This window comes from Pantoea sp. (genome assembly GCF_032114055.1).
In the GTDB taxonomy this organism is placed as follows: Bacteria; Pseudomonadota; Gammaproteobacteria; order Enterobacterales; family Enterobacteriaceae; genus Pantoea.
The window spans coordinates 56,915-287,600 of sequence record NZ_DAMCTB010000003.1 but is presented as its reverse complement, the minus strand read 5'-3'; the positions used below and the strand labels follow the sequence as shown (position 1 = coordinate 287,600).

At 55.1% G+C, this 230,686-nt stretch carries 191 protein-coding genes, 5 pseudogenes and 2 riboswitches (1 of these 198 only partly in view); of the genes and pseudogenes, 103 read left to right on the top strand and 93 right to left on the bottom strand.

Annotation, left to right across the window (positions count from 1 at the left end; all coding sequences use genetic code 11):
* The 3 genes from RT657_RS07780 to RT657_RS07770 all read left to right on the top strand — a co-directional run.
* A protein-coding gene (locus RT657_RS07780) for a xanthine dehydrogenase family protein molybdopterin-binding subunit (protein WP_313653525.1) crosses the window boundary here: on the top strand, positions 1–265 show its 3' end. Its footprint begins 2,030 nt before the window's first position; the window shows 265 of its 2,295 coding nt (coding positions 2,031–2,295); its start codon lies beyond the left edge, outside the window; the stop codon is at positions 263–265.
* 93 nt (positions 266–358) lie between these two features.
* Positions 359–925, top strand: coding sequence for a nucleotidyltransferase family protein (locus tag RT657_RS07775; RefSeq protein ID WP_313653524.1), 567 nt, complete (start codon positions 359–361; stop codon positions 923–925).
* Positions 922–1,905, top strand: coding sequence for an XdhC family protein (locus RT657_RS07770; protein WP_313653522.1), 984 nt, complete (start codon positions 922–924; stop codon positions 1,903–1,905). Before RT657_RS07775 ends, RT657_RS07770 begins: the two co-directional genes overlap by 4 nt.
* On the opposite strand, the gene RT657_RS07765 is transcribed toward RT657_RS07770, so the two are convergent.
* Both RT657_RS07765 and RT657_RS07760 read right to left on the bottom strand, forming a co-directional pair.
* Positions 1,894–2,985, bottom strand: a complete 1,092-nt coding sequence (locus RT657_RS07765) for an ABC transporter substrate-binding protein (RefSeq protein WP_313653696.1) — start codon at positions 2,983–2,985, stop codon at positions 1,894–1,896. The two genes, RT657_RS07770 and RT657_RS07765, sit on opposite strands and share 12 nt — an antisense overlap.
* A 34-nt stretch (positions 2,986–3,019) precedes the next feature.
* Positions 3,020–5,143: a TonB-dependent siderophore receptor gene (locus RT657_RS07760; protein ID WP_313653521.1), complete on the bottom strand. Its 2,124-nt coding sequence runs from the start codon at positions 5,141–5,143 to the stop codon at positions 3,020–3,022.
* 383 nt (positions 5,144–5,526) lie between these two features.
* Here RT657_RS07760 and RT657_RS07755 point away from each other — a divergent pair, with 383 nt between their 5' ends.
* The 6 genes and pseudogenes from RT657_RS07755 to RT657_RS07730 all read left to right on the top strand — a co-directional run bounded on the left by RT657_RS07755 (position 5,527) and on the right by RT657_RS07730 (position 11,229).
* The gene (locus RT657_RS07755) at positions 5,527–6,417 is read left to right on the top strand and encodes a MurR/RpiR family transcriptional regulator (protein WP_313653519.1); all 891 of its coding nucleotides are present in this window, start codon (positions 5,527–5,529) and stop codon (positions 6,415–6,417) included.
* A 191-nt stretch (positions 6,418–6,608) separates the two neighbouring features.
* Positions 6,609–8,582, top strand: a complete 1,974-nt coding sequence (locus RT657_RS07750; protein WP_313653518.1) for an autotransporter domain-containing protein — start codon at positions 6,609–6,611, stop codon at positions 8,580–8,582.
* Between the two features lie 131 nt (positions 8,583–8,713).
* Positions 8,714–9,184 carry a GNAT family N-acetyltransferase gene (locus RT657_RS07745; protein ID WP_313653516.1) on the top strand — a complete coding sequence of 157 codons (471 nt, stop codon included), beginning with the start codon at positions 8,714–8,716 and terminating at the stop codon, positions 9,182–9,184.
* Positions 9,185–9,287: 103 nt separating this feature from the next.
* Positions 9,288–10,151 carry a 23S rRNA pseudouridine(2604) synthase RluF gene (rluF, locus tag RT657_RS07740; protein WP_313653515.1) on the top strand — a complete coding sequence of 288 codons (864 nt, stop codon included), beginning with the start codon at positions 9,288–9,290 and terminating at the stop codon, positions 10,149–10,151.
* A 104-nt stretch (positions 10,152–10,255) separates the two neighbouring features.
* Positions 10,256–10,378 (top strand): annotated as a pseudogene (locus RT657_RS07735) (helix-turn-helix domain-containing protein); the annotation flags it as partial.
* Positions 10,379–10,557: 179 nt separating this feature from the next.
* Positions 10,558–11,229 carry a hypothetical protein gene (locus RT657_RS07730; RefSeq protein ID WP_313653514.1) on the top strand — a complete coding sequence of 224 codons (672 nt, stop codon included), beginning with the start codon at positions 10,558–10,560 and terminating at the stop codon, positions 11,227–11,229.
* 56 nt (positions 11,230–11,285) lie between these two features.
* Here the strand turns inward: RT657_RS07730 and RT657_RS07725 are convergent, their stop codons facing one another.
* Positions 11,286–12,137: a Vmh family MBL fold metallo-hydrolase gene (locus tag RT657_RS07725; protein ID WP_313653513.1), complete on the bottom strand. Its 852-nt coding sequence runs from the start codon at positions 12,135–12,137 to the stop codon at positions 11,286–11,288.
* A 141-nt stretch (positions 12,138–12,278) separates the two neighbouring features.
* Here RT657_RS07725 and RT657_RS07720 point away from each other — a divergent pair, with 141 nt between their 5' ends.
* The 3 genes from RT657_RS07720 to RT657_RS07710 all read left to right on the top strand — a co-directional run bounded on the left by RT657_RS07720 (position 12,279) and on the right by RT657_RS07710 (position 14,385).
* Positions 12,279–13,157 (top strand): LysR family transcriptional regulator, encoded by an 879-nt coding sequence (locus RT657_RS07720; protein WP_313653512.1) that lies wholly within the window; start codon positions 12,279–12,281, stop codon positions 13,155–13,157.
* 38 nt (positions 13,158–13,195) lie between these two features.
* Positions 13,196–13,615 (top strand): VOC family protein, encoded by a 420-nt coding sequence (locus RT657_RS07715; protein WP_313653511.1) that lies wholly within the window; start codon positions 13,196–13,198, stop codon positions 13,613–13,615.
* Positions 13,616–14,082: 467 nt separating this feature from the next.
* Positions 14,083–14,385, top strand: coding sequence for a type 1 fimbrial protein (locus tag RT657_RS07710; protein WP_313653510.1), 303 nt, complete (start codon positions 14,083–14,085; stop codon positions 14,383–14,385).
* Between the two features lie 165 nt (positions 14,386–14,550).
* Here RT657_RS07710 and gabP read toward each other — a convergent pair whose 3' ends face one another.
* Together gabP and gabT are read right to left on the bottom strand one after the other, a co-directional pair.
* Positions 14,551–15,960, bottom strand: coding sequence for a GABA permease (gene gabP / locus RT657_RS07705; protein WP_409520984.1), 1,410 nt, complete (start codon positions 15,958–15,960; stop codon positions 14,551–14,553).
* A gap of 81 nt (positions 15,961–16,041) precedes the next feature.
* Positions 16,042–17,328, bottom strand: a complete 1,287-nt coding sequence (gabT, locus tag RT657_RS07700; protein WP_313653508.1) for a 4-aminobutyrate--2-oxoglutarate transaminase — start codon at positions 17,326–17,328, stop codon at positions 16,042–16,044.
* 110 nt (positions 17,329–17,438) lie between these two features.
* On the opposite strand from gabT, the gene RT657_RS07695 reads away from it, so the two are divergent.
* From RT657_RS07695 to RT657_RS07680, 4 genes and pseudogenes are all read left to right on the top strand, one after another.
* Complete coding sequence (locus RT657_RS07695) at positions 17,439–18,929, top strand: PLP-dependent aminotransferase family protein (RefSeq protein ID WP_313653506.1); 1,491 nt, start codon at positions 17,439–17,441, stop codon at positions 18,927–18,929.
* A gap of 113 nt (positions 18,930–19,042) precedes the next feature.
* On the top strand, positions 19,043–20,389 hold the full coding sequence (locus RT657_RS07690; protein ID WP_313653504.1) for a glycoside hydrolase family 10 protein: 1,347 nt from the start codon (positions 19,043–19,045) through the stop codon (positions 20,387–20,389).
* A gap of 246 nt (positions 20,390–20,635) precedes the next feature.
* Positions 20,636–20,842, top strand: a pseudogene (locus RT657_RS07685) (Arm DNA-binding domain-containing protein); the annotation flags it as partial.
* Between the two features lie 497 nt (positions 20,843–21,339).
* Positions 21,340–21,630, top strand: coding sequence for a hypothetical protein (locus RT657_RS07680; RefSeq protein WP_313653501.1), 291 nt, complete (start codon positions 21,340–21,342; stop codon positions 21,628–21,630).
* A 119-nt stretch (positions 21,631–21,749) separates the two neighbouring features.
* On the opposite strand, the gene RT657_RS07675 is transcribed toward RT657_RS07680, so the two are convergent.
* The 6 genes from RT657_RS07675 to RT657_RS07650 are packed head-to-tail and all read right to left on the bottom strand — an operon-like array spanning position 21,750 to position 28,041.
* Positions 21,750–23,852: a peptidase domain-containing ABC transporter gene (locus RT657_RS07675; RefSeq protein ID WP_313653499.1), complete on the bottom strand. Its 2,103-nt coding sequence runs from the start codon at positions 23,850–23,852 to the stop codon at positions 21,750–21,752.
* Positions 23,845–25,119 carry an HlyD family secretion protein gene (locus RT657_RS07670; protein ID WP_313653496.1) on the bottom strand — a complete coding sequence of 425 codons (1,275 nt, stop codon included), beginning with the start codon at positions 25,117–25,119 and terminating at the stop codon, positions 23,845–23,847. The genes RT657_RS07675 and RT657_RS07670 overlap by 8 nt, the downstream gene beginning before the upstream one ends.
* Before the next feature lie 5 nt (positions 25,120–25,124).
* Complete coding sequence (locus RT657_RS07665) at positions 25,125–25,616, bottom strand: toxin-activating lysine-acyltransferase (protein WP_313653494.1); 492 nt, start codon at positions 25,614–25,616, stop codon at positions 25,125–25,127.
* Positions 25,606–27,246 (bottom strand): hypothetical protein, encoded by a 1,641-nt coding sequence (locus tag RT657_RS07660; RefSeq protein WP_313653493.1) that lies wholly within the window; start codon positions 27,244–27,246, stop codon positions 25,606–25,608. Before RT657_RS07660 ends, RT657_RS07665 begins: the two co-directional genes overlap by 11 nt.
* On the bottom strand, positions 27,243–27,704 hold the full coding sequence (locus RT657_RS07655) for a hypothetical protein (RefSeq protein WP_313653492.1): 462 nt from the start codon (positions 27,702–27,704) through the stop codon (positions 27,243–27,245). Before RT657_RS07655 ends, RT657_RS07660 begins: the two co-directional genes overlap by 4 nt.
* Before the next feature lie 55 nt (positions 27,705–27,759).
* Positions 27,760–28,041 carry a hypothetical protein gene (locus tag RT657_RS07650; RefSeq protein WP_313653491.1) on the bottom strand — a complete coding sequence of 94 codons (282 nt, stop codon included), beginning with the start codon at positions 28,039–28,041 and terminating at the stop codon, positions 27,760–27,762.
* Positions 28,042–28,341: 300 nt separating this feature from the next.
* On the opposite strand from RT657_RS07650, the gene RT657_RS07645 reads away from it, so the two are divergent.
* The 5 genes from RT657_RS07645 to RT657_RS07625 all read left to right on the top strand — a co-directional run bounded on the left by RT657_RS07645 (position 28,342) and on the right by RT657_RS07625 (position 30,781).
* Complete coding sequence (locus tag RT657_RS07645; protein WP_313653489.1) at positions 28,342–28,950, top strand: DNA methyltransferase; 609 nt, start codon at positions 28,342–28,344, stop codon at positions 28,948–28,950.
* A gap of 35 nt (positions 28,951–28,985) precedes the next feature.
* A complete protein-coding gene (locus RT657_RS07640) occupies positions 28,986–29,216 on the top strand; it encodes a hypothetical protein (RefSeq protein ID WP_307514466.1) in 231 nt (76 codons plus the stop codon).
* Between the two features lie 463 nt (positions 29,217–29,679).
* On the top strand, positions 29,680–30,117 hold the full coding sequence (locus RT657_RS07635) for an antirestriction protein (RefSeq protein WP_313653488.1): 438 nt from the start codon (positions 29,680–29,682) through the stop codon (positions 30,115–30,117).
* A gap of 45 nt (positions 30,118–30,162) precedes the next feature.
* On the top strand, positions 30,163–30,585 hold the full coding sequence (locus tag RT657_RS07630; RefSeq protein ID WP_313653487.1) for a DUF1380 family protein: 423 nt from the start codon (positions 30,163–30,165) through the stop codon (positions 30,583–30,585).
* Positions 30,586–30,637: 52 nt separating this feature from the next.
* Positions 30,638–30,781 carry a hypothetical protein gene (locus tag RT657_RS07625; protein WP_313653485.1) on the top strand — a complete coding sequence of 48 codons (144 nt, stop codon included), beginning with the start codon at positions 30,638–30,640 and terminating at the stop codon, positions 30,779–30,781.
* Between the two features lie 41 nt (positions 30,782–30,822).
* On the opposite strand, the gene RT657_RS07620 is transcribed toward RT657_RS07625, so the two are convergent.
* Positions 30,823–31,614, bottom strand: coding sequence for a deaminase domain-containing protein (locus tag RT657_RS07620; protein WP_313653484.1), 792 nt, complete (start codon positions 31,612–31,614; stop codon positions 30,823–30,825).
* 677 nt (positions 31,615–32,291) lie between these two features.
* On the opposite strand from RT657_RS07620, the gene RT657_RS07615 reads away from it, so the two are divergent.
* The 10 genes from RT657_RS07615 to RT657_RS07570 all read left to right on the top strand — a co-directional run bounded on the left by RT657_RS07615 (position 32,292) and on the right by RT657_RS07570 (position 41,571).
* On the top strand, positions 32,292–33,971 hold the full coding sequence (locus tag RT657_RS07615; RefSeq protein WP_313653483.1) for a DUF4942 domain-containing protein: 1,680 nt from the start codon (positions 32,292–32,294) through the stop codon (positions 33,969–33,971).
* A gap of 95 nt (positions 33,972–34,066) precedes the next feature.
* Positions 34,067–34,513, top strand: coding sequence for a conjugation system SOS inhibitor PsiB family protein (locus RT657_RS07610; RefSeq protein ID WP_313653481.1), 447 nt, complete (start codon positions 34,067–34,069; stop codon positions 34,511–34,513).
* Positions 34,510–35,154 carry a plasmid SOS inhibition protein A gene (locus RT657_RS07605; protein WP_313653479.1) on the top strand — a complete coding sequence of 215 codons (645 nt, stop codon included), beginning with the start codon at positions 34,510–34,512 and terminating at the stop codon, positions 35,152–35,154. The genes RT657_RS07610 and RT657_RS07605 overlap by 4 nt, the downstream gene beginning before the upstream one ends.
* Positions 35,155–35,312: 158 nt before the next feature.
* The gene (locus RT657_RS07600; protein WP_313653478.1) at positions 35,313–35,594 is read left to right on the top strand and encodes a type II toxin-antitoxin system RelE/ParE family toxin; all 282 of its coding nucleotides are present in this window, start codon (positions 35,313–35,315) and stop codon (positions 35,592–35,594) included.
* Positions 35,594–35,911 (top strand): HigA family addiction module antitoxin, encoded by a 318-nt coding sequence (locus RT657_RS07595; protein WP_313653477.1) that lies wholly within the window; start codon positions 35,594–35,596, stop codon positions 35,909–35,911. Before RT657_RS07600 ends, RT657_RS07595 begins: the two co-directional genes overlap by 1 nt.
* A 344-nt stretch (positions 35,912–36,255) precedes the next feature.
* On the top strand, positions 36,256–36,543 hold the full coding sequence (locus tag RT657_RS07590) for a hypothetical protein (protein WP_313653476.1): 288 nt from the start codon (positions 36,256–36,258) through the stop codon (positions 36,541–36,543).
* Positions 36,530–37,084: a hypothetical protein gene (locus tag RT657_RS07585; protein ID WP_313653475.1), complete on the top strand. Its 555-nt coding sequence runs from the start codon at positions 36,530–36,532 to the stop codon at positions 37,082–37,084. Before RT657_RS07590 ends, RT657_RS07585 begins: the two co-directional genes overlap by 14 nt.
* A 1-nt stretch (position 37,085) precedes the next feature.
* Entirely contained in the window at positions 37,086–37,997 is a 912-nt protein-coding gene (locus RT657_RS07580) for a hypothetical protein (RefSeq protein ID WP_313653474.1), read from the top strand.
* Positions 37,998–38,369: 372 nt separating this feature from the next.
* Positions 38,370–41,312: a colicin-like bacteriocin tRNase domain-containing protein gene (locus RT657_RS07575; RefSeq protein WP_313653473.1), complete on the top strand. Its 2,943-nt coding sequence runs from the start codon at positions 38,370–38,372 to the stop codon at positions 41,310–41,312.
* A gap of 1 nt (position 41,313) precedes the next feature.
* Positions 41,314–41,571, top strand: coding sequence for a bacteriocin immunity protein (locus tag RT657_RS07570; RefSeq protein ID WP_313653472.1), 258 nt, complete (start codon positions 41,314–41,316; stop codon positions 41,569–41,571).
* 197 nt (positions 41,572–41,768) lie between these two features.
* Here the strand turns inward: RT657_RS07570 and RT657_RS07565 are convergent, their stop codons facing one another.
* Positions 41,769–42,020 (bottom strand): hypothetical protein, encoded by a 252-nt coding sequence (locus RT657_RS07565; RefSeq protein WP_313653470.1) that lies wholly within the window; start codon positions 42,018–42,020, stop codon positions 41,769–41,771.
* A 40-nt stretch (positions 42,021–42,060) separates the two neighbouring features.
* Positions 42,061–43,174, bottom strand: a pseudogene (locus RT657_RS07560) (IS3 family transposase).
* 177 nt (positions 43,175–43,351) lie between these two features.
* On the opposite strand from RT657_RS07560, the gene RT657_RS07555 reads away from it, so the two are divergent.
* The 3 genes from RT657_RS07555 (at position 43,352) to RT657_RS07545 (ending at position 46,571) form a co-directional block, all read left to right on the top strand.
* Positions 43,352–44,092: an NADPH-dependent oxidoreductase gene (locus RT657_RS07555; protein ID WP_313653468.1), complete on the top strand. Its 741-nt coding sequence runs from the start codon at positions 43,352–43,354 to the stop codon at positions 44,090–44,092.
* Positions 44,093–44,259: 167 nt separating this feature from the next.
* Complete coding sequence (locus RT657_RS07550) at positions 44,260–45,462, top strand: MFS transporter (RefSeq protein WP_313653467.1); 1,203 nt, start codon at positions 44,260–44,262, stop codon at positions 45,460–45,462.
* Between the two features lie 428 nt (positions 45,463–45,890).
* Positions 45,891–46,571 carry a type 1 glutamine amidotransferase domain-containing protein gene (locus RT657_RS07545; RefSeq protein ID WP_313653465.1) on the top strand — a complete coding sequence of 227 codons (681 nt, stop codon included), beginning with the start codon at positions 45,891–45,893 and terminating at the stop codon, positions 46,569–46,571.
* 919 nt (positions 46,572–47,490) lie between these two features.
* On the opposite strand, the gene clcA is transcribed toward RT657_RS07545, so the two are convergent.
* Positions 47,491–48,879, bottom strand: coding sequence for a H(+)/Cl(-) exchange transporter ClcA (gene clcA, locus RT657_RS07540; RefSeq protein ID WP_313653464.1), 1,389 nt, complete (start codon positions 48,877–48,879; stop codon positions 47,491–47,493).
* 512 nt (positions 48,880–49,391) lie between these two features.
* Between clcA and RT657_RS07535 the strand changes: the two genes are divergently transcribed.
* Entirely contained in the window at positions 49,392–50,618 is a 1,227-nt protein-coding gene (locus RT657_RS07535; RefSeq protein WP_313653463.1) for an FAD-dependent oxidoreductase, read from the top strand.
* 152 nt (positions 50,619–50,770) lie between these two features.
* On the top strand, positions 50,771–52,546 hold the full coding sequence (locus RT657_RS07530; protein WP_313653461.1) for an EAL domain-containing protein: 1,776 nt from the start codon (positions 50,771–50,773) through the stop codon (positions 52,544–52,546).
* Positions 52,547–52,578: 32 nt separating this feature from the next.
* Here RT657_RS07530 and RT657_RS07525 read toward each other — a convergent pair whose 3' ends face one another.
* The 6 genes from RT657_RS07525 to ascF form a co-directional block, all read right to left on the bottom strand.
* Positions 52,579–53,514, bottom strand: coding sequence for an ABC transporter substrate-binding protein (locus RT657_RS07525; protein ID WP_409520980.1), 936 nt, complete (start codon positions 53,512–53,514; stop codon positions 52,579–52,581).
* A gap of 22 nt (positions 53,515–53,536) precedes the next feature.
* A complete protein-coding gene (locus RT657_RS07520) occupies positions 53,537–54,298 on the bottom strand; it encodes an ABC transporter permease (RefSeq protein WP_313653460.1) in 762 nt (253 codons plus the stop codon).
* Positions 54,295–55,035 (bottom strand): ABC transporter ATP-binding protein, encoded by a 741-nt coding sequence (locus RT657_RS07515; RefSeq protein WP_313653459.1) that lies wholly within the window; start codon positions 55,033–55,035, stop codon positions 54,295–54,297. Before RT657_RS07515 ends, RT657_RS07520 begins: the two co-directional genes overlap by 4 nt.
* Positions 55,032–55,733, bottom strand: coding sequence for a thiaminase II (tenA, locus tag RT657_RS07510; RefSeq protein WP_313653458.1), 702 nt, complete (start codon positions 55,731–55,733; stop codon positions 55,032–55,034). Before tenA ends, RT657_RS07515 begins: the two co-directional genes overlap by 4 nt.
* Positions 55,734–55,803: 70 nt before the next feature.
* Positions 55,804–55,906: riboswitch (TPP riboswitch) on the bottom strand.
* Positions 55,907–56,007: 101 nt separating this feature from the next.
* Positions 56,008–57,438 (bottom strand): 6-phospho-beta-glucosidase, encoded by a 1,431-nt coding sequence (locus RT657_RS07505; protein WP_313653457.1) that lies wholly within the window; start codon positions 57,436–57,438, stop codon positions 56,008–56,010.
* A 37-nt stretch (positions 57,439–57,475) separates the two neighbouring features.
* Positions 57,476–58,924 carry a PTS cellobiose/arbutin/salicin transporter subunit IIBC gene (gene ascF / locus RT657_RS07500; protein WP_313653456.1) on the bottom strand — a complete coding sequence of 483 codons (1,449 nt, stop codon included), beginning with the start codon at positions 58,922–58,924 and terminating at the stop codon, positions 57,476–57,478.
* Between the two features lie 258 nt (positions 58,925–59,182).
* Here ascF and RT657_RS07495 point away from each other — a divergent pair, with 258 nt between their 5' ends.
* Entirely contained in the window at positions 59,183–60,199 is a 1,017-nt protein-coding gene (locus tag RT657_RS07495) for a LacI family DNA-binding transcriptional regulator (RefSeq protein WP_313653455.1), read from the top strand.
* On the opposite strand, the gene RT657_RS07490 is transcribed toward RT657_RS07495, so the two are convergent.
* Both RT657_RS07490 and RT657_RS07485 read right to left on the bottom strand, forming a co-directional pair.
* Entirely contained in the window at positions 60,178–60,945 is a 768-nt protein-coding gene (locus RT657_RS07490; RefSeq protein ID WP_313653454.1) for a DNA-binding transcriptional regulator YciT, read from the bottom strand. The genes RT657_RS07495 and RT657_RS07490 overlap by 22 nt on opposite strands.
* A gap of 66 nt (positions 60,946–61,011) precedes the next feature.
* Positions 61,012–62,274, bottom strand: a complete 1,263-nt coding sequence (locus RT657_RS07485; RefSeq protein WP_313653453.1) for a DUF1479 domain-containing protein — start codon at positions 62,272–62,274, stop codon at positions 61,012–61,014.
* Positions 62,275–62,529: 255 nt separating this feature from the next.
* On the opposite strand from RT657_RS07485, the gene RT657_RS07480 reads away from it, so the two are divergent.
* Positions 62,530–63,351: a Cof-type HAD-IIB family hydrolase gene (locus tag RT657_RS07480; protein WP_313653693.1), complete on the top strand. Its 822-nt coding sequence runs from the start codon at positions 62,530–62,532 to the stop codon at positions 63,349–63,351.
* A 29-nt stretch (positions 63,352–63,380) separates the two neighbouring features.
* Here the strand turns inward: RT657_RS07480 and RT657_RS07475 are convergent, their stop codons facing one another.
* Positions 63,381–63,773 (bottom strand): helix-turn-helix domain-containing protein, encoded by a 393-nt coding sequence (locus RT657_RS07475; protein WP_313653691.1) that lies wholly within the window; start codon positions 63,771–63,773, stop codon positions 63,381–63,383.
* A 109-nt stretch (positions 63,774–63,882) separates the two neighbouring features.
* On the opposite strand from RT657_RS07475, the gene RT657_RS07470 reads away from it, so the two are divergent.
* Positions 63,883–64,932, top strand: coding sequence for an NAD(P)-dependent alcohol dehydrogenase (locus RT657_RS07470; protein ID WP_313653452.1), 1,050 nt, complete (start codon positions 63,883–63,885; stop codon positions 64,930–64,932).
* Between the two features lie 211 nt (positions 64,933–65,143).
* On the opposite strand, the gene RT657_RS07465 is transcribed toward RT657_RS07470, so the two are convergent.
* From RT657_RS07465 to RT657_RS07455, 3 genes are all read right to left on the bottom strand, one after another.
* On the bottom strand, positions 65,144–65,830 hold the full coding sequence (locus tag RT657_RS07465) for a hypothetical protein (protein ID WP_313653450.1): 687 nt from the start codon (positions 65,828–65,830) through the stop codon (positions 65,144–65,146).
* A gap of 79 nt (positions 65,831–65,909) precedes the next feature.
* Complete coding sequence (locus RT657_RS07460; RefSeq protein WP_313653448.1) at positions 65,910–66,143, bottom strand: hypothetical protein; 234 nt, start codon at positions 66,141–66,143, stop codon at positions 65,910–65,912.
* Between the two features lie 2 nt (positions 66,144–66,145).
* On the bottom strand, positions 66,146–66,370 hold the full coding sequence (locus RT657_RS07455) for a hypothetical protein (RefSeq protein ID WP_313653447.1): 225 nt from the start codon (positions 66,368–66,370) through the stop codon (positions 66,146–66,148).
* Positions 66,371–66,587: 217 nt separating this feature from the next.
* Here RT657_RS07455 and RT657_RS07450 point away from each other — a divergent pair, with 217 nt between their 5' ends.
* A complete protein-coding gene (locus tag RT657_RS07450; RefSeq protein WP_313653446.1) occupies positions 66,588–66,893 on the top strand; it encodes a hypothetical protein in 306 nt (101 codons plus the stop codon).
* Between the two features lie 174 nt (positions 66,894–67,067).
* Positions 67,068–68,192: a diguanylate cyclase gene (locus tag RT657_RS07445; RefSeq protein ID WP_313653445.1), complete on the top strand. Its 1,125-nt coding sequence runs from the start codon at positions 67,068–67,070 to the stop codon at positions 68,190–68,192.
* Here RT657_RS07445 and map read toward each other — a convergent pair.
* Together map and RT657_RS07435 are read right to left on the bottom strand one after the other, a co-directional pair.
* Entirely contained in the window at positions 68,189–68,974 is a 786-nt protein-coding gene (map, locus tag RT657_RS07440) for a type I methionyl aminopeptidase (RefSeq protein ID WP_313653444.1), read from the bottom strand. The two genes, RT657_RS07445 and map, sit on opposite strands and share 4 nt — an antisense overlap.
* Positions 68,971–69,216 carry a ParD-like family protein gene (locus RT657_RS07435; protein ID WP_313653443.1) on the bottom strand — a complete coding sequence of 82 codons (246 nt, stop codon included), beginning with the start codon at positions 69,214–69,216 and terminating at the stop codon, positions 68,971–68,973. The genes map and RT657_RS07435 overlap by 4 nt, the downstream gene beginning before the upstream one ends.
* Positions 69,217–69,438: 222 nt before the next feature.
* Here RT657_RS07435 and RT657_RS07430 point away from each other — a divergent pair.
* From RT657_RS07430 to RT657_RS07380, 11 genes and pseudogenes are all read left to right on the top strand, one after another.
* Positions 69,439–70,547, top strand: a pseudogene (locus RT657_RS07430) (IS3 family transposase).
* Between the two features lie 134 nt (positions 70,548–70,681).
* Entirely contained in the window at positions 70,682–71,977 is a 1,296-nt protein-coding gene (locus RT657_RS07425) for an HlyD family secretion protein (RefSeq protein WP_313653442.1), read from the top strand.
* Complete coding sequence (locus tag RT657_RS07420; RefSeq protein ID WP_313653690.1) at positions 71,964–74,087, top strand: peptidase domain-containing ABC transporter; 2,124 nt, start codon at positions 71,964–71,966, stop codon at positions 74,085–74,087. The genes RT657_RS07425 and RT657_RS07420 overlap by 14 nt, the downstream gene beginning before the upstream one ends.
* A gap of 13 nt (positions 74,088–74,100) precedes the next feature.
* Positions 74,101–74,775, top strand: a complete 675-nt coding sequence (locus RT657_RS07415) for an ATP-dependent Clp protease proteolytic subunit (RefSeq protein ID WP_313653441.1) — start codon at positions 74,101–74,103, stop codon at positions 74,773–74,775.
* Between the two features lie 123 nt (positions 74,776–74,898).
* A complete protein-coding gene (locus RT657_RS07410) occupies positions 74,899–75,216 on the top strand; it encodes a hypothetical protein (RefSeq protein WP_313653439.1) in 318 nt (105 codons plus the stop codon).
* 682 nt (positions 75,217–75,898) lie between these two features.
* The gene (umuC, locus tag RT657_RS07405) at positions 75,899–77,008 is read left to right on the top strand and encodes a translesion error-prone DNA polymerase V subunit UmuC (RefSeq protein WP_313653689.1); all 1,110 of its coding nucleotides are present in this window, start codon (positions 75,899–75,901) and stop codon (positions 77,006–77,008) included.
* Between the two features lie 642 nt (positions 77,009–77,650).
* Positions 77,651–77,830, top strand: a complete 180-nt coding sequence (locus RT657_RS07400; protein WP_313653438.1) for a general stress protein — start codon at positions 77,651–77,653, stop codon at positions 77,828–77,830.
* A 1,495-nt stretch (positions 77,831–79,325) separates the two neighbouring features.
* Positions 79,326–79,895: pseudogene (locus RT657_RS07395) on the top strand (DUF4142 domain-containing protein).
* Between the two features lie 807 nt (positions 79,896–80,702).
* Positions 80,703–81,068 carry a hypothetical protein gene (locus RT657_RS07390; protein ID WP_313653437.1) on the top strand — a complete coding sequence of 122 codons (366 nt, stop codon included), beginning with the start codon at positions 80,703–80,705 and terminating at the stop codon, positions 81,066–81,068.
* A 49-nt stretch (positions 81,069–81,117) separates the two neighbouring features.
* On the top strand, positions 81,118–83,175 hold the full coding sequence (locus tag RT657_RS07385; protein WP_313653688.1) for a pyrroloquinoline quinone-dependent dehydrogenase: 2,058 nt from the start codon (positions 81,118–81,120) through the stop codon (positions 83,173–83,175).
* Positions 83,176–84,589: 1,414 nt separating this feature from the next.
* The gene (locus RT657_RS07380) at positions 84,590–88,498 is read left to right on the top strand and encodes a BapA/Bap/LapF family prefix-like domain-containing protein (RefSeq protein WP_313653435.1); all 3,909 of its coding nucleotides are present in this window, start codon (positions 84,590–84,592) and stop codon (positions 88,496–88,498) included.
* 110 nt (positions 88,499–88,608) lie between these two features.
* Here the strand turns inward: RT657_RS07380 and RT657_RS07375 are convergent, their stop codons facing one another.
* The 3 genes from RT657_RS07375 to RT657_RS07365 form a co-directional block, all read right to left on the bottom strand.
* On the bottom strand, positions 88,609–89,523 hold the full coding sequence (locus RT657_RS07375) for an alpha/beta fold hydrolase (RefSeq protein ID WP_313653434.1): 915 nt from the start codon (positions 89,521–89,523) through the stop codon (positions 88,609–88,611).
* Positions 89,524–89,651: 128 nt separating this feature from the next.
* Positions 89,652–93,035, bottom strand: a complete 3,384-nt coding sequence (locus tag RT657_RS07370) for an autotransporter domain-containing protein (RefSeq protein ID WP_313653433.1) — start codon at positions 93,033–93,035, stop codon at positions 89,652–89,654.
* Positions 93,036–93,283: 248 nt separating this feature from the next.
* Positions 93,284–93,445, bottom strand: coding sequence for a hypothetical protein (locus RT657_RS07365; protein ID WP_313653432.1), 162 nt, complete (start codon positions 93,443–93,445; stop codon positions 93,284–93,286).
* Positions 93,446–93,608: 163 nt separating this feature from the next.
* Here RT657_RS07365 and RT657_RS07360 point away from each other — a divergent pair, with 163 nt between their 5' ends.
* Positions 93,609–94,511, top strand: a complete 903-nt coding sequence (locus RT657_RS07360) for a pyridoxal-phosphate dependent enzyme (protein ID WP_313653430.1) — start codon at positions 93,609–93,611, stop codon at positions 94,509–94,511.
* A gap of 454 nt (positions 94,512–94,965) precedes the next feature.
* On the opposite strand, the gene RT657_RS07355 is transcribed toward RT657_RS07360, so the two are convergent.
* From RT657_RS07355 to RT657_RS07320, 8 genes are all read right to left on the bottom strand, one after another.
* Positions 94,966–95,106, bottom strand: a complete 141-nt coding sequence (locus RT657_RS07355) for a hypothetical protein (protein WP_313653429.1) — start codon at positions 95,104–95,106, stop codon at positions 94,966–94,968.
* 120 nt (positions 95,107–95,226) lie between these two features.
* Entirely contained in the window at positions 95,227–95,910 is a 684-nt protein-coding gene (locus tag RT657_RS07350) for a VIT family protein (protein WP_313653428.1), read from the bottom strand.
* A gap of 136 nt (positions 95,911–96,046) precedes the next feature.
* A complete protein-coding gene (locus tag RT657_RS07345; protein WP_313653427.1) occupies positions 96,047–96,667 on the bottom strand; it encodes a tetratricopeptide repeat protein in 621 nt (206 codons plus the stop codon).
* On the bottom strand, positions 96,668–97,474 hold the full coding sequence (locus RT657_RS07340) for an SDR family oxidoreductase (protein ID WP_313653426.1): 807 nt from the start codon (positions 97,472–97,474) through the stop codon (positions 96,668–96,670). It lies immediately after the preceding gene.
* Positions 97,458–98,075 carry an iron-containing redox enzyme family protein gene (locus RT657_RS07335; RefSeq protein ID WP_313653425.1) on the bottom strand — a complete coding sequence of 206 codons (618 nt, stop codon included), beginning with the start codon at positions 98,073–98,075 and terminating at the stop codon, positions 97,458–97,460. The genes RT657_RS07340 and RT657_RS07335 overlap by 17 nt, the downstream gene beginning before the upstream one ends.
* Positions 98,076–98,126: 51 nt before the next feature.
* Positions 98,127–99,563 carry an AMP-binding protein gene (locus RT657_RS07330; protein WP_313653424.1) on the bottom strand — a complete coding sequence of 479 codons (1,437 nt, stop codon included), beginning with the start codon at positions 99,561–99,563 and terminating at the stop codon, positions 98,127–98,129.
* A complete protein-coding gene (locus RT657_RS07325) occupies positions 99,553–100,203 on the bottom strand; it encodes a thermostable hemolysin (RefSeq protein WP_313653423.1) in 651 nt (216 codons plus the stop codon). The genes RT657_RS07330 and RT657_RS07325 overlap by 11 nt, the downstream gene beginning before the upstream one ends.
* Positions 100,204–100,213: 10 nt before the next feature.
* On the bottom strand, positions 100,214–100,795 hold the full coding sequence (locus RT657_RS07320; protein ID WP_313653422.1) for a cytochrome b/b6 domain-containing protein: 582 nt from the start codon (positions 100,793–100,795) through the stop codon (positions 100,214–100,216).
* A 730-nt stretch (positions 100,796–101,525) separates the two neighbouring features.
* Here RT657_RS07320 and RT657_RS07315 point away from each other — a divergent pair.
* Together RT657_RS07315 and RT657_RS07310 are read left to right on the top strand one after the other, a co-directional pair.
* A complete protein-coding gene (locus RT657_RS07315; protein WP_313653421.1) occupies positions 101,526–103,088 on the top strand; it encodes a methyl-accepting chemotaxis protein in 1,563 nt (520 codons plus the stop codon).
* Positions 103,089–103,268: 180 nt separating this feature from the next.
* Complete coding sequence (locus RT657_RS07310) at positions 103,269–103,532, top strand: YkvA family protein (protein ID WP_313653420.1); 264 nt, start codon at positions 103,269–103,271, stop codon at positions 103,530–103,532.
* Positions 103,533–103,693: 161 nt separating this feature from the next.
* Here the strand turns inward: RT657_RS07310 and RT657_RS07305 are convergent, their stop codons facing one another.
* On the bottom strand, positions 103,694–104,041 hold the full coding sequence (locus RT657_RS07305) for a hypothetical protein (protein ID WP_313653419.1): 348 nt from the start codon (positions 104,039–104,041) through the stop codon (positions 103,694–103,696).
* Between the two features lie 626 nt (positions 104,042–104,667).
* Here RT657_RS07305 and cybB point away from each other — a divergent pair.
* From cybB to RT657_RS07265, 8 genes are all read left to right on the top strand, one after another.
* The gene (gene cybB / locus RT657_RS07300; protein ID WP_313653418.1) at positions 104,668–105,192 is read left to right on the top strand and encodes a cytochrome b561; all 525 of its coding nucleotides are present in this window, start codon (positions 104,668–104,670) and stop codon (positions 105,190–105,192) included.
* A gap of 66 nt (positions 105,193–105,258) precedes the next feature.
* Positions 105,259–105,609: a DUF3147 family protein gene (locus RT657_RS07295; protein ID WP_313653417.1), complete on the top strand. Its 351-nt coding sequence runs from the start codon at positions 105,259–105,261 to the stop codon at positions 105,607–105,609.
* A gap of 442 nt (positions 105,610–106,051) precedes the next feature.
* The gene (locus tag RT657_RS07290) at positions 106,052–106,711 is read left to right on the top strand and encodes a DUF1345 domain-containing protein (RefSeq protein ID WP_313653416.1); all 660 of its coding nucleotides are present in this window, start codon (positions 106,052–106,054) and stop codon (positions 106,709–106,711) included.
* 293 nt (positions 106,712–107,004) lie between these two features.
* Complete coding sequence (locus RT657_RS07285; protein ID WP_313653415.1) at positions 107,005–107,490, top strand: hypothetical protein; 486 nt, start codon at positions 107,005–107,007, stop codon at positions 107,488–107,490.
* A gap of 232 nt (positions 107,491–107,722) precedes the next feature.
* On the top strand, positions 107,723–108,391 hold the full coding sequence (gene fetA / locus RT657_RS07280) for an iron efflux ABC transporter ATP-binding subunit FetA (protein WP_313653414.1): 669 nt from the start codon (positions 107,723–107,725) through the stop codon (positions 108,389–108,391).
* Positions 108,378–109,157, top strand: a complete 780-nt coding sequence (gene fetB, locus RT657_RS07275; RefSeq protein WP_313653413.1) for an iron efflux ABC transporter permease subunit FetB — start codon at positions 108,378–108,380, stop codon at positions 109,155–109,157. Before fetA ends, fetB begins: the two co-directional genes overlap by 14 nt.
* Before the next feature lie 270 nt (positions 109,158–109,427).
* Entirely contained in the window at positions 109,428–109,739 is a 312-nt protein-coding gene (locus RT657_RS07270) for a hypothetical protein (protein ID WP_313653412.1), read from the top strand.
* Positions 109,740–109,977: 238 nt separating this feature from the next.
* The gene (locus tag RT657_RS07265) at positions 109,978–110,244 is read left to right on the top strand and encodes a hypothetical protein (protein WP_313653686.1); all 267 of its coding nucleotides are present in this window, start codon (positions 109,978–109,980) and stop codon (positions 110,242–110,244) included.
* A 199-nt stretch (positions 110,245–110,443) separates the two neighbouring features.
* Here the strand turns inward: RT657_RS07265 and RT657_RS07260 are convergent, their stop codons facing one another.
* The 6 genes from RT657_RS07260 to RT657_RS07235 all read right to left on the bottom strand — a co-directional run bounded on the left by RT657_RS07260 (position 110,444) and on the right by RT657_RS07235 (position 118,216).
* A complete protein-coding gene (locus RT657_RS07260; RefSeq protein ID WP_111138365.1) occupies positions 110,444–110,674 on the bottom strand; it encodes a hypothetical protein in 231 nt (76 codons plus the stop codon).
* Between the two features lie 191 nt (positions 110,675–110,865).
* Complete coding sequence (locus RT657_RS07255) at positions 110,866–111,951, bottom strand: ATP-binding protein (protein ID WP_313653411.1); 1,086 nt, start codon at positions 111,949–111,951, stop codon at positions 110,866–110,868.
* Positions 111,948–112,643 carry a response regulator gene (locus tag RT657_RS07250; protein WP_313653410.1) on the bottom strand — a complete coding sequence of 232 codons (696 nt, stop codon included), beginning with the start codon at positions 112,641–112,643 and terminating at the stop codon, positions 111,948–111,950. The genes RT657_RS07255 and RT657_RS07250 overlap by 4 nt, the downstream gene beginning before the upstream one ends.
* 173 nt (positions 112,644–112,816) lie before the next feature.
* Complete coding sequence (locus RT657_RS07245; RefSeq protein WP_313653409.1) at positions 112,817–115,921, bottom strand: multidrug efflux RND transporter permease subunit; 3,105 nt, start codon at positions 115,919–115,921, stop codon at positions 112,817–112,819.
* Position 115,922: 1 nt separating this feature from the next.
* Positions 115,923–117,083 (bottom strand): efflux RND transporter periplasmic adaptor subunit, encoded by a 1,161-nt coding sequence (locus RT657_RS07240; protein ID WP_313653408.1) that lies wholly within the window; start codon positions 117,081–117,083, stop codon positions 115,923–115,925.
* A gap of 161 nt (positions 117,084–117,244) precedes the next feature.
* Positions 117,245–118,216, bottom strand: coding sequence for a transcriptional regulator (locus RT657_RS07235; protein WP_313653407.1), 972 nt, complete (start codon positions 118,214–118,216; stop codon positions 117,245–117,247).
* A 514-nt stretch (positions 118,217–118,730) separates the two neighbouring features.
* Between RT657_RS07235 and RT657_RS07230 the strand changes: the two genes are divergently transcribed.
* Both RT657_RS07230 and RT657_RS07225 read left to right on the top strand, forming a co-directional pair.
* Positions 118,731–119,840, top strand: a complete 1,110-nt coding sequence (locus RT657_RS07230) for an SDR family oxidoreductase (RefSeq protein ID WP_313653406.1) — start codon at positions 118,731–118,733, stop codon at positions 119,838–119,840.
* A 634-nt stretch (positions 119,841–120,474) separates the two neighbouring features.
* Positions 120,475–121,581 (top strand): site-specific integrase, encoded by a 1,107-nt coding sequence (locus RT657_RS07225; RefSeq protein ID WP_313653405.1) that lies wholly within the window; start codon positions 120,475–120,477, stop codon positions 121,579–121,581.
* 20 nt (positions 121,582–121,601) lie between these two features.
* On the opposite strand, the gene pagP is transcribed toward RT657_RS07225, so the two are convergent.
* The 9 genes from pagP to RT657_RS07180 all read right to left on the bottom strand — a co-directional run bounded on the left by pagP (position 121,602) and on the right by RT657_RS07180 (position 136,049).
* Complete coding sequence (gene pagP, locus RT657_RS07220) at positions 121,602–122,144, bottom strand: lipid IV(A) palmitoyltransferase PagP (protein ID WP_313653684.1); 543 nt, start codon at positions 122,142–122,144, stop codon at positions 121,602–121,604.
* Between the two features lie 1,566 nt (positions 122,145–123,710).
* Entirely contained in the window at positions 123,711–125,927 is a 2,217-nt protein-coding gene (gene fhuE / locus RT657_RS07215; protein WP_313653404.1) for a ferric-rhodotorulic acid/ferric-coprogen receptor FhuE, read from the bottom strand.
* Positions 125,928–126,828: 901 nt separating this feature from the next.
* Complete coding sequence (locus RT657_RS07210) at positions 126,829–128,058, bottom strand: MFS transporter (protein WP_313653682.1); 1,230 nt, start codon at positions 128,056–128,058, stop codon at positions 126,829–126,831.
* Between the two features lie 85 nt (positions 128,059–128,143).
* On the bottom strand, positions 128,144–130,498 hold the full coding sequence (locus tag RT657_RS07205) for a GNAT family N-acetyltransferase (RefSeq protein WP_313653403.1): 2,355 nt from the start codon (positions 130,496–130,498) through the stop codon (positions 128,144–128,146).
* 1 nt (position 130,499) lies between these two features.
* The gene (locus tag RT657_RS07200) at positions 130,500–131,792 is read right to left on the bottom strand and encodes a lysine N(6)-hydroxylase/L-ornithine N(5)-oxygenase family protein (protein ID WP_313653402.1); all 1,293 of its coding nucleotides are present in this window, start codon (positions 131,790–131,792) and stop codon (positions 130,500–130,502) included.
* Position 131,793: 1 nt separating this feature from the next.
* Positions 131,794–133,356 (bottom strand): aspartate aminotransferase family protein, encoded by a 1,563-nt coding sequence (locus RT657_RS07195; protein WP_313653401.1) that lies wholly within the window; start codon positions 133,354–133,356, stop codon positions 131,794–131,796.
* A 508-nt stretch (positions 133,357–133,864) separates the two neighbouring features.
* The gene (locus tag RT657_RS07190) at positions 133,865–135,238 is read right to left on the bottom strand and encodes a PTS ascorbate transporter subunit IIC (protein WP_313653400.1); all 1,374 of its coding nucleotides are present in this window, start codon (positions 135,236–135,238) and stop codon (positions 133,865–133,867) included.
* A 40-nt stretch (positions 135,239–135,278) separates the two neighbouring features.
* Positions 135,279–135,551: a PTS sugar transporter subunit IIB gene (locus tag RT657_RS07185; RefSeq protein WP_111138388.1), complete on the bottom strand. Its 273-nt coding sequence runs from the start codon at positions 135,549–135,551 to the stop codon at positions 135,279–135,281.
* 48 nt (positions 135,552–135,599) lie between these two features.
* Positions 135,600–136,049, bottom strand: coding sequence for a PTS sugar transporter subunit IIA (locus RT657_RS07180; RefSeq protein WP_313653399.1), 450 nt, complete (start codon positions 136,047–136,049; stop codon positions 135,600–135,602).
* A 513-nt stretch (positions 136,050–136,562) separates the two neighbouring features.
* On the opposite strand from RT657_RS07180, the gene RT657_RS07175 reads away from it, so the two are divergent.
* From RT657_RS07175 to RT657_RS07160, 4 genes are all read left to right on the top strand, one after another.
* The gene (locus RT657_RS07175) at positions 136,563–137,297 is read left to right on the top strand and encodes a GntR family transcriptional regulator (protein WP_313653398.1); all 735 of its coding nucleotides are present in this window, start codon (positions 136,563–136,565) and stop codon (positions 137,295–137,297) included.
* Between the two features lie 500 nt (positions 137,298–137,797).
* Positions 137,798–138,358, top strand: a complete 561-nt coding sequence (locus tag RT657_RS07170) for a non-canonical purine NTP pyrophosphatase (protein WP_313653397.1) — start codon at positions 137,798–137,800, stop codon at positions 138,356–138,358.
* Complete coding sequence (locus RT657_RS07165) at positions 138,355–139,149, top strand: SIR2 family protein (RefSeq protein WP_111138400.1); 795 nt, start codon at positions 138,355–138,357, stop codon at positions 139,147–139,149. The genes RT657_RS07170 and RT657_RS07165 overlap by 4 nt, the downstream gene beginning before the upstream one ends.
* Before the next feature lie 149 nt (positions 139,150–139,298).
* Positions 139,299–139,637, top strand: coding sequence for a YebG family protein (locus tag RT657_RS07160; protein WP_313653396.1), 339 nt, complete (start codon positions 139,299–139,301; stop codon positions 139,635–139,637).
* Positions 139,638–139,704: 67 nt separating this feature from the next.
* On the opposite strand, the gene RT657_RS07155 is transcribed toward RT657_RS07160, so the two are convergent.
* The gene (locus RT657_RS07155) at positions 139,705–140,841 is read right to left on the bottom strand and encodes a Fic family protein (RefSeq protein ID WP_313653395.1); all 1,137 of its coding nucleotides are present in this window, start codon (positions 140,839–140,841) and stop codon (positions 139,705–139,707) included.
* Positions 140,842–141,342: 501 nt separating this feature from the next.
* Here RT657_RS07155 and RT657_RS07150 point away from each other — a divergent pair.
* Positions 141,343–143,283, top strand: a complete 1,941-nt coding sequence (locus tag RT657_RS07150) for a methyl-accepting chemotaxis protein (protein WP_313653394.1) — start codon at positions 141,343–141,345, stop codon at positions 143,281–143,283.
* Positions 143,284–143,441: 158 nt separating this feature from the next.
* Here RT657_RS07150 and RT657_RS07145 read toward each other — a convergent pair whose 3' ends face one another.
* The 5 genes from RT657_RS07145 to RT657_RS07125 are packed head-to-tail and all read right to left on the bottom strand — an operon-like array spanning position 143,442 to position 148,471.
* Positions 143,442–144,524 (bottom strand): sn-glycerol-3-phosphate ABC transporter ATP-binding protein UgpC, encoded by a 1,083-nt coding sequence (locus RT657_RS07145; RefSeq protein WP_313653393.1) that lies wholly within the window; start codon positions 144,522–144,524, stop codon positions 143,442–143,444.
* Between the two features lie 2 nt (positions 144,525–144,526).
* Positions 144,527–145,474 carry a carbohydrate kinase family protein gene (locus tag RT657_RS07140; RefSeq protein WP_313653391.1) on the bottom strand — a complete coding sequence of 316 codons (948 nt, stop codon included), beginning with the start codon at positions 145,472–145,474 and terminating at the stop codon, positions 144,527–144,529.
* Positions 145,475–145,476: 2 nt separating this feature from the next.
* Complete coding sequence (locus RT657_RS07135) at positions 145,477–146,316, bottom strand: carbohydrate ABC transporter permease (protein ID WP_313653389.1); 840 nt, start codon at positions 146,314–146,316, stop codon at positions 145,477–145,479.
* Positions 146,306–147,214, bottom strand: coding sequence for a sugar ABC transporter permease (locus tag RT657_RS07130; protein ID WP_313653387.1), 909 nt, complete (start codon positions 147,212–147,214; stop codon positions 146,306–146,308). The genes RT657_RS07135 and RT657_RS07130 overlap by 11 nt, the downstream gene beginning before the upstream one ends.
* Before the next feature lie 9 nt (positions 147,215–147,223).
* Positions 147,224–148,471: an extracellular solute-binding protein gene (locus tag RT657_RS07125; RefSeq protein WP_313653386.1), complete on the bottom strand. Its 1,248-nt coding sequence runs from the start codon at positions 148,469–148,471 to the stop codon at positions 147,224–147,226.
* A gap of 295 nt (positions 148,472–148,766) precedes the next feature.
* Between RT657_RS07125 and RT657_RS07120 the strand changes: the two genes are divergently transcribed.
* A complete protein-coding gene (locus RT657_RS07120) occupies positions 148,767–149,936 on the top strand; it encodes an ROK family transcriptional regulator (protein WP_313653384.1) in 1,170 nt (389 codons plus the stop codon).
* A gap of 42 nt (positions 149,937–149,978) precedes the next feature.
* Here RT657_RS07120 and RT657_RS07115 read toward each other — a convergent pair whose 3' ends face one another.
* From RT657_RS07115 to RT657_RS07105, 3 genes are all read right to left on the bottom strand, one after another.
* Complete coding sequence (locus tag RT657_RS07115; protein ID WP_313653382.1) at positions 149,979–151,253, bottom strand: Glu/Leu/Phe/Val dehydrogenase; 1,275 nt, start codon at positions 151,251–151,253, stop codon at positions 149,979–149,981.
* Between the two features lie 465 nt (positions 151,254–151,718).
* Positions 151,719–152,108 (bottom strand): DUF1090 domain-containing protein, encoded by a 390-nt coding sequence (locus tag RT657_RS07110; protein ID WP_313653381.1) that lies wholly within the window; start codon positions 152,106–152,108, stop codon positions 151,719–151,721.
* 115 nt (positions 152,109–152,223) lie between these two features.
* The gene (locus RT657_RS07105) at positions 152,224–152,994 is read right to left on the bottom strand and encodes a transcriptional regulator (RefSeq protein WP_313653380.1); all 771 of its coding nucleotides are present in this window, start codon (positions 152,992–152,994) and stop codon (positions 152,224–152,226) included.
* Between the two features lie 363 nt (positions 152,995–153,357).
* Between RT657_RS07105 and RT657_RS07100 the strand changes: the two genes are divergently transcribed.
* The gene (locus tag RT657_RS07100) at positions 153,358–153,750 is read left to right on the top strand and encodes a hypothetical protein (protein WP_313653379.1); all 393 of its coding nucleotides are present in this window, start codon (positions 153,358–153,360) and stop codon (positions 153,748–153,750) included.
* 45 nt (positions 153,751–153,795) lie between these two features.
* Here the strand turns inward: RT657_RS07100 and RT657_RS07095 are convergent, their stop codons facing one another.
* Positions 153,796–154,269 carry a nuclear transport factor 2 family protein gene (locus RT657_RS07095; RefSeq protein ID WP_313653377.1) on the bottom strand — a complete coding sequence of 158 codons (474 nt, stop codon included), beginning with the start codon at positions 154,267–154,269 and terminating at the stop codon, positions 153,796–153,798.
* A 55-nt stretch (positions 154,270–154,324) separates the two neighbouring features.
* Positions 154,325–154,759 carry a 6,7-dimethyl-8-ribityllumazine synthase gene (locus RT657_RS07090; RefSeq protein WP_313653376.1) on the bottom strand — a complete coding sequence of 145 codons (435 nt, stop codon included), beginning with the start codon at positions 154,757–154,759 and terminating at the stop codon, positions 154,325–154,327.
* Positions 154,760–155,126: 367 nt separating this feature from the next.
* Between RT657_RS07090 and RT657_RS07085 the strand changes: the two genes are divergently transcribed.
* On the top strand, positions 155,127–155,834 hold the full coding sequence (locus RT657_RS07085; RefSeq protein ID WP_313653374.1) for a phage antirepressor KilAC domain-containing protein: 708 nt from the start codon (positions 155,127–155,129) through the stop codon (positions 155,832–155,834).
* A 96-nt stretch (positions 155,835–155,930) separates the two neighbouring features.
* Here RT657_RS07085 and RT657_RS07080 read toward each other — a convergent pair whose 3' ends face one another.
* Complete coding sequence (locus RT657_RS07080) at positions 155,931–156,728, bottom strand: MetQ/NlpA family lipoprotein (protein ID WP_313653371.1); 798 nt, start codon at positions 156,726–156,728, stop codon at positions 155,931–155,933.
* 264 nt (positions 156,729–156,992) lie between these two features.
* On the opposite strand from RT657_RS07080, the gene RT657_RS07075 reads away from it, so the two are divergent.
* Positions 156,993–157,376 carry a cupin domain-containing protein gene (locus RT657_RS07075; protein ID WP_313653369.1) on the top strand — a complete coding sequence of 128 codons (384 nt, stop codon included), beginning with the start codon at positions 156,993–156,995 and terminating at the stop codon, positions 157,374–157,376.
* A 178-nt stretch (positions 157,377–157,554) separates the two neighbouring features.
* Here the strand turns inward: RT657_RS07075 and RT657_RS07070 are convergent, their stop codons facing one another.
* The gene (locus RT657_RS07070) at positions 157,555–158,604 is read right to left on the bottom strand and encodes an ABC transporter substrate-binding protein (RefSeq protein WP_313653366.1); all 1,050 of its coding nucleotides are present in this window, start codon (positions 158,602–158,604) and stop codon (positions 157,555–157,557) included.
* Between the two features lie 273 nt (positions 158,605–158,877).
* Positions 158,878–158,976, top strand: a riboswitch (guanidine-I (ykkC/yxkD leader).
* Between the two features lie 59 nt (positions 158,977–159,035).
* Here RT657_RS07070 and RT657_RS07065 point away from each other — a divergent pair.
* From RT657_RS07065 to uca, 6 genes are all read left to right on the top strand, one after another.
* Positions 159,036–160,091, top strand: a complete 1,056-nt coding sequence (locus RT657_RS07065) for a putative urea ABC transporter substrate-binding protein (protein ID WP_313653364.1) — start codon at positions 159,036–159,038, stop codon at positions 160,089–160,091.
* 24 nt (positions 160,092–160,115) lie between these two features.
* The gene (locus tag RT657_RS07060) at positions 160,116–160,931 is read left to right on the top strand and encodes an ABC transporter permease (protein WP_313653363.1); all 816 of its coding nucleotides are present in this window, start codon (positions 160,116–160,118) and stop codon (positions 160,929–160,931) included.
* Positions 160,928–161,713: an ABC transporter ATP-binding protein gene (locus RT657_RS07055; protein ID WP_313653362.1), complete on the top strand. Its 786-nt coding sequence runs from the start codon at positions 160,928–160,930 to the stop codon at positions 161,711–161,713. The genes RT657_RS07060 and RT657_RS07055 overlap by 4 nt, the downstream gene beginning before the upstream one ends.
* Entirely contained in the window at positions 161,710–162,438 is a 729-nt protein-coding gene (locus RT657_RS07050; RefSeq protein WP_313653361.1) for an urea amidolyase associated protein UAAP1, read from the top strand. The genes RT657_RS07055 and RT657_RS07050 overlap by 4 nt, the downstream gene beginning before the upstream one ends.
* Before the next feature lie 10 nt (positions 162,439–162,448).
* Positions 162,449–163,084, top strand: a complete 636-nt coding sequence (locus RT657_RS07045) for an urea amidolyase associated protein UAAP2 (RefSeq protein ID WP_313653360.1) — start codon at positions 162,449–162,451, stop codon at positions 163,082–163,084.
* Positions 163,085–163,201: 117 nt separating this feature from the next.
* The gene (gene uca, locus RT657_RS07040) at positions 163,202–166,807 is read left to right on the top strand and encodes an urea carboxylase (protein ID WP_313653359.1); all 3,606 of its coding nucleotides are present in this window, start codon (positions 163,202–163,204) and stop codon (positions 166,805–166,807) included.
* 64 nt (positions 166,808–166,871) lie between these two features.
* Here uca and RT657_RS07035 read toward each other — a convergent pair whose 3' ends face one another.
* The gene (locus tag RT657_RS07035; RefSeq protein WP_313653358.1) at positions 166,872–167,783 is read right to left on the bottom strand and encodes a LysR substrate-binding domain-containing protein; all 912 of its coding nucleotides are present in this window, start codon (positions 167,781–167,783) and stop codon (positions 166,872–166,874) included.
* A gap of 99 nt (positions 167,784–167,882) precedes the next feature.
* On the opposite strand from RT657_RS07035, the gene RT657_RS07030 reads away from it, so the two are divergent.
* Positions 167,883–168,656: a 2OG-Fe(II) oxygenase gene (locus tag RT657_RS07030; protein ID WP_313653357.1), complete on the top strand. Its 774-nt coding sequence runs from the start codon at positions 167,883–167,885 to the stop codon at positions 168,654–168,656.
* A gap of 647 nt (positions 168,657–169,303) precedes the next feature.
* Here the strand turns inward: RT657_RS07030 and RT657_RS07025 are convergent.
* Together RT657_RS07025 and RT657_RS07020 are read right to left on the bottom strand one after the other, a co-directional pair.
* Positions 169,304–170,590, bottom strand: a complete 1,287-nt coding sequence (locus tag RT657_RS07025; RefSeq protein ID WP_313653355.1) for a PAS domain-containing methyl-accepting chemotaxis protein — start codon at positions 170,588–170,590, stop codon at positions 169,304–169,306.
* Between the two features lie 383 nt (positions 170,591–170,973).
* Positions 170,974–172,182 carry an aldose 1-epimerase family protein gene (locus RT657_RS07020; RefSeq protein ID WP_313653354.1) on the bottom strand — a complete coding sequence of 403 codons (1,209 nt, stop codon included), beginning with the start codon at positions 172,180–172,182 and terminating at the stop codon, positions 170,974–170,976.
* A gap of 360 nt (positions 172,183–172,542) precedes the next feature.
* Between RT657_RS07020 and RT657_RS07015 the strand changes: the two genes are divergently transcribed.
* From RT657_RS07015 to RT657_RS06995, 5 genes are all read left to right on the top strand, one after another.
* Complete coding sequence (locus RT657_RS07015) at positions 172,543–173,106, top strand: peroxiredoxin (RefSeq protein WP_313653352.1); 564 nt, start codon at positions 172,543–172,545, stop codon at positions 173,104–173,106.
* A gap of 24 nt (positions 173,107–173,130) precedes the next feature.
* Entirely contained in the window at positions 173,131–174,372 is a 1,242-nt protein-coding gene (locus RT657_RS07010; RefSeq protein WP_313653351.1) for a thioredoxin family protein, read from the top strand.
* Positions 174,373–174,443: 71 nt separating this feature from the next.
* On the top strand, positions 174,444–174,995 hold the full coding sequence (locus RT657_RS07005; RefSeq protein ID WP_313653349.1) for a sigma-70 family RNA polymerase sigma factor: 552 nt from the start codon (positions 174,444–174,446) through the stop codon (positions 174,993–174,995).
* The gene (locus tag RT657_RS07000; RefSeq protein WP_313653348.1) at positions 174,982–175,623 is read left to right on the top strand and encodes a DUF1109 domain-containing protein; all 642 of its coding nucleotides are present in this window, start codon (positions 174,982–174,984) and stop codon (positions 175,621–175,623) included. The genes RT657_RS07005 and RT657_RS07000 overlap by 14 nt, the downstream gene beginning before the upstream one ends.
* Positions 175,624–175,815: 192 nt before the next feature.
* Positions 175,816–176,226 (top strand): GFA family protein, encoded by a 411-nt coding sequence (locus RT657_RS06995; RefSeq protein WP_313653347.1) that lies wholly within the window; start codon positions 175,816–175,818, stop codon positions 176,224–176,226.
* A 16-nt stretch (positions 176,227–176,242) separates the two neighbouring features.
* Here RT657_RS06995 and RT657_RS06990 read toward each other — a convergent pair whose 3' ends face one another.
* Both RT657_RS06990 and fdhF read right to left on the bottom strand, forming a co-directional pair.
* Positions 176,243–176,728: a DUF1641 domain-containing protein gene (locus RT657_RS06990; protein WP_313653346.1), complete on the bottom strand. Its 486-nt coding sequence runs from the start codon at positions 176,726–176,728 to the stop codon at positions 176,243–176,245.
* Positions 176,728–179,700, bottom strand: coding sequence for a formate dehydrogenase subunit alpha (gene fdhF, locus RT657_RS06985; RefSeq protein ID WP_313653345.1), 2,973 nt, complete (start codon positions 179,698–179,700; stop codon positions 176,728–176,730). The genes RT657_RS06990 and fdhF overlap by 1 nt, the downstream gene beginning before the upstream one ends.
* A gap of 919 nt (positions 179,701–180,619) precedes the next feature.
* Between fdhF and RT657_RS06980 the strand changes: the two genes are divergently transcribed.
* The gene (locus RT657_RS06980) at positions 180,620–182,416 is read left to right on the top strand and encodes an autotransporter outer membrane beta-barrel domain-containing protein (protein ID WP_313653344.1); all 1,797 of its coding nucleotides are present in this window, start codon (positions 180,620–180,622) and stop codon (positions 182,414–182,416) included.
* A gap of 485 nt (positions 182,417–182,901) precedes the next feature.
* Positions 182,902–183,723 carry an alpha/beta hydrolase gene (locus RT657_RS06975; RefSeq protein ID WP_313653343.1) on the top strand — a complete coding sequence of 274 codons (822 nt, stop codon included), beginning with the start codon at positions 182,902–182,904 and terminating at the stop codon, positions 183,721–183,723.
* 185 nt (positions 183,724–183,908) lie between these two features.
* Here the strand turns inward: RT657_RS06975 and RT657_RS06970 are convergent, their stop codons facing one another.
* From RT657_RS06970 to RT657_RS06955, 4 genes are all read right to left on the bottom strand, one after another.
* Positions 183,909–184,889: a LacI family DNA-binding transcriptional regulator gene (locus RT657_RS06970; RefSeq protein ID WP_313653342.1), complete on the bottom strand. Its 981-nt coding sequence runs from the start codon at positions 184,887–184,889 to the stop codon at positions 183,909–183,911.
* 60 nt (positions 184,890–184,949) lie between these two features.
* Positions 184,950–186,011 (bottom strand): sugar phosphate isomerase/epimerase, encoded by a 1,062-nt coding sequence (locus RT657_RS06965; RefSeq protein WP_313653341.1) that lies wholly within the window; start codon positions 186,009–186,011, stop codon positions 184,950–184,952.
* Positions 186,008–187,267 (bottom strand): MFS transporter, encoded by a 1,260-nt coding sequence (locus tag RT657_RS06960; protein ID WP_313653340.1) that lies wholly within the window; start codon positions 187,265–187,267, stop codon positions 186,008–186,010. The genes RT657_RS06965 and RT657_RS06960 overlap by 4 nt, the downstream gene beginning before the upstream one ends.
* 141 nt (positions 187,268–187,408) lie before the next feature.
* Complete coding sequence (locus tag RT657_RS06955; RefSeq protein WP_313653339.1) at positions 187,409–188,320, bottom strand: DMT family transporter; 912 nt, start codon at positions 188,318–188,320, stop codon at positions 187,409–187,411.
* Between the two features lie 546 nt (positions 188,321–188,866).
* On the opposite strand from RT657_RS06955, the gene RT657_RS06950 reads away from it, so the two are divergent.
* On the top strand, positions 188,867–189,424 hold the full coding sequence (locus tag RT657_RS06950; protein ID WP_313653338.1) for a hypothetical protein: 558 nt from the start codon (positions 188,867–188,869) through the stop codon (positions 189,422–189,424).
* A 310-nt stretch (positions 189,425–189,734) separates the two neighbouring features.
* On the opposite strand, the gene cspA is transcribed toward RT657_RS06950, so the two are convergent.
* The 3 genes from cspA to RT657_RS06935 all read right to left on the bottom strand — a co-directional run bounded on the left by cspA (position 189,735) and on the right by RT657_RS06935 (position 192,566).
* Entirely contained in the window at positions 189,735–189,947 is a 213-nt protein-coding gene (gene cspA, locus RT657_RS06945; RefSeq protein ID WP_111138446.1) for an RNA chaperone/antiterminator CspA, read from the bottom strand.
* 371 nt (positions 189,948–190,318) lie between these two features.
* Positions 190,319–191,515, bottom strand: a complete 1,197-nt coding sequence (locus tag RT657_RS06940) for an MFS transporter (RefSeq protein ID WP_313653337.1) — start codon at positions 191,513–191,515, stop codon at positions 190,319–190,321.
* 157 nt (positions 191,516–191,672) lie between these two features.
* Positions 191,673–192,566, bottom strand: coding sequence for an ABC transporter six-transmembrane domain-containing protein (locus RT657_RS06935; RefSeq protein WP_313653336.1), 894 nt, complete (start codon positions 192,564–192,566; stop codon positions 191,673–191,675).
* Between the two features lie 95 nt (positions 192,567–192,661).
* Between RT657_RS06935 and RT657_RS06930 the strand changes: the two genes are divergently transcribed.
* From RT657_RS06930 to RT657_RS06920, 3 genes are all read left to right on the top strand, one after another.
* Complete coding sequence (locus RT657_RS06930; protein ID WP_313653681.1) at positions 192,662–193,243, top strand: TetR/AcrR family transcriptional regulator; 582 nt, start codon at positions 192,662–192,664, stop codon at positions 193,241–193,243.
* Positions 193,244–193,711: 468 nt separating this feature from the next.
* Entirely contained in the window at positions 193,712–195,094 is a 1,383-nt protein-coding gene (locus RT657_RS06925) for a diaminobutyrate--2-oxoglutarate transaminase (protein ID WP_313653679.1), read from the top strand.
* A 14-nt stretch (positions 195,095–195,108) separates the two neighbouring features.
* On the top strand, positions 195,109–196,575 hold the full coding sequence (locus RT657_RS06920) for an aspartate aminotransferase family protein (RefSeq protein WP_313653334.1): 1,467 nt from the start codon (positions 195,109–195,111) through the stop codon (positions 196,573–196,575).
* Positions 196,576–196,706: 131 nt separating this feature from the next.
* On the opposite strand, the gene RT657_RS06915 is transcribed toward RT657_RS06920, so the two are convergent.
* Positions 196,707–198,020, bottom strand: coding sequence for an MFS transporter (locus RT657_RS06915; RefSeq protein WP_313653333.1), 1,314 nt, complete (start codon positions 198,018–198,020; stop codon positions 196,707–196,709).
* A 182-nt stretch (positions 198,021–198,202) separates the two neighbouring features.
* On the opposite strand from RT657_RS06915, the gene RT657_RS06910 reads away from it, so the two are divergent.
* Positions 198,203–198,514, top strand: a complete 312-nt coding sequence (locus RT657_RS06910) for a VF530 family protein (protein ID WP_313653677.1) — start codon at positions 198,203–198,205, stop codon at positions 198,512–198,514.
* Between the two features lie 74 nt (positions 198,515–198,588).
* On the opposite strand, the gene mqo is transcribed toward RT657_RS06910, so the two are convergent.
* Positions 198,589–200,238 (bottom strand): malate dehydrogenase (quinone), encoded by a 1,650-nt coding sequence (gene mqo / locus RT657_RS06905; RefSeq protein ID WP_313653331.1) that lies wholly within the window; start codon positions 200,236–200,238, stop codon positions 198,589–198,591.
* Positions 200,239–200,587: 349 nt separating this feature from the next.
* Between mqo and RT657_RS06900 the strand changes: the two genes are divergently transcribed.
* Together RT657_RS06900 and dcuR are read left to right on the top strand one after the other, a co-directional pair.
* Complete coding sequence (locus RT657_RS06900; RefSeq protein WP_313653330.1) at positions 200,588–202,177, top strand: sensor histidine kinase; 1,590 nt, start codon at positions 200,588–200,590, stop codon at positions 202,175–202,177.
* On the top strand, positions 202,174–202,893 hold the full coding sequence (gene dcuR / locus RT657_RS06895) for a two-component system response regulator DcuR (protein WP_313653329.1): 720 nt from the start codon (positions 202,174–202,176) through the stop codon (positions 202,891–202,893). Before RT657_RS06900 ends, dcuR begins: the two co-directional genes overlap by 4 nt.
* Here the strand turns inward: dcuR and RT657_RS06890 are convergent.
* Positions 202,887–203,849, bottom strand: a complete 963-nt coding sequence (locus tag RT657_RS06890) for an FAD:protein FMN transferase (RefSeq protein WP_313653328.1) — start codon at positions 203,847–203,849, stop codon at positions 202,887–202,889. The two genes, dcuR and RT657_RS06890, sit on opposite strands and share 7 nt — an antisense overlap.
* 63 nt (positions 203,850–203,912) lie before the next feature.
* Positions 203,913–206,693, bottom strand: a complete 2,781-nt coding sequence (locus RT657_RS06885) for a flavocytochrome c (protein WP_313653327.1) — start codon at positions 206,691–206,693, stop codon at positions 203,913–203,915.
* 590 nt (positions 206,694–207,283) lie between these two features.
* On the opposite strand from RT657_RS06885, the gene RT657_RS06880 reads away from it, so the two are divergent.
* Both RT657_RS06880 and fumA read left to right on the top strand, forming a co-directional pair.
* On the top strand, positions 207,284–208,789 hold the full coding sequence (locus tag RT657_RS06880) for a DASS family sodium-coupled anion symporter (RefSeq protein ID WP_313653326.1): 1,506 nt from the start codon (positions 207,284–207,286) through the stop codon (positions 208,787–208,789).
* A 157-nt stretch (positions 208,790–208,946) separates the two neighbouring features.
* The gene (gene fumA / locus RT657_RS06875; RefSeq protein ID WP_313653325.1) at positions 208,947–210,593 is read left to right on the top strand and encodes a class I fumarate hydratase FumA; all 1,647 of its coding nucleotides are present in this window, start codon (positions 208,947–208,949) and stop codon (positions 210,591–210,593) included.
* Positions 210,594–210,717: 124 nt separating this feature from the next.
* Here the strand turns inward: fumA and RT657_RS06870 are convergent, their stop codons facing one another.
* Positions 210,718–211,374 (bottom strand): SDR family oxidoreductase, encoded by a 657-nt coding sequence (locus RT657_RS06870; protein ID WP_313653324.1) that lies wholly within the window; start codon positions 211,372–211,374, stop codon positions 210,718–210,720.
* An 82-nt stretch (positions 211,375–211,456) separates the two neighbouring features.
* Positions 211,457–212,524, bottom strand: coding sequence for an SDR family oxidoreductase (locus RT657_RS06865; RefSeq protein ID WP_313653323.1), 1,068 nt, complete (start codon positions 212,522–212,524; stop codon positions 211,457–211,459).
* A gap of 100 nt (positions 212,525–212,624) precedes the next feature.
* Between RT657_RS06865 and RT657_RS06860 the strand changes: the two genes are divergently transcribed.
* A complete protein-coding gene (locus tag RT657_RS06860; protein WP_313653321.1) occupies positions 212,625–213,527 on the top strand; it encodes a LysR family transcriptional regulator in 903 nt (300 codons plus the stop codon).
* Between the two features lie 396 nt (positions 213,528–213,923).
* On the opposite strand, the gene malT is transcribed toward RT657_RS06860, so the two are convergent.
* A complete protein-coding gene (gene malT, locus RT657_RS06855; RefSeq protein ID WP_313653320.1) occupies positions 213,924–216,626 on the bottom strand; it encodes an HTH-type transcriptional regulator MalT in 2,703 nt (900 codons plus the stop codon).
* Positions 216,627–216,906: 280 nt separating this feature from the next.
* Here malT and malP point away from each other — a divergent pair, with 280 nt between their 5' ends.
* Together malP and malQ are read left to right on the top strand one after the other, a co-directional pair.
* A complete protein-coding gene (gene malP / locus RT657_RS06850) occupies positions 216,907–219,309 on the top strand; it encodes a maltodextrin phosphorylase (RefSeq protein WP_313653318.1) in 2,403 nt (800 codons plus the stop codon).
* 8 nt (positions 219,310–219,317) lie between these two features.
* A complete protein-coding gene (gene malQ, locus RT657_RS06845; protein WP_313653317.1) occupies positions 219,318–221,393 on the top strand; it encodes a 4-alpha-glucanotransferase in 2,076 nt (691 codons plus the stop codon).
* Positions 221,394–221,754: 361 nt separating this feature from the next.
* Here malQ and malM read toward each other — a convergent pair whose 3' ends face one another.
* The 3 genes from malM to malK all read right to left on the bottom strand — a co-directional run bounded on the left by malM (position 221,755) and on the right by malK (position 225,206).
* A complete protein-coding gene (malM, locus tag RT657_RS06840; RefSeq protein ID WP_313653316.1) occupies positions 221,755–222,648 on the bottom strand; it encodes a maltose operon protein MalM in 894 nt (297 codons plus the stop codon).
* 104 nt (positions 222,649–222,752) lie between these two features.
* Complete coding sequence (locus RT657_RS06835; protein ID WP_313653315.1) at positions 222,753–224,054, bottom strand: maltoporin; 1,302 nt, start codon at positions 224,052–224,054, stop codon at positions 222,753–222,755.
* A 42-nt stretch (positions 224,055–224,096) separates the two neighbouring features.
* A complete protein-coding gene (malK, locus tag RT657_RS06830; protein ID WP_313653314.1) occupies positions 224,097–225,206 on the bottom strand; it encodes a maltose/maltodextrin ABC transporter ATP-binding protein MalK in 1,110 nt (369 codons plus the stop codon).
* A gap of 362 nt (positions 225,207–225,568) precedes the next feature.
* Between malK and malE the strand changes: the two genes are divergently transcribed.
* The 3 genes from malE to malG all read left to right on the top strand — a co-directional run bounded on the left by malE (position 225,569) and on the right by malG (position 229,334).
* Complete coding sequence (gene malE, locus RT657_RS06825; RefSeq protein ID WP_313653312.1) at positions 225,569–226,759, top strand: maltose/maltodextrin ABC transporter substrate-binding protein MalE; 1,191 nt, start codon at positions 225,569–225,571, stop codon at positions 226,757–226,759.
* Between the two features lie 59 nt (positions 226,760–226,818).
* Positions 226,819–228,342: a maltose ABC transporter permease MalF gene (gene malF, locus RT657_RS06820; RefSeq protein ID WP_313653309.1), complete on the top strand. Its 1,524-nt coding sequence runs from the start codon at positions 226,819–226,821 to the stop codon at positions 228,340–228,342.
* A gap of 101 nt (positions 228,343–228,443) precedes the next feature.
* Positions 228,444–229,334, top strand: a complete 891-nt coding sequence (gene malG, locus RT657_RS06815; protein ID WP_313653308.1) for a maltose ABC transporter permease MalG — start codon at positions 228,444–228,446, stop codon at positions 229,332–229,334.
* A gap of 81 nt (positions 229,335–229,415) precedes the next feature.
* Here malG and RT657_RS06810 read toward each other — a convergent pair whose 3' ends face one another.
* Positions 229,416–230,027, bottom strand: a complete 612-nt coding sequence (locus RT657_RS06810; RefSeq protein ID WP_313653307.1) for a TetR/AcrR family transcriptional regulator — start codon at positions 230,025–230,027, stop codon at positions 229,416–229,418.
* The gene (locus tag RT657_RS06805; protein ID WP_313653306.1) at positions 230,024–230,620 is read right to left on the bottom strand and encodes an NAD(P)H-dependent oxidoreductase; all 597 of its coding nucleotides are present in this window, start codon (positions 230,618–230,620) and stop codon (positions 230,024–230,026) included. The genes RT657_RS06810 and RT657_RS06805 overlap by 4 nt, the downstream gene beginning before the upstream one ends.
* Positions 230,621–230,686: the final 66 nt, after the last annotated feature.

The following is a 230,686-nucleotide window of genomic DNA, read 5'->3' as shown; positions in this document are numbered from 1 at the left end:
AATGGAAGAAGGCGTTGTCGATCCGCGTAATGGCCGGGTCATCAACAACAATCTGGCGGATTATCTGGTGCCGGTAAACGGCGATATTCCGGAGATCATCACGATTAACGTGGGCGAGCCGGACTTCGAGGCAACCACGATGGGCGGCAAACCTGTGGGTGAGCTGGGTATCGTGGGCGTGGCGGCCGCGATCAGTAATGCGGTGTTCCATGCGACCGGAAAGCGGGTCCGTGATCTGCCGATTACCCTCGACAAGCTGATCTGATAGGGTCGCTGACCCGTGATTGCGGGTCAGTCTCAGGGATGCGGGCGCGGACCGGAGTCTGCGCCCGTTTTTTACGCCATCCGGAGCGAAACAGTGAAGATAGCGTTAATTGTGCTGGCTGCCGGCCTGAGCCGCCGCTTTCAGCAGCAGGCGGGCGGGCATAAGCTGCTGGCCGATCTGGACGGCAAACCGGTGCTGCAGCGCACGCTGGAGCAGGCCGCCGCAAGCGGGCTGGATCGCTTTGTCGTCATCCGGCCCGACGCCTCAGCGCTGAAGGCGCTCTGCTGCGGGGCCACGCTGGTCATGTGCGACAGTGGCGGACTGGGCGAATCCATCGCCGCTGGCGTGCGTGCCAGCCGCCACTATGACGGCTGGCTGATTGCGCTGGGGGATATGCCCTTTGTGACGCCGGAAAGTTATCGTGCCGTCGGCCAGGCGCTGGCGGAGGCGTCGATAGTCAGGCCATGGATTGACGGCAGGCCGGGTCATCCGGTGGGGTTTCAGCGCCACTGCTATTCACTGCTAAGTACCTTACAGGGCGATGCCGGACCGCAGGCGACGGTCAGTGCCGCCGCCGTGCGATTACCCCTACAGGATCGTGGCTGTCTGTACGACATCGATCTGCCTGCCGATCTGCACTTAATCAAGGAATTTTCATGATAACGCTGGATCAACGTGTCATTAATGCGGCACTCAGTAGTTGTCAGGCAGGCCAGACAGTCTGGCTCTGCACGGTGCTGCGCACCTATGGCTCTTCACCGCGGGCGCCCGGTACCCTGATGACGGTCAACGAGAACGGCGACTATTGCGGTTCGCTGTCAGGCGGCTGCATTGAAGAGGATTTTCTGGCACAACTGGCGGCGGGGGCCTATCGCGCCAGCAGTCAGCGGGTACGCTATGGCGAGGGCGGGATCCGCCCGGACGTCCGGCTGCCGTGCGGCGGAAGCCTGGAGATTGTCATTGAGTGTTTGCCACCCGACAACGCCACGCTGACGCTGCTGACGGCGATGCAGGCTGCGCTGCGAGGCGACCAGCCCGTGGTCCGGATCATTCCTCCTGGCGAGCGCGCGCAGTGGGAAGTGATCGCAACCGACAGGCGACTGCCTGCGCTGGATGCCAGCGAGGAACAACTGCTTCTGCCTGTCGGTGCAATCCCGGAATTGCTCATTGCGGGCTACTCGACCGTCGCGCATGAATGTATCCGGCTTGGGCAGATGCTGGGTTTTCATGTGCGGGTCTGTGAACACCGGCCGGAGAAGCTGGCGGAGCTGGAGACGCATTTCAGCGAGGCGGATAACGTGACGCTGGTTTCACAGCATCCGGCGCGCTGGCTGGAGCTGAACGGCGCACACGCTGCGGTCGCGATTGTGGCGCTGACGCACGATCCGCGCATCGACGATCTGACGATGATGGAAGCGATCGCGACACCTGCTTTTTACATCGGCATTATGGGCTCGGCGAAAAACAGTGAGAAACGGCGGGCGCGGCTGCAACAGATCGCTGGCATGGACACCACCGAGCTGGATCGCATCCATGCGCCCATCGGCCTGCCAATTGGCAGCAAAACCCCGGCAGAAATTGCACTGTCGGTCATGGCCGATATTGTCCGGGTCAAAAATGCGGGGCCCTCAGCCGCCTGAGTCGGCTGAGGAGGGAGGGAGCCGGTAGAGATAGCTGCCTGACAACGGAATCGGCAGAAAATCACGAAACATCTGTTGCAGGGTCTGTTCAGGATCGACGTCATGAAACAGCCGGGGATAGAGCGTAGTGGCAAAGAATTCTGTTGCCACCACGTGCCACGGGCTCAGATAGAAGTTATGCCAGAGAGCAGCGGCGTGTCCGTTGCTGAGCGCCGCCAGCTGCTTCAGCGCGTTCTGCTGTCCTGTCAGCCTCAGCAGGCTCTGCCGGGTCTGCGCCGGGGTAACGGCCGGGCCGAGCTTCAGCGCCCCGGTTTCATCGGCGCTGCCGGTGCCGGTTGCGAAGTAGAAGTCCGGCTGCGCGGCGATCACGCTCTCCTCACTCAGCCGGCCAAATACCCCTTTAACCTGCGGGCTGGCGATGTTCTCCCCGCCCGCAAAGCGCAGCAGCTCGCCCAGATTCCCGTTCACTGACGTCACGCAGCATTCGCTGCGCCGCCCCAGATGCAGCTGCAACAGCACGGTAGGTTTCGGGCCGTGATAGTGCGCCAGCCGGTCACCGATGCGCTGCATGTGCGTGCGATAAAACCGGTTAAAGTCAGCGGCCCGCTGGGGCTGGTTGAGTATTTCGCCCAGCAGCGTCATGCTGCGCTCGGTATTTTTCAGCAGCGCCACCCGCAGATCGATCTTAACTACCGGAATGTGGGCCGCCGTGAGCATCTTCTCCAGCAGGAGGCTGTTTTCGCTGCCGCGCGCCAGCTGCGGCAGGATCACCAGATCAGGTTTCTGTGCAATCACTTTTTCCGGGTTCATGTCATTCACCCCGTCGAGACCCAGGGCCGGAATCTGGCTGATTTCCGGAAACTGGCGGGCAAAAACAGCCCAGGTCTGGGGATCATATTTTTTCAGATCCAGCGGCCAGCCCGCAATGTGCTGCAGCGGGTTGCCCGGCGTCAGCAGCGCGATGCTGTAGAGCATCCGGCTCTCACCCAGCACAATGCGCTGCGGATGGTCGGGGATCGTCACCTGGCGCCCGGTGATGTCGGTCAGCATGCGGGCATTCACGCCAGATGCGATCGCCATCAGGCTGAACAGCAGCAGCGCGCGACGCAAAGATTTAAAATTCAACACGAGCCTGTACCATCAGGTTGCGGGTTTCACCTTCACGGACGCGCAGATTGCCGCCGCTTGAACTGTAGTAGTGCTGGTTGAACAGGTTGTTGATGTTCAGACGCAGCTGAGTCTTTTCACCGAACAGGCGATTATTCCACGCCACAAAGCTGTCCGCGACAACGTAGTCGGGCAGGGTGAAACTGTTATCCGGGTCGCCCGCCCGCGTGCCGACATAGCGCGCACCGCCGCCCAGCCGCAGCGAGCCCGGTACGCCACTGACCTGCAGCTCATGGCTCAGGTAGAGCGCACCAGCATGACGCGGCGCATTCTGCAGGCGATTGCCGTTGTTGTCCGGGTTCACTCTGTCGCTGACGATCTCTGCCTGATCGTAGCTGTAATTTGCGCTCAGATCCCAGCCGGGGGCAATCTCGCCATTCAGCTCCACTTCCGCCCCGGTGGAACGGGCCTTGTCGATAGGCCGCGTGCTGCCATTGATATTCAGCGACATCGCTTTCTCATCAATCCGATAGAGCGCCAGGGTGGCGAACAGTTTCGGCGAGAGCTGCCATTTGCTGCCCACTTCCCAGCTGGTGCCCTGTTCCGGCTTGCCGACATTGCCCTCATCATCCACATCGGTCGAGGGCGTAAACGACTTGCTGACACTGGTGTAGAACGACAGGTCAGGGGTAAATTTGTAGATCACCCCGGCCTGCGGCAGAAACTTGTTGCCCTCATCGTTCAGGGTTTCCACCTGCGGATTAAAGCCGCGCGAGGCACGCTGCTCATAGTGCTGGTAACGGCCGCCCAGCACCAGAATCCAGTCGGAAGAGAGCGAAATGCTGTCTTTGGCATAGAGCGACCGGCTATGAATCCGATTCAGGTTATTGGCGGCGGCGCTGTTTTCCGTGCTGGCGTCAGTAACGGGCGAGAGCAGATCATACTGCGGAGAGAAGAAATTAAACTGCCGATTTACTCTGCCCTGATACTGATGGGCACGGTAAGTCTGGTTCATCTCATAATCGGTGCCCAGCACCAGCGCGTGTGACATCCCCAGCAGCTCCGGGTTGCCCAGCAGATCCCAGCTTACATATTTTGTTTTGTGGTTATATCCGCGATTGGCGTCGGCGCGACGTGTCATCACGCCGCTACTGGCATTGACCGCCGTCACCCGTACCTCATTATTATCATAACGACGCTGGTTCCAGCCCAGCGTCAGCCGGGTGCGCCACGCCTCATTAAACTGCCACTCATAATTGGCATTCAGGGTTTTGTTGTGGCCCCAGGCGTGATTGGCTTTGTCATCCAGCCGCGATGTGTAATCGAGATCGACAGGCTTGCCGCCGATAAAGGCCGTGCCGCGATCGTAGGGAATATCGTAGCGGAAGTCCGCGTAGCTGATCAGGAAGCTCGCCTGCTCGCCATACCACTGCAGCGAGGGGGCGACCAGGGTGTGATCGTCGCTGCCGAAATTGCGCCAGTAATCCTGATTCTGTTTTTCAGCGATCAGACGGAAAGCGAAACCGTTGCCCAGCGGCCCGGTGACGTCCAGCGTGCCTGCGCCGCCGCCCTCACTGGCGTAACGTCCGGCGACGCTGGAGTGCCAGCTGTACTGCGGTTTTTTGCTGACCACATTGATTACGCCGCCCGGATTCTGAATGCCATACAGCAGCGAGGAAGAGCCCTTCAGTACCTCAACCCGTTCGGTGGTGGCATCGAAATTCAGCCCCTGGCTGCTGCGGATGCCATCGCGGTAGATGGAACCATCCGCATTGCTGCCAAACCCGCGCCGCACAAAGCCATCTTCCGTTCCGGCCAGCGTATTTGCCTCGGCGACGCCGCTGACAAAGCGCATCGCATCCGCCAATGAGCTGGCCTGATAATCCTCCAGTTGCTGCTGCGTCACCACGCTGACTGACTGCGCCTCATCAAGCCGCGCCGTTGGCATTTTACTGGCAACGCTGCTCTCGCCAGCGCTGTAACGGCCATCCTCACCGGCATTCGCGGTCACCGTCATATCTGATGAACTGTCGGTGGCGGCCTGGACCGGCGGCAGAGCAAGGCTGCTGACGATTGCCAGAGTGAGGGCGGAGTAGCGAGCCGGACAACGGATATCTGAACTGTTTTTCATTTTTTCGTTTCTGAAGCGATTAATGCGCTGCAATGCAGGGCGATCCTGGAGGGTGCTGCAACGGGCAGCCACGTAATCAGAGGAGGGTCGCATCCGAAAATGCACCATCCGGACGACAATGTTTCTCATCTGTAATTGAGAATCATTCAATCATCAGCTAATGTAGTAGTAAACAAAATTTGCGTGGAAATGGCTACATTTTATGATGATGCAGTAAGGCATGAATTTTTCATCAGACAGGAATTAAGTTATTGAATTTAAAATATATAGGAAATTGAAATCGTTGGGCGGTGCGCGAAAACCCTGTATTCATCAGGTGAAAGAGAAGGCAGACTGGCGCGTTTACTACATATTTCAGCTTTAAAACCGGCAGCGGGTGCAGCATGAAACAAAACAGAGCAGTGAAAAACAGGGTGGATGTGCTGGCGGAGCGTCTGCGCGCCCGCGAAAAACAGCTCTCGCCACGCCTGCTGGCGGTGGCGCGCTATATCGATCAGCATCGGGAAACGGTGCTGGAGAGCACCGCAATGGAGATTGCACAGCTTAACCATACCTCTGATGCCACAGTGATCCGCGCCATTCAGGCGCTGGGCTTCAGCGGCCTGCGGGATCTTAAACTGACACTGAAAGCCTGGTTTGGTCCGTCGCTGACCTCCGAAGATAAGATGATCACCACCGTCAGCGAAGTGACCAGCGACGTGAACAGTGCCATCGACTTTGTGCTTCAGGGCCACCGGCACGCCTGTGAAATACTGTCGCAGCCGCAGAACCGGGGAGCGGTCGCCGATGCGGTGGCGCTGCTGGGCGAAGCGCGCCAGGTGGCAATCTTCGGCATTAACGCGTCGGGCATTCTGGCCGACTACAGCGTGCGGTTGCTGAACCGGATTGGCTTGCCCGCCTTTTCCCTGAACCGTAACAGCATCGCACTGGCGGAGCAGATGCTGGCGTTACAGCGTGGCGACGTGCTGATCATGATGGCGCAGCAGTCGGCGCACAGGGAAGGGACGACCGTGGTGCGCGAGGCAAAGCGGCTGGATATCCCGATTATTCTGCTGACCAACGCCACCGACTCCTTTTTTGCCCGCGAGGCGAACGTGGTTATCACCGTGCCGCGCGGCGGCGAGAAGGGGCGCATCCCGCTGCACGGCACGATTATGGTCTGTCTGGAGATGCTCATCCTGTCGGTGGCTTCGACGCTGCCTCAGCGCACGGTTAAGACGATGAAACGCCTGCAGGATCTCTATCGCGGACTGAAACCCGCCGGCAAAAAATAATCTTTATCATCAGTGTGCAACACCGGTCTGTGCCGCGTGGGACGGCCGGATTAACGCAAATTTTTCCGCTTTGCGAGCGCGATCTCGCCTTTCAGGCCGTCAATTTTTCAGGACGACTACGCTTACAGCGTGCTGATCCCCGGGGACAGCGTAAACCTTTTCCTTCTCTTTTGATTTGTGCGGAGCTGCTGATGAAACCCCTTCACGCGCAATACCTTTTCTGCTGTGCCACGCTGAGCCTTCTGTCACCGCTGCCTGCGGCGGCCTGGGATAACCTGACCGTCTTTGGCGATAGCCTGAGTGATGGCGGAAACGTCGGGCGTTATACCTATGACAGCGCAACTCATCCGCTGTATGACGAGATTGTGGCGCAGTCGCTGGGCGATACCCTGCGCCCTTCATCGCAGGGCGGACGCAACTATGCTGAAGGCGGCGCCGTAGCGGTGCCCGCGATCGATCCCCAGTTCAACACTCAGGATCAGCTCGCCAGCTACCTTGCTGCGCGTGGCGGACGGGCGGATGCGGATGGGCTTTACATTCACTGGATTGGCGGCAACGATTTAGCTGCGGCGGCGTTATCTCCCCTGACCGCCCGGCAGATCGTGGACAACAGCGCCAGCGCCGCTGCTCTGCAGGTCAGCCAGTTGCTGAATGCCGGAGCCGGAACGGTCATTGTGCCGACAGTGCCGAATGTCGGCGCGACGCCCGCACTGCTGCAGGCGATTCTGCAGGTGCTGGGGCCAGCCGCACAGCCTGCCACAGCGGCGCTGTTTCAGTCGCTGAGCACCGCCACCACGGCGGATCGTGCCGCCAGGCAACAGGCGATTGAAACCGCACTGGGCGAGGCGGCAGGTCAGATTTCCTCGATCCCGCTGATTCGTGATGCCATTGCGCAGCAGCTGATCGCCGCCTGGCAACTGCTCAGTCAGCAGGCCGCGCTCCTCACCGATCGCTACAACCAGATGGAAGAGCAGGGGCTGGTGGCCGCAGGCGGCAACATTGCCCGCGTCGATATTAACGGATTGTTCAATGAGGTGATTGATAACCCCGGTCTGTATGGTCTCAGCAATACCGCTGGCATGGCCTGCCCGCCGGGCGTCTCTGCGAAGGACTGCACCCGCGCAACGCCGGGATTTTCTCAGGCGCAGCAGTATCTGTTTGCTGACCGCCTGCACCCCAGCCCGGCGGTTCATGCGCTAATCGCTGACTATGTCCTGTCAGTGCTGAATGCGCCGCTACAGGTGGCGGCGCTGAGTCAGGCGCCCGCTATGCTGGTGGGTGATGCGCACAACACGCTGGATGGCCATCTGCAGCAGCAGCGGCAGCAAGCCGCCGATGCGGGGGCATTTACAATGTTTGGCGGCTATGCCGGACAGCGGCGTGATTTTCGCGGCGACAGCCTGCAGGATGGCGATGCCACCAGCGCCACCGGCACCGTGGGCGTGGGCTATCAGCTCAATGATAACTGGCAGGCGGGTGCGATGCTTTCGACCACCTCTCAGCGCCAGCAACCCTCGTCGCGCTTCGATTATCGCCTGCGCGGCAACATGGTGGCGCTCTGGAGTCAGCTCACTCATCCCGCTGGCGGATGGATTAACGCGGATGTGCACTATGCAGATCTCGATTTTGATCACATTGCGCGTCAGGTCCGGCTGGGACCGGCAACCCGCACCGAAAAGGGCAGCAGTAACGGCAGCCTGATGGGCATGCGGCTTCAGACCGGCTGGGATTTGCCTCTGGGCAGCTATGTTTCTACCGGCCCGATGGCCAGCTATGCGCTCGACTACACCCAGGTTGATGGCTATAACGAGGCAGGGAACAGCAGCACTGCGATGCGCTTTGGCGATCAGACCCTGCATTCACAGGTCGGCTCGCTGGGCTGGCGCATTGACACCAAAGCGTTACCGATTAATCCCTGGGCGCAGGTGAGTTATAACCATCAGTTTGGCGACAGTGATTCGGCCGTTACCACCGGGCTGAAGTCCACCCGCACCGCCTTTACCCGCAGCAGCGCAGCCCGTGATGATAACTGGATTGATATGGCCGTCGGCGCGAGCGTGCCGCTCGGAACAGCGGTCAGTGCCTTCGCGGGCGTCTCGGCGATAGCAGGCAACAGTGACACGCATCAGGTGAGCTGGAATATCGGGCTGAACGCCCGCTTCTGATCGCGCTGAACGTCGCCCGTCGCGGCAGAGAAAACCGCGACGGCGCGTTCTGAACCAGCGCGGCACGCCGCTGCAGAAGCCCGGTAGACAATGTGATAACGTAGCGGTCACGTTTCCGGCCGGAGAGCAGCATGATTGTCAGACAGGCGTCACCCGAAGAGGCATACCGTTTATGGACTATCCGCAATCTTGCCATCCGTCATGGCTGTGAGCAGGTTTATCCCGCCACTGTCATCGCCGCCTGGACGCCGGACAGGATGCCCGCCAGCTTTCCCGCCATGATCCGCGAGAACCCGTTTTTTGTGATCGACGGCCCTGACGGGAAAGCGGTTTCGACCGGCGCGCTCGATCTCGCCGCCGCCAGCGTAGAAGCGATTTTCACCCGGCCGGACTGCACCGGGCAGGGCATGGCGGGGCTGATCCTCGACACCATCAAAGGGGAGGCGCGGCAGCGTGGTTATCAGCAGTTGACGCTTGCGTCGACGCCGAACGCGGTCAGTTTTTATCAGCGGCACGGCTTCCGGGTGCTGGGCGAAAGTCTCTATCCTTCAAAGCTGGCGGGCAGCGATTTACGCTGTATGGAGATGGCCATTACGCTGTAAAGGTCTGCGGTTGCCGGGCGGATAATGTCGGGCAAAAGTTTCCCGTGCAAAGACTTCGCAAGCTCCCGTCGGTAAGGTATAGTCCGCGTTTTTTGGAGGAATCATGCTGACTGGCTCATCAACGCGTCTCAACAAATACATCAGCGAGAGCGGTATCTGCTCACGTCGCGACGCCGATCGTTTCATCGAGCAGGGCAACGTTTTCATTAACGGCAAACGCGCGACTGTGGGTGCACAGGTGTTTGCAGGCGATGTGGTGAAGGTGAACGGTCAGCTTATCGAACCGCGCGATGAAGACGATCTGGTGCTGATTGCTCTCAATAAGCCGGTGGGGATCATCACGACGATGGAAGAGGGCGAACGCGATAACATCAGCGATTTCGTCAACCACAGCAAACGCGTCTTCCCGATTGGCCGACTGGATAAAGATTCGCAGGGCCTGATTTTCCTTACCAACCACGGCGATCTGGTCAATAAGATCCTGCGGGCCGGAAATAACCACGAAAAAGAGTACGTGGTCACGGTCGACAAACCAATTACCGATGAGTTTATCGCCGGGATGGGCGCAGGCGTGCCAATGCTGGGTACGGTCACCAAAAAGTGCAAAGTAAAAAAGGAGGCGCCGTTTGTCTTCCGCATCACCCTGGTGCAGGGGCTGAACCGGCAGATCCGTCGTATGTGTAAGCATTTTGGCTATGAAGTGACGAAGCTGGAACGTACGCGCATCATGAACGTCAATCTCAAGGGATTGCCGCTGGGCGAATGGCGCGACCTGACCGACGACGAACTGATTGAGCTGTTTAAACTGCTGGAAAACTCGTCGTCAGAAGATAAACCCGCGAAGAAAGCGAAAGCCCCGGCCAGAAAGCCGCAGAAAAGCGCGGCAAAACCGGCAGAGAAAGCGGACGCCAGCGGCGCTTCCCGTAAACGTTTCGCACAGCCTGGACGAAAGAAAAAAGGCCGTTAATCCTTATCAGACGCAGAGGCGAAACGGGTTCTCTGCGTCATTGTTACTCCCCGCTCATCTCCCTGACTGCGGCGCCTTTAACCGCGAGACCGCTTACCGGTCCCCACTATCTGCACATCGGCGAAACCACCTGGCAGAATTGGGAGCAGGGCCGGCCCAGACCCAATGCCCAGGCAGTATTGCTTATCCGCATGGTGCAACAGGATCCTGAAACGCTCAACACTCTCACCTCTGACCAGGCTGGCCATTCGATTGCGAATGCACCAGCTGCCCTTACATTTCCCCCATCACGCCATGCCTCTGACATCCTCTGGCAGATTAAGCCCAGACACATTCAGAACATGGACACTTTTCACCCCGATCAGGGCGTGGCAGGATAGGCGCAATCTAACAAGGAGTGTGCCTGATGTTGCTGAAAGGTATGAACGATCCGCTGCTGAAAGCGTATCAGCATCCCAAATCACGGTTGATGATCAACCGCTTCAGGGGGCTGGCGGGGGATCGACGACTCAGTGACTGGCAGGCGTTCACCATTCTGGTTACCGGCTTCACCAATTACTGGTTTGTCCAGGCCGGACACTACCGTATCAACGTGACGCTGACCAAAACCCGCCAGTTCGACTTTCTGCAGGACTTCCTGCACTTCACGGTCACGCTGGATGGGTTGCTTGGCGATGAGCATTTCCGCAGCCCGGATTTTCTCCTGCCGCATTACGACGTGCCTTATGAATTCTGCCGCTGGCGCAATAAGCGTGGCTATGACGCCCTGACCACCTATGTCAGTAAACATGGTGTGAAGTCGCATAAAGGGATGTTTGTCGCGGCAGAAGGGGCCTCCCCGGAGGAAAAGGTGATGAAATGGGAGGGGGTGGTCAACGTCTATGACAAAGCCTTTTTCAGTATGACCAACTTCAACACTACGCAGGCATTCCTGGTCAAAGACATCACGAAGGCGATTCAGGAGGGATTACTGAAAAACCTGAGTTTCTACCGCGATCTGTATGACTATATTTTCCCGACGCCCGCCGAGGCCCGGTTACAGGCGCGTGACGACAGGCGCTCCCTGGCTAAACGGTAGCGCCTGCAGTACATCCGTTGCGTTTCAAAGCGTCAGCAGGATCACCGATCCCGCTCTTACCATTTCATCTCGCCGGTATTCACTTTCGCGCTGAGTTCCAGCGATCCTGGCTCGGCCAGATCCGGCCAGGCCTGCATCATGTCAGCAATCACCTCATCAGACTTTTTATGCTGCGACAGCGTCTTCTCAAAACTTTGCAGGTAGCTGAGCGTGAAATCGACCGCCTGCGAGCCGGCAGGTCGCGCACCCAGATAGTGACCCGGAATCACATTCCTGGCCTTAAGGCCCTGCATCTCAGTCAGGATATGCCGCCACGCTGCGCGACTCTCCGTACTCTGCGTGTCCGCCGTCCAGACGTGAATGCCGGAGGAGAGCGCCGTGCCGCCCAGAATGGTGCTTACAGAGGGGATCCAGACATAGGCGGCATACTCTTCAGGATGACGCAGTTCCAGCACCTCACCATCGACGCGAAAGCGGGTCAGATGCGTCACCTCAGGCAGGAAGAGTTTGTCCGGCGCGCCCTGCTTCATCTGTGGACCCCAGTATGTCAGCTTCGCTTCGTGAGTCTGCTGGATATGTTTCACGACCGCAGGGGTGGCGACTACCTTTACGTCCGGCCAGGCTTTCATGATCGGCTGCAGGCCAAAGTAGAAGTCAGGATCGCCAGAGGTGATCACGATTTCACTGAGCTTTTTATTGCGCTTCTTAATCATCTCCACCAGCTTCTCACCATCCTGGGTGCTGAACTGGGCATCAAACAGAATCGCTTCAGTTGGCCCGTAAACCAGCGTGGAGGAGACAGGGAAAATCGCGTTCGTCTGTGGGTTGTAGGTTTCCAGTTGCAGCGTGGCTGCACTGGTGGCAGAAGAAGCCAGCATCAGCATGGCTGGGTAAATCAGCGTTTTCATCGTCTCTCCTCAGAGCGTGTGACCCGGTTCAGTCAGCGACCGGGCGCGTTGGCATGTCAGTGGCGCTATTTTACTCATCAGGCAATCTGTTAGAATTCCCGCAATCGGAGATGCTGAGTTTCATAATTCGGGCAGGTGAGAGTGGACAGAGTGACGGCGGCAGCGGTATTTAACCGGATATGTGAGTTGGGCAGCCTGAGTGCGGCTTCACGGGCGCTCGGGATTTCGCGACCTATGGTCAGCCGCTATCTGGAAGAGATGGAAAAGTGGGCCGGAACCCGTCTGCTGCATCGCTCGTCGCGTCGGCTGACGCTGACGCCCGCCGGAGAAACGATCCTGCAGAAGACCCGGCAGCTGGCGCTGCTCTCGGAGGCTATCCAGCAGGAAACGACCCAGGCCATTCCGGCAGGTACGCTGCGTATCGCCTGCGCTCACTTTACCGCGATGCATCTTGTCAGCCCGCTGATCCCCGATTTTCTTACCCGTTATCCCGCTCTGCGCATCGAACTGGACATCAACAATCAGCCGGTCAGCCTGATCGGTGAGCGAATCGATCTCGCTATCCGTATTACGAATGCGCCTGAGCCAGGGGCGATTGCCCGCCAGCTTGGCGAGTGTTGCTCTGTACTCTGCGCCTCGCCAGACTATCTGCAAAAGCACGGTACGCCGCAGACGCCCGGCGATCTCGCTGACCATAACTGTCTCTGTTACAGTCAATTTGCCGGACAGAGCTGGCACTTTACGACGCCAGAAGGCGCGAAAACCGTCGTCGCAGTCAGAGGAAATTTCAGTGCTGGCATCTCGTCATTGCTGTGTGAGGCGGCGATTGCGCATTGCGGTATGACAATGGTGCCGGAACAGGAGGCTCGTCAGGCACTGGCAAACGGAAAACTGGTCAGGCTGCTGCCGGACTATGAGCCGCAACGTATTGGCATCTGGGGACTCTACCTGTCGCGCGAACATCAGTCAGCTGCGCTGAGGCTGGTGCTGGATGAACTGCAAACCCGACTCCGCGACTGAAATCAGTCGCGGGTATGACTGTGAAAAGGAAAAGATTTATGACTACCGGGCAGGAACAGTACTGGAATCCGATGGTGCCGGAACTCACCGTCACAGACTTTGCCACGTCGTTCCGTTTCTATACCGACATACTCGGCTTTGAGGCAAGGATCGTTCGTCAGCAGCCCGATTTTGCCTATCTCTGTTACGGGCGGGTACAACTGATGATTGAGGCGTGGCACCCGCAGGGCTGGAATACCGCCGAACTGAGCTGGCCGCTGGGCCGGGGCGTCAACTTTCAGATTGAAGTGGATGACATCGAAGCCGTTTTGCTGCGTTTGCAGCAGCACAAAATCGCGCTCTACCGGGCGTTACGTGATAACGACTATGACATCGGCGGCACTACAGCCTGTCAGCGGGAGTGTCTGGTTCAGGATCCGGATGGTTATCTGCTACGATTCAGTCAGTTTCTGGAATAGGCGGTTATCCTGACTGTCACAATTAAAGGCACACAGGAATAAGGGTTTTTTAGCTATGCCCGCCAGGCCTTTTTATTTTTGTCATTCGATATATAAAAATAATCTGAATGAAGCCAGCATAGCAAAGCGAAATATCTCCTTTTCTCATGCAGATGCCATTTTTTTAACATCATGCGGACACGGCCAGGAAAGTCAATTACGCGGTAATGAAGGGCATTAAATGTTAAAAAATCTCTCTCTCTATTTAGATTTGTTACTTTATTTCCTGGCAATAATTAACATTTTTCAACACGATTTTGATATGTCTGCTACGCGCTTCACCCATGAGAAGATAAGCTTTATCAGGAAGAAAACAGAAAAGATTAATCCGGTAAATAACCTGAAGATTACAAATAATAATTTATTTACCACTTAACTTTTTAATGTGTGGGCCGATAAAGAGTAATACATACTTCAGAGGGCACACCATGAAATCATTACTCTCTCTTTGTCTTACCACTCTGCTTATCGCGCTGTCAGCGCCTGCCTGCGCGGGATCCCGGTCAGGTACCATCGTATTTACCGGTGCTATTATTAACGGCCCCTGTGATATGAATATCGACCAAAACCCTGTGGTATTTAACTGCTACGATCCGGCCAGTGGAAAAGCTTTTGTTAAAACCGCAGATATGACGAAGCCAGGATCGCTGACCGAATTACCGGTTGAAGTAAAGATGCACTGGATTGATCCTGAAAAAAATACAGGGATTATTGAAGTCACTTATCTCTGACTTGTCTGCCCGATTCTTACACTCTATTAAACGTCCATGTTACAGGTAATGTTGACGCACTCAGCAGGACGCTGAACCTTTTACGGTGGAATAATCAGAAGCCTTTGCATCTGACAGAAAAATGCCCGCCTTTGAGGCAGGCATTTTTATCGCGTTGAACCTGCGTCAGGAGGGATCAGACGATCGCTGCGTAAAATATTTGGTTGCCGGACGCGTCTCCTTTTTACGCCGCAGCACCAGGCTGGTGGCGATAATCAGCAGGGTCAGTCCACCGGTAGCCAGCAATTCGGCCTGATGACGGGCATCAAACAGCATAATTACCAGTACTGCCGAGATGAAAAGGATGGTGAACCACGTCAGACCGGGAAATAACCACATCCGGTAGCCCAGCACTTCGCCCGCTTTTTCACGTTTTTTACGCAGCACCAGATGCGAAACGGCGATCACCAGATAGACCAGCAGGGCGATTGCTCCCGATGTCGCCAGCAGGAACTCAAACACGACGCTGGGCGCCACGTAATTGGCGATCACAGCCAGAAACGCAGCAGCCGTGGAGAGCAGCACTGCAACCCAGGGTGTGCCGCTACGGTTGGTGCGCGAGGCGGCAGCAGGCGCATCTTTACGGCGTGACAGCGAATAGAGCATACGCGATGAGGTGTAGAGTGCCGAGTTAAGACAGCTGCACACCGCCATCAGCACCACCAGGTCGACAATCAGCCGGGCGTGCGGGATATTCATCGCCTGCAATGCTGTCTGCCAGGAGCCCTGCTCAACCAGCCCGGACGTGTTCCATGGCACCAGCGCCACAACGAAGAAAATCGACAGCAGATAGAACAGGGCAATACGCCAGATGACCGAATTGGTAGCCTGAGTAATCTGTTTGCCCGGATTTTTTGACTCTGCGGCGGCGATGGTGACGATCTCTGTTCCCATAAAGGAGAACATGGTGGTCAGGATAGCCGCCACGACCGCGCCCATGCCATTCGGCATAAAACCATGCGTGTCATAGAGGTGCGACAGGCCACTGGTGTTGCTGTCGGGCAGCAGTCCGAATACCGCCGCACCCGCCACGAGCAGAAACAGAATAATGGCGACCACTTTGATCAGGGCAAACCAGAATTCGAACTCACCATAATTTTTTACGCTCAGCAGATTCGTGATGGTCAGCAGCAGCGTAATCGCGAAAGTGAACTGCCAGATGGCTACGTCCGGGAACCAGGCATGCAGGATCGTTCCGGCTGCATTGGCCTCCAGGGGAATGACCAGAACCCAGAACCACCAGTAGAGCCAGCCAATGGTGAATCCGGCCCAGCGGCCCAGTGCCTTATCGGCATAGGTTGAGAATGAACCTGAATCAGGCGAGGCGACTGCCATCTCGGCCAGCATCCGCATAATCAGTACGACCAATGCACCCGCAGCGGCATAGGAGATCAGCACGGCAGGGCCGGCTTCCGAGATAGCATGGCCGGAACCGACAAACAGTCCGGCACCAATCACGCCAGCAATCGAGAGCATACGCACGTGGCGGGGTTTCAGGTTTTGAGCCAGCGAATCTTCATTCGCACTCTGAGTCATCGTCATGTAAACGTCTCCAGGCGACGTCCGGCCCAGGGGGCCGGACGAACGGGGATGAACTTGCGTTAACGCACAGTGGGATCAGGCCGGAACGACGGGATGTCCGGCTGAGGCGACACAGTGACTGATCACTGAAGAGAGGATGTTCAGTGCCTGACTGAACTGGGCATCCGGGATGGTCAGCGGATAGAGGAAGCGGATAACATTGCCTTTTGCGCCGCAGGTCAGCAGCAGCAGGCCCTGTTCCATCGCCATTTTCTGAACTGCCTGGGCGGTGCTGGCCTGATAAAACTCCATCGCCACCATTGAACCCAGCGCACGTATTTCCGCAATGTCCGGATGTCTGCGCTGCTGCTCATGCAGTTCCGCTTCCAGGCGGGCACCGAGATCCACGGCACGCTGGCAAAGCTGCTCCTCTTCGATCACATCCAGCACCGCATGGGCTGAAGCAATGGCCAGCGGATTACCGGCGTAAGTGCCACCCAGTCCTCCCGGTGCCGGCGCATCCATGACCTCTGCACGTCCCGCGATGGCGGAGAGCGGCATACCCCCCGCCAGACTTTTCGCCATGGTGATGATATCGGCCTTCACCGGATAATGTTCCATCGCGAACAGCTTACCGGTGCGGGCAAAGCCGCTCTGCACTTCATCCGCAATCAGCAGAATACCGTGACGATCAGCCAGCTCACGCAATTGCACCATAAACTCCACCGGCGCGGCATGGAAACCGCCTTCACCCTGAACCGGCTCCAGCACGATGGCGGCAACATCATGCGGGGCGATATCCTGGGTGAAAATCTCATCGAGGCTGGACAGTGCCGCTTCGATGCTGATCCCCTGAACCGCACTCGGATAGCGCGCATGAAAAACGGAAGGCGGCATCGGACCGAAGTCACGCTTGTAAGGGGCGACTTTGCCGGTCATCGCCATCGTCATAAAGGTTCGGCCATGAAACGCGTTTCCGAAGGTGATAATGCCGTGACGACGGGTATAGGCACGCGCCACTTTCACGGCGTTTTCAACCGCTTCAGCACCGGTGGTAAAAAAGGCTGTTTTCGCGGAACCGGCGACAGGTACACGTTGGTTAATCCGCTCGGCCAGCGCGATGTAGCTCTCATAAGGGGTGATCTGGAAAGCAGTATGGGTAAACTTTGTTAACTGATCCGCAATGGCCTGCTCAATGCGCGGATGGCGATGGCCGGTGTTCAGCACCGCGATGCCGCCCGCGAAATCGATCCAGCTGTTCCCTGCCTGATCCCATAAGGTGGCGTTTTCTGCCCGGGCAACGTACCAGTCGCACAGCGTACCGATGCCTTTAGGGAGAGCCTGTGCTTTGCGCTGTTGCATCAGGTTATTTTTTTCGCTCATTTAATCCACCTCGTTATATTGCGTATTTACAATTCCCGACAAACACGTTTATTTATGCCTGAGGCGAGGTGAGTTGCCAGAGCCAATTGTGAGAGTAAAGGTGGAGCCAATTGCGACTCTTGTACGCAGATCATCTATTAGCACGGTTACAGTTTTTAAGAACAGGCTCATTACATCAGCGGCTGCTGAACTGCATGCAGGCCGCGATCGCGGAAGAGGTGTTTCCGCGCGGGAGCCGTTTACCGGCAACGCGCGATCTGGCGCGTGAACTGGGCGTATCACGAAATACGGTGATGCATGTCTATGAAAGTCTGATGGCGCAGGGGTATGTCACCGCGCGCACCGGCAGTGGTACCTGGATCGCCGAGACGCTGCCGGAAACCTCGCTGCAGAGTGAGGCGGTGGCTGACCTGCAGGCGGTCAGAGCGCAGCGCCCGGCCACACTGTCAAAACGCGGCGCCTCGCTGCTTGGTCATGCCAACGCGTCACCCTGGCAGTGGGGGGCGTTTGTGCCCGGCGCGCCGGACGTGACTGAATTTCCCCATAAGCTCTTCAGCCAGATTCAGGCACGGTTAAACCGCGAGCCTGATGTGCATCGGCTGGTCTACAGTAGCGGCGGGGGCTGTCCCGATCTGCGGCATGCGCTGGTCGATTACCTGCGGGTCGCCCGCTCAGTGCGGGCCGATGCAGACCAGATCCTGATCACAGAAGGCGTGCATCAGGCGGTTGATCTGGTCACGCGGGTGCTCTGTGATCCCGGCGATCGGGTCTGGATGGAGGAACCAGGCTACTGGGGTACCCGTAACCTGCTGCGCATGAATGGCCTGAAAATTCGCGCCATGCCGGTGGATGAGCAGGGGCTGGTGCCGGACAGCGGCCCCGCGCCGAAAATGGTTTTCGTCACGCCATCGCATCAGTATCCGCTGGGTGTCCACCTGAGCCTGGCGCGCCGTCAGGCATTGATTGCCCTGGCGCGTCGTCATCAGAGCTGGATAGTGGAGGATGATTACGACAGTGAGTTTCGTTTTTCCGGGCAGCCGCACCCCTCGCTGCAGGGGCTGGAAGCTGATGCACCGGTAATTTACATGGGCACCTTCAGTAAAACGCTCTATCCCGCGCTGCGAATTGGCTACCTGGTGGTGCCCAAAACTCTGGCACAGCCGCTGCGACTCGCCGCTGCGGAACTCTATCGCGGTGGACATCTGCTAATACAGCGGGCGCTGGCGGAGTTTATCCGTCTGGGCCACTACATGGAGCACATCCGGCGGATGCGGCTGCTCTATCGTCAGCGGCGACAGTTTCTCTGCAGGCTGATTGAGCGTTATCTGGGACCCGCGTTTCTGCCGACCTTCAATCATGAAGCGGGACTGCATCTGGTGATGCCGCTGCCGCCAGGCAGTGACGATGTGGCCATCGCCGCCGGGGCACTGAAGCGCGGAGTCAAAGTGCGGCCGCTTTCGCAATATTATATGCACCCTCAGGAGGCGCGCGGGCTGCTGCTGGGTTACGCCTGCGTTAATGAGCGCCAGTGTCAGGATGCCTTCGGCACACTGAAAGCCTGTCTGGCATCGGCCGGTATCATATTCAGCCCGCAGGGTTAACGGCGTTTCAGCCAGGGCAGTTTCGGGGCCGCCCTTGTGCTGACGCATTGACATTTAATCAGCGTCACCGAGAATAGCCCTCTTTGCGTGCCGACCAGAGAATACCGGAGTTTATGATAGCCCCTAATCCCTTTCCTGCAGCGGCCAGAACGGCCGTGAAGCGCTGCGTCGCACTGGCTGCGGCGCTGTTGCTGGCCAGCTGTGCCTCTGAGCCGCCGCGGTCGCTGGTGACGCCTTTTCCGCCGGTGACGAAACAACCGTTGCCGGCGCCAGGTCAGCCAGCGCAGCCTCATGTTCAGGAACCAATGCGGGGCGTCTGGTTAGCCACGGTGTCGCGTCTTGACTGGCCGCCCGTCGCATCGGTAAATGGCACCAGCCCGGCAGAACGCATTCGAATGCAGCAGCAATCGCTTATCCACAAGCTGGATAAGCTGAAAAGCCTGGGAATCAATACGGTGTTCTTTCAGGTGAAGCCGGATGCCACCGCGCTCTGGCCTTCAAAAATCCTGCCCTGGTCCGATATGCTGACCGGACAGATTGGTCAGGACCCGGGCTATGACCCGCTGCAGTTTATGCTGAACGAGGCGCACAAACGCGGCATAAAAGTCCACGCCTGGTTTAACCCTTACCGTGTCTCGGTTAACACCAGACCCTCAACCGTCAGTGAACTCAACCGCACGCTATCGCTGCATCCGGCCAACGTTTTTGTGCTGCATCGCGACTGGATCCGCACCGCTGGCGACCGTTACGTGCTCGATCCTGGGATTCCGGAGGCACGTGACTGGATCACCAGCATCGTGGCCGAGGTGGTCGCGCATTATCCCGTCGACGGTGTGCAATTCGATGACTATTTCTATGCGGAATCTGCCGGTTCGCTGCTCAACGATAACCAGACGTTTGCCCGCTATGGTCAGGGTTTTGCCAGTAAAGCCGACTGGCGGCGAAACAATACTCAGCAGCTGATAGAGCAGGTCTCCCGCACCGTCCGGCAGCTCAAGCCCGGCGTGGAGTTTGGCGTCAGTCCGGCAGGCGTCTGGCGCAATCGGTCACACGATTCTGCCGGGTCCGACACCCGCGGGGCGGCGGCCTACGACGAAGCCTATGCAGACACCCGCCGCTGGGTACAGCAGGGTCTGCTGGATTACATCGCGCCTCAGCTTTACTGGCCTTTTTCACGTCAGGCCGCGCGTTATGATGTGCTCGCTAACTGGTGGGCAGAGGTGGTAAAACCGACCCGGACCCGACTCTATATTGGCCTGGCCCTCTATAAAGTGGGTGAACCTTCAAAAATGGAGCCCGACTGGACACGTGAGGGTGGCGTGCCTGAACTCAAAAAACAGCTCGATCTCAATGAGTCAACTCCCGGTATAAGCGGAACGATTCTGTTCCGGGAAAACTATCTTAATCAGCCGCAGACGCAACAGGCAGTAGGCTATCTGAAAAGCCGCTGGGGAGAATGAAAATGGCACGCCAGCATGACCCGTGCGGTTAACTTTTTCACTGTGACTTACTGCTATGTTTGCGCTAAATAACAGTTTCATTTCCGTTATTTTTCAGTGGATTCCCAGCTATTCCGGATAGCTCCGCGATAGCTGGCGAATCGACAAAAAAGCCATTAATTACTGCTTTTTTTGTTCCTCCGTGTTTCTGTCGCGCCTCTTCACTTCCTTTTCTTCGTGTACTTAATTTTCAGCCTCCTAAAATCTATGGCGCGCTCAGATGCAATCCTGCGTTCGATGCCGGGCAAGGAATATGAAAAAGTTCAGGTCGAAACGGATCGTGACGGATTATCTGCCCGGGTATCACCTAAAGGCCGAATGACTTCTCAATAACGTTACCGCTGGAAAGGGCAGGGTGAACGTGTTGCTATCGGCACCTATCCCGCCACCAGTCTGAAAGAGGCTCGCGACGAGGCGTGAACGAGTGTTATGCAGTGCCGAGATCGTGACCATTTTCTGCGTGATGGAGGCCAGCAGGCTTGCCCCTGATTTTAAATTACTGGTTCAGTTATGCCTGTTATTTGGTTGTCGTGGCGGTGAACTATCCTGCGCAGAAAAAGCACATTTCGACTTTGAAAAAAACGGTGGTTAATCCCGCCAGCGCATCATAAAACCAGCCGCTACCCGCCGATACCGCCTGCGACCGGCAGCAATACCGGACAGCCCGTTCACCTTCTGATGACGCATGAAGGGTGCCAGGTCCTGATGGCCTCTGTCATGAACGGCATGAGTAAGCAGGCTGTCAGAGCACCGGCCTCCACCAGCACCTTCGATCTTTCGATGCTGATGGTCTATCCAGGTCCGGCAGGCAATCTCTCATAAGTCTCGCTGTCAGCGATGACTCCCAGGCTCTGCCTCAATACATGTTTTCATAAGTTCCGGTTTTCAGAATTCTGAAAGCCAATCCCGGCATGCTTATTTTACTGGAGACTTCATTCACAGCCGCTATGCGTGGTTTCTGTGAAATTGCCTGTGGAGAACAAAAGCGGAATGAATACCTGTTCATGCTGATGCTCCCTGACGCATGGCCTGCACCAGCATCGGTCTCTCATCATCAGGTAAGCACTGGCGTTACGTCAGAACAGATTCAGCATCTGTCACAGACCGATGCCATTATCCGCATAAAACGGCTGAACGATCCGCTTTCTCCTGTCTTCGGTGCAGAGAAGTCAGTACTGAAAATTGTCACTTTCGTGAATTAAGACAGTATTCACTGCAAACGTCTGGACACCAATCTGGAGAGGCTTTTAAAGGCTTATTCGCAGATAGCTATCACCTATAAAAAATCCGGGCTGAAATTTAATCGGACTTGCCAGTGCTATTAAAGATGTATAACGCGGTCAGCTGACGCAATGGTGGAAGGGCGATGAGCAATGATAATGCGGGTAATATTAAGCTGCTGCACGGCATCATTGACGGCTCTTTCACTATCCTGATCAAGATGACTGGTGGCTTCATCCAGCAACAACATTCCCGGCTTACGAAAGAGTGCGCGGGCAATAAACAGCCGTTGTTTCTGTCCGCCTGAGAGACCATCACCTAATTCACCCACCAGGGTATTGTATCCCATTGGCATCGCCATAATATCATCATGTATAAAGCAGCTCCGTGCGCACTGCTCCATCCACTCAGTATCAAAATCAGGGGTAAAACCCACAATGTTATCCCGGATTGATCCTGCAAAAAGCCTGTCATCCTGCAGCACGCAGCCAATCCGCTTTTGATAGTTTTTTATTCCGAATGCACTTATATCTCTGTCATCAGCGAAAATGATGCCAGACGCAGGAGAATAAAGTCCTGAGAGGATTTTCATCAGTGTGGTTTTTCCCTTGCCTGAAGCGCCCACTATTGCAACGCTTTCTCCGGCGGCAACCTCAAAATTAACGCCATTAAGAACCGGCCTGGTGTGAACATCGTATGTATAAACGAGATCCTGAACTTTGAGCTTGATGGGTAATGAACATCGGGATGCTTCAGAATGAATATCTTCACGCGAGTCATCTGGCTCAGTCAGAGCAATGTCAGCAATACGTTCGTTATGGACATGCAGCATCCGAAGCTGAAGTAAAGCCTCCGTCAGGGAGGAAACCCGGTCACCAAATTGGGCACGATAAGCGTTGAAAGCGACAAACATACCAAGCGTTATATGCTGATCGATGACCTGGTTAGCCCCCAGCCAGAGTATCAGGAGCTGATCACAGGTCATGATAAAAAGGTGAATCCCGCCAAATAACATATCCAGCCGGTTTTTTTCGATCCCACTGTTAGTACTGTCAATAACCAGGTTGAGCCAGCTTTTTTCGCGGATAGTGCCATAACTTTGCGTTTTGACAGTCGCTATGCCATACAACGTCTCCATAAAGTGAGAATTGATACGCGCACTCTTGACCAATTGCTGGCTCGTCACCTCACGATACCTTGGCCAGGCATAAAGTCTGAGCAGAACATAGATTAAAGTAAATGCGGCAACAAACCAGTACAACATCGGGCTGTATATAAACATCATAACCGTCAGGCCGGTGAACATGATCCCGTCAACAATCGCTTTAACAATGTTCTGAGTGAACGTGCTTCTCAGCGCATCCAATGAACCAAAGCGCGACTGGATATCACCTAACTTACGGCGGGCAAAGTAATCAAGGGGAAGGGTGACCAGGTGAGCAAATAAGCCCGATTTCCATTGCACATCAATCAGCGTACTCATCACCAGCGAAGACCAGGATCTCACCATACTGACGCAACTGCGGAAAATTACGAAAAAGAGCAGGCCTGTGCAAATGAGTCCCAGCAGTCCTTTGTCGCTGGCCGTGATCACATGATCCATAACCAGCTGTGTGCCTACAGGTAGCAGTAAATTCACCGACTCTATGACCAGTGACAGGAAAAATATCTTGGTCAGCGCGCGTGACAACCCCTGGACGCTGGAAAAGAGTTGATTCAGCCTGATTCGATCTTCTTTTTTCGCCTTGCTAAACGTGCTTTCCGGCCACAGCTCCAATGCAATCCCTGTAAACTGGCGTGAGAATTCCCCTTCACTGACTGTACGTCTGCCTGCTGCCGGGTCGTGGATGACATACCGGCCTTTTCTGACGCTAACAAGGACGACAAAATGCGTGAATCCCCAATGTATAATGCAAGGCAGGCGTAATGCTGTCAGTTCGTCCAGATCCAGGCTTAAAGGACGGCTGCCGAGGTTCATCTGAGAGGCAATCTCTACAATCGCGTTAAGGTTTGTGCCGCGTGAAGAAAAGCCAAAGCGCTGTCGCAGGCTGTGCAGATCAGTATGCTGACCATGGTAGCCTGCAATCATTGCCAGGCAGGCCAGCCCGCATTCCGCCGCCTCGGTCTGAAGATACAGGGGAACGCGCCGTCTCAGTGATAAATTCAGTTTCACTGCATGTTCTGAAAAAAATTGATTAATCACGCAAAGGTCCCCGGGCGCTATTCTTCATGTCGTAAAATGGGGTAGCCATCCATTGATAGATTCTGCGAGTTTCCAGAAACAGCGTTCCCGTTGCCTTCATTCCATTCTCCAGCGCCAGAGATTTGTTCTGCCAGAAAATCGTCTCCTTTTCCGGTTTAACCAACACTTTGTACCAGGATTCACCACGCTGGTTATCGGCAAATGGGGCACTGGAATACTCCAGAAGTTCCTGTCGGGAGACCGGTGTTTTTGCGACAAAACTCACTATCCCGCGGAACTGGCCAAACTTTTCCATCGGGAAAGCCTGATAACGGATGTTGACCGGGTCGCCGGGCGCGAGCCAGGGAAGGGCGGTATTAGGCACCCACATTATCAGCTGGTGTCCTTTTATCTTCTCAGGCACGATTTGCAATAAGCTGTCGCCAGGATTAACCATTTGTCCGGTACTGGCACTAAAAGAGTCAATGCGGCCACCTGTTGGCGCGGTAACAACGATAGTGCCACTGGCATCAGCAGAAGAGAGCTCGCGTTTTAAGGCGTTTTTCTGGATTTTCATTTGCCAGATTTGGGTGTCAAAATCGACAGACTGCGTCTGTATTTGACTGGCTATCCGCGTAGACTCCAGCGCATTTTGTTGATTCTGGCTGTAGAGCGTTAACAGGTTGTTCTGCTGCTGATAGTAAAGGGCTGCCTGATTCAAAAACTGATCGTTATTTATCAATCCTTTTTTACGCCACTTATTATAATTATCCATATTATTTTGCATCAAAGCGATCCCTTTCCTGGCTTTATTGACGATATCAGTGGATAAGCTATAAGCATTTTCATAACGATCTTTTTGTTGTTTCAGGGCATCAATGGTTACGTGTTTATTTTGTTCAAGGCTGAGGATGATTTGATCAATACTGGCAATCTGATGATGAATTTCACGCTGTTGATTTTCGCTGACGCGTCCGGACAGAGTGGTCCTGCTGACATCTATTTTTAAGAGCGGCTGACCTTCTTTAACAGTATCGCCAGCTTTGGCCAACGCACTAATAATAAATCCCTGCTGAGCAGAAAGTACGTTAACCGCACGAGGCGTGGTAATAATTTCCCCATCAACGTTAATACGATGGGTATAACTGCAAAATGTAATAAACGCTATGATGCCAGTAACAAACAAGGAAGTGACTATAATGATCCAGTGCAGGGGAATGCCGGGTAATAGCAAGGCCTGGCCTTGCCATGTATCGCGGTAATGTTCAATAGCCTCTTTGCGAAACATAGTCTTCAGCCCGGCTCACTGCATAAGAAGGATTGTTTAAAGCACTTTCCGGTAATAAGATTGCAGGCTATCCACTTGTCACGCTCGGGATTGTGCCTGGATGCCCAATATACTTCGCTTGTCTCAGAACCGAATGCCTGTTTCAGGAGTGCAAGGAGCTCATAACGACGATATTTCTTAAGTAAACAAAAATCTGTCAACCAGAGAATGTCGCCTTCATTCCACTCTGTAGGATGCAAAATATATTCAGGCTGTGTGATGCATTTTTTCAGTGTGTCTGGCCGAATCCGTGCCCAGGTCAGATAGCCTTGTACTTCACCTCCCCCATCATAGAAAAAATGAATCTGCTCCTGAATGATAGCGTGACGTGTCCATATTCCTAACGCTGCTACAGGAAAGCGGCAGTAGCGGGGTGATGACAACATACAGCTTGCCGCAAGGCCCAGCTGTGTAGCATAGGCTATAGCATTTGTATTATGGCTTTCGTTAAATAACATGCTTTGTTCCGTTCTTCGTCTCGATCAACTCAACAACGCGTGCATCGTAGTAGTGATGTAAGGCGTCAAAAATAGCGGCAGGAAGGTCATTGAAATCGCATAAGTGATGATCGAACGACAGTTTTCCGGTCTGCCAGCAAAATGTCAGCGAGGGACTAACGCCGGGCAACAAGGCTATATGTTCGCTATCATCAAGGGCTAAATGAAACGTTGCACGTTCGCCAGCTTTCTCCATTAGTGCCGACAAGGGACCCTCAAAGGTGTCAAACTCCTCATTGAAGGCCTTGAAGTCAAGTCGCTGATCGATACACCGCTGACGGAATGAAGAGAACGCTATAGCAGTCAGTTGATGGCGGTTTGCCTCCTGCAAAAGGTCCAGACACCCTTTCAAAAAAGCATGCCCTGGCGTAAAGGCGCCATGCTGGCACAGGATATCCTCTATTTCTTCTTTACCCGTCGCGAGAGCAATCGTTAACCGTGTCACTGCGGGTAGCTCCCCGTTTTTTGCAAACAGTACTTCCGGTGCCAGAATTAAAGCGCGATCATATAAAGTGATAAACTTCGCGAGTTTATCTTCGGGCAGTGTGGCATGAAGGTTCGCAGGAAAGCCGGTGCGGCATAACGTATAGAAAATACGCCAGCGCATAAACTCTTCTGTATATAATTGCTCTACCTGCTGAGAAGAATAAGGTTCTGCTTCACCACCGCGATATTTAAACCAGAGAAAACTGATATTTTTTAGCGAACCCAGAACATTCCGCCATTCGCCCTGCAAATAACGCATCTGCTCATCCCAGAGTTTTCTGTCACGGAAGAGCTTAGGCACTGCGCTTGAGGTGGCATTGAAATCGAGTAAAGCACCATTAATGGTCACGTTTGAGGCAGATGTTGTAAGTTTAATCAGGCTGGCACGACAGAAAGCCAGTTGTCTGGCCAGGCGATGAATTAATGCTGAAATCAGATAACGTCCAGCCTGTTGTGAGTTATCACAATTTCGCATCGTGTGTGATAACTCATTATCCAGAAAGTCTTCAATCCGTTGGAAGTTGATTTCAGTTCTTTCACTGTCTATGGGTAATTTTGACTTAATCTCTTCCTGCGGTTTATAAAACAGTGCCCTGTCAAAGTGAGCTAACCTGACTGGCGCGTCACGAACCAAAAGTGCCCGGGAAGTATTTACGGGATAAGCATCATTTGGAATTGAAAGGGGTAATACCATAATACAATGAGATTGCACGGCACCGTAAGGAAGTACGCTATTCAGTATTCGCCCCCAGAATGCATCCGAAAATGCCTGAAATGTGCAAAGGCAGCCATCTGAATGGTAGCGATCCCGATAGCGGCTCACGAGTGGGGTTGGGCCGATCCCTTTAAGCTGAAATTTCCCGTCATAACCCGCACGCGCACTGCCCCCATTACCTGCAACTTCGCTGCCGCCATATAAATCAGCCCAGAATCGCTTACTGCGTCCATTAATTGATTTGTGCTCAGGAATTACCCAGGCATAGTTATCCATAAAATAGGCGGAATCAAACGGGGTATCTGGCGAAAGCCATAAAACCTGAGCATTCTTAACGCTCATGGTATCGAAGGAGATTAATGTTTTTTCCAGTGCTGAGAGCGTTTTCATCCGCTAATATCATCCTTTCCCTGTGAAGAGCTTACATTCAGTTTTTTAGTGATTTTTTTTAAAATGTTATATGGCCCTCTTAAAGACAACCCGTAGCCTTCAGAGACAATATAGATGCGCTGAGACTTAAATTTCTTATAGCGGGTAACAGGAAGATCATAGAAACCTTCTGGCGTTTTTTCGTACTTAAACTGATGAAGTAATCTCTCTAATTCGTCGCTGTTCTCATGACAGTCTATATCTAACTGAGCTATGCAGGTGAACCAGAAATTCGCAGCCAGGCCGCACACTAAACCTATATACCCGGCATGGACGTTGCCCTGAGTAAACAGGGGAAGGATCCAGAGCATAATGGCAGAAAAAACGAGCAGTACTATAGTCAAGAATATTAAGCGAAAGCTATCGTGACGCCATTGTTGAAGTAAGCTCAGTCTTTGCAATTTAAAAAATGTCTTCACTGTGTTGAGATTCCTGACGAATTTTAAGAGCAGCCTGAGCTGCTCTTATGGAGTGTTAACCGCCGGACGACGCAGAACCACCCGTCATAGCACCAATGCCTGAAGAGATCGCAGAGCCAATAGCATCACCACCGAAATAGCCGATGCCGGCGCCTACTCCGCCGCCAATGATAGCGCCAGCCGGACCACCAAGGCCTCCGCCAATAAGTGCACCGTCTTCTGCTCCAGCTAATGCTCCGGCTGTACCAGCAACACCTGCGCCAATACTTTGCGCTGCACCAACAATGTCTGCTGCGCCGCCGATCAGTCTTAACTCATCAATGGTTAAATCTCGCATAAAACTTCCCCTTACATAAAAATATCTTACCTATAGGAAGTAGGAATGATAACGATAAATTTACAAAAGACAATTAAATAGTAATGATTATCACTATCAATACTCATTTTATTGATAAATAAAGGGGTTAATTGTAAATTTATTTTAACAAATGAAAGCGGGTGCTATTGAAGAAATAAATACATTAACAAAATGAATTGATTTCGGTTATTCATTCTATGAATGGGCTATGAGTAACATGCTTACTTTTGCGCGCACACAGCTACCGCCATAAAGTATGCAGAGGTCAGCGTAGAGATCATGGCCGGCTTTCCGGATAACAGCATCGACTTCATTCTGACTGACCCCCCGTACATCGTCGGCTTTAAGGACCGGTCCGGCCGTTCTATCGCCAACGACGTGAGCGACCAGTGGGTAATGCCGGCCAGCCGTGAAATGTTCCGTGTGCTCAAAAACAACAGCCTGGCGGTAAGTTTTTACGGCTGGAACCGCGTTGACGTCTTTATGCAGGCATGGAAAACGGCGGGCTTTCGCGTCGTCGGGCACCTCGTGTTCACCAAAACCTACGCATCGAAATTGGCGTTTTTCGGGTATCAGCATGAAAGCGCCTACCTGCTGCCCAAAGGGCGCCCGCCGCTGCTGGCGAAGCCCTTACCTGACGTGATGCCCTGGCAGTATACGGGCAACCGGCACCATCCGACCGAAAAGCCGGTGAGCGTGTTGCAGCCGCTTATCGAAACCTTCACGAAGCCCGGCGATCTTGTTTTAGACCCGTTTGCAGGCTCCGGCTCAACCTGTGTCGCTGCGGACCAGTGCGGCCGCCGCTGGATCGGTATCGAACTGCTTGAGCAGTGCCACACGGCCGGCCTGCGTCGCCTGGGCGAACTGCGCGCCGCCCGTGCCGCATAGCGTATTTTCCGTAACCAGACCATAAGGACAGCACCATGACAGACCAGACACTGACGACTGAAAACACGCAGCTTACCGACGACATTAACGACCTGGAGGAGTCGCTTTACGAGTTTCACCTGCGGTTACGGGACATGACAAAGCGCCATCTTTACCGTGGCGCGGCGCCGGCGCAGAAAATGGCCGGGATGCTGATCGAGCAGATCGATACCGAACTGGTGGCGCTGTACCGGCGCGCTGCTGAGATGCGCGGGCACCTGAAGTAACGGAAGGGCGGTCATTTTATGACCGCCTGCTGTCTGTACGCAGATACTGCGGCCGCCGCGCTTTTGTTCACAGGGATATAGCCAGGCTATGCACCCGGGTTGTGGACAGAATGAAATAAGGAAGTTGCTGCGCGCCGCTATATTCCGCCATGCGGCGGGACAGGGCAGAAAACCCGGTCCGTGCGGACTGCGGCCGGTGCCGTGACTTCACTTTAGCCCGGCCGCTGCGTGTTCAAGAGATCGCTGCGCTCGCCATCCTCGCCCGTTCGCACTCGCTCCGCCGTGCTTACTTCCGTCGCGCCACCGCTCAGAAATTCGCGCCAGCGCCGTGCGTAATCCCGTCTTCCGCTCGCTTGCGCTGCGGCCTGCGGTGTCGCTCCTGAACACTCCGCTATCCGCCGGGCTGTCATTCAGTCACGGCACAGGCCGGAACTTTAACCCCCTCTGACTGCGGAGGTGTCTGATGAATACACAACCCCACGTTTTACAGCCGGCGTCTGTTCTGGCTGATTTTGTCAGCCTGCGTTTTCTGCCTTCCCTGTTTGGTCACGATTATGTGCAGGCCGAAAACAACGTGTACCTCTACGTCAGCCGCTATCTGGCGAACTATGACGGCACGGTCTGGGATTTCGTCCCTCTGCCGGGCGGCGGCGGGTACATGAAGCCGGAAGGTGAGGAACGCTACATGTATTCCAATCCTTACCACTGGACGGAGCTGGAAATCAGCGCCGACGCGGCGGGGATCATCATTACGGCGCTGGTTCTTAACCATCGCAGCTGGCTGTACGACCGCCACGACGACGAAGAACTGAGCGCGCACTTCTGCCAGCGCCAACGCCAGCTGATGGAGTGTGTGAAAGACCATCCCGAAGCCGGCGCTATTTTCTGCGCCCTGAACTGATCAATCACGGGGCGGCATGGCCGCCCCTCTTAAGAGGAAAAAACCATGTACGGAACCGTTAATGAACTCTGCGCCCGATTATTACAGCGTTACAAATCTGACGAACTTATGACGCTGATTATCTGGACAAAAGAGGACGTGCTGGCTGTTCTCGACGACGAAAGCGTAACGGAAGAAACCGCCGCTGATATTGTGCAGCAAATCAGCGGGCTGGACGCGCAGCACGATTATGGCGTGAGCCTGGAAACCCTTAAGGCGGTGCTGGAGAACATCCGCAAGGAGGAAAAACAGGCCCGCGTGGCGACCGTGCCCGCCGCCGCGCTTGAGTCGGCGCTTAAAGTGGCGTGGGACTTTATGCGGCCTGAGGATGCGCAGAACGGTGAAGGCGCATCTGCCCGCCGCTTCCCGGCGGAAACGGCGGCGCTTTGCCGGATTAGCGCGCTGCTGAGAGAGCAGAGCGGCGAATAAACACGGATCTGACAGCACGGGGCGGCAGGGCCGCCCCGGTAAGGAGAAAACTATGTACGGAACCGTAAGCCAGCTGTGTAACCGCCTGAAAATTCAGTTTGAGGCCCACAAAGAAATCACCCTGATTAGCTGGCGTAAAGAAGATGTGATGATAGTAATGGACGAGGCACATGTAACGGCGGCAAACCATCGCTGAAATCGTCTGCGATCTCACCACCAGAGACAGAATTCATTTAGTCACGACGCTCGATTTATTTGGTGTTCAAATTTTTGATTTCTATCGATATAAGCTATATTTCCTGCGTTTTTTGAAATTATCTCCATTAGGCTGATAAATTTAGCAGCTTTTTTATGTTTTTTAATGTGTGATGATATTTTTTCAATCTCTCTCATTTCATTTTTTGTGCCAGTGTCAAGCCAATAAAAAATTGTTACTTTTAACTGATGCTTTTTGATGAATTCTATAATAATTGCAGTGCAGCTTTTACATGGAATTCTTTCTGTGATTAAAATGACTTCATCAAAGCTATCTTTATCATTAATTTTAAGATGATGTAAAACCTCGAATAAAAGCCTTTCTGAGTCATGAACTCGAGAAGATCTGCAAGAAAATATTGGTTCAACTAAAAAAGTCTCAGAGTTAGGAGGTGGAGGTAATGCACATATTAAATCTTTAGGTGTAAATTTAATGTCTTCCTCCTCTTGATTTAAGTCTGCACCGGCGATCATTGAAACTATATAACTATTTAAGGTCTTTCCTTGAAAGTAAGATTCAAACTGGTTTTCTCTCAATGTAGCATTAATACTGCAGCTACCTGCTATTAATGTGTTGCTTACTTCAGTCTTATCTTTAAGTAAAGCGCAAGTTGCTATATTTCCTTCGCTAGCAAGTGCTTCTTTAAGATTTTTTTTGGTTACAATCCCTGTATAAGAATGGTCTTTTTCAAAAAGCAATTTTTCATAATCCCTATATTCCAGTAAGTGATTGTAAAGGTTTAGTATTATTTCTTCACGGTTCATTTTAGTCATAGCAATCTCTTTTTATTTGGTGGTGATATTTTTCATATAAAGGTTCAAGTTTCTTAGATGTTTAATAATATAACTAAGTTTATTTAAATAGTACTTTTTCAGTTTTAGAAAAAGTAAAAACCTCTATCTCATTGCTCTCAGTTTTTTACTTCATAAGTGAGCATCTCGCTGGCCCCTTTCGGCTCCTGCCCTGTCGGGCAGTCGTCGAGCCTCACTCCGCTAACCGGCAAAGCCGGTAAGCTCCGCCGAACCCGCAGGCGGTTTCGGGCCTGCCGGCTAGAGTCTGATGGCTAAGGGCAACCCCTGCAACCGGCTTGCGCCGGTGCCTTCACCGCCCCGGCAGAGGGGCCGCCGCGGCTCCAGGGAGGACCGCCGGGCGGTCCCTGACGGCTTTTACTGCCTTCCGGCCCGGTCTTTCGCGGAGGGCTTTTCGTAGCACCGTCATCCGCCCTGCCGTATAGGTTCGCTTCGCCGTTCCTCGCCCGTTCGCACTCGCCATAGACCCGGCTCGCTTGCGCTGCGGCCTCCGGTGGCGCCCATACTCCTGTCGTCTGCCGTTGCTCCTTTGCCCTTCGCCGCGAAAGGCCAGACCGGAAAGATAAAACCCGCGTCAGAGAAGGTCTTTTCGGATCCGCAGCGCGTGCTGCACAACTCAGCCGGATTTAAGGAGCTATGCCATGCAAAACACATTCGTGAACGTCACCTCTGATGCGACCACTGACCGCACGCCAATCAACGCAGCCGGGGAACTTATTTCAGATACCTTTTTTGCACCCGTTGAAACAGACGTCATTGATGGCCTGTTAGGCCGCTATGGCTTGATGTACGCAAAATTAAAAAATATTTCGGCCACTATACGCGAAGGCGAGAATGCCGATGCGGTTGAGTATTTCATGCGTGGCAATGTGCGTAATTCCCGGCTGCACATGCCGCCAGTGCGCGTGGTGTTTGACTTGCCTGGCGCGATAGCTTCCCTTAACGCTGATTTCTGGCAACAGGCGCTAAACCTGACTGACGTTTACGAGTACATGCCCAACGATCGCCGCAACGAGTGGAACAATCAGATCCATGAGATGAAAGCGCCAGACTTTGAGGAAAACGCCGTGCGCGCAACCCTTTCCGAGTTGCTTTTCTCACGTCAGAAATTTTTCGCCGAGCGCGTTGATGGTATTTTCCGCAGCCTGTCACTTAGCCACGTGACCAACCGCCCGGAAGGCTTCAGTAAACGCATGATTATCGAATGCATGTTTGATCAGTGGGGAATGTGTAATTACGAGCGCACCGGCTATGTGGATGACCTGCGCAAAGTGATTGCGAAATTCATGGGTCGCGATACTACCGGCCTGAACACGACTAATAAAATTCTGAGCATCGCGCGCGCCCGTTCGGGTGAGTGGGTTGCTATCGACGGCGGAGCACTGCGCGTAAAAGCCTTTCTGAAAGGCACTATTCATCTTGAAATTCATCCGGACATGGCCTGGCGCCTTAATGACATTCTGGCCTTTCTGCATCCAGCGGCCATCCCTGCGGAGCACCGTCAGAAGCCGCGTACAAAGGTAAAAAGTTTTGATCTGCATTCGAATCTGCTGCCTTTTTCTGTCCTGAGCGTACTCAGTGATCTGGAGACAGAACGCACCGAATCCTTAAAGCGCAACCGCTGGGAAGAACCGCGCCCGCCTGTCACTACGAACCCTTTTAACCGCCGTTTAAAAGGTTATTCGGATGAGAACAATGCCGCACGCGCAGAAGCAGAAAAAGTGCTGATGAGCCTGGGCGGCGTAAAAATGAATATCAATGCTTTTACCTGGTTCGAGTTTGATTATGACCCGACAACGGCGCTTGAAGATATTCAGCTTTCCGGCGCGCTGCCGGACCAGAAAACACATCAGTTTTACCCGACCACGGGCGAACTCGCTGCGCAGCTGCTTAACGAGGCGGATATCCGCGAGGGGGAAACCTGCCTGGAGCCGAGCGCGGGCATGGGTGGACTTGCCGACCTGATGCCGAAGACGCAGACCACCTGCATAGCGATTTCGCCGCTGCACTGCCGCGTACTGGAGGCAAAAGGGCACAACGTGATCGAAGCCGATTTCCTGCAATGGTCGCAGATGACGCCACAACGTTTTGACATAGTAGTGATGAATCCGCCATACAGCGAAGGCCGGGCAGTAGCGCATCTTAACGCAGCGGCGGCACTGGTGAAGGACGGCGGACGCCTGGCGGCCATTCTGCCCGCAGGCAGTGAGCGCAAAGACCTGCTGCCAGGCTGGGACTGCAACTGGTCTGCGCCGATTGAGGGCATGTTTGCGGGAACCGGGGTTCGTGTGGTTCGCCTGATGGCGTACAAGCCGGAATAAAAGTCCGGTCAGGCTGGCAGGGTTGCCCCCTGCCGGATACCTCTCCGGCCCGATAACCGGGCCGGAGCCACGAACCCCGAAACAGAGCAAACATAATGATCCGAAATGAACATTTTACCCTGAATACGTTGCAGTCGTTTTCAGGCTGTGATCTTGAAGAACTGAGCGAACATGGAGAAGCCGCGCGCCTTCGCATGTGCGGCCTGGTACACAGCGCGCTGAAGCTGCCAGACAGCTGGCGCATGGATTGCGAGATGCGCGGCGAATGGGGCGGAGCCTATCCCATCCATCTGCGACTGACGCAGCCTGAAATAGAAGAGATCGCCGTTGAGCTGGTCAGCCCGTCTGCCTGCTGGCCCGCATGGTGCACGGTAGTGGCAGACAGCCGCAGCCGCAGCCGACTGCGCCTGTACGTCAGCGACCAGCTTGATCCGATGGCACCACAGGAAAAACTGTCAGTAATTGCTGAGTACACGCGGGCAGGCTTCACCGGCGCTGGTGAGCTTGTTGCCGCGATGAAGATGGGAGAATACGCCGCATGATCCCATCCTCACTGGCCCTGGTGCCGCTGTTACCAGAACGACAGGCCGCACTTAAGGCAATCGCAATCGTTGAGCACGCACAGCAGCGGGGGACACGACTTGCCCGCCATCCGTACGCGGCCGCGTTTATGAAGCAGCTGAGCGGTATGAGCCGCATCAGCGTCCAGGGGCTGAACCATATCAGAGGAATTTATCTGCGGCCGCGCGAGAAGCGTGCGCCGCTGCCGGAATGGGAAAGCGCCCTGGATACGTTTCTCAGAACGGCAGGTGATGTATGTCCATTGCCACTGCCGGGAGAACTCGCGCTGATCCTGTTTCCGGAAATCGCTTTCCGCCGCTCAGAACGCGCTGAACATGCAGCAAAAAAAAGTGTGAGCCGTATAGTGCGGCGTGAAAAGCTGGCGGAGGACTATCGGGCGCGCCAGCTGGAAAATCGTATCTGTCAGGCAGAAACAGAGCTGGCTTTCCGCACGCCTGATACGCTGCGCGGCTGGTTTACCGCCTGGTGCGACTTCGTGCCAGAACACGATCTGAAAAATATGATCAGAGCCTGGTCGCGCCGCTTTCTGTCACTGGCCGGACTTGAAACCCTTCAGTTGTACTCTCCGGATGCAGCATGTGACGTAGCCTGGGAGATTTAACAGCGCGTGCCACATATCAGCACAGTGCAACGTGAGATGAATAGATGGTTGGTACCAAACAAATTACAACGACCAGGCATGAAAAATGATGATAATTTTGTTTCCTCACGCGAAACACATGCTATAATGTTTCCCGAGACGAAACACGGAGCACTATCGTGATAAAGAGCTGGAAGCATAAGGGTTTACAGAAACTTTTTGAGAAAGGTGATGTGAGCGGTGTACAGTCCAAAGATGCTGAACGCATCAGGCTTCGCCTGCTGGTGATTGATGAAGCAGTATCAACGGATGAATTTAAAAACTATCCGGGCTTTAACTTTCACCCCCTTAAGGGAAACAGGAAAAATATTTATTCAATCACGGTCAGAGCTAACTGGCGCATCACATTCGAATTTGAAAATGGTGATGCCTATATTCTCAACCTGGAGGACTATCACTGATGGCCATGTTTAATCCCCCGCATCCGGGCGGCCTGATTACCGAGTACATTGAAGACAACAATATCGGCCTGCGCGTACTGGCGAAAGAGCTGGGTGTATCCGCATCGGCGCTGAGCAAGGTTGCCAGCGGTAAAGCGTCGGTCAGCCCGGAAATGGCGGTGCGCCTGGAGGCGGGGCTGGGTATTGCGGCGCGCCTCTGGCTATCCATGCAGGCCGCCTGTGATCTGCATAAAGCGCGTGCCACCACGGATGTTTCCGGCGTGCGCCTGCACCGGGGTGTGCTGGCTGATTCCGCACAGGATCGGCCAGGCAATTAATCTTTACGAGTTATCCTGAACCGCTCCGCCTGGCGCGGTTTTGCTTTGCGCTTTCTGCCAGCCCCGGAACGGCAACACCGCCGCCCTGCGGGCCGGGAATAGCCGGTGCTGCCGCACCGGCCGTCCCAGTAAGGCCGCTTATATCCTTCGTACACCTGCCTCCTTATGTACCGGTAATTCTCGGGTCAGCTATTTTTTTCCGTCGTCAATAAAGTCGTATTAACAGCAACAGCAACAGCAACAGCAACAGCGTGGGCCCCCTTCGGCTCCCCGGCAAGCCGGGTCGTCGAGCCCATGTCACTATCCGCGGCGGGGCACTTTCCCTGCAGGAGCTGACACCAGTTATGTCTCTTCCTGAAGCTGAACGCGCCGGGTCGTGGAAACGACTTTTTTCTGCCGATACGGGTGTCAGTGTACCAAGAACAGCGCTGGCGAAACCTGCTCCGGATGAGAACACTGCTGAACTTGCCCGCGGAGCAATTGGCGTCAATGAAGTTGCATACCATGCTTACCGCCTGCCGGGCACCCCGTGGACGATTTCTGACGACGGTCGTTACGTGCCGCAGAGCGTGCTGAGCTCACCGGCAGCACTCACGGATTTTTTAAACGGAGGTGGCCATGACGGACAATAATTCAGTGATCGACAGCGCATGCGTTAACCGGCATGCAGGACGTTCGTGGCTTATTGACGTGCTGAGTGAAACCGGCACGCTCGCCTGGGGAATGCTGGCTGCCGTCGTCGCGGGCATCGTCTGGCCCGCCACGCTTGTGCTCAGCCTGCCGGTGCTGATGTTATGGGCACTGGTCGTGGGGCCCGCTGGCCGCTGGAAGATGCCGATGCGCATGCCGGCGGATATGAACCGGGATGACCCGTCCACCGAGCGTAAGGTTCCGGCGAAGGTGCTCGGCTTCCTGCCGGTGGCGACCGTGCGCATTCATACCGGCAGGGCAGCAGGTATCCTTTACGCCGGCTACCTGCGCGGCAGGGATGCTGGCCGCGAGCTGTGGCTCTCCATGGACGACCTGACCCGTCATGTACTGATGTTCGGCACCACCGGCGCTGGAACTTTCCGCTGCGGAAAGCAGCACGCTGGGCCGTCTTTACCAGTCACAGCTGGCCATGATTCTGAGTCAGAACCTCGGCGAGAAGCTGGAAGGGCGCCCGGGAGATAACATGAAGGTGCGGAAGTTTAAGGACCGCTTTCCGCTGCTCTGGATAATCGATGAGGTGGGTGCAGGCTACAGCGAAAAGCTGGGCGAGCTGGCCACGCAGATCCGCTCGCTGGGCTACTGCCTGCTGCTCGCCGGGCAGGAGGTGCAACGTCTGAAGACGGCGGCGGGCTACGCGGTGTGGACCCTGATTGCCAACATGGGCGTACGCATAACCGGCAAAATCATGGATCCGAAAGATACGCTGGAAATCCTGCAGCTGATGGCCGGCACCGAATACCGCGCGCACATGAGCGCGCTGGTACAGCAGGGCAGCATCCTCGGCAGCGGCCTGAGCGACGACCCGCGCCTGCAGGTGAGCGAAAAGAAAAAGGTCGACGTGGAAGAAGTTCAGGCTTTGCAGGAAGGTGAAAACGTGACCCTGTTCAGGGGGCAGGTGGTTCGCGGCAGTTCGCTCTACATCGCTGACACCGACAAGTTCACGAATGAAGCGGTGCGCATTAACCGCTTTATGGAGGTCAGTCCGCCTTCTGAAGCCCGCCTGCTGGCCGCGATGCCGTACCGCCGGCGCCGCAGTTACGTACGGGCCGACCGGGTACAGCATATCCTGCAGGTGCTGGACGCACCGCCGGGGGCGCAGCATACGGATAAACTGGTGCTGACCTATCCGGCGCTGGCCGTAGTCTGTGAGTTTGATCTCGAATGTGAGTACAGCTGGAAGCGCCCCCCATCAGCAGCGGTGCGCTCTTCGGTACTCTGGCGTATGGTACTGGAAAGCCTTCCCGTAAGGGGCAGGGGTTACAAGGTCCGCCTGCGTGAACCCCGCCTGATGAGTGTTTCGCGTGAGGCGATTGAAAACGCCGTACAAAATTATGTGCTGCTGAGGCCCGTTAATATGGCGTCAGCATCAAACTGACAAAGTGGAGATGGCAACGATGTTCGGTACAATATCTTATCAGAAATCCCTTGTTAGTATTATTAGATTCGGTTTGAATTTAGAGAATTATTCTATCATAAGGATTTCTCCAGCATCTCAACGCCGGTATTTAATGCTTCAGTCTGTGCCTCTTTCTAAATTAAAGGTGGAAGACGTTACTACTGTTAATGGACAGAATTAAATGTCAGTGGATGACATGTTTTAAGTATTGAGGTTGTAAACGGCAATAGTAACGAGATGCGCAATAAGCCTTACTATTGACGTGGTTATTGTCTTGCCGTATTTTTACTGAGTGCTGTATTTTCATATAGCCGCTTCAGTTTTTACAATACAATCAAGGAGGAATGTGCCATGGGTGGCAATGGGGGCGACAATGCCCATAATAATCAGTTTGGTGGTGGTAGTAAGGGGCCTACTGGGGGAGTTAATGGTGTAGCAGGTTCCGGGGGGGGCAATAGTGGCAATGGATGGACCACAACTACCGATCCCGGTGGCTGGACGGTGCATCATTACACTGGTGCAGGAGGTAAAACCAGTAGCCAAGGAAATGGCGGAGGGAACAGTAATAGTGGAGCTGCTCCCGGGAGCGTCAATGTCAATCTGTCTCTGTTTCCGGAGGCTCAGGCTTCGGTAGCGGCGGGAATGTCAATGAACATTTCCGTGATTGATGGTTTGTGGGGTTTTACTTTTTTAAAATCGAAAACTGTCACCAGTACGATTGAATCTGCACTTTCCCGCCTGATGGGGCTGGCAGCGGAGACGGCACCTCTGGCCGGCCGTTTTGCTGGCGTAGTAGTTGGGTCGCTGTTGCCTGGCACGATTGCTAAAGACGATCCCGCTTATATGGGACCAATTCAGGACCGCATTGTGCAGGCGCTACTGGCGGAAAAGGTCACGGATATCGCGCCAGAAGCCTTAACACTGTCAGGTAATGTGCCGGTTAATGTGCGTATCCGGGATATCGTGAAGGATGAAAAACAGCATATAGCTGTGGTGCGACCGGGGAAAACACAGCCCGCGGAACAAGTTCAGGTGATCGAAGCTATCGCCACGCCACGCAAGGATGTCTGGCAGGTTACTCTGATTAGCGGGATGCCGCCGATACATATTCACCTATCCGATCAATCTCAGGCAGCAGTCAGCAATCCTTCGAGAATAATTACTAACGTTATAGATGATGCTCCTGCAAATGTAACGCCTTCCGGTGGTGGTAATACCCATGATGCAATCGTGCGTTTCCCTACGGATGCGCAACAGAAGCCGATTTATATTTCGTTGATCGATGTTATACCTGCCACAAGTCTGAAATATATAAGCCAACTGGCAGAGAAACAAAAAGCTGAGTGGCTGCTGGCATCTCAGCTTGACATGCTTAACTCTGCACTGCCGCGTATTCAAAGACCGGATTATAAATTGCCGGATTTTACTGATGACGAGAACGCATTATTCAGACAGGATAGTTATGCTGCGCAACTGGCGCTGATTAAATTATTTGAAATTTCACATGTAAAGGCGGGTGCAGACTCATTAGAGGCCGAAGCGGTTGTCGCACGTGCAAAAGGCGAAGGGGACAAAGCGGCGCGTCTGTTGCAGCAGGCAAAAGACCTGCGCAATAGCGTACCGGCAATGGAGATTCAGCTATCAACACTACGTGATGAAGCAGCGAAGGTACATGAGCAATATGAAATAATGTATGAAGCTGCGACGAAACGATTTTTCCAGCAGCGGGCAGAAGCCAATCAAAGAGCAATAGAAGCTTATCGTCAACAGCGCAAAGAGGAGATGGAAAATTACCTGAAGGAGGCGATGGATGCAGCCAATATAAAATCAGCAGAGCAATTGAAAAAGGAAATTGAAAGTAACTTTCTGGCAATAAATATTCCACTAACTGATCTGCTTAGGCGGGATATTAAAGAATTTCTTAGCACCATTGACATCGCTGCTCGTGAAGTCATTGTTCCGGCAATCACCATTACGAAACGACCTATTCCGGATATTACCTTTCCGGCGATCCCTACTCCGGGAATCACCGATTCCAAACTGGAACTAACCCCGGGTATAACTATAAATCCAATCCCTTTTCCGGAAGTCACTGAACCCAAGCCGCAAATAATTATCCCACCATTTAATATCCCTCAACCCCCGTCTTTGCAGCCACAAAAAAGCCTGGCGGAGCGTCAGAACTGGGCGCATTTCCAACTTGCTAAACCCGGAACTGTAGTGCTGAGAGGGTTTTCTTCTGCTGTGTCACCCAGTCGCTCTCCGCTAAGTTTTGCCGGGCACGAAAACGGCAGCGTGACTTTCGCGGGTGAGGCAGCCGTTCAGCTTTGGCAACGAGTGACAGAGGTCCGCCAGGCGTTGCAACAAATCAGCCAGTCTGTGCCTGTGGCAGCGATGCTGACCGGTATCAGCAGAGAGGAAAGTGATATCAGCACGGTGATGCTGGCAGGAGAGGTGCTGGATCTACCGCCGGAAGCGACTCTGAGACAGGGACGCGATACGGTGGAGCTTTTCCTGACTGCTCAATTGGTGCATAGAGAAAACCAGCTAAGTGTTGCGCTGATACGGCACCCACAGCCCGTCGCAGTGCCGGTGATTCATTTATCGATGTGGCCGGATGAAGATACCGGTTTTTATAGCTACACACTGATGGATGATGCTGGTATCCGTGTGCCGGTTTTGATTACGCCTGATAAGGCACCCGGTACCGAACCACTGTCGCTTGAAGTACCGGAAATTCCAGAAGCGATTATTCATACGGGAAATCATAGCGGTAACCAGCCAGCACCGATTATTGAAACATTCCCTACCGCAGAGGATACCGGCTACCGTGACCTGATTCTGATACCACCAGTAGCCTCTGGTCTGAAACCTATCTACATCATGTTTGATGACCCGCGTAATCTGCCGGGTGAAGTCACGGGTATAGGGCAGGAGGTGAGCGGAAACTGGCTTGAACCCGCCAGTAAAAATGATGGTGTGCCAGTCCCTGCGCAGATAGCCGATAAATTGCGCTGGCAGAAATTCAGCAATTTCGATAGCTTTCGTAAGGCGTTCTGGACAGAGGTGGGAATGGATCCAGATCTAAGCAAACAATTCAAGGCGGGCAACCTTGGCAACCTTCGAGCAGGTAACGCCCCTTCCCCCAATGAATCGGAACATGTAGGTAGACGTATTAAATATGAATTACATCATGTTAAGCCGATTAAAGACAAAGGTGCAGTGTATGATGTTGATAATATTCGTATAGTTACACCAAAGCGGCATATTGAAATTCATGAAAAGAGTAAATGATATGCAAAAAAAAACAATTTCTGATTATACCGAGGCTGAATTCTTAGCCTTTGTGAAGAAAATTTTTAATGTTCAAAGTACGACAGAGGAAGAAAATATTAATGATGTCCTCGACTTCAAAAGATTGTGTGAACATCCATCAGGAGCCGATCTTATCTATTATCCAGATGATAGCAGGGAAGACAGCCCTGAAGGTGTTGTAAAGGAAGTGAAAGAATGGCGGGCTGCAAACGGGAAGCCAGGGTTTAAGTCAGCTTAAGCAGATAATTAATTTACTAACCGGGAAGTATCTGCTTGAGATACTTCCCGGGATGTCATAATCCTCTGCTCTGTAAGGCTACGCTATTGGCGCGCCTACAATATCCTTCCGTTGATGCGATGCTTCTGACCCCCGTAGCTGCCACAAGTTAGGGATGCAGAGCGTTTCATGAGCCGAAATCCGGACACTATAGGCATTCAAAAGATGTTGTTATCGCTGAGATTTTTCGAAAGCTGACAGGTGACAAAAAAACGATAGTAGTGTGCTTTTCCCTGATTGAGCTGATTAGCTGAGCCCGCTTTTTTTACCTCATCCTCAAAACATCCTCTCTCGCAAGAAATCCGCATGACGGCAATCCGCTGGCGGAGGACGTTGCCTGCATTGTGAACGCCGGAAGCGACGATATCTTCTCCCATTGGCCGTTTCATCCAGGCAACTTTTCCGGCCAACTTAAGGTTCCATGAGCTGGCCTGCTACGGCTGACTCAGCTCATGAAGCATTGTCCCACCACCGGTGGGTTGAATCGCCACGGATAATCCAGACACTTCCGAGCCGTTGATAATACTGGTTTTCATATTCTGTCAGTGACATCTGATCGCTCGAACCATGCCGACGCTTACTGTTATAAAACATTTCGATGTAATCAAAAATATCGCTGCGGGCTTCTTCCCGCGTTCCGTAGATCTTTTTCTTTATCCGTTCGCGTTTCAACAACTGGAAAAAGCTTTCTGCAACCGCATTATCGTGGCAGTTACCGCGACGGCTCATGCTGCCCTCGAGGCCGTGTGATTTCAGGAACGACTGTCACTCATGGCTTGTGTACTGACTGCTCTGATCCGAATGAACCAGCACCTGTTTTTGGGGATTACGCCGCCATACAGCCATCAGCAATGCGTTCAGGACAATGTTCTTTGTCATCCGGGATTGCATGGACCAGCCGATAATTTTGCGTGAGAACAGATCAACAACCACGGCAAGATACAGCCAGCCTTCGTGGGTCCTGATATAGGTTATGTCCGTTACCCAACGCTCATCCGGAGCATCCGGATTGAACTGTCGCTGGAGCCTGTTGGGCGACACGATACTGGCCTCGCCTTTACGTGCCCGCTGTCCCGCAGATCCACATGGATCCTGCGATAACCATAGACGCATCCCGACTCCAGCCAGAACTGTTTAATCTGCCCGGTCAGCATCTGGTCTGTCTGATGGCGCTGTGAATGCGGCTGCTGAAGCCAGGCGTAAAAGCCACTGGGATGAACATCCAGCACCCGACAGAGCAGGCGAACAGGCCAGCAACGGGCGTTGTCACGGATAAAGGCGTACCTCAGTCGGACAGCTTTGCGAAGTACGCCGCGGCTTTTTTTAATATGTCCCGTTCGTCGGTAACCCGCTTCAGCTCTTTCTGGAGACGGCGAATCCCGGCCTGAGCATCTGACTGTTCTTTATTATCGGAAGAATCCGGACCGTATTTCTTTATCCAGGCGTAAAGGCTGTGGGTGGTGATATCGAGACGTGTTGCAACGCTGGAAACAGAATAACCACGATCAACAACCTGTTTGACTGCTTCAATTTTAAACTCTTCAGGATAACGCTTACCGCTCATGGGCACCTCTCTTTAAGCCATCTTAAATGACTCCGAGGTGTCTGTTAAACCCGTGGCGATTCAGTACACACGCATGTACATACTAAAAAGCAGTTACAAAAATTATGCTAAAAACCCTCTATTTACCAAGTACGTGGACATGCAACTGTTATAGTTGCGCTTTCTATGGGAGGAACCATGAGCGATTTGATTGATATTTTTACCAGCCATAAAAGTGAACGCAGTTTTACCGATCAGCCTGTTGACGAAGCTGTGCTGGATCGGATTATCAGCACCGCTTATCGCGCACCCACCTCCGTCAACTCGCAGCAGGTTTCAGTCGTCATCACCCGTGATGCCGGACGCCGCGCTGAGATCGCCGCTATTGCAGGCGGCCAGCCGTGGATCGCGAAAGCCCCGGTCTTTATCACCTTCGTACTGGATATGCACAAATCAGCAGTTGCAATCGACGCGGTCGGTCAGCAGCAGATTGCGCATGAGAGCATCGAAAGCATCGTGTCGGGTGCAACCGATATCGGTATTGCGCTGGGGTCAGTCATGGCCGCCGCGCGGGCAGAAGGGCTGGGCATCGTGCCGATTGGAGGGATTCGTCGCGATCCGCAGGCGATGATTTCGCTGCTTGAGCTGCCGCCGCTGACTTTCCCGGTGGCTGGTGTGGTAATCGGGCATGTTGATGAGCCTGCGCATCAGAAACCGCGTTTACCGCTGGCGACGTTCCGCCATGATGAAACTTACCAGACGCAGGGCCTGGCGCAGCAGATTGCTGCCTATAACGATGAAATGGTTCAGCACTGGAAAAACATCGGTCGCAATGACGGCGAAAGCTGGAGTGACAGCGTCAGCGGTTACTACAGGCACATTTACTTCCCGGACGTCCTGCCTGCACTACTGAAACAGGGCTTCGGAACAGATAAATAGTCCGCTCTTTTTCTGACGACTGAAAAGCAAAAAGCCACCCGTATAGTATTACGGGTGGCTTTTTCATTTTGTTACTATAACGAAGTGTGACTTTCCTGGTTGTAGCACATAATTTTTTTCTAACCGAAGCGCCACTCTCTTTAACACTTATCTTCAAGGGATATGATATGTCTAAGCGTTCACTCTACGCGCTCTGCCTGATGAGTTTTTTTCTGGCCGACGTCCGCGACGGCCTGGGACCTTTTCTGGGCATCTTTCTGACGGAACGACACTGGCGTCCTGACGAAATCGGTCTGGTAATGACCTGTGGCGGCATCGCTGGCCTCCTTGCTACGCTGCCGGCCGGGATTGCCGTCGATGCCACCCGCTATAAAAAAATGATCGTGCTGGTGGGCTGTCTGGTCATCACCGTAGCCACGCTGCTGCTGTGGTACAGCAATCAGACCTGGACGGCAATGGTGTCTCAGATTGTGGCGGGCATTGCGGCCGCGTTTATCGGTCCGACTGTCGCGGGTATCACGCTGGGGCTCACCGGCCAGCGCGGCTTTAACCAGCAGATGGGCCGCAACGAAGCCTTCAATCATGGCGGTAACACCATAGCGGCCTTACTGGCCGGATTCTCCGCCTGGTACTGGGGAATGGGGGGCGTTTTTATTCTGATGACGGTCATGGCGATTTTCGCCGCCTTCGCCACGCTGGCGATACGCGGTGATGAGATCGACAACGAAGTGGCGCGCGGCTATGAGCAGCATGAGGAACGTCAACCCGCGCTGGGCCTGGCCGTGCTGATGCGCAAACCGGCGCTGATGATTGCCGGTGTCACACTGCTGCTGTTTCATCTCGCTAATGCCGCGTTACTGCCAATGCTGAGCATGCGCGTCGCTTCTGAGGGAGGACAGGCAGCGGTAAGCCCGGGTCTTTACGCGGCTGCCACGGTCGTGATCTCTCAGCTGGTCATGATCCCGGTCGCGCTGTGGGTTTCTAAGCGGGTCGAAACGCACGGTTTTCGTCTGTTTATCCTGATTGCCCTGATGATCCTGCCGCTGCGTGCCGTTATCGCGGCGAGTTTTGCCGGGCCCATCTTTGTGATTCCCGTTCAGGTACTGGATGGCGTTGCGGCCGGGATCCTGGGGGTGGCGGTGCCGGGTTATATCGTTTCTTTGCTGCGCGGAACAGGGCATGTCAACGCCGGACAGAGCGTCATTATGCTGATGCAGGGTGCAGGCGCGGCGCTGAGCCCTGCCATGACGGGGATGATCGCCGCGCGTTACTCTTACAGCACCGCCTTTGCGGTTCTCGGCGTTATTGCCCTGGCCGCCCTGATCCTGTGGTGGCGCACCGGCCATTCTCCTGCTGCCCGGCTCGCCTGAGACTGCAAAGAAAAGGCTGTCTTAAGGGCAGCCTTTTTTACTGGCCTGGATCCGGAGCAGCTATTCAGCGATCCCACACGTTGTTCATCTGTCCGCCAGCTGTTCTGCTTCCGGCATCGCCCGCATCCGGAAACGGACAGGAATGAATTGCTGCCCGGTTGAGCACGTTTGAGCGTATGGGCTGCGCAATAACCGGTTGCTCAACAGCGCGCGTGACGCGGCGCTTCTCTTATCATTAGCAGACGGGTCTGAGAAATCAGGCCACATTGGTTAAGCTATAATGTTATGTGAATGGCTGAAATTTAAGAAATAAATGACCTGAATAGTCAGGCTCCCGTCCCAGCTAAAGTGTCACGCAGCAGGGGCGATGCACACGCCAATTCTGATAATTCCTGAACCTCAACCACTGACTGTGAAATGGAGCGGAAATGAAAATTTTAATGGTTTTGACCTCGCATGATGAATTGGGTAACACCGGTAAGAAGACCGGCTTCTGGCTGGAAGAGCTTGCCGCACCTTACTATGCGTTTCTGGATGCGGGTGCAGAGATTACGCTGGCATCACCCAAAGGGGGCCAGCCTCCACTGGATCCGAAAAGTGATGAACCTGATTCTCAGACGGATGAGACCCGCCGCTTCCATGCTGACAGCGAGGCGCAGGCTGCGCTGGCCTCAACCGTGCCGCTGAATAGTGTCGATCAGGCCGCATTTGATGCCGTTTTCTATCCCGGCGGTCATGGCCCTCTATGGGACCTGGCGAACGACGAGCATTCTATCTCGCTGATTGAGCAGACCCTGCAGGCGGGTAAACCTGTTGCGCTGGTCTGCCATGCGCCTGGCGTGCTGCGTCACGTTAAAAATGCGGATGGTACACCGCTTGTTAAGGGCAAGAAGGTCACCGGCTTCACCAACAGCGAAGAAGAGGGCGTTGGCCTGACCGATGTGGTGCCGTTCCTGGTTGAAGATGCCCTGAAAGAGAATGGCGGTCTCTATTCACGCGGGGATGACTGGCAATCCTATACCGTGCAGGATGGTCTGCTGATCACCGGACAGAACCCTGGCTCCTCAGCGGAAACCGCGAAGGTACTGCTGTCGAATCTGGCGAAATAAGCGGATATGGGTTCTGAAAGGGCGCCCGCGGGCGCCTTTTTTATTTGATCAGATTGCAGAAAAAATAGTGACTCGCTGAACTATCTGGAATAAATGGAATTATTTCCTTTAATCCGATTCGTTATAAAAAACGTAAAGTCTGGTCTTTAAAACGCTATCAATTGCAGCTGGCTGAATATTTAAACATGGTTTTAAAACCAGTGTTGACAACCTTTTTTTTCTGCGTAGATTAAGAGTTGTCAGCGGCGTATAGCTGTCCTGATAAATCAGAACTGAAAGGGTTCTGAGTCAACGGTACCGGTCAGCGAATTTATTTATGTAACCGGTTTTTCTGTTAACAACCATGTCAGACACTGTTCGTTAATAACTGATAACCCTGTTAAATTGAGTCTGAGTTAAGCAGTATCGCGTCGCGATGATGTCAGGCCTCGTAGTTCTGAACGTGACTTTACGACAGGATACGATTGCGGTTTAAACGTCGTAATGAAAGTAAGGCAACGCATCAAAGAGTATATATCGCGATGGGGGTGTGCAGATTTATACGGGCCTGACCTGTCTTCGTTTCATAAAAGACTAACAGGTGGTTAAAACCGTTAATAACAGCGACATTACGACCCTGTTCGCTTTTATCCGCAGAATCTGTTCATTAATAGCAGTACCCAGTTATATCTTTTAATTAAGTCAGTTAATGGTAAATGTTAAATCAGTAGTAACCTAAAAGCCCTGGCTGTTTCAGTCAGGGCTTTTATCTTTCTGGCGTCAGGCTCCTGTAATCCGGCAACCGTGTTTAATCCTGCGTTTGCGAAAGTGACTTACATGAAGAACGAAAGGCCGGATAACGCCTGGGTTGCCAGTCAGGCACCGGAACAGATGCCTGCTGACTTTTTCGATAATAAATCGCTGAACGGATAACCCGCCCTCAGGGGCGGGTCGTTTCGGCCTGGCGGGCCAGTGTACGGGCCAGAATAGAGGAGTAGAGCGGTTTTCCGCCCATGAACTGTGCCAGCAGCGTAGCACCCAGGCAGGTAATAATCATTGGCAGGATAAGCTGATAGTTATCGGTCATTTCCAGCACCAGAACAATACCGGTCAGCGGTGCGCGTACCGACGCCGCAAACAGGGCGCCCATTCCCGCAATAGCAAAGGTCCCTGCCTCCAGATGATATAACGGAAACAGATCCGTCATCGCCACGCCAAAGGCGGTGCCCAGCAGCGTGCCCAGCGCCAGCATCGGTGCAAAAATGCCGCCTGGCGCACCTGAGCCGAAACAGAGCAGGGTGGTGACCAGCCTGACAACGAAGATCAGCAGCAGCAGTGTAAGTGGAAAAACGCCATGAACCGCCTGAGGGATCAGTCCTGACCCTCCGCCTGCACCGGGCGCAAACAGCAGCGCGAGAATGCCACAGCCGCCGCCCAGCAGGGCGCCCGCCAGAACCACGCGTGCCGTTTTTCCGGCATAAAAACGGGCAAAGAGATCCTGCGTCAGAAAGATCAGGCGATTAAACAGCACGCCGACCATGCCAATAATCATTCCCAGTATCAGGTAGAGCCAGAGCGTCTGTACCGGCGCATCTGCCAGTTTACCCACAGAGATCACCGCCAGTTCGCCGTTAAAATAGCGGTACACGATGCTTGCCATAATCACGCCGGTAAAAACCGCTTTAATCGAAATCAGGTTATAGCGAAACTGTGGCCGCATCTCTTCGATAATAAACAGAATTCCTGCCAGTGGCGCATTAAAGGCCGCTGCCAGCCCAGCCGCCGCGCCGGTTGCCAGCAAGGTATGCCGCGCTTCATTACTGCGCATCCCGATAAGATCGATCACCATCCGGCCAATGTTACCACCCAGTTGTACGGTGGGCCCCTCACGGCCCAGTACCATACCGGCACCCAGTGTGCCCATGCCGCCGAAGAACTTTACCGGAATAACCCGCCACCAGCGTACAGGCCGCAGCTCTTCCAGCGCCCCTTCAATTTCAGGAATACCGGAACCGCCCGCTTCCGGCGCAAAGCGTCTGACCAGAAAATAGCCCACCATCGCCAGCACTGCGGAGATAGCGAAGGCCGCCACGTAGATCGTCCAGCTCTGAAAATGTGCAGCGATCAGCGTGCCGGCCCGCCACTGCTGGATAGCTTCGACGGCGCGGGCAAAGGCCACCCCAGCCAGACCGACCAGCGTTCCGACCAGCGCGGCACAAAACAGCATGGCCAGCGGCGTTTTATCTCGATAGAGCAGGGCGCGAAACATCCGACTACGCGCCGCGATAGAGCGGGGAACATAAACCGACTGCGGTGATTCTTCATTCATTGAGAGGCATTCTTATTCGACCAGACCAGCGTCCCAGTTTACTGACAGGCCGGGTGAAAACAAACGAGAGTAATAAATCCATCTGTGGAAAAGCGTGACGACTTGTGTGGTGGACAAACCACTTGTGCCATCCGTTCGCGGTAGGCTGGGTTATCCTGATTTTTCAGTATTGATGCGACAGCCATCAGCGAGGCCCGAAACTGCCGCCTGGCAGAAATCAACACCGCAGGATGGCAGCAGAGAAGATGGGTGAAACCCTCTGTTTTGGCGTGGACCGTCTGTGATTTTCGGCTGGTGTGATCGCATTTTTTTGACGCCAGCTACAGAAGCGTTTGCAGGATATTGCGGAGCGCGTTCATCGCGAGTGTCTCACTGCCGACGCAGGTGCAGGGCGTTTCAGACCGGGCCACTTCGCCACGTGCTCTCCCCGGTACGGCATCCTTAACCGACTGCGGCAAAGCTGCACATTTAACGCAATACTCATCGTAAGACGGGCGCAACAGGGAGCTGACATGCAGCCACATTCCACTGAAATTCTCACCACTGACTGCTGTATCGTTGGCGGTGGCCCGGCCGGACTGATGCTGGGTTATCTGTTTGCCCGCGCGGGTCTGCGCGTAGTGGTCATCGAAAAGCACGCTGATTTTCTCCACGATTTTCGTGGAGACACCATTCATCCGTCGACGCTGGAGATTATGCATCAGCTCGGGCTGCTGGACGCTTTTCTGCGTCTGCCGCATCAGCGTGCTGAAAAACTGGAGGCGGAAATCGCTGGCGAAAATATCACCATGGCGGACTTCTCCCGCCTGCCGGTTCAGTGTCGCTTTATCGCCTTTATGCCGCAGTGGGATTTCCTGAACTTTATGGCGGAGCAGAGCGCCCGCTACCCCGGTTTCAGCCTGCTGCAATCCACCGCCTTTGAGTCGTTACATGAAGAGAATGGCCGGGTCAGCGGCCTCACGGCAAAACGCGGCAACCAGCAACTGCACATCCGCTGCAGCCTGGTGATCGGTGCGGATGGCCGTCATTCACGCGTCCGTGAAGCCGCCGGGCTGTCAGGACAGGCGTTTGGCGCTGCACGCGATGTGATCTGGTTCCGCCTGAGCAAGCAGCCTGACGATCCCGAACTGGGTATGGGCCACAAAGGGCCACGTCAGAACTTTATCGTCATCGATCGCGGTGACTACTGGCAATGTGGCCTGACCATTCCCAAAGGGGAGTTTGAGGCGAAGCAGGCCGCCGGGCTGGCGGCTTTTAAAGCGGAGGTGGCGGCATTATCGCCGTTTGACGTCACGCGGATGACAGAAATCAGCAGCTGGGACGCCTTTAAGCTACTTTCAATACGCATCGATCGCCTGGACAGGTGGGCGAGACCCGGGGTGCTCTGCATTGGCGATGCGGCACATGCGATGTCGCCGATTGGCGGGGTGGGCGTTAATCTGGCCATTCAGGACGCCGTGGCGACGGCGAACCTGCTGGCTGAACCGCTGAAACGGGGCGAACTGTCGCTGCGCGATCTGGACAAAGTGCAGAAACGCCGCCAGTTTCCGACCGTCGCCACTCAGTTCCTGCAGATTAAAATGAGCCGCAGCAAAGCCAGACGAAAAGCGACTCAGGGCAGCAAGGTGCCCGGCATCATCCGTCGCCTGCCGTTTCTGCGTTTTTTACTGGGTCGCCTGATTGGACTGGGTTTCCGGATGGAGTCGCCGGATGTTGCGCACGCTGATCAACAGCGTTAAATGCTTTCGACACTCATCCGATATCGTGCGACACTGTTTCGCTGTGAAAGTACTGTCAGATTGAGCCGCTATTTGTCTGATAATTAGGCGCTAATTGAGTAATCTTAAGCGAAATTTTTTTCGGCTTTTGCGCCTGCATAGGAGAGGTTTCAGTGCATAACGAGCAAAATGGCAGTGACGTAAAACGTCTGAGTGCAGTCAAAGCGCTTCTCACTCCGGACGAAACCCGCGATGAGGTGCTGGAGAGGTTTGTTCAGCTTGCCAGCCAGGTGCTGGGCATTTCAGGCAGCTTCATTTCGATCATTGACGATCATCATCAATACATTAAAGCGTCCCGCAACTTCGACCTGAAACAGTCTACCCGTGATGAGTCTCTCTGCCGTCACGTGCTGGATGGCGAAGGACATCTGGTGGTGGTGGATACTTTGCTGGACGAGCGTTTTGTTACGCATCCGTTTGTTGAAGGCGATCCGCATATCCGTTTCTACGCCGGTGTCTCGTTGCAGAATCTGGAGGGCGCCATGCTGGGAACGCTCTGCGTCACCGATACGCAGCCGCATTCCTTCAGCGATGAAAAGCTGGCCACGCTGCGTTCGCTGGCCACGCTGGTCACCTCTTTTCTGGATGCCTGGAACAATGCCGGTTTTGCCGATGTCATTACTCATCTGCCCAACCGCCCGCGCCTGATCCGCGATATCCAGCAGCTTACGATCACCGATCCACACAGCCGCTTTCGCCTGATCCTGATCGACTGCCTCGACATCATTCGTGCCTATGAGCTTTCGCGTGCGGTCGGCATTGCACCAATGGAAAAACTGCTGAAGCTGCTGGCGCAGGAGGCGGCACAACGTCTGAATCTGTCGGACAACGAACCGCTCTACACGTTTGCTCCCGGCCGTTTTGCCCTTATCCAGCCTTATTCGGGCCGGTACACTGCCCACACTATTCCCGACCTGTTCAGAGGGATGAAGGCTGACCTGGCGGAGAATATCACGCTGGATCTGGATGTCTTCGCTGGTGAAACCGAGTTCGTGCCGGGCCAGATGGACGCTAACGAAACGGTGCGGCAGGCGGTCAGTGCGCTGCATGAGGCGATCGATGAAGAAATCAGCGCCATGTCGTTTGACGAAAGTTACGACACCCGGCGCAACGAAGATTTCATCATCATGAACGACCTCGCGCAGGCGCTGAAGAAAGATGAAGAGCTTTACCTGGCCTGGCAGCCCAAGGTCTGCCTCAGAACCGGTAAGACGGTCGGTCTGGAAGCCCTGATCCGCTGGAACCATCCTGAGCGCGGTGAACTCTTCCCGTCAGAATTCATTCCGTTAGCGGGTAAAACCAACCTGATCTCCGATCTGACGAACTGGGTCATCGACCACACGATTGAACAGCTGGCGCGCTGGAACAGTGAATACAATCTGATCCCGGTTTCGATCAACGTCAGCGAGCGTGACTTCGCCCGTCCCGATTTTGCCGATCGGCTGGTGGCAAAACTCGCCGCGGTACAGTTGCCGAATGCCATTCTGGGTATTGAGTGTCTGGAGAATGAGCTGATCACCCGGAGCACTGTGGGGATTGACGGACTGAGTGCGCTGAAGTCGCAGGGTTTCGTTATCTCACTGGATGATTTCGGTACGGGGTACAGTAACATCAGCTATCTGCAGGATATCCCGCTGGATGTGATCAAAATCGATCGCTCCCTTATCTCACGGATGGGTGAAGATAAGGCCTCTGAAATTATCGTCAGATGTATCATTCAGATGCTGAAAGAGCTGAACTACACCGTGCTTGCGGAGGGCGTCGAATCCGAAGCCACGCTGGCATTGCTGAAAACCTACGGCTGTGATCAAATCCAGGGCTACTTTTTCTCAAAACCGCTGCCCGCCAGCGACATCGAGCACTGGCTTTATCCGAAGTCACGCGCGTAAATTTACCCGCAGTGCTGGCTGCGGGTGATTCCTTATTCACTGCCGGTGGCGTAACGCTCAATCGGCGTGATTTTTTTTATCAGTTTGTTATCAAACAGAAACTGCTCATAGGCCTGATAGCGGGCGCGATCCAGCTTTGCCGGGTCGGCAGCGAACCGCGGCAGGGTGGCACGCCAGGCCTCATGGTTCAGTGGTGTATTCAGCTCCGGATGCAGGCGGGCAAAGGCCAGCCAGTTCTCTTCAGGATGTGCCTGGAGCGCAGCATTCCCCTTCTTCAACGCGCGCAGGAATTTCTGGATCTTCTCTGCATGCGCATCTTCACGGTTGGCGACGATAATCAGTTCATCATAAGCCGGCACCCCATAATCCTCGATGTTAAAAACCACCGGATCTTTGCCCTGCTGCTTCAGTTCCAGCGCTTCAATGTTGCGATAGCCGCCGATCACCGCATCTACCTGGCCGGTCAGCAGGGCACTGGTCAGCTGAAAGTTGACGTTGACCAGCCTGACCTGGTCACTGCTCACCCCGTTGTGCGCCAGCATGGTGGCCAGCGTTGCCTGCTCAATGCCGCTGACGGAATAGCCGATGCGCTTGCCTTTTAAATCACCCGGCTGCCGGATGGTTTTATCCAGTGTCATCAGGGTGTTCAGTGGCGTATCAATCAGGGTGCCGACCCGCGTCAGCGGCAGGCCCTGATCGGCAAAGAAATGCAGCTGAGGCTGATAGGTGATGGCCAGATCGGCCTGCTTCGCGGCGACCAGACGCGGTGGCAGCGCGGGGTCGGAAGGCGGAATTATCGTCACTTCCAGCCCTTCTGCGGCAAAGGCACCACTCTGTTGGGCCACCATCAATGGGGCGTGATCGGGATTGATATACCAGTCAAGCACCAGGGTCAGTTTTTCCATCGTCTGCGCCTGGGCGGTGAGGGAGACGCCGGACAGCAGGATAAGTAAGGGCATTTTTGTCATGGGTTTCTCATCAGTGAGGTCATTAAGGGGTTTCCGGTGCCCAAGCGATCAGGCGGCGCAGCAGACGATCGAGAGTCAGCCACAGAGCCAGAGTCATCAGCACCAGAATAAACAGGGCGGCGAAACAGAGATCACTCTGCATCCGGGCATTGGCGTTCAGCATCACATAGCCCAGCCCTTCGGCTGAACCGACCCATTCGCCGATGATGGCGCCGATGGGCGCGACCGCGGCGGCCATGCGCAGGCCGGAGCCCAGCGCAGGCAGCGAGGCGGGTAGCCGGACATGCCACACCTGTGCGCCCTGCGACGCGCCCATCGTGCGGGCCAGATCGAGGTAGCCAGGTGTGACGCGACGCAGACCATCAAAAAAGGTAGCGGTCACGGGAAAGAAGATCACCAGAATCGCCATCGCGACTTTGGCGCCCATGCCAAAACCAAACCAGAGCACCAGCAATGGGGCCAGGGCAAAGACCGGGATCGCCTGGCTGATAATCACCAGCGGCATCATCCAGCGCCGCAGCCATGGCGAAAAAGCCATGCCCAGCGCCAGTGCACCACCCAGCAGTACACCGGCAACCATGCCGCTGAGGATTTCAGACAGGGTGATCAGCGTGTGATGCATCAGGTAGTCCACGTTCTGCCACAGCGCGGCGGCGACTGATACGGGCGAGGGCAGCAGAAAAGCCGGAATGGCGGTCAGTGTGGCAAGCCACCACACTGAAATCAGCCCGGCGGCGAGCATCAGGGTACGGCGAAAACCGTTAAATCCTGCCTGTAGCCTCATTCGGCTATCCTGCTCAGCTGTTTCAGCAGTGTGGCCTGACGCCGGATGACATGAAGATCATCGGCGGCGCGGGGTGGCTCTCCCGACAGGAGCGGGCAGGCTTCAACGCCAGCCGGACCGATGATCAGACAATGGTGCGCTAGCCGGCAGGCTTCCGCCACATCATGAGTTATCAGCAGAACGGTGTGATCGGTCAGCACTTCTGCGGCCAGCGTCTGAATCTGACTGCGGGTCAGGGCATCCAGCGCCGAGAAGGGCTCATCCATCAGAACCACTGGCTGACGGGTGTAGAGCGTGCGCGCCAGCGCCGCACGCTGCCGCATCCCGCCGGAGAGTGTCGCGGGCCGCGCGCGGGCGCAGTGGCTCAGCCCGACCTGTGCCAGCAAATGCTGCGCCCGGTCGCGATCGGGTTTTTCCCCATGCAGGCGGCTGGCGAGGCAGACATTCTGTTCTATTGTCAGCCAGGGGTAGAGCAGATCCTGCTGACTCATCCAGGCAATGCGGCTGGTCAGCGGCAGGCCATCGCTGCCGCTGACCCGTCCGGCGGTGGGCGGTGTCAGTCCGGCAATGACCCGCATCAGGCTGCTTTTACCCACGCCGCTGGCCCCGAGCAGGGCGGTGATCTCGCCGCCCGCAATCTCCAGATCGAGCTGACTGAAGAGCGGCCGCTGCCCGAAATCCAGGCTGAGCTGACGCACCGAAATCCCCGGCGCAGCAGGCGGTGTCGCGACCCTCATGCGCCTTTCTCCGGACCGGAGGCATAGTTGAGACCCATCTGCCAGAAGGCCGATTCGAGCCGCGTCGCCGTGGTAAAAATCGCCGACAGCTGGTCAAAACGTGCTTCTCCGGCGTACTCGTCCGCCAGCTGTTCAAACAGGGAAAGCGAGAGGCGAACGCCCGCCAGATAGCTTTCATCGCCGTAGTTCTCTATCCACGCCGCGTAAGGATTACCTTCAAAACGGGTAGACGGCCCGTGCAGCAGACTCAGGCCGATCTCGGCGTACCCGGCGACGCAGGGCATCAGCGCCGTCAGTAACGCCAGTGCATCGCCGGTATGGCCGACGTCCAGTACATAGCGGGTGTAGTTCAGCGTTTCCACCGCTTCAGGCTCCACGGTTATCACGGTTTCGCTGATGCCCCATTGCTGGCAGTAACTTTGGTGTAACGGCAGTTCACTGATGATGGCGTTAAGTGAGGCGGTCGCATGGCGCAGCGCGTCAGGATCGGTGAGTTTGCTGATCAGCAGGCCCCAGGCGCGGGCAAAGTGCAGCAGGAACAGGTAGTCCTGCAGGAGATAATGCCGGAAAGCGGCGGCTGGCAGCGTGCCCTGGCCGAGCTGCCGCACAAAATCATGCGCAACATAGGCGTGCCAGTGCGGACCCGCCTGCTGGCGCAGACGGCCATAAAAGCCGGTATCGAAAAGCGGACGTGACATAGGATCTCCGGTTATCAGGGAGATCCGGGCATACGGTCTGGAACAGGGGATAATGCAGAAGATAAGACAGAAGAATCTGCCGGCCCGTCCCTTCGCTGGCATGACCCAGATCAGGTTCAAAGGGTTCGGCTTACGCCATCTCAGCCCGTTACAGGACACCCCTCGGAGACAGTGGTTATACGATAATTTCTGCCAGAGCACAATCGGCAGAGAGGCCCTTAAGCGTCACTGCCTCTGCTGCCAACGGGCACACTACCGGCCCAGTGTGACGGTGTCACTCGAGATCGGTGCCGTTGCTGGCAATCACTTTTTTATACCACCAGAATGACTTTTTACGCGTGCGTGCCAGCGTGCCCTCACCGCGATCGTCGCGGTCAACATAAACAAATCCATAGCGTTTGCTCATCTCTCCGGTTGAGGCCGCCACCAGATCGATGCAGCCCCAGCTGGTGTAGCCCAGAACCGGCACACCATCTTCAATAGCATCGCCCATCGCACGGATATGTTCACGAAGATAGCTGATGCGATAGTCGTCATTAATCTCGCCGTTATCATCAATCTCATCGCGCGCGCCCAGACCATTTTCCACCAGGAAGAGCGGCTTCTGATAGCGGTCATACATCATATTCATGGTGATGCGTAAGCCGAGTGGGTCAATGCCCCAACCCCATTCGCTGCGCGGCACGTGGGGGTTAGTCAGGGATTTCACCACATTAGCGGCGCTGCTGTTTTGCTCATTCATTTCTGCCGAGGCGCAGCGTGAGGCGTAATAGCTGAACGAGACAAAATCGACGCTGTTTTTCAGGACCTCATCATCCCCGTCGGCGATCTCAAGCGTAATCCCCTTTTCCCGGAACAGGCGGGCGGCATAGGCGGGATACGCGCCCCGTGCCTGCACATCGATAAAGAAGAGGTTCTCCCGATCCTTTTCCAGCGCCGCCCAGACATCTTCCGGTTTACTGGACCATGGGTAGAAGTTCCCGCCTGCCAGCATGCAGCCGACCTGATTCGCCGGATTCACCTCATGCGCGATGCGCGTCACCAGGGCGCTGGCAACCAGCTCATGATGCGCCGCCTGATACTTAACCTGCTCCTTATTCTCACCGGGTTCAAACACCAGCCCTGCACCGGAGAACGGACTGTGCAGCAGAATATTAATCTCGTTGAAGGTCAGCCAGTACTTCACCAGGCCATCAAACGCCTCGAAGCAGCTGCGGGCGTAGCGGGCGAAGAAGTCGACCATCTTCCTGTTGCGCCATGAGCCATATTCAGTGACCAGATGCATCGGCACATCAAAATGGCAGAGCGTCACCAGCGGTTCGATACCATATTTACGGCACTCCTCAAACACCGCACGGTAGAAGGCGATGCCTTCCGGATTGGGCGTCAGCTCATCCCCATTGGGATAGAGCCGACTCCATGCAATCGAGGTACGGAACACGCTGAACCCCATCTCCGCCATCAGCGCAATATCTTCCCGGTAGCGATGATAGAAATCGATAGCCTCATGGCTTGGATAGAACTCATCGTCACGCAGGGTAAACCGCTTTTCCAGCCCCAGCTTGACCGGCATACGGTGCGGACCGTGCGGGATCATATCAACGGTGGTTAAGCCTTTTCCGCCCTCGCGAAAGCCACCTTCACTCTGGTTCGCGGCCAGCGCGCCACCCCATAAAAATCCTTGCGGAAACCTTGATTCAGACATGCAATCCTCTTTTTTCTGGTCGCGTTGACCGGTTCCTTTAATGGCTGCTAACTGCGTCGGTACGTTCAGTCACGGGCGAGGGCTGTGGTGCGGGTTGCGGTTCCGTCTCCGGAATATCCTCAAAGCCCAGTAACAGCGTCAGAACAAATGACAGCACGACCGACAGAATCATTACCGCGCCGACCCAGACGATCGTCATCGGATTGGCAGGATCGAAAAACTGGACGCTGGTAAAGAGGCCAGGCGAGGCCATTGAATGACTGGCCAGTCCGCCAATTCCCGCGACTGCGCCGCAGATAAATCCGCTGATGAGGCAGGCGATCAGCGGTCGTTTCAGACGAACCGCCACGCCATACAGCGCGGGTTCTGAAATGCCTGCCACAATGGCAGAGGCCGCTGCAGCCAGCGCGGTCTGGCGCAGCTCGCGGTTTTTAGTGCGAAACGCCACCGCCAGGGACGATCCGCCCAGTGACAGGTTGGCACCAATCTCGGACGGCATCACCATACCCTCTTTTCCGGTCTCAGCAATGGTCTGGATGATGGTTGGCGTAAAAACCCGATGCATCCCGGTCATCACCAGCAGCGGCCAGATCGCCCCCATGATTGCCACAGAAAGCCAGCCAAGATAGCCATGAACGGTATAAACCAGCGCAGAGATGCCGCTGCCGATCCAGATGCCAATCGGGCCAATCAGCACAATGGCGATGGGCGCGGCAATCAGCACAATCAGCATCGGTTTCAGGAAATTTTTAGTGACGGCAGGCGTAATACGGTCCACGCCGCGCTCAATATGTGACAGGATCCAGGTCATCACCAGTGCCGGGATAACCGTGTAGGTATATTTCACCGCAGTCACCGGGATCAGGGCAAACTCTACCGACTGCCCCTGTGCGGCTTTCGCCATCAGGTCGATAAACGTGGGATGAACCAGCACGCCGGCAATCGCGATGGCCAGCGACATGTTGGTTTTGAATTTCAGCGCCGCAGAAGCCGCCACCATGACAGGCAGAAAGAAAAACGCGCCGTCGCCGATGACGTTGAGGATCACCAGCGTGGAGGAGCCTTTTTCAAACAGCCCCGCCATATCCAGAATCATCGCCAGCAGTTTCACCATCGACCCGCCGATAATGGCCGGAATTAACGGCGACATCGTGCCCACCAGCGCATCCAGAATCCCGGCGCCTATCCGCCTGAGCGTAATTTTACGTTTTACCGGCGCGTCGGATGAGGCACCTGGTGAGCCCAGTTCCAGCAGCGCCTGATAAGCCTGCGAAACGGTGTTTCCGATAATCACCTGGCACTGGGTATCGTTATGAACCACGCCCAGCACGCCGTGAATCGCTTTGAGTCTGGGATAATCAATCTGTGTCTCATCCTTCAGCACAAACCGCAGACGAGTCATACAGTGCGTTACGGCTTCGATGTTGGTGAGGCCGCCTAGCGCATCGACGATGTCGCGAGAAACCTCGGCATAATTTCTGGGCATGATCACTCTTCTCTGTAGGGTAAATCGGTCAGATTTTTTTATGTTTATGAGCCTGCGGACAGGCAGATAGGAAACCGGTTTCACAAAATCATGAAGGGCTTCATACGCTCCGGCAAGTCCCGAAATCAGCCAGTTTTCTGTTTTGTGAAGCAAGTCACCTGAGGGGCGAGGCGATATTCACGTCTGCGCCGGGTAAATATTTCCAATATTGAGAGGCTTAGGTAGACTGCAGGACGGACGCAGCAGAGGAGCAGCATCATGGCAACGATTCAGGAAGTGGCAAAACGGGCAGGCGTCTCAAAAGCGACCGTGTCACGTGTGCTCTCCGGCAATGGCTATGTCGGCCAGCAAAAACGGGAACAGGTTCTGCAGGCCATTGCTGAAACCGGCTACCGGCCCAATCTGCTGGCGCGGAATCTGGCGACCCGTACCTCTCAGACCATCGGACTGGTGATCACCAACACGCTCTACAGCGGCAGCTACTTCACGGAAATGATGGCGCACTCCGCCCGCATCCTGGAGCAACAGGGTCGTCAGCTTATACTGGCGGACGGTAAGCATACTGCGGAGCAGGAGCAGGCAGCGATCCAGTTTCTGCTCGATCTGCGTTGTGATGGCATCATCATTTACCCGCGTTTCCTGAGCATTGATGCCCTGGATACCATCATCTCCCGGCATAAACAGCCGATTCTGGTTATCAACCGGCGGCTGCGCGTCAACCAGAGTTACTGCATTTTCAGCGATCAGCACGCCAGCAGCGCCACGGCGGTGAACCATCTGCTGGCACAGGGGCACCGGGATATTGCGTTTATCACCGGCTCGCCAGACTCACCGACCGGTATTGAGCGCCTCTCCGGTTATCGTGCTGCGCTGAACTTGGCGGGCATTGAGGCTGATCCGGCACGCATCGTGGCAGGTAAATGGACGGCCCAGAGCGGCATGGCCGCGGTGGATAGGCTGCTGGCGCACGGAGTGACATTCAGCGCACTGGTAGCGAGTAATGATGAGATGGCGATTGGGGCAATTAAACGTCTGACGGAATGCCAGATTGCCGTGCCTGAGCAGGTTTCGGTGATTGGCTTTGATGATATCCCGCTGGCGCCCTATATCACGCCGTCGCTATCGAGTATGAAGCTGCCGGTTACCGAGATGATCGACGAGACGATACAGCGTCTGCTGACCATGCTGGATGGCGGTGACTGGCACCCCCAGGCTCCCTTCACCGCCAGTCTGATGCTGCGCGATTCCGTGGCTCAGGGGCCCGGTTCTGGCTGATCCGCCGCGACCAGGCTGACCGCGATTGCCCGTTCCCTGAGCTGCATCGCTGTTGACGAGTCCAGCGTATTGTCAGTGATCACATGCCCGACCTGATAACCCGAAGAGAGCGGATAGGGGTGAACCTGACCAAATTTGGATGCGTCGGTCAGGGCATAACTTTCAGCGCCTTTGGCGAGCACCGCATCGACCACATCGCAGCGCAGCATATCGCGGCCGGTAAAACCGGTTTCCGGATGCCAGCCATCCACCCCAACAAATGCCCGGTGAAAATGGACCTGCTGGATAGAGTAACGGGTCAGTGGGCCGACCACTGACTCACTGCTTTTCTGCAGCAGGCCCCCCAGAACGATGACCTCGCAGGCGGCTTCACGCAGAAGCTGGGCGATGTAGTGGCTGACGGTAATCAGCGTCAGGTCGGCCCGGTCGGCCAGCGCACGCGCCAGCAGGGCGTTGGTACTGCCGCCCTCAATAAATACTGATTCCCCGTGCTGAACCAGGCTGGCCGCATGGTGCGCCAGCGCCTGCTTAACCGGATAGCGGGTGTTCATGCGGGTGCCGACGTTATCGCTGTCCAGCGCCAGCGCCGAACCGTGAACCCGACGCAGCAGCCGGTCGCGCTCCAGTAGCGTAAGATCCTGACGTACCGTGACTTCAGACACGCCGGTTAGCTGAGCCAGTTCGCTGACCGGCACGCTGCCCCGGCTATTAACCAGTTGAATAATTTGATGATGTCGCGGGTTCATAATACCGTTTCGCTGTAAACAGGCTTTGCAGTGTAGCAGGGGTTTACCCGACGTTCATGCGCCGGATTAGCTCAGATCCAGCGCCCGGCGTCCATTGCTGTTAAGGTCTGCCAGCGTAAAGCGCCCGTCCCATGCCACTTCATAATCTTCCGGCGGAAAATCGCCCGGCGACCGACCCTGCTCCAGCGCCTGCGCGACCTGTCTGGCGTAGACGCGGTTTTTCTCACACAGTGGCGCGGCAGGAATATACATCACGTTGCCCCAGCCCTGCTGATCCTCGACCGGGGCAACGGCATGGATGACATCGCAGTGCCACCAAACCGAATCGCCTGCCTCTAAAGCGGGTATCGAACAGAGTCCGGCCATCAGATGCGGATGCCACCGGTCGCTGATCGGCAATACCCGTCCGGGCGCAACGCCGCACAGTTCCTCTTCCGGCACATCAGACAGGAGCGGGCGCAGCAGCACGTAAGCCATCGCCTGCGGTACCGGAACCACATGCAATAGCCCCTGGCCGGGGATCATATCGGATAGCGCCGTCCAGCCCTGAAAAGTACGGAACACCGAGCATTTGGTGGTGCCTGGCAGATCATACTCGTCGACTTCCGTCCGGTGTGCCGCATCCCAGGGATCGTAAGCGTCGAAATCACCCTGAAACAGCTTCTCGAACACCCGCTGATAAGCGGGCAGTAACCAGCGTTCCAGCGCGCCAGAGTCAGTGTGCGCTCCCAGGCCTTGTGATGTGGTGCCAGGCAAGCGGCGGCGGATCCGATCGGGATAAATGATGCTGACATCGGGGTCGAACCACTGTTTGCCCTGCGATTCCGACTTCCAGAGTCGGTTCAGGAAAGATTGCGCGTCGGCCATTGCGGCACTCTGTCGGGCCTGCATCTGCGCCTGTGACCAGTAGATAGGGTAGATTTCGGGCCGCGAAGCCGCCAGTGAGCCGAAAAAGTCATCGCCGGGCCCGCGATACTGCTGATCAAACTGGTTCTGATCCAGATAGTCGAGCATCGACTTATCCCAGTCCAGCGCCTGCTCACGCGCAAAATGCTGCTTAATGACCACGCAGCCACGACGTTTGATCAGCGCCCGGGTTTCATCTGAAACCTTTCCGGCAGTAATGTCATGCATCGGTACGATCGGCCAGGCGCTGCCCGTGCGCTGCTCATCGGCTTTCGCGGCCGCAATCGCCGCCGTGATGTTGTCACATACCTGACGGAACAGCGCATCGACATCGCCAATCTGAGCGCGCAGCTGCTGTTTAAACGCACAGATTGCAGCCCCCGTGTCGTCGGGTAGTGGAGTATAACGGACGGATTTCTGCATATCAGACTCCTTGCAGGTCAGGGTTGAGTTACGAATGTAATTAAAATAACCTTCGTTCGTAATTTACGAACGAAAATTAACACGTTTTTAACGGTAAAAACCGTGCGTCATAACACAACTCCGGATGCGGAACGCTCCGAAAGCCGTTAGCAAAGTCACTATTTGCATTCTCATGAATCCACACAGCGAGTAAGCTTTATGAATCAAATCAATCAGCCGAAAGGAAAAGACGGCAAACACAAAGGGGCAGGTGAGATGGCGGTTAAGATGATTGCGGTGGATATGGATGGCACCTTTCTGGACGACAATAAGCAGTACAACGTTCAGCGGTTTTCACGTCAGTATGCGCTGCTAAAAGAGAAAGGGATCCGCTTTGTGGTCGCCAGTGGCAACCAGTATTACCAGCTGCAGCGCTACTTTCCGGACATTAAAGATGAAATTGCCTTCGTGGCAGAGAACGGTGCCTGGGTGTCTGACTGCAATGAAGAGATTTTCTGCGGTGAGTTAGCCCGTGAGAAGGTGCATAAGATCCTGGATATCCTTTCGCATGAACCCGACATTGCTGTCGTGGTCTGTGGACGCAACAGTGCCTATATGCATACATCCGCGTCTGATGAGGTAATGGCCCAGCTTGCCAGTCACTATCACCGGCTGGAAAAACGCGATGATCTTTACGCCATCGACGATACCATTTTTAAATTCTCGCTGAAGCTGGAGCACAAAGGGGTCGATGCCCTGCTACAACGCCTGCATGCTTCGCTGGGCGAACTGGAAAATATCATGCATCCGGTTTCAAGCGGGTTTGGCTTTATTGACCTGATTATTCCCGGCTGCCATAAAGCGCACGGCATCGCGCTGCTACAGGAAAAGTGGGGCATCAGCGACTGTGAAGTGCTGGCGATAGGTGACAGCGCCAATGATATCGAGATGCTGCGCCAGGCCTGCTTCAGCTTCTCCATGGCAAACGCGGCAGAGGCGGTGTCGGCCGTGGCGCGCTATCAGACCCAGAGCAACAATGATGAAGGTGCGCTGAATGTCATCTCCCGCGTACTGGCGCGCGAATTCCCGTTCGACTGACACTCTCTGCCGGTCTGACTGACAGCCTGTCAGCCGCTTTTCTCCTGATGGCTGCGCAGATGATTTTCCATTTCATCCAGCGCAGCCTGATTCTCCAGCCCCCACTGATACATCTCTTCAATCGGCCCGGAAAAGGTATGGCCCAGCGCGGTCAGACTGTATTCCACTTTGGGCGGGACGACCTGATACACGTGCCGCGCCACCAGTCCGCGCTGTTCCAGTTCACGCAGCGTCTGGATCAGCATCTTCTTTGAAATACCCTGCAGACTGCGCGCAAGTTCACCGGTGCGTGCACGATTTTCCGGCCAGTGATAGAGGGCATGCAGCACCATTGTGCTCCACTTCACCGAAAAAAGTTCCAGCAGACGACGCGGCGGTGAATCCGCATAAAAGCACAGTTTTCCTTCGACCCAGACCGGCATCAGAACCTCACAGGGAGTGGTAACCAAAAGGTAACTACTATCAAACCAGTGCCTGTGTGTCTATAGTGTGCCGCTTAATTCAGAACCACCAGGTGAGAAGAGGTAAGCAATGAAAATTAACGCGCTGATAGCGACCCATGCCGACCAGCCACTGCGTGCCGGCCAGGCCGACATTCGTGACCTGCAGGCTGACGATGTCAGAATTGAGATCCTCTATTGCGGCGTCTGCCATTCCGACTTGCACATGGCACGCAATGAATGGGGTGTCAGCCGTTATCCTCTGGTGCCAGGGCATGAAATTGTGGGCCGGGTCGCGGCTATTGGTGACAATGTCACTAAATTTACGATCGGTCAGACGGTAGGGGTGGGTGTGATGGTCGACTCCTGCGGCAAGTGCCACTTTTGCCAGCATCAGGAGGAGCAGTATTGTGAAGCCGGCTTCACGCCGACCTATAACGGCACCGATAAATACACCGGTCAGACGACCTTTGGCGGTTATGCGCAGTATGTCATTGCCGATCAAAATTTTGTAGTCACCGTGCCCGACAATCTGGCACTGAATGCAGTGGCGCCGTTGCTGTGTGCGGGTGTCACAGTCTGGTCACCGCTGCAGCATTTTAAAGTCAAAGCGGGCGACCGCGTAGGGGTCGTCGGGCTCGGCGGGCTGGGCCACATGGCGGTCAAGCTGGCCAGCGCGCTGGGCGCAGAGGTCACCCTGTTTACCACGTCACCGTCGAAAGGCGAGGATGCACGGCGGCTGGGGGCAAAAAACGTGGTGGTTTCGCGCGATTCCGCGCAGATGGCGGCCTGCCAGGCGTCACTCGATATTATTCTCGACTGTGTAGCAGCACCGCATGACCTCGATCCTTATCTGAATACCCTGAAAACCAACGGTCAGCTGGTGCTGGTGGGCATTCCCGATCAGCCGCATCCTTCACCGAACGTCACACCCATGGTGTTCCGTCGTCTGAGCATCAGCGGCACCTCGATTGGCAGCATTCAGGAAACGCAGCAGATGCTTGATTTTTGCGGTCAGCACAATATTACGGCTGATGTGGAGATGATCACCGGTGACACGATAGAAACGGCTTTTGAACGCATGCTGAAAGGCGACGTGAAATATCGTTTCGTCATCGATATGCAGAACACGCGCTGGTAACACTGCGAGCCCGCTTTGAAAGCGGGTTTTTTACCGCGACGGGTCAGGCCTGAAATTGGGGGAGCGGGTGACTAGTAGTTACAACATGCTAATGGTGTCATCGCGCCACTGTTAGCATGCGGAGCGAAGTAGTCTTGCAGAGCGTTTCTGGCGAAGGCAAAAAAATACCCGGTCATCAGCCGGGTAGTCGGGTCAGGGCTTAGCGCAGGAGTTATTTCTGCTCTTTCCCTTCATCCTGCTTTTCAACGTCGACGCTCCCGGCAGCATGAATAAACGGTTTGAGCAGCTGAATATCCAGAATCACATAGACCATGGTGCTGATGAACAGCGAGATAACGCTGCCGAACACGCCACTGGTCGTAAAAGTCAGATAGTTGTAGATCACCAGCCAGGTCACGCAGATAAACAGCGCCAGCGAAATGGAGAGGTTAGGCACAGAATAGTTACTGGTGCCACCGCCCTGGGTATGGGTCGCCTTGAACAGGTTGCCGATAGTGTACTTTTCCAGCACCAGAATCGTTTTCTCCCAGTTGCGCTGCTTTCTGGCACTGGCCCGGGTAAGAAAAAGATAGAGAATAGAGACAAAAAAGCCTGAGAAAGCGATAAGTACCGGGATCGCTTCCAGCGCATATTCAATGCTCTTGTGCGCTGTGGCCGTGCTACTGAGATCCAGCGTGAGTGACGCGCCCAGCGCAGCATACAGAAACAGAAACAGCAGGATAAATGTCAGGCTGCGTTTTCCGTCATCGCGGGACTCTGCCTCTTTTTGTCGGATAGCCAGCTGAAGTGATTGCTCAAGCTGTTTTGCCTCAAAGGAGTCTTTTTCAAGGGTGTCGCAGGGCGCAGCAAAGAAGTTGCGCATAAACAGCGCATCTTCCTCGTGAATGGTCATCTTCATCAGAAACCTGTATTCGTGAAATTTGCCCTATTTTAATCAGCATCCCATGAATTAACAGCAACTTTGGCGCTGTTCTGATTTAACGGGCAATAAGGTTTATCACACTGCTTATTATGGAATCCGTGGAAAATTCCTGAGCACGCTGCTCATCTTCCTGCTGCAGCCGCTCAAAGCGCAAAAGGGCGGCCTCCGCGTTATCAGCATGTACCTCATTCCAGAGAAGACGATAACCTTCTCCGGCTAATGCGTCCTGCTGCAAAAGATTTACCGCTTTGATTGTCTGGCCCTTTTGATAAAGACGATAATCTGGCATGACTATTTCTTCCCGGGGTTATCCAGCGATTTAAACTGCTTAATCGCATCGTTGATGTTGTTAGTTTCTACGGTCGCAATGCAGCGGTCGCCGCTGAACACATCATAGCGCGCGTTGCGCAACTGGAATAGCAGGTCTCTGCCTCTGAAGTAAATACGTTTTTGTTTTACACCAATCCCATGCCGCCGTAACAGCGCCTGTGACAGGCGGTCGGTCTCTTTTATCATTCCTTGCGCTCCCCGGCAGTACGTGGTCACGATCAGTTAACCTGATAAACATTAGTTTTATATTAAGAGGTCACCCTGTATTCAGCAGGGTTACCCGGCAGGTTTAAGAAAAATTACCGGTTATCCGGGCGATCCTGCCGCAAGGCATTCATCTTCTGCGTGAGCAGACGACAAATGCGGTACACTGCCCGAACACTCCGCCACTGGACATGCCGTTATGCACGATAAAAAGATGATTTCGATTGATCAGTTCGACGCCGACGAGCGACTGGCCGTTGAGCAGGCTTATCAGGCTCTGGCAGAGAAATACCGTCAGCGAACCGGCAAAGCGCCTGACAGTAAAAAAGAGCGGGAATTTAACAGCGAGGCACGCCAGCAGGTGATGACGCGCAAGCTGGAGAGGGCGAGAGTGCAGGCGGAAAAGCAGAAAAAACCCCAGCGTAAAAAGAAACCTTCGTCACTGACCGCCAGCGAAGTCAGTGATTTCAGCTGGTCTGCTTCGGTGGCAAAAGGGCGCCGCTAAGGGTCGCCGCCTGTCATCACGACATGCGGCGTCGTTCAGCACAGTTAACCTGAGCCCTTCACCAGGCTGGTAGCCCATAAATTCATTCGTGCAATAAGAATATTCTGCAAACCATGTATCCTGATTCTGGATTTGCCGATAAAATGCGGTATCCATTCCTGCTTCAGTCTGCCTATGAATTACTACACCCCTGACGATGTCCAGCTGAAGCGCCGCTCGACACGATTTGTGCGCCGTATGTTTTTGATGCGCCAGCTCGGCACTTTTCTCTGCTTTCTGCCTATTCTTTCGGTGCTGATGGAGATGGGAAAAGGTGCTGAAGTGTGCGCACTGCTGTTCACCAATGCGTTTGTCTGGCCGTATACCGCCTACAGACTGGCATTACGATCGCGCGATCCTACCGGATTTGAACGTAAAAACCTGACGCTGGATGCGGCGTTTGGCGGCGTCTGGATTGCACTGATGGCGCTGAGCCCGCTGCCTTCAATAATTATCATGGCGGTACTGATTTCTGATCGCTACTCTGCTGGGGGGTGGGGCCAGCTGAAATCAGCTTTACAGGCTTTTCTGCTCACTTTTCTTTTGGTCTGGCTGGCGCAGGGCGCGCCTTTACTCCTCACGTTCAGTACCCGCACCGTCTGGCTGACGCTGCCACTGGCCAGCGGCTATCTGCTGGTGCTGAGCGTAGTGTCACACACGCTGACCCTGAGTCTGCGAAAAAAGAACCGTGAGCTGGAGCGCATTGCGCTGATGGATCCCGGTCTGAAGATCCCTAACCGGCGTCTGTTCGAGCGCCGGCTTGAAAGTGAGTTTCTGCGCACGCAGCGTGGTGAGGGCAATGCGTGGCTGATGCTGCTGGATGTGGATCACTTCAAACAGGTTAACGACACGTTCGGGCATGAGGCGGGCGATTTTCTGCTGGCAGAGATCTCAGCACTGCTGCGTGACAGCGTAGGCCTGAAAGATGTGCCTGCCCGTTTTGGCGGCGATGAGCTTTGCGTGATTGTGCGCGAGGCCGATGAAAGCAGTATCAGGCTGCTGGCCGGACAGATTAAGCAGGGTATATCGCTGCTGCGGCTGCCAGCCTCTTCCTGCTTCCAGTGTTCGGTCAGTATTGGTATTGCGGCTGCTCGTGATGCGGCATCGATTCATGAGTGGCTGCGCTGCGCGGATGAGGCGCTCTATCAGGTTAAGCGTGCCGGACGCAATGATGTGCTTATCAGGCACACCAGGGCGACCGTCACGCTGAGGTCTGACACTGTTCATCAGCCTGAGGACAGGTTTCAGGCGTCTGATTAGATGGCGGAGTAGTGGCCGGTGCCATCAGGCCAGGGTGTCAGCAGGTCAAAACCGTTCTCTGTGACGGCCACGGTGTGTTCCCACTGCGCAGAGAGCGAGCGATCTTTGGTCACAACAGTCCAGCCATCCGACAGCACGCTGGTTCCGGCTTTACCGGCATTGATCATTGGTTCGATGGTGAAAATCATCCCAGCCTTAAGCGGCATTCCCTGACCAGGCGTGCCGTAGTGCAGTACCTGTGGATCGGTATGGTAGATCTCACCGACGCCGTGACCGCAATACTCCCGCACGACCGAGAAACCGGCACCTTCTGCTACACGCTGAATGGCGGCACCCACATCGCCGAGCGTTGCGCCAGGCCGGACGGTTTTAATCCCGGCGACCATCGACTGATAGGTAATCTCAACCAGTCGTTTTGCCCGCACCGAAGGCGTGCCGACAAAATACATCCGGCTGGTATCGCCGTACCAGCCATCTTTGATGATTGCCACATCGATGTTAACGATATCGCCATCTTTCAGTTTCTTGCTGGCAGGGATGCCATGGCATACCACATGGTTGACCGAGGTGCAGGTGGTGCGGGTATAGCCGTGATAACCGATGTTGGCCGGCGTCACCTTGAGCTCATTCACGATGAAGTCGTGACAGATATCATCCAGCTCTTCGGTGGTAATGCCGGGGCGGACGTGAGGCGTGATCATCGCCAGTACCTGAGCGGCAGCCTGACCGGCTGCGCGCGCCATCTCGATCTCTGCGGCGGTATGTATTTTAACGCTGTTCATGACACGTCTCCCTGTGCGGTGAGGCTCTCTTTTGCAAGCATATTGCGTATATCGGCGCTGCCCTGCAGCTCAAGCCGGATCAGCATTTGAGACAGCTGCTGCTGGGTCTGCTGCGGATAAAGTTCAGCAAGCATACCCAGTTTAAGCCAGTGTTCTGCCTGTGCATTAATCGAGCGGCTCATCGCCTGACTGGCGATGCGCAGATTTTCATGCATCAGGTCGGAAATTTTAACGATACCCATTTTGGCCTTATATGAAACGTATATGTTTTGTATATAGCATATCTGTTATGGCATGGGTTACAAGGGTAAATTCATACGCGTCCGAAAATGTCCGAAAATGTCCGAAATTTGTCGGAAATTACACATACGCCCTATACAAGTCAGCACGCATTGACCTGCCCCTGGTTGATTAACACATCGCGATGTTAGTAATGTCTTCCTAAGCCACATGAGGACATCCCCATGAAGAAGCTTTTTTCCGACGATCAGATCATCAGTATTCTTCGCGGAGCGGAAGCCGGAGATTCTGCCCGTAAGCACGCCATTTCCAATGCCAATTTCTACACATGGCGGGAGAGGTTTGGTGGCATGAAAGTTTCTTAGCTGGAGCGGCTTAAATCTCCTGAAGAGCAGAATGCCCGCCTCAGGAAGCTGCCTGCCGAACCTATGCTGGATAAGGAGGCACTTCAGTTGGCTCCGGGGCGAAAGTACTGACGACAGGCCAGGTGCGGGAAGCCGTTGAGTTTATGTGTGGTGCGACCGGTCTGTCGCAACGTCGTGCCTGCAGGCTTACAAGTTTGTCCCTGTCGACCTGCCGCTATGAGGCTCAGCGCCTGGCAGCTAATGCGCATTTATCAATGCGCATCACTGAGCTGGCATTGGAGCGCAGGCGTTTTGGCTACCGCCGCATTTGGCAACTGCTGCGTCGGAAGGGCCTTCACGTCAATCACTAGCGCGTATACCACATTTACCACCTTAATGGGCTGAGCGTAAAACCCAGACGACGCCGTGAAGGTCTGGCAACCGAACGATTTCCGCTTCTGTGTCCGGAGGCGCCGAACCTGACATGGTCGATGGATTTCGTTATGGACGCGCTGGCCAACGGTCAGAGGAGCAAGTGCCTGACCTGTGTGGACGACTTCACGAAGGAGTGTCTGACGATCACCGCTGCTTTCGGTATTTCCAGCGTTCAGGTCACACGCATTCTGGACAGCATCGCGCTATTGCGGGGCTATCCGGGGACAATAAGAACCGATCAGGGCCCGGCATTTACCTGCCGCGCGCTCGATAAAGGGGCCTTAAAGCAGGGTGTGGAATTACGGCTTATCCAGCCAGGTAAGCCAATGCAGCACGGATTTATTGAAATTTTTAACAGACGCTTTCGGGATAAATGCCTGAATGAAAAAGGGTTCAGCGATATTCTTCATGCCCGGAAAATCATTGATGACTGGCGGCAGGACTATAACGAGTCCAGATCTAATTCATCGCTGAAATACCTGACACCGGCTGAATTCGCAACGGACTGGCGAAACAGGAAGTATGAAGCAATACCAACTGACATTGCTAACTAAAGGTTGTATCTAATCCTGGGGGGCAGGTCAATCGATCTGTTTTAAGAGCTGTAATTTATTAAAATTCATCTGAGTATTTTATTTTATTTATGCTTTATGTAAATTATGTTTGTCTTTGAATGTCTTAATTATGGATGATCTACAGAATGCTTTTCAGAAAGGAAGCTGTTGAATACCGCAACCGTCGCTGGGAAGGTAAAGCGGTTCTTATCCCCCCTCTTTCTCCGCCTCTGGTGTACGGATTCTGTACTCTCTTTTTTCTCTGTATGATGGCTTTACTTCTATTCGGCACTTATACCCGCCGTGTAAGTGCTTATGGAGAACTGGTTTCTGTTCCCCGCGCTATCACGTTGTTTTCTGTCGAGCAGGGTTACATAGTCAGGCTTAATGTCACGCCCGGCCAGAGCGTCAGTAAAGGTCAGGCGCTGGCGGAACTCAATGTCAGCCGGACTACAATCTCTGGAGGAGTAAGCGAACGGCAGCGTGAAACTATCAAGTCTCAGATAATTACGCTTGCACATATTATTTCCCGGCTAAAGGAAAACAAAAAAATCACACTTGATACGCTGAACGCAGAAAAGAAAAGGTATGAGGAGGCGCTTCAGCATTCGACAGATATAGTCAATCAGGCACGGCAGGGTCTGGCGCTTATGAAAAAAGGTATGGACAGCTATCGTGGTTATCAACGGCGTGGTTTAATCAATCAAGACCAGCTTACTAACCAGACCGCGCTTTATTATCAGCAGCAAAATAACCTGTTAAGTCTGATTACCCAGAATGAACAGAACGCCCTACAGATAATGACCCTTGAAGGCAATATCCGTACCCAGGCCAGTGATTTTGACAATCAAATTTATCAGACAGAAATACAACGTAGCGATCTCATTCGGCAATATACGGACGTAGAAGCTGCAGGCTCTCAGGTTGTGACCGCGCCCGCAGCAGGGAGGATAGACTCTGTCAGCACCGCTGAGGGGCAGATCACGCGACCCGGCGATGCATTGATGCAGCTCATTCCGGGCAATATAACTCGTTATGAGCTGGTTATCTGGGTACCGGACAGTGCAGTTCCTTTCCTGCATGTGGGAGAAAAGGTCAATATCCGTTACGATGCATTCCCTTCGGAAAAGTTTGGTCTTTTTCCTGGCCATATCATTTCTGTCGGCACAACTCCTGCGACTCCGCAGGAAATGTCTACCTATCCCTCTGCACCAGGATATGAACCTCTCAATCCCCGGACCTGGTACAGGGTTATTGTTCTTCCTGACTCCGCGCATTTCAGCTGGCAGGGCAAAATCATTCCAGCCGAAAACGGCATGAAAGCCTCCACGATTCTTTATCTTGAGAAAAGACGGCTATATGAGTGGGCTCTGTCCCCATTTTATGACCTGAAGGACAGCACCCGGGAGCCAGATGATGAGCAGAAATGAAGGTGAAGCACCGTTGTCCGTTGAAAGGATAAATTTAAACTTCAGACGCCGTTTCCCGTTAATTCTGCAGACAGAATCTTCCGAATGCGGTCTGGCCTGTCTTGCAATGATGCTTAACTGGTATGGCAGCAACACTGATCTGCTGTCGCTCCGTCAACGATTTGGTATTTCGTCGAGAGGTGCAACACTGACTGATGTGATGAGCATCGCCTCACGCAGTGGCCTCGCGACCCGGCCTCTATCCCTTGATACCGAAGACCTTTCCCAGATAAGGTTACCGTGTATTCTGCATTGGGACTTCAGCCATTTTGTGATTCTTGTACGTGTGACGAAACGTGCGTACATCATTCACGATCCGGCTGCCGGGCGGAGAACAATCAGCCCACGGGAACTGGCAGAACATTTTACCGGGGTAGCTCTTGAAATCTGGCCGGATGCTGGCTTCACACCGTATAAGCAGCGCCATCGTCTTGAAATCAGGACACTTGTAAGAAGCATAACTGGCCTACGCTCTTCTCTGGCTATTGTATTTTGCCTGTCGCTAATTACTGAATTTATCAGTCTTCTGCTGCCAGTAGGGACACAAATGGTCATGGACCATGCAGTTCCTGCAAGCGATCGCGGTCTGTTGATGCTTATCTGCCTGAGCCTGTTGCTTCTGACACTACTGCAGGCCGGGGTCGGTGTGCTTCGAAACCGCACGTCACTCATAATGAATACATTGACTGACATGCAGTGGAAAGATGGACTGTTCCGTCATCTGCTTCGTCTGCCTCTTGTGTGGTTTGAAAAGCGTTACACCGGTGACATACAGTCGCGGTTCGGCTCTCTGGACGCCGTTCGCACGACTTTTACGCACAGCATTACTGGCGCACTCACGGATACCATTATGGCCGCAGGGGCGATGGTACTTCTTATCCTTTACGGCGGATGGCTGGCCGCAGTTGTAGTGAGCATAACCCTTATATATGTCCTGATGAGGCTTGGTACCTACCAGGTTTACCGACAGACTTCGGAAGAATTGCTGGTCAAAAATGCCCGCACCGCATCAGGATTTACTGAAACGTTATTTGCCATTGCGACCATACGTGCTCAGGGGCTGGAAGAGCAAAGGCGTAAAACGTGGCTCAGTCAGGTAGCAAGCAGTATCAATACCGCGTTCAACCTGGCAAAATTTGACATGCTGTTCACGGTGATTAGCGCTTTTATCGGTGCGGTTGATAACGTACTGATACTCTGGCTCGGTATTTCAGCAGTTATCGATCATCAGATGACGGTCGGTGCCTTTGTAGCTTTCAGCGCTTTCCGGGGGCTTTTTTCAGACCGCATACTTTCGCTCACTGGCCTTTTTTTGCAGCTACGCATGCTGACCGTTCACAGTGATCGCATAGCGGACATTGCCTTAAGTGAGCCCGAACTGGATGAAGAAACACGTCCGTTCCCAGTAAGACAAGGCGCACTGTCGCTGATAGCAGAGGATCTTACATTTTCATATTATGAAGGCGCATCACCAGTGTTTACCGGACTCAACCTGATGATTCGTGAGGGCGAAAGCATTGCCCTCACCGGACCGTCAGGATGCGGAAAAAGTACACTTATGAAGATCCTGTGTGGACTAACCCCCCCCAGAGATGGACGTGTACTGGCTGGAGGACGGGACATATTTAAGTCAGGGCTACAGCGTTACCGGCATTCGGTGGCCTGTATCTTGCAGGAAGACCGACTCCTGGCGGGATCCTTGAGAGATAACATCACAGGTTTCAGTGAAACTCCTGATGATGAATGGATGACCCGTTGTGCGCAGGCTGCTCACATTCATGATGATATTGTCAGTATGCCGATGGGTTATGAGACGCTAACCGGAGAACTGGGGGAAGGTCTATCCGGGGGGCAGCGGCAAAGGATTTTCATCGCAAGAGCACTTTACCGAAAGCCATGCATTCTGTTTATGGACGAAGCAACAAGTCATCTCGACGAGTTAAATGAGTCACTTATAAACAAAGCTATTTCATCTCTTGGTATGACCCGTATTATCATTGCGCACCGTGCTACTACGATAGCTTCAGCAGATAGGGTATTGAATATTAAAGATTTAACTTCGTATAATTAGTCGGGGGAAGAAAATGATTAATAAGCCATTAATATCATTAATGATTTTGGCCTTAACACTTTTGTTCACATCGAGTATTTTTGCTAATACTTATCAGATGGCAGACAACACCATGTATAAGGACGTTCAACAGGTAAAAGTTCATTACAGCGGAAATATTACTCAGAAAAAATCGGCTGCTTTTATGTCTGTACTCGATGAAATTAACCAGCGCTATGTCAATGCAAAGGATCTGACAATCAGTTTCAGCAGCGACGGTGGAGATATGGATGCAGCGCTGTCAATGTATTATGCAATAAAAAGCTCTCAGATTCCCGTCACCACGGTTAACATCTCAGCTGTTGTATCAGCGGCGACAATCCCTTTTTGTGCTGCAGATAAAAGGGAGGCCGCAGACAATGCGGTTTTCATTATTCATCCGGCACAAATGGACACACTTGATGAACATGATGTGACCCCTGCAAAAATCAGAACATCTCAGGATTTTATCAGAACTTATAACGACCTGTTTCGTCGCATTTATGCAAAATGCTCAAATCTAACTAGTGAAGAGCTAAACCGCCCTCTGGACAGTGACGGTGACCGACTGTATCTATCCGCAAAAGAAGCCCTTTCACGCCACCTGGCAACTGCGAAGTTTTCAAAACTTCCTGTTGCACCGGTGTCATATTATGTAACAGATGATTAACTCCATAAAAACAGAATTATTTTGTTACATATATTTACTTTGGGTTGACCATAAATAGATGGATATTCACATAGCTCGATAATGATTTATTTTCGTTTTATCCGTGTGAAAGGGAGTTTTGAAATGGCAATTCGTGAATTATCAGCAAGAGAACTCAGCTTCGTAGCAGGCGGAAATGCAAACTCAAATTATGAAGGCGGAAGTTCAAATCACAGGGGTTCTGCCCCCGCCACCTGTGCAAACCGCGCTGGTTTGTCTGCAATTATCGGTGGAATGCGGGGTGCCTTGGGTGGTACGCCTGCATCTGTAGTGGTAGGTGCGGTTGTTGCTGGGGTAGGGACGGCGATTGCCTGCGCGCCTGATCGTGGAAGTCAGAATGGCGGAGGTAATTTCGGCGGCGATCATAACGCCAACAGTGTTAATGGACAGTGTCACTGGTGATTTAACCTGTGTAAATTTTTGAAGATATCCCTTCGGGGATATCTTTTCTATATCACCTTCAGTGTCGAGGCTTTACTCATCATGAAATTAACATCGTTGACAATTTATTTTTTGCAGTGCGTACTAATTATCTGTGGGGGGATGTACATTGTTAATAATTTTGTTATACCGCATATTGCTGTGAATCCGGATGCTATTCAGTTTATAGGGATTGTCATCACATTATTTCTTCTTCCACGATTTCCAAAAAGTGAGTCAGTCCATAAAACGTTAAGCTGATAACTTTAACACTCCGCATATAATATAATGCGATATCAGCCTCTTTCTAATGGCACTAAGAGTTTTTCTACATTGTGATTGTAAATATATGGCGGCGGGTCGCTTTGGTCGGGAAGAATTTGCCGCAATCAACCAGACTATTTAAGTAGGAAGAGATCCTTCTCGGATGACTAAAAGGTATATTTTTTGGCAGCGTGAGATATGGACAACCTAATGTAAGTCTGCTAACAGTCAATATTAAGATCTCTTACCATTTATTCAGGGCTACGTCGAATTTTATCCTCCATGATTATGCTTTTTTCAGGTTTCTGGGGTAATTGCTCGCGTACGTCCTTTTTGACGCAACAGTACAGAGCATATCCATCAGTTGGGCTAACAGCTCATGGTAGCCATCAGCTAATTAATTTCAGCAGAGTTTCCATTCCACATAAATAGCGACATGCCGGCACGCATGATGGCGATACTGGGAGAAATGGCTGCGGGACAGGAGGTTTACTCTATAGGCGAGTGTTTTCTGGATGTCACCGGAATCAGCAGCCTTACACCACCTGAAATATACGGTCAGCAGATGCGCGAGCGTATCCGCAGGGAAACAGGACTCATCATCGGCGTGGGGCTTGCGCCGACAAAAACACTGGCAAAACTGGCTAACCATGCAGCTAAGAAGTGGACACAGACCAACGGCGTCGTGGACCTGTCCGACAGAACCCGTCAGCGGAAACTCCTGCACCTGACTGACGTCAGTGATATCTGGGGAATTGGGCTGCGCATCAGCAGGCGCATGAATCAGCTGGGAATAACGACGGCTCTGCAACTGGCGGACAGTAACATCAGTATGATACGGAAAAATTTTGACATCATCGTCGAGCGTATTACCCGTGAGCTGAATGGCGAGTGCTGCATCGCGCTTGAGGATGCACCGCAGCCGAAACAGCACATACTGAACTCGCGATCTTTTGGTGAAAGAGTCGAAAAACCTGAAGACATGCAGCAGGCAGTCGTGCTGTATGCCACACGCGCGGCAGAAAAGCTCAGGGAGCAGAACTCGCGCTGCAGGCTTATCAGTGTCTCCATCGCTACTGCCCGTCATGGTAATGAACCACAATATTCAAATACCGCCTCACGTATCAGCGATTATCCGACAGACGATACGCGCGACATTATTGACCTGGCGCTTCGGGGGCTTTCAGCTATCTGGCGGGATGGCTACCGGTATGCCAAAGCCGGTGTCATGCTGGGTGATTTTTACCAGTCAGGCGTGGCGCAGTTTGACATGTTCAGTGAGCAGCAGCCGCGTGCGAATGCAGACGCCTTGATGGCGGCACTGGACGGCATTAATCGCTCAGGAAAAGGAAAAGTCTGGTTTGCAGGGCAGGGAGAGCGCGACAGCTCATGGCAGATGAAGCGCGAAAGGTTGTCGCCACGCTATACAACAAGGCTGGAAGATATTCCGGGAATAAAAAAATTTCACCTGATGATGCAAAGGTATATCGCGAGAGTCTGTCCGGATTAATGAGGCCTCAGGGAAGAAAATCTTAATCCGAAACCTGTCAGATCACAGTCGAGAAAAATTTTAATTGTCTGATTATAAAGAGATACAATGGTAAATATTGTTACCTACAATAAGCAGGTTATGTACGCGTATCTCATTGAAATATCTAAGTTAATTCTTGTGTTTGCGATAAAGTTTTTTGTATTTTCTATCCGCAAGATCAGGCGTTGCATAGGCAAATTTAAAACCGTCCGAAAATGGCGAAATGTAGCCTGCCTGCTCTGTACATCACACCATTACGTACGTATCGCCACGGGCATCAGGACATTGGGGAGTCATTGTGAGATTCCTGAGGTGTGGAAAATAATCGGGCCAGACCTTTTATGATGACTCAAATGTAAAATTTTGTTAGTGGCTTATTTTGTGCTTTTCTTTAAATAAGCATTTTAAAGTTATGTATTTATTAATGAAAATAGAGCTTTGTCGTTTGGGTTAATTTTGCGGCGAAGCGTTTCGGTTATTTAAAGGCGAGCGCAGTGCGGATACGGGTACGCTTGAAAATATTTGCGGGGTTTCTACTATTACTATCGCAACACGAATACGACTGGCATTACTGATTTATGCCGGTTGTCATCTGATAACCGATATATCCAGGAGGATAATATGGCCGAGCATCGTGGTGGTTCAGGTAATTTTGCAGAAAATCCTGAAAAGGCATCTGAAGCGGGTAAAAAAGGCGGACAGAACAGCGGCGGGAATTTTGCCAACGACCGTGAAAAAGCTTCAGAAGCAGGTAAGAAAGGTGGCGCAAACAGCCACGGCGGTGGGCGTAAATCTGAATAATCAGAGTAAGACTTTCTGATTAGGCCACCGCATGCCCCGGCATTTTTGCCGGGGCTTATAGAATTAAAGGAATAACAGGGGCAGTTCTCTTCGGGTAATTTTTTTTATGTCTGACAATAGTGCAGATATATACCTTTCTTAAATTCAGTGGTTTTGTTAACGTCTGAAATGATTGACTGTTTATTAATCTTGCGCGGTAAGGTAAATCCTACTTTTCTCTGAGTGGGAGTTATTATCTTTCTGTTCGCTTAACTGCAGATGTCACTTTTCCTCATATATCAATAACGGCTAACTTATTGAAGAAATGCAGCCTGACACTGTCGAAAGCAAGTTACAACTCAGTTTGAACAATCAGTATGCTGAAGATCTTAGACTGTTCTCGTGCCGGTGCAGGGAGGTTGTATGACTTTCTTATGCTTTTGCTGCCCGGGATATGGCTCAGGAAAATTTAATTTCATACGAAGAAAATCGCCAGGAATACCGATGCATTGAGCGGCCTGCGCGATATGCAGATTTCCTATGACAGACGGTTCCTGCTTTCCCGGTGCCTGGTATTCTTCATCGGTCGATAAAAATGGTGATTGCAGACAATAATACAGGCTGTTTTATGAATTGGCGCACTATAAAAGGCGTTGCGTGGGCGCGAGTAGCTGAATTTACACAACCAGCAAAATGAGGTTTAAATGATATCCAGATTATCATTCAGGTAATCTGTTATTCAGTAAGGCTCTGCCCAGCTATTCGGATGAGAATTTTTAAAAAGGATATTAAGCTCAGAAAAGCCGAAAGGGATATATGTAGCCCTGGGTGTTATGAAGCCAATGGGTATATCAGCGATTCAGCCGGATCTGTGCTGTTGCTTAAAATTCAATTAAAAGAAATAATTAAAGTTATACAAGTCTGAGCTGTGAAGTACAAATCCTGTTCCGAGGTGATTGCTCTTTATGGGCTAAGTAGTCATTAAAAGCGAAGCCGTAAATTCCTTCAGGTTTTATGCTCATTAATTCGCTGTTAGCAGTTGTGATTATGCGAAAGTGCGACCACACTTATTTATGAGTTTATTTTCTGAATCAACACAGAACGACAGGAACATGTCTCATCATCAGGTGGCCGGGTAAATCTGTAAAAATCAGAGCGTGCTGCGGTAGCCGGATGTAAAGAGAAATGAAGTTTCAAAAAGTCATTCTGAAAGCGCCGTCGGGACCGGGTGTTGCGACGGATCGGTTTTACAAGAGGAAAAGAGAAGAAGGACGTGTTCAGACCTGATTATGCTGGACGGGAACAGCGCTGACGGAAAAACGTTTTATCAGGACTTTATGTCTGAGGTTTCAGTTATTTGCAGAGCAGATTTTGTTGTCGGTGTGCAGAACACCAACCTGGCTGCTTTCCTGAAATCATGGGTTCACGTGATGGACCATGACATATCCGATTCCTCATGCGGGGTGAAATGGCTTCATCTGACGCCAGCCTCTTCATCATTTTTAAGGAGCATACAGTGAAACAGAATCAAACACTTAAAGCGTTAATGGCGATGTCAGCATTCGCTGCGATGTTAGGTAGTGCAGGTGTGCAGGCCGAAACGCAGACTGCCGCCCCGCAGGGCGGAAATGCAGAGCAGACTGTCGCTAAAGGCAAACTCAGCGCGGGAGATGAAAAAGCGCTGAAAGATATGGCGCAGGCCAATATCAACGAAGTTGCCGCCGCCAGAATCGCGCTGAATAAAGCACAAAGTTAGGAGGTTAAAACCTTTGCACAAAAGATGATTGACGATCACACCAGCGCCCTGGCTAAAGTAGAGGCAGTTGCTCAGCAAAAAGGCGTCGGGTTGCCTGCTGAGCCGGACGCGAAACACCAGGCCATGGCAGAAAAACTTGAAAAGCAGAGCGGCAATGCGTTTGACAAAATGTATATGGAACATGCCGGAATGATGGACCATAAGATGGTCCTGTCGACCCTGAAGAGTGATGCGACAAAAATCAAAGATCCGGATGTGAAGGCGCTGGCTGATGCACATACGCCTGTTGTCGAGCAGCATCTGAAGCTTGCCAGTCAGATGTCGAAGTAATCTGGCACGGTAAAGAAGTTGTCCGGTATCAGTGTATCCTGCATACCGGACTATTTTCACATCCTGTCTTTGAAGCAAAGAGGGCGGTCAGCAATTCTGAATTGCTCATCTTAGGCGTTTTACTGGGGACTGTTCAGATAAACCCTCACTGCCAGTTATCATGATTGTGCAATAACCGGCATTAACCAGGCAGCGTTATAAAGTGCTGTCTGGTGCTATTCCGTTGTCCGCTCCCTTTTCTGCATCAGCGTTATCCCGAATTTAACGCGCGTCAGCCATTTCAAAACGACCTTCTCAAATAAACGAGACAGAAATCTGCTCATTTTCCTCTGAATCGATGAGATCAGATGACAGAGCAGGCAGTCGCGAGGCGCAGCTCTGCAAGCAGAGTGCAGGAAAGCTAAGGCCCGGGGGAAAGACTGCTGACATCAGGGGCTGGTGTCAGTGATGCGGATGAAGGTAAATGACTCCGGAAACAGGTGGACAGCGATAATTTAAATAAACGTTCAGGACGATATCCCGTCTATAGTTTGAATTAAGGGTGCGGCGGGCGCAGTACGCGCATTCCGCTCCCGGCGCTTTCCCTGAACGCTACCTGGCCGGCTTGCGGAATAGTTGTTTTCATCCATTCTGAATGTGTGCCGTTTTCCAGCGGTGTTTACGCATTGCCATAAGGTCTGAACGGATGACGTGTTGAGCCCGTTAAAAGATGACAGGCTTTTTTTCATTATCCGACGAAAGCAGACGCATAAACCTGTCAGTGCGCCATAGTTAATCATTGATCATTTTCACATGGGAAGACCTGTTATGTTGCAATCTCACTCTTCACGGCCAGGCGGCTTACTGCTGCTGCTGGCCGCCGTGATTGGTTTCGTCGTGGCTTTATATGCATGGATGACGCCGCTTACCGGTGTTACCGGCACGATTGGCGCGCTGGGTGTGGCTATCGCGAGCGCCATTCTGGCGCTACTCACATTCCTGTTGCGGGGAGTATCCGGTCGGGGGGCACGAACTGCGTTAATGATTCTGACGCTGATTGTGTTGTTCGGAATCGGTTTTGCAGCTGCATTGCTGCATCAGTACATCATTACGGCAGCGATGGTGGTCGGTCTTGTCGGTCTGATAATACTGAACAGAAATTCTGCCCGCCACAACCATCGCGTCAGAGCCTGAGGATCCCCCTGTGCAGAACACTAAACATCAATCGGTAATGAAAGTCAGCATGACGGCGCTGGCGCTGCTGCTTGCCCCCCTGACACTGCATGCCCAGGATAAAGCGGCTGAAGCCTCGATGGGCGCGCGGGAAAATATCAGTCCGGAAGCGGCTGATCAGCAATCTCCACGTACCACAAAAACCACCAGTGATGCATCAACCGGTCAGCACGATGCAGAGAAGGTCGCATCTGCCGATAACCCGCCAACCCCGCTGGTGCCAACTGCTGCCACCTGGGACAGTTTTCATGGCCAGCTGAACGCGCAGAAATACAGTCCGCTTAAGCAGATTACGGCTGACAACGTCAGTAATCTCAGGAAAATCTGGGAGTTTCATACTGGCGACGTATCAGATGGCAAAGGCGATACACCCGCTACGGTCTGGTCAGCCACTCCTATTTTTGCCAACGAGACGCTGTATATCGGTACCCCTTTCGACCGCCTGATTGCCCTCGACCCTGGTACAGGAAAAGAGAAATGGCACTACGACACTAAATCCTCGCGTAAGGCTCTGACTCAGCCGGTGCTGAAAAACCGGGGGGTCTCTTACTGGCAGGCAAAAACACCTGTCGCCGGACAGGCATGTCAGAAAATCGTTTATATGGGTACGGTAGATGGCAAGCTCTTTGCGCTGGATGCCGATTCAGGTAAGCCATGCAGTGAGTTTGCGGACAACGGCGTACTGGATCTGAATCAATGGAATACCCTCAATGCCAAATATCCGCTATCCGTTCTGCAGCCGCCAACCGTGGTGGGTAATCATCTGCTGATTGGCTGGGCGGGTAAGGACTGGGCCTATGCCGAAGCGCCTCCGGGCACGGTATTTGCCGTGAATGCGCAGACCGGTAAACGCGAATGGACGTTTGAAGCCATTCCGGAAGCTGTCCGCAAACGTACAGGCACGGCAAACGTCTGGACGCACATGTCAGCGGATGAGGCGCATGGCCTGGTCTATTTGCCTGTTTCATCACCTTCTCCTAACTATTGGGGCGGGAACCGCACTGCACCTATTCCACTAGGGACTTCGACCACGGCACTGGATGTGAATACCGGTAAAGTGGTCTGGTCCCGCCAGTGGGTGCATCACGATGTGTGGGACTACGACATCAACTCTGCGCCGACGCTGATGGATATTACGGTTAACGGCAAACAGATTCCGGCACTTATTCAGGCTACCAAACAGGGCTTTCTGTTTGTGGTGAATCGTCTGACCGGTGAGGATGTCTGGCCAATTGAAGAGCGTCCGGTTCCGCAGGGTGACGGCTCTGTTCAGGGTGAAGTGCTTTCACCCACACAGCCATTCCCGACTAAACCCGCGCCGCTGCTTGACCAGTCGAAAAAGCCGGCAATCTGGAAACTGGCGGATGTCGTGGGAGCGGGCCAGTGTTCAAGGCTGTGGGATAAGCTGACCTATGAAGGCATGTATACGCCGCCTACCACCAAAGGCGAAGGTGCACTGACCTATCCAGACAGTGCAGGCGGCGTGCAGTGGGGCGGTGTTGCGTTCGATCCACAAAAACAGATTGCTATCGTTAACACCTCTCACATTGTGCAGTATGTGAAACTTTACAGCCGCGAAGATTATGAAAAAGCGGATAATGGCTCAGGTAATGAAAGCGGTTTTGCCCCTCAGGAAGGCGCGCCTTACGGACTGCGTCTGATGGTTGCCAATAACTGGCTGGGCATGCCGTGCTGGCAACCTCCTTTTGGCGAGATTGTAGCCATCGATATGCATACCGGTGATGTCAAATGGCGTCGTCCTGTCGGCGCCTCTCAGCAATATGGCTTCTTCATGCCAGAAAGCTGGGGGTCACCGACCATTGGCGGCCCGGCAGTGACAGCTGGCGGTGTGATATTCATTGGTGCGTCAATGGATGCTAAGGTTCGCGCCTATTCGGTGGAAAATGGTAAAGAGCTGTGGTCCGATCAGGCAGAAGCGCCAGCGGTAGCCAACCCCTCTGTCTATGAGTACAAAGGGCGTCAGTACGTGGCATTCGTTGCTGGCGGTAATACCATCCTCAAGGATCAGGTGGGTGATCAGGTGGTGGTTTACGCTTTACCCGAATAGCGTGCGCTGAACATCCACTAATCGATGAATGGGGCCTCCGGGCCCCATTTTCTTTGGGTTATCTCCAGCCCGGAAAACGCAATGTCAGCAGATGCTCCTCACATGCAGTCGGCCTTACTGCAACGCATCGGAGCTACCCTGTTTTTCTCTTTCTCCTGAGGGGTGAAAGTGCGGTATCTGTCCGCATCCAGCCTCATTCTTCTGGCAGGGATACCGGATACGTGAAACCTGAAAGCAACGAACCTGGCGCATATCATTACTGTTTAATACAGGCGGAAATTCATGGTGCCTGAGAGAGCAAAGTGTTTGATGTTAATGTTGTGAGAGAAGATAAAATCAAATGCGCCGCATCACGTCAGAATCGTCATGGCGTTACGCCTCATGCAGCCTTTTCAAAATTCCGGACGCTGTCAGTCTGATCAAAACAATCGTTGCTGTTTCTGCACAGGTATAGCGGGAATTATCATGTTATGTAACCAGCCGGACGCTATTACGCGCAACGCGTGTGGGCGTTAGATCAATTTAATAGTCAGCCTGCAAAAGCGTGTCGTAAATTTACTTTATTCTGGATCTGAATGTGACAGAAAGAGCCGTTCATTAACTGCTTTTATCTTAGAAAAATCAGAATTACCGTGCCATTTATAAACAGATATTACACTCTTTTTCGGGTGAGGCTGATGTGCTAAATCGGGATTTTAACACCGGCGTCATAAATGAGGGTCCATCACTGGCCGTCGTCGCGGCAGAAATAAATGTCAGGCGAATGCACTCACTTTCTGTGAAAAAATTTACTTCCCCGGGATTGCTATCCCTGCACCCGATGAGCAGATTCAGCTCACAAGCCGCGCGGCCAGCATCTGCGGCAGGCGGGTTATCCCATGTAATGACAGAATTGCTTCCACCTTATTATTAAAATTAGCTGATAAATTCTGTTCGTTAATAAAAACGGGTAACCGAGCGAAGGCGCAGATCGCTGATCGCATTCAGTCGCCTGGAAAAAATTAAAAACAACAGAAATCATCAACTATTGCCGGGTGAAATTCCAGATTTTGCCTGGTAGCCAGAGAGAGAGGTGAAGGATATTTTATGTCTATCCAGCGTCAACCGTTCACATTTCAATGGCAATAAGTTATTGAGATTGATGGGAGTTGAATGAGCCGACGCTCGAACTCTTACAAAGAATGGTGCTGATTTATTTTATTGGCAGGCAGAAACTGTCTTCAGAACTGATCAATTAATCTGGCTCATCTGCTTAACCATTGTCCTTGTTACGGATTGCGATTAATCCGTTGAGTATCGGGTCTGGCTCAGCACCTTTATCGGGTCGCTGGCATCTGCATGCCAGAAATTAGTAAAGCGGCGCTTTATTTTTAACGGCATTGCGACTCACTACCTGGTATATAAGGAAATCTCCATGGCTTTTTCAGGCACGGGCCGTTTCACGGTCGTCTCGCTGACAGGCGGTCAGCCACTCTTTCGTCAGACTCAAAACATGTCATCCTTCATTCTGAGCGAACCTGCCATTGTTACATTGCAGGGCTTACCTTCTCAGGTTACGTCTTATCACAGGCAGTGGGATGACCTTATCCTCAACCTGAAGGAGAGCGACACGCTACGCTATCAGAACTTCTTTACTGACGTTGCAGGTCATCAAAGTAAATTACTGTTCCAGCAGGGAGATCTGTTGCAACAGGCGAAGTTCAGTACAGAAGAAACGAATCATGCTCAGACGCTCACAACGCTGACGCCCGTTCTGCATGCTGCAGAACACACCGACGCTCCGGCCTCAACGTTTAATGCCAGCACAGTACCACTCTCATCTGAAGTTACGAACGCGGAAAGCCGCGCTCTGACAGGTGCTGAGACGGTGTCTGAGAACATAGCTGTTGATACGGAAACAACCTCCGGCAGCGCTGCATCAACCTCAACGTTTGCACAGGCGGCAGAAACAGCGCCAGCACTAAGCGCCGCCACCGAAGACGAAAAGGCGGACGCCATTGTCCTGCCGGCCCTGACGCTGGATCCCGTTACCGGCGACAACGCCGTGAGCTACAAGGAGGGGATCTACGGCGTGACCCTGACCGGCACCGCGTCTCATCTTCCTTCCGGAACCGCCATTGAGCTGACGCTGGACGGCCGGGTCTGGCAGGGCAGCGTCAGCCGTGACCGGTGGCAGGTCGATATTTCCGACAGCGAGCTGAAGACGATTAAGGATGGCAACTACAGCATCACGGTCAGCGCAGCGGACGCGGACGGCAACAGCACCAGCCTGACCCACGACCTGCTGCTGATCACCCACTACGGGAGCAGCAACCCGAAAGTGACCGTCAACCCGGTGACGCTGGCGGATGCGTTTGAGTACGACGGGGAAACCCGTTACGTGCTCAGCGGCACGCTGGAGGCGCCGCTGCCGATTAACTCCTTTATGGTGCAGGTGTATGACACCTTCCACTGGAACACGGTGGTGGTCCGGGCGGACGGCAGCTGGCGGGCGGAAATCAGCGCGTCGGAGCTTTCAGAAGGGGGCAACAGCCTGGTGTTCGGCGTGCTGGACGGCGCCGGTAACTGGTTTGAAAAGGACGGCTACGTCACGGCCGACCTGACCACCCCGGTCGATGCGGGCTCATGGGTGCCGCCGGTGCACGAGGAGAATCCGTCAGACGGCGGCACCAACCCGCCTGACGGCGGCGACACGCCGGTCAGCGCCGCGCCCGTGCTGACCATCCGCAGCTTCACCGGCGACGGCGTACTGAGCGCAGAGGAGAAGCTCCTGGACCAGACCCTCAGCGGGACCCTGGAGAACATGGCCGAAGGCAGCACGCTGACCGTCATGCTCAACGGCCAGAGCTACACCACGGCGCTGGCGGCGGACGGCAGCTGGAGCGTCACCCTGCCGGCGGCCGACCTGCAGGTGCTGCCGGCGGGCGCGGGCAGCCTCAGCGTCAGCTTTGAGAACAGCGTGGGCGGCACCACCACCGCCAGCAAGGCGATCGCCGTCGAGGCGTCTGCGCCGCCTTCCGGCACGCTGCCGCCGCAGCCGGTCATCGACACGCCGCTTGGCGACGGGTACATGAACGCGCATGAACGCTTTGAGCCGGTCACGCTGCGCGGCACCACGGGCGTGACCGGGGCCGGTCAGCGTATCGTGCTGTCCCTGGACGGCGTCGACTACGCGGGCACCGTGGACAGCGAGGGCAACTGGCAGGTGTCGCTCTCCCGGGACCAGCTGATCCAGGCTGAGTTAACCGAGGGCAGCCACAGCCTGACGCTCACCGCCACCGACCTCTGGGGCCAGACCGGCGTCGCAGAGGCGACCTTTATCACCGACACCCTGGATCCCTCCGTCACGATCAGGACGCTGTCAGGCGACGGGCTGATCGACCGCAGCGAAATCAGTCAGCCGCTGGTGATCGCGGGCAGCGGCGAAGCGGGCAGCACCCTTGAGGTCACCTTTGGCGATCTTCACTGGAGTGAGGTTATCGGGCAGAGCGGGCAGTGGCAGTTCACGGTGCCGGCGGAAACGCTGCAGGCAATGGGGGAAGGGAGCTACCGCGCCGCGGCCACCATCACCGACGCGGCGGGCAACCGCGGTTACGCCTCGTCCGGGGTGGAAATCTACGCCTCCGAGGCGCTGCCGGCCCTGACGCTGGATCCCGTTACCGGCGACAACGCCGTGAGCTACAAGGAGGGGATCTACGGCGTGACCCTGACCGGCACCGCGTCTCATCTTCCTTCCGGAACCGCCATTGAGCTGACGCTGGACGGCCGGGTCTGGCAGGGCAGCGTCAGCCGTGACCGGTGGCAGGTCGATATTTCCGACAGCGAGCTGAAGACGATTAAGGATGGCAACTACAGCATCACGGTCAGCGCAGCGGACGCGGACGGCAACAGCACCAGCCTGACCCACGACCTGCTGCTCATCACCCACTACGGGAGCAGCAACCCGAAAGTGACCGTCAACCCGGTCACGCTGGCGGATGCAGTGCAGCATGATGGTGAGACGTGGTATGTCCTCAGCGGCACGCTGGAGGCACCGCTGCCACTTAACACCTTCTCGGTACAGGTTGACGATACCTTCCACTGGAATAAAGTCACTATCCAGCCGGATGGCAGCTGGCGGGCAGAAATCAGCGCGTCGGAGCTTTCAGAAGGGGGGAATCATCTGACGTTCGGCGTGCTGGACGGCGCCGGAAACTGGTTTGAACAGGGGAGTTATGTCACAGCCGATCTGACGTCGCCGGTCACAGGTAACGGAGGCGAGCCAGTCCCTGCAATGGATACGCCATTTGGCGATGGTCTGTTGAGCCGCGCGGAGAAAAAAGAGACTGAGACGCTGACCGGCACCACGGGCATCACCGGCAGTGGCCAGACGGTCACGATCAATATTGGCGGTAAGCATCACGCCGCAACCGTCAGCGACGATGGTCACTGGAGCCTGTCCCTGACGCCAGGGATGATGAAAACCGGCTTTGGCAAAGGTCAGCACGACATCGTCGTGACCGCAACCGACGCTGCGGGACACTCGGCAACAATGACGACGCATTTCCAAGTAGAGGCCTGTAAGCCAAAAATCGCAGCCAGTCATCTTGCGGACAGTTCTCAGGTTCATCCGGAAGTGAGTCACGACCCGCGACCGGCTGGAATGGCTGAAACCCATGCTCTCTTAACGATGAAGGCCGGAGAGCATCAAAGCCCGTCACCGGCTACCAGTCAGGCAGCCCAGACCGTTCAGCCTGAAATTTCTGAGGTGCAACACTCTGCACTGAGCGGGGAAAGGCTGATCGCTGGCGAGGCTGACGGGCATGTTAACGTCGTTTCGGACAGCAGCAGCGCCAGTGACCGCCAGACGGGAATCGCTCATGTCGTGTCGCCGGAGCCTGCAACCGAGGCCGTCAACCCCCTCTTCGGAACAGAAAGCAGTGACGCCTTTTCGTTTTCCTTGACGAATCTGCTTGCCCGACAGGACAACGTGGTGGGTCACGACACGTTACCGCTGAATGCCACGCACGATGCGCTGGATTTTGCCACGCTCGGGCTGAAAGCAGAAGACAACCCGGCGATCGATCTGGGAGCCTTCAGCAATCATGGCGTCACGCCGGTACAGACTGACCTGTCGGTACTGACCTCCGGAGCAATGACGTTAACAGGCGCGGATGGCAACGTGGTCACGTTGAGTCACACAGAAGGCGGTGTCTGGAATCTGGAGGGCGCGCGTACTCCGGACAGTCATCAGGGCGAGCTTTACCCCAACGGTTCTGTCAGCCATCAGGGCACACTGGCGGATATCCTGAACCAGCATAATCAGCATCAGCAACTGGCTTGATCCTGACGGCCGGAGCGGCTATTCGCCCCGGCCGATTTGCACTTTAAATCAGGTTCTGTCTGCCACTCAGGCAGACAGAACCTTCATTCCATCGTTCAGCCTGATGCACATCAGCGTTCCTGCGGATCAGCGCGGGAATTTACGCTGCATAAATGGTGACGGATCGCATCACTGGCATCAAAAACAGACTCAAGATGGTTACTGTTCTTTATCTGCCGGACAGTAATGTTCTGATTTGCGCACCCCTCAACAAATGCGGCTACCTGGCGCGAATCAGCGAGTTCATCACACTCCGGGAGAAGCACGGTGACGGGTAATGGCAGGGCAGCCAGCTGCCTGGCTGGCTGACGGGGTGTCAGGGCGTTTGCCATGTTTACGCTGTACGCCTCTGCAAAGTCAGGTCTGGCTGTCAAAACCTCTTCAGGAAAATGGAGCTTTACGGCGTAGCGCCTGCCCCACAATTTTCCCTGCGTCAGCGCATTAACGATAAAAGGCAGTCTGTTTACGGATGAGAATGGCGTTGCACCTGTTCTGATGATGGGGGCTGGCGCAAAGGGGCCAAACTCGGGTGCCAGTAAAATCAGGCTGTCAGCCTTATAGCGCGGAGCGTGGCAGGTGAAATAATTAATCAGCATGCCACTGCCGCTTGAGTGACCCAGCAGATGAATTCTCACGCCGGAAAACCGATCGGTAATCGCGTCGAGCACAGTATCTACATCCCGCCAGATCTGCTGTGGGCTGGTCACGTCACCTTTTGGCCCCGATGAGCGGCCATGCCCGCGAATATCCACCAGACAAACACAGACGGCCCCCAGTGCGCTTATCTGGCGGGCAGGAATGGCATACCCCGCGTCGGCGTTAACGCCCCCGCCGTGATAGATGAGAATAACATCGCTCACCGCGCCAGCGGGCAGATAAAGCCGGAAGTACACCCCCCCTGACTGGTGTTCTTCAACATTTTCAAGAGCCGGTAAGTGCGAACTGAGCTGGTCAAAACGCTCAGTGAACCGCCTGAATAAAATCACGCTAATATCCATTTTATGACCTGCGCGGCCTGTCATTCAGGGCAGGGTACAGATCTCATGGCCTGAATCAGGCCGGAAATCAGTTTTTTAAGCGCAGATCTTTTCCTTGAGTCCGGTCAGTGTATTCATCAAAAACCGATATTCAACCGAAACATTAACATCTGATTCTGTGAACGCGCGGCATCCAGACCCAGCGTGGCCTGATAAGCGAGGCCTGGCGTAATGTTGTGAGGTAACAGAAAATCAATCGCAGTTCCTATCGTCATATTCTGACGGCTTTGCTCCGTCAGCGGCACCCGCCAGGTATCATCGCCCGTGTCGGCATAGCCAACCCGCGCCTCGCCCGTGTGGCTCAGCGTCTGCGCATATTCCAGCCGACCCTGCAGGCGTAGAGTGCCCCATCGGGCCGGCACCGCGCGCTCTCCTCGCAGCCCGCCGCCGGTCATAACCTGTGAAAAAGTATGTGGGGCATAGGCCAGACTGAAAGCACCTGCACGGTTTTCGCTATAGCCATCCAGTCTGGTCTGGTAATACTGCAGACGGGCGTAGGGCGAAATCAGCGTATCCGCTGAGCGAAATTCATAACCGGATGTCAGCGAACTGAATATCTGGCGCCCTGAGCGGCTGCCTCGCGCTTCCCCTCTGGTTTCTTTAATGTAACGCCAGCTATCAAAATGCATTTGCCCCTGTCCAAGTAGTCCATCAACAAAAAATGCGCCCGGATGATAGCTGCCATAAAGCGCCGTGCTGAATGCGCTCCCTCTGCTCCGTGAACTGTTGTCTCCGATGTCACTGACATCGCGTCCGAAGCCTAAGCTCATGCCTGCGGTTACCGCTGGGGATAGACGGTAATCGGCCCCGGTGGTAATGCCTGCCGTGGTATGGCTGAAGCGCACGCCATTATCCTTATCGCTGCCAAAGTCTATATAGCCTCCGGTCCAGAAAGAGAACCGATCAGGCTGTTGCGAGGGTGCGAAAGACTGCGAAGGAGACGGTGCCGCACGGTTTTCTGCCAGTGGCCGCTGATGTTGCCAGGCGGAGGCCCACATTTTCTGGTCTGCATCCTGCTCAGGCCGCGAGGAGGGCATAGTAAAGCGAATCCCCTGCATGTCAGACGGTAAATTGGCGCCACTGTGTAACTGCTCCAGCCGGTCACCGAGGTTCTGCAATTGCGCCCGGGCAAAATTTTGTGCAGCACGATACTGGGCACTGAGCATGCCAATCACGTCGGCATCCCGTGCCGGATTAGGGCGTTCCGTAATCGTCAGCATGATTCTGGCAGGCTGAGTCGTGCCGGACGGTCCGCTGAGCGCGTATCTGAGAACGACGCTCCCGCTGGCCTGAGCCGCGGAGGTGAACAGCAACTCGTAGTCCTCACCGGAAGTACGCACCGATGCGGTGCCGACGTTGCGATCCGGCTGGTCTAGAAGCTGCGCGCCCGTGAAGGGACCGCCGGTCGCGCCGCTGGTGAGAGAGATCGTGACCGACTGACCCGCGTTGAGCGTGGCGCTGTGATCCGTCGCCACTGCTGATGCAGCACCGATCTCAAGGGTATAGGCCCTCTGCCCGGTTTTTCCGGTCGCATCGGTAACCTGGACAGTGAAGGCGCTACTTCCGCTCTGCTGAGGCGTACCGCTAAGCTGGTTATCTGTGAAAGTCAGTCCGGCAGGCAGCGATCCATTGAGCTGCCACTGATAAGGCGCCACGCCCCCGTTAATGCTGAAAGTCTGCGCATACATTTTTCCGGCGACGCCCTGAGGCAGCGCCCCTGATGCGGGCTGCACCACCAGGGGCGACTGCAGCGCGCCATTCACAGTAAGCGTATAGCTTGCGGTACCGCTGGCCCCGGCACTGTCCAGAGCTGAAATCTGGAAAGTATAGGTTCCTGCTGCGGCAGGCGAACCTGTCAGAACGCCTGTCGATCTATCAAGTGTTATCCCGGCAGGCAGGCTGGTGGCACTGAAGGAGTAGGGCGCAGTGCCGCCACTGACGCTGATAGTCTGGCTCCACGCTTTTTCTGCAGTGGCGGCTGGCAGCGCACCACTGGCCGGTGTCAGGGCCAGAAGCACTGGCGAAACTGTGAGCGAGATACGCGCCTGGGCCGAGGAGCCACTGCTGTTTGCAGCCGTGTAGGTAACGCTGTCGCTACCGACATAACCGGGTACGGGCGTGTAGATAATAGCCGTACCGCTGACGACCGCACTGCCGTGAGTCGGCATCTCCATAATACTGACGGATGTTACGGTGCCGGCGATGCTGAGAGTAACAGGATTATCACTACTGTTTGCCGCGACAGTTGCTGCACTGTCACTGACTACCGGTGGTGCAGCATTGACGATCAGTGAGTAATCCGAACTGCCCGTGGCCCCCAGTGCATCTTTGACAGCAACCCGAAAGTTGTAATGGCCTGCAACGGAAGGCGTCCCGGATATGGTTCCGGAAGCAGGATTCAGGGTAAGGCCTGCCGGAAGCGCCGTGCTGCTCCAGGTATAAGGTGCGGTACCGCCCGAAGCGGTCATCGTCTGCGACCATGCGCTTCCTGCCATCGCAGACGGGAGTGCTCCTCCGGTAGGTGAAACCGTGAGCACCGGGGCGGTAACCGTCAGCAGGACTGTGGCATCAGAGGATGTTCCGCCACTGTTAGAGGCGCGCCAGACAAACCTGTCGCTGCCGGAAAAACCGGCTGCAGGTGTATAGGTGATCGCCGTCGCCGAGACGGTGGCCGTACCCTGTGAAGGCGGCGTGACGATCGTAACAGCAGTCGGAGTGCCGCCCGTTATTGTCAGCGGTATCAGATTATTTACACTGCCTGCCGCGACTGTGCTGCTGCTGTTTGCCGATGCAGGTGGTGTCTCTGAGCGGTTTACCGTGATGCTGTACGCACGGGTCGTTCCATCCTGTGCGGTGACCATAACTGAAATAGCATTGCTACCTGTTGTCAGGCTGATAGCGGGCGAAGCAGAACCTGAGGCGACGATCTGACCGTTGACGCTGACAGTGGCATGACCTTCGCTAACTACAGGCGTGACTGTAATGGATGTCACGCTGTCTGCAACCCGCGCACTGTAGTTGCTGGTCATCGGGCTGAACGATGGCGACAGTGAGCCTGCTGAAAGCGACAGCCCTGCCAGGGTCGCATCGTGAGAGGCGGTAATGGCGCTGGTGCAGTTAAACACCAGATTGCTTATCTGGCCATGCGACGTGGTGGCACGAACCGCAAGACCATTCGCTTCCAGGCTGCCAGCAGGGACAGTAATCGACACACTGTGCGGAGTAGTACTTGTGGAGTTGGTCGCATTGTACGTCTGCCCGTTGCTGAAATCATAGCGGGCCAGGCTCACGCTATCAGTATTCATAGGCGGAGCGCCCGCACCCGAGCCGCTGTCGGTGAAGCTCAGCGTCAGCGCATCACCCGGCGCGAAGTCGGCTGCCGGGTATCTGTTGCCGGTGTAAGTCAGCGAAGAGGAGCCGGACAAGCTGTTAACGACGGCACAACCCTGTGAAAGGGCCAATGCCCGATCTGCTGAACATAACAACAGCATTGCGCAGAACAGGTTTGTACATAAACGTCTGAAAGAGAAACTCCGCTCCATATATCACCCAAAAGTCAGAAAGTGTCATCAGAAAAGTCATCAAAGAATCAGGATGAAATAATTATTCGGTCGGCGTGTCTGACAGCCATTGCATGCTGTTCCGATGCGGGCTACTACCTCCTGTTCATGGCTTTATCATCGGCAGGAGAAGACAAAACTGAAGTCGTTTATCTGTCTGGCCGGCTGTCTGTCTGCCACTGCCGATCCCCGATAGTTTCGCTGAGACTTCCCCGCTGCTGTGCATCCGGGATATAAGGGTGCGCCTGATCGGTTACCGCCTCGCCTTTGCCACAGGCCAGGGTATTACTCTGCGGAACATGTTCAGGCATCCACAGGCAAGGGAAAACGACGGCGATCCCGGGCCGGTTTTCAGGCACGGACCCTGAACAGAGGAACCGATCACATCCTGCCTCTTGTGCTTTGCCCGCCAATCAGGAATGCTCAGTCAGGCCTGAACCCACCATCCCGGGTGAAAACATAAGGATAAAATTCATGGACATCGCTATCCGGACTCCTCTGCTTCATTCACTGCCGCTAAGCCAGCACTGCGGCGCTCACGTCTGGCTCAAGATGGAGTCGTCGCAGCCGACTGGCTCGTTTAAGCTCAGAAGCGCAGGGCATATTTGCCGCCACTACGCAGAAAAGGGCGCGAAAGGTTTTATCAGCTCCTCCGGCGGTAACGCAGGTATCGCGGTGGCGCACAGTGGCCGCAGGCTGGGATTACCCGTCACTGTGGTGGTGCCGGAAACCACTTCCGCCAGAGCCAGAGAGCTGATTGAACAGGAAGGCGCCAGGCTAATCGTTCATGGAAAGGTCTGGAGTGAAGCTAACGATTACGCGCTGTCGCTGGCGACGGCGGAGCAAATCTATGTGCATCCTTTCGACCATCCCCTGTTATGGGAAGGGATCAGCACACTGGTGGATGAGGTCATCAGCGAAGGTGTCAGACCGGATGCGGTGATGCTTTCCGTGGGCGGTGGCAGCATGCTATCCGGCATCGCGCAGGGGCTGGAAAAGCATCAGCTGAGTCATATCCCGATTTATGCGGTGGAAACCGAGGGCACGGCCTCGCTGAACGCGTCACTGAAAGCGGGTCAGCTTGTCCGGCTGGATAAGGTCAGCGGGATTGCCACCACCCTGGCCGCCAGTCAGGTGTGTGAAAACGTGTTTAATGTGGCTACCCGGCTGGATGTCAGAAGCAGCGTGGTTTCAGACGAGGAGGCGCTGAGAGCCTGTCGGCGCTTACTCGACGACCACCGTGTGCTGACAGAGCCTGCCTGCGGCGTGACGCTGTCACTGCTGTACGACCGAAAAGTCACGTTTAAGCCTGACGAGAATGTGCTGGTCATTGTGTGCGGCGGGGCCTCGGTGACGCTGGCAGGCCTCACCGGCTGAACCGAAAACGCCCGCGCACGGGCAGAGGGTGCAGGCTGAACAGCGGATGATCTGCTCAGGCAGCAGACTGTTCTTCTGACATGCCGCTGGCCGTAATGCCGCGAAAAGAAATCTGATTTATCGATTCCACTTTCCACGTCAGGGCATTGCCGGAACCGCTGGCGGTTTCTACAGGCGAACCGATTGGGAGAATCGTAATCAGGATGAGCTAATCGTCTCTGGAAAATCACCGCCGGGACGACGGATGTGGGCGGACTTCAGAAAGCATGCAGCTTTGAACCGTGCAGCATATTACCGGTAAATCTGATCTCAGACGATCAAACTCAGGAGAAACATGCCCCCCGCGCCAGTGGGGAGCGAAGTTCATTCAGGGGCTGCATGTTGCAGAATCATGCCCGCATTAGCGACAAAAGGCCGCAACGTTGCGACCTCTTCTGCTGACCGGGTTAAAGCCTTACCTGCCATCAGCCCACTTCGTAATCTGATTATCGATTTTGCCATCAATATAGTCGATGAAATGGACGGAACCCGCTTTAACCAACATTGCCAGGCAGGCAGCAAACACCAGGACCAGTAAGACTCTGCTAATACTCATAACCTTTCCTTGTATGAACACTGTTCCTCTTATATACCTGCTTCCTGCCGATTCAGATAGTAATCTTTTAACCCGCCTTTAAAGGTGCAGACATCATGTTACCGCCTGGCGAATTTCTCGCTAACCTGCAAAATGCCCAAACAGCGCGCCTGTGAAGCCCGACAGGGCCATGGCCAGACTGCTCCAGAAGCTGACGCGGATAACGCTGCGTAAGACCGGCGCGCCACCGGCCCGGGCCGCGACGGCACCCAGAATGATCAGGGCAAGCAGGGCTGCAATGACGATTCCGGCGATGCCCTGATGCAGCAGCGCCGCTGCAAACGGAATCACTGCGCCAAGGGTAAAACTCCCCGCAGAAAAAAGCGCCGCCTGAAGAGGCCGCGCCGTTGAGGTATCGGAGATGCCGAGTTCATCACGGGTATGAGCATCCAGCGCATCATGTTTCATCAGTGCGGTAGCCACCTCATGAGCCAGTTCCCGACTCAGACCGCGATGGACGTAAATCGAGGCCAGCTCATGCGTTTCAGCCTGAAAGTTCTCTTCCAGCTCGGCCTGCTCTTCAGCGATGGCAGCACGCTCCGTATCTGCCTGCGATGAGACGGAAACATACTCTCCGGTCGCCATCGACATGGCCCCGGCGACGACACCGGCCACCCCGGCCAGTAAAAGACTGTGCGATGAGCTATTAGCGGCGGCCACACCTGTGAGCAGGCTGGCAGTGGAAACAATGCCATCATTGGCACCCAGCACGGCTGCCCGCAGCCAGCCAGAGCGCGAAATCTTGTGCGATTCTCCGTGTATCAAAGCCTGTTCCTTTTAGATCGGATCTGGAGTGCCGCATGGCTGGCACTGTACGAACCTCACCCTGGCCGCTGTTCCGGGAACGGGAACGTCAGGATCAGGCTCGTTACTATAGCCCACAGAGTGGCATTGTCAGCGGTTAATCCAGTTTTTTCAGATCACGCTCGATGTCGGCATGACGGCCGCTGTCAGCAATGTCCCGTCCGGGGCGTGGGGCGGCGTTGAGCGCTTTAGTCAGATAGCGTCTGGCAGTCTCTTTGTTCCCCTGTTCGAGCTGGAAGTCGCCATAGAAATAGTTGGGATCGATACCGTCAGGATTGATCGCCAGGGCTTTCTGTAGCATCGCCTCGGCTTTTTTATCATCGCCGAAACCTACCGGCCAGCCCGGCACCTGATAATAAAGCGCGCCAAGACTGGTATAGGCTGAACCCTGCAATGCCTGCGGATTAATCGCCAGAGCTTTTTCCAGATCGGCCTTTGCCTGTCTGACCAGGCTCAGCGCGCCCAGGCCGCCTTTCGCACCCGCCCAGCTACTGTCAATGATTGCGCGCCAGATCAGCAGTTCAGGATCGCTGTCACGTCCCCGAACACGATGGGCCTGCTGGCTGAGATCGCTCAGACAGCTCTGTTTCTGGTTTTCCAGTGTCCGGTACTGGCACACTGACCACGCCTTCTGCAGGGAAGAGAGCGACGTTTCCGCCGACGCGAGGCCGGGCAGGGCTGTCAGCGACAGCGTTAACAGTGCGAAAAGAGGTTTCATTTATTTTATCTCCGCTGAAGCGTCCGACTGTAAAAAGCGATTAATAACCGGCAGTTTTTTAAGCAGCGCCCGGTCAACCAGTGCGGGAAAAAGCGCATTCACGCGCACAAAGATGCCCTCCATCACGCCAATCCGGGCGCGGCGACGCCCCTGGATCAGCATGTCCATGATAAACCGGGCGACCTCTTCCGGCGTGTCACTGTGGTTACCCAGCGCCGCATTCATGGCGTTAACTGCTGCCGAATTGAGCCCGGTCCGGGTGGCGCGGGGCGCGGCGTACAACACCTTCACGCCGGTTGCGGCAAGCTCGCGGCCGAGTGCTTCCGAAAAGCGATGCAGCGCCGCTTTGGAAGCACAATAGATGCTGTAGCCCGGGTGACCCAGTTCGCCCAGAATCGACCCCACATTCACAATGGTGCCGCCGGCACTGAACTGATGAATCAGCGCACGCGTGAGGATCAGGGGGATCTCCACATTCACACGCAGCTGCTCACGAATATCCGCAAAACTCTGCTGCTCAAGCTGTGCAAAACGACTGGTGCCGGCATTATTAATCAGCACGTCAAGCTGCCGCCCGCCCTCAAAACAGCTGCTGAGGGAGAGAATTTCGTCGTCACTGTAGTCAAACAGGGCAAACACGGTATGGCGATCGGGATCCTGCATCCGGTGACGCAGGTTCTCCAGTTCGCTGTGGTTGCGGCCCACCAGCCAGACACAGGCCCCCGCCGCGGCCAGGCGAAGAGCCAGCGCCTGACCAATCCCGCCATTGGCGCCGGTCAGCACCACGTTTTTATTGCGCAGTTCCATCGGGTACCTCAGCAAGCGCACGGAGCATGTCGCCGTAAAGCGCATAGACGACGTTGGCGGTGTGAACGATATCCTGCTGATCGTGCGCATCGGTCACTTTGTCCATCAGGCTGGCAAAGAACTTCAGATGCTCCAGATCCAGCGCACCGTGCGACCGCAGATAGGTTGTCGCCTCTTCCGGCAATTTCAGCGCGTGCTGCAGCGACTCCGCTATCGGCGTGGCGATGTTGACGCTGGTGCCTTCCAGCACATGCACCATCCCGAATATGCACAGCGGATTGACGTGCTCAATACGGTAGTAGAGATAGGCAAGCATCAGCTCAATGGCCCGTCCGGGCGCGCCGTTGCGCACCGCGTCCGCATCGCCTCCGCAGGCGCGGATGTCATTCAGGATCCATTCGTGATGGCCATATTCCTCTTCGATATACTCAGCCAGCGCCGCCCGCAGCCACTCTTTCCCGGCGGGCAGACGGCTGCCTGCGCTCATCAGCAGGGGAACGGTATGGCTGACGTGGTAAAAGGCCTGGCTGAGAAAGGCGATATACATGTCACGCGTCACGTTACCCCGGGTGCTCTGTTCGATCATAACGCTGCTTAACATCGCGTTGCGAGCCTGTTCTGTTTGATCCTGTAATTGCTGATAAAAGGCCATTCAGATGTACTCCTCACAGTTCTGTATTTGATGCTTCATCAATGTCCAGATCGCATCGCGACGTGGGCGTCCGTTGGCGGTCATCAGTTCAGGTGATGAGATGACCGGAGTAAAAATCAGGTGGTGCGGGCGCGCGTAGTCCGGTAAGGCGGCAGACAATGCCGTCAGCTGTTCACGGGCGGCGGACTCCATGCCCTCCATCGCATGAATGAGGGCCACGTTGCGCTTCAGCCCTTCGCCAAACAGGACGATTCGTCGGACGGCGCCGCAGCTCATGGCCTCCGCCTCAATCCATTCGGGTGAGAAGTTGCGGCCAAAGGCGGTGATCTGCACATTGCGCGCGCGGCCGTTAATGTGAATAAAGCCCGAGGGATCGCGCTCAGCCAGATCGCCGGTGTTAACCTGCGCGCCAAACGGCGCCTCGCCCAGATAGCCCGCGGCGTTACCGGGGCTTGCCACCAGCAGCGTTCCACTGGCGTCGAAGCTGACATCAACACCGGGCAGGGGCCGGCCGGTGCTGCCCGCCTGTGCGTTGTCAGGCAGATTCAGTGTCACAACCGAACCACACTCGGAAAGGCCATAACCTTCATAGACCGGCAGGCCTGCTTCTCTGGCAGCGTGCAGAAGAGCGACGGATACCTTGCCGCCACCCGCCGCCACGAACTTCAGCGAGGCAGTGACAGCGGGCATGCGGCTGTGCAGGAAGCTCAGTACGCGCAGCAGTTCAGGCACCAGCACCAGGCTCTGCGGTTGCCAGCGCAGCAGCGCCCCGGCGAATACCTCATGGCTGAACTGACTCGAACCGGTAAAGCCGACCTCGGCGGCGGCGGGGATCACCGTGGTGACGCCCAGCAGCAGCGGCACATAGCCGCCACAGATATTCTCCAGCAGCGTGCTCAGTGGCAAAACCACCAGGTGACGCGCCAGCGCCAGCGGTTCCATCGCCGTTGCCAGCGCAGAGGCGGTCCACTCGATCCCACGCTGTCGCAGACAGACGCCTTTTGGCTGGCCGGTGGTGCCGGAGGTGTAGGTGATTTTGACCGTGTCCCGATGCAGCGCAGGCCGATCCGCGCAGAACAGGCGGTGCAGCTGGCCAGCGGAAACGGGGACGGAATCACCTTCAGCCGGTGACGGCTCACTCAGAATGGCATCGAGGCCTGCTGAGCGGATGACCCACGACCGCTGCTGCGGCGAAAAGAATGCCGGAATCGGCACGCAGACAATGCCCGCCTCCAAGCAGGCGAGATCGGCGATGATCCAGCGCGGTCCGTTTTCCAGCGCCAGACCGAGCCGCTGAACACCCGCCTGCTGCAGCTCTGCAGCCAGGGCAGAAACAGCCTGTTCATATTCGCGCCACGTCCAGCTTCGCGCGGTGCTGACCAGCGCCACGGCGTCGGGCTGGCTGTTAGCATGACGAATAAGAGTTTCAATGAGCATGACGAAGGTTCTCCTGCTGCACCTCCCAGGGGGCCTGGGGTAATTCACCAAAAAGATTGAGAAGCAGCGAACTGCCTGCCAGGGCTTGCTGTCCGCCCGCGAGATCGCCCGCCATGACCTGAGGCCGATGCTGGTAATAACGTCCCCATGCGGCTTCTCCGCCTGCCACTCTGGCGTGGTTGGCCATAGAAATGCCCACGGGCGACAGATGAAGTCTGGTGAAGATGTTGCGAATCTTCTGGGTGCCCGTGAACATGATGTACTGATAGCGATAGGTGTTGAGTAACAGGCAGACGGCGGCATACATGACGCGGGCAGCGGCCCCATCGACCGCTGCGAAGTTACCGGCCTCGACGATGCTGTTGCGGTGGACGTTGCCAAATCCATGTTCAGGCAGGCTCGCCTCCGCCGGTTTGTCCAGATACTGCTCAAGAAACATCGGCCCCTGAGACGCCGGCATCACGCCGCAGGCGGCCAGCAGATTATCGTCTCCGTCACAGAGCATCAGAATCCACGGCATCAGAACCGTCAGTCGGGCATCAAAATGGTGTGAATAGTGGTCGCGAATAAACTCGGTGGCGATATTGACCTGTGACGCACCTGCGACCCATTTCAGCGAACATTCCGGCGTGATTCTCATTGCGTCACCTTTAGTCTGCGGAGCGTAAATCAGCGCTCTGTTTTTTATTGCGCAGGAAAAGATGCGCAACGCCCATCAGCCCATGTGCATAAAAGTAAGTTTCAATGAAGGTGGTCAGGAACTTATGCCAGTGCAGAAACTGTCCCGAATAGAGAGAGTGAAGGCAGCAACCTTTCTGCGGCAAACCATGCGCGGCCTGACGCCGCAACCAGCAGCAGTGAGGCGACCCCGGCCCCTGCACCGTGGCGGCGATACTGCCGCGGGAGGATCCCGGTAAAGCGCACGGCATCAGCTGACGGATATCGGCCTTGAGCTGCCTGAAATCAAAAAAGACCCAGCTGAAGTGCCATCTGACGCCTCGCTGACCGATCATCCAGGTCAGCAGGATCAGACCAGGGACCAGCAGCAGTGCAGCAGAAAGGGCATCCCACCAGGTCATCAAAGCCGGCCAGCCCGATTCGCTCAGGGCGTTGGCGTCGATAAAATCTGAATTAATGATCTGCAGTGCGATCAGCAGCGCAATGGAAATAGAGTGGCCACGAAAAAAAGGAGCGTAATCATGCGGCAGAGATCTGAGTAACGTCTTAAGCATTTTTTTCACTCCAGGACAGTATGGAATGAATTATCACGACCTGATATTAGGTTTACCTTAAGTGAAAGAGCATTGGAAAATTTCTTTTCACTGTAAAAAGAGAAGATGCTCAACATCTTTAACTTATGAAATCAGCCTGCTGGCTGAGATACCACGCCGCATTTCAGCGTTCAGGCGATCGTCGCGACAGTCGTTACAGGGAGGCGTTTATTCTGCGGTGGAGGATTAATCTGGGTCGCGTCAATCAGGTAAAAGTATTTCGGTTGAGTTTCTGTTAATACGCCGCGTGATTAGCGGGCAGGGAAGAAGGTGATATTTTTCTGTTCTCAAACCTGAACGTTTGGTAAATGCAAATGGGTCAGAATGTTATTACACAGACCAGTATTCAGACGGAAATGAACCATCTGCATCGCTGTTCAGACCTGAGTGCGCTGACGTAAGCCGCTTTTAAAAGAGAACATATAACGTCCTGACTCATACCCGGGCGTTCGGGAGGCTTAATGGCTGCCTCTTTGCTTTTGTTCTCAGCCCTCCGCCGCTGACGAATTTGCTCTTTTGTCAGACAAAGGATGCTGAGCTTCACCGTCAGCGCTGATGCAACACAGATTTATAATATATTTACGTTAAATGACTTCTTTTTACAGGCTATCTGCCGATAACGGGATTAGTTGTCAGTGAATTACAGACAGTAATTTTTACTGAACGCATACTTTTCACATTGGGGTTATTCATGAGTCAGAATAAAAAAATGAAATTAAGCGTTATGCTCAACGCAGCCTTTCTGAGCGTTATCCTTATGGGGGTTTTTGTCACTGCTTTTGCCGGATTTAAACTCAACACAGCCAGCGATCAGCAGAAATTAACGCGTGCACGACTAAGCGATCTTCAGACACTGCAGACACTTAAAGACAACTTAACCGGGCAGGCAGCCCTGTTAATGTCTGTTTCCGCAGAAACGCAGCAGCAGGCTAAAACAGCTTTTTTTGATCTGCAGTCCGACAGTGACAAAACCATTGCGCATTTTCGTACGCTGATTAACGGGGCGAAAAACATTCCCGGGATAAACCTGGCAGAGGTCGATGAAGCCTCCGGCAATCTGAAGAAAATTGAAGAGGCAGCGGGTCCACTTAATCAGGCTGCGCAGGCGCTGTTTAGTGTGGATGCGGCCCTGTTTCCTGCCAGGGTTCGTGAGGGATTGATGCCGGTGTTGGCTCAGTACCGCAATGCCGTGAATGGGATGGTGGACTATCAGGCGAGGGTAACGGGCAAGACTGCGGAAACCTCCAGTGAGGCGTTATCGGGCGTTTACATGACCCTCGCGGCCCTGACGACGCTATTTGTGGTGATGGGCTTTGTCATGAGTGCCCTGATTACGCGCCGGATCAAATCCCAGCTTGGCGGTGAGCCTTCGCAAGCTCAGCACCTGGCTGCCGCCATTGCCGCTGGCGATCTGACGACGGCTGTCACACTGCGTAAAGGAGACAGTGCCAGCCTGATGGCTTCGCTGGATAGTATGCAGACCAATCTGCGTGACCTGGTTTCGCACATCAAAGACGCCTCCTCTTCTGTCGCGATGGCCGCAGATGAGATTTCTCAGGGCAATACTGAACTCTCCTCACGGACCGAGCAGCAGGCGGCTGCGTTGCAGGAGACGGCGGCCAGTATTGAACAACTCACCGCAACGGTGAAAAGCAACACCGCAACGGCGCAGCAGACGGCAGAGTCGGCTCGCGAAACCGCTGCGCTGGCGCGCTCTGGTGAAAGCGATATGCATCGTATGTCAGACACGATGAACGCTATTTCGAACAGTGCGACCAAAGTCAGAGATATTACCTCGGTTATTGAGGGCATCGCTTTCCAGACCAACATTCTGGCGCTTAACGCGGCGGTGGAAGCCGCGCGCGCAGGCGAACAGGGGCGTGGATTTGCGGTGGTGGCGGGTGAAGTCCGGACGCTGGCGCAGCGAAGTGCGACGGCGGCCAGAGATATCAAAACGCTAATCGAGGAGGCGGTGGCGCAGGTTGAAAGTGGGGTAGACGTGGCTAACGGAACCGGTAAAAGCATCCTGCAGATTAACGCAATGGTCGGGAAACTGGCGGATGCGATGGACAATATTTCACTGGCTTCCGCTGAACAGATGCAGGGCATTTCCCAGGTCAGCATTGCGGTGAATCAGATGGATGGCGTCACGCAGAATAATGCTGCGCTGGTGGAGGAGTCCTCGACCGCCTCGCAGTCGCTCTCTGCCCAGTCCCACTCTTTACGCGAAACGGTCAACGCTTTCCGTATTTAAGCCCGCTGCGCCTGCTTCATCCTGAAAAAGGCGCATGCAGAAAAGTGCTGAAATCCTGGTGACAGGTGACGGAGAAATCTGAAGCGGGTTAAATTTGCTCCCGGAAGCGGGGCTTCACGTCAGCATGACGCCTGCCCTGACCTATCCCGAAACCGCCCCGTTATCAGGATTACCCAACAGATGCTCAGACAGTTTATCGCGAGCGTCAGAACGCGGGCGCGAAACAGCAACCGGGATGCGCATGCGGTCTGGCTTCCCGCTCGCGATCTCCGCACCGCCTGGTTTGTAAAAGGGCTGGCGATGCTGGTTGCAGCCTGTACTGTCTCACCTGTTGATCTGATCCCCGACATTATCCCGGTCATCGGCCTGCCTGATAATCTGGTCTTTGCGCCATCGGGGATCATGCTGGTGGTACGTTTTCTTCCGGAAGCGGTGATGCGTTAACATCGGGAAACGACCGCGCAGGTTACCAGACGACCGGTCAGTCGCATGACGGCTGGCCTTTTTATACTGATGTGGGTGATTTGCGCCACGCTGCTGGTCAGAGCCTCCCTGTCGTTTCATCCGGGCGCAGCCTCTACCTGATAAGCCGCGTCGGAATCGCCTTATAGCCCGACCAGTGTGATCTGCTTCTTCAGGGTCAGCGCCTTATAGAGCGCCTTTGCCAGGCAGCCCTGTTTCACATTAGTGTGCGTGCCGTCTGAATCGGTCCAGAACGATTTGATCCGCAGAATCGTATTGATACTGGTGACGCGCTCCATCTCCAGTACCGCCAGCACCGGATGGCGCATTTCGCCTTGCTCATCTGTTGCATTTGCTTCGATGACAGCGGCACGCGTGGCCTGGCTATCATAGATCACCTGGCAACGTGCGCCGTTCAGCGTAAGATTCTCAATCACTTCATACAGGCACTCGACGGCTTCAGCACTGTAGGAAGCGGGGAGCGTTAACATTACAGATCCTTCTGATGTAAATAAGTGAACAGCCAGCATAGGCGAACAAGTTATTCAGGAGAAGTTGCTGTTTTTGAATATAAAAATTAGGTTTCAAAGGTTACGATAACGCAGGTTATCGTTGCTCTTATTATGCGTGGTACTGCCATTAAGCGAGGCGTGTAAGCGTAATCCTGGCAGGACGAGGATTTGACTTAAGTCTCAGCTTCTATTTACGCGCGAGAATCGCGCCAGTAAGAAATGGTCTTATCGCGACTTTACTCATCAGCTGCGTAAGCGTCAGGCCGGATATACGCTTAAGATCACACAAAGTTTAAGAATTATCGCTATTCCGCATCACCCTGTTTTCCCTGCGATGAAGCGTTTTCTGAACTCCGAAAGGTGTTTTCCACATAACGATCCGCTCAATCGCTTAACGCTTTAACCCTGAAAGGGCCGATTTCTGCCCGTGTCAGAACTCGCTTCAGCTCTCTCAGTGAAGGCAGGATAGTGAAAAAGGCTGACCGTCAGGATTTTCACATAACGGCATTCAATAGAAGCCAGTCACTGGCACAGGTAAGCACCTAATAAACTTCTAATAATTTACTGGTATAGTGACGTGAAAAAATAGTGGCGGGAGTTTATTAATGCTGAAGAAATATAAAGGTTCACAGATACTGTTTCACTGGCTGACGGTGCTGTTAATCATTGTGGCGTATGCCACAATTGAGCTGCGCTGGATGGCAGAGAAGGGCACATGGCAGCGAAATGCGGTGATGATTACGCACTTTTCGGCCGGATTCTGCGTCCTGATCCTGATGATCGCCCGCCTCTGGCTGCGCGCCAGCAGCAAGACGCCGCCGATCACGCCGCCCTTTGCGCGCTGGCAGACCGGCCTTTCCCATCTGGTGCATACTCTGATCTATGCGCTTTTTGTGGTCCTGCCCGTTCTGGGGCTGACCTCACGCTATCTGCGCGGCAAAGAGTGGGCGCTGTTTGGGATCAACATGCCGGTTGCGACAACGCCCGATCCAGCCACCGCCAGCATGCTGATTGACTGGCACGAAACCCTCGCGCCGATGGGCTACTGGCTGATTGGTCTGCATGCGCTGGCGGCGCTGTTCCATCACTATTTCCTTCGGGATGATACGCTGCGCAGAATGATGCCCTGATCGGTTAGCAGGAGGGCCGGGCCAGGTTCAGCGTGGCCCGGCTAATTCGCCTTACAGAGGGCAATCATGGTCTGGTTGATAGCGAAATATGCAATGACGGCCTTTATGGTCGTGCTGATCTCAGAGGTAGCAAAGCGCAGCGATCGGCTGGGCGGCCTGATTGCGGCCCTGCCGCTGGTTACGCTGCTGGTGCTGATCTGGATGAAGCTGGAGGGGCAGTCGGCGGAAAAAATCAGTGCGCATGCGTGGTATACCTTCTGGTATGTGGTGCCGACGTTGCCGATGTTCCTTCTGTTTCCCTTTATCTATCCCCGCTTCGGCTTCTGGCTGACGCTGCTGTTTTCCAGCATGGTTACGGTCATCCTGTTCGTGCTCTGGGCGCTGCTGCTGAAAAGGTTTGGCATCCTACTGATGTAATCCCAGGCGTCCATCGCGGTGAGATCTGCTCTGCCTGATTGGTTCTGATAACAGCAAGCCACAAGCCTGTGCAAGTTTAATCTGTCAGATGTGGTTAAGCCTGCGAACACGAGATACGTCTGTGTCATGATCGTCCCGCTGCAGGTCGTCATGCTGGCCTCCTGCGCCTCTGCAATGCGCGTATCCGGCATCGGGAGGGCCGTTTAACCGGGCGGTTATCCAGAATATTCGCGTCGAAAATCCTGTTGACCCCGTAAACAGAGTTCATCAGTTGGCGCTTCCCTGCATAGGCTGTGTTATCGATCGCTTTTTGCTTTTCCGCATTTCTGAATCGATCCCGCTTTTGTACTTCAGAAGTGTAACAATGCTGTCCCTGGCCATGATTTTTAGCTGAATTTAGCTAAAGTTGAGATCACGCTGATTAAACCACACTGGCTGACCCATGCCGACGACCATCACCTCAACACTCTATTCACGCTTACGGCTGCTGCTCTCATTTACCGCTGGCCTGGTTTGCTATTTTTTGCTCTCCGATCGGCTCGGAGAAATGCAGCGTCTGCTGATCGGCTGGAACGTCTGGGCCTGGCTCTATCTCTGCACGCTCTGGTTCCGCATGCTGCAGACGGATGCGACCGGTATACGACGCATTGCTCAGCAGCAGGACCAGAGTGCCGCGCTGGTTCTGGGTATTGTTATTGTGGCGTGTGTGGTCAGTATGGTGGCGATTCTGAGCGAGCTCCCGACGCTTAAAACGCTGAACGGTACGCCACGGCTGATGCATCTTTTGCTGACCGCGATGACACTTGTTGCCTCCTGGGCCATGCTGCCCACGGCGTTTGAGATGCACTATGCTCATCAGCACTATCTTTACCGGGACGGCGATACGGCTCCGCTGATGTTTCCTGAGAAAAAGGCGAATCCAGGCTACTGGGATTTTCTCTACTTTTCGTTCACCCTCGCGGTGGCGTCGCAGACGGCAGACGTCGCCACCGGCACGACGGCGATGCGCAGGCTGGTATTGCTGCAGTCTGTCATCTCATTTTTGTTTAATCTGGCTATTCTGGGGCTTTCGGTGAATGTGGGCGCCGGATTGCTGAATTAGCGGCCTTACAGGTGGAAAGCCCGCAGGCTGACAGCGACTTGCGCAGAGGCGTTTCAGGCCGTTCTGCCATGGTCTTCACACGCCTGACCCGTTTGGCCTGAAGCGGCCGGAATGACAATACCCGGTTCACTGGCTGGCAACCCTCTTTCTCTTTATTGCGCACCCATGTTTCCCAAGGTGATTATCACATTGTGTAATAAACTGTGATCAGCCTCTTTCACCCGTTAATCTCAGCATGTAAGTTTCAGGGGTCTTACGCCAGAAATTTTCCTAATCCCCAGAGGAGAAAAAGAGTGAAAGCAACGGCAATGATGACCACCAGTCTGTTAATGCTGATGAGCGGTGTTCACGCGGAAGGGCTGACCACGTCCGCACAGGACAATACGCTGACCGTGAGATTCGGCCAGCCGACTATTAAGCAGGTGCTGCACTACCGCAAAATGTACGATAAAAAGCCGTTCCCGGACGCTGAGATCTACTACTACGATAACGGTACGTACAAAATCATTTCACAGGGTGAGGATCACTACGGCGTCTACGTCATGCAGGGCCACTTTGATGATCAGACCTTTACCGTGCGTTTTATCTCTCTGCACTCGTCTGACTGGGGCAACAAAACCGCCTTTCATCAGTTAACCTTTGTTAAAGGTGACCAGCAGAACGTCTTCATTCAGAACGCGATTGTGGATACCGGCGAAGCTATTGCTCAGCAGAACGGCACCTACACGCAGGAGAAAAACAGCGTCAGTAATCCGGTCTCTACCCGCTGGAAAAACTGAGCATGACCGGGTGGCCGCCCTGAGCCATCCGGCTTACGTTTGTAGCAGCGGCCTGAATGAAGAAGATCGCAGCCCAATTTGATGAAGAGGATGATTTGCCCCGCCTGAATGCCTTATCTTATCCCCCCGATCGCTCATCGCGCCGCGTCTGTGCGCTGAGCCGATCAGATCGGTGAACAGCGGGTTCCGGTCCCTGAATTCACTACTGTTAATTAAAACCCTGAGGCGAAATATGGACAGAGGTTTGCCCCTGCTGGATGCGCAGGCGATCGCTTTTTCCGCTGGCGACCGCCCGCTTCTGCAACCGATCTCTTTGCAGCTATACCCGGGCGATCAGGTCTTGCTGACCGGCCCCTCCGGCAGCGGCAAAAGCACCCTGCTGAAAATTCTGGCTTCACTGGTGGCACCGACCTCCGGACAGATTTTTTTCAGCGGCAGTGATATCACCACGCTGGAGCCAGAGGTCTATCGCCAGCAGGTTTCTTACTGTTTCCAGACCCCGCAGCTTTTCGGTCAGACGGTGTATGACAATCTGGCACTACCCTGGCAGGTTCGCCATCAGAAGCCTCTGCGCGACACCCTGGTCCGCGCGCTGGAGAGCGTCAACCTCGCTGCTACAATGCTGGACAAGCCGGTTGATCAGCTTTCCGGCGGTGAAAAACAGCGCATTGGTCTGCTGCGCAATCTGCAGTTTATGCCGCAGGTGCTGCTGCTGGATGAAGTGACCAGCGCTCTGGATGAAGAGAACAGGCAGACCGTGCTTGCCCTGATTGACCGGGTTTCCACCGAGCATCAGATCGCCATTGTGCGTATCAGTCATGATGTACAGGACATTAAACAGGCGGCGCAGGTGCTCCGTGTGGCACCGCTGAACAAGGAGAATGCGCGTGAATCAGCATGATATCAGTGACACCTCGCTGCTGCTGTCACTGAGTCTGGTCATGATTGCCCTGCTGATCAGTCAGAAAGAAAAGCTCGGCATGAATACAGATATTATCTGGAGTGTCTGCCGGGCAGTCGTACAGCTGGTGATCGTCGGCTTTGTGCTGAAGTCGATTTTCGATGTAAACAATGACTGGCTGACCGTGCTGATGGTGCTGTTTATCTGCGTCAACGCCGCAATCAACGCCCGCAAACGGGGACGCAATATCGAGCACGCTTTTGGCATCGCGTTTACGGCGATTTTCAGCGGTACGTTCATCACGCTCGCAATTCTGGTGCTGAGCGGGGCGATAGCCTTCGTGCCGATGCAGGTCATTCCCATCTCCGGCATGATCGCGGGCAATGCAATGGTCGCTGTCGGGCTCTGCTTCACCAGTCTGCACCAGCGTTTCCGGGATAATCATCAGAAAATTATGGAGATGCTGAGCCTGGGCGCCCCGGTGAAGCTGGCCTCGAAGCGCATCATCGCGGACAGCATCCGCACCGCCATGATCCCGACCGTAGATGCGGCGAAGACCGTCGGGCTGGTCAGTCTGCCGGGGATGATGTCGGGCCTGATTTTTGCGGGTATCGATCCGCTTAAGGCTATCAAATATCAGATCATGGTGACCTTTATGCTGACAGGCACCGCCAGTCTCTCAACCATCATCGCGGTCTGGTTATCTTACCGGCGTTTTTACAATGACAGAGCGCAGCTGACAATCGACAACCCGTCGGACAGGTAAGGTTGCGTCAAGATTGCTTTCATCGCGCCCGGAACAGCCGGGCGCAGTGATAAAGCGCGTGTAAAGAGGCGGGCGTCACCCGCCGGGGTTTGAGAAAAGCAGAGCCTGGGCAGGTTTCTGTATTGCCGGTTGCGACAGTGAACCCGGCGGTTGTCACCGAGATCTTCAACCACGACTAAGGTGCTCTGCACGGGTTTGTCTCTTCCTGACAGTCTGTTACGCACCGCTTTTCATGATAAGGTTTAAACCTTCACAATGAAGGAGAGCAATATGATTGTCAGAACATGGCACGGATGCGTTCCGGTCAGACATGCTGCAGGTTTTGCAGAGCATCTGCAGAAGACCGGTGTTGAACATTCAGAAGGGACGCCCGGCAATCTGGGGGCCAGCGTACGCAGAGAGACCCAGGGGGAGTGGGAGCATTTCTTTCTCGCAACATGGTGGGAAAACATCGAGGCGGTGAAACGCTTCGCCAGGGAACACTATCATATTGCCGTCACCTGGCCCGATGATGAGCAGTTTGAGCTGCTATCTGATCCTTATTTTTTCCAGCATCAGGTGCAGAGTATGACGCCCTTATAAGTGACTGACCGGCAGACGCGGGCTGCTTCGCCTTCAGCGTGCTGACGTCTGAAACCCGTCTCTGCGTTCAGTTCAAAAGCCCTTATGCCACAGGCTTCCGGACGTGGACCGGGCACCCAAAGCATTTGATCAGCCCCTGTTCCGCGCCTTATTCAATGGATTGCCAGGCTGATGGGTGCGGTACGTTATCCTCCTCGTTCCGGAGGATATCATGACTAAAACCTGTGTCGTTTCGTTAATGCTGAGCCTCGTGCTTTGCTGGACCAGTGCGGCTGAAGCTAAGCGTCAGAAGCAGACAGATGATGAAATTCGTCAGCACATTATCGACGATTCCATCGCCGCGTATCCTGGCGTCTGCGCATGTCCGTTTAACGCGACGCGAAATGGCAGCCGCTGTGGAGGACGTAGCGCCTGGAGCAGGCAGGGCGGATACGCACCGGTTTGTTATAAAAAAGAAGTGTCAAAGGAAAGCGTGGATGAATGGCGCAGAAATAATGATGCCTGAACAGCGTCGTCCGGCGTGTCTGGCATGGGACATCAGGGTGACGATGTCACGGAAGTCTGGATCACCACACTCTGTCGTGAATGATTTTTGCTGATGAGTAGCGCAACAGCCGGGCGACACCGTGACTGACGGTGGACGGGTAAGGCGCTGATGACCCGGGCCGGGCCATCAGCATACAAATAACGGGGTCACAGGCTCTTTATTTCTGCGCCTGCTGAGCCTGCTGATTTTTTTCTGCCTCTTTCTGTTTTTTCTTCGCCATGTGATGCCCGACTGCGCAGCCTGCTGCGGCACCCGCCACACCATGATGGGCAACATGACCGGCCACGCCGCCCACGGCCGCGCCTTTCAGACAGCCTTCCGCGTTAGCCTGCATGTTTACTGACAAAAACAGGCCGGTCGCCATCACAATCACTGATAATTTTTTCATCACTGGATATCCTGGTCGTCATAGTTGCATGTTGAACTCAGCAGAGCATAGCCCGCCGCTGAGCGTCATGCTGACGGGGATACAGGAATCGCGACGTTAGTTACCTGCGGTTACGCTTTTCGGTGCTGGCGACAGACAAGCCTGCGAGTCAGTGCAGAAAGCAGACGATGATGACGCCGATGGTCGGATTCTTATTGGCTGGCCGCTACTGCGCCGGGTTTTGTCGCGGGCAGCCAGATTGAAAAGCGGGTGCCTTTTAGCGCATTACTGTGACAGGAGACGCTACCGCCCAGTGCCAGTACAATGGCTTTCACCACCGCCAGCCCTAAACCGGTGCCACCGCTCTGGCGCGACCGGGAATCATCAGTGCGTACAAACGCGTCCCAGACGGTAAGCGCAAATGCTGAATCGATGCCTGGACCTTCGTCATCAATGTGCACCACAACCCCGTTGGCATCCTGTTCACAGGCGATCATGACGATACCCGGAACAGCATAGCGGCGGGCATTCTCCAGCAGGGCAAGCAGCACCTGCCTGAAGCGTGAGGCATCACACTCAATCGTGGCCGGCGTGACTTTCAGCACTAAGGAGTGATGACTGGCTTTAAAATCTGCCCTGACCAGCTCAGCCAGCGACGCGATTTCATTCTGGATGTTCACCCGTTCATAGTGGATGTGCAGGTGGCCCGACTGCGCCAGACTCAGGGTTCTCAGATCTTCGATCAGGCGCGTCAGGCCCTCGGTCTGGTGAATCAGACTGACAAAGAGCTTTTGATCGGGGGCGAAGATACCGTCCGCTAAGCCCTGAAGCCGTCCGCGCAGTATCGTCACTGGCGTGCGTAATTCATGGGCAATGGCGGCATTCCAGGTCTGGCTGTTCTGCGACAGGTTCTCCAGCGCGGCCGCCATGCGGTTGAAATCTTTTACCAGCGCATTTATCTCGCCGATCTCAATCGCACCTTCGCTGGCGCGTGCACTCAGATCGCCTTCCGCCACCCGTTTCGCACTGTGCGTCAGGGATTCCAGTGGCACAACCATCTGGCGTGCAAAGCGGGCTGAGAAGAAAACGGAGACGGCGATGGTCAGCAGCGTGGAGACCAGCATCGTGAGCCAGTCGCTGGTGGTGCCAATATCCAGGTCGAGCGGCAACAGCTCGCCCGAAAACAGGCCGATAACGGTTGGGGCGAAAGAGTAGGTGGCAAAGGAGGTCACGAATGAATAGAGCGTGACCTTGATAATCAGCCAGTTCAGCTGCTGGCTGAGTCCCCGACGTTTCATTTACCTTCTCCGAGCCGATAGCCAAAACCACGCACATTCTGCAGCAGTCCGGATACCCCGGCGTCTTCAAGTTTTCTGCGTAACTTACTGATGTGGCTGTCTACCGTGCGCGGCAGGGTGTCACCTTCAGGAAAGCAGGCTTCCAGCAGTTCATCCCGGCTGAAAACCCGACCGGGCTCGCGAACAAAATGGGCGATAAGCCGGAATTCGGTTGTGGTCAGACGGGAAGCGATGTCGATACCCTCAGGTTTAGTCATGACGCTGTGCTGCTGCACGTTGACAGAGAGAGAACGGGTAGACAGGACATCGTCTGAACGGTTCGCCACCCGGGTGCGGCGCAGAACCGCCTGTACCCGCGCCACCACCTCGGCGGGGTTGAACGGCTTAACCACATAATCATCGGCGCCAATGCGCAGCGCAGAAAGTTTATCCACATCATCGTCGTTTGCCGTCAGCATAATGATCGGCGTGTCGCCGCGCCGGCGCATCTCCGCAAGCACCTGCCAGCCATCCATCACCGGCATACGGACATCCAGTATGATCAGCTGCGGCGTAGCGGTCGTGCAACAGGCCAGCGCCAGCGCGCCGTTTTCCGCATGGCTGACGGTATAGCCGCTATTTTGCAGATAAGCGGTCAGAATGGCGGCTATCTCCGGGTCATCTTCGACGATTAAAATATCGCTGTTATTCATAGTTATCCTGTCTTCGTCTTCATCGCCCTGAACGGAGTTGTCTGGCCAGCCGGGACGTTATGGAGGTTATCGCTATGCCGGAACCCTGCTGTTATGGCGGTGAACCGCATTAAACGAACGCGGTCTTATCATATCAGCTCCGGCAATCAATAAAGCAGACCGGATAGCGCCGGTTACTCTGTCACGTTACCTTTTCCTTTCAGCCTTGCCGCCAGCGTCATGATAGCGACGAAAAACAGCGGGACAAACAGGATGGCCAGCAGTGTGGCACTGATGATCCCGCCAAAAACGCCGGTTCCGATAGCATGCTGGGTTTCACTGGCCGGGCCGGACGCGATAATCAACGGCACCACACCCAGACCGAACGCCAGTGAGGTCATGATGATCGGACGCAGCCGCATGCGGGCCGCCGTCAGCGCCGCATCCCGCAGGCTCCGGCCCTCATAATGGAGCTGTCGGGCAAACCCGACGATCAGCACCGCATTTTTGGCTGACAGGCCGATCACCGTAATCAGTCCGACCTTGAAGAAAACGTCATCGGGTAATCCACGAATCATCACGGCGGTGACGGCACCGGCAATCCCCAGCGGAATGACCATCAGCACAGAGAGCGGGATAGCCCAGCTCTCATACAGCGCAGCCAGCACCAGAAAGATCACCAGCACAGAGAGCGCCATCAGCATCGGAGCCTGCGCGGTGGAGTGCTGTTCCTGCAGCGACTGTCCGGTCCATTCGATCGCAAACCCTGCCGGAAGCTGGCTGGCCAGCGATTCCATCTCTTTCATGGCATCGCCGCTTGAGACGCCCGGCGCGGCGCTGCCGGAGAGTCGCATCGCCGGATAGCCCTGATAGCGGACCTGCTGAAGCGGCGAGGAAGCGGCGATCGGCGTGATGAAACTCTTCAGGGCAACCATCCGGTCGTCGCTGTTGCGGACATAGAGGTTAAGGATGTCATCTATCTGCATACGATCCTTTGCCTCGGCCTGAATGATCACCTGCTGCATACGGCCTCTGTTAGGGTAGTCGTTCACATAGAGCGACCCCATGGCGGCGGAGAGGGTGTCGCTGATACTGGCAAACGAAACGCCCATGGCACTGGCTTTTTCACGATCGATATTCAGCCGGATACTCTTTCCCGGTGGCAGCCCGTCCGCATAGACCTGCGTGACTTTAGAGCTACTGGCGGCAAGCTGCAGTAATTGCTGCTGCGCGGCTTCCAGCGCCGCATAACCGCGACCGGCACGATCCTCCAGACGCAGCGTAAAGCCGGAAGAGGTGCCCAGCTCCTCAATGGCCGGCGGCATCATCGTCATGATCGTCCCTTCTGGCATATCGTGCATTGCCTCCTCGGCAAACCGGACCTCACGATGCGTTGAACTGTTACCGCGTTCTTTCCCCTCTTTCAGGACGGTGAAAGTCAGTGCGGTGTTTGCCCCGGCCCCCGAAAAACCAAATCCCAGAATAGATTGATTAGTGGCGATAGCCGGGCGTGCGTCCATAGCCGCTTCATATTTTTTTACGACCGCCAGCGTCCGCTGCTGCGTCGCCTCGGCCGGTAACTGAAACGCCGTCATAAAATAGCCCTGGTCCTCCTCCGGCAGAAATGCGGAGGCAAGCTGGCTGAATGCGATCGCCGTTCCGGCACAGAGCGCAACATACACCAGAAGCATACGGCCCGAGCGTTTGAGTATCGTGGCTGTCCAGCCCGAATAGCGTTGGGTCAGTCGCTCTAAACCACGATTGAATCCGCCGAAAAAACCGCCCCGGGCGTGACTGGCGGGCATCCGCAGCAGCGTGGCGCAGAGTGCCGGGGTCAGCGACAGCGCCAGCAGCGCGGAAAAAAGAATCGCGGTGGCGATGGAGAGCGCAAACTGACGATAGATGATGCCGACAGAGCCGCTGGCGAACCCCATCGGAATGAAAACGGCGGTAAGCACCAGGGTAATGCCGATGATGGCGCCGGTAATCTCCCGCATCGCACGTGAAGTTGCTTCGCGCGGGCCAAGGTTTTCCTCACGCATCAGGCGTTCCACGTTTTCCACCACTACGATGGCGTCATCGACAATGATGCCTATGGCCAGCACCAGACCAAACATGGTCAGCACATTGACGGAGAAGCCAGCGAGCAGCATGACGGATAGCGTGCCCAGTAACGCAATCGGCGCGACAATGGCGGGAATAAAGGTATATCTGATGTTCTGTAAAAAGAGATACATCACCACGAAAACCAGCACCATTGCTTCGAGAAGGGTGTGGATAACCTTCCCGATGGAAAGCTTTACGAATGGTGCCGTATTGAAAGGGATGGCATACCGGATATCCTCAGGCATTGACAGGCTCAGCGCCTGCATCCGCGCCGAGAGGGCTTCTGCGGTTTTTACGGCGTTAGCACCAGGTGCAAGCATGATGGCCGCACCGGTAGAGTTCTGTCCGTTTTCACGCATCATCATGCTGTAGGCCTGCGAGCCATACTCTACTCTGGCAACATCAGCGAGTGTGACGCTGGCGCCATCCTTGTGCGCACGCAGGATAATACGGCCAAACTCTGCCGGCGTAGTCAGCTGACCGGCTACCGTCAGGGGCAGAGTCACCATCTGACCCGGCAGCGCCGGTTCGTCACCGACACGGCCCGGTGCGATTTGCGCATTCTGCTGTGAAATGGCAGCGGCGATATCATTCATTGTCAGGTTAAATGAGAGCAGCTTCACGGGATCAACCCAGACGCGCAGGGCGCTTTCAGCGCCAAAGAGCTGAACACGGCCAACGCCGGGCAGCCTGCGCAGATCCTCAACCACATTTCTGGCCATGTAGTCACTTAATGCTTCGCTGTCTGTTTTGCCGGTTTTTGAGGTCAGACTGATGATCATCAGAAAACCGGTATCGGCGGATTCGACCTGCAGGCCGTTCTGTCGCACGGCCTGCGGCAGGCGGGACTCCACTGCTCTGATACGGTTCTGAACATCGACCTGGGCCAGTTCAGCCCGGGTGCCCGGTTTAAACGTGACGGTGATCGTCGCCTGACCCGACGTATCCGACGATGATTCAAAGTAGAGCAGGTTTTTAACGCCAGAGAGTTCACGCTCGATCAGACTGACGACCGAGTCGTTCATCGTCTGAGGCGAGGCGCCTGCCCAGGTCGCGGTGATCGTGATATTGACAGGCGCCACCGAAGGATAACGGGCCACCGGAAGCCGGGTCAGAGCAATAAGCCCGAACAGAACAATAAACAGCGCGACCACCCAGGCAAAAACCGGGCGTTTAATAAAAAACTGAGCCATTTTACTCTTTCTCCTGCAGGATCAGATTCACAGGAGATGCCGCTGACATCACTGCGGCAACGCGGGTGCCGTCGCTGAGTTTGTCCATGCCTTTTACGACAACACGACTGCCCGGAGGCAATCCCGCGGCAATGCGATAGTCACCGTTTACCTGTTCGCCCAGACGAACGCTGAGCGGATGAGCCTGCTGTTTATCATCAATTACCCAGACGACGGCCGTGTCGTCCTGACGGGAAACCGCCTCCTCTGGCACCATCAGTGCGGCATCATAGTGCTGGCCTGGCACCTGTACCCGCACGAACAGGCCTGGCAGCAGTTCGCGGTCGGGATTTCTCACTTCGATGCGCACCAGCACCTGACCGGTACTGGTATCCACGCTCATGCCGGAAAACAGGATCCGGCCAGGCTGGTTATAGACTGTGCCATCCGGCAACAGGAGCTTAACCGGCAAGCCCGTCGTGGCATGTTGCGGGCTGGCTGCCTGTTTACGCAGTTGCTGATAAATCCCTGCGGGCTGATAAACATCCACGTAGATCGGGTCTGTCTGGTACAGACGGGCCAGCGGGCTGCTGTCACCCGGCGTCACATAGGCGCCTTCAGAAACCAGCGCCTGATCGATGCGGCCAGATATAGGCGCCTCTACCGTGGCGAAGCGGAGATCGAGTGCTTTGCGTTTCAGGGTCGCGCTGGCCTGTGCGACATCGGCGGCCGCCTGACGGGCAGCGGCGACGGCATCATCGTAACTCTGACGACTCACCGCGCCAGTGCCGATCAGTTTTCGCAGTCGGGCGGCCTGCTGCTGTGCCCGGTCATTCGCAGCCTGTGCCCGCAGTAGTCCGGCCTGCGCGTTCTCCACTTCAGCCGTAAAGGGAGCCGCGTTGATCTGAAAAAGAGGCTCGCCCTTTTTCACTTCGGCACCCTGTTCAAACAGACGGCGCTCAATGACGCCATTGACCTGGGCTCTGATTTCCGCCGTGCGCAGTGCATTCACCCGCCCCGGCAGCGTGTCGTAAACAGATAAATCCTGAGGCTGAATCACTGTAACGGCAACCTGCGGTTCGGCAGTTTTCGTCTCGGGGCTGGCATTATCATCACAACCCGTCAGCATGGCACACAGCGCCAGCAGAATTAACGGCAGCGAAAAGCGTTGAGGGGCGAACATGGGAATCTCATTTTATTAAAAGATACGTCATCATAACGACGCCGCGTTTATTTACCGTCGAGAGTGTGTGGAGATTGTGTGTAGAGGTGATTTTTTTAATTGAGATTAAGGCATGGCCGACAGAGTTACTGACGGCCATTAAGAAACTTTTCTGGCTGGTTTCAGAAAAGTGTGCGGCGTGAAGGCATGATGTCGCACCACTGTTGTTTATAGTGCCAGGCCGGATTGTACGCACCCAGGGAGAAAATGAACTTCTTCTCAGAAAGGCTGGCTAATGCTTTAGCATGAAGAATGTTTTCCCAGAGTAAAACAGAGCCGATGCCGAGTGATTTAAACTGCGGATCCATACCACCGTTAAAATCCTCGAAATAATACCAGTCAGGACATTCGACTTTATAATTGAGGTCAAACGCGCAGGGTGAGTCATTGATAAATAATATTTTCCCAAAAATCAAGTCTCTGAACAGTGCGAAAGTTTCCGTCAGAATAGTGATATCCGTACAGGTAAGCTGGTTCTGCCAGCGGAGATTAAACAGGCGTTGATAAATTACGGCCAGTTCTCCCGGCGAAAAAGCCGAGACATCGTCGACCCTGCCACCCATTTTTCTGAATCGTCGCGCCTCTCCTGCACGCTTTTTTGCCGTCTTAACCGAAAAGTCTGGTTTGATATGGGCTATTTTCTTCTTAAACAGGTTATGGCGAAGGCTGTTAACGATCACGCCCTGAGAATGCGGCGATAATCGTTTCGCATTGAACGGCAGTATGATTTTCGCTTCCGCCTTAATTGGCAGAATAAGATCGTCAAAAACGAAGGGCAGGCTGGACTTTTTATACTCCAGCGAACCATTCAGCGAAAATATAGCGGCGACAGGCTGGTCGTTTACCTTTTTCAGGTAGTACTGAATTGCGACCCCTTCCCGTTCTGCAAGATAGGCGAGGACGCGGGGATGAGTACAGATGCTTCCTCCGAACAGCGTATAAATCTGAGCGTAAGCCGAAGCATCGCACGCTTCCCAGCCGGTTGTTTTAAGTTTTAAGTGTGTTGTCAGCATACCTGCTCTCTTAAGTGAAATCTCATGCGCCTCCCGGCGAACTCGCAGCGGGATATTTAAACCGGCAAGGGTGTAATCCATGTTTATTAAACGCCCGGTAAACAAATGAATAACCGGGCGCCTGAAAACCGCTTTGTTTAGCTTCTACACAAGTTCTACACACAGGCGCAACGATTTCTCCATCAATTATTCGACCGGCATAATTCATTTATAAAACTCTCACTAAGTTCAGCCAAAAAAATTTAATAATCCTTGATAAAAAATGAGTAAGTTTGTTCAAATCAGTCATGTGTTCAGCAACAGCCAGAGTTATTTGGCTTATGAGGTACACATCGTAAATATAAACAGAAGCTAAATGAGCAATCTTTGTGAATTATGTGTCTTGTTTAACTTTCAGATAGTCACTGGCGTTATACTGGGAAAAAGTGCTGCCTGATGGGTTAATTCATTATCAGCGTGAGTCGGCATCTTTCCTGTCAGGCCGCTGCGTCTGCGGGGTAATTTGCCGACAGGTTATTTCTTGTTTTGAATTTTTCTGTACGGAAAGTCCTTTTTTATTGCTTTTCTTTGATCAACCAGAATGAATGATACCATTATGAAAAACATACTCATTACCGGTTCTACAGGGTTTTTAGGCGGAGCTGTCGTCGCAAATTTATTACAGAACAGTGTTAAGGACAGACTACTGCTGCTGGTCAGAGGAAAAAACGTTGATGAAGGTTTAAACCGGCTTAAAGCTAATCTTGTTAACTTTGGCTTACCTGCATCATCAATTAATGCCGTCACTTCTGAAAATATTCTCCTGGGCGATCTGGCTTTACCCGAAGCGTTTATTGGTGATGCCCGGCTGGATGAGGTCACGCATGTAATAAACTGTGCAGCCGTAGCGTCATTTGGTAAAAACCCGACAATCTGGAAAGTGAATGTGGAGGGTACGTACAGGTTTGCCGAACGCATGAGCCGCGTCGCCGGGTTAGAGAAATTTATCCATGTCGGCACCGCGATGTCATGTGCGCCGGAGCCGGGTTCGCTGGTCAGAGAGAGCTGGCTGGACTCCAGCCGGGATCAGCATATTGTCGAGTATACCTGGAGCAAAGCTTCAATTGAAAAACTGATGACAGAGAAGCTGCCGGCACTGCCGCTGGTCATTGCCCGCCCGTCGATTGTCGTGGGGCACTCCGATCAGGGTTGCCTGCCATCGGCCAGTATTTTCTGGGTTTTCCGGATGGCGCTGGCGTTAGGGAAATTCACCTGCAACCTTAACGATCGCATCGACGTCGTTCCCGTTGATTATTGCGCAGATGCGCTGGTTCTGCTTCTTGATGCCGAAAAAGTGATTAACGAGGTCATTCATATCTCTGCCGGCACTCAGAGCAGCGTGACCTTCGCTGAGATTGATGAGGCGATGGCCAGAGCATCCGGCAAACGTGCGCTGGGCGATGATTATCAGAAAGTGACTTACAAGCAGCTTTCTGACAGCAGAAGAACATTCAGGGATCTGTTTGGCCCCTGTAACGAACGGATCATGCTGCGTGCGATGAATCTGTATGGTCATTTCTCAAATCTCAATGTGGTCTTTGATAACTCAAAACTCATGCAGCTCGGCATGGGCAAGCCTTCCCGCTTTACCGACTATCTGGATCGCTGTGTGTCGACCACCCGTAATGCATCCATCGCGGAGCTGATGCAGGTCGACTTCAAGTAGTGATAAAAGGCAGCCTGGGTCACAGGTTGCCTGCTAAGCGGGTTGATCCCCGATTTCTCTTCTGCTTTCAGGTGTTAAACGCGTACAGCCGTGAATACCTGCTTCATCCGACCCTTTGCTTCGACGACAATGCCGGTGCTTCCCATCAGCGCAAGCCCTGGTCCCTCTGATGGCAGAACAGAATGCTGTGTCCTGATGCATCCTTTTCAGACAAAAAAAAGTCCGCACAAGGCGGGCTAATCGTATCGCAGGGACTGCTATTATTTGTAGCTATGCACTGGTGTTGGTATTCGTGTTAATTGCACTATAAGGAAATAATCTTAGTTTTAGCCTGGCATGGGCTGTTAAGGACATCACAGATTCCATCTTTTCCGTCTTCCCGCATTAACATCTGGCGACAGGGCCCTAGCAACTTACCTGCCCGCGCGTCCGTTTCACCCTCATGTGCCACGCTCTGTTTACTTTCACATGTGCAGATAGCGCGGTTCAGCGTCAGAAATACCCCCGGTTGTGCTCCTGAAAATCTTCCAGATTTCACCACAGCGCGTCTTTGTGACTCCAGACTTAATAGGTCTGGAGTCACAAACTTTCTATGGGTAGAATGCCCTTTTTGCCATAACAGAAAGGCAGAGATGTGACGACGGAACACCTAACGGCCCCCGCGCGCTCGGCGCATGTCGGTCGCCATGTCGTGATCTGGCTGGAGCAGGTCAAAGCGGCTTCACTTAGCGAACTGGATAACTTCGGTGACGACGGTACGGTAGAGCAGGTTATGAAGGTCTGGGTAAAACTCTCGCTGCTGGTCAGCCGGCGACGTCCCGAGATCGCCGTCTCCTCACTACTGAAACATGTCCTGCCCGGCATCGGCTCGCAGCCACTTAAGACGCTGAACCGCTTACGGCTTAACCGTCTCTATAACATCCTGATCGTTGACGGTAAAAAAGAGGAGGCTCGCCGGGTCTTTGCCCTGACCAAACAGTTTCTCGCCTGGTCAGAGATGCAGGGTTATCTGGATCATTCGCCCATTGCGTCGATGAAGAAAAGGGATGTAGCAGGTCGCTCGACGCCGCCGCGCAGCCGGCAACTCTCAGATGCCGAAATCTGGGTGTTCTGGCATGGACTGGATAACCGGGCATTATCAGAGCAGGCGCGCTGGGCGCTGCGCTTATGTCTGGTCAGTGCCCGGCGACCGGATGAGATTGTGCAGGCGCAGAAAGCGGAGTTCGATCTGCGCTCAGGCTTGTGGAAACAGGGTATTCGTAATAAATCGCAGCGTGAACATGTGCTGCCGATATCCCCCCTGATGCAAACCTGTATCGAGGCGCTGTTGCGCGCAGCCGACCCAGACTCGCCTTGGCTGGTGCCCGCGCCGCGCGATTCACAGCAGCCGCTCTCAAAAGGCGCTCTCAATCAGGCGTTGCGCCGGATGATCCGTGACCCGCGCGGGCTGGGGCTTGAGGCCTTTACACCACGCGACCTGCGCCGCACCGCGCGTTCAAAACTCTCTGCGCTCAATACGCCGAATGACGTTGCCCGAAAAATCATGAATCACGCGCTGGAGGGGATCGATCGGGTCTATGACACGCACGACTACCTGAGCCAGATGCGGCAGGCCATGAATATGTTTTCTGACGCAGTTAAAGAGATCATAGAGAGTGAAAGTTACCATTCGCTGCGACATCGCTACGAGGGCGAGATGCTGGTCATCAGCGATCTTTCCATCATGGCGATGTCGCGCTGACTCCGGTCAGCCGCTACCGATCAGAAGTGATAACGCAGCCACGCAAAATAGACGTTACCGTTATTGTGGGTGCCGGGAATGTAGGTCATCTGGAAATCAAGATCGCCGTAACCCACTGACGCCAGAGGTAAAATCGCCGGAACCGGAATATATTTCCAGTTGTCTCGCGCGGTCACGCCTGCCGTATAACCTGCGCCCCAGTGGAAGTTCTGATCGGTCAGCGGACGCCAGGTGGCCACCCAGCCATATCCGCCAAAGGGTTCCCATTTATTAAACGAGTCTTTAAACGCCATCAGGTAGATACCGTTCCAGTTTCCTTTTTCATCATAACGGGAGATACCACCGCCGGCGCCCCAGGGCCTTTCATTGTACTTATCAATATGTTCCCGATCATAAGTGGCACGGTTATGCCAGGTAATGGCCGGCAAATAGAAGTCGATTCCCTCTGGCTGCTGCCAGGTGGTAGCCACTTTGTCGCTGAAACTATCCCAGCCTGCGCTCATAGTCTGCACCAGTGTGGCGGCGTGAGCTGGCGTAAGAGTGAAAACGACCGTTGTTATCATCAGCGCTTTAAAAGTCGATGTCTTGCGCATGTGAGGATTCCTGCAATATCTGGTATTAAAAAAGAGAAAAAGTGTAAATGCGGCCATTATGGCGTGAAGAAAGTCAACTTCAGGTCAATAGACGGCCAGCAGAGGATTTTATAACTAATTTGAACTAAGCGGAAACCCTATCCCGCCGTTTACTGTCATCATATTGTAGCAAATGAAACTATTGCCATTTACATCCACCCGGATATTGAAACATACAGAATCATTCAGAAAGAATAAGGAAGTTTCAGGATGCTGAACGTTCTCATGAAGGCGTATATTCCTTATTCGCCTTACTGGTACAACCCAATGGAGAGATCTTCTGTCGGGTTGAGGAGCTTATGGCTGAGGTAACGGCTGATATTGTTGGGTTAATTTCTGATGAACAGAACGGGTAGCAAATCTTAAATGGCACCTGAAATATAATGGTGATACTTTCAGGCGTAAGCCAGAATACCGTTACGGCATGGGGGGTGGAAATAAGCGTGAGGTCTGTTGCCATGATATCCGTACTGACAGCACCGGCAAAGGTTCGGATAGCTGCCACACCCTATCTTAATCTTCATCACAACCATTCCTTGGCAGATTTCGCAGCGCGCATTATTCATACAGAAGCTCAAAATCTGGAGGTTATGAGCAGTTCCGGTGGTCTGTTTTCAGCGTCAATGGCGGTCTCAGGATGAAGATGCCGGGCATTCTGACAGCATAAATAGTTATCGCGGAAACGGTCATGAAAGTGCTGCCTGAGGCGTGAATAACAGAAATGTGAATTAAAAATCTGCCGGAGAGAAATTAATCCTGGCGCTTAACTGAATAATTCAGAAAATTAATCGGCCGTTAAGATATGTCGGGCGTCTGATTAGAGAATATCTATAGTTTACTGAGCAGGATCTGGGTTACCAGCTGAGGTCGACATCTCGCTGGCAGTAATATTTCAGGGGTTCTGCGTCTGATAAAGACTCCTCAAAAATCAATTTAGTGATAATGCCAGCCTGGAATGAACGGAACGCCTTAAATGGCAACCCGCGGACTTCAATAGAAAAAAATTAACCCCGAAACAGCAGAGTAAGTGGGTTTCATTGCTCATGACCTTGTAAGCGTATCTTCCGGTTGTTAGTGAAAAAAGTTATAATATCGCGCCCGTACCCAACACTGATACGGCTGACTACCTGAAACCATCCTGATGATTGAGCGACAGATTTAATAGATAAACGGACAGTCAGATATTATCAACGCTGCAGGTGTCAGACTTAACGATCCTGCGGTCTTGTAAAAAAGCCCTGGGCCGTGACTTAGCCTCGCCTTGCTGAGCAGGCTGCCGGAGGGGGCTGGCGCAGATTAGAGCCAGCGTCTTAGCCAGGTGGCGTGCAGAAAAAGCCGGCATCATGCAGGCGAAACGGCTTGTATCGCTTACAGGCCACACATTGCTGTGCGACCAGACATTATAAAAATCTGGCACTCTTTTTGTGTCAGAGAGTGGTAAGAGGCATGACAAGAAAAAGCCTGGAGATTCTCCAGGCCAGAGGTTCCTCATTGCAATCAGAAATTATAATTCAGACTGATTGAATAATTTCGGGGTTCGTTGAACGCTACACCACCGGATGGATCGGTATTGTATTCGCGATCAAAAATATTTTTGATATTACCCTGCACCGAAAGGTTTTTGTTAACCTCATAACGCGCAAAAAGGTTTGCGATAGGGTAACTTCCCTGATAGACGCGCTCGGTTTTACCTGCAGGATTAATGGCTTCTTTGTAAGTCCGATTTTGCCAGTTTACACCGCCACCCACCGTCAATTCACGAAGGACGGGCAGATTATAGCTGGTGAACAGCTTTAGGCTTGTTTGTGGCATATACGGATTTGAACGATCGCCGGAAGCATCTTTAGCAACATAGCGAGTTGCACCAAAGGTAAGCTTTAAATTTTCAGTAACAGCGCCATTGATTTCAAAATCAACCCCGCGACTGACCACACCCTTAGACGACCTGTATGCATTCTCACTGCTATTGTTCACGTAAGTCGCATTCAGAATCTGCCCAAGATTTTCCTGCTCAATACGGAACACAGAAAGGCTGGATGTGATTAGACCATCATTCCAGTCACCCTTGATACCCGTTTCATAATCTCTTCCGGTAACGGGTTTCAGGTAATTACCTTGCTGATCCCGGTAAGTCTGGGGCTGGAAGATTGACGTGTAGCTCGCAAAGGCTGAATACGTTTCGTTAATATCATAAACAAGGCCGCCATAGGGCGTGATGTTATTCTTTTCCATATTTGAAGACGTGCCATTTGCACTGTACTGGGTATAGCGTGCTCCCAGAATAAGAGAAAGCGGGTCGGCAAGAGAGAAACGCGCTGCTGTATAGGCCGATTTCTGGCGTATGGTGTCTTCTGAAGATAATGCCCAGGCTGGCCATTGAGGTTCATCAATGTTCCCGGACCATTCATTCCAGTTTCCAACCTGTGCGGGTGACAATATGTCAGAGGAATAAATATATTTATTACGTTGACGGCTGTAATCCACACCCGCAATCAACTGGTGTTGTCTTCCCAGTAACTCAAATGGACCCGTGGCATAAGCGTCTATCGCTGTCTGCGTGCGCACACCTTTGTACCAGCCCGCATACCCATATCCTGCACTGTTGAGTATACCCGTTTGCCGATCAGGGTATCCGTCGACATACAGCAGCTTACTGTCAAAGTCTGATTCAGTATGCGTGCCATTAATACGTGTTTGCCAGCCATTGTCGAAATTTGTTGTCAGGTTAGCAAAGACTTTACGGGACAGAATATTATAGTGCGTCCAGTCAGCAGAAGGGTTGTCGCTTCGGTCGTATTGAATTTTGCTGCCGTTGCTATACCAGGTCGGCAAGCCGCCCCAGGTTGGACCATCTGTATTACGTGACTGATAGTCGTAGCCCAGATCCAGCGTAGTATTCGCAGTAAGGTCTGCCGCTACCGTGGCATAGAGGAACTTTTTACGTTTATGGTAACGGTCAACCCAGCTGTCCTGATCCTGGTAACCCGTCACCACACGACCACGCAGTGTACCGTTATCATTAAGTGGCCCTGACAGGTCTGCAACGTAACGCTGGTTATCCCAGCTGCCATAGCTTGTCGAGAGGTTACCTGTAAACGTTTTGCTATCAGCTTTTTTACGAATCATGTTTATGGCCGCGCCCGGATTACCCGTGCCGGTCATTAAACCTGTTGAGCCACGTACGACATCAATACGCTCATAGATGGCGGAATCACTATCCGTTTCACCAAAGTTCCATGCGCCCGTCTGCGTAGAAGGGATGTCATCATAGGTGTAATTGTTGATGTAAAAACCGCGTGAGTAAAAATCTACACGTTCTGAGTCATTTTGTGAGGCTGAAATGCCTGTCACATTGGCCAGGGCATCACCAATGTTTTGCAGGTTCTGGTCTTTAATGCGCTGCTCAGTGAGTGTGCTGACTGACTGCGGAATATCACGCTGGGTTAAGTTCAGTTTAGTCCCGGCACGGGTAGCTGGAACAGTATAAGCATGTTCAGCTGATGTCGCGGGAGCAGCGGCTTCCTCTGCCGTAACGGTCAGCGTTTGTTCGGGGGATGAACTTGTGTTTTCAGAACGCTCAGCTGCATGCGCAGCGCCGTAAAACAATGCGTTGCTTACCATCAGCGTTAACACTGACACTGCAAATCGGGTGTTTCTGGTTGATTGAGACGTGCCGCTACTTTCAGATTTTGCATTAACCCGGGCGAAAGACATGCCATGACCTCTTCATTTAATTAATATTTTTGGCTTATTCGTTCACCTGAGCAGTGCTGAATCATTTTTCGGCAACTTTGGTAAATTTAAGTAAGCGCAAGTATACTAAATGCAAATGATAGTTATTGCTATTAACATTTAAGAAAAGTTCAGACTTTTTTTTATGTCTGGAAATCAGGAAAAGGATTTCTGCAAAACTGTCGCCAGCGCGGAGAGAGTAAGGGTTCTGAAGAACAGATAAAAATGACTAAATTTCCAAATAGCTAATAATTATCTGGTACTTATATGCTGCGTCTTAAGCTATGTCATCGGTAAAAAGTCGATGTGTCAAACGCCTTTTCACGCGGCCTGAACAGACGGCTGGCGCGTCAGCATCAGCTGATGGCGGGTGTCAGCAACAGCCCTCAGGACAACCGCGCCCTTTAAAAATATCTCTCTGGCTTCGCTGAGCAGCGTCACCGTCGATAATAGCTGACCGGACGCCCTGACTGCTGGCCATCGATTCAGAGTGGGGCCACCAGTTATCAGCCTGCATCGCAATCGCGTCTCACCTGTCGATATCAGCTTATGAACGGGCGTCATCCCCGCGGAAGCCCTGTAACCTCGACCGGCAAAATGGAGCAGAACAATGCGACGCTGTACAGGGAATTGACAACCCGTGTTGGCGTGCAGGATTTACCCTGAAATAACGTCTTGATGATGAATTTCTTTATCCTTTGCCTTATCAGGCGGGAGCATCTTCGAATGACGCAGAACACAGATGAAGTAGCCCTTCGGTCAGGGCTTATCTTAAATCTGTTTATGCGGAACCGGCGGGGAGGTCAGTCCGGCGGCAACAGGCGGAATGGCTTCAGGATCTGCCATTCCGGGATACTGACACCCAACCCCTATTGCAAATGGTTCAGGAAGCGGTGCATAACTTTCGCTGTCCGGCGCGCAGAAACGCGCAGACCAGCCCCAGCCACAACAGACCGCAGATCAGATTGACCAGACTGAAGCCACCGGTGCCGTATCTGAACCAGGCCGTTTTGGCGGCTTCGATACCCAGCGCGATGACCAGAATTGTCACCATGCCAACTATTGCGGCCACGCTTCCTTTTCCGGCACGGCTGGAAAAAAGCGTCATGCGGTAAAGACCGGCATTGACCAGTCCGGTGCCGAAGCCGTAGAGACTGACGCCAGCGGTGAGCCACAGATAACTCTGTGGGTTGATCAGGGTGGCGATTGCTGCAAGGACCAGCCCGCAAACCACCGGCCAGGCACCGATTCTGATGGGCTGTTCAATCGACAGACGGCTGGATAAGCGTCCCAGTGTCAGGTTACCTGCGATCATGGCGGCAAAAACCGGTAACTGTAACAGTGCATAATCGATGCGGCTGAGCTGTCCGCCGTGCATTAAAATCACTGGCGATAACGCCACCCAGGCGATGCAGGGCACCGTTACCAGTCCGATGGCGAACGCGCCACGCATCACCTGACGATCTTTCAACAGCGCGCCATAACCGCGGATGATCGACCCCAGCGACAGCGGTTTCTGACGATCGCCCGCCGTTTCAGGCATGGCATACCACAATCCGGCCAGCGCCAGCGCCGCGATGGCGCCTGTCAGCCAGAACAGCGTGCGCCATTCACCGACGGTCAGAAACGCCGCTCCCACCAGCGGACCGGCCAGCGGTGCCAGCAGGGCCACATTCGCCATCAGCGCCATTATTTTGATGCTGAGTGATTCGGTGAAGGCTTCCTGGATTGCCGCATAACCGACCGCGCCAATAAAGCAGAGGCTGATGCCCTGCAGGAATCGCAACAGTACAAACTGTTCGATGGAGGTGACCAGGTGGGTCGCGATGCAGGAGAGCGTAAAAAAGGCCACGCCACTGAGCAGTACAGGACGACGACCAATGCGATCCGAGAGCGGTCCGAGCAGCCACTGCAGCAGAATACCGCCCATCAGATAAGCAGTCAGCGAGGCGGGAACCCACTCCGGCCCGACGTTAAATTCCTGCGTCACCAGCAGCATACCGGGCTGGATCATGTCATGCGCAAGGTAGGTCGCAAACTCGAATAACACCAGCGACAGTGGAAAGATCAGATGTCGCCGTGTCAGTCGGGCGATCGGCTGGAAGAAGGTCATGATGAATACCTGTGAGAAGACGCTAAAAAGTGCGGCCACCAGCGTGACCGCATAACATGCAGGATTAATTGTGACAGTGTAACGACTAGCGCCAGCGGGCAATAGGGTTGACCAGCGTTCCGGCAAATTTCAGATTCTCAGCCGGATCGGCGAGGTTAATCATCTGCTGATTATTCGCCAGCTGCAGACGATTCAGGCAGGAGCGGGTAAACGCTGGCGCGAACATGTCATAGCGCGCGAACTTCGTGGCATGTTCCGGGTGCGCATTCTGGTAATCCTTCACGCACTGCGCGACCGCCTGCCAGAACGCCTCTTCCGGCAGCGTCTGTGACTGATGCAGGATCGCGCTGATGAAGCGGAAGATGCAGTCAAAGACATCGGTAAAGATCGACAGTAACTTCAGCTCCTCCGGCACATCCACCGCCAGACGCTGCACTCCCTCCGGCAGCACCGCGTCCGGGTTCATCACGGCGATCTCTTCGCCAATATCCTTCATATACGCAGCTACCGGGACGTTGTTCTCCAGCAGCATGATCAGGTTTTCACCGTGTGGCATAAACACCAGGTCATGCTGATAGAAGCAGTGCAGCAATGGACTGAGGTAGCAGGTCAGATAGCGGTCGATCCACGCTCTGGCAGAGACACCGGAGTCCGCGATCAACGCGGGCAGCAGAGGCTGCTGCTGCTGATCGACGTGCAGGAAAGCGGCCATGGTCATCAGGCGCTGGCCTGGCTGCAGGCTGGCAGCCGGGTTATCCCGCCACAGCGCAGCAAACATCTTTTTATAGGCAGAATCCCCTTTAATCGCCTGTTCATAGGCGCGGTTGTGGTAACCCACCGTCGCCACCTCGCGCAGGATGCGGAAATCGCAGCGTTTCAGCCACGCATCCTCGGCGACCAGCGCGGCCAGCCAGCCATTAATGGCGGGGGTTGTCGCCATATAGTAAGGTGACAGGCCGCGCATAAAGCCCATATTGAGCACGGACAGAGCAGTTTTGACGTAGCGTTTCGACGGCGCGCTGCGGTTAAAGAAGGTGCGGATCGACTGTTGTGCCTGATACGCGTCATCTCCGGTGCCCAGATAGACGATTTCGTGACGGGCGACGTCGGCGGCAAACACCGTCAGCAGTTTGTTGTTCCACTGCCACGGATGGACCGGCATCAGGATATACTCCTCTGCCGCCACTCCTTTTTGGGTTAACTGAGCCGTAAACGCGTTCAGTGTGCTATCACCCAGCTCGTCGCGCATCAGTTGCTCATAGCTCAGTTCGCTGAGGCTGGAGAAATGGGCGTTGCGGCGATGGACGGCAACCCAGATAAGGTGAACCGGCGCGGCGGCCTCCGGCGCAAAGGCCAGATAGTCACGGGCATCAAAGCCGATGCGTCCGTTATTGGCGACAAAGCAGGGATGCCCTTCGGTCATTGCCGCTTCCACCGTCTGGAAATCGGCGGAAACCAGTGCCTGGCTGTCAGGGTTATTCTTCTGACGTTTATAGACGCTGCTGCACAGGGTGCTGCTGATCTCTTCCATGTAGGTCGCCAGCAGCGGCTGCGGAATACCAATCTCCGCGTTGAATTCGACGATAAACTGCAGCGCATCCAGCGGTAGCGTGCGCCCGTTCTCCTGCCTGCGCAGAGAGTCCGCGTCGATCTCCCAGTGGTCCAGCGCCAGTCGTGCGGCGCGGAAATGGTAGCTGGTTTCACCGCCCGGCACCATCAGCTGATATGCGTCGTCACCCGTGGCCTGTGGCGCGATAATTTTTTCATGGGCAAACTCAGCGATCGCTTTGCGGATCAGCATGCGGTTTGCCTGGGTCCAGTGTTCGCCGGTCAGATGCGTGCCGTCGGTCAGTGAAGCGGGGGTATCCATAGTCTGCGACTCCTGCAGTAACGCGTGTTGATAATCTTCCCGCTGGCAGAAAGCCAGCCAGGCGGTTTTATGGCCCAGGTCAACGGTATGCTGGTAGCGGAACCCGGCACGCCGGTTCAGAACGTGGATCTTCTCATTGCGCACGTCCGGCTCTACTACGACACGGTTCACCTCGGGGCGGCTGAACATGTAGTCCATCACCAGCGTGAAGACCTGCCAGCTGAAGGCTTTGATCGGCTGGCTGGCGGGGGCAATCAGGATATGCATGCCGTAATCATCGGGCGCGGCCGGGTAGAACTTCCCGATCTCGTCGTCAGCGGCGCGATAGCACTCGATCAGACAGACCGGCTGGTCGTTGCAGCAGCCGATCAGCGCCGCATGGGGATCGGCGGCGGTCAGTGTCTGATAAAACCCGGCAACCTGCGCCAGGCTGTGTGACTGCATTCCCCAGAAACGGGCATAGTCGCGGGTGACCCAGCTGTGAATCAGAGGTGCATCGTCTTCCCGCATCGGTCTCAGGGTGAAGCGGCCAGCCGGACGGTCGGCCGTAAACAGCGTTTGTGTTTGCATGTCAGCGCTCCGTCTTAGCCGGGAAGGTCTGGAAAGCGATCTGGCGCTCGATCGGGTAAACCTCGCGTCCGGTCAGTTCGCGCAGCAGCACGGAGTTGCGATAGCAGGCCATGCCCAGATCCGGGGTGACAAATCCGTGGGTGTGCAGCTCGGCATTCTGCACAAAGATCTGATTATGGTGGTCGATGCTGTAGTTGCGCTGCACGTCGTAACGCCCTTTGTCATCCCAGCGCAGGCGCGCTGCAATCCCTTCCAAAAACATCGGTGGCTGATAGTGATAGCCCGTTGCCATCACCAGTCCTTCCGTGCGGCGGGTAAAGGTGCAGTCCTGCTCCTCCTGATGAAGTGTCAGTTCAAATTCGCCCTGTGGCAGCCAGCGCATCGCGGTCAGGGCCGAATGAGTGAAGAGATTGACGTTCAGGTCACCGTCGAGCTGTTTCACATACATCAGATCGTAAATGTCGTTGATCAGACTGCTGTTGATACCTTTGTAGAGATTCTTGTGACGGGCATTCAGCTCATCACGGGTGTGAGCGGGCAGGGCGTGGAAATAGTCGACCCACTCCGGCGAGGTCATCTCCAGCGTCAGTTTGGTGTACTCCAGCGGATAAAAGCGCGGCGCACGGGTGATCCAGTTGAGCTGATAACCAAAGCGGTCAATATCGGTCAGCAGATCATAATAGATCTCGGCTGCGCTCTGGCCGCTGCCCAGCACGGTGATCGACCGCTTCTGCTGCAATTCAGCTTTATGCGTCAGATAGTGGCTGGAGTGGGTCAGGCGCTGGCGGTGCGGCTGGCTGCACTCGGGCATCCAGGCCACCGGGCCGGTGCCAAGGATCAGATGACGCGCCAGATAGCGCAGCTTCTCCCCGCTGCGGGTGTCAGTCACCTGCAGCTGATAGAGGCCTGCCGCCTCATCATAGCTGACATAATCGACATGACTGTTCCAGCGCAGATTAGAGAGTCGCGAACTGGCCCACTGGCAGTACTGGTTATACTCCTTGCGCATCAGGAAGAAATCTTCCCGGATATAGAAAGAGTAGAGCTTTCCCTTTTCCTTCATGTAGTTAAGCAGGCTGTAGGGGCTGGTAGGATCGGCGAGCGTTACCAGGTCGGCCATAAACGGCGTCTGCAGATGGGCGCTTTCCAGCATCATCCCGGTGTGCCAGTCGAATCCCGCATTCTGATCCAGGAAAAGACCGTTCAGCTCCTCGACCGGCTCACTCAGGCAGGCCAGGCTCAGGTTAAACGGACCGATACCAACGCCAATAAAATCGTAAACAGGCTTATCCATCTCAGTTCGCTCCCTGCTTGACGGCGCTTAGCGCAGAAGCACGCATCTGTTCCCGGCCATAGTAGGTGATCAGGCTCAGCACATCTTCGATGTCCGCTGGGGTCGTGGTGGGGTTCAGTAGCGTGAATTTCAGATACTGGCGTCCGTCAACTTTGGTGCCGGCAACCACCGCATTTCCGGCGCGGAACAGGGCTTTACGAATAGACGCGTTAATCTCGTCGACCTTTGCGTCGCTGATCTGTTTGCCTGGAACGAAGCGGAAAATCTGGGTGGTCAGCTCCGGGGCATGCAGGACTTCAATGGCAGGATGCGCCTTCAACAGTGCATGTGCAGACTCTGTCAGCGTGATCAGGGTATCGAAAGCCTCCCCCAGGGCCGTCGGTCCCATCACCCGCAGTGTCAGCCACATCTTCAGCGCGTCAAACCGGCGGGTGGTCTGAATACTCTTATTAACCAGATTAGGGGTACCTTCCTGCTGCGCACTCAGCGGGTTCAGGTAATCTGCATGGTGGGTGACATGCTTCAGGTTCTGGCTGTCACGGACGAAGAACGCGCCGCAGCTGACGGTCTGGAAGAACGATTTGTGATAATCGACGGTCACCGAATCCGCCTGTTCGATACCCCTCAGACGTGAGCGGTGCTTCTCAGAGACCAGCAGTCCGCAACCGTAAGCCGCATCAACGTGCATCCAGAGACCGTACTCTTTACAGAGTCGGGCAATGGCCGGCAGCGGGTCGATGCTGCCGAAATCCGTGGTGCCGCTGGTGGCGACAACGGCAATCGGAATCAGCCCTTCGCTGCGGCAGCGTGCTATCTCCTGCTCCAGCGCAACCTCATCCATACGGTAGTGTTCGTCATGATCTACGGCGATCACGGCGTCATAGCCCAGCCCCAGTATCGCCATCGATTTCTGGATGCTGAAGTGACTGAGTTTCGAGGTAAAAACCCGCCATTTAGATGCGGTTTCCGGCAGACCACGCTGCTTGATCAGATGGCCGGGATGATGTGCCGCACACCAGCTGTCGCGCGCCAGCAGCATGGCCATCAGGTTGGACTGCGTGCCGCCGCTGGTGAAGATCCCATCGGAGCCGCCAGGCAGGCCGATGCGACCCAGCGTCCAGTCAATCACCTTCTGTTCAATCAGCGTGCCACCGGCACTCTGATCCCAGGTATCGACTGAGCTGTTAACGGCCGCCATGATCTGCTCAGCCATCAGAGAGGGCAGCACGACCGGGCAGTTCAGATGGGCCAGATATTTGGGATGGTGGAACCAGACGGCGTCACGCAGATAGAGCTGGCTCAGCTCCGCCAGCGCCGCCTCGTTGTTGCCCAGCGGTTGATCCAGATCGACCCCGCTGAACTCGGCCGCCAGCTCATGGGGCAGAATGCCGCTAAAGGGTTTCTCTACGCCGGTGACGGTGCGGGTCATCAGCGCCAGCACCTCCTGAGTCTGCTGCGACCAGGCTGCCAGTTGCTGATCGTTAAAAATGGCGGTTTCAGCCATGCTGGCAATGGGGGCAGGCGCGGATTCCCGTGCCGCCTGGGTGGATGAGCGTAAAAGCATGTTCAGTTCCTGTGCGTGAATACCGGGTACCCTGCTGACAAAAATCAGCAGCGTCGGATGTCCGCTCAACAACTCCAGTAAACATAAAACTAACTAACCAGACAAAAACCCGGCCATCAGCTGGCTGAGTGTTTTCACCTTAAAAAGATGCAATGCCACAGATTATTTGTGGACTAATCAGCGTTAAACGCTTTGTTATATGCGGATGAGATTGTAAATGTTAATCATTTGCATTCAATTGTTTTATTGTGAAATTTTATTTATTAGCCATCCTTATGTTGCAAATGTGATATTGATCACGATTTTGATTCGGAATCGTCCTTTTTTAGCGAAGCTGGGATGAATGCTCACCGGGCAAGTGAACGGGATACAGGCTTTAAATGGCTGTGGATGCTAAGTCTGGAGAATGGCCGATACAGAGATAAAACAGCTTCGTTCAGGCCGGTAACAGGGAGGGGGGATGAAGCCAGAAAGCGCTAAAAGCGCTTTCTGGCTGGAAGGGTGTAGCTTATCCTGCGTTTGGTTCCACAGGCACTTTCTTTCTGGTCATAAAGTTGAAAATTACCAACAGGGCAAAAATGCCGGTGATGATCAGCGTAATGGTGCCTTTATCCATAAAGTGCGCCATTTTGCCAAGAAGAATACCGGTGACGCCAAAGTCGGTGTCAGAGAACGTGGTGTTGGTCAGGCCAATCTGTCCCAGCACGGGCAGCAGGGCGACAGGCAGGAAGGTAATCAACAGACCATGTGCAAAAGCACCGCAGATGGCGCCGCGTTTACCCCCGGTCGCATTGCCAAATACGCCAGCGGTCGCGCCACAGAAGAAGTGAGGGACCACGCCTGGCAGAATCAATACCCAGTGAAGCTGGCCAAGGACAAACAACCCAACTAGTCCGCCGATAAAGCTGGAGATAAAGCCTACCAGAACCGCATTCGGTGCATAGGGGAAGACAATCGGACAGTCCAGTGCGGGCCGGGCATCCGGAACCAGTTTTTCGGAGAAACCAGTAAAGGCCGGGACGATCTCTGCCAGAATCAATCGCACACCCTGCAGAATAATAAAAACACCGGCCGCAAAGGTAATCGCCTGAATAAAGGAGTAAACCAGGTAGTTCTGACCGTTACTGAAATGCGATTCCACATAATCTTTGCCGGCAGACACCGACAGGATGAGATAAATAATCATCATTGTCAGAGAGATAGAGATAGTGCTGTCGCGCAAAAAACTCAGGTTTTTTGGCATGTTCATCTCTTCGGTGGACTTAGAGCCCTTGCCCACCAGCGAGCCGATCCAGCCTGATAAGACGTAGCCAATCGTCCCGGTATGCGCCAGCGCAACGTGGTCGCCGCCGATGATCTTCCGCATATAGGGTTGAGCGATGGCAGGGAAAGTCGCCATCAGAATACCTAACAGCAGGGAGCCGGTGTAGATAAGCTGAATACCCTCGAAACCGGCGACCGATAAGATAATCGCGATCATACAGGCCATGTAGAAAGTAACGTGACCTGAAAGGTAGATATATTTGAGCCGGGTAAAACGGGCGACAACAATATTCGCCACCATGCCGAAAGCCATGATCATCGTGGTTGGCGCGCCATATTTTGCCAGGGCGATCGAAACCATCGCTTCATTGTTGGGAATGATGCCCTGAACATCAAACGCCTGCTTAAAAATGTCGCCCAGCGGCGTCAGAGAACCGACCAGCACGGTCGCTCCGCCTGCCAGCACCAGAAAGCCCAGAATCGTTTTGACCGTTCCCTTAATCACATCCGGGAAGGGCTTCTTCTGCGCAACCAGCCCGAAACATGCCACCAGTCCGACCAAAATGGAGGGCACTTTCAGCACGTCGACGACGAACTGCAAAAGGTTTTGAGTAAACATATTAACCTCGAGGGTATGGTGTTTATCTGCTTATCAACATTCAGTTTTTCTCGAAATACTCACGTATCTTTTGTTCAATTTCTTTCAGATCGATGATGTTATTGATGATAATGACCTTTTCAGGTGGAAGGTTTGCGCTGTAGGCAATGTCTTTCGCCATGACAAATACATCTGCCACCTCGGGAGTGACCGAACCAAGATCGGAATGTTCCACTTCTGCTTCAACACCGATCGTCTTCAGCACTTTCTTGATGTTCATTTCCATCATGAAGCTGCTGCCCAGACCTGAACCACACACTGCCATCATTTTCATAGCTCACCTCGTTAACTGTTTTTAGAAAAGGGGGATGCTTCAGTCCGGCTAAACACCGGTCAGAATCGCCATCAGCGCCTGCTGACTGCGGGCGGCAAAGATCTGCTCCATGATGTTTTCATCGGAGAGCACCTCTGCCAGCTGAGAAATCATTTCGATGTGACTGTTACTGTCCGGCGCGGAAAACATGAAGATCGCCTTTACGGGATCGTTCTCTTCGGCGTCAAAGATCACGGCGTTGCCCAGCAAAACAACGGACAACCCGAGTTTATGCGCGCCCTGTTCCGGGCGCGCATGGGGCATAGCAATCTGGGGCGCAATCACAAAAAAGGGGCCGATCTCCTCTTTCTGGTGAATAATGGCATCGATATATTGCTGCGATATGGCGCCTTCATTGAGCAGCGGACGTCCCGCCACGGCTAATGCTTCCCGCCAGTCAGCGACGTTTTCCACGTACTGTACTTTTTCGTTATTCAGCCAGTCAGCCAGATTTGACATCGTCTTAATCCTGCCTTAAATGCGTAATAAAATTTATGTAAGTCACGAGCCCGGATGACGGGATACGTGTGCTCTGGTGAACCCGACTACGCTGCACATGTACAGTCACTTTCTGATGAAATTGACTGACTACTGCTGCCTGTCCCGTATTTCCTGACATCACAGGCTGTGTACAGAACAGAGAATATGAGTAACGACTGATAAAAAATCCTTTTATTTCATGTCATTAAACACTGTTTTCTCTGCCAGCGAAAATGTGAAAAAGCGGATCCACTGATGTCATCACATCTGTACATCTTTAAGATGTCTAGTCATCCTGATAATGTACTTCGACGTGTACGGACACAACCCGTAAAGTTCAAATTCTGGTATGCAGGCTAAATATCAGTGTCAATTTGTTAAATTGATCACATATTCAGGGTGCCGGTGTAGTACTCCTCCGGCAATGTCAGGCAGAACGGTAATGACACGGATAAGTGGCGCCGCCTGTTCACTCACATGGGAAGAAAATCGATGGTTGACGGGATTACTGAGAAGCAAAAAGAGGTGGTGGATTACATCCTCAATAAAATTAAACAGGATGGCCTTCAACCCGGAGAAAAACTGGATACCGAAATCTCAATCGCAAAAAACATCGGCATTACCCGCGCAACGGTCCGTGAGGCGACACGCATTCTGGTAGAACAGCAGCGGATATACCGGGTAAAAGGCTCGGGGATCTTTGTGGGCTCCTCAGAGATGAGCAGTCAGGCGCACCGTTTTCATGTGCTCTCGCCGTTCGACTTTCAGGCGCAGCGGAAAGGGCATAAAGGCGTCAGGAAAATTATTTCGGTCAGCATTGTCAAAGTTCCCTCGGCGGAAATGGCCCAGGCGTTGCGGATTAAGAACAGCGACCAGATCTATAAGATCCATCGCCTGATGTGTTTTGATGATATTCCGGTGGCGCTTGAACAAGTTCACCTGCCGGTTTCTCTCTTCAGCAGCATGGAATTCAGTAAGCTGGAGATCTCGAAATATGCCTATATTGAAGAGGTTACCGGAAAAAAGGTTCAGCTCAGAGATCAGCATCTGACGGCGATTAATCTCATGCACAGTGAGTTTCTGACGCTGCTGAATTTAACACCCGGTGATGCGGTCATCCAGATAAATGAAACCGTTTATCTCGACGACGGGGTGCCCTGCGAGGTTAATATTGCGATCATCAATACCCGCTATTTTCCGTTAAAACAAAACTCTCAGCGGCCCTGATTTCTGCCGTCTGCTCTTCGCGGCTGGCTGTAAAGCTGCAGCCACTCAGCAGACAGAAAAAAAGAGTGGTCTGTGGGGTAAAATAACCACGCCAAAGAGAGTGCCTGCTATTTCCACCAAAGTGAATCGCACCGGATAACCAGATTTTTATTTGCTCAGCCATCCAGGCCTTATCCTGTTTCCGCCATTAAACAGAGTGCTGCAGCGCGCGCGCTCGCTTTATCTGCCCATCCCGGCATCAGCCCGTGTATAAGACCTTTTCTGCAAACTTGTGCCAGCTTATCGATTTTAACCACCTCATGCTGTGAAAATAAGCGGCATAGTGGGCTGTGCCCCCCGGCATGGTTTACTGAACCGGCAGAGACAGCTGACCGGTTCTGTCTCAGGCCAGCGGATAACATCGGAATTGAACTACACTCTCCAGCGTTAGTGATTTATCCTGCCCGCCTGAGCTCATAAAAATCCTCACGGCGTGCCGGAGTAATTGACCTGGAAGCCTCATGAAAATCAGATTCCTTTCTGCCAATGAGCAAAAACTGGCGGAGGTGCGCAAAATTCTCGAGCCTGTCGGGGTCGAAGTGTTGCCCATCGCCCGTCGCATCGAAGAGATACAGACTGAAAACGAGCTGGACCTGGTGCGCGACAAACTCACCAAAGCCTTTTCCCTGATAGGGCGCCCGCTGTTTGTCGAACACACCGGCCTTTATCTGGATGGCCTGAACGGTCTGCCCGCCGGACTGACCCGCATTTTCTGGAACCGTCTGGACGCTGACCGTTTTACTGCGCTGGTACAGGGACTCGACAGCCAGGCCGTGACCGCCAAGACGGTGCTCGGCTACTGCGATGGCCGCAAAATGTATCAGTTTTCGGGTGAACTGCGCGGCACCATCGCCGCAGAACCCGCCGGCACACGTGGTTTTCAGTGGGACTGCGTGTTTATCCCTGAAGGTTACGATCAGACCTTCGCCGAAATGGGCGAACTCAAAAATGAGATCTCGATGCGGCGTATCGCGCTGGATCGCTTTGCCACCTTTTTAAAAACCTCACGGAGCGTGGCATGAAACCAGAACTCAAGCGTGCTTATGACTCCGGCAAACTGATCCTGTTCGCCGGGGCGGGTATCTCGCGCAATTTCGGTCTTCCGGAATGGCATGAACTGATTGCGCATCTTGCCAACGAGCTGGGCTACGATCCCAAAATTTTCAACACTTATGGAACGCACCTGTCGCTGGCGGAGTATTACAAACAGAAGAAAGGCTCGCTCGGCCCGCTGCGTAGCTGGATGGATCGTGAATGGCATCGACCGGATATCGATGTCCGGTCTTCTGAAATCCATACCATGATCACCCAGGGGAATTTCTCCCGTATCTACACCACCAATTATGACCGCTGGCTGGAAGCAGCGCATGACGCCAACGGTGTGCCTTATTACAAAGTGGCCAATGCGGCCGACCTCGTCTCTCTTACCGAGGACAAACGCCATATTATCAAGCTGCACGGTGACTTTGACGATGACACCTCCATCGTGCTCGATGAGAGCAGCTATTTTGAACGCCTCTATTTTGACTCGCCGCTCGATATCAAACTGACGCACGACGTCATGGGCAACTCCGTCCTCTTTGTCGGCTACAGCATCAGCGATTTCAATATCCGGTTGCTGTTTTACCGCCTGACCAAAATGTGGGGACGTACCGGGCTGGCGACCGCGCGGCCAAAATCGTACCTGTTCACCAACCGGAATAATCCGGTGGCGAAAGAGGTACTGGGGCAGTGGGGGATCGAAGTGATCGTCTCCGAAGAGGACGATCCGCGCAAAGCCCTGGCGATGTTCCTTGAGGAGTTGCTGGTGTAATCCGCCGGGTAACTGGCAGCCAGCGGCGCTGAAAAAACCGGTGGGTGGGCAGGGCTTGACTGCGCTCAACCCGTAAACGCTATTCTCTGCTGGTAATGCATCGCTGGCATGATATACTGTATGTATACACAGTACCTGAGGGCGAAAAGATGGCTGTTGAAACAAAATTTGTAGTAGTCAGAAAGGGTGAAGAGAAGATGACGTTTGCCAATAAGAAAGAGGCCGATGCCTACGACAAAATGCTCGACATGGCCGAAGCCTTCACCGACTGGCTGTTACAGCAGCAGCCTGATATGGGCGAATCTCAGGCAGAAACCCTGGGCCTGCTCATGGCCGATCAGAAAGATGCTGTTCAGCATATTCTGCGCACCAGCAAGCTGCCGGCAGCGGCCAGCGCGTCGAAGTCCGGCGCCGTTTCCGATCAGGATGCCAGCGAGCAGGCAGACGAACCCGTGACAAAGAAAGTGCGCGCCGTTAAAGCCGCATAATCCCACATTGCCGGAAGGTTCGCTTCCGGCAATGCTGTTTTTGCCTGGCCTGATGGCCCGCGCTGCTCTATGTTCTTCTCTTTTCTTCCTGGTGGTTAACCTGATAACGGGTGCTCCTGCCGCCGCCTTCCAGTTTGTAAAGACAGCCTTTTTCCACCAGATCGGCCAGATGTCGCGTTGCAGTTGCCTTACTCACCTTCGCTACTTTCTGATACTGACTGGCGCTGATGCCCAGCTCAAAACCCTGCTCCCCGCCATCCAGCAACCGGTTCATCACCTTTACCTGTTCAGGGCTTAATCCGCTTCCCTGATGCCGCAGCCAGAAACGCGCTTTCTTCTGCGTGCGTTCGATGACCTGCATCGCCTGCTGCAGGCTCTCGTTCAGGATATCCAGAAACCACACCAGCCAGGGCGTGATATCGAGGTCGCCTTTTTGCGTTTGTTCAAGAATGCGGTAATAGCCGGTTCGCTGCGCCAGAATAGCGGAAGACATGGCGTAAAGGCGAATGCTCTGGCTGTCCGCCTGCGCCAGCGCCAGATCGGTTAACGCACGGGTGATACGACCATTGCCATCATCAAACGGGTGCAGGGTGACAAACCACAAATGGCAGATGGCAGCGCGGAGCAGCGGGTCCAGCATCACATCCTGCTGGCTGCTGTTGAACCATGCAATAAACTGCGCCAGCAGGGGTTCCAGCCCGTGACGCGGCGGCGCTTCAAAATGGACCGTGGGCCTGTCAAAGCGTCCTGAAATGACCTGCATTGGCTCGCTGCCGCGCAGTGTACCGACGCTCAGGCGCTGCACCGTCCACTCATCCGCCGGAAAAAGCCAGTGATGCCATTGATAAAGACGTTCCAGCGTCAGCGGCTGGCTACGGTTATTGATCGCATCCAGCATCATGGCGGCCAGCCCTTCTGAGCGATCGGAGACCGGATAAGGCTGTGCTTCCGACACACCGAGCCGACGTGCCAGTGACGAACGTACTGACTGCACATTGACCCGCTCCTCTTCAATTGCGGAGGAGGAGAGAATATTGCTGAGCAGGGTATCCAGTGTCTGTGTTTCGCCGTCGGTTTGCAGGCTGGCACGGCCCAGCAACAGGCCGCGCTGCTGCTGGAGATGGCGGAGGCGCGGTAACAGCACCGCATCCTGCCAGTGAAAATGGGGCCAGTCCGGCTGCTGCCAGATCCAGGTAACGCTCATAAGCAGCTCACGATCAGAGTGGATGAGCCGAATAAATGAGGTTATTCGGCTCATGAAATGAGGTGATAATAGCGAATAAAAGGCTCACTGGCCAACCTGCTGACCTGGAAGAGAAGAAAAAGGGCCTGAAGGCCCTGTTTATTTAGCGGGAGAACTGCATAAAGGTGTCTGAATAGTAGTGAACGATCCAGGCGACATAGGCTAACCAGACGATCATTCCAATAGCCAGGGGCTTACTCATCATTGAACTCTCCTCGGTGACAAAGCTGCAACAGCGATGGCGATAAACTGACAGTAATACCAGGCGGCAGTATTGTTTCAGATCAAAAAAAGCCCGTTCAGCTCCAGCGCAGCATCACTATTCCAATCAATTTCCCCCCACATCCTTTCCGCCGGTCCGGCTCCGCCATTAAAGTTCAAAAAATCACCGCCGATAAAAGATCACGGGAGCACCAGAATCACAGGGAGAACAAGAAACAGGTAACTTTCAGGGGAATCGTTATGGCGAGCCACGTAACACATAAAAAAAAGATGAGCACCCGTGCCCAGATGCTGGTCATGGGCGGGCTGACAATCATGCTGGGATTCAGCGTCACCATTGGCGTCCTGAGCTGGCAGTCCGCTCGTGAACAGAAGTCGCTGGCCGAAGAGTATCTGCAGCAGATTGCACAGAGTCGCGCTCTTCAGGTTCAGCAGGCGCTAAGCCATGCACGCGATGTCGCCAGTCATCTTGGACAAAGCCTGATCGCGTTGCCCCAGGCCGGGATTACAGACAGAAAAGTTGCCGATAAGGTCATGGAATACGCACTACGTGCTAACCCTGATTACCTGTCAATGTCAGTGATATTCGAAAAAAATGCGTTTGACGGTCGCGATGCCGAGTTTGCCTCACAGCCCGGTCAGGCACCGGAAGGCCGCTACGCCTGGTTTGTGGATCGCGATGCTGCCGGCAACTACGCCATGCATCCGTTGCTCTCCTATCTGACGCCAGGTCAGGGAGACTATTATCTGATTCCGCAAAAATCACAAAAGGATACCCTGACAGAACCTTATAGCTATGCCTACAACGGCGTACCGACACTGCTCACTTCCGTTGCCGCCGCCATCATCGATCAGGGAACGTTGAAGGCGATTGTGACATCTGATATCTCCCTGGCCTCACTGCAGCAGCAGGTGAATCAGATCAAACCCTGGCAGGGCACCGGTTATGCTCTGCTGCTTTCAAATGGTGGCAAGGTGGTTTCTTCGCCGGTGAAAGAGGAAGCCGGAAAAGCGTGGAAAGGCCAGAAGGACAATTTTACCGCGAAGATTGTCGAACATTTTGATCCCGTGCTGGGTGAAAACGCACTGATGACCTGGCAGCCAGTGGTGATCGGCAACAGCGACAAACCCTGGTATCTCGGCGTGGTGGCACCCGTCAGTCAGGTGATGGCTGCTGCTGATCGGCAACGGATGTGGGCAGTACTGCTAATGGCGGTCAGTATTCTGCTGGTCGGAGCCGTACTCGGCATGCTCTTCAGCCGTAAAGTATTAAGGCCGATTGGCGGCGAGCCCATCGAGGCGGCGAACATTGCGCTGGCGGTCGCGGACGGCAAGCTGGATAACCCCATCAGCGTGAAAAAGGGCGACCGCAACAGCCTGTTCTTCGCGCTGGAAACGATGCAGAATCAGCTGCGTCAGATCGTCGGTCAGATAAAAGATGCCAGTGAATCGGTGCGGCAGGGCGCAGGGGAAATCGCCAGCGGCAACCTCAATCTGGCCTCGCGCACTGAAGAACAGGCGGCGGCCCTGGAGCAGACCGCCGCCAGCATGGAGCAGATCAGCGCCACCATCCGGCTGAACGCCGACAACGCGAAACAGGCGACCAGTCTGACCGAAAACGCCACACATATCGCCAGCCGGGGTGCCTCGCTGGTCGGCGAGGTGGTGCAGACCATGGCACAGATCGACGACAGTTCGAAAAAGATTGGCGATATTACCACCATGATTAACAGCATCGCTTTCCAGACCAATATTCTGGCCCTGAACGCGGCAGTGGAAGCGGCAAGGGCGGGAGAGCAGGGGCGCGGATTTGCGGTAGTCGCCTCGGAGGTGCGCAACCTGGCGCAGCGCAGTGCGAACGCGGTGAAAGAGATCGGTGCCCTGATCGAGGAGTCGAGCGTCCGGGTCGAAAGTGGCGTCCGGCTGGTTAACGATGCCGGTCAGACCATGCAGGCGATGATGCAGGCGGTGAGTTCAGTACAGGGAATTATTAGCGAGATGGTGACGGCCTCCGATGAACAGGCGCGCGGCATCAGCCAGATCACCATTGCCGTCAACGAGATGGATGGCACCACTCAGCAGAACGCCGCACTGGTGCAGCAGATGACGGCTGCCGCCAGCTCGCTGGAAGATCAGGCACAGCAACTGGCGCAGACAGTGGAACAGTTTCATCTGGCGTAAATCCTGCGTGCCGCCGCATCTGAAGCATGCGGCGGCTCAGGCGGTCCGCGTGCGCCGCAAGATACAAACGTTTCTGTGGCGCGCGCGAGTGTATTACCGTGGCGGGTACATCGTGTTAACCGGGTCAGCCGTCTGAATCAGCGGCTGACCTTAATGAATCACTGCTCCCTCAGCCGCACACCGCTGCTGGCGTCAAACAGGTGCATTTTGTCTGCGTTAACGGTCACGGGCAGCGTGCCACCCGGTACCGCGTCACTGCGCCCGCTGAGTTGCAGATGCAGCGGAAAGCCCTGCCAGTTGAGATGTAACAGCGTCGATTCGCCCGTGATCTCCACGATGCTGACCGTGGCGGGCTGGCCGCTGGCATCGCTGAGCAGATCGTGCGGGCGCACGCCCAGCGTGACCGGCTGATCGGCCTGCCGCTGTGCGGCGTCATGCCAGCGTCGCGGCAACGGCAGCCACTGTTCGCCACAGCGCACTCCCGGCAGGCTGTCCCGCTTCTCAAAGCGGGCCGCCAGCAGATTCATCGGCGGTGAACCGATGAATCGCGCCACAAAGGTGTTAACCGGACGGTCATAGATCGCCAGCGGCGCACCCTGCTGCACAATCACGCCCTCTTTCATCACCACAATCTGGTCCGCCAGCGTCATCGCTTCAACCTGATCGTGCGTGACATACACCATCGTCGTCCTGAAACGCTGATGCAGCGATTTTATCTCGGCACGTAGCTCCATCCTCAGCTGCGCATCAAGGTTAGAAAGCGGCTCATCGAACAGAAAAACCTGCGGATTTCGCACCATCGCCCGGCCCATCGCCACGCGCTGACGCTGTCCGCCCGACAGCGCGCGGGGATAGCGCTGCAGCAGCTGATCGATGCCCAGAATTGCCGCGATACGGGCAATTTTACTTTTCTGCTCCTCACGCTTCACCTTCTTAACCTGCATGTGAAAAGCGAGGTTTTCGGCAACGGTAAGATGCGGATAGAGCGCATAGCTCTGAAATACCATGGCGATATCGCGGTCAGCCGGATCAAGGTCGTTGATGCGCTTTTGGTCCAGCATGATCGCGCCGCCAGAAACGGTATCGAGCCCAGCCAGCAGCCGCAGTAGGGTCGATTTACCGCAGCCGGAAGGACCCACCAGCACGGTGAAACTGCCGTCGGGAATGGTTAAATCCAGTGGATGCAGCACGCTTTGTTTACCGTAACGCTTTGCCACCTGTACAAGTTCAACACGGGCCATAATCAGCGCACCTCATTGGAAAGTTGGAGTTGTTGCCAGCTGGGATAGCAGCGGGGTGAGCTGCTTATCGCCCGGGATGCCACATCGATGCCCCAGCGCAGCGCGGTATGGGATGGCTGACCGTAGAGCAGCGCGGCGAGAAATCCGGCATTGAAACTGTCACCGGCGCCGATGGTGTCGACCACCGTCACCGGCTGTGCGGCGGCATACTGCACCGAAGCGGCCGACCAGAGTCGTGCGCCCTCAGCGCCGCACTTGATCACGCAGCCGCCACGACCGCTGAGTCGCGCGGCCAGCCAGGTACCGCTTTCGTCCAGCCGGGCCGCGCCCGTTAACCCCAGTGCTTCCACCTCGTTGAGCAGCAGCCAGTCGCACGCCGCCAGCCAGTGGCCGACGTGCAGGCGAACTTCATTACTCCAGCCCGCAGGCGGCCAGCCGGTATCCACGGCCACACAGAAGCCGCGCTGCTGCAGCGTCGCCAGTAGCGTCGGGTAGTGCTGATAGAGTTCAAGGCAGAGAAAGGTACCGCACAGCAGCACGATGTCGCCCGGCATCGCCTGCGCAGGCAGCTGTGTCAGCACATCCTCTGCGGTCAGCACGGTAATATGGCCATAATTGCTGAGAAAGGATCGCTCGTTATCGGGGTGGGTCACCCCGACCGTCAGCGAGGTTTCACAGGGGTAGCGCGGCCAGTGTGCGGCGCTGTGGGGAAAATGGCTGGCAAGCCAGTGGCTGAATCCATCGTCGCCCTGATTCGCGATAGCCCGGTGGGGCACCTGCATCGCCTCCAGCGCCAGCGCGCAGTTTCCGGCAGAGCCGCCGGGGCGTAGCTCGCTGTGCTGCAGCATCACTTCCGTGCCGCGCTGCGGCCACTCGCCGAGCGTACTCATGATTAAATCGACATTGATATTGCCCACCACGTAGAGGGTGGATGCGGTAGTCCCGATCATGATTATCCCTTACTTCCGCCGCTGGTGAGACCGCTGACCAGCGTCTTTTGCAGCCAGATGGCGATGAACAGTGGCGGCACCGACGCCAGAATACCAATCGCCGCGATCAGCCCATCGTCGGTCGCGCGTCCGGCGGTAAAACCGGCGATGGCGACAGGCAGGGTCTGTGCCGAAATATTGCTGGTGAAGAGCAGTGCATAGAAAAACTCATCCCAGGCCAGCAGCCAGCCAAACAGGGCCGCCGCGCCGAGAACCGGCTTAGCCAGCGGCAGCGTGATGCGGAGCAGCACCTGCCAGAAACGCAGGCCATCCAGACGCGCAGCCTGTTCGATATCGCGCGGCAGCGCGTCGAACTGGTTTTTCAGCATCCAGGTCAGAAACGGCAGGATCAGCGAGCAGTAGACCATCACCAGACCGGGGCGGGTATTGAGCAGCCCGAGCTGCTGCAGCAGAAAGTAGAGCGGCAGCACAAAGGCCACGGGCGGCACCATATAAATCGCCAGCGCGCCGGACAGCCAGGCCTCGCGGCCGCTGTAGCGTGAGAAGCTGAACGCCGCCGGTATCGCCAGCAACAGCGAAATGGCCGTGGCGACAGTGGCGACCAGCAGGCTGTTCCCCAGCGCGTGCAGGAAAATCGTGCCCGGCTGGTTCGGTGCCAGCGAAATCAGTCTCTGATAACGGCTGAAATCCCACTGACGCGGCAGCCACTCAAGCGGCACACGTGACAGGTCGCTGGCCGAGCTGACGCTCATCAGAAACAGCCAGCCCATCGGCGCCAGAATAGAGAACGCCACCAGTAGCGCGGCCCCGTAACGCAGCACCCGGCGCAGTTTAGTTTTCATAGGCGGAACTCCGGCGGCGCTGATGCCACAACATCAGCAGATAGATCGTGATCAGCAGGGCGCACATCAGGGTCATCAGTATCGCGTAAGCGGCACCACTGCCGGCACGCAGGTAGCTGAACGACTCCTGATAGACGAAAAAACTCAGGGTTTTCGTGCTGTCGACCGGTCCGCCGCGCGTCATCACATAGATGATGTCGAATATCTTGAAGGCATCAATTGTGCGTAACACCAGTGCAACGCCCAGCGGCGCGACGATCGCCGGGAAGGTAATTGCCCGGAAACGACGCCAGGCGGACGCGCCATCCAGTCTGGCAGCTTCAAACAGATCGTCAGGGATCGACTGGAGGGCCGCCAGCACCAGCAGGGTCACCAGCGGATAGTTTTTCCAGATATCCGCGAACATCACGGCGTTCAGGGCGGCATCCGGCGATCCCAGCCAGCTGCGGTATCCGTCGAGGATGCCAGGCTGTGTAAGCAGGGCGTTGATACTGCCATAATCGGGATTAAAGTTGAGCCGCCACATCATCGCATTAACGATGGTCGGCAGTGCCCAGGGCAGGATCACCAGCACCCGCAGGATGTTGCGCCCGACAAATTTCTGGTTGAGCAGCAGCGCCACCAGTACGCCGATGATGCCCTCGAACGAGACGGAGACCACCGTGAAATAGAGCGTACGCCAGATCGACGCCCGGAAATCAGGATCGCCGAGCGCATAGAGGTAATTTTCAAGCCCCACCCAGACCGGCGCCTCACCACTGCCAATCAGCGCAGCATCAGTAAAGCTCAACCAGATGGTACGCAGCAGCGGCCAGGCAGTGAGCAGCAGCATCACCAGCAGCATGGGTGCCAGCAGCACCCATGCCTGACGCTGTTCGCGTTGACGCAGACTCAGCATCATGGCTCCTTAACGCAGCCGGGCGGCGCTTTTATCCACGGTTGCCATCGCATCCTGGGCCGGGATTTTGCCAAGTAACACCTGCTGCAACTGCTGCTGGAGCTGGTTTGAGAGGCGGGAGTAGTCAGCTTTTTCCGGACGTGACAACATCACGTTCAGCGATTTGTCCGCCGCCGCAATCAGGCTTTCCTGGTCTTTTTTCACCGCCTCATCCTGATAAGAGGATTTCCAGATCGGCAGGCTCAGCTTCGCGTACTGATTCTGCACGGGCTGGGAGGTCATATACTGAATGTACTGCCAGGCTTCATCAGGATGCGTACTGCCTTTGGCGATCCCCAGTCCCATCGATCCATTCACCGCCCCGACTTTACCCGGTGCATCGCCTGGCGCAGGCATGATGCCTACATCGCCCGCGACTTTACTCTGCTTCGGATCGTTCGCCATGTTGTACATGTAGGTCCAGTTCAGCGCGAACGCCGCGTCGCCATTAGAAAATGACTTGCGGACATCCTCTTCCAGATATTCACGCGAAGCCGGATTGCTCAGGCCTTCATCGAGCGAGCTTTTCATCAGATTCAGTGCTTTCAGTGAGGCCGGGCTGGAGAAGTTAAGTTTACCGTTCTGGTAGAACTGCCCGCCAAAGCCGGATACCAGCGTGGTGTAATCGCACACCAGCGCCTCAGCCTGCGACCAGCTCCAGACCAGCGGATAGGTGACGATCTGTTTCTGCTTGATAATTTTCGCGTCATCCAGAACCTGCTGCCAGGTCTGCGGTGGGGTAGTAATGCCCGCTTTCGCCAGCATCGCCTTATTGTAATAGAGGTATTTGGTGTCTAGGATCCACGGCATGCCCAGGGTTTTACCTTTGTAGACCACCGTGTTCATCGCGCCCGGAAAGACCTTCTCTTTCTCCTCTGGCGTAATGCGGGCGCTGACATCCTGCAGCAGGTCAAAACGGGCAAACTCGGCCGGCCAGATAGCGTCGAACAGCACCACATCGTAGCCGTTACCGCCGGCACCGCGCGCCGCCACGATCTTGTCATGCAGTGCTTCGTAAGGAACAAACTCAAGATTGACGCTGATATCGGGATGCTGCTGCTGGAAACTCTGCGTCATCGCGCGGATATCATTTTCGCTGTAAGCCGCCTGAGTCATAAACAGGGCATTGATCTGGCTGGCCGCCGCCACACTGCCTGCGCTGAACATCAGTAAGGCAGCAAAACCGGCTTTCAGTTGGGGGATGTAATGCTGTGACATGGTCTTCTCCACTATGCAGCAACAGGCTGTCGGTTAATTAAATCAATTTGATTGATTTAATCCGGGGCGTAAACGGGGCCATCGGGTGAAATGGCCTGAGAGACAGAAGCAAACGGCGTGCCACTCAGTTCGCGGTTCGTGAACATTTCCGTAACAACGCTGAAACACAGACTGCGCTTTTATGGCAAAATTGCCTATCGCAACGCGCCAGAATTGCGTACAGCATCAAAGATATTGTTTGCCCGACCAGCTCCGTGGCTCAATACTGTCAGGCCCCGCTGTAATGGAAAACAACATGAAAACCTCGGGAACCAACCTTGAACATGCGCGGGCGCACAACCGGCGTGTGGTAATTGAAGCCATTCGTCTGCACGGGGAGTTGACCCGGGCCGAGCTGGCCCGCATGACGTCGCTGACGCCGCAGACCGTGTCAAACATCGTGGCCGAACTGGAGCAGGCCGGGCTGCTGACCAGCCGCCAGCCACGCCGCAGCGGACGGGGCCAGCCCTCGATTCCGGTCACGATTAATCCTACCAGTGCCTGGTCCATCGGCATTCACCTCGATCATCAGACGCTGCTGTTGGTACTGGTCGATCTCAGCGGCGAAGTCCACTTTCGTCGCCTTGTGATGGTGCAGAAGCCCCAGCCGGCTGCCACGCTGGCGTGCATTGCCGACGTGCTGGCGGAGATGCGCTTTTTCCTGGGCGCGCAGTGGCAGAAGGTGCTGGGGATTGGCGTGGTGATGCCGGGGCCGTTTGGCGTGGAGGGCATTTCTTCGGTCGGACCGACCACGCTGAATGGCTGGGAACAGGTCGATATTGAGGCGGAGCTGACCGCCATCAGCGGTCTGCCGGTCACGCTGGAAAACGATGCCACGGTCGCCGCCATTGGGGAACGCTTTCACGGCTGTGCCCGCCATCTCAACTCCTTTATCTATCTCTATATCGGCACTGGCCTGGGCGCCGGGATCTTCACCGACGGTCATCTCTACACCGGCCACGCTCATAATGCGGGGGAAATCGGTCATATCGTGGTGGAGCCGGGTGGCCGCGCCTGTTACTGCGGCAATCAGGGGTGCCTGGAACGTTATGTCTCGCTGCAGGCTGCTTATGAGTTCTGCGGCCTCGATCCGATGCGGGCGCTGCCAGAAGATCTGCTGCAGACTGAACCTTCACGTTTCACGGCCTGGATCGAGAGCGTGACCACGCCACTCCGTCAGGCGATCAATATTCTGGAGTCGGTGTTTGATGCTGAGGCGGTGATTATCGGCGGCATGATGCCTGCGCCGTTACTGGAACAGATGGTTGAGCGACTGCCGCCTCTCTATCAGTCGGTACGCGGGCGTTATCTTCTGGATATGCGACTGAAGCGGGGCATGACTGGCAGTGACACGGCGGCGCTGGGTGCGGCCGCCTTGCCGATTTTCGATGAGTTTAACCCGCAGTTTCAGGTGCTGATGAAGTAGGCGGGAAAGTGGGCGCTGTTGCAGGCAACAGCGCCGGCTAGATTAACCCGGGAAGATCCCGCGATCTTTACGTGCCATCAGAATGCGCTCACAGGCCACGATATAAGCCGCGGTGCGCAGTGAGCACGCTTTCTCCTTCGACTTCTCCCAGACGTGTACCATGGCTTCCGTCATGATTTTATCGGAGCGGCGATTGATCTCCTCTTCGCTCCAGAAGAAGCTGGCCATATCCTGCACCCACTCGAAGTAACTGACGGTCACACCGCCCGCATTACAGACCACATCCGGCACCACGATAATACCGCGAGTGGCCAGCATATCATCTGCATCCGGATAGGTCGGGCCGTTAGCGCCTTCCAGTATCAGTTTGCAACTCAGGATTTCCGCACGTTCGCGGGTAATCTGACCTTCCAGCGCGGCGGGGATCAGGATATCCATTTCAGTGGTCCAGAACGCCTCTTTTTCAATGCTCTCTGCACCCGGGAAACCCGCAATCTGCTTGTGAGCAATCTGCCATTCGGTCAGCGCCGTCATATCGATGCCGTCGGCGTTGAACAGCGTTGCGGTATGGTCCTGAATCACCACCACACGCGCACCCGCTTCATCAAACAGACGGGCGGCTTCACTGCCAACGTTACCGAAGCCCTGAACCGCCACGCGTGCGCCTTCGATCTCAATTCCTGCGCGTCGCGCCACTTCACGTCCGGTGATAAACACGCCGCGACCCGTGGCTTTTTCACGACCCAGCGAGCCGCCCAGATGAATCGGTTTGCCGGTGACCACGCCTGTTACGGTGGTGCCGAGGTTCATGGAGTAGGTGTCCATCATCCACGCCATCACTTTGCTGTTGGTGCCTACGTCCGGCGCCGGAATATCTTTCTGCGGCCCGATGATGATGCCAATTTCGCTGGTGTAACGGCGGGTCAGACGCTCAAGCTCACTTTCAGACAGTTTGAAAGGATCGACACGGATGCCGCCCTTAGCGCCGCCGTAAGGCAGGTTAACCGCCGCACATTTGATGGTCATCCATGCAGAGAGCGCCATCACTTCATTAAGATCTACATCCGGATGAAAGCGAATCCCTCCTTTACCCGGTCCGCGCGAAAGGTTGTGCTGAACGCGATAGCCTTCAAAATGTCGAATCGAGCCATCATCCATCTGCAGAGGGATATCGACAATCAACGCGCGTTTAGGATGACGCAAAGTATCTATCCAACGTGAAAGGTCGCCCAGGTAGGGCGCCACCCGGTCAATTTGCTGCAGGTAGGTGGACCAGGCAGATGTGCTGCTTTCAGACGCATAAGATAACTTATCCATAAAAAACCTTTCTTAATGAAGTTATTTATTGTGTGGAGCCGTGGATGGTAAGCGCATTGTAGGGCGCGGACATAATCTAACACTCCTGAAACAAATAAGATGTGGCATTGAACAGGCTTGCGGCGCGTCATGCCCCTTTTTGGGGCAGGATAAATGAATAGATTGGTGGATAAGCAGCGTCAGTGGCGAATAATGATGCGCTAAGAGTGCGTATTTGCTGCATAGCGAGAAAAAATCACTATCTTTCAAATCTTTGAAGGCGTTCAAAAAGTTAAATAATTGATCGCTGCCATGTTGACTTTACTGCACCAATTAGGTGCATGAGGATAAATAATCAACGCATTACAAAAAGTAATGAAAATGGCGAAATTTGGTAAGGTGAATCAGTGAGTTAAAGGTGAGGCGGGCATAATGCGTTCAGAGAACATAAGGCGCAGACCAGCCCGGAATGGCTGGTCTGATGTGTTACTGCTGCAAAGCCTGTTCAGCGGCCTTGAGTTCCTGCTGCGCTTCAGCCAGTTTATCTTCACGCTTCTGAATTTTGCTGGCGCTGCGGCCTTCCGCTTTTGCTTTTGCCAGCGCCTGTTCACGCTCCAGTACCTTGCGCTTTTTCTCAGCAACTTTTTCCTGACGCTGCTTCAGCAGGCTGCTTTCAGTGCAGTGATGCTCCACCTCACGCAGCGCTTTCTCAAGGCCAGCAGCCTGCTGGCTGTTGTTATACTGGCGGGCAAAAGAGAGCTGGGTTTTAATCTCCTGTTTTTTAGCTGCACAGCCGGTCAGGTCAGAAGCCGCGTGTGCAGCCGTAAAAGAGAGAGGAAACAGGCAGAAACCAAAAACCATCAATGTCTTTTTCATCAGTGTCTCGTCAATGAGTCAGGGTTGAGCCACCAGTATACGGCGCCACCTTAAGAGAGTCTTAACGGAAAAGAATATACGCTGGCGGAGACAGCAGGATGAGAGCTGCCTGCGGTCAGGCAGCGCTGGACGCTGAAGAGTGGGAATAAAGCAGATTACGATCGGGACCGGAAAGCATGACTGGATGCCCCGCATGCGATTCCTGTTCGAAATAGTCCTGCATCGCCTGACTAATCCCGGCTCCACACCACATAATATGATGCTCATGATTCTGAGTTTTTTGAGCAGGCTGACCACTTGCGTGGGAGTCTACCACCACATTGAAACCCATTGCTGACAGACGAATGGCTTCAAGCCATATCTCCGTTTTATCCATCACGCTTACCGCTTCAAGAAACAGCGGAACCGCACGAACATCACGTGCGGCGGCACGCATTACCCGGTCCGCCTGCTGCTGGACAGTCTGTTCGAAACGATGGAGGCGTCGGGCTGCGCCCTGACGATGGTCAGCATGCAGCCAGGCGCTCAAAGGCCGCAGCAGATTGATAATGAAATCATCGCCGCTGTAGTTACTGGCCATATTGCGCATCTCACGGGACAGTGACAGCGGTGTGCCGAATTCCAGCTGCCAGAGCATGTCACCCTTGCGTGCCGCCCAGCCTTGCGTGCTGACCGTCGCTGCAGTCTGCTGACTCTGCCGGATCTCCTCCAGCGTGGCGCCTGTTGCTGTTAAGCTCACCAGGGCGTGAATTTCGCTGAGCTGAGCATCACTCCAGCTTTGCGGGTCTGGCTGTGACGTCAGCAGCCCCTGTTTCATCCAGCGTTTGAGATTCGCAGGATGCGTACCGGTAAAGGCACAAATTGTATCAGTCGTATGTAATTGCATATCGAACCCTCTGTTGAGGGAGTGGCCGCCGGGATAGCCTCCGGGGATGAACCTCCACTATGAACCTGATCAAAAGAAATTGACAGGGGGGCAGAGCAAATCGGAACCCGATATCCAGCCATTTGCAAAGGCATCTATAAGCCCTGACAGAGAAAGAGGTCGGGCAAATCAGCAGCTTAAATTGCGTTTCCGGAAATTAAAAAAAGACTGTGTATATATTCAGTAAAAAAACTTTACGTAAATTGCCACATCAGCTCAGCCTCTCAGGCGTTTTTTAAGAGCATGCTGACTTTTTCTCCCCTTACATCCGGCAGGTAACCCTTTAAAATAGACGGTTCTGATAATCAGGAGAATGAGTGCCCAATGCGTTATCGTTTTACTCTCGCCGTTGTAACGGCTGCCGCTGTACTGACCGGCTGTGCGAAACATGCTCCCGTTGAAGCCACTGATGAATTTGCTGCTGGCCCGACGCAGATTGATGTCTCACATATCAAGACCCGCACAGATGATGGCTCCAGCGTTTTCCTGACAGTAGATGGGAAAGAGGCGGGCAAACTGCCAAATGGTGAAAGCAAGCTGCTGCATGTAACCGCAGGCAAACACCAGGTGGGCGGATATGTGGCAACGCTGTTTGGCCTGGGCAGAGTGACAATTGCTCCGATTGAAGTGACCACGTCACCACAGGATGTCAAAAAAGTGGCTTATCGAGTGACGCGCAACAAAGCCGCCTTTGTTGAAAGTAAAGAGCAGGGCTGATTCAGCGCTGGCGGAGAGCAATGCTCTCCGCTGGATAGGCAACGACTATAAGCCCAGCTCGCTCAGTGACGGATGGTCATCAGGACGACGCCCCTGAGGCCAGTGAAACAGCCGTTGCGCTTCGCTGATTTTCAGGTCGTTGATGCTGGCAAAACGCTGCGTCATCAGACCCTGCTCATCGAATGCCCAGTTCTCATTACCATAAGAGCGATACCACTGCCGCTGCTCATCATGCCATTCATAGGCGAAGCGCACCGCAATCCGGTTCTGATCAAAACTCCACAGCTCTTTTATCAGCCTGTACTCCTGCTCCCGCTGCCACTTTTGCTGCAGGAAGGCGATGATCTCTGCCCGGCCAGTCAGAAAGGTATCACGATTGCGCCACTGACTTTCCACAGAGTAGGCCAGGGCGACCCGCTCGACGTCGCGACTGTTCCAGCCATCTTCGGCCAGCCGCACTTTTTTAATCGCCTGTTCAGGCCGGGTGAAGGGTGGTAAAGGCGGACGAGACTGTTCCATCGTTTTCTCCATAATGGCGCTGATTCGCGCCTTATCAGCCTGAGTCAGTTGCCGGTCAGAGTTCAAGGGCGTGGATCTGACAGACCGCCCGCGCCGCTTCCTGGCCTTTTTTCACAAAGTGCTGGGTATAGAAGTCGATAAACTCGGCGGAGGGCTGGAAATTATGCGGCGTAAGCGACACTGAGAAGACAGGTACATTGGTTGCCAGCTGCGCCTGCATCAGACCACTGACCACTGCCTGTGCAACGAAATCGTGGCGATAGATACCGCCATCCACCACCAGGGCTGCACAGACGATCGCATCATATTTGCCGGTCTGCGCCAGACGCTGCGCCAGCAGCGGCATTTCGAAAGCGCCCGGCACATCCCATGTCTTGATCTCACAGGCCGCTCCGCGGCTTTCCATTTCCTGTTCAAACCCGGTCAGGACCTGTGAAACAATTTCGCTATGCCAGTTAGCTTTGATAAAGGCGACTTTCAACGGCTGCATGACTTACTCCAGTAAAAGATGATAACGAGCCAGATTAGCCCTCTGGCCCCGAATAAAAAGGCATCTGGCAGGCCGGTAACCTGCTGACTGCCTTCACTATACTGCAATGTAAAGAGTCTGTGCTCATGATTGTTATCTTATGTAAATATCTGAAGTAAGGATCCGCGCCTCCGGAGCCGTTTTCCCGGTCTGAAACCCGGACCCATTGCCCCTCTGAACCCCGAAGTCGCCCCCTTTCGTTGCCGTTTGCGTGACAGGTTCCGGTTATGCAATTGGTTAAATAAAACACTGGATATATGAACAGGTAGTTGTATAATAATTGGACTGCCCGCCGGGTATTGATAGCGTTTTAGTGAGGGGTGAACCCATGATGATTTCAACTGAAAGCCTCAAATCTCTGGAACAATCGGTCACAATGAGCAGCCGTGAACTGGCTCAGATGACCGGCATCACACACGGAGAAGTGAAGCGGTTAATCAAAAGTCTGGAAACAGCGCAGCGTCTCTCCCAGCCACTCAAAGTCAGTGAGTATGAGCGCGAAGGTGAAGTGCGTCAGGAGTACCGCCTGAACAAGCGCGATTCGCTGCTGGCCGTGGCTCGCCTGTCGCCGGGCTTCACCCCTGAAGTGCTGGACCGCTGGCAGGATCGGGAAAAAACCAGCCATCTTCCTGACTTTACCAATCCCGCCGAAGCCGCGCGTGCCTGGGCGGAGCAGTTTGAACAGCGTCAGGCCGCAGAGCAGCAACTGGCGCTGTCGGCGCCCAAAGCCGCGTTCTTTGATAACTTTGTTGAGGTGGATGGCGCGCTGGGTTTCCGTCAGCTCTGCAAAATGCTGAAAGCCAAAGAGCCGGAATTCCGTCAGTTTCTGCTGGAACGCAACATCATGTATCGCGCAAAGGGCACGCTGACGCCTCAGCATTATCACCTGCAGGCTGGCTACTTCACGCTGCATACCGGCACGGGCGAAAACCAGCATGCTTTTTCTCAGGCACGTTTTACCTCAAAAGGGGTGAAATGGGTTGCCAGCTTGTGGGCCGGTCATCTCTCTGCGCAGCCAAAAGGGGCCGCCGCCTGATCGCGTTCTGATCCGCTGGAACCTGCGAGCGGCCCTGCAAGACACAAAAAAGGCCGCAACAGGGTTGCGGCCTTTTTCTATTCCGGAGATGACATCTTACCAGCCTTTGATGGCGTCACCCTTGTAAACTTCTTCAGCTTTAGCCGCCACTTCCGGTGACTGTAGCGCCGCTTTCAGCTTCTGAATTTTATCGCTGTCTTTATTTTCTTCGCGTGAGACCAGCGCATTGACGTAAGGCGATGAGGCACTTTCCATAAACAGGCCATCGCGATGTGCGGATAATCCAGCCTGAGCGGAGAAGTTGGTATTAATAATCGACAGCGTCACGTTGGGGTCGTCCAGCGTACGGGTCAGCTGTGGTGTATCCACTTCAACCAGTTTCAGATTCTTAGGATTCCCGATAATATCCAGCGAGGTCGGTAAATAACCCACACCCGCTTTAAGTTTAATCAGCCCCTGCGCCTGTAACAGCAGCAGGCTGCGTCCCAGCGTCGTGGCTTCGTTAGAAATGGTGATGGTTGCACCATTCTGCAGTTCGCTGATGTTTTTGATCTTGTGTGAATAGGCCGCAATCGGGAAGACAAACGTTTTACCGACCACCGCAAACTTATAGCCGCGCTCTTTCGACTGCGCTTCCAGATAAGGCAGGCTCTGGAAAGCGTTAGCATCCACTTCTTTATTATTCAGTGCCTCGTTAGGCAGCACATAATCATTGAAGTTAAGCACCTCAACATCAAGTTTGTATTTATCTTTTGCGACCTGCTGAACCACCTGCCAGATCGCCTCATCCGGCCCGGTATTAATGGCAACTTTGACTTTGTTGTCGTCATCTTTCGAACAGGCGGATAATAATAAAACAGAACTGGCGAGTAATGCCGTAAACAGACCTTTCATTATCAGAAATCCCTCAGATAGAAGATGATTTCAAAGATAATACAGAACGGGCAGGTTGCGAACTCGCGCCGGGATATATCTTATAACCGCAAGGCCATTATCGCGCATAAAATAACCAGCGGTGTCGTCAGCCGCTATTTCCCATGACTAATTAATGCGGCCAGACAGTAATAAGTTGTCAGGACTGCAGCCCCATCACCGCCATTTTCTTCTAAGCTTACTCCTCATTCATTACCGGCACGCTTCCGGAAAACAGGGATTATCATGTCGAAGCCAAAGAACGAAATTAACGCCGTTGAGGTGATGCGCAGCAGCAAGGCCTGGAATGGCGAAAAGATTGGAGCCTGGCCCGCTGGCGAACCTGAACTGACCGTGATGCGGCTGTCGCTGCCTGCCCATACCTCGCTTCCCTGGCACACCCATCCGATGCCGAATGCGGCCTTTATCCTCTCTGGCACGCTCATCGTCGAAGATAAAGAGAGCGGCGAGCAGCGCACGTTTCATGCAGGTGAAGCCTTTAATGAAACTGTTAACAGCGCACACCGGGGCTACACGCTGGAAGCGCCAGCGGAATTGGTGATCACTTATGCGGGCGTAAAAGGGCAGGAACTGAGCGAACCTTTACCGGGCGAGCCAGAGGAGTTTTAGCGCAGGCACTGACCGGATGTGATGTGTGAGCCACACGCTCTGTTATGCCGAAGGAACAGTGTCTGGCACACGGCCAAAGCCGGCCTGCTGCAGCAACGCCTGAGCCCGATTGGTCAGCAGAAAATCGGCCACGCAGGCCAGACCGGTTTCAGACTGCCCGCCGCCGCAGCCCTGAGCATCAGTCCGTTGCCTGCCAGCTCGTGCGATAGAAGCGCTGATACCACTGATTAGCCAGCCTGGTCATATCCACATCCTGAAACGTCTGTGGGTAGAGTTTTTTCGCCATCCACAGTTCGCCCAGCCCCATCGCTTCCGGCATCGGATAGCCCCAGGCTTTGGCGTAATCCGGCATCAGATAAACGCGATGGTGTTTTACCGCATCAATAGGCTGCCATTGCGGGGATTGCATGATCGCCTTGACCACAGCGGGATAGCGGTTTTGTACAAAAATAACCTGCGGGTTCCAGCTGATCACCTGTTCCATCGACACCGTTTTAAAACCCACTATAGTCGTGGCGGCGACGTTGACTGCCCCCGCATGCTGCATCATCAGGCCGGTATACTTACCCGCACCATAGGTTGTCAGTTCCGGATTCGCCATATAGGCGCGAATGCGCTTCTCCGGAGGAATGGCCTTCAGACGGTCAAAAACGATCTGACGGCCCCGATCGGTGGCCGCGATCAGCGCCTTCGCGTCTGCGGGCTGATTGACGATGTCGCCAATCAGCGTAATACCTTCGCGCAGCCCCCGATCGTAGGCGGTTTCCTCGTCGCTCATCGCTGGGTTCATTTTGGCTTGTTCACCGGGCCGATCGTGACGCAGAGAGATAGCCACCACCGGAATACCCAGGGCGCTGATACTGTCGATCATCGCCTGCGGCGCATAGTTGGTGACAAACACCACCTGCGGATGCAGCGCCACCAGTTTTTCCGGATCGACATGCGTCAAATCCCCGAGCGTGGCTTTCTGATTCAGTGCCGGCGCCAGACGAGCGTAGCCGTCACCCAGTTCCTGCTTCCAGTTCGCCATGACGCCGACAATCTTATCGGTGGCGTTCATCTGCACCAGCAGATTCAGGGTCTGATGCTGGAGTACCACAACGCGGTCAACATGGTCAGGGATCGTAACCTGACGGCCAATCTGATCGACGATCTGACGCGACGCCTGAGATGAAAGGGGAAGAACAACCAGTAAACCGAGGGTGCATACCTGCCAGAAATGCTTCATCACTGCTCCTGAGATTTCGTTATGCACATGATTATATAACGAAGGGTGATAACCGTCACGCATCACACCATGTTAAGCAGCAACGCTCAGCACAGATTCAGACTGAAGAGACGCTATGAGCGAAGCACCGATTATGTGCAACGCGCCCGGCTGGCTCACCATCCCGGTGCCCGGCGACACCCAACTCCGTTAACCCTTTGATAATGAAGGTTTAAAAATCTGGTACGCCAATTGCACTATGTCTGGCAGTAAGCAGCGTAAGACACACGATCATCAATAGCTGGCTAGGGTTCCGGTTCACGCAGGTGAATGGCTGGTCCGAGAGCTGGCGACCTCTGCGAGGTTACACGGCGGGACAAAAGCCCGGGAGACAGCGGCACCATCTGGTGTCCTGCGCTGCTCCCTTTTTTTGTGCCAACCAGAGGTCAACCATGAAGAAATCCCCCCTCCTGACACTTGTCATGTCGCTGGCGCTGCTGGTCAGCACTCCCTCGTTTGCCGCAGCGAAAAAGGAGTTCAACATCTGCTGGACCATTTATGCGGGCTGGATGCCCTGGGGCGCCATCAGTAATGAGAAGATCATTGATAAATGGGCCAGCAAATATGGCATCAAAATCCACATCACTCAGCTGAACGACTACATCGAGTCGATCAACCAGTACACAGCAGGCCAGTACGATGGCTGCACCATGACCAATATGGATGCCCTGACCATTCCGGCCGCCGGCGGCGTTGACTCCACGGCGCTGATCACCGGCAGCTATTCCGACGGTAACGATGGCATCGTGCTGAAAGGGACCGGAAAGAAACTCAGCGATCTGAACGGGATGTCGGTCTATCTGCCTGCGCTGTCGGTCTCTCACTACCTGCTTGTTCGGGGACTGGAGAAGGCCGGTCTGCAGGAGAAGGATGTCAAAGTGGTGAACACCTCCGATGCCGATATCGTTTCGGCCTTTGGCACCAGCGGCGTTAAGGCGGCCGTCGCGTGGAATCCACAGCTGTCGGTGATCAAAATGACGCCGCAAACCACCGAAGTGTTCAGCTCCTCCGCCGTACCGGGTGAACTGATCGACATGATGGTGGTGAATACCGACACCCTGAAAGAGAACCCCGCACTGGGCAAGGCACTGACCGGGGCCTGGTTTGAGATGATGGCGAAAATGCAGGCCGGTGATAAGCAGGCACTGAGCGCGATGGCCGCCGATTCCGGCACCGATCTTGCCGGTTATCAGGCTCAGCTGAAAACAACCCATCTGTTTCCGACGCCAGCCGAAACCGGCACCTTTGTCAGCTCGCCCGACCTGCCGAAAACCATGCAGCGCGTTGCCGCGTTCTCCTTTGATAAGGGCTTACTGGGAGAGGGTGCGCAAAGTGCTGACTTCATCGGTATGCAGTTCCCCGGCAATGTCACTGTCGGTGATCCCGCTAACATCAAACTGCGCTTTGACGACAGCTATCTGAAGATGGCCGCCGCGGGCAAGCTGTAATCACTGACTCCGGGAGTTCAAGCCATGCGCCATATTAACCGCTATCCCCGCCAGGGAATGCGCCTGACGCTGATGCTATTACCCTTTGTGCTGCTGGCCGCCGCCTGGTTTATCAGTTCGGCGGTGCGCCTGGAGGCGAATCCGCATGACAAGCTGCTGCCGGGTCTGGCGCAAATGATCGCGGCCCTCGATCGGATGGCTTTTACGCCGGACAAGCGCAGCGGGGAATTTCTGCTGTGGGCCGATACCTGGATCAGCCTGAGCCGCCTGCTGATCGGACTGGCGATCTCATCACTGATCGGCCTGTGCATCGGCATCGCGGCGGGCGTCTTCCCGATGAGCCGCGCGGCGCTTTCACCCTTTATGACTGTAGTGTCGATGATCCCGCCGCTGGCACTGCTGCCAATGCTGTTCATTGTCTTCGGGCTGGATGAGCTATCAAAAGTGATGCTCATCGTGATCGGCATTACACCAATGCTGGCCCGCGATCTGGAGCAGCGGGCGAGGGAGATCCCCGCCGAGCTGTTTATCAAAGCGCAGACTCTGGGAGCCAACAGCTGGACGGTGGTGCTGCGTGTCGTGTTGCCGCAACTGTTATCCCGGCTAATCACCTCTCTGCGTCTGCTGCTCGGTTCGGCGTGGCTGTTTCTGATCTCCGCCGAGGCGATCTCCGCCACGGCCGGTCTGGGCTATCGCATCTTCCTTGTGCGCCGCTATATGGCGATGGATGTCATCATCCCTTATGTCATCTGGATAACGCTGCTGGCGTGGCTGATGGATCTGGCGCTGCGTCAGCTGCACAAGGCCTTTTTCCCCTGGGCGGAAGGAGGTCGGGAATGAGTTTTATCGATATCAAAAACATCTGGCAGGAGTATGGCGACCATGTGGTGCTGGAGCGCATCAACCTGCAGGTCAAAGAGGGGGAATTCTGTTCCCTTGTGGGCGCTTCGGGCTGTGGGAAATCAACGTTTCTGCGGCTGCTGCTCGGGCAGGAGAAACCGACGCGGGGATCGATCACGCTGGACGGTGCGCAGCTGCCCGCCGAACCCGATCGCAGCCGTGGCGTGGTGTTTCAGCGCTATTCGGTGTTTCCACACCTTAACGTGCTGGATAACGTCGCTATCGGCCTTGAACTGCCTGCCTCACCGTTTCTGGGACGGCTGCTCGGCGCCCGGAAACGCCAGGCCCGTGAGCAGGCAAAAGCGATGCTGGAGAGGGTCGGGCTGGGCCATGCGCTCGACAAATATCCGGCGCAGCTCTCAGGCGGTATGCAGCAGCGACTGGCGATCGCCCAGGCGTTTGTGATGCAGCCGCGTGTGCTGCTGCTGGATGAGCCGTTTGGCGCGCTGGACCCCGGCATTCGCAAAGATATGCACGCACTGCTGCTTCAGCTCTGGAGCGAAACCCGCATGACGGTATTTATGGTCACGCACGACCTGGCCGAGGGCTTCAATCTTGGCACCCGGCTGCTGGTCTTCGACAAAGTCCGCCTCGATCCTCAGGCTCCGAATGCGTGGGGCGCGCGGATTACTTACGACATCCCGCTCAATGAGACCCGGCTCTCCCAGCTGGCGACCGGCACGCATAACAACATTTATCCGATTAAGGAGATCGCCCGATGACCACACTGTTTCACTCCGCCCCGGCCCTGCGCGATGAGCGGCTGCCGGGTGGCGCCCATACCTCACTGATTCTGCGTAAAGGGCAGATCCTGCGCCTGACCGACATCGACGGTGGCGCGAATATCAGCATGATGATGCTCAATCCTCATGAAAAAAGTGAGCGCCTGAACCTGCCGGACACCCTGAAAGGACAGCACACCGCACGGCTGACGTGCGGACACTGTTTTTATTCCGACATGGGTCGCGTGATGGCAGCAATCGTCGCCGATAGCTGCGGCTGGCACGATCCCTTTGGCGGCGTGCTCAACGCGGCTGAGACGCGGGAGAAGTATGGCACAGGGCGCTATCAGGAGCTGCGCAACGGCTTCTACCGCAACGGCGTAGATAATCTGCTGGTTGAGATGGGCAAATGGGATCTGGGCCTGGAGGATCTGCTGATGGTGGTTAACTTCTTCAGCCGGGTCACGGTGGATGACGCGGGTCGATTTACCTTCAGCCCGGATAACAGCCGTGCGGGCGACTACGTAGAGCTTTACGCGCCGATGGATGTGCTACTGATACTCACCGCGCTGCCGCATCCGCAGGATCCGGTAACGGACTACAATCCGCGCCCGGTCCAGCTCAGCTGGTATCAGGCCGACGATAGTCAGGCCGTGACGGACGCCATGCTCACGCGCGATGAGAACCAGCGCGCATTTCAGAACACCCGGTTTTTTGCTCTGTAAGGAGACTGCCATGACCCTCATCTACTCTGAACGTTCCCCAGAAGAGGCTTGCTATCGTCATCAGATCCCGGCGGGCGAGCCGTGGCTATTTGAAGTCAGAAAAGGCCAGACGCTGCGCCTGCTCGACCTCGAAGGCAATCAGGCGATCGATACCCTGTTTTACAACGCTGACAACCCGCGGGAACGATACGATCCTCAGCGTACACTGCGCCGTCAGGGAAACGTCTATCTGACCACCGGCAGCGTGCTCTGTTCGAACCTGGGAAATCCGCTGCTGACAATCGTCGCCGACACCTGCGGTCGTCACGACACCCTGGGCGGCGCCTGCTCGCAGGAGAGCAACACGGTGCGCTACGCCCAGGATAAGCGCTACATGCACAGCTGCCGCGATAACTTTCTCTGCGCCTGTCTGCACGATGGTCGCCTGCACAAGCGCGATATCGGGGCCAACATCAATTTCTTCATGAATGTGCCGGTTACGCCTGAAGGCGGTCTGACCTTTGCTGATGGATTGTCCGCGCCCGGCAAATATGTGGAGCTGGTGGCGGAATGCAACGTGATGGTGCTGATCTCCAACTGTCCGCAGCTGAATAACCCCTGTAACGGCTGGAACCCGACGCCCGCTGAAGTGCTGGTCTGGAACTGAGCCGCGCCATCCGCTGAACATGCCGCCCGCGCGTTTCCTGCGCGCCGGTCAGCCCCGGGGACGACCCCAGGGAATATCGAATGTGGCGGGACGACCCGCATCCCTGAGATTTCGCTTATGTTTGATACCTTACTGATTGCTAATCGCGGCGCGATCGCCTGCCGCATTCTGCGCACGCTGCGTGCTATGCAGGTGAAAGGCGTGGCCGTTTATGCCGAGGCCGATCTGAGCAGCTTACATGTGCGTGAGGCGGACAGGGCAGTCAGCCTTGGCGACGGACCCGCAACGGACACCTATCTGGTGAGTAAAAAAATCATCGCTGCCGCCCGGCAAAGCGGGGCGACGGCGATACATCCCGGCTACGGCTTTCTGTCGGAAAACGCCGCTTTTGCCGAAGCATGCGAGGCGGCAGGGCTGATTTTTGTCGGCCCCACGCCGCAGCAGCTGCGAACATTCGGCCTGAAACATACCGCCCGTGCGCTGGCAAAAGCCCAGGGGGTGCCGCTGCTGGAAGGCAGCGAACTGCTGGCAGACATCGACGAGGCCTGTCGCGCAGCGGAAGGAGTCGGCTATCCGGTGATGCTGAAGAGCACAGCGGGTGGTGGTGGCATCGGGATGCGCGTCTGTCGTGATGAGCAGGCGCTGGCCGAAGCGTTTGAAACAGTGCGTCGTCTGGGTCAGAACAACTTCAGCGACGCCGGGGTATTTCTGGAAAAATATATCGAGCGCGCCCGCCATCTGGAAGTGCAGATCTTCGGTGACGGCACAGGTGAGGTGATCGCGCTGGGCGTACGTGACTGCTCGGTGCAGCGGCGGAACCAGAAAGTCCTCGAAGAGACCCCGGCGCCCAACCTGCCAGACGGTATGGCCGAGGCGCTATGCCAGGCCGCCATCGCGCTGGGTAAAGCGGTGAACTACCGCAGCGCCGGCACCGTCGAATTTGTCTATGACAGCACCGCGCAGCAGTTCTATTTTCTGGAGGTCAACACCCGGCTGCAGGTTGAACATGGCGTTACGGAGCAGGTGTGGGGTGTGGATCTGGTGCAATGGATGATCGCGCTGGCCGCAGGTGATCTCCCTTCGCTCAGTACGCTGGCCGCCACGCTGACGCCGCAGGGCCATGCGGTGCAGGCGCGCCTCTATGCGGAAGATCCGGGGCGGCAGTTCCAGCCGTCACCGGGGCTGCTGACCGACGTTTTCTTCCCGGAGAGCGGGGATCGGACCCTGCGAATCGACCGCTGGGTGGAAGCGGGGTGTGAGGTTCCGCCCTTTTTCGACCCGATGCTGGCAAAAGTGATCGCCTGGCGGCCCACCCGCGAAGAGGCTATCGCCACCCTGACGCAGGCACTGGCAGAAACCCGTCTCTATGGCGTCGAGACTAACCGCCGCTATCTGCAGCAGATTCTGGCTTTTGAACCCTTTACCTCAGGCGAGCCATGGACACGCTGTCTGGAGCAGCTCCGCTATCAGGAGGCGACTTTTGAAGTGATCAGTGCGGGCACGCAGACCAGCGTTCAGGACTATCCGGGGCGTCTGGGTTACTGGGCGGTCGGTGTGCCGCCGTCAGGCCCGATGGACGATCGCGCCCTCCAGGCGGGCAACCGTCTGCTGGGCAATCGTGAAGGGGATGCCGCGCTGGAGATCACCCTCAACGGGCCTGCCCTGAAATTTAACACAGAGATCGAGGCGGTAATCTGTGGTGCGCCGCTCAGCGTCGCGCTGGATGGGATCGCGCAGCCGATGGACACCGTTTTTACCATTCCGGCCGGGGCGACCCTGAAGCTGGGAGCGATCACTGGCGCGGGCGTCCGAAGCTATCTCTGCCTGAGCGGCGGCATTCAGGTGCCGGACTATCTGGGCAGTAAAAGCACCTTTACGCTTGGTCAGTTTGGCGGCCACGCCGGACGGGCGCTGCGCAGCGGCGACGTGCTGCATCTGGCACCCCGCGCCACGCGTGCGACCGGGGCAGAACTTCCTCCTGCACTGCGCACCTGCCCTGGCGCGCTGCGGACGCTGCGCGTGATCTATGGTCCGCACGGCGCGCCGGAGTTCTTTGCACCCGACTACATTGAGACCTTCTTCGCAACGGAGTGGGAGGTTCACTTTAACTCCAGCCGCACCGGCGTGCGTCTGATTGGCCCCAAACCAATCTGGACCCGCGACAGCGGCGGGGAGGCCGGGCTGCACCCGTCGAACATTCATGATAACCCCTACGCCATCGGCGCAGTCGATTTCACCGGTGACATGCCGGTGATCCTGGGGCCGGATGGGCCGAGCCTCGGCGGGTTTGTCTGCCCGGTAACGGTCATTGAGGCTGACCTGTGGCAGATGGGCCAGCTTAAAGCGGGCGATAAAGTGCAGTTTGTGGCAGTGGATATCCCTGTCGCCAGGCAGCTGGCTATAGCCCGTCAACAGGAGCTGGCCACGTTGCAGCCGCAGGAAACGCACTGGCAGTCTGCGCCGCTGACGTCGCCTGTGGTGATGAGTTATGGTGAGGCAGATAAGCGTCTGGTGGCCCGTCTCTCCGGCGATACCCATCTGCTGCTGGAGGCGGGCGAGCCGGAGCTGGATCTGGTGCTGCGTTTCCGTATCCATGCGCTGATGCAGGCGCTGGAGGCGCAGGCCCGCGATGGCATTATCGATATCACCCCCGGCATCCGCTCGCTGCAAATCCACTTCCGGCCGGAAACCCTGACGCCGGAAGCGCTGCTGTCATGGGTGCGCAGAGAATGGGAGAAAGTCTGCCTGAATGATGAACTTCAGGTTCCCTCGCGCGTCGTGCATCTGCCGCTCTCCTGGGAGGATCCGGCCTGTCAGCAGGCAGTAGAGAAATATATGACCACCGTGCGCCGGGACGCGCCCTGGTGCCCGGACAATCTGGAATTTATCCGCCGCATCAACAATCTGCCGGATAAACAGGCGGTCTGGAATACCGTTTTTGATGCCAGCTATCTGGTGATGGGGCTGGGCGATGTCTATCTGGGCGCGCCTGTTGCCACGCCGCTGGACCCCCGTCATCGGCTGGTCACCACCAAATATAATCCGGCCCGCACCTGGACGGCGGAGAATTCAGTGGGCATCGGCGGCGCCTATCTGTGCGTGTACGGCATGGAGGGGCCGGGTGGCTATCAGTTTGTCGGGCGCACGTTGCAGATGTGGAATCGCTATCATCAGGTCGCTGACTTCAGTGGCCAGCCCTGGCTGCTGCGCTTTTTCGACCAGATCCGGTTTTATCCGGTTTCGGCCAGCGAGCTACTGCAGATCCGCCGCGATTTTCCGCTCGGCCGCTATCCGCTGCGGATTGAACACTGCACGCTGCGGCTGGCGGAATATCAGGCTTTCCTCGCCCGCAACGCGGAGAGTATCGACGCCTTCCGCCAGCATCAGCAGAGCGCGTTTAATGCTGAGCGCGACCGTTGGATCGCCAGCGGACAGGCCCATTTCGACAGTCAGGAGGCCGTGGCCGAAGAGGGCGGCGAGATACCACTGCAGCCAGGCGAGCAGGGGATCGAAAGCCCGATCTCTGGCAACCTCTGGCAGGTGCAGGCAACGGCAGGCAGCCGGGTGCGCACAGGTGACATCCTAGTGGTGCTGGAGTCGATGAAGATGGAAATTCCACTCATCGCGCCGTGCAATGGCATCGTTCAGCAGGTCAGCGTTCAGCCGGGCGGCGCGGTACGTGCAGGACAGCGGGTTGCGGTGATCGTTGAGGATAATGCGTAACCTATCGTGACAGGGTCACGTTATCACTCTGCGCCCGCCGGAAGCAAGCGGCGGGCGCAGAACGTCACGATACAGCTTGTCCGGCCAGGCTGCCCAACCAGTCGATCATCGCCGCACTGCCTGAACGTTCCCGCGTACGTGGCGGCCAGGCGAGGTAATAGGGTTTACTTAACGGCAGACTGAGCTGGTCTGCCACGACCAGTTCGCCGCGCGCCAGTTGCGGCGCGATCAGGTGTCGCTGTCCGAGCAGCAGCCCGGCGCCTGCGACGGCCGCATCAATCGCCAGCGAAGTGAGATTAAAACTGAAACCTGGCTGCGGCAGCGGCTCGTTCATGCCTCTGGCCTGAAACCAGCTGCGCCAGTCCGGCAGAAAACGGCCCTCATGGCCCCAGTCCAGATGGATCAGCGGCGCACGGCTGAAGATCGCTTCCGCAGTGAAGCGCTGTAGCAGCGCCGGGCTGGCAACCGGCAGCACCTCATCATGAAACAGCCACTGTTTTTCAAGTTGTGGATAGCGATCTTCGCCAAAACAGAGGACAAAATCCGCAGGCATCGCCTGAAAATCGACCTGCACATGTGTGCCGTGCAGCGCCAGATCGACATCCGGACACCGTTCGCGCCAGCTCGCCAGCCGGGGCAGGATCCAGTTTGACGCCAGAGCAGGCAGGGCATAGATCGTCAGTTTTGGCGCACGTACCGCCTCGCGAATGTTCTGCTGGCCGAGTTGCAGAATATCAAAGGCTTCAGTGACGTAGCGCAGATACTCTTTTCCGGTTTCAGTCAGCACCACGCCACTTTGTGTGCGCAGAAACAGGGTGCTGCCAAGTTGCTCTTCCAGCTGACGGATCTGCTGGCTGACTGCCGCTGGCGTCAGCGCCAGTTGAGCGGCCGCTTTCGCCAGGCTGCCCAGCTCGGCAGCCACTTTGAAGGCGTGAATCACGCTGATTTTTGGCAACCTGGGTAATCGGGCCGGCATTAACGCTTCCTTATGAGGGCATTAAATTTTTATCGTTACATAGCCTTGCGGACGAAAGCTAGAGTAACACCACACCTGCTGATGATGAGAAATGATGCTATGAGTAATGCCCTGGTTCGTCTCGATCTCCACCCGCTGGCCGATCATGGCTGGCGTCAACGCTGTCGTGAAGCGTTAAACCACTCAGGCGCACTGGTTCTGCGTCAGTTTTTACAGCCTCAGGCCCTGGCGGCGATCATCGAAGAGGGCAACGCTCAGCGCCATCTGGCTTATCACACCCGCAGCAAACATAACGTCTATCTGATGAAGCCGGATGAGGCATTCAGCGACGTGCATCCGCGAAACCGGGAAGTGGTCAGCACCAAAGGCTGTATCACCGATGATGTGATTGCTGCCGGGTCGCCGCTGCGCCAGCTCTACAATGATGCGCTGTTCAAAAGCTTCCTGTGCGATGTGCTGGGTGAAGCGGCGCTCTATCCCTACGCCGATCCGCTCTCCTCGATCAACCTGCACTACGCGTCTGACGGCCAGGAGCTGGGCTGGCACTTCGACAACTCCTCGTTTGCTATCACTTTACTGGTGCAGAAGCCGCTGGCGGGCGGGGTATTCCAGTATGTCAAAGATCTACGTGATGCCGATGCAGGTGAGATGAACTTTGACGGCGTCAGCGCGGTGCTGGATGAGCGACAGCCGGTTGATGCGCTGGCGATCGATGCCGGCGATCTGGTGCTGTTTCGTGGCCGTAATGCCCTGCATCGCGTCACGCCAACAGAGGGTGAGGTTACGCGAATGCTGGCCGTGCTGGCTTACAATACCCAGCCTGGTATCGCACTGTCGGAAACCGCCCGGATGACTTTTTACGGCAGACTCTGAACCCATGACAGGCGTGGGCGTCACGATCCCGCCAGCCATGCGCAGCGTGAGGCAGCCTTTTGGACATTCAGAATTGTAAGCCTTAATTTGGCTACCTGAATTTAAGAGAACTTATGCGCATGGCGAGAGCCGCGTCAATCAGATTGTGCACAGACTGCAACTCAGGCCGCACCGGGGAACCCACAGTCGTCAGCAGATATCATTGGGGTCCGTGCATCTGCGTTTGTTTACTGACAGCGATTACCCTGGCAGAACTCAGATCATGTCTGGAGGCGTCGTTGTCATCTCGCCGGACAGCGTTGTCATGAAAAAGACGCTCACCGTGCGTAACGTAAACGCCGATGTGATGTACATTCCCGAACATTAAAATACGCACAATCTATCTTATGTTAAATAATGGCGTGCGATGTTCTTCGGTTCTGTCGCTCCGTTCCCTTCTGCCTTGCAAGCGGCGCACGCATTAACTCTGCGGCACCTCACATCACGATAGTGAGCCAGCCTAAACACGGTCATCCAGGCACCCGTCGATGTGCTGCGGGCAAAGTCCCTCCTGTGGCTAATCACGGTGTCTGGCTCTTTTCGTTCACAGGATGCAGCATACCTGTTGCTGCAGTGCTCGCACAAAGACGCGCTGAAAACGGATCCGACTAAGCATTCAGCTGATTGATAATGGTCGAAAACTCATTTACGCCGCTGTTAATTTCCTGGAAGCTTCTGCCCAGCTCGGTGATTTTGTCATTTTCACTGGAGATGATGCCCTTAATCTCGTCGAGCTGATGATACATATTACTGATAAGCCGATTGTTTTCTTCAATGACTGCGGTAATTTTCTGAGTCGATGACGAGGTGGAAGCCGCCAGCCGCCTGACTTCGCCTGCGACGACAGCAAACCCTCTGCCCGCTTCGCCTGCCCTTGCGGCTTCAATCGCCGCGTTCAGCGCCAGAATATTTGTCTGAGAGGTAATGCTGCTGATTGTCGAAATGATCTCACTGATGTTCACCGCCGATTCGTAGAGCTTTTTACTCACCGTCACAGCCGCTTCAACCTTGTCCGAAACCAGCATAGAATTTTTGACGGTTTCCGTTAACACATCGTTGGCATTATGCGAAATCTGCGAGGTTTCTTCAGACGTCGTCACCGCAATGTCAGCAATCCTGCGCGCATTTTCGACCCTGACCGTGATGTCAGAGGCGATTTTGATCACTTTATCAATTGTGCCGGTGGCATTAAGGACGGGCGTATAGTTCGCTTCGAGCCAGACACGTTCTCCGGCCGCGTTTTTCCTTTCGAATCGTCCGCTGAAAGAGTGTCCACTGCGGATTTTCGCCCAGAAATCGGGATTTTTCGTATAGAAATCATTAAAGCAGAATATCCGGTGATGTTTGCCGATTATATCACTGCGCTGATAGCCCATGAGATTCAGGAAATTGACATTGGCATCTAACACTTCACCTTCGGTTGTGAATTCGATCAAGGCCATGGAGGCGTTAATGGCGCTGATGACCGCCTCTTTGCTTTTAAGCTCTTCATGCTCCTCCGTGATGTCACTCGCGATTTTAATCACCCGCACAACTTCATTATGTTTATTTTTGACCGGGAAATAGGAACCACCAATATAAAAAACGGATTTATCTTTTCTGCAGCGTTCGAATACGCCGTTTATCGCGTTTCCCTGAGATAACGATTGCCAGAAACGGGCGTATTCCGGTGTCTGCGTGTAGCTGCTGTGGCAGAATATCCGATGATGCAGACCCGTCACCTCACTCCGGGAGTAGCCTGTCATGGCGAGAAAAATGTCATTTGCCTTAATGATATGACCCTGAGGAGAAAACTCGACCCAGCCCATCGCATCTTTAATTGCGTTGATGTCATCAACCATTCCTGTGGCATCAGATTTCATCGTTCTCTGGAAGACTTCATTCATGTTGAACATAAAAACCTCAGGGGATGACAGCAATGTATATTCATTTTCCATTGCTGTATTGTTTGGAAGAACAAAGCCAGATACAGGCAAGAAAATCCTTTGAACGCATTGAGCGGCACCGATATCCCTCTGCAGACCGGAAAAATCCCACAGACCAGGCGCTGCACAGGAAAAGATAAGCTCTGAATATTATCGGAACTGCCCGGCAAGTCTTTAATGGATATTAACTGTTAAGAAGGGTTGCACATTCAGGCTGACAGACTTTATGTCGCCGACCTTTACCTCTGCTTTAATCAAAATTCAGGGAAGATGGGACAATTTTTATACTGCCAGCGGACGCTGGCATGATGGAGGAAAATCCCGACACGGCGGTGTCGGGATGAGCGTACGGCTTACTCTTTCGCTATCGGCGTTTCACTTTCCTCGATTTTTGTATCACCCTGAATGGTGCTGATACGTTTTTCCACCTCATTAACCTGTTCACTGCTGTGCAGCAGCGTGTAGGTCAGGTCAAATTCCGTACTGGCACCGGGTTGTAACTGCTTCACGCGTTTCTGCTCGCGTTCCACGGTTACCGGATAAGCATAACTGGTTCCCGGCTCGATGCCGGTCACATATCCCTGCTTCAGGGTGTCGGTGTTTTTCCACAGCGTCAGCACTGGCAGCTGGCGGGTATCAAACTGAATCGACGCGCCGCTGTTTCCCGCCTTATTGACGACCGCAGCCACACTCTGATGGTTGCTGTCAGAAAGAGGCTTGATGTTGAACACCATCTCATCGAAATCTTTGGTCGGCCCTTTATAGGTCTGCCACTCTTTCAGCCCGCCTTTCGCGTAATCATTGAAGGGGCTGATCCCGGCCATTGGCGCGATAAAGCGAGCCCCCTCTTCCAGGATAGGCTGACCGAAGTTGCTGTGATAGATGATCTGATAATCATGCGGGTAGTCGGCATGATTCGTTAACACATCATGCAGGCTGAAACTGTTGCTGCCAGGCACGTAGCGCAGTTCGGTCATGGTCTGCAGATCGGTTTTTTTGAAGGTGCTCTCTTTAATCAGGCCACGAATGCGGATTTCGTGTGGTGCCGCGTCTGCTACTTCGACTTCCAGTTGAGAAACCGGGGTGTTGCCCGCTTTACCGTGCAGGGTATAAATACGCCCTTCACTGGTAACCGGATGGCCGGTCCACTCATAGCCGCAGCGCACCATCATTTCATTGAAGCCGTCCAGCCAGCCCAGACCGTTGCGGCTCTCAAGGTTGATATAGGCCGGATTGACCACCTCTTTGACCGGTGAATCCCAGCCCATCCGGGTGCCAAAGCCTTCAACACGTAACAGATTCATGCCGCGGGTCGGACTCAGCGTGATGGTCAGCCCATCCTGACTGTGGATAGTCAGAACTTTACTGCCCTCCTGCTTGCCGCCATGCAGCACCTTCTGTTCGATGCTGAACGGCTTACCCTGCGCTTTCATATCGCTGCTGGTGATCTTCCAGTTTCCCTGCTCGGTGCCCTGTTCAGCACTGGTCAGCACCCAGGTTTTCGCGGCTGCTGAGCCAGAAACCAGAACCGCCAGTATCGTTAACGTCAGTTTAATCTTCATCCTTTGCTCCGTTAGCTGAATCGGTTTTTCATTCTGTAAACGAAACTTACTGACTTGAGCCTTTCAGAACCGTGACCCTGTTCACCTGACACTAAATTTATTAGTTTCAGGCGCAGTAATGCGGACTGAATCACATAAATTTTGCCTAAGCAGGAATAATTACGGCGCATTTTATGAATCTGATAGCCATGCGCTTTACTCGATTCAGCGATTTACCGTCCGCCGGAAAAGCAATCCGCCGTTCACCAGCAGAAAAAAAAGCGTAAAAAAATTTCAGATACCCGCAACTTTTTCCGTTTTTAAGCGAACCTGTTAAAAGACGCAGCAGACAAACCCGTCTGTTCGCTAACGGAGAGAGTCATGCCAATGAAAAAGACCCTGAAAACCCTGGCCGTCGCGACGCTGCTGGCCCTGAGTGTTCCAGCCACCTCTGCTTTTGCGGCACTGGAAGCTGGTGAGAAAGCGCCTGACTTTAAGCTTGATGCCGCGCTGGCCGGTAAATCGACCACCTTTTCTCTGCATCAGGCCCTGCAGAAAGGCCCGGTGGTGCTCTATTTTTTCCCGGCGGCTTTCAGCGCAGGCTGTACGCTCGAAGCGCACGATTTTGCTGAAGCGACCGACGAATTTAAAAAGCTGGGCGCGACCGTGATCGGTGTGACCGCAGGCAATACCGATCAGATTGCGAAATTCTCGCAGCTGGAATGTCGTGACAAATTTACCGTGGCCGCCGATCCCGGCGCGAAAGTTGCGACCGAATATAAAAGCACCATGGAAATGAAGGGGCAGAAAGTCTCAGACCGCACCTCATACGTGATCGCGCCAGACGGTAAAATCCTGATGAGCTTTACCGATAAGAATCCGGATACACATATTCAGAAAGCGATGGATGCCGTTAAACAGTATCGCCAGGCCAATCCGGCATAACTTCATCATCTGAGCAGGTAAATTATGCTGACTGCGATTGCAGCCGCCTTCCTCGGCGGCATTATTCTGAACCTTATGCCCTGCGTGTTTCCGGTGATTTCGCTGAAAGCACTGAGCCTGATCCGCCATCATGAATCGCCCGGTCATGCCCGAGCAGAAGGCGTGGCGTTTCTGCTGGGTGTGGTGGTGACGATGGTCGCCCTGACCGCTGTGCTGCTGCTGGCCAGGGCAGGAGGCGCATCAGTCGGCTGGGGATTTCAGCTGCAATCGCCGCTGGTTATCGCCGCGCTGATTCTGGTCATGCTGGGGGCGGCGCTGAACCTGTTTGGACTGTTTGAAGTGGGGCTGTCGTTACAGCGCGTGGGCGGCGTGGGCGACGACCGGGGCGGGCTGGTAGGCTCCGCCCTGACCGGCGCACTGGCGATTATCGTCGCCACGCCCTGCAGCGCCCCTTTCATGGCCAGCGCGATTGGCTATGCGCTGACTCAGCCTCCGCTAATCAGTCTGGTGATCTTTATCGCGCTGGCGCTCGGCTTTGCTGCGCCCTTCACCCTGATCTCGTTCTTTCCACTGCTGGCGCGCATCCTGCCTAAACCGGGCGCGTGGATGATTACGCTGAAGCAGGGGCTGGCGTTTCCAATGCTGGGCGCGGTGGGCTGGCTGATTTGGGTACTGGAGCGTCAGGCCGGATCGGCGGCGCTGGCCGCGATTCTGATCTGCTGTTTGCTGCTGAGTTTTGCCGCCTGGCTGTATGGCATGGCGCAGAAACGTCGTATGATGGGTCAGCGTCATGTGATGCTGCATGTTGCAACCGCGATCTTTGTGGCGCTGGTCGTGGTGCCGCTGATTAACCTGAACCATTTGGCCAGCGCACCGGCTGAAACGGAGGCAGCTTCTGAAGCGGCCGCCGCCGTTGCCTGGTCGCCGCAGAACGTCGATGCAATCAAAGGTCAGGGCAAGCCCATTCTGGTGAACTTTACCGCGTCCTGGTGTATCACCTGCCAGGTTAACGATCGGACCTCGCTGTCGACCCAGGCGGTCAAGGCGGCGATGGCGCGCACCAGTACGATTTACATGGTCGCCGATTCCACCAAATACAATCCTGATGTCGAGCAGGCACTCAGTGATTTTGGCCGTGGCGGGTTACCGCTCTATGTGGTCTATCCGGCCGATGGCGGCAAACCAGTCGTGCTGCCGCAGGTGCTGACGCCGGGCATTGTGATTTCAGCGCTGGATCAGGCTTCGGAAAAAGGAAAGAAAACCTGAAACTGATGACGACAGCCCTGGCTGATAGGTTGCCGAAACCGCGCAACAGGACAGTCACCTGCTGATGCCCGATGTCAGAGCGTGACCAACGCGCGCAGTGGCCAGCCTTAATGGCCCGGGCGCAGGCAGGCGACAGGGCTGCCTATAACCAGGTACTCAAAGCGATGGTTCCGGCCATCCGGGCACTGGTGCGCAAAAAAATTCATGACGAGGCGCTGGCAGAGGATGTCATTCAGGAGACGCTGCTGGCCATTCATCGGGTGCGGCACACTTACGATCCTGAGCGCCCGATCCTCCCCTGGGTTGCCGCCATTGCCTCGGCCCGGACGATCGATATGCTTCGCCAGCAGGGCCGGCGTCAGGAAGTTCAGGATGAGGAGGCGCTAAACGCCCAGCCCACCCAGCCTGCGGAGGCCGCCGACGACATGGATCGTCTCTCCGGCTATCTGGAGACCCTGCCGCAGCGTCAGCGGGACATCGTCGAATCGGTTCATCTGCGTGAACAGAGCCTGGCGCAGGCCGCCGCCGAAACCGATCAATCGCTTTCTGCAGTTAAATCCCTGTTGCATCGCGCAATGATTAATCTTCGTAAATTTGGACGGATGCATCATGAGAAATCATGACCAGTTAATTAATCAGCTTAGTGCTTCCGCGCAGCCGGTCCGGCGCGTCTGGCCCACCGCCTGGCGCGTCGCGAGCTGGATTGCGCTCGCGCTGCCCTGTGGCGCACTGACCAGCTGGGCATTCCATACCCGGCTCACTGACTGGTCTCAGCCTGGCGCGCGCTTTGCGCTGGCTGCCCTGCTGCTGTCGTTTATCATCACGGGCAGCACACTGGCCGCCGCTTTCACACTCAGTATTGCCGGAAGAAAAGCGTTCAGCCTGCGCTGGCCGCTGCTGCTGATGGGCATCTGGCTGGCGCTGAATCTGATCAACCTGTCATCAGATATACCGCCAGCGGGTGCAGGCCGGTTAGGCGAAGGGATCCACTGCTATCTCTTTATGCTCTCAGCCAGCCTGCCGATGATGCTGATGTCGGTGTTTGCTCTGCAACGCACCCGCTCACTTTACCCTACACGCAGCCTGGCGCTGAGCGGCTGTGGCAGCGCATTTACCTCCTCAATGCTGCTGTCGCTTTGCCATGATACTCACCTGCATCTTATCGATTTCTCTATGCATCTGGCGGCAGGCATAACGATTGTGGTGCTGACGGTGGTAGCGGGCCACCGCTGGGTCCGGCTGGGCGACTGATTGCAGCTGTTCACCCTGAAAACAGCGTGGCGCAATTCCGTCTGCTACAGCAGGTCTCAGGCCGCGAACTTTCCGTTTTCCTCTTGCAGTGCCCTGCCCGCGCGTAACAAAAAATCCGTCATCGGGGGCCGCCAGATTCCCTGACGTGGCATAGGCTGAATGAAGGCTGCTTTAATCTGACAGGAGATAACGATGGACAATGAGATGACAGGACAATGCCACTGCGGCGCGGTGGCATTCCAGGTGACACTGAAGGATGGATTTAACACAGTGCGCCGTTGTAACTGCTCATTTTGCCGGATGCGCGGCGCGGTGGTGGTGTTTGCAACTAAAGTGGACGTCACTCAGGGCAAAGCGCAGCTTACTGAGTATCGCTTTAACAGCAAAGCGGTGGGACACTACTTCTGCTCAGTCTGCGGAATCTACACTTTTCATCAGAGCCGCTCAAATCCCGACCTGTCTGGCGTGAACGTCGCCTGTCTTGAAGGTATTTCCCCCTTCGATTTTACCGATGTGCCGGTTTCTGATGGCATTAATCATCCTAAAGACAGTGGCGCGGGTGGTGTAGCGGGTCATCTGGTCTACACCCCCACGCAATCCTGAACGCGCGCAGCCCGGACTATTCCCGGCTGCTTTTTCCACTGAATCGGGTAATCGGTTTCTGCTCTTCCCGTTCGATTTGCTGTGAGAATACTTTCAGCGCCGCAAATATCGGGCGCAGCCCGCGCCAGAGCTCTTCATCCCTGAGCAAACGTATTATGCCGCGAATGCCGGGCGCGGCTTTTTCCTGCCGTTCCTGCTCCTGTGCCGGTCTGACAGCCATCGCCGCATCGCGAACGGCAAGCAGCAGATGATTAAACCGCTCCGGCGGAACAGATCCCAGCGTCATCATCAGCAGCGAGAGATTCTGCAGGGCGTTCTGGGTGCCGGGCTGGTTAAGCCCTGAAACCAGAATTTTCCCCACTTCACTGTTGGACTTAACCAGATCGTTCGCCAGCCGCAGGAAGCCGTGCTGGTGGAGATTTTCGATCAGCTCATCCATCGCTTCACGGGCAGTGGGTTCGATAGGGGTTGGCGGGACCTGAAATTTTATCCGTTCTGCCATCAGAATTTCTCCGGTTTTTCGACATGTTCAGGCGGTTCACGGTAGCCATCCTGCTGCCATTTCTGCTCAATCGGCAGGTGTGGCAAAGGTGTGCGGCTGCCATGGCGGAAATTATGCAGGGGCAGCGGATCAGGCTGCAGCCGGCGATCGATGCGCCGCATGTTAACGGCCGTTTCTTTATAGGCAGGCGTATTAACGTCTGGATCATGATGTTCACCGGTCAGCATATTGAGCCCATCTTTACCGTGATGAATCGGCATAAACAGCACGTTACCCGCGACGCGATCCGTGATGACAACCGGCACATCCAGCGAACCACGCCGGGAACTGATGCGTACCCACTCGCCTTCACTCAGCGAACGCGAGGCGGCCAGCTCTGGGGAGATCTCAACAAAGGCATTAGGCGACAGTGACATGATACGCCCTCCCTGTCCGGTCTGATTCATCGACTGAAAATGCTCCAGCATCCTGCCATTGTTCAGTAGCAGATTATAGTCTGCATCCTCCTGTTCAGCGGGCGGCTGCCAGCTCAGTGGGTAGAGTCGGGCTTTGCCATCGGGGAAGTTAAACCGTTCTGTGTAGAGTCGCGGCGTGCTTTCTCCTGCGGCGTTGACCGGCCAGAGTTGAGATTGCCAGCCCACCAGTTGCTCATAGCTGACCCCGGCAAAAATGTCAGCAACCTCTGCCGCCTCGGCCATAATCGCGCCCGGATTCGGATAGTTCCACGGATGCCCGAGACGGGCTGCAAGTTCGGTGAAGATCTGCCAGTCTGGACGGCAGTCGCCCAGCGGTTTTAACGCCTGAGAGAAGTGCTGGATTCGCCGTTCCGTGTTTACAAAGGTGCCCTCTTTTTCCACACTGGGCGCACCGGGTAACACCACATCGGCGAATTCGGCTGTGTGTGACATAAAGATGTCCTGTACGACCATAAAATCCAGCCTGCTGAAGGCAGCATGGACGGACGTCAGGTCGGCATCGGCAAAAGCAGTATCTTCGCCAGTGATATACATAGCACGGATTTTGCCCTCGCCAGCTTCCTTGACCATTCTGAAGTTATCAGCGCCCACCTGACTGGAGAGCGTTTCTGGCGGGACACCCCAGGCGCGGGCCCATTTTGCACGAACCGCTTCGTCCGTGACTTTCTCATAGCCAGGATAAAAATTACTCAGGCAGCCGAAGTCGCTGGCCCCCTGCACATTGTTGTGGCCACGCATCGGATAGCCGCCAGTGCCAGGCCGGCCATAGTTGCCGGTGACCAGCAGCAGATTTGACAACGCCGTGCTGGTATCAGCCCCGTGGCTGTGCTGGGTAATGCCCATCGCCCACAATATGCAAACGCTGCCCGCCTGGCCAATCATCTCGGCCGCCTCAGTCAGCGCAGACTCGCTCAGTCCGCAGACTTCACTGGCCCAGGCCAGCGTAAAGGAGGCGAGCGAGGCGCGATATTCTTCAATGTTATTGACCCGCTCCGTCAGGAAAGCCTCATCGGCGTAGCCGTGGTCGAACATATATTTAGCCATCGCCGAGGCCCACACCAGGTCCGTACCCGGGTGAATGCGCAGATAGCAGTCGGCACGCTCTGCCATCTCATGACAACGCGGGTCGACGACCAGAAGTTTCTGCCCACGATGTTTATGACTCTGTTTAATGTGTGACGCGATTACCGGATGGTTTTCAGCAAGGTTACTGCCGACCAGCACAATCAGCCCGGCCTGCTGCAGGTCACCGATCGTACCGGCGTCACCTCCATAGCCGACGGTGCGAAACAGCCCCTCTGTCGCCGGGTTCTGACAGTAGCGTGAAGAGTTATCGACGTTATTGGTGCCAAAGATCAGGCGAGCGATTTTCTGCGTCAGATAGGCTTCTTCGTTGCTGGCTTTGCTGGAGCCGATAAAGCCAATCGCATCCCCTCCATGCTGCTGCGCAACGTCGCGCAATCCATCCGCCACCCGCTGCAAGGCTTCATCCCAGCTGGCGGGCCGGAAACGCCCGTTCTCACGAATCAATGGCGTCGTCAGGCGTTCCGGACTGTTAACAAAATCCCAGCCAAATTTCCCTTTCACGCAGGTGGAGATGCCGTTGGCTGGCGCTTCAGCGACTGGTTGTATTTTGAGGATGTGTCGATCGCGGGTCCAGATTTCGAAGCTGCAGCCGGTGCCACAGTAGGTGCAGACTGTTTTAGTGCGTTTGATCTCAGACTGGCGCAGCGCCACATCGATTTTTGACACGCCGGTAATCGGCTCCATGCCGATACTCTTTTCCAGTGACTTTACAAAGTCGATGAGTGGCCGCTTCAGCCCCTCATCCATCGCAGTAAATGGGCCTGCGTCGGGCTGCATGGTTTTTTCCAGCAACGCATTACAGGGGCAGACCGTCACGCAGTGGCCGCAGCTGACGCAGCTCGAACCGGCGATCTCCGTTCCGCCATCCCAGAGCACGCGCGGATGCGCCTGGGTGTAGTCGATCGACAGGGTTTCGTTGACCTCGATGTTCTGGCACGCCTCGACACAGCGCCCGCAAAGGATGCACTGGTCTGGATCGTAGGTATAGAACGGATTGGAGTGATCTTTCGCATAGGGTTTGGGCTGATGTGGATAATACTGAATCGGGATATGCATATCCGCCACCGCGTTATGCAGCGTGCACTCGCCGGTGTTGTGCTCGCAGACGGTACAGTAGAGCTCATGGCGGTTAAGCAGCCGATCCATTCCCTCCTGCTGGGCGGCCCTGAGTGCCGCGCCTTCACTCTGAACCGTCAGGCCCTCTTCGGTACGCAACGTGCAGCCCCGGACGCGCTCACCATCGGCATCCACCCAGCAGACATCACAGCTTTGCAGCGGCGGCAATGCCGGGTGATAGCAGACATGAGGAAGTTTTTTTCCGTGCGCATCCAGAAAATCGATCAGCGGTTGATCCGCCAGCCCTTTCAGCCGTTCACCATTAAAAATAATGGTGCAATAGTTTTCATTCATAGACGCCTCATAACGGTATCGCCTGTACCTTGCGGCTGGAAAAGGTCCCTTTATTTAAGGGGTTACTTCACAAGCTTAGTGAGGATTAACCACTCCGCCATGAATACCGCTACGCTTTATGCGGTTACTCGCTGATTAATCAGGCGATTTTAAATGTAATGACTTTTTACCAGCCCGCACGTCGGGTGAAAATTTCTGCAGAGAGGCGTATTTTTTATGCGAGGTATTCAGGGGCGCGGATGGTCAGGTTGCGGTAGTTAATAAGACTAAAGCATGTTGTAACTATAAAAGGCCTGTTAATACCTCTCTGGCCTATTCTGCAGGAAATATAAATTATCCTCTTTTTCATATTGATGTTGCGACATCGTTTTTCATGCTGACTTGACAATTGAAAAAAATTCTATAATTTCTGCAACGTGCAAGGACGCACAAATCACCGAAAGAAATAACAGGGATGTCTATGAAAAGCCAGGCTGCACGCCCTCTCATTTTTCTTAATCTGCGTTTTTTAAGTCATCCGATAACAGCTGTTTTTCCGTGCCGAAAACTATTCAGGATTATTGCGACAGGGCTATGCTGCCCCGGGCTGACCTTGTCAGTCATGAGCCTGATCGCCTGTCTGCACTCTTTCACCGGAATAATAACGCCGTCCAACACTCATAATGACGGCCCGGCTTTCGTGTTATCCGGGTTATGGGCTGAATATCAGACCTGAGCACGGGCAGGTGCAGTCCCCTTTCCGGCTTTTGAAATTTCATTTATAGGGATATAAATCATGGCTAATTTTAGTTTTAAAAAAAGTGCGTTATCACTGGGCATTACCTCTTTTATTATTGGGCTGACGCCTGGGGCCTGGGGTCACGATTACAGTGATGCAGAAATACTGTCTGGCACGACATACAATGATGCAGAACTTAGTTTGACTCAGTTGCCCCCCATCAGCCGCCTCACGCTGATCGGCAAAAGCAATCTCTATGTGCAGAATGATGGGTTAGTCACTGATTCCCTGGTTACCGACAATTCGCGCATGTCTCTGCTACGGTCAGAGGATGAGAGCCTGCTGGCGCATCCGGGTATTCGTAATACGACAGTCGCAGGATCCGGTGAAGTCAGTATGGGTACCGCGGCCGTATCAAACGGGCAGTTGTTTATTGGCCCGCAGGCTGCGTTAACTATTGATAGCACCGATCCCTATACCACCGATGTCACCGTTAATTCACCGGCCCCGGGTGCGGACGTATATATTGAAAACCTGACGCTGGCTGGCACGATGGAAATTGGCCCCGCCTGGATGGGCGACAGCGACGATGGCGATGCGCCCCTGCCGGATAATATCGGCCCAGAGCTTGTCACGCGAATAGATAACCTGGTCATGCAGCCCGGTAGTGAAGTCAACATGCTGGCTTATACTTCCGGAGCGCAATTCAATCAGCTGGCGTTAAAAAATCTGTCAGGCGAAGGTAATTTTTACCTCACCAGCAGCCTGGCTGATGGGGCCAGCGACAGAATTACGGTTTCGGACAAGGCAACCGGACGTTTCGGTATCTATGTCAGCGACAGTGGCCGGGAAATAACACAACCTCACGATGTGCAGCTGGTTTATATCAACAGCGGCAATGCTCGCTTCAGTTTACTAAACAGGGGCGGCATTGTTGAAGCGGGTGTCTGGCAATACCGGCTCAGTAACAAAACAGAGAATGGTCATACCGAATGGTTTTTAGTGGGAGGTAAGCCAGGCGAATCAATTTCACCAGAGGCAACTGCGCAGGCAGACGTCACCCGACAGGTCGCTGAGGCGAAACCGCAGCTAAGTAATAGCGCGCAGGCGGTAATTAACCTGGCTGCTGCACCCCGGGTTATCCTGGATTCGGAAACCAGTTCGCTGCGTCAGAGAATGGGCGATCTGCGTCGGCAGAATGGCGATACTGGTGTATGGGCGCGGTATCTCAGTCAGAATACCCGGCTTGATGACAACGGTTACAGCGCTTTTCACCTCTCGCTGAATGGTATGCAGATCGGTGCCGACAGACAGCATGCTATCGGTAACGGCAGGATCTTAATGGGTGCTTTTACCTCATTCAGTAAAAGTACTATTCAGTCCGATCACGCAAATAATGGCAACATCCGGAGCTACAGTGGCGGTCTTTATACCACGTGGCTCGACAACAAGGGCTACTATGCCGATCTGCTGGTGAAAGCTAACCATCTGAACAATGACCTGACCACCAGCATGAACAGTGGGAGCCGGGTCAAAGGAAACTACGATCAGACATCCTTCACCGCTGCCGCAGAAACAGGCTACACACTCGACTTAACCGGTCCTTTCAGCGTAACGCCTTACGGACGGTTCATTTATTCGCGGATCGGCAAAGCCAGCTACGCTCTGGATAATGGCATGGAAGCCAGCGTCAATGCCGCAAACAGTGTTCAGGGGGAAGTCGGTACATTACTTGAGAGTGAATTCGATGTAATGAATCACAGCGTCCGACCTTACATCAAAGTGGCGGCTGCCCGTGAGTTCACTAAGCGCAACCGGACAGAGATTAATGAGGTGGCATTCGATACGCGCTACTCCGGCAACGTGGGCCAATATGGCGCTGGCTTAACCGCTGATGTGGCCCGGAATGCCTCGCTCTATACTGAAGTGACCTATCAGAAAAGGAATAAGGTTGAAACGCCAGTTTATGCGACGGCCGGTTTCAGACTGCGTTTCTGACAGTTGCTGGAACCGATCATTTACACGCCCGCCATGCCCTGCACCCTTCAGGGCATGGCGCTTCGTTTATCCCAGTATATTCCTGTCAGGCGGTAACGCTTCCTGGGAAAATGCCTCTCCTGGCTGATGTCGCGACAGCCTCCTGCCCCACGACAAAACCGATGCTGACACACCCCTGTCATGGTGAATTACCAATAGCGGATTACTATTGTTGATGCACAGGCCTTTTCCATTTTTATGCAACCTGCCGAAAAGGCTTTTATCGGAGGCACATTGCACGGCACTTCAGCGCTCTGACAGTCAGATTCCTGAGCAGAGGTCAGCAACCGGCTCGCCCCCGACTCGCGCGCAGCAGAGATCCGCCTCCGCCATTAACAGTGAGTGGCTGGAAAACAGGGTTAAACTTTACCCCAGATTGGTTATCGGATGCTGCCTGCAAGAGAAAGCGCCACATCCATCCATCACGTCATACAGAGGGCAATATCATGAGTACCTTTAAAACGACAGACGGCACACAGATCTACTTTAAAGACTGGGGAACCGGTAAACCTGTGTTGTTCAGCCACGGCTGGCCGCTGGATGCGGATATGTGGGACAGCCAGATGAACTTCCTGGCCGAAAATGGCTATCGGGTGATTGCGTTTGACCGCCGCGGTTTTGGTCGTTCCGACCAGCCCTGGAACGGCAACAACTACGATACGTTCGCCTCTGACATCAATGATCTGATTACCCATCTTGACCTGCAGAATGTCACCCTGGTTGGCTTCTCCATGGGCGGCGGCGATGTCACACGCTACATTGGCAACTATGGCAGCGATCGCGTCGCGGCGCTGGTGCTGCTGGGTGCCGTCACCCCTGTCTTAGGTAAAACGGCTGACTACCCGCAGGGGGTGGATATTTCGGTGTTTGAGGGGATCCGTGATGGCCTGCTGAAGGATCGTGCGCAGTTCATCAAAGAGTTCGCCACCCCCTTCTATGGCACCAACGCCGGACAGACCGTGTCCGAAGGAGTGATGACGCAGACACTGAACATCGCGCTGCTGGCCTCACTTAAGAGCACCGTCGACTGCGTGACTGCCTTTGCGGAGACCGATTTCCGTGCTGACGTCGCCAAAGTGACGATACCGACGCTGGTGATCCACGGCAGCAACGATCAGGTTGTACCGTTTGAATCGACGGGTAAGGTCGTCGCAGAGATGATCGAAGGGGCTGAACTCAAAGTCTATGACAATGCGCCGCACGGATTCGCGGTAACGCATCAGGATCAGCTGAATCAGGATCTGCTGGCGTTCCTGAACGCACAGTGAGGCAGAAAACTGCGCGGTGAAGGCCGCGCAGTGCGTCGCTTAGCCTGAACAGAGGTCTGACAAACGAGGATAACAGAAGCACACGCCTTCATCCCACACCGACCTGAGCATCCCATTCCCCGCATCAGATTACATCCTGTGCCTGGCAGCCGCCATGACCTGAAGAAAAGCTAAAGCGGTGTTGGTCAGCTACTGGCCCGCACCACCAGCTCACCCTGCATGATCACGCATTGCGGCGGCACGTCCGGGCGGGCAATTTTCTGCAACAGCAGCTCACAGGCCTGGCAACCAATCGCCTGGGAAGGCTGAGCCAGCGTCGTCAGCGGCGGTGACGTCATGTCAGCCAGCTCACTACCGTCGAAGCCCACCACGGCAATATCTTTTGGTATCCGCAGCCCCGCCTGCTGAATCGCCGACATGGCTCCGGCTGCCAGTGTATCTGAGACGGCAAATACCGCATCCGGTCGCACCTTGTCAGCCAGCAGCTGCTGCATGGCCGCCCTGCCGGCACTGAAGCTTAGCTCGCTGGCATAGGCGATGGACTGCCAGGTGAGTTGCTCTGCATTAAGCTGAGCGGTGTAACCCTGCTGACGCAGGCGGGCATAGCGGTAACGCAGATCGTGGTTAATCAGGGCGATGCGCTGTCGTCCCCGTCCGGCCAGGTGGTGCACCACCGACTGCGCAGCGGCTTCATCATCAATACCGACGCAGGCGATCTGCCCGTTATCATCATGTTCAGCGCACTGAACCCAGGGTGCCTGACCAATCAGCTCTCCCAGTTCAGGCAGTCTGCTGAGAGCATTCATGGTGATGATGCCCTCCACCATCTTGCCGGAGAGCAGTTGCAGGCAGGATTGTGAACGCGCGATATCTGCACCCGAATTACATAACAAGATGCGATAACCGTTTTTCTCCGCCTGCGCTTCGATCCCTTTGACCACCTCGGCGCAGAACGGGTTGGAGATGTCAGACACCAGCACCAGAATCATCGAACTGCGCGCAGTCCGCAGCTGACGCGCCAGCAGGTTAGGCTGGAAGTTACTCTCTTCAATGGCCGCGAGTACCTTCTGGCGATTCGCCGGTTTTACGCTGTTGCTGTTATTCAGCACGCGGGACACCGTGGCAACCGAGACACCCGCCATTTGCGCAATTTTCTGAACAGACATAGCGATCCTCGTGTTTAACCCGTGCAATACCGGCCCATCCGCAGGGGCCGGGCCAGCGCCTCAGACGTCGCGATCCAGACCTAACTGCTGCCGGACCGATGAGGCGTTTCCGGCTGAGGCAAAATCATCAAATCCCCTGTCAGACACCGGAATGATGTGGTTACGGATAAACAGCGCCCCCTCACGCGCGCCTGTCTCCCCCTCCTTCAGGCAGCACTCCCACTCCAGCACGGCCCAGCCGCTAAATTCGTACTGCGCCAGCCTGCTGAAGATACTGCCGAAGTCGATCTGACCATCACCTGGCGAACGGAAGCGTCCGGCGCGCGAGAGCCACGGCTGATAGCCGCCATACACGCCGCTGCGCCCGTTGCGTTGATACTCGGCATCCTTAACGTGAAAGGCTCTGATGTGCGGGTGATAGAGATCGATAAACTGCAGATAGTCGATATGTTGCAGAAAGAGATGGCTGGGGTCATACAGGATATGGCAGCGTGGATGCTGATCCACCGCCTGGAGAAAGCGTTCAAACGTGACGCCGTCATGCAGGTCTTCGCCGGGATGCAGTTCGTAGCAGAGATCGATGCCATGCTGGTCAAAGGTCTCCAGTACCGGCCGCCAGCGCCGCGCCAGTTCAGTAAACGCTTCATCAAACAGGGCCTCGTGGTGCGGCGGCCAGGGATAAAACCAGGGCCACGCCAGCGAGCCGGAGAAGGTGGCATGGGCGCGCAGACCGAGTTTTTCAGAGGCCGCCGCCGCACGTTTCAGCGTGGCAACGGCCCAGTCGGTGCGCCGGGCAGGATCGCCACGCAGCGCCTCTGGCGCAAAGTTGTCAAACGCGAGATCGTAGGCGGGATTCACCGCCATGAGTTGTCCCTCAAGGTGCGTCGAAAGCTCGCTGATCTCCAGCCCGAACCCCGCCAGTATACCGCGTATCTCATCGCAGTAAGTCTGGCTGACCGCCGCCCGTTCGAGGTCAAAAATAGCGGGCTGATGACAGGGAATCTGCAGCGCCTGATAGCCCAGCCCGGCGGCCCACTCCGCCAGCCCCGCCAGCGTATTGAACGGCGGCCGCTCGCCGATAAACTGCGACAGGAAGATGCCTGGTCCTTTAACGGTTTTCATTGACGGCTCCTCTGATTTTCCATCGCCGGTTCGCGATAGGTAAACGAAAAGAAGAAAATAATGGCGATCAGCGCGGCGGCAACGGCGGGTATCCACCAGAATATTGCCCAGCTCTGCGCGCTGGCGTGACCGGCAACCAGATGGTTATAGAGCGCACCCGAAATCTGCGACCCCAGCAGCATGCCCAGGCCGTAGGTAAACATCACCACCATGCTCTGCGCCTGCCCTTTTACTTTCTCTCCGGCGATTCTGTCGGTGTAGATAAATCCCACCACAAAGAAGAAGTCATAGCAGATGCCATGCAGCAGAATACCGAGGTAGATCAGTGTGCGCGTCTCATCGCTCATACCCAGCGCAAACAGGGCGTAACGAACGAACCAGGCGGCCATACCGATCAGCAGCATGATTTTTACTCCCAGGCGGCGAAACAGCAGCGGGATAATCAGCATGAAAACAATCTCTGACATCTGACCCAGCGACATCAGCGTACTTACCTCCCGGATCCCGGCATCCGCCAGCCACGAAGCTGTAAACGCATAATAGGTGCCGAGCGGAATAGAGATCAGCGTGGCGCACAGTGCAAAGACCATAAAATGACGCAGACGCAGCAGCGCAAACGCATCCGCACAGAAGAGATCGCGGACCTTCAGCGGTAATCCTCTGGCGGGTGCCGGGGTATGCGGCAGCGTCAGGCTGTAGATTGCCAGCAGCACCGAGCAGATTGCCGCCAGCTGAAAGACCGCGACGCTGTCAGCCACGCCGGTGACGCCAATAAAAATCCCTGCCACGATCCAGCCAAGGGTGCCGAAAACCCGGACGATGGGAAAACGCGTCTCACTGCTGGTGAGGCTGTGAAAGGCGATGTTATTTGATAGCGCCAGCGTCGGCATAAAACAGAGCGTATAGCCAAACAGCAGAGCAATAAGCCGCGCGCCGTTCTCTGCGATCAGCGCCTGCGGCACAAACCAGAGGATCGCCGCGCCCGCGAGATTCATCACCGCCATCACTTTCTGCGAAGGAAAAAAACGGTCCACCAGCATGCCCAGCACAAACGGCGAGAGAATTGAGGCGATGGGCCCTGCCGAGAACGCATCGCCAATCAGCAATGACATATTATGGCGGGTCATGACCAGCCCCAGCGTTACCGACCAGCTCCCCCAGATAAAAAACTGCATGAACATCATCAGAGAGAGACGCGGCACCAGCAGCTTATGCTGCACCTGCTGGCCTGTATTCTGCTGCACCGTCGCAATCATAGGAACCTCACGAATAAGTAATCGATTACTTTTATGACTGCTTGCAAAGTAATCGATTACAGCCTGAGTTTCTTCTGCCGCGCTCACAAATTATTAACCGTGAGTAATTAATCCTTTTGCACGCGTTGTTCTGCTCAGGCTTCAGGTTGTGACGTTAACGGCCTGCGCTTTACGAAACCGGTAGCGTTCATACAACACTGAATAGAGGCCGCCAGTCACTACCAGCATCGCTCCGATGAGTGTGGTTGAGGTTGGCAGATTACCCAGCAGCAGATACCCCACCGCCACTGACCAGATGAGCGTGGTGTAATCGAATGGGGCGAGTAATGAGGCTTCGGCATAGCGCAGGCTAAGGGTCATCAGGATTTGGGTGATACCGCCCAGCAACCCGCATCCTATCAACAGCGCCAGCTGATTGCCGTGCGGCACCTTCCAGCCGCCGGGCAGCGTGACCAGCGACGTCAGGGCCGTAGTGACCGCGAACCAGAACGCGATAGCGCCCGGCTTCTCTTTTCCGTTAAGGAAACGGATCTGAACCAGCGCACAGGCGGTGCAGAGCGCCGCCATCAGCGCCAACAGTATCCCCAGCGACGACGACAGCGAGAAGTTTGCCTGACGCGTCAGCGTGAGGTGCCCGGAGAACATCACCAGAATGCCGCTGAAACCGGTAAATACGGCGACCCAGCGATGATGACGCACTTTTTCCCGCAGCAGCAGCGCCGCCAGCAGCACGGTAAACAGTGGCGCCGCATAGTTGATGGCGGTGGCGTCGGTCAGGGAGATATAGAGCAGCGACAGGTAACTGAAGTAAAGGCCGCCGGTTCCGGCCAGACCGCGCACGAAGTGTCCGCGTATATTGCGGGTGCGGATCCCGTCCAGCACGCTGCCCTGAAAACGCAGCCAGATCAACAGCGGCACCAGCGCCAGCACCGAGCGGAAAAATATCACCTCGCCCACCGGTATTGCGCCATCAAGTCCTTTTACACAGGCCAGCATCAGCGTGGAACTCAGCGCAGCAGTAATCTTCATGGCTATGCCAGCAGAAGCGTTCATCAGGTTTGTTATCTCTTGATTGGGGAAAAATAGGCGGCAGAATCAGCATCCTTACTCACCATACTGGCATAATGCCGTGCTGCAATCTGCCGCGATTGTACAGCAGACGGCATTTTATCTTTTTTTGACATAGCGTCACGGCATGAAGATGCACACGGCTTGCTGACCCGGCGGGTACACTCTGCTTTCTGCCCTGCTTCCGGCGCGTTAGCAGTCCAGGGAGAGCCCCCTGCCTGCGCTGTGTTAACTGATATCCGAATCTCACGATCCCGGGTTTCTTCTGGCGGTCAGGGAGTGAGTTTTCCGGCAGATAGCTGCCACTCAGCAGATACTGTTTTTGTGTCGCAATGCTGAGACGGTTTTCTCATGAGAACATATCCATAATGCATTGTTCTCATCCTAACTGGTGTCTTATCGATCCATTCTCGCGTCCATAAACTGCAGGAATTATAGTAATGACAGCAACCTCCTTTTAATTTTCATTAAAGTATCAATTCCGATTGCCGATATAAATCAACAGGGATCACTTTAATAAAAGAGGGAAAGATGAGTTTAAATGCTGACTTTAAGAGCGTAAAGAAAATCCTGGAAGATTTTTTGCACAACGAAATTATCAGAAAAAAGTTGATGATGATTTGCAGTACAAAAAGAAATGATTGGGAGAAATGGCTACAGCTCGAACTGGAGTTTTATATTTCCTCGTTATCGGACTACACTCTCGACCGTGAAGTTGAGGCCATTCCGGATAACCGGAAGATGAAAAATCGTCTTAACATGTTCGTGGACTTTGCTATAAGAAAAAAACAAACCCGAAAAAACGCATTTATTTTTATTGAGCTAAAATGCTCAACAAACCCTCAGACATTGATTAATGGCTTCGAAAAAGATATTGAAAAAATAAATGCAATCAAGCGCTGCATCTATGACACACGATCATTTTGGTGTGTTGGGTTCCACAAGAACTGCACACAACGTAGCGTTGATAAAATTGAGAAGTACGTTGAAAGCTGGCAAGGCCATCATGAAGTGATAAAGCTTTGTAGTTGTCCTGAAGAATTAATCTGTGATTGCACAGATAATAAGATCGGCTTTGTGATAATTTAATAATTATCATAAGAAATCGTTAGATCGACATTAAAGAGATCGGTGTGAAATCGTTTTTTCACCCGGTATCAGTGCGCACCCATCTTTTTACCACAAATCAGATGTTATTAAATCCATCCGAAATAGCGCACCGCCATTTAATCGTTGCGATGTTATCAGACTGTTTTTCAGTTAGCAAAATCTGAGGGCACCCTTTACCCAGGCTAAACGCAAAAAACCCGCACAGGGCGGATTTTTGTCATTCTCCATTTCAGGCTTAACTGCTCAGGGTGATCCCGTCATCGCTATCGTAAGCCCGATCGGTCATGTCTTACATCGGGACGACATTGGCCGCTGAAGGGCCTTTAGCGCCGTTTTCAATGGTGAATTCGACCTGCTGTCCTTCGTCCAGCGTTTTATAATCGTTGGTCTGGATGGCAGAGAAATGAACAAAAACATCTTTGCTGCCATCCTGAGGAGAGATAAAACCGAAGCCTTTACCCGCATCAAACCATTTTACTAAACCAGTCATTTTATTCGACATCGATACTTCCTTAATTAATGAGCCACGACGTGGCAGAGATGGCCTGTTTTCCAGAAGGTTACTTACCAGGATTTTAGGAGGAGACTCACAAAGAAAGGGTATCTTGAGATATCGCTTGCACTGAGGACTGCTTGACTAAAACTGCGTTGATAAGGTCTGTGTTCCAAACCGATGACGCTATAAGAACATACAAAAACTACATTAGCGAACATTATTTTAATTTATTCTTAACATCCAGACGTCCGGAACGCTCCACCTGTTATATCTGACCTTCTCACTTTTCTGACTGAAAAATCGATAACACGGCCTTAACGCTAAGGTAGTGAGGGTAAGCACGCAGCGACAGACTGTGCCGCTGCGTGCGTCTGCCATCAGGCCAGTTGCGCCTGCTGACGGGCGGCATGTCGCGCCGTCATCACAAACACCAGCAGCCCGCCGACGCCCAGCGCCACGCCCACCCAGGCGGTGGAGAGCCAGCCATACCCTAACGACACGGTCAGGCCCCCCAGATACGCGCCCATGGCATTAGCGATGTTCAGCGCCGAGTGGTTCATCGCGGCCGCCAGAGTCTGGGAGTCGTTGGCGACATCCATCAGACGGATCTGCAGCGACGGCAGCAGCACCGAACAGGTACCGATCAGGAACGTCGCCAGCAGTCCGGTCGCCACGTGCTGAACCAGCACCGGGAAGGCCAGCATTACCAGCACGTTCCAGAGCAGCGTCCAGCCAATGATGTTCAGCACGGACCCATCGGCCAGACGACCGCCGACCAGATTGCCGATGATCATCCCCAGCCCGAACGCCACCATCGCCCACGGGATCAGCGAAGGTGACAGCCCGGCAATGTTAATCAGCGTGGGTGCGATATAGCTGAAGATGGCGAACATCCCGCCGAACCCGACCGCGCCGACCAGCAGCGTCAGCAGGACCTGCGTATTTTTCAGCGCGCCCAGTTCACGCAGCGGATGCGCATCCGCATCGCCTGGCGTGTAAGGCACGTAGCGGCCAATCAGCAGGCAGGTCAGCAGACCAATCGCGCCGACAAAGGTGAAGACGACATGCCAGCTGAAGAGCTGTCCGATCCACGAGCCCAGCGGCACACCGACAAGCGTCGCCACCGTCAGTCCCAGCATCAGTGATGCCAGCGCGCGGCCCCGTCGTTCTACCGGCACCAGCGAGGCAGCTACCAGCGACGCCACGCCAAAGTAAGCGCCATGTGGCAGACCGGTCAGAAAACGCGCCACGAGCAGGCCGTGATAGCTGTCGGCCATTGCGCTGGCAACGTTGCCGATGCTGAAGAGCGCCATCAGAATCAGCAGCAGGGTTTTTCGTGCCATACGCGCTGCCATCACCGCAATGACCGGCGCCCCCACAACTACACCCAGCGCATAACCGGCGATGGCGTTGCCTGCCTGCGGCTCGGTGATCGCCAGCGATCGTGACACATCCGGCAGCAGGCCCATCATGATGAACTCGCCCGTACCGATGCCAAAGCCGCCCAGCGCAAGCGCCAGCAACGCCCAGCCGACAGAACCGGCAGCAGCGGTTTTCTGATTTTTTCTTAACAAAATGGATTCCTAATGGCCTGAAGGTAAATGCAGGTGAGCCGGAAGAAGAGTAAAAACGTATTCTCATCCGGCACCAGCGCGCAGACTATAAAAACTCAGGCTGCGCTTAGCAATCCATTTTGTGATCTGGCGCACACATCGCCCCCGCTCAGTGCGGTCAGCAGGTGCCGGTGTTTACCCGGCGGCCAATGTCTTTCAGCTGCGAAAATTTCTCCAGCAGTCGCGGACCATCATCCAGGCTCATGGCGAACATCCACATATAGGTCATTACCGAGTAGATATGTCCCGCATCGATGCCGCCACGACGGGACATCGCCGCGATGGTGATCGCAAACATCAGCGCCGCCACGCTGCCGATAGCCAGATACCCCAGGGCTTCGCGATCGGAAAGCCGGATGCGCAGACTGGCCAGGACGCCATAGTGACGGCCCAGAGAGGTGGCGCTGGCGCTGCTGACAAAACGCACTTCTTTCTCCAGCCGGTTATTCAACCGGCCAAACAGGCGATCGTTTTTCCGGGTAAAGCCCGGCAGAAAGCAGGCAAAGAACAGCAGAATCGCCAGACAGCCCACGCCGGTCCAGAACTCGATCGCCAGCAGCATCACTGCCGCCCCGGTCATGGAGGCCAGTGAGGTAATCAGCACCGGCAGATGCTGCTCGAAAAAGTCGACAAATTCGCGTGACAGCGCCACCCGCGCAGCAATGGTGGATGGACTCTGGTTTTCACTGCGCTGCGTCACGATCACCGGCACCGCAAGCGCAGCATAGATTCGCGCAAAGGTGCGGGTGTCCACGCTGCGTCGCGCTGCACCGATCGCCCACATGGTGAGCACCATGACTGCATAAAGCACCGCATGCCAGGTCTTTCCGGCGACTATCGCGTTGATCGCGAATCCGGCCAGCAGAGGATAAAGCAGGTACATGGCGTTCTCTGCCACCACCAGCAGCAGCGTCACAATGAGCTTACGGCTGTGCAGACGGCCCAGCGATTTTAATGTCAGAATAGCGCTGCGGGGAGCCGCAACGGGCAGGACAGGTTTCAGGGAGTGCATCTTTTCTGTTTCTGTTATGATTAATTTTGAGCGGTTGCTCAAGTACAAAAAGCAGTCTATTTGAGCAGTCGCTCAAAGTCAATGTGAGAGTGATGATGAAAGATTCAGCAGAAGCATTAAGAACAAAAATCCTGGATGCGGCGATCGGGTTATTTATTGAAAAAGGGATCGAAAAAGTGACTACCCGCGAGCTGACAGAGACGGTCGGCATATCGCGCAGCCATATCTACCATTACTTCAGTAACTGGCAGTCCCTCTGTCTGGCGGCGCTGGATCGCTTTATGCGGGTGGATTTTGAAGCCTTTGCGGATTCCCTGAAACCCCTCACCCCGCGTCAGCGACTGGATGTGCTGTTTGAGAGCCACCTGCCCAGCGCGCCGGATACCACCTGGCAGCTCTATTCGTCGTTCTGGCAGATGGCGGCTCATAATGAATCTTATGCGTTACTGGCTGACGAGATGACGCAGTTGTGGCAGACGCTAATGGAAACGATCATCCGTGACGGCGTCACTGAGGGAAATATGCGTTGCAATGATATCCCCCGCACCGCCCGACAAATCAGCGCCATGTTAAACGGCTACGCTGATTTGCTGACAATAAACGCCTCCGAAACCAGAGTGCGCGAGGCGCTGGCCGATCTGAACCATTTCGTGGATCTGTGTCTGTACTCAGCCTGATTAATCCGGTGAATGGCATTCATATTTTGAGCGGATTTTAATTAAATGTTAATAGAAAGTTTATTATTTTAATTAATCTGCGGTTTTTAACGCCAGTGGATGCGACTTTATCAGTGCAGACGGCATATATTTTTCTCTCTGAAACCGTCGCTTTTTAATAGTCTTTTCTCCAGAAACAGCTGTTTACACAGATTATTATCTTTGATCTGACGCGCCCTGACCCGGGTAAGCTGGTGTTTTTACGCCACTTATTGGAAACGGGACTGCAAAGCATATACAATACCTGCGGTCATATTCTCAACAACTGTTTGATTCCTATAGCAAAGAATCCCTTTTCCGCCGATAAAATTAATGATTGAGTCGGACCTTAAAAACCCCTATATTGGCCGCGCTTTAACACAGGCCCTTTTTTAACTTCCATTTATTCAACTGGGACGCTTTGACCGTTTCGGTTGTAGGAGAGATATGATGACGGATAAAGTCCGTATTGATAGTTTGAATGCTCAAAACGCAAACGCCACCAATGAAACCTATCTGGCCCGTCAGGCTGAATTTGAATCAAACGTTCGAAGTTATCCGCGCAAGCTGCCTTTCGCGATCGCGAAGGCACAGGGTGTCTGGATCACCGACGTTGAGAATAATAACTATCTCGACTGCCTTGCTGGTGCCGGAACGCTGGCACTGGGTCATAACCATCCGGACGTTCTGCAGAGCATTCAACATGTCATTACCAGCGGCTTGCCGTTACATACTCTGGATTTAACCACACCGTTAAAAGATGAGTTCTCTGCGTACCTGCTCTCCGTCTTACCGGGTCAGGGCAAAGAGTACTGCCTGCAGTTCACAGGACCTTCAGGCGCGGACGCGGTCGAGGCTGCGCTGAAACTGGCGAAAAAAGTCACCGGCCGTAGTGGTGTCATCAGTTTCTCTGGGGGTTACCACGGCATGACGCACGGTGCGCTCTCCGTGACAGGCAACCTTTCACCGAAAGAAGCCGTCGACGGCATGATGCCGGAAGTGCAGTTCATGCCTTACCCGCACGAATACCGTTGCCCGCTGGGCCTCGGTGGTGAAGCGGGCGTGAAAGCGCTGACCTACTACTTCGATAACCTGATCAACGACGTGGAAAGCGGCGTACGTAAACCTGCAGCGGTGATTCTGGAAGCCGTTCAGGGTGAAGGCGGCGTCAACCCGGCCCCGGCTGAGTGGCTGCAGCGCATCCGTAAAGTCACCAAAGAGCACGGCATTCTGCTGATCCTCGACGAAGTTCAGGCAGGCTTTGCCCGTACCGGTAAGTTCTTCGCCTTTGAACACGCAGGCATTGAGCCAGACATCATCGTGATGTCAAAAGCGGTCGGCGGTGGTCTGCCACTGGCGGTTCTGGGTATTAAGAAAGAGTTTGATGCCTGGTCACCGGGTCATCACACCGGCACGTTCCGTGGCAACCAGCTGGCGATGGCGACCGGCCTGACCACGCTGAAACTGCTGAAAGACAATAACATCGCTGACAAAGTTGCGGCGCAGGGCGAAATGCTGAAAGGCAAACTGCGTGAGCTGCAGCAGCGCTATCCGGTTATCGGCAACGTGCGTGGTCTGGGCCTGATGCTCGGCATTGAGATGGTCAAGCCTCACGAGCCTGCTGATCACATGGGCAGCTTCCCGGCAGATGGCGACCTCTCTGCGCTGGTGCAGAAGAAATGTTTTGAGAACGGCCTGATTCTGGAGCGTGGCGGACGTCACGGCAGCGTGTTACGTCTGCTGCCTTCCCTGCTGATCACAGATGCAGAACTGGACGTGTTTATGGATAAATTTGAAAACGCCCTGCTGTCAGCTGGCGTACAACCAGTTTGAGTGGAGTGAATGCAATGTCCCGGTTAAACCCGATTCTGGCGGCCTCAGCACAGAGCACCGAGGCCTACCAGCAGGCGATTGCCCAGAGTAGTGCGGCCGTCGTTAAGTGGCTGGAACAACCTGAAATGTATCAGGGAAAAACCGTCGCAGAGCTGCGTGAGCGTATTCAGCTGGACTTCAATCCTCAGGGCCTGGGAAATCAGGCCGCGATTGAACGCGCCATTGAGTATTTCCTCAAAGACAGCCTGTCGGTGCATCATCCTCAGTGCGTAGCGCATCTGCACTGCCCAAGCCTGGTGATCAGCCAGGCAGCGGAAGTGCTGATCAACGCCACTAACCAGAGCATGGATTCATGGGATCAGGCGCCCTCTGCCACCCTGATTGAAATGAAGCTGATTGAGTGGCTGCGCACGCAGGTCGGTTATCAGCCGGGTGATGCCGGTGTCTTCACCAGCGGTGGCACCCAGAGTAATCTGATGGGGCTGATGCTGGCGCGCGACGCCTTTTTCGCCCGTCAGGGTCACTCTGTCCAGCAGGATGGTTTAACCGGTGATCTGAAGAAGATTAAGGTCTTCTGTTCAGAAAACGCGCACTTCTCCGTGCAGAAGAATATGGCGCTGCTTGGTCTGGGTTACCAGTCTGTTACCCAGGTGAAGTGCGATCGCTTTGCCCGGATGGATATGGACGATCTGCGCCACAAACTGGCAGCCGCCAAAGCGAATGGCGAAAGCATTCTGGCGATCGTGGCTACGGCGGGTACGACTGACGCCGGTGCGATCGATCCGCTGCGCGACATTACGGCGCTGGCGGCAGAAGAGAACATCTGGGTGCACGTCGATGCAGCCTGGGGTGGCGCACTGCTGCTTTCTGAAAAGTATCGCCACTATCTGGACGGCATTGAGCAGGTGGATTCTATTACTCTGGACTTCCACAAGCAGTTCTTCCAGACCATCAGCTGTGGTGCATTCCTGCTGAAGGAAGCACGTCACTATGAGCTGATGCGCTACCAGGCGGCTTACCTGAACTCTGAGTTCGATGAAGCACAGGGCGTACCGAATCTGGTATCGAAATCGCTGCAGACGACCCGCCGTTTTGATGCGCTGAAGCTGTGGATGGGCCTGGAAGCCCTGGGTCAGAAACAGTATGCCGAAATCATCGATCATGGCGTGACGCTGGCACAGCAGGTGGCTCAGTACGTTGAGGAGCAGCCTGCGCTGGAACTGGTGATGACCCCGCAGCTGGCCAGCGTGCTGTTCCGCTATCGTCCGGCACACCTGGCGCATCTGAGCAGTGCGGATATCGCCCTGCTTAATCAGCGTATTGGTGATGCGCTGCTGGAGTCGGGTCGCGCTAACGTCGGCGTGACCGAGCACGATGGCGTGACCTGCCTGAAGATGACCCTGCTGAACCCGACGGTGACACTGGACGATATCAAAGTGTTGCTGTCGCTGGTGGAGACCACCACGCAGCAGCTGGTGTAACGTCCCTGTTACCCGCTTAAAAAACCAGCCGCCCGGCTGGTTTTTTTATTCTTCATCTTCCGGACTGAAAGGTTTAGCCCGTCAGGCATAGGTATCGGCGAGAACGCCACGCCGTCCTGTCCCGACGCTGTTTAACGGCCGGGCGGCTCATCAAGCTGCCGCAGATGATCGTCCCGGTTCAGCGTCATCAGCGCCACAATGCTTACCAGCGCCGTCGCCATCACATACCAGGCGGGAATATCGGGATTGCCGGTTTCTTTAATCAGCCCGGTGATGATTAATCCGGCGCAGCCGGAGAAGACCGCATTCGAAAGCGAATAGGCCAGCCCCAGCCCGGTGTAGCGCACCTGCGTCGGAAACATCTCCGCCAGCATCGCAGGCCCCGGACCGGCCAGCAGACCGACCACTCCGCCCGCAAAAAAGACCACCAGCGCTTTCAGCAGCAGCCCGGTTTCAGGGGACTGCAGCACATTAAGCAGCGGCAGCGAGAGCACCAGCAGCAGCACCGCCGCCATGACCATCACTGTCCGGCGCCCTATTCTGTCGCTCAGCATTCCGGCGGGAAGAATGGTGCAGGCAAAGCCCAGGTTTGAGATCACTGCGATCAGCAGCGCCTGGTTAAAGCCGGTATGCAGTGAGGCCTGCAGATAGGTCGGCATAATCACCAGCCAGGTGTATCCGGCCGCCGACCAGACCATCAGCCGGCAGATGCCAGGCAGGATGGTTTTCAGCGTGTCGCCCAGACTGGCCTGCACTTTCAGCACGGGTTGCGCCTGCTGCTGGATAAAGGCCGGCGTCTCCTCCATCTGTACCCGCAGCCAGAGCGCCAGCGCGCCCATGGGTAACGCGATAAAGAAAGGAATACGCCAGCCCCAGCTCAGCATCTGTTCCGGGGTCAGCAGCACGGAAAGCAATGCGACAATACCGGCTCCGGCCAGCAGCCCCAGCGCCACGGTAAAAGATTGCCAGGCTCCATAAAGGCCCCGCCTGCCGCGCGGCGCAAATTCGGTCATCAGAGAGACCGCACCGCCATACTCGCCCCCGGCGAACAGCCCCTGCAGAATACGCAGCGCCGTCACGATCAGCGGAGCCAGCACGCCGAGCTGCGCATAAGTGGGCACCAGACCAATGGCGGCGGTTGCCAGCGTCATCATGATCAACACAATGATGAGTGTGGGCTTCCGCCCGATACGATCGCCTATCCTGCCAAAGACGATCGCGCCAAGCGGCCGGAAGAAAAAGGCGATGGCGAATGACGCGTAGGTCAGCAGAAGCCCGGTGAGCGCAGACTCGCCCTCAAGCCGGAAAAAATTCTGCGCAATGAGGGTGGCGAGGAAGCCGTAAACCGCAAACTCATACCATTCAATGAAATTACCCACGGAACCGGCCATCAACGCACGTCTGCGCCGGGCAGCATTCAGCAGGTTATCAGCAGGCTCATGCATAAAAGGTCCTTTATCAGTGACATCACCGGTTTATGAGTAGCATAATCCCGGCCCTCCTGCGCACCTTCCTGCCCGCTGCGTTATTGCGGACACATAAAAGCCCCTTTTTCATCTCTGTGCCTTGCACAATGGCGTTTCGATCGTCAGGATGTGCGGCATCAAGTGAACCGGACGGACAGATGATGAACGCACACACCTCAAAGGATCCTTTGCATGGCGTTACGCTGGAGATGCAGATCAACAGTTTGGTCGCGCAGTATGGCTGGGCGGAGCTGGCAAAACGGATCAATATCAACTGCTTTAAGAGCGACCCCAGCGTGAAGTCGAGTCTGAAGTTTTTACGTCGCACGCCCTGGGCACGCGCCGAGGTTGAAGCGCTCTATCTGGCGTCGTTATCGGGGAAAACCGCACCGCGCACCGCCTCTGCGGAGAAAGCGGACACCCCTGCCGAAGAGGATCCCTGGGGTAACTGGCGCGGCGGTAAGCCGGCGTAACGGGCCGGAAACCGCAGGCAATAAAAAAGCCCGCACAGCATAACTGTGCGGGCTTTTTTTACGTCAGGTCGCGATTACAGCGCCATGTCGTGTTTCGCAGATGGCGCAGCGGGCTGAGCCTGTGCAGCAGGTGCCTGCGCAGTTTTGCCATCCATATTAATTACCGGCGGCGTGGTCAGCTGCAGGGTTGCAGCGGTGTCATTCCACACCTGCTGCAGCATCGGCACGTTATCATTCAGTTTCTGACCGTAGCTCGGGATCATCTTGTGAATTTTGGCCTGCCATTCCGCGGACTTAAACTCTTCCGGGAACAGTTTCTGCATCACGTTTAACGCGATAGGCGCGGCGGTTGATGCACCCGGAGAGGCACCCAGCAGGGCAGCAACGGTTTTCTGCTGATCGGTCACAATTTCGGTGCCCAGTTTCAGCACGCCACCTTTATCCGCATCTTTCTTGATGATCTGCACACGCTGACCGGCCTGAATCAGTTTCCAGTCCTCTTTCTTCGCATCCGGATAGTACTCTTTCAGCGATTCAAAGCGATCTTCATCACTCAGCATTACCTGGCCCACCAGGTATTTCACCAGGTCGAAGTTATCCAGGCCAACATGAGTCATTGGACCCACGTTGTGAGTAGTGGTGGTGCTCAGCAGATCGAACAGTGAACCGTTTTTCAGGAACTTAGTCGAGAAGGTCGCAAACGGTCCAAACAGCACGACACGTTTGCCATCCAGATAGCGGGTATCCAGGTGCGGAACCGACATCGGTGGAGCACCGGTTGACGCCTGACCGTAGACTTTCGCCAGGTGACGATCGGCAATCGCGCTGTTCTCGGTCACCAGGAAGGAGCCGCCGACCGGGAAGCCTGCATAGTTATCCGCTTCCGGAATGCCGGTTTTCTGCAGCAATTTCAGCGCGCCGCCACCTGCACCGATAAAGACATATTTTGCGTCAACCGCACGCTCGTTGCCGTTTTTGGCATCTTTAATAGTGACATGCCAGGAGTTATCGCTGTTACGCTTGAAATCGGTGACTTCAGAGGAGGTTTCCAGACGGAAATTATCGTTCTTCTTCAGGCTGCCGATCAGCTGACGGGTAATCTCGCCGTAGTTAACATCGGTGCCGACCGGGGTCCAGGTTGCAGCCACTTTCTGCTGTGGATCGCGACCTTCCATCACCAGCGGAGCCCACTGCGCAATCTGCTTGTGATCGGTAGAGAATTTCATGCCCTGGAACAGCGCGGTTTTCTGTAACGCAGCATAGCGTTTAGTCAGGAAGTCAACGTTATCGCCCCAGACGAAGCTCATGTGTGGCGTTGAGTTGATGAAAGAGCGTGGATCGTGCATCACGCCCTCTTTGATCTGTGCGGTCCAGAACTGGCGTGAAACCATGAAGGCTTCGTTGATTTCCAGTGCTTTGGTCACGTCGATTGAGCCGTCTTTACGCTCTGGCGTATAGTTCAGCTCCATGTTAGCCGAGTGACCGGTACCGGCGTTATTCCAGCCATTTGACGATTCCAGCGCCACGCCATCCAGTTTCTCAACCATGATCTGTTTCCAGCCAGGCTGCAGCTCTTCCAGCATCGTGCCCATTGAGGCGCTCATGATGCCGCCGCCGATTAGCAGGACGTCCGTTTTTTCTGGTGACGTTTCAGCGTGAAGCGCTGAAGAAACTAACAAGGCCGCGAGGGAAAGGGTGGGAATAACTTTCTTTGAATTCATCATTTAATCTACAGCTCAGACGGTACTGGTTAAAAAAAGTCCTCAAATTTTAAAAGAATGTTATTTATGAGTTAATTCGAAAATAATTATAAAATTAAAAATAGCAATTCAGCCTTAATTTAATTACAAAAGGCTTACCGTACTGATTACATATTTTAACCTTACATTAAGGGTGTCCTTTGAATTATACAATCCCCTAACACAAATATTGTTCCCTGGCGATCGTCCGTTCCAGACCGCTAAAACTGTACGGACGCGCTGAGTTCGCGTATGTTTCCTGGCGATCTTCTCTCTGTACTGAGCGCCAATGAAAAGCCAACCACAGAACCGACATGCCGTGACGAAACGCCCCATGAAACTCAGTACCCTGACCACCCTGATGATGACCGCCGTTATCCTCACCGTGCTGGTCGCGGTCCATCTGCTCTACTTTGTGCAGATCGATAACTTTGCGCAGTCCCATCTCAAGGACAAGGCGATGGCGGTTGCCCGCACGCTGGCAGACAGCCCGGAAATCCAGCGGAGCTTAGGCTCGCCTGACGGTAGCCAGCAGATCCAGCCGCTGGCAGAAGCGGCGCGCAAACGCAACGGCCTGCTGTTCGTGGTGGTGACGGATATGCAGGGCATCCGCTATTCCCATCCCAACGCTGCGGTAATCGGTAAACATTTTGTCGGCAACGATATCTATCCGACGCTGGCTGGCCGGGAGAATGTGGCAGTGAATCACGGCGTTCTGGTGGAGGCGCTGCGGGTCTTTACTCCCGTCTATAACGCGCAGCATCAGCAGATTGGCGTTGTGGCAATCGGGATCGCACTGAACGATGTGGCGGCGCAGATTGCAAAAAGCCGCTGGAATATCGTCTGGACCGGTCTGTTTGGCGGGCTGGTGGCGCTGGCCGGCATTTTTATTCTGGTCAGGCGACTGAAAAGCATCCTGCTGGGGCTGGAGCCGCACGAAATTTCCAGCCTGTTTGAGCAACGCCAGGCGATCCTCAATTCCATTAAAGAGGGGGTGATTGCGGTCGATGATCAGTCACGAATCAGCCTCATTAACCATGCGGCGCAGCAGTTACTGCACGATACCACCCGCAAGATGCCCACCAGCGGCGATCTGATCGCTGAAGAGAGCGTCATGCATCGCCATCAGCAGGATGCGCTGCATGCAGGCATCGCCTGGTACGACCAGGAGCTGACGCTGGGAAACCGCATCCTGATCAGCAACACTGTGCCGGTGCGCAGCCGCGAGCGCATTATTGGCGCAGTGACGACTTTCAGAGACAAGACCGAGATCAGCCAGCTGATGCAGCGTCTGGACGGCATGGTAAACTATGTAGATGCGTTGCGTGAGCGGTCCCATGAGTTTATGAATAAGCTGCATGTGATTCTGGGCCTGCTGCACATGAAAAATTATGCACAGATGGAAGAGTATATCCTGAAGACCGCCAACGCCTATCAGACTGAGATTGGTTCTCTGCTACAAAAAATAAAATCACCCATCATCGCGGGTTTCCTGCTGAGCAAAATTAACCGGGTGACTGATGAGGGCCATCAGCTGATCATCGACGAAGCGAGTTTTCTGCCTGACTGCGGCAGCGAAGAGCAGAGCGCCGTATTAATCACGGTATTGGGCAATTTAATCGAAAATGCTCTTGAGGCGCTGGACCCGGAGGCTGAAGGAGAAATTCACCTCATGCTGCATTATCAGAACGGCTGGTTAGCCTGCGAAGTGAGCGATGATGGCCCCGGTATCGACGGCACGCAGCTCAGCGCCATTTTCGAGCGAGGCGTCTCGTCTAAAGGTGACGATCGCGGCGTCGGGCTGTTTCTGGTGAAGCAGCAGACTGAAAGCCTGGGCGGCAACGTCAGCGTGGAGTCGGAACCGGGTGTGTTTACCCAATTCTTAGTGCAACTTCCGTGGGAGAGAGGAATGATTACCCAATGATCAATGTGTTAGTTGTTGATGATGATGCCATGGTCGCCGAGCTGAACCGCTGCTATATCGGGCAGATATCCGGCTTTACCTGCTGCGGTACCGCTTCCACCCTGCAGCAGGCCAAAGAGTTTTTGGCGCAGGCTGAGCCTCAGGTTGATCTGATTCTGCTCGACATCTATATGCAGCAGGAGAACGGTCTCGACCTGCTGCCTGAGCTGCGCAGCGCCGGACGGCCGGTTGACGTCATCATCATCTCGTCCGCGGCTGATGCCGCGACTATCAAAACCTCACTTAACTACGGGGTGGTGGATTACCTGATCAAGCCTTTTCAGTTTGCCCGCTTCGAAGAGGCGCTCACCGGCTGGCGGCAGAAAAAATCGCTGATGGATAATCATCAGTTCTATCAGCAGTCAGACGTGGATCAGCTGCTGCATGGCAATCCGCCCGGTGCCAGCGAACAGAAGCGCCTGCCAAAAGGGCTGACGCCGCAGACGCTACGCACGCTGTGCCTCTGGATCGACGCGCATCCGGGCACTGAGTTCTCCACCGACGAGCTGGCAACCGAGGTCAATATCTCCCGCGTCTCCTGCCGCAAATATCTGATCTGGCTAGCGCAGATCAATATCCTGTTTACCAGTATTCATTACGGTGTAACGGGTCGTCCGGTGTATCGCTATCGTCTGCAGCCGGAATATCACACCTTGCTGAAGCAGTATTGTCAGTGAGCCAGCCGGTAATCGGCGTCAAGTAACCGGAATGAAAAGTGACGTTGTGACGAGCAGATCACTTGCCTGTCACGGGTCACGAAAATCGCCTCAATGTCCGGCTTATCGGCCAGACAGGCGATGCCCTTTTCCACGCCCAGGCCATACAGCAGCGTGGTGTAGATGTCGCCATCCAGCGAACGATCCGAAATCACGGTGACACTCAGCAGCGCGTTATCCAGAGGATAACCGCTGTGGGGATCGAGGATATGGTGGTAAAGAACGCCATCCTGCTCGAAGTAGCGCTCATAAATACCCGAGGTGACCACGGAGCGGTTGCAGACTTCAATCACCCCGATCAGCGCGCCCTCTTTGCCAAAAGGTTTTTTCAGGCCGATGGCCCAGCCCGCGTCATCGGGCGGCGCACCCACCGTCTGGACGTTGCCGCCGAGGTTAATCAGAGCGCGGCTGACATGCTGCTGACGCAGAAAGGCCTGCACGATATCGGCAATATAACCCTTAGCAATGGCGCCGAGGTCAATCTCCATGCCTGGCCGGGCCAGCATTACGCTGTGGGCGTCGGCATCAAGGATCACCTCCCGCGGATCGGTCAGCGCCAGGCGCGCCTGCAACGCCGCGTCGGATGGCACGCTGTGGCCCTCAAACCCAATTTTCCAGCACTTCACCAGCGGGCCGATAGCCAGGTTAAACAGGCTGCCGGGCAACAGGCTCACCACGTGTGCGCAGGCAATCAAATCGAATACGGGCTGACTCACTACCACCGGATGCTGCCCCGCCGCATGGTTAATCGCCATTACTTCTGACGCAGCACGGTTGACCGTAAACAGATTTTCCTGCTGTTTGATCAGGCGAAATACCTGACCGGCCAGGGTCTGATTATCGTCGAAAAGTTTAAGAAGGATGGGCGAACCCATTAATACGGCGGAGTAAGCATAGACACGCGCATCGTTTAACATAGGCGACTCTGCTCTGAAGAGGAAAAAACGACACCCGCCAGAGGCGGGTGTCGGCGCAGGTGATTAACGGCGGGCATAGGCCGCGGCATTACCTCCCGCCAGGATACCGAAGATGATGATATCGGCGACGGCGTTACCCCCAATGCGGTTCGCGCCGTGGATACCACCAACCACCTCGCCACAGGCCCAGGCACCGTTGATCACCTGTTTCTGACCGTCCAGCACGGCGGTAGTGGTGTCGATGGTGACGCCGCCCATGGTGTGATGCACCCCCGGTGCAATACGAATTGCATAGAAGGGGCCTTCACTCAATGGGTGACGCAGCGCGGTCTGGCGACCGAAGTCTTCATCTTTCTGCATTCTGACAAAGTTGTTGTATCGGGCCAGCGTCGCTTCCAGCGTCTGAGACTCGCTCATGTTCAGTTTCATGGCCAGCTCCGCCACGGTCGGTGCGCTGATGACAAAGCCTTTGGCGATATATTCGTCCGCTGCCTTATTATTCATCCTCACCTGCTCATCAAACACGATCCAGGCACTCTTTTCTGGCAGAGCGATGATCTGTGCGGAAACTTTGTCACGGGTTTCCATTTCGTTGTAAAAACGCTTGCCGGCCTGACTGACCAGGATGGCTCCCCCACCGCGAATGGACTCCGACACCAGGTAAGAGGTAGTCTGTTCCACCGTCGGGTGAATCTGGATTTCGCCCATATCAACGGTGCCTGCACCAATTTTCTCCAGCATCGCGATGCCGCTGCCGGTCGCGCCTTTGTGGTTAGTGGTCACGAAGCCATCAAGTTCAGGACGGTATTTAACCACCAGCTCGCGGTTGGCACTGAATCCACCCGTTGCCACAATCACGCTTTTCGCGTTCAGGATGCGGCTGTCATTGTATTCATCCACCACGTTGACACCGGTGACCGCGCCATTCTCATAGAGGATCTCTTCGACAGAGGTCTCCAGCAACACGTCGATGTTGCGGCTGTTGATGTTTTTCATCAGGCCGCTGATCAGGAAGCCGCCGACCGCTGAGCGGTCCGCCGGGCGGTGAGTACGGTCGATGCTCATCCCGCCAGTGATGGTGATGTCATTCAGCTCGATGCCATGATCCGCCAGCCACTCAATCGCTTCCGGTGCCAGGTCAACAAACTCACGCAGCAGCACCGGATTGTTTTTAAACTGGCCCCCTTTCAGGGTCTCTTCATAGAACAGCTCTTTGCTGTCCTCGATACCTTTGAGTTTCTGGAAACGGGTCTCAGCGGCGTTCATCCCCACTGACGCCTTGATGGTGTTGCCGCCGATGGTCGGCATCTTCTCAATAATCACCACGCGTGCGCCCTGTTCGTGCGCCTGAATCGCCGCCGCCAGACCGGCACCGCCGCTGCCCACAATCACCACGTCGTAATTCTGAGGTGCGTCAGGATTGCCGCCCTCTTCGATAACCTGTTCTTTGCTGGAAGTCGTCATGGCGCGTGAAACCGCCTTTTTCAGCGCCTCACTCTGCGTGGTGGCACCGGTGATCGCATCGACGTGTGGACTGTTGGCGACCAGGATGCGGTTACGCAGGCTTTCAAAGGTGGTGGTAAAGTCCACGTCCAGGGTATCGTCCGGTACCAGCGTAATGTCGGTAATACGGTCAGTATCCAGCGTCACATTGATTTTCAGCTTCAGCGCTTCGGCTTCCACTTTTTCCTGATAGACGCCCGCTTTATATTTGCGGCCCGATTCACTCATGTCACGGATCATCGCATCGACCAGTGAGAAGCGCCACAGCGGTTCCGGGATCTGTAGTGCTTCGCGTTTGTTGCTGTCGATGTAAAGTTCGAGATGTTCGTTATTGAGAATGCGGTCGGCCCAGTCCGGATAGGCGATACAGGCTTTACCAATCGCCACCAGATCGTAGCCTTTCTCCAGCGCCAGCTCCGCATCCGCTTTGTTCACCACGCCACCAACGCCAATCACCGGCACTTTCGCCAGTTCAGGCGAACGCATCGCGATGTACTTCTCGATCAACGGCGTAGGGTCCCGCGTATCAACAATTGACGGACGCAACAGCTGACCCACGGAGAAGTGCACGTAGTCGAGGCCGCGAGCCGCCAGCTTTTCCAGCAGATAGAGCGTGTCATCAAACCGGATGCCGGGCACTTCGATCTCTTCGGGTGAGAAGCGATAGCCGATGATAAAGCCATTATGTGCGAAGCGTGCCACCATCTTGTGGGTGATTTCCAGCACCGCCAGCGGGAAACGCGCACGGTTGTCGCGGCTGCCGCCCCATTTATCATCGCGCTGGTTTGAGTTCGGTGAATAGAACTGCTGGATCAGGTAGGTATTGGCACCGTGGATTTCCACACCGTCGAACCCCGCCTTGATAGCACGGTTCACGGCATCACCAAATTTGGTGATCATGGTTTCGACTTCATCGGCGGTCAGCGCCAGCGGTTTGGTCGCCCCTTCACGCGGTGCGGCAATCGCACTGGGCGCAACCGGGGTTTTCCCGCCGATCAGTTCCGGCTCGACCATGCGGCCACCGTGATAGATCTGCAGGATCGCGGTAGAACCTTCAGACTTAATGGCGTCCGCTATGCGTTTCAGGCCGGGGATCTTGTTATCGCTGTCGATAGCAATGGCACCTGGAAACGCCGGGCCACGATTATCGATAAAACAGCACTCGACGATCACGGTGCCGATGCTGCCTGCACGCGCGCGGTAGTATTCGACCAGCTCACTGGTGACCGTACCGTCATAAAAACCCGTACAGGTGGTCATGGGGGCCATCACCAGCCGGTTTTTCAGCACGGCGCCGCCAGGAAGCGTCAGGGGATTCAGGATGGGAGTGAGGGTATTCATTGCGATAAACTCCAAGATTTAAAAGTCTGGAAATTTTTTAGCGGACGCAAATTATCGCCTAATTAAGTGGTCCGATGTCATGCCTTTAATATACGCCTTTATTTGCTTTCATAAGTAATAAATTTACTTTTTTAACTTTTAAACGATTTGGAAATTTAATTTGCTGATTTACCAGAGTAAAATTATATTAATTGTTAACCAATGAAAAACAAAAAGCAACATATCGTTTACATAAAAAATAAGACTCAAAATATCAGTTATTTAACTGCTAAGCGGCGCCGAACCGATATTGATGATTTGTCGACCCCCATCACAAAAAGGTCGAAACTACGCGCGCTAAAAGCCAGATAAAAAATAAATGTTAAAACCCGGCAATAATAAATAAATTTCTTTGATCCAGATCAAAATTCATATTTCAGAAAATCGCATCATATTTACATAGCGTTAAAATCAGTGTCCGACACTCCGTTAGCAGATTAACCTGAACCCGTGCATCGCGATTTATTCATACACTTAAGAATAAAAAAGAAAGTCATTCGTAAAAGTCCGGGGCGCACATCGTCTTCTTCTTAACTTGCAGATAAAACACTATGAAAACACTCTCAGCTGTAACTGAACCGCCAAAAGCCTCACCTGCGGCGGCCAGAAAGAAAGCGCTTATGCTTGCCTTACCGGTGATGGTGGCCGTGCTGCTGTTACTGGTACCCACGCCCGCCGGGCTTGAACCCTACGCCTGGCACTTCTTCGCCATCTTCGTCGGGGTCATCGTCGGACTGATCTTCGAACCGCTGCCGGGTGCGGTGATTGGCCTGACCGGGGTCGTCGTCATCGCCCTCTTTAGTCAGTTCCTGCTTTTCAGTCCGGCAGAGCTGGCCAACCCAAAATTCAAAGCCGCCAGCGAATCCTTTAAGTGGGCGGTGAGCGGTTTCGGTAACTCTACCGTCTGGCTGATCTTCGGCGCCTTTATGTTCGCCGCGGGTTATGACAAAACGCAGTTTGGTCGTCGCCTGGCCCTGATTCTGGTGAAGTATCTGGGGCGCCGCAGCCTGACGCTGGGCTACGCCATTACCTTCGCTGACCTGCTTCTGGCACCCTTTACCCCGTCAAACACTGCGCGCAGTGGTGGCACCATCTACCCAATCATCGCCAACCTGCCGCCGCTATATGGCTCTAAGCCTAACGATCCGAGCGCCCGTAAAATCGGTTCGTATCTGATGTGGGTGGCGATTACCGCCGCCTGTATCACCAGCTCTATGTTCCTCTCTGCGCTGGCCCCGAATCTGCTGGCGCTGGCGCTGGTGAAAAGCATCATCGGTTTTGATATCTCATGGGGCATGTGGTTCCTGGCTTTCCTGCCACTGGGCCTGCTGCTGATTCTGGCCATGCCGCTGCTGGCGTACTGGTTCTATCCGCCTGAAGTCAAAATCAACGATGAAGTCCCAAAATGGGCTATCGCCGAACTGGAAAAGCTGGGCCGTCTGACCCGCAATGAGATCCTACTGCTGGTGTTTGTGGTCTGTGCGCTGCTGATGTGGATTTTCGCCACCGCCTGGATTGAACCGGCGCTGGCAGCCCTGCTGGTTGTGGTGCTGATGCTGTGGACCGGTGTGCTGAACTGGAACGATATCACCAGTAATAAACCGGCCTGGAACACCTTCGCCTGGTTCGCCACCCTGGTAGCCCTGGCCGATGGCTTAGCCCGCGTCGGGTTCATCACCTGGTTAGGCAAAGAGGGCGGTATGCTACTGCAGGGTTACGATCCGCAGGTTTCAGCCGTCGTCCTGTTGATTGCCTTCTTCCTGCTGCACTACCTGTTCGCCAGTACCACCGCGCACACCACTGCGCTGTTACCGGCCATGCTTACCATCGCCGCCTCTATCCCGGGTATTAACATGCCGGTCTTCTGCCTGATGTTATGTACCTCTCTGGGTGTGATGGGCATCATCACCCCTTACGGTACTGGCCCAAGTCCGATTTACTACGGCAGCGGCTATCTGCCTACTAAAGACTACTGGCGTCTGGGAACGATCTTCGGGGCTATCTTCCTGGTTTCCATGATGCTGATTGCCTATCCGTGGATGGTGTGGATGTTCTGACGGATACCAAATGCAGATCAACGCGTTATAAGATACCATTCCATCACTTCCCCGTCGTACCCATGGCGGGGAAGCATAATAAACAATACATTCGCCTATGATGTTGTCCCCCCGCCGCCTGCACGCAGGGGTTCAGCCAGTCAGTAAGTGAGAAAAAATGTCGAACAAACCTTTTGTCTATCAGAACCCCTTCCCGCTGTCCCACGACGAAACCGAATACTATCTGCTGAGTCGCGAACATGTCTCTGTCGCTGAATTTGAGGGTCAGGAGATCCTGAAAGTCGCGCCACAGGCACTGACCTTACTCGCTCAGCAGGCGTTCCATGATGCCTCTTTCATGCTGCGCCCGGCCCACCAGCAGCAGGTTGCTTCTATCCTTGACGACCCGGAAGCCAGCGACAATGACAAATATGTCGCTCTGCAATTTCTGAGAAACTCAGAAATTGCCGCTAAAGGCGTGCTGCCGACCTGTCAGGATACCGGCACCGCAATTATCATGGGCAAAAAAGGTCAGCGCGTCTGGACCGGTGGCGGGGATGAAGCTGCGCTGTCACAAGGTATCTACAACACCTACATCGAAGAGAATCTGCGTTACTCGCAGAACGCTGCGCTTGATATGTATAAAGAGGTGAATACCGGCACTAACCTGCCTGCGCAGATTGACCTCTATAGCGTGGATGGCGATGAGTACAAATTCCTCTGCATCGCCAAAGGGGGCGGCTCCGCCAACAAAACCTATCTTTACCAGGAAACCAAAGCATTGCTCAGCCCGGGCAAGCTGAAGAATTACCTGGTGGATAAGATGCGGACCCTCGGCACCGCCGCCTGCCCGCCTTACCATATCGCGTTTGTCATTGGCGGCACCTCGGCAGAGAGCACGCTGAAAACGGTTAAACTCGCCTCGACGCACTATTACGACGGTCTGCCTGCCGAAGGCAACGAGCACGGTCAGGCATTCCGGGACGTTCAGCTGGAGCAGGAACTGCTGGAAGCGGCGCAGCAGCTCGGTCTGGGCGCGCAGTTTGGCGGTAAATATTTCGCACACGATATTCGCGTCGTCCGTCTGCCGCGTCATGGTGCTTCCTGCCCGGTGGGTATGGGTGTTTCCTGCTCGGCTGACCGTAACATCAAAGCGAAAATCAACCGTGAAGGCATCTGGATTGAGAAGCTGGAATCCAATCCGGGTCGTCTGATCCCGGAGGCACTGCGTCAGCAGGGCGAAGGCGAGGTGTTGCAGGTTAATCTCAATCGTCCGATGGAGGAAATTCTGGCGCAGCTCTCCGCCTATCCGGTTTCTACCCGTCTTTCCCTGACCGGCACCATTATCGTGGCGCGTGATATCGCCCATGCCAAACTCAAAGAGCGCATCGACAACGGCGAAGGTTTACCGCAGTACATCAAGGATCACCCGGTCTATTACGCCGGTCCGGCTAAGACACCTGAAGGCTATGCCTCCGGTTCACTCGGCCCGACGACGGCAGGACGCATGGACTCCTACGTTGATCTGCTGCAGGCTCACGGCGGCAGCAAGATCATGCTCGCGAAAGGCAACCGCAGCCAGCAGGTGACGGAGGCCTGTCAGAAACATGGCGGCTTTTACCTGGGCAGCATCGGCGGTCCGGCCGCGGTGCTGGCGCAGCAGAGCATCAAGAGCCTGGAGTGTGTGGAGTATCCTGAGCTGGGCATGGAAGCGATCTGGAAAATTGAGGTGGAGAACTTCCCTGCCTTTATCCTGGTCGATGACAAAGGCAATGACTTCTTCCAGCACATCGAACGCGCGCACTGCGCCAGATGCGTGAAGTAACGCTGACGTTCAGACAGAAAAAAAGCCCCGCTTTCGGGGCTTTTTTATGGAAACCCTCTGGCCGGTGAGCGGCAAGTGAGTGCATCTCCGGTTGCCAGACTCACGCCGTTCTGGTTTCTCTCTTTTAGCCGCGCGGCAACCGCTGCAACGCCGCGTCGATCTGCACATCACCTTTTGTCAGCTCAATGATCTGATACCTGATTGCCGGATGTTCAATTATCCCGACCAGCGTCGCCGCCACATCTTCACGCGAAATCTCGCCATAGGGAATCGCCAGATCGGCATGAACCCGTCCCGTACCGGCGTCATCGGTCAGCGTTCCCGGCCGCAGGATCACCCACTCCAGGCTGCTCGCCACCAGCGCCGCGTCCGCCAGACGCTTCACCCGCATATAGTTTTCAAAACCTTCTGACGGCGTTTTACCGCGACCCGCATCAGGAAACGCGGAAACCAGTATAAAACGGGAGACGCCCGCCTGGGTGGCGGCGGCTACTGCCAGCTTCAGCCCCTCACCGTCGATGGCATTGGTGAGTGCAATCCCCGCGCCGCCTGCCCCAGCCGTAAAGACGGCGACCTCGTGCCCGGTCATCATTTCGGCCAGCGCGGCGACGTCCAGCTGCTGAATATCGCCTGCCACCGGCTTCGCGCCCGCCGCCTGCAGTATTTCAGCCTGTTCCGGTTTGCGATGCAGCGCCGTGACCGCATGGTTACGACGGCTTAGCAGACGGGTAAGCTGTTGGCCGACTTTACCCGCCGCGCCGATGATGAAACACGTTGCCATTGGATCCTCCCTTTTTGATGTCGTGCCTGATTATAGGCTCTGCCGGAAACAAAACAGGCGCCGATGTCGGCGCCTGCAGGGATTATTCCGGGATCACTTTTTCTGCTTTCAGCTTGTCGAACAGTTGAGTGAAGGCGTCGAGTGTACTGCGGTAGCCGGTAAAGCCCGCCTTGCGGCTCTTGCTCATATCGGTGAAGGCTTCCATCGGACGCCCCAGGTCAGCGTCGGTGTGCCACCATGAGGCCAGCTTAGTGATATCGGCCTCACGCAACTGATGCTGCTCTGCAATTGCTTTCCACGCGGCAGGAGCCTCATCCATCCGGTTTTCCAGCGGCATCATCTGTGCCGGAAAATCTGCGGCTTCAATACCGAAGTATTCAGCCAGCTTTGGCCACATCCAGTTCCAGCGGAATACATCGCCGTTAACGGCGTTGAAATCCTGATTGGCGGCATCTGGTGAGGTAGCCGCCCAGTGCAGCTGTTCAGCCAGCAGACCAGCATCAGTCATATCTGCCACGCCGTTCCACTGCTCCGGCGAACCCGGGAAGATAAAAGGCCAGCCCTTCTCTTTACACAGCGTCGCGTAGACCGCCAGCGTCTGGCCCATGTTCATCGCGTTGCCGACGGCGTAGCCGATGATGGTGTGAGGGCGATGCACGCTCCAGCGATAATCATATTTCTCTGCGCCGGCAAACAGCTCATCTTCCTGAGCGTAGTAGAAGTTATCGACCGGCTGACGGCCCTGCTCTTCGCGGAATGGCGTAACCGGTACGGCCCCTTTACCGTAAGCTTCGAATGGCCCCAAGTAGTGCTTCAGCCCGGTCACCAGTGCGACATGCGAACCTTTAAGACGATCGCCCAGTGCTTCAATTACGTTGCGAACCATTCCACCGTTGACGCGGATATTCTCTTTTTCGGTTTCCTGACGTGCCCAGACGCTGAAGAAAAGTGCATCCGGTTTCTCCGATTTCAGGACTTCACGCACGGCGTCAGCGTCTGTCAGATCGGCGGTCAGGCTGGTTACGCCCGCAGGCACCGCACCGCGTCCGCGGGACAGGCCACTGACTTCCCAGCCTTCCTGCTGAAGTTTTTCTGCCAGTGCGCGACCAATAACGCCGCTGATGCCCACAATCAAAGCGTGCTTTTTCATTTGATTTCTCCTCGTTTTGCGTAATTCTAAGCCTAATAGAGAATACAGTTCTTATCTCTGGCATTTATTCACAGCATTCTTAACCTGAGTTCATTAATCGATGCATGACCACCGCCTGAAAGATATTCTGCCGTTTGTTGCCAGTGTCGAATGTGGCAGTTTCACTGCTGCCGCCCAGCGCCTGCATGTCACCGGCTCGGCCATCAGTAAAAGCGTCAGCCGCCTTGAGTCGCGCCTGGGCTCAAGGCTGCTGGAGCGAACCACCCGCAGCCTGAGCCTGACCGATGCAGGCAGCGCCTACTATCAGACCTGTCTGCGTATTCTGGAGGATCTGGCTGAAGCGGAAGCGGTGCTGGCGGCGCAGCGCACTATTCCATCCGGCCGTCTGAAACTGGCCGTGCCAACGACCTATGGCCGTCTTAACGTCATGCCGCTGCTTATGCCCTTTTGCCAGCAGCATCCGGAACTGGCGATAAGCCTGAGTCTGTCGGACCGGTTTGTTGACCTGTTTGAAGAGGGTGTGGATGTGGCGGTGCGGATCGGCGGCGCACCGGACCTGCCTGCGTCGCTGGGCTGGCGTAATATGGGCCGTGAGCAGATGCAATTCTGCGCCTCTCCCGCTTATCTGGATCGCGAGGGACGCCCGGAAAGTGAAACGGAGCTACTGAAACATCCCGCCATCCTTTATGAGCGGGTCGATGGCACTACCAAGCCCTGGCTGTTTACGACCGAAGATGGACAGCCGCACTGGCGTGAGGTGCCCTACCGGCTGGCGCTGGGCGATGTGGATGCCCAGCTGCAGGCTGTTCTGGCGGGGCTGGGGATAGCGCAGATGCCCTCCTGGCTGATTCAGCGCGCCGTAGAGGCAGGCGAACTGGAGATTATTATGCCGCACCTCCAGCCTGACGGGCTGACGCTGAGCGTAGTGTGGCCGCGCCGCAAACAGTTTCTGCCTAAAGTGGATGCGCTGTTGTCAGCGCTGAACGAACTCAGCATCCGCTGACCCTTTATGATGTGGTTTTATTCATCACTTATTTAGATGTGATGAACAGCAGAGCTTTTGCCCTGGATAAAATAGCCTGAGACGCCTGTTGATCACTCGTAATGGTCATCACCAGAGCGGCCAGCTACTCAAATAACAGGGCGGTTCAGGTCAGAGGCACGTCTCCCGAACAGTGAGACATGCACCCGGGAAAATGCCTGTCCAGGGCGCTAAATGGAATGTGATTTTGACGACAGAAATTAACGCTCTCTGCGGATTGATCCCGGTCAATTCGAACCTTCGGCCCTTGCAGTACGAATGTAACGTTAAGCGATGACTGTAATGACTTGCTATTCACCCGCTAGTGCTGGATCGCAGCGCAACATCATCAGGCATCATTGCCCAGCCTCTTCTCTCTCAGACATAGCCCATCATTTTCAGCAGCGACTGCACCTGATTCATCGCTTCGCTGCGATGGGTGACGCCCAGCTTCTGATAGAGGTTGCGGATATGGGTCTTGATCGTCGTGGAGGCTACCGCCAGCTCGCCGGCAATCTGATCGTTGCTGTAACCCGAATAGATCAGTCCCAGCACCTGCCACTCACGCTGCGTCAGCGGACTGGTGCGGATGAGCTCCGGCACATCAGGGTGGTTGAGTAACCGGCTGACAAAGCCCTCATCAAAGTGGGCAAACTTGTGGCGGTGATATTTATTGATCTCCAGCAGGATGCGCCGGGCGCGATGGCTATCCAGCTCGTTCAGAGTATTGAGCTGAATCAGCTGCCGTAGCTGCTGCGCCATCATCTCCCCTTCGATCACGAAATGGCTGATGAAGCCAGTGCTGCGCGCCAGCTTCAGCGCCTCAATCAGGACACGCTGCGCCTCGGCTTTGCGGTCAGTCTGCCAGTAAATCTGATTCAGCAGCAGCAGATTGCGGTTCAGATCGCTCATCAGGCGCAGCGCCCGGGCGTTCTCATTCAGCTCCTCCAGTACCACTTCCGCCTGACTGACATCCCCCAGAAGCACCTGGGCGCGGGCGATGTTACGCCACTGCCCTTGCAGGAAATGGTTGTTGGCAAAGGCGGGTTTGGGCGTCTGCCGCATCCAGTCACGGGCGTTCTGGCTGTCACCCGTCATCTGCCAGTAGATCACCCGCACTTTATCCGCATTAGCAATCCAGTCGCTGTGCCAGTTGCCATTGTTCAGCAGATTCTCCAGCCGGTTCAGGTAGCTGCGGGCGTTATCCAGATTACCCCGCGCCAGCGAGCACTGTACCAGCAGCCCCAGACACTGAATCTGCTGTTGCGGCTGGAAACCGTTAAGCACTTTGATCCCCTCCCGCGCCGCCTGCTCCGCCTCCTCCAGCCGTCCCCACGCCCACAATAGCTGAGCGCGAATACGCAACAGAAACTCATGCAGCGGGAATTGCCCCAGATGCTGCTCTTCGACCAGCACAAAAGCACGGCTCTGAATCTCATAGGCAGCCTGCAGGAAGCCCTGAGCGAACAGAATCTCGCTCTGCTGAATCAGGCTCCAGAGCGCGTAGTGCCACACTTCATCGCGGCGCGCCATCTGTTCGGTCTGGCGCATCAGCTTCAGGGAATCATCCAGTTCACCTTTACAGTGCATCACTTCGCCATGCACCGAAGTCGCTACGATGCGGCTGTAGTGACGGCTGGCGGGCAGCGTATCCAGGGCCACTTTGGCCAGACGCTCGGCCTCTTCCGTATTACCGTCGTTGATCGCCACCTGGGCGCGCAACGCATTAAACTCACCACGCAGGGCCACATCAATTTCGCAACGGCTCGCCTGTTCGAATCGCGCCAGCAGGCTGTCGACTTCAGAGAAGCGATGCTGACTCTGCATCAGCCACGCCTGCAACAGTACCAGCATCGGGTTCTCCAGCAGCATCTCCCACGGCAGGGCTTTCAGGGAGTTCTCCAGCAGCGGCAGTTCGCTCTGATTAAACAGCGTCCAGGCATGTTTCAGCAGCACATCCCGCAGCATAGAGGCATCACCGGAGGCGAGCGCATGGTGGATCGCCTCGCCCGGAAAACCCTGCGCCATCCAGCTCTCTGCTGCGGCACGATGCAGCGCGGGCAGCTCCGCCGTCAGCTCCCACTGACAGCGCTGACGCAGGAAGTTGCCGAACAGAGGATGGTAGCTGAACCAGCAGCCGGAATCGTCCATGCGCTGCAGAAACAGCCCCTGGCGCTCGATCTCCTCCAGCCGCATCTGCCCGTTCTCTTCGCCGGTCACGCAGGCGATCAGCTCATCGTTCATTGAGCGCAGCAGCGCGGTTTTCAGTAAGAAATGGCGAGTTGGCAGATCCACATTGTCCAGTACCTCCTCCACCAGATAGTCGGCCAGATGACTGGCGTTGATGCCGGAGAGACGCCGGGCAGAGTGCTGGGCTGAACTGGCCCCCTGTCGCGCTGACAGTACGATCAGCTGCAATGCCGTGGCCCAGCCCGCCACATCATCGCACAGCCGGCCACTCTCTTCGCTTTCCAGCGGCGCCGCGAGCCGGCAGTCAAAAAACTGCTGCGCCTCCTGATGGGTAAAGGCCAGCTGCTGGCTGCCCAGCTCGATCAACTGCTCACGCACGCGCAGGTTGGCAATCCCCAGTTGCGGCAGATTACGTGACATCAGGATCAGAGTCAGATTGTCAGGCTGATGGCGCAGGAAGAAGCGCATCGCGTCATGGATTACCGGATTGGTGATCAGATGGTAGTCATCGACAATCAGCCACAGCGGCTGCTGCCACTCCACCAGTTCGATAAAAAGCTGAGAAAACAGGGCGTTGAGATTAACATACTGCCGCTTCTGCGCCAGCAGCTCACTGCGCGGACAGCCGCCGTGGGTAGCCTGCTGCAGCGCAGCAATCAGGTAGTCGGCAAAGCGCTCCGGCTGATTATCGCCCTCATCTAAAGAAACCCAGCCCAGATCGCTTTTTCCCGCCGCCCACTGTGACACCAGGGTGGTCTTGCCGTAGCCTGCCGGACTGGTGACCAGCACCAGCCGGTAGTTTCCGGCCGCAGTGAGTTTTTGCAGCAATCTCTCACGAATCACGGTGCTTTCAAGACGCACCGGACGGCTGAGTTTGGCGGGTATTAACATGGGCGCGCGTGTCTCCATTTGTCGAGCGCATCATTATTTTACGCTTCGTAATTATTCCTTACACAGGTTCAGCATTTCGTCTTATGAATGCAAGCAAACCCATAATTTAAACTTTACAAAAGCGTCCCTTATCACACTCCTCAAACGATTTAGGAAAAGCCTCATCCTCTCCACCCTCCCCATCCTCCTGCGCTTATTCTCTGCAGGAGGAGGAAGCGCGTTTTTCAGCCGGGCAAACTGTCACCACACTGACCTTTTTCCGTTATTAAGGATGTCTGCAATGACACAGCCCGATTTTAATCCGACTCAGTTTCATGCTGCCCTGACCCGCCAGTGGCAGCGCTTTGGTCTGCGCGATGCGCAGGAGATGACCCCGGCACAGTGGTGGCAGGCACTCAGCGGGGCGCTCGCCGATATGCTGGCGGCCCGGCCGGTTCACACTCCCCCATCCACGCTGCGCCATGTGAACTATCTGTCGATGGAGTTTTTGATTGGCCGTCTGACCGGCAATAACCTGCTGAATCTGGGCTGGTATGATGCGGTCAATGAGGCGCTTTCCACCTGGAACATTTCACTGAGCGACGTACTGGAAAATGAGACCGATCCGGCACTGGGCAACGGCGGTCTGGGCCGACTGGCGGCCTGCTTTCTCGACTCGATGGCGAATGTGGGCCAGCCAGCAACCGGCTATGGCCTGAACTATCAGTACGGGCTGTTCCGTCAGCACTTCGAAGCGGGCGCGCAGATCGAGGCGCCGGATGAGTGGCAGCGTGACAGCTACCCCTGGTTTAACCACAATGCCGCGCTGAATGTGCGGGTCGGGCTGGGCGGCAAAGTCGTGACTCAGGCGGGCCAGACGCAGTGGCAGCCGGCGTTTGAACTGGTGGGCGAAGCCTGGGACCTGCCGGTTGTCGGGTATCAGAATGGCCTCAGCCAGCCGCTGCGCCTGTGGCAGGCGAAACATGCGCAGCCCTTTAACCTCGGCCGCTTCAATGACGGTGACTTTCTGCGGGCGGAGCAACAGGGCATTGATGCGGAAAAACTCACTAAGGTGCTCTATCCCAATGACAACCATCAGAACGGTAAGAAACTGCGGCTGATGCAGCAATATTTTCAGTGTGCCTGTGCGCTGGCTGACATCCTGCGCCGCCATCATCAGGCCGGGCGCAGCATCGAATCCCTGCCCGATCATGAAGTGATTCAGCTGAATGATACTCATCCGACGCTGGCCATCCCCGAGCTGATGCGTCTGCTGCTGGACGAGCATCAGCTGAGCTGGGATCGCGCATGGCAGATCACCCAGCAGACCTTTGCCTACACCAATCACACGCTGATGCCTGAAGCGCTGGAGTGCTGGGATGTGCGGCTGGTGCGCAGCCTGCTGCCGCGCCATATCATGATTATTAATACGCTCAATGCGCAGCTGAAAACCACCGTGCTGGCGCGCTGGCCGGATGATGAGACGAAATGGGCAAAACTGGCGCTGGTCCACAACAACCAGCTGCGGATGGCTAACCTTTGCGTCACCAGCGGCTTCGCGGTCAACGGCGTGGCGGCGCTGCATTCAAAGCTGGTGGTGCAGGATCTCTTTCCGGAATATCACCAGCTGTGGCCGGAGAAATTTCATAACGTTACCAACGGTATTACCCCGCGCCGCTGGATTAATCAGTGTAACCCGGCGCTGAGTGCGCTGATCACCCGCACGTTGCAAAAGCCCTGGCTCAGCGATCTGACGGCGCTACAGGGACTGGAAGCCCTTGCGGACGACGCCGCCTTCCGCGCCGAATACCGCGCTATCAAGCAGCAGAATAAAGCGACGCTGGTGGAGTGGGTTAAACAACGCACCGGCATCGTAATCGACCCTGCCGCGCTGTTTGATGTGCAGATCAAACGCCTGCATGAATACAAACGTCAGCATCTGAGCCTGCTGCACATCATCGCGCTCTGGCAGACGCTGGTGACCGATCCACAGGCTAATCGCGTGCCGCGTGTGGTGCTGTTTGGTGCCAAAGCCGCGCCGGGTTATGCCCTGGCGAAAAATATCATCTATGCCATCAACAAAGTGGCAGAGGTGATCAATCAGGATCCGCGCACAAACGACCGCTTAAAAGTGGTGTTCATTCCCGACTACAACGTCTCCGTCGCTGAGCGGCTGATTCCGGCCGCCGATCTCTCCGAGCAGATCTCCACCGCCGGAAAAGAGGCCTCCGGCACCGGCAATATGAAGCTGGCGCTGAACGGCGCACTGACCATCGGCACACTCGATGGCGCGAACGTCGAAATTGCCGAGCAGGTGGGCAGTGAAAACATCTTCATCTTTGGCCATACCGTAGAGCAGGTGGTGGCGCTGAAAGAGAGCGGCTACGACCCGGCGCAGTGGCGCAGCAAAGACAAGCAGCTTAATCAGGTGCTGCAGGCGCTGGAAGATGGCACCTTCAGCCAGGGCGACCTCAGCGCCTTTGACGCGATGCTGCACAGTCTCGGTCCGGAGGGCGGCGATCCCTATCTGGTGCTGGCTGACTTCCAGCCCTATCTGGCCGCCCAAGCGCAGGTTGAGGCGCTGTGGAGCGAACCGGACGCCTGGACGCGCGCGACCATCCTCAATACTGCCCGCTGTGGCATGTTCAGCTCCGATCGCGCCATCCGCGATTATCAGCAGCGCATCTGGCAGGCAAAACGCTAAGGAACGCTATGAAGACAGATTCTATGCTGGATGCTTTCTCACGGGCGGGTATCGCCGCTGAGTATGTTAATGCGCACGGCAAGCCTCAGGCGATCCCGGCCCAAACCCGCCAGCGTCTGCTGGCGGTGATGCAGCCACCAGGCCAGCCCGGCACGCCGCTGCCGCCGGTAGTGATTTTTCGCAGCGGCGATTCACTGAACCTGTCGCCTCAGTTACAGGGGGATGCCCACTGGCATCTCACCTGCGAGGCGGGCGGGATCAGTTCCGGGCGCTGCCAGCCCGGGCAGCCTCTGCATCTGCCGCCGCTGCCCGAAGGCTATCATCAGCTGACGCTGCAGCAGGACGCGCAGCAGTGGTCATGCCGGATCATCATCGCCCCGGCCCGCTGCTATGAACCCCCCGCGCTGCTGGCAGGCGAATCACTATGGGGTGCCTGCGTCCAGCTCTACACGCTGCGTTCTGCGGAGAACTGGGGCATCGGCGATTTTGGCGACCTGCGCCGGATGCTGCCGGAGGTCGCTGCGCGTGGCGGCGCCTTTATCGGCCTGAATCCGATTCATGCGCTGTTTCCCTCCAGCCCGGAGAGTGCCAGCCCTTACAGCCCCTCTTCCCGCCGCTGGCTTAACGTTCTCTATATCGATGTGAACGCCGTGACAGACTTCCGCCAGAGCCCCGCCGCACAGGCCTGGTGGGCGCAACCGGACACGCAGCAGGCGCTGGCAGAGGCACGTGCTGCGGCGTGGGTCGATTATGCCGCAGTCACCCGGCTGAAGCTGGCTGCGTTGCGTCTGGCGTGGCCGCAGTTCACTCAGCGTGCTGCAACCGACCCCGATGTGCAGGCGTTTAACACGTTCATCCGCGACGGGGGCGAAAGCCTGCAACATCAGGCGCTGTTTGATGCACTGCATGCCGACCAGATGGCGCAGGACAGCCAGCGCTGGGGTTGGCCGGTCTGGCCGGAAGCGTTGCAGAGGCCGGGCAGTCCGGCAGTGCAGCAATTTCAACGGGAGCATGAGGATGAGGTTCGTTTCTGGCTCTGGTTACAGTGGCTGGCAGCGCAACAATTCGCTGACTGCTGGCACGACTGCCAGCAGCAGCAGATGATACCCGGACTCTATCGTGACCTGGCTGTCGGCGTGGCACGCGGTGGTGCAGAAACCTGGAGCGAACGCGATCTCTACTGCCTGGAAGCCAGCATCGGCGCACCGCCCGATATCCTCGGTCCGCGTGGCCAGGATTGGGGGTTGCCGCCGATGGATCCGCAGGTGATGCGCCAGCGCGCCTGGGAGCCGTGGATCGCCCTGCTGCGCGCCAACATGCGTCACTGCGGCGCGCTGCGCATTGACCATGTGATGGCGCTGATGCGGCTATGGTGGATCCCGGCCGGTGAAAGCGCGATGCACGGTGCCTACGTACACTATCCCATTGACGACCTGCTGGCGATTCTGGCGCTGGAAAGTCAGCGTCATCGCTGCATGGTCATTGGCGAAGACCTCGGCACCGTGCCGGAGGCGATTGTCGATAAGCTGCGCGATGGCGGAGTTTACTCTTACAAAGTGCTCTGGTTTGAACAGAGCAGCGACGCGGGCTTCCGCGCGCCCGCGAACTGGCCGCGACAGGCGATGGCCGTCGCCACCACCCACGATCTGCCCACTCTGCGCGGCTGGTGGCAGAGTGATGACCTGACCACTGGCGCACAGCTCTGTCTCTATCCGGATAAAGTCGTGCTGGCGGGGCTCTTTCAGGATCGCCTGCGGGCAAAACAGGCGTTGCTGAACAGTCTGCATCGGGTCGGCGCGCTGCCAAAACGGGCCGGACGCGATGCACGTCGTACCGGGATGAGTAAAGGGCTGAATCGGGCGATGCAGCGTTATCTGGCTGACAGCCAGAGCGCCCTGCTGGGGCTGCAACCGGAAGACTGGCTGGATATGGCCTCACCGGTCAACATTCCCGGCACCAGCGATGAATATCCGAACTGGCGGCGAAAACTGAGCGTGACGATTGAGGAGATGTTCAGCGATCCCGAAACGCATTCGCTGTTGCGGGATCTGACGACACGACGTAAGCGGTATGGCCGGCTTTAATGATGGATTGCGTGCCCGGATACCGGGCCACTTCCACCTCAGGTCTGACCTTCCGGTAATCGGCTAATCCGGGCCAGGGATGGCCCACACGGCAGTATATGTCTGGCCACCGTGCCGGCCCCTGCTTTCCCCTTAACAACATTTTCGTCAGGGCCGACGCGCGGTAACGTCCGCCTCTGTCGCCGGGATCCCTTTCCGGGCGGTGTCTCCCCGGTTTTATCCTGCCCCCCCTCACTCCACAGCCCATGCTCAGGGACTCAGACAGATCGGTTAAACCCAGACTCTTTATTATCTTTGCGGGCAAAAAAAAGGTGCGCCGGGGCGCACCAGATGGAACAACATCAATAGTATCGGGGCCGCTTCACCCCTTGCCTTTAACACTACTGATAAAGGTTCGCCGTGCGGAAGTGGAACCCACTCGCTCGGCTTCATCCAGCAGTTTCAGCGCCTTATCGATATTGCCGCTGTTGACCGCCTGTGTGATCTGCTGATTAAAGTAACGCTCGGTGTCGTGCATGATCGGTTCCGCATGCGCTTTTGCCGCAGGCGCGGCGGTGTTGCCGACGGTGACGGCGCTCGGGCCGGACGAACCAAACAGCGGGCCGACCAGGATGGATGAACCGGAACTTGTCTGCATTTTCAGCTTAATTGTCCCTTCACGGCTATGGCTGGCGATGGGATCGGGAATATCCGGTACGGCATGGCCCGTGCCCTGCGCATAGGCTTTAGCCGGGTCGAGTAAGGTCGTGGTCTGTGTCAGATCGCTGTCGGTAGTGAACACCAGCAGATAAATTTTCTGCTGCCCCAGCGCGGGGGTCAGTTTCATCACGCCTTCCAGCCGATCGGCCGCCATTACGCCCGGTTTCTGATAAGTAAAGTAACGGCTCGGGAACCAGGCTGCTGGACGCATGTTTTCGTCCAGCACCAGCACATTAGGGGCAAAGACCTGACCGTTAGCCACTTCACTGCTCAGCGTCAGGGTCAGTTCGCCAATGTTGGCAGGCAGACTATAGGCCGCCACCGGCCCGGCAATATGCGGCGCATTCAGCGTCTGTCCGCTGTTCGCCAGTTTTGTGGTCTGTGTTTGCGCGGCCGCGAGAGGCTGCCAGCTTAGCCGCTGAAGATTTTCAGGCGGGACAGCGGGCGCAGATGAAAGATCCTGTGGCACCAGATTGATTTCTGCCAGCGCGGGCAGCGCGGATCCCGTCAGTAACGCCGCACTCAGGCAGAGCGCAGCCAGTTTTTTCATTTTCATTATGCATACCTTATTGCAGGCTGCGGCGTGAGCCAGGCAATGGCACACCGCAACCAAAGTGATCCATCAGGCGCAGGGTTGCGCCTGTCAGAACAGAGGCTGGCTTACCACCAGATTTCCATCTGCGCACCGAAAGTGACTTCGTCATCTTTACCACGGCTGTTGGTCAGGATGCCGTTGCCGCTGCTGTCAGCCGAGGCGAAGGTGGTGAGATCGCCGGCGCTGTCTTTGTTGTAGCCCCACTTCTCATCCCATTTGGCGTAGGTCGCGAACAGACGCAGTGCCGGACGTGACCAGATGCTGTCACCCGCCTGCCACTGCTGCGCCAGCGTCACTTTGTACTGGCCGTTGCGCTCATTCGCCTGCTGCGACTTCACGTTGTCGTAGCCCAGCTCCAGCAGGGTGCTCATGATGGGGGTCCATTTGTACATCGGGCGTACCCCCACGGTGTACCACTGAGTACCACGGTTGTTGTCCAGATCGATGTTCTGGTACATCGCGACATACATCAGATCCCAGCGTTCGGCCAGTGAGATGGCACCATGGTCAAGTACGCGGTACATATCGCCGTTGTTGTTCAGACTGGTGCCCTGCGGCAGGCCTTTGCCCTGCGAGGTCATCGCATCGGTGGCATACTGCAGCACAAACTTGTTGTAGCCCTTCAGCATGCTCTGGGTATGTTCAGCGGTGAACATCCAGCCATCCTTCGACGCGCCATCTTCGATACGGTATCCATCCCGTGCGTTGGCCCGGCCATAGTCAACCCCCAGCTCCAGCACACCATCCGGGTTGGTTTCCAGTCCTGCCAGGCGGACATCAAACACATCATTGGCAGTGCTGGTGGCAAAATCACGGATACGATCGCTGGAGAAGGTGTAGGAGCCGCCCGCTTCAGAAGAGCGGGTCGCAGCGAAAGAGAGCTTACCAAAGCCGAGATCCACATCTTCCAGACCGGCACCGGGACCTGAGATATCCCAGTAGTAGAAGTCGATCATGTGCACGTCATGACGCTGGTAGAAGCGTTTACCGGCCCAGATGGTTGAGCCTGGCAGTGCGTCGATCAGGTTTTTACCTTTAACGTTGGCTTCACGGAAAGCGGGCGAGGTCGCTTCCCAGTCATTCTGCTGCGCCACGGAGTAGGCCACGTTGGTATCGAAATAGAAGCTCTTATCGCCCTCTTTCCACACTTCCTGACCTAATTTCAGTTCGGCATAGGTTTCGCACTCGTTGCCCAGACGGTATTTACTTTGAGCGCCGGTCGCCTGGAAACATTGCTGTTCACCACCGCTGCCGGTCCAGCCGATGCCGGAACGGGCATAGCCGGTAAAATCGACCGCCATCGTCGGGGCGGAAAGGATTCCTGCCGCGACGGCAACGGCAAGGGGAAGTTTGCGCAGAGTTAACATTTTCTATCTCCTGAGGTCATTGCTTTTATTGTTTTGGCAGGGCTATACACCCGGCTCCTGATAGAGCCTGCGACACGCACTCCCGTCCTCGCGGAACAGGTGACAACGTTCGGGCGGCAGGCCAATACCGAGGATGGTGCCCTCTTTTACCAGCACGACGTCCTCCTGGCGGTAGACCAGGTTCTGACGGATAGCGGGAATTTCGATGTGGATTTGTGTTTCATGCCCCAGCTGTTCCACCACCTGCACCTCACCCTCAAGGGTGACGTCGGCGATATCGCTGGAGAGCAGATGTTCCGGCCGGATGCCGAGCGACATATTGCTGCCCACCTGCACACCGGCACTGTCAACCGGCAGCCAGACCAGTTGCTGATTAGGCAGCCGCACCTGCACCTGGTCGATGGCGGTGGCGGTCACTTTGACCGGCAGGAAATTCATTTTGGGTGAGCCGATAAATCCGGCGACAAAGCGATTCGCGGGATAGTGATAGAGTTCAAGTGGCTTGCCGACCTGCGCGATGCGTCCGGCGTCCAGCACCACGATCTTGTCAGCCAGCGTCATCGCTTCAATCTGATCGTGGGTCACGTAGATCATGGTGCGTTTCAGGCGCTTGTGCAGGCGGGAGATCTCAATCCGCATCTGGACGCGCAGCGCCGCGTCGAGATTCGACAGCGGTTCATCCAGCAGGAAGACGCGCGGCTCGGCCACCAGCGTGCGGCCAATCGCTACGCGCTGACGCTGCCCGCCCGACAGGGCTTTGGGCCGGCGATCCAGCAGGTGTGCCAGTTGCAGGATCTCTGCCACCTGATTCACCCGTTGCTGAATCTCGGCTTTCTTTACGCCCGCCAGTTTGAGTCCAAACGACATGTTCTCCGCCACTGACAGATGCGGATAAAGTGCATAGGACTGAAACACCATGCCGATACCGCGTTCGGCAGGCGGCACCTCATTCATACGGCGGTCGCCGATTAACAGCTCGCCGCGTGTGATGGTTTCCAGTCCGGCAATCATGCGCAGCAGCGTCGATTTGCCACAGCCCGATGGGCCTACAAAAACAACAAATTCCCCTTCGCCGATAGTGAGATCGATATCTTTCGATACCACCGTATCGCCCCAGGCTTTTGTGACATTGCGTAGCACAACGCTCGCCATGATCCCTTCCCTCTTAGCTGCTCATTCGTGTCTGCTTAGCGGCAGACGGGTTCCGGGGCCTACTATGCGAGGGGAAACAATCGGTAACATCCTCCGCCGCCCGGTAATCTGCTGGGGGAGGAGACGGGAGGAGGAGAAACGCGGACGAAATCGTTACACCGTACGGCGGCACGCTTTTTTGTGATCGCCAGCGCAGACCTGCATCATTTTTTACCGCTTCAGCGCGCGCCTGGCGGGCTTTTTGCCAGCGCGATCACAGCGATCGCCTGCGGGGCGTAGAGGCGGGGAGGATGAGAAGCCCTGGCGGATGCGCACAATGATGCCGGTAGCGTATTCACCACTTCCGCAAACAGGATGGATTTATGACGATGAAAACCGGAGCAAAAATTCTGGCCCTCTCTGCCCTCTCTGCCGTGCTCTTTTCGGCAAGTGCCCTGGCAAAAATTGAGGAAGGTAAACTGGTCATCTGGATCAACGGTGACAAGGGCTACAACGGCCTGGCTGAAGTGGGCAAGAAATTTGAGCAGGAGACCGGTATCAAAGTGACGGTCGAGCATCCTGACAAGATGGAAGAGAAGTATCCGCAGGTGGCGGCGACCGGTGATGGCCCGGACATCATCTTCTGGGCACACGATCGCTTTGGCGGCTATGCGCAGTCGGGTCTGCTGGCGGAAATTACGCCGGACGCCAGCTTCCGCGAGAAGATTTTCCCCTTCACCTGGGACGCCGTGCGCTTCGACGGTAAGCTGATTGGCTATCCGATCTCGGTGGAATCGTTATCCCTGATCTATAACAAAAAACTGCTGCCGGACGCGCCAAAAACCTGGGAAGAGATAGCCGCGCTCGACAAACAGCTCCGGGCTAAGGGCAAAAGCGCCATCATGTTCAACCTGCAGGAGCCCTACTTCACCTGGCCACTGCTGGCTGCTGGCGGCGCCTACGCATTCAAGCTGAAGGATGGACACTACGATGTGAAGGATGTCGGGGTGGACAATGCCGGTGCGAAAGCGGGCATGCAATTCCTGGTCGATCAGGTCAAAGCCAAAGTGCTGAATGCTGACACCGACTATTCCATCGCCGAGGCCGCCTTTAATAAAGGCGAAACCGCCATGACGATCAACGGTCCCTGGGCCTGGGGCAACCTCGACAAGAGTGGTATCGATTATGGCGTTACGGCGCTGCCGACGCTGAAAGGTCAGCCGTCGAAAGCCTTTGTTGGCGTGCTGAGCGCCGGGATCAACGCAGCCAGCCCCAACAAAGAGCTGGCGAAAGAGTTCCTGGAAAACTATCTGCTGACCGACGCCGGACTGGATGCGGTTAACAAAGATAAACCCTTGGGTGCCGTCGCGCTGAAATCGTTCCAGCAGACGCTGGAGAAGGATTCACGCATCGCCGCCACCATGAGCAACGCCCAGCAGGGTGACATCATGCCGAACATTCCGCAGATGGCCGCTTTCTGGTACGCCATGCGCACTGCCACTCTGAACGCGCTGGGCGGTCGTCAGAGCGTCGATGCGGCGCTGAAAGATGCCCAGGCCCGCCTGAAAAAGTAACTTCCCATTTGCAGCCGGGCTCATGCCCGGCCTGAGTGACCGTTAAGGAAAACCGCATCATGTCAGGAAAACCGAAAACGCGCCGTCTGCTTAAGAGCGTTCTCATCGGGATCGGCTGTCTGCTGGTCGGCTATCTGCTGGTGCTGATGTACGCGCAGGGTGAATATCTGTTTGCGCTGCTGACGCTGATCCTCAGCGCGCTGGGCCTGTGGATTTATGCCAATCGTCGCGCCTATGCGTGGCGCTATGTCTATCCGGGTGTGGCGGGCATGGCGCTGTTTGTGCTGTTTCCGCTCGCCTGCACCATCGCCATTGCCTTTACCAACTACAGCAGCAGCAACCAGCTTACGTTCGAGCGGGCGCAGCAGGTGTTGCTGAGCCGATCCTTTCAGTCGGGCGAAGCGGTCAGTTTCTCGCTCTTTCCGGCGGGCGAACGCTGGCAGCTGGCGCTGAGTGACGGCAGTGAGCACTATCTTTCGCCGCCGTTTCAGTTCGGCACGGAGCAGACGCTGAAAATGACGCCCGCCCCGCAGCCTGCGGGTGAGCGCGCAACCCTGAGAGTCATTACCACTCACCGTCAGGCACTGAGCCAGATTCAGGCCATGCTGCCGGATGGCCGCACCTTGCGCATGAGTTCACTGCGCCAGTTCTCGGGCACCCAGCCGCTCTATCGGATCGACGCAGAGAATGAACTCATCAATCAGCAAACCGGTACGCACTACCGGGCCAATCCAGCGACGGGCTTCTACCAGGCGGTGGATGCGCAGAACAACTGGGGCAACGAAACCTTAAGCCCTGGCTTCACCGTTAACACAGGCTGGAAAAACTTTGTGCGGGTCTTCACCGACGAAGGCATACAGAAGCCGTTTCTGGCGATATTTGGCTGGACGCTCTTCTTCTCACTGATCACCGTGGTCCTGACGGTCGCCGTGGGAATGGTGCTGGCCTGTCTGGTGCAGTGGGAGGCACTCCGCGGTAAGGCGATCTATCGGGTCATGCTGATCCTGCCCTATGCCGTCCCTGCGTTTATTTCGATCCTGATTTTCAAAGGGCTGTTTAACCAGAGCTTTGGTGAGATCAACGTGATGCTCAGTGCGCTTTTTGGCGTGAAGCCCGCCTGGTTCAGCGATCCGACGCTGGCGCGCACCATGCTGATCATCGTCAATACCTGGCTGGGCTACCCCTACATGATGATCCTCTGCATGGGGCTGCTGAAGGCCATTCCAGACGATCTCTACGAAGCCTCGGCGATGGATGGCGCAGGTCCGCTGCAGAACTTCTTCCTGATTACATTGCCGCTGCTGCTGAAGCCGCTGATGCCACTGATGATCGCCAGCTTCGCCTTTAACTTTAACAACTTTGTGCTGGTGCAGCTGCTGACCAATGGCGGGCCGGATCGTCTGGGTACCACCACCCCGGCCGGGTATACCGACCTGCTGGTGAACTACACCTGGCGTATTGCCTTCGAAGGCGGCGGCGGGCAGGACTTTGGTCTGGCGGCGGCCATCGCCACCCTGATCTTCCTGCTGGTAGGGGCGCTGGCGGTGATTAACCTGAAAGCCTCGCGGATGAAGTTCGACTAAATATCTGGCCCGGCAGGCGCAATGCCGGCCAGTAAACGGGTTTGCGCTGCCAGGTGCTGACCAACAAGAGAGCCCGGGCGATCGGGCGATGAGGAGTGCTTATGGCAATGGTCCAACCTAAATCGCAACGGCTGCGTCTGCTGCTGACGCACCTGCTGTTGCTGTTGTTTATCGCAGCAATTCTGTTTCCGCTGCTGATGGTGATCGCGATTTCGCTGCGTGCCGGTAACTTCGCTACCGGCAGCCTGATACCGGAACAGATTTCCTGGGAGCACTGGCGGCTGGCGCTGGGCTTCAGCGTGGAGCATGCAGACGGGCGCGTCACGCCGCCGCCCTTTCCGGTGCTGCTCTGGTTGTGGAACTCCGTCAAGATTGCCGCCATCAGCGCGCTGGGTATTGTGGCGCTCTCCACCACCTGCGCCTACGCTTTCGCCAGGATGCGCTTTGCCGGCCGTGCCAGCCTGCTGAAAGGAATGCTGATCTTTCAGATGTTCCCGGCAGTGCTGTCGCTGGTGGCGCTCTATGCCCTGTTTGACCGCCTGGGCCAGTATCTGCCTTTTATCGGGCTGAATACACACGGTGGCGTAATCTTCGCCTATCTGGGCGGTATCGCGCTGCATGTCTGGACGATTAAGGGCTATTTCGAAACGATCGATGGATCGCTGGAAGAGGCCGCCGCGCTGGATGGTGCGACGCCGTGGCAGGCATTCCGGCTGGTGCTGCTGCCGCTGTCAGTGCCGATTCTGGCCGTAGTATTTATTCTGGCCTTTATCGCCGCGGTGACGGAGGTGCCGGTTGCCTCGCTGCTGCTGCGCGATGTCAACAGCTACACGCTGGCGGTCGGGATGCAGCAGTATCTCAATCCGCAGAACTATCTGTGGGGCGACTTTGCCGCGGCGGCTGTGCTCTCCGCGATTCCGATCACCCTGGTCTTCCTGCTGGCACAGCGCTGGCTGGTAAGTGGATTAACCGCCGGCGGGGTGAAAGGCTAAACGATCATCATTGTGCGTTGCCACTGCTTACACAACCTCTGTTGTGGTTGAATGTTTCGGCGGCCTGCGGGCCGCCTTTTTTCATTCACAGTTTTCCGGCTGATCACCGCCCGCGACCAGCGCCACGATCAGGGCTGTCAGCGCCTGCTGACCTTCTGCTTTCGCAATATCACCCCGCGCCACCGCGCCCGCGATGCCATCCGCGGCCCCCAGCAAGCCCCACATTCTGGCTTCCGGGATCCCTTCGCTGCCGGTAAAAGGTGCAAACCAGTGCTGACAGCGGCGGATAAAATCGCGCTGATAGTGGCGCCTGGCCGCAGCCAGTTCCGGCGAGGTGCTGAGGGCGGAGAGCAGGTCAGGGATCTCCCTGCCCTCCGTCATCACGCAATCCACATAACAGGCCGCCAGCACGTCCGCTTTCCGCTGCACGTGCACAGGCGCGGCCTCCATGGCAGCCTCCATCCGTCTGGTCTGACGGCGATCGAAATCGTCATACAGCGCGGCCAGCAGTCCATGTCGGGTGGTGAAGTGATCGTAAACCACTGGCTTACTGACGCCTGCCGCTTCGCCAACCCGTGCCAGCGTCAGCGCCTCACTCCCTTCAGCCCGCATGATCTGCCATGCGACATCGGCTAACTGTCTGCGCCGGGCCTCGCGGGAGAGGCGTTTACGGGTCGGTTTTTCATCGGTCATCGGGTTTCCTGCGGGCTAAAAATTCGCTGGCCCAGTTGCCGGGCCAGCCGGTAATGGGACTCAGGATACCCCTCATCACCCGTCAGTAACAGTTCACTGGTGACGACGGGCGCACCGCAATAATTGAAGATGCCCTGCTCGATCTGGTTTCGCATACTGGCAAAATAGCCGCGCCGAAGATAAGTCCGCGTGTCCGCCGCGCCAATCGCAATCAGATGCACCGGAAGATGCCCAAGCCGTTTCACGATCCGGCCCTCCTGTTCGGTAAAGGCCCAGCCCTGAATAAAGACCCGGTCAATCCAGCCTTTCAGCTGTGCCGGGAAAGACCACCAGTAAACGGGATAGACCAGCACCAGTGCATTCGCCCTGTCGAGACGCTGTTGTTCCGCCAGCACATCGGCGGGAACGACAGCTTCGCCGTTAAAGCGGTGATGGTCGTCAGGGGTAAAACGGGGATCAAAGCCCTCAGCCGCCAGATCGGCCCGTTCCACGGTATGCTGCCCGGTTGCCCTAATCCCCTGCGCCAGCTGGTCCGCCACGCGATGGGTATGCGCCTCATAATGAGGATGAGAAGTCACCAGTAATGCCTGCATCGTCGTCACCTTATCTGATTCACCATTAAGTTACTAAAGGTAAGTTACTAACCGTAGGTTAGCAAC

Excerpts from the sequence above, each read along its gene's own strand:
- RT657_RS07160 (WP_313653396.1), top strand. The coding sequence starts at position 139,299 with ATGGCTGTTGAAACAAAATTTGTAGTAGTCAGAAAGGGTGAAGAGAAG.
- RT657_RS07770 (WP_313653522.1), top strand. The coding sequence starts at position 922 with ATGATAACGCTGGATCAACGTGTCATTAATGCGGCACTCAGTAGTTGT.
- RT657_RS07420 (WP_313653690.1), top strand. The coding sequence starts at position 71,964 with ATGAGCAGAAATGAAGGTGAAGCACCGTTGTCCGTTGAAAGGATAAAT.
- malM (WP_313653316.1), bottom strand. The coding sequence starts at position 222,648 with ATGAAAATGAAAAAACTGGCTGCGCTCTGCCTGAGTGCGGCGTTACTG.
- RT657_RS06965 (WP_313653341.1), bottom strand. The coding sequence starts at position 186,011 with ATGAAAACCGTTAAAGGACCAGGCATCTTCCTGTCGCAGTTTATCGGC.
- RT657_RS07290 (WP_313653416.1), top strand. The coding sequence starts at position 106,052 with ATGCCGACGACCATCACCTCAACACTCTATTCACGCTTACGGCTGCTG.
- RT657_RS07270 (WP_313653412.1), top strand. The coding sequence starts at position 109,428 with ATGATTGTCAGAACATGGCACGGATGCGTTCCGGTCAGACATGCTGCA.
- RT657_RS07230 (WP_313653406.1), top strand. The coding sequence starts at position 118,731 with ATGAAAAACATACTCATTACCGGTTCTACAGGGTTTTTAGGCGGAGCT.
- RT657_RS06810 (WP_313653307.1), bottom strand. The coding sequence starts at position 230,027 with ATGACCGATGAAAAACCGACCCGTAAACGCCTCTCCCGCGAGGCCCGG.
- RT657_RS06910 (WP_313653677.1), top strand. The coding sequence starts at position 198,203 with ATGAACGCACACACCTCAAAGGATCCTTTGCATGGCGTTACGCTGGAG.
- RT657_RS06885 (WP_313653327.1), bottom strand. The coding sequence starts at position 206,693 with ATGAATACCCTCACTCCCATCCTGAATCCCCTGACGCTTCCTGGCGGC.
- RT657_RS07310 (WP_313653420.1), top strand. The coding sequence starts at position 103,269 with ATGCTCAGACAGTTTATCGCGAGCGTCAGAACGCGGGCGCGAAACAGC.
- RT657_RS07605 (WP_313653479.1), top strand. The coding sequence starts at position 34,510 with ATGATCCCATCCTCACTGGCCCTGGTGCCGCTGTTACCAGAACGACAG.
- RT657_RS07175 (WP_313653398.1), top strand. The coding sequence starts at position 136,563 with ATGGTTGACGGGATTACTGAGAAGCAAAAAGAGGTGGTGGATTACATC.
- malK (WP_313653314.1), bottom strand. The coding sequence starts at position 225,206 with ATGGCGAGCGTTGTGCTACGCAATGTCACAAAAGCCTGGGGCGATACG.
- RT657_RS06805 (WP_313653306.1), bottom strand. The coding sequence starts at position 230,620 with ATGCAGGCATTACTGGTGACTTCTCATCCTCATTATGAGGCGCATACC.
- RT657_RS06880 (WP_313653326.1), top strand. The coding sequence starts at position 207,284 with ATGAAAACACTCTCAGCTGTAACTGAACCGCCAAAAGCCTCACCTGCG.
- RT657_RS07520 (WP_313653460.1), bottom strand. The coding sequence starts at position 54,298 with ATGAGGCTACAGGCAGGATTTAACGGTTTTCGCCGTACCCTGATGCTC.
- RT657_RS07525 (WP_409520980.1), bottom strand. The coding sequence starts at position 53,514 with ATGACAAAAATGCCCTTACTTATCCTGCTGTCCGGCGTCTCCCTCACC.
- RT657_RS07085 (WP_313653374.1), top strand. The coding sequence starts at position 155,127 with ATGATGATTTCAACTGAAAGCCTCAAATCTCTGGAACAATCGGTCACA.
- RT657_RS07585 (WP_313653475.1), top strand. The coding sequence starts at position 36,530 with ATGACGGACAATAATTCAGTGATCGACAGCGCATGCGTTAACCGGCAT.
- RT657_RS06975 (WP_313653343.1), top strand. The coding sequence starts at position 182,902 with ATGAGTACCTTTAAAACGACAGACGGCACACAGATCTACTTTAAAGAC.
- RT657_RS07590 (WP_313653476.1), top strand. The coding sequence starts at position 36,256 with ATGTCTCTTCCTGAAGCTGAACGCGCCGGGTCGTGGAAACGACTTTTT.
- RT657_RS07200 (WP_313653402.1), bottom strand. The coding sequence starts at position 131,792 with ATGGATAAGCCTGTTTACGATTTTATTGGCGTTGGTATCGGTCCGTTT.
- RT657_RS07345 (WP_313653427.1), bottom strand. The coding sequence starts at position 96,667 with ATGAAACCTCTTTTCGCACTGTTAACGCTGTCGCTGACAGCCCTGCCC.
- fhuE (WP_313653404.1), bottom strand. The coding sequence starts at position 125,927 with ATGTCTTTCGCCCGGGTTAATGCAAAATCTGAAAGTAGCGGCACGTCT.
- RT657_RS07595 (WP_313653477.1), top strand. The coding sequence starts at position 35,594 with ATGGCCATGTTTAATCCCCCGCATCCGGGCGGCCTGATTACCGAGTAC.
- gabT (WP_313653508.1), bottom strand. The coding sequence starts at position 17,328 with ATGAGCGAAAAAAATAACCTGATGCAACAGCGCAAAGCACAGGCTCTC.
- RT657_RS07475 (WP_313653691.1), bottom strand. The coding sequence starts at position 63,773 with ATGCCGGTCTGGGTCGAAGGAAAACTGTGCTTTTATGCGGATTCACCG.
- RT657_RS07725 (WP_313653513.1), bottom strand. The coding sequence starts at position 12,137 with ATGAAAACGCTGATTTACCCAGCCATGCTGATGCTGGCTTCTTCTGCC.
- RT657_RS07145 (WP_313653393.1), bottom strand. The coding sequence starts at position 144,524 with ATGGCCCGTGTTGAACTTGTACAGGTGGCAAAGCGTTACGGTAAACAA.
- RT657_RS07320 (WP_313653422.1), bottom strand. The coding sequence starts at position 100,795 with ATGCTTAAGACGTTACTCAGATCTCTGCCGCATGATTACGCTCCTTTT.
- RT657_RS07470 (WP_313653452.1), top strand. The coding sequence starts at position 63,883 with ATGAAAATTAACGCGCTGATAGCGACCCATGCCGACCAGCCACTGCGT.
- RT657_RS07090 (WP_313653376.1), bottom strand. The coding sequence starts at position 154,759 with ATGCAGCCGTTGAAAGTCGCCTTTATCAAAGCTAACTGGCATAGCGAA.
- RT657_RS07680 (WP_313653501.1), top strand. The coding sequence starts at position 21,340 with ATGCTTATTTTACTGGAGACTTCATTCACAGCCGCTATGCGTGGTTTC.
- RT657_RS07465 (WP_313653450.1), bottom strand. The coding sequence starts at position 65,830 with ATGAAGATGACCATTCACGAGGAAGATGCGCTGTTTATGCGCAACTTC.
- RT657_RS07015 (WP_313653352.1), top strand. The coding sequence starts at position 172,543 with ATGCCAATGAAAAAGACCCTGAAAACCCTGGCCGTCGCGACGCTGCTG.
- ascF (WP_313653456.1), bottom strand. The coding sequence starts at position 58,924 with ATGCCCAGAAATTATGCCGAGGTTTCTCGCGACATCGTCGATGCGCTA.
- RT657_RS07000 (WP_313653348.1), top strand. The coding sequence starts at position 174,982 with ATGAGAAATCATGACCAGTTAATTAATCAGCTTAGTGCTTCCGCGCAG.
- RT657_RS07045 (WP_313653360.1), top strand. The coding sequence starts at position 162,449 with ATGACCCTCATCTACTCTGAACGTTCCCCAGAAGAGGCTTGCTATCGT.
- RT657_RS07650 (WP_313653491.1), bottom strand. The coding sequence starts at position 28,041 with ATGCGAGATTTAACCATTGATGAGTTAAGACTGATCGGCGGCGCAGCA.
- malG (WP_313653308.1), top strand. The coding sequence starts at position 228,444 with ATGGCAATGGTCCAACCTAAATCGCAACGGCTGCGTCTGCTGCTGACG.
- RT657_RS07460 (WP_313653448.1), bottom strand. The coding sequence starts at position 66,143 with ATGCCAGATTATCGTCTTTATCAAAAGGGCCAGACAATCAAAGCGGTA.
- RT657_RS07575 (WP_313653473.1), top strand. The coding sequence starts at position 38,370 with ATGGGTGGCAATGGGGGCGACAATGCCCATAATAATCAGTTTGGTGGT.
- RT657_RS07410 (WP_313653439.1), top strand. The coding sequence starts at position 74,899 with ATGGCAATTCGTGAATTATCAGCAAGAGAACTCAGCTTCGTAGCAGGC.
- RT657_RS06865 (WP_313653323.1), bottom strand. The coding sequence starts at position 212,524 with ATGAAAAAGCACGCTTTGATTGTGGGCATCAGCGGCGTTATTGGTCGC.
- RT657_RS07255 (WP_313653411.1), bottom strand. The coding sequence starts at position 111,951 with ATGAAACGTCGGGGACTCAGCCAGCAGCTGAACTGGCTGATTATCAAG.
- gabP (WP_409520984.1), bottom strand. The coding sequence starts at position 15,960 with ATGACTCAGAGTGCGAATGAAGATTCGCTGGCTCAAAACCTGAAACCC.
- RT657_RS07120 (WP_313653384.1), top strand. The coding sequence starts at position 148,767 with ATGAAAACCTCGGGAACCAACCTTGAACATGCGCGGGCGCACAACCGG.
- RT657_RS07205 (WP_313653403.1), bottom strand. The coding sequence starts at position 130,498 with ATGCAAACACAAACGCTGTTTACGGCCGACCGTCCGGCTGGCCGCTTC.
- RT657_RS07110 (WP_313653381.1), bottom strand. The coding sequence starts at position 152,108 with ATGAAAAAGACATTGATGGTTTTTGGTTTCTGCCTGTTTCCTCTCTCT.
- RT657_RS07185 (WP_111138388.1), bottom strand. The coding sequence starts at position 135,551 with ATGAAAATGATGGCAGTGTGTGGTTCAGGTCTGGGCAGCAGCTTCATG.
- RT657_RS06900 (WP_313653330.1), top strand. The coding sequence starts at position 200,588 with ATGAAACTCAGTACCCTGACCACCCTGATGATGACCGCCGTTATCCTC.
- RT657_RS06870 (WP_313653324.1), bottom strand. The coding sequence starts at position 211,374 with ATGGCAACGTGTTTCATCATCGGCGCGGCGGGTAAAGTCGGCCAACAG.
- RT657_RS07070 (WP_313653366.1), bottom strand. The coding sequence starts at position 158,604 with ATGAAGCATTTCTGGCAGGTATGCACCCTCGGTTTACTGGTTGTTCTT.
- RT657_RS07035 (WP_313653358.1), bottom strand. The coding sequence starts at position 167,783 with ATGCCGGCCCGATTACCCAGGTTGCCAAAAATCAGCGTGATTCACGCC.
- RT657_RS07010 (WP_313653351.1), top strand. The coding sequence starts at position 173,131 with ATGCTGACTGCGATTGCAGCCGCCTTCCTCGGCGGCATTATTCTGAAC.
- mqo (WP_313653331.1), bottom strand. The coding sequence starts at position 200,238 with ATGATGAATTCAAAGAAAGTTATTCCCACCCTTTCCCTCGCGGCCTTG.
- RT657_RS07580 (WP_313653474.1), top strand. The coding sequence starts at position 37,086 with ATGAAGGTGCGGAAGTTTAAGGACCGCTTTCCGCTGCTCTGGATAATC.
- tenA (WP_313653458.1), bottom strand. The coding sequence starts at position 55,733 with ATGTCACGTCCGCTTTTCGATACCGGCTTTTATGGCCGTCTGCGCCAG.
- RT657_RS07325 (WP_313653423.1), bottom strand. The coding sequence starts at position 100,203 with ATGAGAATCACGCCGGAATGTTCGCTGAAATGGGTCGCAGGTGCGTCA.
- dcuR (WP_313653329.1), top strand. The coding sequence starts at position 202,174 with ATGATCAATGTGTTAGTTGTTGATGATGATGCCATGGTCGCCGAGCTG.
- RT657_RS07155 (WP_313653395.1), bottom strand. The coding sequence starts at position 140,841 with ATGAGCGTTACCTGGATCTGGCAGCAGCCGGACTGGCCCCATTTTCAC.
- RT657_RS07635 (WP_313653488.1), top strand. The coding sequence starts at position 29,680 with ATGAATACACAACCCCACGTTTTACAGCCGGCGTCTGTTCTGGCTGAT.
- RT657_RS07745 (WP_313653516.1), top strand. The coding sequence starts at position 8,714 with ATGATTGTCAGACAGGCGTCACCCGAAGAGGCATACCGTTTATGGACT.
- RT657_RS06930 (WP_313653681.1), top strand. The coding sequence starts at position 192,662 with ATGAAAGATTCAGCAGAAGCATTAAGAACAAAAATCCTGGATGCGGCG.
- RT657_RS06970 (WP_313653342.1), bottom strand. The coding sequence starts at position 184,889 with ATGTCTGTTCAGAAAATTGCGCAAATGGCGGGTGTCTCGGTTGCCACG.
- RT657_RS07670 (WP_313653496.1), bottom strand. The coding sequence starts at position 25,119 with ATGTTTCGCAAAGAGGCTATTGAACATTACCGCGATACATGGCAAGGC.
- malE (WP_313653312.1), top strand. The coding sequence starts at position 225,569 with ATGACGATGAAAACCGGAGCAAAAATTCTGGCCCTCTCTGCCCTCTCT.
- cspA (WP_111138446.1), bottom strand. The coding sequence starts at position 189,947 with ATGTCGAATAAAATGACTGGTTTAGTAAAATGGTTTGATGCGGGTAAA.
- RT657_RS07545 (WP_313653465.1), top strand. The coding sequence starts at position 45,891 with ATGAAAATTTTAATGGTTTTGACCTCGCATGATGAATTGGGTAACACC.
- RT657_RS07415 (WP_313653441.1), top strand. The coding sequence starts at position 74,101 with ATGATTAATAAGCCATTAATATCATTAATGATTTTGGCCTTAACACTT.
- fdhF (WP_313653345.1), bottom strand. The coding sequence starts at position 179,700 with ATGAATGAAAACTATTGCACCATTATTTTTAATGGTGAACGGCTGAAA.
- RT657_RS07360 (WP_313653430.1), top strand. The coding sequence starts at position 93,609 with ATGGACATCGCTATCCGGACTCCTCTGCTTCATTCACTGCCGCTAAGC.
- RT657_RS07295 (WP_313653417.1), top strand. The coding sequence starts at position 105,259 with ATGGTCTGGTTGATAGCGAAATATGCAATGACGGCCTTTATGGTCGTG.
- RT657_RS07645 (WP_313653489.1), top strand. The coding sequence starts at position 28,342 with ATGGCCGGCTTTCCGGATAACAGCATCGACTTCATTCTGACTGACCCC.
- RT657_RS07610 (WP_313653481.1), top strand. The coding sequence starts at position 34,067 with ATGATCCGAAATGAACATTTTACCCTGAATACGTTGCAGTCGTTTTCA.
- RT657_RS07265 (WP_313653686.1), top strand. The coding sequence starts at position 109,978 with ATGCTGAGCCTCGTGCTTTGCTGGACCAGTGCGGCTGAAGCTAAGCGT.
- RT657_RS07660 (WP_313653493.1), bottom strand. The coding sequence starts at position 27,246 with ATGAAAACGCTCTCAGCACTGGAAAAAACATTAATCTCCTTCGATACC.
- RT657_RS07505 (WP_313653457.1), bottom strand. The coding sequence starts at position 57,438 with ATGTCTGAATCAAGGTTTCCGCAAGGATTTTTATGGGGTGGCGCGCTG.
- RT657_RS07665 (WP_313653494.1), bottom strand. The coding sequence starts at position 25,616 with ATGTTATTTAACGAAAGCCATAATACAAATGCTATAGCCTATGCTACA.
- RT657_RS07080 (WP_313653371.1), bottom strand. The coding sequence starts at position 156,728 with ATGAAAGGTCTGTTTACGGCATTACTCGCCAGTTCTGTTTTATTATTA.
- RT657_RS07105 (WP_313653380.1), bottom strand. The coding sequence starts at position 152,994 with ATGCAATTACATACGACTGATACAATTTGTGCCTTTACCGGTACGCAT.
- RT657_RS06955 (WP_313653339.1), bottom strand. The coding sequence starts at position 188,320 with ATGAACGCTTCTGCTGGCATAGCCATGAAGATTACTGCTGCGCTGAGT.
- RT657_RS07210 (WP_313653682.1), bottom strand. The coding sequence starts at position 128,058 with ATGACCTTCTTCCAGCCGATCGCCCGACTGACACGGCGACATCTGATC.
- map (WP_313653444.1), bottom strand. The coding sequence starts at position 68,974 with ATGAACAGCGTTAAAATACATACCGCCGCAGAGATCGAGATGGCGCGC.
- RT657_RS06920 (WP_313653334.1), top strand. The coding sequence starts at position 195,109 with ATGTCCCGGTTAAACCCGATTCTGGCGGCCTCAGCACAGAGCACCGAG.
- RT657_RS07380 (WP_313653435.1), top strand. The coding sequence starts at position 84,590 with ATGGCTTTTTCAGGCACGGGCCGTTTCACGGTCGTCTCGCTGACAGGC.
- RT657_RS07390 (WP_313653437.1), top strand. The coding sequence starts at position 80,703 with ATGTTGCAATCTCACTCTTCACGGCCAGGCGGCTTACTGCTGCTGCTG.
- clcA (WP_313653464.1), bottom strand. The coding sequence starts at position 48,879 with ATGAATGAAGAATCACCGCAGTCGGTTTATGTTCCCCGCTCTATCGCG.
- RT657_RS07305 (WP_313653419.1), bottom strand. The coding sequence starts at position 104,041 with ATGTTAACGCTCCCCGCTTCCTACAGTGCTGAAGCCGTCGAGTGCCTG.
- RT657_RS06960 (WP_313653340.1), bottom strand. The coding sequence starts at position 187,267 with ATGATTGCGACGGTGCAGCAGAATACAGGCCAGCAGGTGCAGCATAAG.
- RT657_RS07485 (WP_313653453.1), bottom strand. The coding sequence starts at position 62,274 with ATGCAGAAATCCGTCCGTTATACTCCACTACCCGACGACACGGGGGCT.
- RT657_RS07455 (WP_313653447.1), bottom strand. The coding sequence starts at position 66,370 with ATGATAAAAGAGACCGACCGCCTGTCACAGGCGCTGTTACGGCGGCAT.
- uca (WP_313653359.1), top strand. The coding sequence starts at position 163,202 with ATGTTTGATACCTTACTGATTGCTAATCGCGGCGCGATCGCCTGCCGC.
- RT657_RS07235 (WP_313653407.1), bottom strand. The coding sequence starts at position 118,216 with ATGGATTACACCCTTGCCGGTTTAAATATCCCGCTGCGAGTTCGCCGG.
- fumA (WP_313653325.1), top strand. The coding sequence starts at position 208,947 with ATGTCGAACAAACCTTTTGTCTATCAGAACCCCTTCCCGCTGTCCCAC.
- RT657_RS07710 (WP_313653510.1), top strand. The coding sequence starts at position 14,083 with ATGAAATCATTACTCTCTCTTTGTCTTACCACTCTGCTTATCGCGCTG.
- RT657_RS07335 (WP_313653425.1), bottom strand. The coding sequence starts at position 98,075 with ATGTTAAGCAGCGTTATGATCGAACAGAGCACCCGGGGTAACGTGACG.
- rluF (WP_313653515.1), top strand. The coding sequence starts at position 9,288 with ATGCTGACTGGCTCATCAACGCGTCTCAACAAATACATCAGCGAGAGC.
- RT657_RS07315 (WP_313653421.1), top strand. The coding sequence starts at position 101,526 with ATGAGTCAGAATAAAAAAATGAAATTAAGCGTTATGCTCAACGCAGCC.
- fetA (WP_313653414.1), top strand. The coding sequence starts at position 107,723 with ATGGACAGAGGTTTGCCCCTGCTGGATGCGCAGGCGATCGCTTTTTCC.
- RT657_RS07425 (WP_313653442.1), top strand. The coding sequence starts at position 70,682 with ATGATCTACAGAATGCTTTTCAGAAAGGAAGCTGTTGAATACCGCAAC.
- RT657_RS07240 (WP_313653408.1), bottom strand. The coding sequence starts at position 117,083 with ATGTTCGCCCCTCAACGCTTTTCGCTGCCGTTAATTCTGCTGGCGCTG.
- RT657_RS07330 (WP_313653424.1), bottom strand. The coding sequence starts at position 99,563 with ATGCTCATTGAAACTCTTATTCGTCATGCTAACAGCCAGCCCGACGCC.
- RT657_RS07260 (WP_111138365.1), bottom strand. The coding sequence starts at position 110,674 with ATGAAAAAATTATCAGTGATTGTGATGGCGACCGGCCTGTTTTTGTCA.
- RT657_RS07480 (WP_313653693.1), top strand. The coding sequence starts at position 62,530 with ATGGCGGTTAAGATGATTGCGGTGGATATGGATGGCACCTTTCTGGAC.
- RT657_RS07620 (WP_313653484.1), bottom strand. The coding sequence starts at position 31,614 with ATGACTAAAATGAACCGTGAAGAAATAATACTAAACCTTTACAATCAC.
- RT657_RS06990 (WP_313653346.1), bottom strand. The coding sequence starts at position 176,728 with ATGGCAGAACGGATAAAATTTCAGGTCCCGCCAACCCCTATCGAACCC.
- RT657_RS07005 (WP_313653349.1), top strand. The coding sequence starts at position 174,444 with ATGTCAGAGCGTGACCAACGCGCGCAGTGGCCAGCCTTAATGGCCCGG.
- RT657_RS07115 (WP_313653382.1), bottom strand. The coding sequence starts at position 151,253 with ATGGATAAGTTATCTTATGCGTCTGAAAGCAGCACATCTGCCTGGTCC.
- RT657_RS07570 (WP_313653472.1), top strand. The coding sequence starts at position 41,314 with ATGCAAAAAAAAACAATTTCTGATTATACCGAGGCTGAATTCTTAGCC.
- RT657_RS07100 (WP_313653379.1), top strand. The coding sequence starts at position 153,358 with ATGCGTTATCGTTTTACTCTCGCCGTTGTAACGGCTGCCGCTGTACTG.
- RT657_RS06950 (WP_313653338.1), top strand. The coding sequence starts at position 188,867 with ATGAGTTTAAATGCTGACTTTAAGAGCGTAAAGAAAATCCTGGAAGAT.
- RT657_RS07690 (WP_313653504.1), top strand. The coding sequence starts at position 19,043 with ATGATAGCCCCTAATCCCTTTCCTGCAGCGGCCAGAACGGCCGTGAAG.
- cybB (WP_313653418.1), top strand. The coding sequence starts at position 104,668 with ATGCTGAAGAAATATAAAGGTTCACAGATACTGTTTCACTGGCTGACG.
- RT657_RS06835 (WP_313653315.1), bottom strand. The coding sequence starts at position 224,054 with ATGTTAACTCTGCGCAAACTTCCCCTTGCCGTTGCCGTCGCGGCAGGA.
- RT657_RS07025 (WP_313653355.1), bottom strand. The coding sequence starts at position 170,590 with ATGTTCAACATGAATGAAGTCTTCCAGAGAACGATGAAATCTGATGCC.
- pagP (WP_313653684.1), bottom strand. The coding sequence starts at position 122,144 with ATGATAACAACGGTCGTTTTCACTCTTACGCCAGCTCACGCCGCCACA.
- RT657_RS06925 (WP_313653679.1), top strand. The coding sequence starts at position 193,712 with ATGACGGATAAAGTCCGTATTGATAGTTTGAATGCTCAAAACGCAAAC.
- RT657_RS07715 (WP_313653511.1), top strand. The coding sequence starts at position 13,196 with ATGACTACCGGGCAGGAACAGTACTGGAATCCGATGGTGCCGGAACTC.
- RT657_RS07625 (WP_313653485.1), top strand. The coding sequence starts at position 30,638 with ATGTACGGAACCGTAAGCCAGCTGTGTAACCGCCTGAAAATTCAGTTT.
- RT657_RS06890 (WP_313653328.1), bottom strand. The coding sequence starts at position 203,849 with ATGTTAAACGATGCGCGTGTCTATGCTTACTCCGCCGTATTAATGGGT.
- RT657_RS07065 (WP_313653364.1), top strand. The coding sequence starts at position 159,036 with ATGAAGAAATCCCCCCTCCTGACACTTGTCATGTCGCTGGCGCTGCTG.
- RT657_RS07640 (WP_307514466.1), top strand. The coding sequence starts at position 28,986 with ATGACAGACCAGACACTGACGACTGAAAACACGCAGCTTACCGACGAC.
- RT657_RS07495 (WP_313653455.1), top strand. The coding sequence starts at position 59,183 with ATGGCAACGATTCAGGAAGTGGCAAAACGGGCAGGCGTCTCAAAAGCG.
- RT657_RS07355 (WP_313653429.1), bottom strand. The coding sequence starts at position 95,106 with ATGAGTATTAGCAGAGTCTTACTGGTCCTGGTGTTTGCTGCCTGCCTG.
- RT657_RS07730 (WP_313653514.1), top strand. The coding sequence starts at position 10,558 with ATGTTGCTGAAAGGTATGAACGATCCGCTGCTGAAAGCGTATCAGCAT.
- RT657_RS07180 (WP_313653399.1), bottom strand. The coding sequence starts at position 136,049 with ATGTCAAATCTGGCTGACTGGCTGAATAACGAAAAAGTACAGTACGTG.
- RT657_RS07550 (WP_313653467.1), top strand. The coding sequence starts at position 44,260 with ATGTCTAAGCGTTCACTCTACGCGCTCTGCCTGATGAGTTTTTTTCTG.
- RT657_RS07750 (WP_313653518.1), top strand. The coding sequence starts at position 6,609 with ATGAAACCCCTTCACGCGCAATACCTTTTCTGCTGTGCCACGCTGAGC.
- malT (WP_313653320.1), bottom strand. The coding sequence starts at position 216,626 with ATGTTAATACCCGCCAAACTCAGCCGTCCGGTGCGTCTTGAAAGCACC.
- RT657_RS07765 (WP_313653696.1), bottom strand. The coding sequence starts at position 2,985 with ATGGCGATCGCATCTGGCGTGAATGCCCGCATGCTGACCGACATCACC.
- RT657_RS07435 (WP_313653443.1), bottom strand. The coding sequence starts at position 69,216 with ATGGGTATCGTTAAAATTTCCGACCTGATGCATGAAAATCTGCGCATC.
- RT657_RS07170 (WP_313653397.1), top strand. The coding sequence starts at position 137,798 with ATGAAAATCAGATTCCTTTCTGCCAATGAGCAAAAACTGGCGGAGGTG.
- RT657_RS06860 (WP_313653321.1), top strand. The coding sequence starts at position 212,625 with ATGCATGACCACCGCCTGAAAGATATTCTGCCGTTTGTTGCCAGTGTC.
- RT657_RS07150 (WP_313653394.1), top strand. The coding sequence starts at position 141,343 with ATGGCGAGCCACGTAACACATAAAAAAAAGATGAGCACCCGTGCCCAG.
- RT657_RS07190 (WP_313653400.1), bottom strand. The coding sequence starts at position 135,238 with ATGTTTACTCAAAACCTTTTGCAGTTCGTCGTCGACGTGCTGAAAGTG.
- malF (WP_313653309.1), top strand. The coding sequence starts at position 226,819 with ATGTCAGGAAAACCGAAAACGCGCCGTCTGCTTAAGAGCGTTCTCATC.
- RT657_RS07050 (WP_313653361.1), top strand. The coding sequence starts at position 161,710 with ATGACCACACTGTTTCACTCCGCCCCGGCCCTGCGCGATGAGCGGCTG.
- RT657_RS07535 (WP_313653463.1), top strand. The coding sequence starts at position 49,392 with ATGCAGCCACATTCCACTGAAATTCTCACCACTGACTGCTGTATCGTT.
- RT657_RS07450 (WP_313653446.1), top strand. The coding sequence starts at position 66,588 with ATGCACGATAAAAAGATGATTTCGATTGATCAGTTCGACGCCGACGAG.
- RT657_RS07755 (WP_313653519.1), top strand. The coding sequence starts at position 5,527 with ATGAAACAAAACAGAGCAGTGAAAAACAGGGTGGATGTGCTGGCGGAG.
- RT657_RS07125 (WP_313653386.1), bottom strand. The coding sequence starts at position 148,471 with ATGTCACAGCATTACATCCCCCAACTGAAAGCCGGTTTTGCTGCCTTA.
- RT657_RS07020 (WP_313653354.1), bottom strand. The coding sequence starts at position 172,182 with ATGAAGATTAAACTGACGTTAACGATACTGGCGGTTCTGGTTTCTGGC.
- RT657_RS07385 (WP_313653688.1), top strand. The coding sequence starts at position 81,118 with ATGACGGCGCTGGCGCTGCTGCTTGCCCCCCTGACACTGCATGCCCAG.
- RT657_RS07515 (WP_313653459.1), bottom strand. The coding sequence starts at position 55,035 with ATGAGGGTCGCGACACCGCCTGCTGCGCCGGGGATTTCGGTGCGTCAG.
- RT657_RS06995 (WP_313653347.1), top strand. The coding sequence starts at position 175,816 with ATGGACAATGAGATGACAGGACAATGCCACTGCGGCGCGGTGGCATTC.
- RT657_RS07615 (WP_313653483.1), top strand. The coding sequence starts at position 32,292 with ATGCAAAACACATTCGTGAACGTCACCTCTGATGCGACCACTGACCGC.
- RT657_RS07555 (WP_313653468.1), top strand. The coding sequence starts at position 43,352 with ATGAGCGATTTGATTGATATTTTTACCAGCCATAAAAGTGAACGCAGT.
- RT657_RS07165 (WP_111138400.1), top strand. The coding sequence starts at position 138,355 with ATGAAACCAGAACTCAAGCGTGCTTATGACTCCGGCAAACTGATCCTG.
- RT657_RS07365 (WP_313653432.1), bottom strand. The coding sequence starts at position 93,445 with ATGCCTGAACATGTTCCGCAGAGTAATACCCTGGCCTGTGGCAAAGGC.
- RT657_RS07760 (WP_313653521.1), bottom strand. The coding sequence starts at position 5,143 with ATGAAAAACAGTTCAGATATCCGTTGTCCGGCTCGCTACTCCGCCCTC.
- RT657_RS07340 (WP_313653426.1), bottom strand. The coding sequence starts at position 97,474 with ATGGAACTGCGCAATAAAAACGTGGTGCTGACCGGCGCCAATGGCGGG.
- RT657_RS07490 (WP_313653454.1), bottom strand. The coding sequence starts at position 60,945 with ATGAACCCGCGACATCATCAAATTATTCAACTGGTTAATAGCCGGGGC.
- RT657_RS07095 (WP_313653377.1), bottom strand. The coding sequence starts at position 154,269 with ATGGAACAGTCTCGTCCGCCTTTACCACCCTTCACCCGGCCTGAACAG.
- RT657_RS07245 (WP_313653409.1), bottom strand. The coding sequence starts at position 115,921 with ATGGCTCAGTTTTTTATTAAACGCCCGGTTTTTGCCTGGGTGGTCGCG.
- malQ (WP_313653317.1), top strand. The coding sequence starts at position 219,318 with ATGAAGACAGATTCTATGCTGGATGCTTTCTCACGGGCGGGTATCGCC.
- RT657_RS07630 (WP_313653487.1), top strand. The coding sequence starts at position 30,163 with ATGTACGGAACCGTTAATGAACTCTGCGCCCGATTATTACAGCGTTAC.
- RT657_RS07130 (WP_313653387.1), bottom strand. The coding sequence starts at position 147,214 with ATGCTGAGTCTGCGTCAACGCGAACAGCGTCAGGCATGGGTGCTGCTG.
- RT657_RS07030 (WP_313653357.1), top strand. The coding sequence starts at position 167,883 with ATGAGTAATGCCCTGGTTCGTCTCGATCTCCACCCGCTGGCCGATCAT.
- RT657_RS07195 (WP_313653401.1), bottom strand. The coding sequence starts at position 133,356 with ATGCTTTTACGCTCATCCACCCAGGCGGCACGGGAATCCGCGCCTGCC.
- RT657_RS07250 (WP_313653410.1), bottom strand. The coding sequence starts at position 112,643 with ATGAATAACAGCGATATTTTAATCGTCGAAGATGACCCGGAGATAGCC.
- RT657_RS06935 (WP_313653336.1), bottom strand. The coding sequence starts at position 192,566 with ATGCACTCCCTGAAACCTGTCCTGCCCGTTGCGGCTCCCCGCAGCGCT.
- RT657_RS07060 (WP_313653363.1), top strand. The coding sequence starts at position 160,116 with ATGCGCCATATTAACCGCTATCCCCGCCAGGGAATGCGCCTGACGCTG.
- RT657_RS06915 (WP_313653333.1), bottom strand. The coding sequence starts at position 198,020 with ATGCATGAGCCTGCTGATAACCTGCTGAATGCTGCCCGGCGCAGACGT.
- RT657_RS07445 (WP_313653445.1), top strand. The coding sequence starts at position 67,068 with ATGAATTACTACACCCCTGACGATGTCCAGCTGAAGCGCCGCTCGACA.
- RT657_RS07055 (WP_313653362.1), top strand. The coding sequence starts at position 160,928 with ATGAGTTTTATCGATATCAAAAACATCTGGCAGGAGTATGGCGACCAT.
- malP (WP_313653318.1), top strand. The coding sequence starts at position 216,907 with ATGACACAGCCCGATTTTAATCCGACTCAGTTTCATGCTGCCCTGACC.
- RT657_RS07135 (WP_313653389.1), bottom strand. The coding sequence starts at position 146,316 with ATGAAAACTAAACTGCGCCGGGTGCTGCGTTACGGGGCCGCGCTACTG.
- RT657_RS07140 (WP_313653391.1), bottom strand. The coding sequence starts at position 145,474 with ATGATCGGGACTACCGCATCCACCCTCTACGTGGTGGGCAATATCAAT.
- RT657_RS07075 (WP_313653369.1), top strand. The coding sequence starts at position 156,993 with ATGTCGAAGCCAAAGAACGAAATTAACGCCGTTGAGGTGATGCGCAGC.
- RT657_RS07400 (WP_313653438.1), top strand. The coding sequence starts at position 77,651 with ATGGCCGAGCATCGTGGTGGTTCAGGTAATTTTGCAGAAAATCCTGAA.